At 45.2% G+C, this 230,686-nt stretch carries 173 protein-coding genes, 5 tRNA genes and 1 pseudogene (1 of these 179 cut by a window edge); 101 read left to right on the top strand and 78 right to left on the bottom strand.

Annotated features, from left to right (window positions below; genetic code table 11):
- The 8 genes from GTQ38_RS00895 to GTQ38_RS00855 form a co-directional block, all read right to left on the bottom strand.
- Positions 1-1,214: the 5' portion of a carboxypeptidase-like regulatory domain-containing protein gene (locus GTQ38_RS00895; protein ID WP_161433341.1), read on the bottom strand. 616 nt of this gene lie to the left of the window's left edge; the window shows 1,214 of its 1,830 coding nt (coding positions 1-1,214); it begins with the start codon at positions 1,212-1,214; its stop codon lies beyond the left edge, outside the window.
- A gap of 108 nt (positions 1,215-1,322) precedes the next feature.
- Positions 1,323-2,264, bottom strand: coding sequence for a PorP/SprF family type IX secretion system membrane protein (locus GTQ38_RS00890; protein WP_161433340.1), 942 nt, complete (start codon positions 2,262-2,264; stop codon positions 1,323-1,325).
- A 10-nt stretch (positions 2,265-2,274) separates the two neighbouring features.
- Positions 2,275-3,525 carry a gliding motility-associated C-terminal domain-containing protein gene (locus GTQ38_RS00885; protein ID WP_161433339.1) on the bottom strand — a complete coding sequence of 417 codons (1,251 nt, stop codon included), beginning with the start codon at positions 3,523-3,525 and terminating at the stop codon, positions 2,275-2,277.
- A gap of 11 nt (positions 3,526-3,536) precedes the next feature.
- On the bottom strand, positions 3,537-10,820 hold the full coding sequence (locus GTQ38_RS00880) for a hypothetical protein (RefSeq protein WP_161433338.1): 7,284 nt from the start codon (positions 10,818-10,820) through the stop codon (positions 3,537-3,539).
- A gap of 1,022 nt (positions 10,821-11,842) precedes the next feature.
- Complete coding sequence (locus GTQ38_RS00875; RefSeq protein WP_161433337.1) at positions 11,843-12,142, bottom strand: hypothetical protein; 300 nt, start codon at positions 12,140-12,142, stop codon at positions 11,843-11,845.
- Positions 12,143-12,180: 38 nt separating this feature from the next.
- Positions 12,181-12,435: a hypothetical protein gene (locus GTQ38_RS00870; RefSeq protein ID WP_161433336.1), complete on the bottom strand. Its 255-nt coding sequence runs from the start codon at positions 12,433-12,435 to the stop codon at positions 12,181-12,183.
- Between the two features lie 45 nt (positions 12,436-12,480).
- Positions 12,481-14,124 carry a S8 family peptidase gene (locus GTQ38_RS00860; RefSeq protein WP_238857731.1) on the bottom strand — a complete coding sequence of 548 codons (1,644 nt, stop codon included), beginning with the start codon at positions 14,122-14,124 and terminating at the stop codon, positions 12,481-12,483.
- A gap of 748 nt (positions 14,125-14,872) precedes the next feature.
- The gene (locus tag GTQ38_RS00855; RefSeq protein ID WP_161433335.1) at positions 14,873-15,685 is read right to left on the bottom strand and encodes a PhzF family phenazine biosynthesis protein; all 813 of its coding nucleotides are present in this window, start codon (positions 15,683-15,685) and stop codon (positions 14,873-14,875) included.
- Between the two features lie 478 nt (positions 15,686-16,163).
- Between GTQ38_RS00855 and GTQ38_RS00850 the strand changes: the two genes are divergently transcribed.
- Positions 16,164-17,843, top strand: a complete 1,680-nt coding sequence (locus tag GTQ38_RS00850) for a beta-N-acetylhexosaminidase (RefSeq protein WP_161433334.1) — start codon at positions 16,164-16,166, stop codon at positions 17,841-17,843.
- A 129-nt stretch (positions 17,844-17,972) separates the two neighbouring features.
- Here GTQ38_RS00850 and GTQ38_RS00845 read toward each other — a convergent pair whose 3' ends face one another.
- The 14 genes from GTQ38_RS00845 to dnaE form a co-directional block, all read right to left on the bottom strand.
- On the bottom strand, positions 17,973-20,267 hold the full coding sequence (locus tag GTQ38_RS00845; RefSeq protein WP_161433333.1) for an IPT/TIG domain-containing protein: 2,295 nt from the start codon (positions 20,265-20,267) through the stop codon (positions 17,973-17,975).
- Between the two features lie 12 nt (positions 20,268-20,279).
- Complete coding sequence (locus GTQ38_RS00840) at positions 20,280-22,112, bottom strand: hypothetical protein (protein ID WP_161433332.1); 1,833 nt, start codon at positions 22,110-22,112, stop codon at positions 20,280-20,282.
- Positions 22,113-23,086: 974 nt separating this feature from the next.
- A complete protein-coding gene (locus tag GTQ38_RS00835) occupies positions 23,087-25,282 on the bottom strand; it encodes a xanthine dehydrogenase family protein molybdopterin-binding subunit (RefSeq protein WP_161433331.1) in 2,196 nt (731 codons plus the stop codon).
- A complete protein-coding gene (locus GTQ38_RS00830; RefSeq protein ID WP_161433330.1) occupies positions 25,279-26,778 on the bottom strand; it encodes a CRTAC1 family protein in 1,500 nt (499 codons plus the stop codon). Before GTQ38_RS00830 ends, GTQ38_RS00835 begins: the two co-directional genes overlap by 4 nt.
- Positions 26,775-27,239 (bottom strand): (2Fe-2S)-binding protein, encoded by a 465-nt coding sequence (locus GTQ38_RS00825; RefSeq protein ID WP_161433329.1) that lies wholly within the window; start codon positions 27,237-27,239, stop codon positions 26,775-26,777. Before GTQ38_RS00825 ends, GTQ38_RS00830 begins: the two co-directional genes overlap by 4 nt.
- Before the next feature lie 157 nt (positions 27,240-27,396).
- A complete protein-coding gene (locus GTQ38_RS00820) occupies positions 27,397-28,167 on the bottom strand; it encodes a LytTR family DNA-binding domain-containing protein (protein ID WP_161433328.1) in 771 nt (256 codons plus the stop codon).
- Positions 28,168-29,245: 1,078 nt separating this feature from the next.
- Complete coding sequence (locus GTQ38_RS00815; protein ID WP_161433327.1) at positions 29,246-30,967, bottom strand: hypothetical protein; 1,722 nt, start codon at positions 30,965-30,967, stop codon at positions 29,246-29,248.
- 220 nt (positions 30,968-31,187) lie between these two features.
- Entirely contained in the window at positions 31,188-33,041 is a 1,854-nt protein-coding gene (locus tag GTQ38_RS00810) for a tetratricopeptide repeat protein (protein ID WP_161433326.1), read from the bottom strand.
- A 921-nt stretch (positions 33,042-33,962) separates the two neighbouring features.
- The gene (locus GTQ38_RS00805; protein WP_161433325.1) at positions 33,963-35,399 is read right to left on the bottom strand and encodes a S8 family serine peptidase; all 1,437 of its coding nucleotides are present in this window, start codon (positions 35,397-35,399) and stop codon (positions 33,963-33,965) included.
- A gap of 746 nt (positions 35,400-36,145) precedes the next feature.
- Positions 36,146-36,898 carry a hypothetical protein gene (locus GTQ38_RS00800; RefSeq protein ID WP_161433324.1) on the bottom strand — a complete coding sequence of 251 codons (753 nt, stop codon included), beginning with the start codon at positions 36,896-36,898 and terminating at the stop codon, positions 36,146-36,148.
- A 1,180-nt stretch (positions 36,899-38,078) separates the two neighbouring features.
- Positions 38,079-38,152: transfer RNA gene (locus GTQ38_RS00795), tRNA-Asp, on the bottom strand.
- A gap of 133 nt (positions 38,153-38,285) precedes the next feature.
- On the bottom strand, positions 38,286-39,215 hold the full coding sequence (locus GTQ38_RS00790; protein ID WP_161434021.1) for a DUF58 domain-containing protein: 930 nt from the start codon (positions 39,213-39,215) through the stop codon (positions 38,286-38,288).
- A 70-nt stretch (positions 39,216-39,285) separates the two neighbouring features.
- Positions 39,286-39,603, bottom strand: a complete 318-nt coding sequence (gene trxA / locus GTQ38_RS00785; RefSeq protein WP_161433323.1) for a thioredoxin — start codon at positions 39,601-39,603, stop codon at positions 39,286-39,288.
- Positions 39,604-39,750: 147 nt separating this feature from the next.
- Complete coding sequence (dnaE, locus tag GTQ38_RS00780) at positions 39,751-44,136, bottom strand: DNA polymerase III subunit alpha (RefSeq protein ID WP_161433322.1); 4,386 nt, start codon at positions 44,134-44,136, stop codon at positions 39,751-39,753.
- A gap of 273 nt (positions 44,137-44,409) precedes the next feature.
- Here dnaE and GTQ38_RS00775 point away from each other — a divergent pair.
- From GTQ38_RS00775 to treF, 10 genes and pseudogenes are all read left to right on the top strand, one after another.
- Positions 44,410-44,958: pseudogene (locus GTQ38_RS00775) on the top strand (30S ribosomal protein S16); the annotation flags it as partial.
- A 215-nt stretch (positions 44,959-45,173) separates the two neighbouring features.
- A complete protein-coding gene (rimM, locus tag GTQ38_RS00770; protein WP_161433320.1) occupies positions 45,174-45,704 on the top strand; it encodes a ribosome maturation factor RimM in 531 nt (176 codons plus the stop codon).
- 87 nt (positions 45,705-45,791) lie between these two features.
- Positions 45,792-48,803, top strand: a complete 3,012-nt coding sequence (locus tag GTQ38_RS00765) for a PVC-type heme-binding CxxCH protein (RefSeq protein ID WP_161433319.1) — start codon at positions 45,792-45,794, stop codon at positions 48,801-48,803.
- A 187-nt stretch (positions 48,804-48,990) separates the two neighbouring features.
- On the top strand, positions 48,991-51,333 hold the full coding sequence (locus tag GTQ38_RS00760; protein ID WP_161433318.1) for a PSD1 and planctomycete cytochrome C domain-containing protein: 2,343 nt from the start codon (positions 48,991-48,993) through the stop codon (positions 51,331-51,333).
- A gap of 4 nt (positions 51,334-51,337) precedes the next feature.
- On the top strand, positions 51,338-52,804 hold the full coding sequence (locus GTQ38_RS00755; protein WP_161433317.1) for a DUF1501 domain-containing protein: 1,467 nt from the start codon (positions 51,338-51,340) through the stop codon (positions 52,802-52,804).
- 3 nt (positions 52,805-52,807) lie between these two features.
- Entirely contained in the window at positions 52,808-54,238 is a 1,431-nt protein-coding gene (locus GTQ38_RS00750; RefSeq protein WP_161433316.1) for a c-type cytochrome domain-containing protein, read from the top strand.
- Positions 54,239-54,321: 83 nt separating this feature from the next.
- Positions 54,322-55,761 (top strand): sulfatase family protein, encoded by a 1,440-nt coding sequence (locus tag GTQ38_RS00745; RefSeq protein ID WP_161433315.1) that lies wholly within the window; start codon positions 54,322-54,324, stop codon positions 55,759-55,761.
- Positions 55,758-56,471, top strand: a complete 714-nt coding sequence (locus GTQ38_RS00740; RefSeq protein WP_161433314.1) for a tRNA1(Val) (adenine(37)-N6)-methyltransferase — start codon at positions 55,758-55,760, stop codon at positions 56,469-56,471. The genes GTQ38_RS00745 and GTQ38_RS00740 overlap by 4 nt, the downstream gene beginning before the upstream one ends.
- Before the next feature lie 56 nt (positions 56,472-56,527).
- Positions 56,528-57,706, top strand: a complete 1,179-nt coding sequence (locus GTQ38_RS00735) for an acyl-CoA dehydrogenase family protein (protein ID WP_161433313.1) — start codon at positions 56,528-56,530, stop codon at positions 57,704-57,706.
- A 41-nt stretch (positions 57,707-57,747) separates the two neighbouring features.
- Positions 57,748-59,346, top strand: a complete 1,599-nt coding sequence (gene treF, locus GTQ38_RS00730; RefSeq protein ID WP_161433312.1) for an alpha,alpha-trehalase TreF — start codon at positions 57,748-57,750, stop codon at positions 59,344-59,346.
- A gap of 4 nt (positions 59,347-59,350) precedes the next feature.
- Here treF and GTQ38_RS00725 read toward each other — a convergent pair whose 3' ends face one another.
- Complete coding sequence (locus GTQ38_RS00725) at positions 59,351-60,403, bottom strand: phosphotransferase enzyme family protein (RefSeq protein ID WP_161433311.1); 1,053 nt, start codon at positions 60,401-60,403, stop codon at positions 59,351-59,353.
- An 11-nt stretch (positions 60,404-60,414) separates the two neighbouring features.
- Complete coding sequence (locus GTQ38_RS00720; protein ID WP_238857729.1) at positions 60,415-61,311, bottom strand: nucleotidyltransferase family protein; 897 nt, start codon at positions 61,309-61,311, stop codon at positions 60,415-60,417.
- Positions 61,312-61,593: 282 nt separating this feature from the next.
- Between GTQ38_RS00720 and GTQ38_RS00715 the strand changes: the two genes are divergently transcribed.
- The 5 genes from GTQ38_RS00715 to GTQ38_RS00695 all read left to right on the top strand — a co-directional run bounded on the left by GTQ38_RS00715 (position 61,594) and on the right by GTQ38_RS00695 (position 68,508).
- Positions 61,594-62,952 (top strand): Gfo/Idh/MocA family protein, encoded by a 1,359-nt coding sequence (locus GTQ38_RS00715; RefSeq protein ID WP_161433310.1) that lies wholly within the window; start codon positions 61,594-61,596, stop codon positions 62,950-62,952.
- Between the two features lie 41 nt (positions 62,953-62,993).
- On the top strand, positions 62,994-64,619 hold the full coding sequence (locus GTQ38_RS00710) for a sodium:solute symporter (RefSeq protein WP_161433309.1): 1,626 nt from the start codon (positions 62,994-62,996) through the stop codon (positions 64,617-64,619).
- Between the two features lie 96 nt (positions 64,620-64,715).
- Positions 64,716-66,077, top strand: coding sequence for an oxygen-independent coproporphyrinogen III oxidase (gene hemN, locus GTQ38_RS00705; protein ID WP_161433308.1), 1,362 nt, complete (start codon positions 64,716-64,718; stop codon positions 66,075-66,077).
- Between the two features lie 17 nt (positions 66,078-66,094).
- The gene (locus GTQ38_RS00700; protein ID WP_161433307.1) at positions 66,095-66,916 is read left to right on the top strand and encodes a universal stress protein; all 822 of its coding nucleotides are present in this window, start codon (positions 66,095-66,097) and stop codon (positions 66,914-66,916) included.
- Positions 66,917-67,062: 146 nt separating this feature from the next.
- Positions 67,063-68,508 carry a mandelate racemase/muconate lactonizing enzyme family protein gene (locus tag GTQ38_RS00695; protein ID WP_161433306.1) on the top strand — a complete coding sequence of 482 codons (1,446 nt, stop codon included), beginning with the start codon at positions 67,063-67,065 and terminating at the stop codon, positions 68,506-68,508.
- Between the two features lie 9 nt (positions 68,509-68,517).
- On the opposite strand, the gene GTQ38_RS00690 is transcribed toward GTQ38_RS00695, so the two are convergent.
- The 3 genes from GTQ38_RS00690 to GTQ38_RS00680 all read right to left on the bottom strand — a co-directional run bounded on the left by GTQ38_RS00690 (position 68,518) and on the right by GTQ38_RS00680 (position 71,293).
- On the bottom strand, positions 68,518-69,390 hold the full coding sequence (locus GTQ38_RS00690) for a PIG-L deacetylase family protein (RefSeq protein WP_161433305.1): 873 nt from the start codon (positions 69,388-69,390) through the stop codon (positions 68,518-68,520).
- A gap of 15 nt (positions 69,391-69,405) precedes the next feature.
- Positions 69,406-70,797, bottom strand: coding sequence for a Gfo/Idh/MocA family protein (locus GTQ38_RS00685; protein WP_161433304.1), 1,392 nt, complete (start codon positions 70,795-70,797; stop codon positions 69,406-69,408).
- Between the two features lie 61 nt (positions 70,798-70,858).
- On the bottom strand, positions 70,859-71,293 hold the full coding sequence (locus GTQ38_RS00680; protein WP_161433303.1) for an RrF2 family transcriptional regulator: 435 nt from the start codon (positions 71,291-71,293) through the stop codon (positions 70,859-70,861).
- A gap of 125 nt (positions 71,294-71,418) precedes the next feature.
- On the opposite strand from GTQ38_RS00680, the gene GTQ38_RS00675 reads away from it, so the two are divergent.
- The 11 genes from GTQ38_RS00675 (at position 71,419) to GTQ38_RS00630 (ending at position 80,263) form a co-directional block, all read left to right on the top strand.
- Positions 71,419-71,925 (top strand): c-type cytochrome, encoded by a 507-nt coding sequence (locus GTQ38_RS00675; RefSeq protein ID WP_161433302.1) that lies wholly within the window; start codon positions 71,419-71,421, stop codon positions 71,923-71,925.
- A gap of 16 nt (positions 71,926-71,941) precedes the next feature.
- Complete coding sequence (locus GTQ38_RS00670; RefSeq protein WP_161433301.1) at positions 71,942-72,517, top strand: fasciclin domain-containing protein; 576 nt, start codon at positions 71,942-71,944, stop codon at positions 72,515-72,517.
- A gap of 33 nt (positions 72,518-72,550) precedes the next feature.
- The gene (nosZ, locus tag GTQ38_RS00665) at positions 72,551-74,506 is read left to right on the top strand and encodes a Sec-dependent nitrous-oxide reductase (RefSeq protein WP_161433300.1); all 1,956 of its coding nucleotides are present in this window, start codon (positions 72,551-72,553) and stop codon (positions 74,504-74,506) included.
- Between the two features lie 38 nt (positions 74,507-74,544).
- Positions 74,545-74,718 carry a hypothetical protein gene (locus GTQ38_RS20870; RefSeq protein ID WP_238857728.1) on the top strand — a complete coding sequence of 58 codons (174 nt, stop codon included), beginning with the start codon at positions 74,545-74,547 and terminating at the stop codon, positions 74,716-74,718.
- 82 nt (positions 74,719-74,800) lie between these two features.
- Positions 74,801-75,409 carry a hypothetical protein gene (locus GTQ38_RS00660; RefSeq protein ID WP_238857727.1) on the top strand — a complete coding sequence of 203 codons (609 nt, stop codon included), beginning with the start codon at positions 74,801-74,803 and terminating at the stop codon, positions 75,407-75,409.
- Positions 75,406-75,858: a nitrous oxide reductase accessory protein NosL gene (locus GTQ38_RS00655; protein ID WP_161433299.1), complete on the top strand. Its 453-nt coding sequence runs from the start codon at positions 75,406-75,408 to the stop codon at positions 75,856-75,858. Before GTQ38_RS00660 ends, GTQ38_RS00655 begins: the two co-directional genes overlap by 4 nt.
- Positions 75,842-76,135, top strand: coding sequence for a cupin domain-containing protein (locus tag GTQ38_RS00650; RefSeq protein WP_161433298.1), 294 nt, complete (start codon positions 75,842-75,844; stop codon positions 76,133-76,135). The genes GTQ38_RS00655 and GTQ38_RS00650 overlap by 17 nt, the downstream gene beginning before the upstream one ends.
- A gap of 8 nt (positions 76,136-76,143) precedes the next feature.
- Entirely contained in the window at positions 76,144-77,532 is a 1,389-nt protein-coding gene (locus GTQ38_RS00645) for a nitrous oxide reductase accessory protein NosL (RefSeq protein ID WP_161433297.1), read from the top strand.
- Between the two features lie 4 nt (positions 77,533-77,536).
- Entirely contained in the window at positions 77,537-78,775 is a 1,239-nt protein-coding gene (locus GTQ38_RS00640) for a nitrous oxide reductase family maturation protein NosD (protein WP_238857726.1), read from the top strand.
- A complete protein-coding gene (locus GTQ38_RS00635; protein WP_161433296.1) occupies positions 78,772-79,488 on the top strand; it encodes an ABC transporter ATP-binding protein in 717 nt (238 codons plus the stop codon). Before GTQ38_RS00640 ends, GTQ38_RS00635 begins: the two co-directional genes overlap by 4 nt.
- Positions 79,481-80,263, top strand: a complete 783-nt coding sequence (locus GTQ38_RS00630; RefSeq protein ID WP_161434013.1) for an ABC transporter permease — start codon at positions 79,481-79,483, stop codon at positions 80,261-80,263. The genes GTQ38_RS00635 and GTQ38_RS00630 overlap by 8 nt, the downstream gene beginning before the upstream one ends.
- Here GTQ38_RS00630 and GTQ38_RS00625 read toward each other — a convergent pair.
- From GTQ38_RS00625 to GTQ38_RS00570, 12 genes are all read right to left on the bottom strand, one after another.
- Positions 80,260-80,658, bottom strand: coding sequence for a group III truncated hemoglobin (locus tag GTQ38_RS00625; protein WP_161433295.1), 399 nt, complete (start codon positions 80,656-80,658; stop codon positions 80,260-80,262). The genes GTQ38_RS00630 and GTQ38_RS00625 overlap by 4 nt on opposite strands.
- Entirely contained in the window at positions 80,655-81,359 is a 705-nt protein-coding gene (gene deoD, locus GTQ38_RS00620; RefSeq protein ID WP_161433294.1) for a purine-nucleoside phosphorylase, read from the bottom strand. Before deoD ends, GTQ38_RS00625 begins: the two co-directional genes overlap by 4 nt.
- A gap of 3 nt (positions 81,360-81,362) precedes the next feature.
- Positions 81,363-82,013, bottom strand: a complete 651-nt coding sequence (gene deoC, locus GTQ38_RS00615) for a deoxyribose-phosphate aldolase (protein ID WP_161433293.1) — start codon at positions 82,011-82,013, stop codon at positions 81,363-81,365.
- Positions 82,014-82,025: 12 nt separating this feature from the next.
- Positions 82,026-83,297, bottom strand: coding sequence for an acetyl-CoA hydrolase/transferase family protein (locus GTQ38_RS00610; protein WP_161433292.1), 1,272 nt, complete (start codon positions 83,295-83,297; stop codon positions 82,026-82,028).
- A 15-nt stretch (positions 83,298-83,312) separates the two neighbouring features.
- Entirely contained in the window at positions 83,313-84,020 is a 708-nt protein-coding gene (locus GTQ38_RS00605) for a sulfite exporter TauE/SafE family protein (RefSeq protein WP_161433291.1), read from the bottom strand.
- A gap of 32 nt (positions 84,021-84,052) precedes the next feature.
- A complete protein-coding gene (locus tag GTQ38_RS00600; RefSeq protein ID WP_161433290.1) occupies positions 84,053-84,499 on the bottom strand; it encodes a FixH family protein in 447 nt (148 codons plus the stop codon).
- Positions 84,500-84,530: 31 nt separating this feature from the next.
- Positions 84,531-85,946, bottom strand: a complete 1,416-nt coding sequence (gene ccoG / locus GTQ38_RS00595; RefSeq protein WP_161433289.1) for a cytochrome c oxidase accessory protein CcoG — start codon at positions 85,944-85,946, stop codon at positions 84,531-84,533.
- Between the two features lie 35 nt (positions 85,947-85,981).
- Entirely contained in the window at positions 85,982-86,929 is a 948-nt protein-coding gene (locus GTQ38_RS00590; protein WP_161433288.1) for a cbb3-type cytochrome c oxidase N-terminal domain-containing protein, read from the bottom strand.
- Positions 86,926-87,117, bottom strand: a complete 192-nt coding sequence (locus GTQ38_RS00585; RefSeq protein ID WP_161433287.1) for a CcoQ/FixQ family Cbb3-type cytochrome c oxidase assembly chaperone — start codon at positions 87,115-87,117, stop codon at positions 86,926-86,928. The genes GTQ38_RS00590 and GTQ38_RS00585 overlap by 4 nt, the downstream gene beginning before the upstream one ends.
- A 2-nt stretch (positions 87,118-87,119) precedes the next feature.
- On the bottom strand, positions 87,120-89,321 hold the full coding sequence (gene ccoN, locus GTQ38_RS00580) for a cytochrome-c oxidase, cbb3-type subunit I (RefSeq protein ID WP_161433286.1): 2,202 nt from the start codon (positions 89,319-89,321) through the stop codon (positions 87,120-87,122).
- 10 nt (positions 89,322-89,331) lie between these two features.
- Positions 89,332-89,523, bottom strand: a complete 192-nt coding sequence (gene ccoS / locus GTQ38_RS00575) for a cbb3-type cytochrome oxidase assembly protein CcoS (RefSeq protein ID WP_161433285.1) — start codon at positions 89,521-89,523, stop codon at positions 89,332-89,334.
- Positions 89,524-89,596: 73 nt separating this feature from the next.
- Positions 89,597-91,999: a heavy metal translocating P-type ATPase gene (locus GTQ38_RS00570; protein ID WP_161433284.1), complete on the bottom strand. Its 2,403-nt coding sequence runs from the start codon at positions 91,997-91,999 to the stop codon at positions 89,597-89,599.
- Between the two features lie 547 nt (positions 92,000-92,546).
- On the opposite strand from GTQ38_RS00570, the gene GTQ38_RS00565 reads away from it, so the two are divergent.
- The 7 genes from GTQ38_RS00565 to GTQ38_RS00535 all read left to right on the top strand — a co-directional run bounded on the left by GTQ38_RS00565 (position 92,547) and on the right by GTQ38_RS00535 (position 108,050).
- Positions 92,547-93,587, top strand: a complete 1,041-nt coding sequence (locus GTQ38_RS00565; protein WP_161433283.1) for a LacI family DNA-binding transcriptional regulator — start codon at positions 92,547-92,549, stop codon at positions 93,585-93,587.
- Between the two features lie 352 nt (positions 93,588-93,939).
- Positions 93,940-96,996 carry a SusC/RagA family TonB-linked outer membrane protein gene (locus tag GTQ38_RS00560; protein WP_161433282.1) on the top strand — a complete coding sequence of 1,019 codons (3,057 nt, stop codon included), beginning with the start codon at positions 93,940-93,942 and terminating at the stop codon, positions 96,994-96,996.
- A gap of 25 nt (positions 96,997-97,021) precedes the next feature.
- Positions 97,022-98,641: a SusD/RagB family nutrient-binding outer membrane lipoprotein gene (locus GTQ38_RS00555; protein WP_161433281.1), complete on the top strand. Its 1,620-nt coding sequence runs from the start codon at positions 97,022-97,024 to the stop codon at positions 98,639-98,641.
- A gap of 139 nt (positions 98,642-98,780) precedes the next feature.
- On the top strand, positions 98,781-102,089 hold the full coding sequence (locus tag GTQ38_RS00550; RefSeq protein WP_161433280.1) for a VCBS repeat-containing protein: 3,309 nt from the start codon (positions 98,781-98,783) through the stop codon (positions 102,087-102,089).
- A 13-nt stretch (positions 102,090-102,102) separates the two neighbouring features.
- Positions 102,103-105,237, top strand: a complete 3,135-nt coding sequence (locus tag GTQ38_RS00545; protein WP_161433279.1) for a DUF5107 domain-containing protein — start codon at positions 102,103-102,105, stop codon at positions 105,235-105,237.
- Between the two features lie 104 nt (positions 105,238-105,341).
- Positions 105,342-106,619 (top strand): NAD(P)/FAD-dependent oxidoreductase, encoded by a 1,278-nt coding sequence (locus GTQ38_RS00540; RefSeq protein WP_161433278.1) that lies wholly within the window; start codon positions 105,342-105,344, stop codon positions 106,617-106,619.
- Positions 106,620-106,892: 273 nt separating this feature from the next.
- Positions 106,893-108,050: a homogentisate 1,2-dioxygenase gene (locus tag GTQ38_RS00535; RefSeq protein WP_161433277.1), complete on the top strand. Its 1,158-nt coding sequence runs from the start codon at positions 106,893-106,895 to the stop codon at positions 108,048-108,050.
- Here GTQ38_RS00535 and hutG read toward each other — a convergent pair.
- The 4 genes from hutG to hutH all read right to left on the bottom strand — a co-directional run bounded on the left by hutG (position 108,029) and on the right by hutH (position 114,088).
- Complete coding sequence (hutG, locus tag GTQ38_RS00530) at positions 108,029-109,012, bottom strand: formimidoylglutamase (protein ID WP_161433276.1); 984 nt, start codon at positions 109,010-109,012, stop codon at positions 108,029-108,031. The genes GTQ38_RS00535 and hutG overlap by 22 nt on opposite strands.
- Before the next feature lie 9 nt (positions 109,013-109,021).
- On the bottom strand, positions 109,022-111,058 hold the full coding sequence (locus tag GTQ38_RS00525; RefSeq protein ID WP_161433275.1) for a urocanate hydratase: 2,037 nt from the start codon (positions 111,056-111,058) through the stop codon (positions 109,022-109,024).
- Positions 111,059-111,063: 5 nt separating this feature from the next.
- Positions 111,064-112,320 (bottom strand): imidazolonepropionase, encoded by a 1,257-nt coding sequence (gene hutI, locus GTQ38_RS00520; protein ID WP_317169020.1) that lies wholly within the window; start codon positions 112,318-112,320, stop codon positions 111,064-111,066.
- Between the two features lie 187 nt (positions 112,321-112,507).
- The gene (gene hutH / locus GTQ38_RS00515) at positions 112,508-114,088 is read right to left on the bottom strand and encodes a histidine ammonia-lyase (RefSeq protein WP_161433274.1); all 1,581 of its coding nucleotides are present in this window, start codon (positions 114,086-114,088) and stop codon (positions 112,508-112,510) included.
- Between the two features lie 77 nt (positions 114,089-114,165).
- Between hutH and GTQ38_RS00510 the strand changes: the two genes are divergently transcribed.
- Together GTQ38_RS00510 and GTQ38_RS00505 are read left to right on the top strand one after the other, a co-directional pair.
- Positions 114,166-115,059, top strand: a complete 894-nt coding sequence (locus GTQ38_RS00510; RefSeq protein WP_161433273.1) for a LysR family transcriptional regulator — start codon at positions 114,166-114,168, stop codon at positions 115,057-115,059.
- Between the two features lie 56 nt (positions 115,060-115,115).
- Entirely contained in the window at positions 115,116-115,667 is a 552-nt protein-coding gene (locus GTQ38_RS00505; protein WP_161433272.1) for a nitroreductase family protein, read from the top strand.
- Positions 115,668-115,678: 11 nt separating this feature from the next.
- On the opposite strand, the gene GTQ38_RS00500 is transcribed toward GTQ38_RS00505, so the two are convergent.
- Positions 115,679-116,194 (bottom strand): DUF456 domain-containing protein, encoded by a 516-nt coding sequence (locus tag GTQ38_RS00500; protein WP_161433271.1) that lies wholly within the window; start codon positions 116,192-116,194, stop codon positions 115,679-115,681.
- Positions 116,195-116,347: 153 nt separating this feature from the next.
- On the opposite strand from GTQ38_RS00500, the gene GTQ38_RS00495 reads away from it, so the two are divergent.
- The 4 genes from GTQ38_RS00495 to ruvC all read left to right on the top strand — a co-directional run bounded on the left by GTQ38_RS00495 (position 116,348) and on the right by ruvC (position 119,373).
- Positions 116,348-116,710 (top strand): BlaI/MecI/CopY family transcriptional regulator, encoded by a 363-nt coding sequence (locus GTQ38_RS00495; protein ID WP_161433270.1) that lies wholly within the window; start codon positions 116,348-116,350, stop codon positions 116,708-116,710.
- Complete coding sequence (locus tag GTQ38_RS00490) at positions 116,707-118,182, top strand: M56 family metallopeptidase (RefSeq protein ID WP_161433269.1); 1,476 nt, start codon at positions 116,707-116,709, stop codon at positions 118,180-118,182. Before GTQ38_RS00495 ends, GTQ38_RS00490 begins: the two co-directional genes overlap by 4 nt.
- A gap of 141 nt (positions 118,183-118,323) precedes the next feature.
- Positions 118,324-118,800 (top strand): hypothetical protein, encoded by a 477-nt coding sequence (locus GTQ38_RS00485; protein ID WP_161433268.1) that lies wholly within the window; start codon positions 118,324-118,326, stop codon positions 118,798-118,800.
- 15 nt (positions 118,801-118,815) lie between these two features.
- The gene (gene ruvC, locus GTQ38_RS00480) at positions 118,816-119,373 is read left to right on the top strand and encodes a crossover junction endodeoxyribonuclease RuvC (RefSeq protein ID WP_161434009.1); all 558 of its coding nucleotides are present in this window, start codon (positions 118,816-118,818) and stop codon (positions 119,371-119,373) included.
- Between the two features lie 35 nt (positions 119,374-119,408).
- Here ruvC and GTQ38_RS00475 read toward each other — a convergent pair whose 3' ends face one another.
- Positions 119,409-119,774: a four helix bundle protein gene (locus tag GTQ38_RS00475; RefSeq protein WP_161433267.1), complete on the bottom strand. Its 366-nt coding sequence runs from the start codon at positions 119,772-119,774 to the stop codon at positions 119,409-119,411.
- A 109-nt stretch (positions 119,775-119,883) separates the two neighbouring features.
- On the opposite strand from GTQ38_RS00475, the gene hemW reads away from it, so the two are divergent.
- The 16 genes from hemW to GTQ38_RS00395 all read left to right on the top strand — a co-directional run bounded on the left by hemW (position 119,884) and on the right by GTQ38_RS00395 (position 135,592).
- A complete protein-coding gene (gene hemW, locus GTQ38_RS00470; RefSeq protein WP_161433266.1) occupies positions 119,884-121,023 on the top strand; it encodes a radical SAM family heme chaperone HemW in 1,140 nt (379 codons plus the stop codon).
- A gap of 15 nt (positions 121,024-121,038) precedes the next feature.
- Complete coding sequence (locus GTQ38_RS00465; protein WP_161433265.1) at positions 121,039-121,791, top strand: cyclase family protein; 753 nt, start codon at positions 121,039-121,041, stop codon at positions 121,789-121,791.
- A complete protein-coding gene (locus GTQ38_RS00460) occupies positions 121,788-122,138 on the top strand; it encodes a DUF4260 domain-containing protein (protein WP_161433264.1) in 351 nt (116 codons plus the stop codon). Before GTQ38_RS00465 ends, GTQ38_RS00460 begins: the two co-directional genes overlap by 4 nt.
- Position 122,139: 1 nt before the next feature.
- Positions 122,140-122,766 carry a DUF4230 domain-containing protein gene (locus GTQ38_RS00455; RefSeq protein WP_161433263.1) on the top strand — a complete coding sequence of 209 codons (627 nt, stop codon included), beginning with the start codon at positions 122,140-122,142 and terminating at the stop codon, positions 122,764-122,766.
- 17 nt (positions 122,767-122,783) lie between these two features.
- On the top strand, positions 122,784-123,173 hold the full coding sequence (locus tag GTQ38_RS00450; protein WP_161433262.1) for a Dabb family protein: 390 nt from the start codon (positions 122,784-122,786) through the stop codon (positions 123,171-123,173).
- Between the two features lie 10 nt (positions 123,174-123,183).
- Positions 123,184-123,720 carry a GNAT family N-acetyltransferase gene (locus GTQ38_RS00445; protein ID WP_161433261.1) on the top strand — a complete coding sequence of 179 codons (537 nt, stop codon included), beginning with the start codon at positions 123,184-123,186 and terminating at the stop codon, positions 123,718-123,720.
- Positions 123,721-123,726: 6 nt separating this feature from the next.
- A complete protein-coding gene (locus tag GTQ38_RS00440) occupies positions 123,727-124,089 on the top strand; it encodes an MmcQ/YjbR family DNA-binding protein (RefSeq protein ID WP_161433260.1) in 363 nt (120 codons plus the stop codon).
- Between the two features lie 45 nt (positions 124,090-124,134).
- Positions 124,135-125,907, top strand: coding sequence for a MutS-related protein (locus GTQ38_RS00435; protein ID WP_161433259.1), 1,773 nt, complete (start codon positions 124,135-124,137; stop codon positions 125,905-125,907).
- Positions 125,908-125,993: 86 nt separating this feature from the next.
- A complete protein-coding gene (locus GTQ38_RS00430) occupies positions 125,994-127,001 on the top strand; it encodes a metal-dependent hydrolase (RefSeq protein ID WP_161433258.1) in 1,008 nt (335 codons plus the stop codon).
- Between the two features lie 206 nt (positions 127,002-127,207).
- The gene (locus GTQ38_RS00425; protein WP_161433257.1) at positions 127,208-127,609 is read left to right on the top strand and encodes a response regulator; all 402 of its coding nucleotides are present in this window, start codon (positions 127,208-127,210) and stop codon (positions 127,607-127,609) included.
- Positions 127,610-127,683: 74 nt separating this feature from the next.
- Positions 127,684-128,226 carry a heme NO-binding domain-containing protein gene (locus tag GTQ38_RS00420; RefSeq protein ID WP_161433256.1) on the top strand — a complete coding sequence of 181 codons (543 nt, stop codon included), beginning with the start codon at positions 127,684-127,686 and terminating at the stop codon, positions 128,224-128,226.
- On the top strand, positions 128,219-129,811 hold the full coding sequence (locus GTQ38_RS00415; RefSeq protein WP_161433255.1) for a sensor histidine kinase: 1,593 nt from the start codon (positions 128,219-128,221) through the stop codon (positions 129,809-129,811). Before GTQ38_RS00420 ends, GTQ38_RS00415 begins: the two co-directional genes overlap by 8 nt.
- A gap of 6 nt (positions 129,812-129,817) precedes the next feature.
- Positions 129,818-130,138 (top strand): Hpt domain-containing protein, encoded by a 321-nt coding sequence (locus GTQ38_RS00410; protein WP_161433254.1) that lies wholly within the window; start codon positions 129,818-129,820, stop codon positions 130,136-130,138.
- Positions 130,139-130,140: 2 nt separating this feature from the next.
- Complete coding sequence (locus tag GTQ38_RS00405) at positions 130,141-130,848, top strand: LytR/AlgR family response regulator transcription factor (RefSeq protein WP_161433253.1); 708 nt, start codon at positions 130,141-130,143, stop codon at positions 130,846-130,848.
- Positions 130,849-131,362: 514 nt separating this feature from the next.
- Complete coding sequence (locus tag GTQ38_RS00400) at positions 131,363-133,825, top strand: DUF4114 domain-containing protein (RefSeq protein ID WP_238857724.1); 2,463 nt, start codon at positions 131,363-131,365, stop codon at positions 133,823-133,825.
- 207 nt (positions 133,826-134,032) lie between these two features.
- Positions 134,033-135,592, top strand: coding sequence for a hypothetical protein (locus GTQ38_RS00395; RefSeq protein WP_161433252.1), 1,560 nt, complete (start codon positions 134,033-134,035; stop codon positions 135,590-135,592).
- 48 nt (positions 135,593-135,640) lie between these two features.
- Here the strand turns inward: GTQ38_RS00395 and GTQ38_RS00390 are convergent, their stop codons facing one another.
- Positions 135,641-137,707: a tetratricopeptide repeat protein gene (locus tag GTQ38_RS00390; protein WP_161433251.1), complete on the bottom strand. Its 2,067-nt coding sequence runs from the start codon at positions 137,705-137,707 to the stop codon at positions 135,641-135,643.
- 201 nt (positions 137,708-137,908) lie between these two features.
- Here GTQ38_RS00390 and GTQ38_RS00385 point away from each other — a divergent pair, with 201 nt between their 5' ends.
- The 3 genes from GTQ38_RS00385 to GTQ38_RS00375 all read left to right on the top strand — a co-directional run bounded on the left by GTQ38_RS00385 (position 137,909) and on the right by GTQ38_RS00375 (position 140,879).
- The gene (locus GTQ38_RS00385; protein WP_161433250.1) at positions 137,909-138,211 is read left to right on the top strand and encodes an STAS domain-containing protein; all 303 of its coding nucleotides are present in this window, start codon (positions 137,909-137,911) and stop codon (positions 138,209-138,211) included.
- On the top strand, positions 138,198-139,436 hold the full coding sequence (locus GTQ38_RS00380) for an MATE family efflux transporter (RefSeq protein WP_161433249.1): 1,239 nt from the start codon (positions 138,198-138,200) through the stop codon (positions 139,434-139,436). The genes GTQ38_RS00385 and GTQ38_RS00380 overlap by 14 nt, the downstream gene beginning before the upstream one ends.
- Before the next feature lie 207 nt (positions 139,437-139,643).
- Positions 139,644-140,879, top strand: a complete 1,236-nt coding sequence (locus tag GTQ38_RS00375; RefSeq protein WP_161433248.1) for a glycosyltransferase — start codon at positions 139,644-139,646, stop codon at positions 140,877-140,879.
- Between the two features lie 59 nt (positions 140,880-140,938).
- Here GTQ38_RS00375 and GTQ38_RS00370 read toward each other — a convergent pair whose 3' ends face one another.
- Genes GTQ38_RS00370 through GTQ38_RS00360 form a run of 3 tightly spaced genes read right to left on the bottom strand, consistent with a single transcriptional unit; the run spans position 140,939 to position 146,772 of the window.
- Positions 140,939-142,474, bottom strand: a complete 1,536-nt coding sequence (locus GTQ38_RS00370; RefSeq protein ID WP_161433247.1) for a cellulase family glycosylhydrolase — start codon at positions 142,472-142,474, stop codon at positions 140,939-140,941.
- Complete coding sequence (locus tag GTQ38_RS00365) at positions 142,467-143,690, bottom strand: hypothetical protein (RefSeq protein WP_161433246.1); 1,224 nt, start codon at positions 143,688-143,690, stop codon at positions 142,467-142,469. The genes GTQ38_RS00370 and GTQ38_RS00365 overlap by 8 nt, the downstream gene beginning before the upstream one ends.
- Before the next feature lies 1 nt (position 143,691).
- Positions 143,692-146,772 (bottom strand): hypothetical protein, encoded by a 3,081-nt coding sequence (locus GTQ38_RS00360; RefSeq protein ID WP_161434004.1) that lies wholly within the window; start codon positions 146,770-146,772, stop codon positions 143,692-143,694.
- A gap of 220 nt (positions 146,773-146,992) precedes the next feature.
- Here GTQ38_RS00360 and GTQ38_RS00355 point away from each other — a divergent pair, with 220 nt between their 5' ends.
- Both GTQ38_RS00355 and GTQ38_RS00350 read left to right on the top strand, forming a co-directional pair.
- Positions 146,993-148,132, top strand: a complete 1,140-nt coding sequence (locus GTQ38_RS00355) for a response regulator (RefSeq protein WP_161433245.1) — start codon at positions 146,993-146,995, stop codon at positions 148,130-148,132.
- Positions 148,133-148,249: 117 nt separating this feature from the next.
- Positions 148,250-148,396 carry a hypothetical protein gene (locus GTQ38_RS00350; protein ID WP_161433244.1) on the top strand — a complete coding sequence of 49 codons (147 nt, stop codon included), beginning with the start codon at positions 148,250-148,252 and terminating at the stop codon, positions 148,394-148,396.
- Between the two features lie 45 nt (positions 148,397-148,441).
- On the opposite strand, the gene GTQ38_RS00345 is transcribed toward GTQ38_RS00350, so the two are convergent.
- From GTQ38_RS00345 to GTQ38_RS00325, 5 genes are all read right to left on the bottom strand, one after another.
- The gene (locus GTQ38_RS00345) at positions 148,442-149,542 is read right to left on the bottom strand and encodes a DUF4407 domain-containing protein (RefSeq protein WP_161433243.1); all 1,101 of its coding nucleotides are present in this window, start codon (positions 149,540-149,542) and stop codon (positions 148,442-148,444) included.
- 116 nt (positions 149,543-149,658) lie between these two features.
- Positions 149,659-151,353 carry a hypothetical protein gene (locus tag GTQ38_RS00340; RefSeq protein ID WP_161433242.1) on the bottom strand — a complete coding sequence of 565 codons (1,695 nt, stop codon included), beginning with the start codon at positions 151,351-151,353 and terminating at the stop codon, positions 149,659-149,661.
- A gap of 112 nt (positions 151,354-151,465) precedes the next feature.
- Positions 151,466-153,445 (bottom strand): M56 family metallopeptidase, encoded by a 1,980-nt coding sequence (locus GTQ38_RS00335; protein ID WP_161433241.1) that lies wholly within the window; start codon positions 153,443-153,445, stop codon positions 151,466-151,468.
- Positions 153,446-153,447: 2 nt separating this feature from the next.
- Positions 153,448-153,813: a BlaI/MecI/CopY family transcriptional regulator gene (locus GTQ38_RS00330; protein WP_161433240.1), complete on the bottom strand. Its 366-nt coding sequence runs from the start codon at positions 153,811-153,813 to the stop codon at positions 153,448-153,450.
- Positions 153,814-153,932: 119 nt separating this feature from the next.
- Positions 153,933-155,321, bottom strand: a complete 1,389-nt coding sequence (locus GTQ38_RS00325; RefSeq protein ID WP_161433239.1) for a dipeptidase — start codon at positions 155,319-155,321, stop codon at positions 153,933-153,935.
- Positions 155,322-155,514: 193 nt separating this feature from the next.
- On the opposite strand from GTQ38_RS00325, the gene GTQ38_RS00320 reads away from it, so the two are divergent.
- Positions 155,515-155,596 (top strand) — tRNA-Leu (locus tag GTQ38_RS00320).
- A 395-nt stretch (positions 155,597-155,991) separates the two neighbouring features.
- Here GTQ38_RS00320 and GTQ38_RS00315 read toward each other — a convergent pair.
- A complete protein-coding gene (locus tag GTQ38_RS00315) occupies positions 155,992-156,429 on the bottom strand; it encodes a BLUF domain-containing protein (protein WP_161433238.1) in 438 nt (145 codons plus the stop codon).
- A gap of 9 nt (positions 156,430-156,438) precedes the next feature.
- A complete protein-coding gene (locus GTQ38_RS00310; protein WP_161433237.1) occupies positions 156,439-156,957 on the bottom strand; it encodes a hypothetical protein in 519 nt (172 codons plus the stop codon).
- A 416-nt stretch (positions 156,958-157,373) separates the two neighbouring features.
- Between GTQ38_RS00310 and GTQ38_RS00305 the strand changes: the two genes are divergently transcribed.
- Positions 157,374-157,455, top strand: a tRNA-Leu gene (locus GTQ38_RS00305).
- Positions 157,456-157,572: 117 nt separating this feature from the next.
- Here the strand turns inward: GTQ38_RS00305 and GTQ38_RS00300 are convergent.
- Together GTQ38_RS00300 and GTQ38_RS00295 are read right to left on the bottom strand one after the other, a co-directional pair.
- Positions 157,573-158,001, bottom strand: coding sequence for a CBS domain-containing protein (locus GTQ38_RS00300; RefSeq protein WP_161434002.1), 429 nt, complete (start codon positions 157,999-158,001; stop codon positions 157,573-157,575).
- A 17-nt stretch (positions 158,002-158,018) separates the two neighbouring features.
- Positions 158,019-158,741: an energy transducer TonB gene (locus tag GTQ38_RS00295; protein WP_161433236.1), complete on the bottom strand. Its 723-nt coding sequence runs from the start codon at positions 158,739-158,741 to the stop codon at positions 158,019-158,021.
- Between the two features lie 490 nt (positions 158,742-159,231).
- Here GTQ38_RS00295 and GTQ38_RS00290 point away from each other — a divergent pair, with 490 nt between their 5' ends.
- The 4 genes from GTQ38_RS00290 to glgP all read left to right on the top strand — a co-directional run bounded on the left by GTQ38_RS00290 (position 159,232) and on the right by glgP (position 165,069).
- The gene (locus GTQ38_RS00290) at positions 159,232-160,008 is read left to right on the top strand and encodes a universal stress protein (protein WP_161433235.1); all 777 of its coding nucleotides are present in this window, start codon (positions 159,232-159,234) and stop codon (positions 160,006-160,008) included.
- A 17-nt stretch (positions 160,009-160,025) separates the two neighbouring features.
- Complete coding sequence (locus tag GTQ38_RS00285; RefSeq protein ID WP_161433234.1) at positions 160,026-161,861, top strand: SLC13 family permease; 1,836 nt, start codon at positions 160,026-160,028, stop codon at positions 161,859-161,861.
- A gap of 60 nt (positions 161,862-161,921) precedes the next feature.
- Positions 161,922-163,232, top strand: coding sequence for an ATP-dependent 6-phosphofructokinase (locus tag GTQ38_RS00280; protein WP_161433233.1), 1,311 nt, complete (start codon positions 161,922-161,924; stop codon positions 163,230-163,232).
- A gap of 178 nt (positions 163,233-163,410) precedes the next feature.
- Positions 163,411-165,069, top strand: a complete 1,659-nt coding sequence (glgP, locus tag GTQ38_RS00275; protein ID WP_161433232.1) for an alpha-glucan family phosphorylase — start codon at positions 163,411-163,413, stop codon at positions 165,067-165,069.
- Positions 165,070-165,456: 387 nt separating this feature from the next.
- On the opposite strand, the gene GTQ38_RS00270 is transcribed toward glgP, so the two are convergent.
- Together GTQ38_RS00270 and GTQ38_RS00265 are read right to left on the bottom strand one after the other, a co-directional pair.
- Entirely contained in the window at positions 165,457-166,779 is a 1,323-nt protein-coding gene (locus GTQ38_RS00270) for a sugar porter family MFS transporter (RefSeq protein ID WP_161433231.1), read from the bottom strand.
- 345 nt (positions 166,780-167,124) lie between these two features.
- Complete coding sequence (locus GTQ38_RS00265) at positions 167,125-168,360, bottom strand: 3-deoxy-D-manno-octulosonic acid transferase (protein WP_161433230.1); 1,236 nt, start codon at positions 168,358-168,360, stop codon at positions 167,125-167,127.
- 94 nt (positions 168,361-168,454) lie between these two features.
- Between GTQ38_RS00265 and GTQ38_RS00260 the strand changes: the two genes are divergently transcribed.
- The 4 genes from GTQ38_RS00260 to GTQ38_RS00245 all read left to right on the top strand — a co-directional run bounded on the left by GTQ38_RS00260 (position 168,455) and on the right by GTQ38_RS00245 (position 172,426).
- Positions 168,455-169,609 carry a DegT/DnrJ/EryC1/StrS family aminotransferase gene (locus GTQ38_RS00260; protein ID WP_161433229.1) on the top strand — a complete coding sequence of 385 codons (1,155 nt, stop codon included), beginning with the start codon at positions 168,455-168,457 and terminating at the stop codon, positions 169,607-169,609.
- Positions 169,610-169,715: 106 nt separating this feature from the next.
- Positions 169,716-170,732 carry a UDP-glucose 4-epimerase GalE gene (gene galE / locus GTQ38_RS00255; RefSeq protein WP_161433228.1) on the top strand — a complete coding sequence of 339 codons (1,017 nt, stop codon included), beginning with the start codon at positions 169,716-169,718 and terminating at the stop codon, positions 170,730-170,732.
- Between the two features lie 17 nt (positions 170,733-170,749).
- Positions 170,750-172,021 (top strand): metal-dependent hydrolase family protein, encoded by a 1,272-nt coding sequence (locus tag GTQ38_RS00250; protein WP_161433227.1) that lies wholly within the window; start codon positions 170,750-170,752, stop codon positions 172,019-172,021.
- A gap of 36 nt (positions 172,022-172,057) precedes the next feature.
- Positions 172,058-172,426 (top strand): hypothetical protein, encoded by a 369-nt coding sequence (locus GTQ38_RS00245; RefSeq protein ID WP_161433226.1) that lies wholly within the window; start codon positions 172,058-172,060, stop codon positions 172,424-172,426.
- Positions 172,427-172,430: 4 nt separating this feature from the next.
- Here GTQ38_RS00245 and GTQ38_RS00240 read toward each other — a convergent pair whose 3' ends face one another.
- A complete protein-coding gene (locus GTQ38_RS00240; RefSeq protein ID WP_238857722.1) occupies positions 172,431-172,967 on the bottom strand; it encodes an alpha-ketoglutarate decarboxylase in 537 nt (178 codons plus the stop codon).
- Between the two features lie 102 nt (positions 172,968-173,069).
- On the opposite strand from GTQ38_RS00240, the gene GTQ38_RS00235 reads away from it, so the two are divergent.
- Together GTQ38_RS00235 and odhB are read left to right on the top strand one after the other, a co-directional pair.
- Positions 173,070-175,886, top strand: coding sequence for a 2-oxoglutarate dehydrogenase E1 component (locus tag GTQ38_RS00235; RefSeq protein WP_161433225.1), 2,817 nt, complete (start codon positions 173,070-173,072; stop codon positions 175,884-175,886).
- A gap of 6 nt (positions 175,887-175,892) precedes the next feature.
- Complete coding sequence (gene odhB / locus GTQ38_RS00230; RefSeq protein WP_161433224.1) at positions 175,893-177,131, top strand: 2-oxoglutarate dehydrogenase complex dihydrolipoyllysine-residue succinyltransferase; 1,239 nt, start codon at positions 175,893-175,895, stop codon at positions 177,129-177,131.
- An 11-nt stretch (positions 177,132-177,142) separates the two neighbouring features.
- On the opposite strand, the gene GTQ38_RS00225 is transcribed toward odhB, so the two are convergent.
- Complete coding sequence (locus GTQ38_RS00225; protein ID WP_161433223.1) at positions 177,143-177,583, bottom strand: retropepsin-like aspartic protease family protein; 441 nt, start codon at positions 177,581-177,583, stop codon at positions 177,143-177,145.
- Positions 177,584-177,622: 39 nt separating this feature from the next.
- On the opposite strand from GTQ38_RS00225, the gene GTQ38_RS00220 reads away from it, so the two are divergent.
- The 9 genes from GTQ38_RS00220 (at position 177,623) to GTQ38_RS00180 (ending at position 183,891) form a co-directional block, all read left to right on the top strand.
- Positions 177,623-178,390 carry a TatD family hydrolase gene (locus tag GTQ38_RS00220; protein WP_161433222.1) on the top strand — a complete coding sequence of 256 codons (768 nt, stop codon included), beginning with the start codon at positions 177,623-177,625 and terminating at the stop codon, positions 178,388-178,390.
- A gap of 55 nt (positions 178,391-178,445) precedes the next feature.
- Entirely contained in the window at positions 178,446-179,480 is a 1,035-nt protein-coding gene (locus GTQ38_RS00215; protein WP_161433221.1) for an asparaginase, read from the top strand.
- A gap of 65 nt (positions 179,481-179,545) precedes the next feature.
- A tRNA-Ser gene (locus GTQ38_RS00210) sits at positions 179,546-179,633 on the top strand.
- 325 nt (positions 179,634-179,958) lie between these two features.
- Complete coding sequence (locus GTQ38_RS00205) at positions 179,959-180,744, top strand: MotA/TolQ/ExbB proton channel family protein (protein ID WP_161433220.1); 786 nt, start codon at positions 179,959-179,961, stop codon at positions 180,742-180,744.
- Between the two features lie 25 nt (positions 180,745-180,769).
- Complete coding sequence (locus tag GTQ38_RS00200; protein WP_161433219.1) at positions 180,770-181,213, top strand: hypothetical protein; 444 nt, start codon at positions 180,770-180,772, stop codon at positions 181,211-181,213.
- 12 nt (positions 181,214-181,225) lie between these two features.
- On the top strand, positions 181,226-181,849 hold the full coding sequence (locus GTQ38_RS00195) for an ExbD/TolR family protein (RefSeq protein WP_161433218.1): 624 nt from the start codon (positions 181,226-181,228) through the stop codon (positions 181,847-181,849).
- Positions 181,850-181,862: 13 nt separating this feature from the next.
- On the top strand, positions 181,863-182,345 hold the full coding sequence (locus GTQ38_RS00190) for an ExbD/TolR family protein (protein ID WP_161433217.1): 483 nt from the start codon (positions 181,863-181,865) through the stop codon (positions 182,343-182,345).
- A 97-nt stretch (positions 182,346-182,442) separates the two neighbouring features.
- Positions 182,443-183,126 (top strand): porin family protein, encoded by a 684-nt coding sequence (locus GTQ38_RS00185; RefSeq protein ID WP_161433216.1) that lies wholly within the window; start codon positions 182,443-182,445, stop codon positions 183,124-183,126.
- A 150-nt stretch (positions 183,127-183,276) separates the two neighbouring features.
- The gene (locus GTQ38_RS00180) at positions 183,277-183,891 is read left to right on the top strand and encodes an ExbD/TolR family protein (RefSeq protein WP_161433215.1); all 615 of its coding nucleotides are present in this window, start codon (positions 183,277-183,279) and stop codon (positions 183,889-183,891) included.
- Positions 183,892-183,914: 23 nt separating this feature from the next.
- Here GTQ38_RS00180 and GTQ38_RS00175 read toward each other — a convergent pair whose 3' ends face one another.
- The 4 genes from GTQ38_RS00175 to GTQ38_RS00160 form a co-directional block, all read right to left on the bottom strand.
- On the bottom strand, positions 183,915-184,520 hold the full coding sequence (locus tag GTQ38_RS00175; protein WP_161433214.1) for a hypothetical protein: 606 nt from the start codon (positions 184,518-184,520) through the stop codon (positions 183,915-183,917).
- On the bottom strand, positions 184,520-185,977 hold the full coding sequence (gene rpoN, locus GTQ38_RS00170; RefSeq protein WP_161433213.1) for an RNA polymerase factor sigma-54: 1,458 nt from the start codon (positions 185,975-185,977) through the stop codon (positions 184,520-184,522). Before rpoN ends, GTQ38_RS00175 begins: the two co-directional genes overlap by 1 nt.
- 44 nt (positions 185,978-186,021) lie before the next feature.
- Positions 186,022-187,455 (bottom strand): asparagine--tRNA ligase, encoded by a 1,434-nt coding sequence (gene asnS / locus GTQ38_RS00165; protein ID WP_161433212.1) that lies wholly within the window; start codon positions 187,453-187,455, stop codon positions 186,022-186,024.
- Positions 187,456-187,548: 93 nt separating this feature from the next.
- The gene (locus GTQ38_RS00160) at positions 187,549-189,951 is read right to left on the bottom strand and encodes an efflux RND transporter permease subunit (protein ID WP_161433211.1); all 2,403 of its coding nucleotides are present in this window, start codon (positions 189,949-189,951) and stop codon (positions 187,549-187,551) included.
- Positions 189,952-190,100: 149 nt separating this feature from the next.
- Here GTQ38_RS00160 and GTQ38_RS00155 point away from each other — a divergent pair, with 149 nt between their 5' ends.
- Complete coding sequence (locus GTQ38_RS00155; RefSeq protein ID WP_161433210.1) at positions 190,101-191,315, top strand: sulfite oxidase; 1,215 nt, start codon at positions 190,101-190,103, stop codon at positions 191,313-191,315.
- A 2-nt stretch (positions 191,316-191,317) separates the two neighbouring features.
- The gene (locus tag GTQ38_RS00150) at positions 191,318-191,779 is read left to right on the top strand and encodes a monoheme cytochrome C (RefSeq protein ID WP_161433209.1); all 462 of its coding nucleotides are present in this window, start codon (positions 191,318-191,320) and stop codon (positions 191,777-191,779) included.
- Positions 191,780-191,817: 38 nt separating this feature from the next.
- Here the strand turns inward: GTQ38_RS00150 and frr are convergent, their stop codons facing one another.
- Positions 191,818-192,372: a ribosome recycling factor gene (gene frr / locus GTQ38_RS00145; protein WP_161433208.1), complete on the bottom strand. Its 555-nt coding sequence runs from the start codon at positions 192,370-192,372 to the stop codon at positions 191,818-191,820.
- Positions 192,373-192,413: 41 nt separating this feature from the next.
- Positions 192,414-193,121 (bottom strand): UMP kinase, encoded by a 708-nt coding sequence (pyrH, locus tag GTQ38_RS00140; protein WP_161433207.1) that lies wholly within the window; start codon positions 193,119-193,121, stop codon positions 192,414-192,416.
- 153 nt (positions 193,122-193,274) lie between these two features.
- Here pyrH and GTQ38_RS00135 point away from each other — a divergent pair, with 153 nt between their 5' ends.
- The 6 genes from GTQ38_RS00135 to GTQ38_RS00110 all read left to right on the top strand — a co-directional run bounded on the left by GTQ38_RS00135 (position 193,275) and on the right by GTQ38_RS00110 (position 200,016).
- Positions 193,275-195,143 carry a M61 family metallopeptidase gene (locus GTQ38_RS00135; RefSeq protein ID WP_161433206.1) on the top strand — a complete coding sequence of 623 codons (1,869 nt, stop codon included), beginning with the start codon at positions 193,275-193,277 and terminating at the stop codon, positions 195,141-195,143.
- 148 nt (positions 195,144-195,291) lie between these two features.
- Positions 195,292-195,849 carry an RNA polymerase sigma factor gene (locus GTQ38_RS00130; RefSeq protein ID WP_238857721.1) on the top strand — a complete coding sequence of 186 codons (558 nt, stop codon included), beginning with the start codon at positions 195,292-195,294 and terminating at the stop codon, positions 195,847-195,849.
- Positions 195,846-196,646 carry a HEAT repeat domain-containing protein gene (locus tag GTQ38_RS00125; RefSeq protein ID WP_161433205.1) on the top strand — a complete coding sequence of 267 codons (801 nt, stop codon included), beginning with the start codon at positions 195,846-195,848 and terminating at the stop codon, positions 196,644-196,646. The genes GTQ38_RS00130 and GTQ38_RS00125 overlap by 4 nt, the downstream gene beginning before the upstream one ends.
- Positions 196,647-196,721: 75 nt before the next feature.
- Positions 196,722-197,585: a DUF4097 family beta strand repeat-containing protein gene (locus tag GTQ38_RS00120; RefSeq protein ID WP_161433204.1), complete on the top strand. Its 864-nt coding sequence runs from the start codon at positions 196,722-196,724 to the stop codon at positions 197,583-197,585.
- Positions 197,586-197,595: 10 nt separating this feature from the next.
- Entirely contained in the window at positions 197,596-198,411 is an 816-nt protein-coding gene (locus tag GTQ38_RS00115) for a DUF4097 family beta strand repeat-containing protein (protein WP_161433203.1), read from the top strand.
- A gap of 207 nt (positions 198,412-198,618) precedes the next feature.
- Positions 198,619-200,016 (top strand): pyridoxal phosphate-dependent decarboxylase family protein, encoded by a 1,398-nt coding sequence (locus GTQ38_RS00110; protein WP_161433202.1) that lies wholly within the window; start codon positions 198,619-198,621, stop codon positions 200,014-200,016.
- 103 nt (positions 200,017-200,119) lie between these two features.
- Here GTQ38_RS00110 and tsf read toward each other — a convergent pair whose 3' ends face one another.
- The 4 genes from tsf to rplM form a co-directional block, all read right to left on the bottom strand.
- Positions 200,120-200,944, bottom strand: coding sequence for a translation elongation factor Ts (tsf, locus tag GTQ38_RS00105; RefSeq protein WP_161433201.1), 825 nt, complete (start codon positions 200,942-200,944; stop codon positions 200,120-200,122).
- 58 nt (positions 200,945-201,002) lie between these two features.
- Entirely contained in the window at positions 201,003-202,181 is a 1,179-nt protein-coding gene (gene rpsB / locus GTQ38_RS00100; protein WP_161433200.1) for a 30S ribosomal protein S2, read from the bottom strand.
- Between the two features lie 232 nt (positions 202,182-202,413).
- The gene (rpsI, locus tag GTQ38_RS00095) at positions 202,414-202,800 is read right to left on the bottom strand and encodes a 30S ribosomal protein S9 (protein WP_161433199.1); all 387 of its coding nucleotides are present in this window, start codon (positions 202,798-202,800) and stop codon (positions 202,414-202,416) included.
- A complete protein-coding gene (rplM, locus tag GTQ38_RS00090) occupies positions 202,800-203,255 on the bottom strand; it encodes a 50S ribosomal protein L13 (protein ID WP_161433198.1) in 456 nt (151 codons plus the stop codon). Before rplM ends, rpsI begins: the two co-directional genes overlap by 1 nt.
- Positions 203,256-203,484: 229 nt before the next feature.
- On the opposite strand from rplM, the gene GTQ38_RS00085 reads away from it, so the two are divergent.
- The 4 genes from GTQ38_RS00085 (at position 203,485) to GTQ38_RS00070 (ending at position 210,589) form a co-directional block, all read left to right on the top strand.
- Entirely contained in the window at positions 203,485-206,142 is a 2,658-nt protein-coding gene (locus GTQ38_RS00085; RefSeq protein ID WP_161433197.1) for a DUF5916 domain-containing protein, read from the top strand.
- Positions 206,143-206,300: 158 nt separating this feature from the next.
- On the top strand, positions 206,301-206,810 hold the full coding sequence (locus GTQ38_RS00080; RefSeq protein ID WP_161433196.1) for a lipocalin family protein: 510 nt from the start codon (positions 206,301-206,303) through the stop codon (positions 206,808-206,810).
- A gap of 107 nt (positions 206,811-206,917) precedes the next feature.
- A complete protein-coding gene (locus tag GTQ38_RS00075; RefSeq protein ID WP_161433195.1) occupies positions 206,918-208,060 on the top strand; it encodes a DUF4249 domain-containing protein in 1,143 nt (380 codons plus the stop codon).
- Between the two features lie 120 nt (positions 208,061-208,180).
- The gene (locus tag GTQ38_RS00070) at positions 208,181-210,589 is read left to right on the top strand and encodes a TonB-dependent receptor (protein WP_161433194.1); all 2,409 of its coding nucleotides are present in this window, start codon (positions 208,181-208,183) and stop codon (positions 210,587-210,589) included.
- Positions 210,590-210,614: 25 nt separating this feature from the next.
- Here GTQ38_RS00070 and GTQ38_RS00065 read toward each other — a convergent pair whose 3' ends face one another.
- Positions 210,615-210,965, bottom strand: a complete 351-nt coding sequence (locus GTQ38_RS00065; protein ID WP_161433193.1) for a T9SS type A sorting domain-containing protein — start codon at positions 210,963-210,965, stop codon at positions 210,615-210,617.
- A 247-nt stretch (positions 210,966-211,212) separates the two neighbouring features.
- Here GTQ38_RS00065 and GTQ38_RS00060 point away from each other — a divergent pair, with 247 nt between their 5' ends.
- Entirely contained in the window at positions 211,213-212,700 is a 1,488-nt protein-coding gene (locus tag GTQ38_RS00060) for a KAP family P-loop NTPase fold protein (RefSeq protein WP_161433192.1), read from the top strand.
- On the opposite strand, the gene polA is transcribed toward GTQ38_RS00060, so the two are convergent.
- The gene (polA, locus tag GTQ38_RS00055) at positions 212,697-215,531 is read right to left on the bottom strand and encodes a DNA polymerase I (RefSeq protein WP_161433191.1); all 2,835 of its coding nucleotides are present in this window, start codon (positions 215,529-215,531) and stop codon (positions 212,697-212,699) included. The two genes, GTQ38_RS00060 and polA, sit on opposite strands and share 4 nt — an antisense overlap.
- A gap of 57 nt (positions 215,532-215,588) precedes the next feature.
- The gene (locus GTQ38_RS00050; protein WP_161433190.1) at positions 215,589-216,584 is read right to left on the bottom strand and encodes an isoaspartyl peptidase/L-asparaginase family protein; all 996 of its coding nucleotides are present in this window, start codon (positions 216,582-216,584) and stop codon (positions 215,589-215,591) included.
- A 42-nt stretch (positions 216,585-216,626) separates the two neighbouring features.
- On the opposite strand from GTQ38_RS00050, the gene GTQ38_RS00045 reads away from it, so the two are divergent.
- The 4 genes from GTQ38_RS00045 to GTQ38_RS00030 all read left to right on the top strand — a co-directional run bounded on the left by GTQ38_RS00045 (position 216,627) and on the right by GTQ38_RS00030 (position 219,708).
- Positions 216,627-217,349: a copper homeostasis protein CutC gene (locus GTQ38_RS00045; protein ID WP_161433189.1), complete on the top strand. Its 723-nt coding sequence runs from the start codon at positions 216,627-216,629 to the stop codon at positions 217,347-217,349.
- 56 nt (positions 217,350-217,405) lie between these two features.
- Entirely contained in the window at positions 217,406-218,638 is a 1,233-nt protein-coding gene (locus GTQ38_RS00040) for a metallophosphoesterase (protein WP_161433188.1), read from the top strand.
- A gap of 186 nt (positions 218,639-218,824) precedes the next feature.
- Positions 218,825-219,220: a hypothetical protein gene (locus GTQ38_RS00035; protein WP_161433187.1), complete on the top strand. Its 396-nt coding sequence runs from the start codon at positions 218,825-218,827 to the stop codon at positions 219,218-219,220.
- Between the two features lie 191 nt (positions 219,221-219,411).
- Positions 219,412-219,708 (top strand): thioredoxin family protein, encoded by a 297-nt coding sequence (locus tag GTQ38_RS00030; protein ID WP_161433186.1) that lies wholly within the window; start codon positions 219,412-219,414, stop codon positions 219,706-219,708.
- A 13-nt stretch (positions 219,709-219,721) separates the two neighbouring features.
- Here the strand turns inward: GTQ38_RS00030 and GTQ38_RS00025 are convergent, their stop codons facing one another.
- The gene (locus tag GTQ38_RS00025; RefSeq protein WP_161433185.1) at positions 219,722-223,075 is read right to left on the bottom strand and encodes a glycosyltransferase family 117 protein; all 3,354 of its coding nucleotides are present in this window, start codon (positions 223,073-223,075) and stop codon (positions 219,722-219,724) included.
- A 172-nt stretch (positions 223,076-223,247) separates the two neighbouring features.
- On the opposite strand from GTQ38_RS00025, the gene GTQ38_RS00020 reads away from it, so the two are divergent.
- Positions 223,248-223,319: transfer RNA gene (locus tag GTQ38_RS00020), tRNA-Gln, on the top strand.
- A 131-nt stretch (positions 223,320-223,450) separates the two neighbouring features.
- Here GTQ38_RS00020 and GTQ38_RS00015 read toward each other — a convergent pair.
- On the bottom strand, positions 223,451-224,620 hold the full coding sequence (locus tag GTQ38_RS00015) for a glycosyltransferase family 2 protein (RefSeq protein WP_317169018.1): 1,170 nt from the start codon (positions 224,618-224,620) through the stop codon (positions 223,451-223,453).
- Positions 224,621-224,658: 38 nt separating this feature from the next.
- Positions 224,659-226,806: an STT3 domain-containing protein gene (locus GTQ38_RS00010; RefSeq protein WP_161433184.1), complete on the bottom strand. Its 2,148-nt coding sequence runs from the start codon at positions 226,804-226,806 to the stop codon at positions 224,659-224,661.
- 783 nt (positions 226,807-227,589) lie between these two features.
- Here GTQ38_RS00010 and GTQ38_RS00005 point away from each other — a divergent pair.
- On the top strand, positions 227,590-230,686 hold a 3,097-nt coding region (locus tag GTQ38_RS00005; RefSeq protein WP_161433183.1), incomplete at its 3' end, for a BspA family leucine-rich repeat surface protein.

Below are 230,686 nucleotides of genomic sequence, written 5' to 3'. Positions count from 1 at the left end.
TCCGTAAAACGGTATATATCGTCCTGCCCCTTTCCCCCTTGACGGTTAGAACTAAAATATCCTTGATGGGTTTTATTGTCAATCCAAAAGGCAAAATCGTCAAAGGAACTATTTATGGGTTTTCCCAAATTGATTATCTGATGTGTTTTAGCTGTCAGATCCACGTAAAAAACATCGTAGCTCCCCAGTCCAAAGTGCCCATCAGAAGAAAAGTATAGCTCCTGGTCCCCGGATACAAAAGGAAAAGACTCTCTGCCCCTGGTATTTATTCCAGGACCCAGATTTTCTGGTTCTGAAAGTGAGCCATCAGCATTGATCTCAACCATAAAAATATCTGTTTGCCCGAGAGATCCTGGCATATTAGAGGCAAAAAACAAGCTGCGTTCGTCAGGGCTTAGGGCCGGGTGTGCATTGGAATAAATATCTGAATTGATAGAAAGGTCTTCAATATTTTTCCATTTATCATTGACTTTTGTGGCCCTGTAGATCTTTAGATTATCCTTTCGACCTTTGACTTTTTTTGATTTAGGGGTGGTATTATTTCTGGTAAAATAGGCAGTGTTCCCGTCTTTTGTAAATACTACCGAAGACTCATTGTATCTGCTGTTCAGATTACCGGGCATTTTTTCAGCTTTCCCCAGATTTCCGTTTTCCTCAATTTTGGCCTGATAAAAGTCATAGAAAATTTCATTTGTCCATGAATGTATACGTTTTACAGGGCCGGACATTTCACCGGCGGCGGTGTATATCAATTTATCTCCGAGAACAGTAGCGCCAAATTCTACCTTGTCAGTATTTATTGTAAGTGGTTGAAGGGTATAGCGGTTTGAATTATCCGCTATAAGGTTCAGATAGAATTGAGCGTCAGTGCTATAATTGGCGTCTTCCCCCAGGATACGTTCCTGAAACCTATTGTACATTATTTCCGACTCCTTGTTATGACCAAGAGCTTTAAGGGTTTGGCTGTAACGCAACAGATAGATGGGGTCTTCCGGACTGTTGTTAAGATCCAGTAGTTCTGCATACCATTTCAAGGCATCAGCATATTTTGCATTAAAGTAATAGTTGTTTCCTAGTTTTTGAAACAGCTCTTCGGATTTGAAACCCGATTCTGCTATTTTAAGGTAGATGGATGTCGCATCAGGGAAGGCCAATTCTTCGTAGTCTTTATTGGCTTTTTTTAATCTATTTTCCTGGGCTGAAACGCGGAGCAAGCCAATAATTATTAGAAATATGCTAAAAAGTCTAACGAGATTACTCGCTGCTATAGGAGGATTTTTATGTGACATTTGGTCAAATTATTAAGCTTGCCTTTCGCCTTCCTAAAAAAATCTGGGAGAAATATTATTCCGTACCCTGGAAAGCAATTCAAATCGTAAAAACACCTCATGTGAACCATAGTTATAATTACTCAGGCTGGTCGCGTCGGTATCATATGCGTATCCAATCATTATCTGATTGTTAAGTTGGATGGCAACCAGGGCACTGGCTGCGGCATTAAGCCGGTATGAGGCGCCAAGTGTAAATCTGCGATAGATTAAAAAATTGGCGGACAGATCCAATCCTAAAGGGGCGCCTGCTACATATTTGGCTAGAATTGCAGGTTTGAACTGTACATCTCTGGGCAGATCAAAAACATATCCTGCGGTATAGAAAACATGTAATTTTTCAGTGGCGGTAGACAGGGAATTATCCTCGTAATGTTCGGTCTGTAAGATGTTGGGAGCCGAAATTCCCATATACCATTTATCATTGTGGAGCATAGCCCCCAGCCCTAAAAGAGGGGTTATGCGGTTATCTATATTGTTCTCAAATGCCTGCTCTAACGGACTGAAAATGTTAAGCTTGGAAAAGTCTATATCCAAGGTTTGTATGCCGGCCTTTATTCCGAAACTTAATTGTGTGATACCTCTTGAGAGTTTTACACTATAGGCATAATCGGTAGCGATCATGTTTTCTACAGAGGGGCCGATCTCATTCTTATAAAAGGAGAACCCCAGACCCACTTTCCTGCTAATTGGTGTATTTAAGGAAAAGAAAACGGTTTTTGGAGCGCCTTCCAGGCCTACCCACTGAGACCGGTATAAGGTATTGAAACTCATACATCCACGGCTGCCGGCATAAGCCGGATTTATGATCACCGTATTATACATGTATTGGGTGAATTGGGCTTCTTGCTGGGCGTTGACGATTAAGGAAAGTGTCAAAAAGATAGCAGTCGCCAAGATATTCTTTGTATTCGTTATAAGCAATTGTAGTGCCATTTAAGGTGATCTAATTTGCATCTATATAGAGGAACCCGGCTTTTCGGACTGTACGTGCTGCACTTCCGTTTTCAGAGTATTCATAGTTAAGCACATAAAAATAGGTTCCCGTAGGCAGGGGCTCCGAATTGTTCATTGTAAAGTTTCCCTTAGAAAATCCTCTAAATGCATTATCTGCATTATTGTATCCGCTGGTTTTAAAGACGCTTACTCCCCATGAGTTGAAGATTTCCACCGTATTATTAGGAAAGCGCTCCAGGCCATCAATTCTGAAAACATCGTTTTCTCCGTTGCTGTTGGGCGAGACAGCATTGTATGGCACCAGGCCGCCTGGTAACACTTCATCTACTTCAACCGTGGCCAGGGTAAAAACCCCATAACCGGAGACACTTGCAATGGTAGTGATCGTTTGGTCAGCTGCATTGAGGATTCCTCCTTCATCTACCCAAAAACCTCTTTCGGCATCCCATCTTACTATGTGTAAACTGGCAGGATCAGCGTTGGTAATAAAATCCGGAGAAGTGTCTTTATCCCAACTCAGGCTAAGTACTACATCCGAGCTGCCACTATTCCTTTCAATGGTCCAGTACTCCGTGTTGTTGATCTGTAGAATAAGGTCTGTTTTTAGATCATGGGGATAGGAAGAATTGCTATTTTCCAAAACGTATTGCCCGGTATAGGAGTCCAAAATTTCCTGAGGAGCAGTGATATTGGCTGGGCGGTACTGCCCGTTATCGCCTATTGGGAAAATAAAACTGTTTTCACCATACTTGATCACCTTACCATTAACATGGCTTAGGTCGCTGGTATTGGTATGGTCCGCGTCTTCCTCGAAGGTAATACTGCCTCCAAAATCAATATTGTTCAGTATGCCTTCATTAAAATTGGCGATATGGCCAACACTAATATTTCCGCTGAGTTCAAAAGGAGATACAGCACTTGTATTATTAAAATGCAGGTCGTACAAGAAGTTTTCACCGGTCCCACTGATCATCTGGAGGGCGGAACCTTCGAAATGTAGTTCTCCTCCGGTCGTAAAGTCCATGATCCCGTTATTATTGAAGTGAGAGTAGCTAAAAAGCGCTCCATCGTTTATAATGGTGCCGGAGATGGTGTTTTCTATGGCATCAAATATCCCGACTTCTGTGTCAGCCAGAATGGTAAATTCACCCTGATTGGTGAACTGCGCCTGTAGGACCCATGTGCCGGGTAGCAGAAATCCCAGAATAAGTAGTAGCCGTTGCAATAAAGCTCTATACATAATGCCCTGTTTTAATTGATTTGAACCCAGGCTGATCCCGTGCTCTGATACCATATCACACTACCATTGGCCAGTGTGCTGCCATTTACCAGTACTCCAACTCCAGAGTCGTTTCGTATAATGTATATCCTTCCGGTATTGGTCGAAGCAGTAGGCAGTGAAATACCAGTTGTATAAACCCCCGATCCAAGTACCACCGTATAGTGTGTAGCGCCCAGTGTAGTATCCCCTGTAATGGCATCGATGGGTTTCACATAATCAGCAGTGCCTATACCTGCGGCTACTTCATCAATAGCTGCCTTGGTGTTTGTGGCGGTAAGGCCTGATGTTGAGTTGTCATAGCTCACTTCCGCAGCGGTCTGATCATCGGTACTATTGGTATTCAATTCATCAATGGCCGCTTTGGTGTTTGTGGCGGTAAGGCCTGATGTTGAGTTGTCATAGCTCACTTCCGCAGCAGTCTGATCATCCGTGCTTCCCCCCGCGGCTACTTCATCAATGGCCGCCTGGGTTGTGGTGGCGGTAAGGCCTGAGGTTGTATTGGAATAGCTTACTTCCGCAGCCGTCTGATCGTCGGAGCTATTGGTATTTAATTCATCAATAGCTGCCTTGGTGTTTGTAGCGGTAAGTCCTGAGGTTGAGTTGTCGTAGCTTACTTCCGCGGCGGTCTGATCATCGGTACTATTGGTATTTAGCTCATCAATAGCTGCTTTGGTGTTTGTGGCGGTAAGGCCGGATGCTGAGTTGTCATAACTCACTTCTGCGGCGGTCTGATCGTCGGTACTGTTGGTATTTAGCTCATCAATGGCCGCCTGTGTTGTGGTGGCAGTAAGACCTGAGGATGTGTTGGAATAACTCACTTCAGCGGCGGTCTGATCGTCGGTACTATTGGTATTCAGTTCATCAATAGCCGCCTGGGTTGTGGTGGCGGTAAGGCCTGAGGATGTGTTGCTATAGCTCACTTCAGCGGCGGTCTGATCGTCGGTACTATTGGTATTCAGTTCATCAATAGCCGCCTGGGTTGTGGTGGCGGTAAGGCCTGAGGATGTGTTGCTATAGCTCACCTCTGCTGCAGTCTGATCATCGGTTCCACTGTCATCCAGATGAGAAAGATTAACGGTCTGTGACGAACCGCTCTCAATACCGACGGTCAATACATTTGAAGTAGTATTAATAGCCAGGTTAGCGATGTTCTGGTCATCGGAGCTTCCTGCAGCCACTTCGTCTATAGCTGCCTTGGTATTCGTTGCCGTAAGACCTGAAGTTGAGTTGTCATAACTTACTTCCGCTGCGGTCTGATCGTCCGTTCCGGAATCATCCAAATGTGAAAGGTCAACGGTCTGTGAGGAACCGCTCTCAATACCGACGGTCAATACATTTGAAGTGGTGTTAATAGCCAGGTTAGCGATGTTCTGGTCATCGGAGCTTCCTGCCGCCACTTCATCAATGGCTGCTTTGGTGTTTGTGGCGGTAAGGCCGGATGTTGAGTTGTCATAGCTCACCTCCGCAGCGGTTTGGTCATCAGTCCCACTGTCATCCAGGTGGGAGAGATCAACAGTCTGTGAGGAACCACTTTCAATACCTACAGTCAATACATTTGAAGTGGTGTTAATAGCCAGGTTAGCGATGTTCTGGTCATCGGAGCTTCCTGCAACCACTTCGTCAATGGCCGCCTGTGTTGTGGTAGCTGTAAGACCTGAGGTTGTGTTGCTATAACTCACTTCTGCAGCGGTCTGATCATCGGTACTATTGGTATTTAGTTCATCAATGGCTGCCTGGGTTGTAGTGGCGGTAAGGCCCGATGTTGAATTGTTATAGCTTACCTCTAGAGCGGTCTGATCGTCCGTTCCGGAATCATCCAAATGTGAAAGGTCAACGGTCTGTGAAGAACCGCTCTCAATACCTACGGTTAATACATTTGAAGTGGTATTAATAGCCAGGTTCGCGATGTTCTGGTCATCGGAGCTTCCTGCAGCCACTTCGTCAATGGCCGCCTTGGTATTCGTGGCGGTAAGTCCTGAAGTTGAGTTGTCATAGCTTACCTCTGCCGCAGTCTGATCGTCGGTGCTATTGGTATTCAATTCATCAATGGCCGCCTGTGTTGTGGTGGCAGTAAGACCTGAGGTGGTGTTGGAATAGCTTACTTCCGCTGCGGTCTGATCATCGGTACTATTGGTATTTAGTTCATCAATGGCTGCCTGTGCTGTAGTGGCGGTAAGGCCCGATGTTGAATTGTTATAGCTCACCTCTGCTGCAGTCTGATCATCGGTTCCACTGTCATCCAAATGGGAGAGGTCAACGGTCTGTGACGAACCGCTCTCAATGCCTACGGTTAATACATTTGAAGTAGTGTTAATAGCCAGGTTAGCGATGTTCTGGTCATCGGAGCTTCCTGCAGCCACTTCGTCAATGGCCGCCTTGGTATTCGTGGCGGTAAGTCCTGAAGTTGAGTTGTCATAGCTTACCTCTGCCGCAGTCTGATCGTCGGTGCTATTGGTATTCAATTCATCAATGGCAGCCTGTGTTGTGGTGGCAGTAAGCCCTGAGGATGTGTTGGAATAACTTACTTCCGCTGCGGTCTGATCATCGGTACTATTGGTATTTAGCTCATCAATAGCTGCCTGTGTTGTAGTGGCGGTAAGGCCCGATGTTGAGTTGTCATAGCTCACCTCCGCAGCGGTCTGGTCATCGGTCCCACTGTCATCCAGGTGGGAGAGATTAACGGTCTGTGAGGAACCGCTCTCAATACCGACGGTCAATACATTTGAAGTAGTATTAATAGCCAGGTTAGCGATGTTCTGGTCATCGGAGCTTCCTGCAGCCACTTCGTCTATAGCTGCCTTGGTATTCGTTGCCGTAAGACCTGAAGTTGAGTTGTCATAGCTTACCTCTGCTGCAGTCTGATCGTCAGTACTATTGGTATTTAGCTCATCAATGGCCGCCTGTGTTGTGGTGGCAGTAAGACCTGAGGATGTGTTGGAATAACTCACTTCCGCAGCGGTCTGATCATCGGTACTATTGGTATTTAGTTCATCAATGGCTGCCTGTGCTGTAGTGGCGGTAAGGCCCGATGTTGAATTGTTATAGCTTACCTCTAGAGCGGTCTGATCGTCCGTTCCGGAATCATCCAAATGTGAAAGGTCAACGGTCTGTGAGGAACCGCTCTCAATACCGACTGTTAATACATTTGAAGTGGTGTTAATAGCCAGGTTAGCGATGTTCTGGTCATCGGAGCTTCCTGCAGCCACTTCGTCTAGGGCCGCCTTGGTATTCGTGGCGGTAAGTCCTGAAGTTGAGTTGTCATAGCTTACCTCTGCCGCAGTCTGATCGTCGGTGCTATTGGTATTCAATTCATCAATGGCCGCCTGTGTTGTGGTGGCAGTAAGACCTGAAGTTGTGTTGCTATAACTCACTTCTGCTGCGGTCTGATCATCGGTACTATTGGTATTTAGTTCATCAATGGCTGCCTGTGTTGTAGTGGCGGTAAGGCCCGATGTTGAATTGTTATAGCTTACCTCTAGAGCGGTCTGATCGTCCGTTCCGGAATCATCCAAATGTGAAAGGTCAACGGTCTGTGAGGAACCGCCCTCAATACCTACGGTTAATACATTTGAAGTGGTGTTAATAGCCAGGTTAGCAATGTTCTGATCATCCGTTCCAGAGTCATCCAGATGGGAGAGGTCCACGGTCATTGAGTCACCATTTTCAATGCCGACGGTTAGAACATTGGTGCCGGTATCAACGGCCAGACTTTCAATATCCTGATCGTCAGTACTATTGGTATTTAGCTCATCAATAGCTGCCTGGGTTGTAGTGGCGGTAAGGCCCGATGTTGAGTTGTCATAGCTCACCTCCGCAGCGGTCTGGTCATCGGTCCCACTGTCATCCAGATGGGACAGATCGACGGTCTGTGAGGAACCACTTTCGATGCCTACTGTCAATACATTTGAAGTGGTGTTAATAGCCAGGTTAGCGATGTTCTGGTCATCGGAGCTTCCTGCAGCCACTTCGTCAATGGCCGCCTTGGTGTTGGTGGCGGTAAGACCAGAGGTTGAATTGTCATAACTTACTTCTGCAGCGGTCTGGTCATCAGTACTATTGGTATTCAGTTCATCAATGGCCGCCTTGGTGTTGGTGGCCGTAAGTCCTGAAGTTGAGTTGTCATAGCTTACCTCTGCCGCAGTCTGATCGTCCGTGCTATTGGTATTCAATTCATCAATGGCCGCCTGTGTTGTGGTGGCAGTAAGACCTGAGGTTGTGTTGCTATAACTCACTTCCGCGGCGGTCTGATCATCGGTACTATTGGTATTCAGTTCATCAATGGCTGCCTGTGCTGTAGTGGCGGTAAGGCCCGATGTTGAATTGTTATAGCTTACCTCTAGAGCGGTCTGGTCGTCCGTTCCGGAGTCATCCAAATGTGAAAGGTCAACGGTTTGTGAGGAACCACTTTCAATACCGACGGTTAATACATTTGAAGTAGTATTAATAGCCAGGTTAGCGATGTTCTGGTCATCGGAGCTTCCTGCAGCCACTTCGTCTATAGCTGCCTTGGTATTCGTTGCCGTAAGACCTGAAGTTGAGTTGTCATAGCTTACTTCTGCTGCAGTCTGATCGTCGGTGCTATTGGTATTTAGTTCATCAATGGCTGCCTGTGTTGTAGTGGCGGTAAGGCCTGAGGTTGTGTTGGAATAACTCACTTCCGCAGCGGTCTGGTCATCGGTCCCACTGTCATCCAGGTGGGAGAGATCAACAGTCTGTGAGGAACCGCTCTCAATACCGACGGTCAATACATTTGAAGTAGTGTTAATAGCCAGGTTAGCGATGTTCTGGTCATCGGAGCTTCCTGCAGCCACTTCGTCAATGGCCGCCTTGGTATTCGTGGCCGTAAGTCCTGAAGTTGAGTTGTCATAACTTACTTCCGCGGCAGTCTGATCGTCCGTGCTATTGGTATTCAATTCATCAATGGCCGCCTGTGTTGTGGTGGCAGTAAGCCCTGAGGATGTGTTGGAATAGCTTACTTCCGCTGCGGTCTGATCATCGGTACTATTGGTATTTAGTTCATCAATGGCTGCCTGTGTTGTAGTGGCGGTAAGGCCGGATGTTGAGTTGTCATAGCTCACCTCCGCAGCGGTTTGGTCATCAGTCCCACTGTCATCCAGGTGGGAGAGATCAACAGTCTGTGAGGAACCACTTTCAATACCGACTGTTAATACATTTGAAGTGGTGTTAATAGCCAGGTTAGCAATGTTCTGGTCATCGGAGCTTCCTGCAGCCACTTCGTCAATGGCCGCCTTGGTATTCGTGGCGGTAAGTCCTGAAGTTGAGTTGTCATAACTTACTTCCGCGGCAGTCTGATCATCAGAGCTATTGGTATTCAATTCATCAATGGCCGCTTGGGTCGTGGTAGCTGTAAGACCTGAGGATGTGTTGCTATAACTCACTTCAGCAGCAGTCTGATCATCGGTACTATTGGTATTTAGCTCATCAATAGCTGCCTGGGTTGTAGTGGCGGTAAGGCCGGATGTTGAGTTGTCATAGCTTACCTCTGCCGCAGTCTGATCGTCCGTGCTATTGGTATTCAATTCATCAATGGCCGCCTGTGTTGTGGTGGCAGTAAGACCTGAGGATGCGTTGCTATAACTCACTTCTGCTGCGGTTTGATCATCGGTACTATTGGTATTTAGCTCATCAATAGCTGCCTGGGTTGTAGTGGCGGTAAGGCCGGATGTTGAGTTGTCATAACTTACTTCCGTAGCGGTCTGATCGTCGGTACTGTTGGTATTCAGTTCGTCAATGGCTGCCTGGGTTGTAGTTGCGGTAAGTCCTGAGGATGTGTTATCATAGCTCACTTCAGTGGCGGTCTGATCGTCGGTGCCCGTAAATGTTGTTGAAACTCCATTCTCACTGCTATAAGTATATGTCCCATCAAGGTTATCCGTCAAAGTAGTGGTGGTCTCCAGATTGGTGACCGCATCGGTTAGATCCACCTGAGTGGTGCTTCCGCTCTCATCGACAAAATCCAGGTTGGTATTGTCGGCATTGAGGCTAAGGCTGGTGACGGTTTCCAGATTGGTGACCGCATCGGTCAGATCCACCTGAGTGGTGGTTCCGCTCTCATCGACAAAATCCAGGTTGGTATTATCGGCATTGAGGCTAAGGCTGGTGACGGTTTCCAGATTGGTGACCGCATCGGTCAGATCCACCTGAGTGGTGGTTCCGTTCTCATCGGCAAAATCCAGGTTGGTATTGTCTGCATTGAGGCTAAGGCTGGTGACGGTCTCCAGATTAGTGACCGCATCGGTTAGATCCACCTGAGTGGTGGTCCCACTCTCATCGACAAAATCCAGGTTGGTATTATCGGCATTGAGGCTAAGGCTGGTGACGGTTTCCAGATTGGTGACCGCATCGGTCAGATCCACCTGAGTGGTGGTTCCACTTTCATCGACAAAATCCAGGTTGATATTATCAGCATTGAGGCTAAGGCTGGTGATCGTCTCGTGCAGATCTTCCGAGCTGCCGTCCGCTTTTGTAATTGTGGCGATGCGGTTTCCTGTAATCGTATTGGAAATTGTAATGCCATTAGTATCAATAATTACGTCCGACCCATCATTGTTGGTAAAGGTATAGGTGCCGTCCGTGTTATCCGTTATATTTGATTTGTTCAGGGTGTTCGCAATCCCGGCTTCATCCGTGTAAGTAATGGTACCGTCTGCGTTGTCTACAAATGTGGCAACCGTTTCGTTGATTTGTAAAACGGTACCATCAGCTTGAGTAATGGTGGCGATCAGATGTCCTGAGACCATATCGGTTATCGTGATCTGATTGGTATTTATGATTACATCGCTGCCATCGTTATTGGTGAAAGTATAAGTGCCGTCCTCATTATCCGTTATATCAGATTTTTTTACGGTCTGTAGTATTCCATCTTCATTAATGAAGCTAATTAAACCATCTTCACGATCTTCCAGATCAGTGGTGGTTTCCAGAACATTTATATCCGCCGGGTTGAGCAGGCGTTGCCAAGCAGTTCCATCCCAGAAGTAAAATCCGGGGATAATATCGCTTACCGCGTCTTGGGCATAGACGATCAGTCCTGTTACATTCCCATTGGTAATTGTTATATCGTCCGAAGTACTTTGAAGTGTAACCCGGGGAATCAATACTCCCTTGTCCGTAGCTGTGATGTCCAATTGTGCTGAAGCATCCGGAACAGCACTCCCTATACTTACCTGACCGTAAAATGCTACGTATGTAGTAAAAAACAGAAGCGATAGGAGAAGTTTGGTTGATTTCATAAGGGGTTGTTTATTTCTGGAAGATTATATCGTAGGCCCATTGTTTTGGTAACTCCGACTTGAAATAGGAGATCAAAAAATGGAATTTTATAGCTAAAAGACATTTGATTTTTTCTGATTACAGAGTGGTTTGGGATATTGGAAAACTCCATTGGAATTATCGTCTGTAATTACTAAAAAAGAGCTTATGCATAAGCTCTTTTTGCTGCCTGTCAAGGATTCATGGAAGGTAAATTACGAGAGCTTAAAAACAAGAAGCAAATATGAATGCATAACCGGATTATATTAGGAATAACCGGGCAAAAAGCTTGCAACCCTGAGGAAAAGGAGTCGGGTTCTTTGCATAACTGGCCGATGATTCGGCTGCGCCACTGTAAGATGGTTTATTCATTTCTTTTGCTTACCAGGTTGACGCGGATTTCCAGAGTCGGACAAGGTGCAATCTGTTCTTATGCATCACATGTATAAACTTGCTATCTTACGTTCTATTCCTTTTTGCCGTGCATTCCTCTCCCTTGATGGCTATCAGGCTCGTCGGAGGCAATAGAAAACGAAACAACCCGCCCGAACGGACCGTTAGGTACGGGCAGGAAGAAAAGACACTTTTTGGAGAGGCATTTTTAAAGCTCCACTTTAAAACCAGAGCCATTCTTCTAAATCGGCTCCAGGTTCCTTCGCCGAAGTAGCTTGGCTACGGAGGCTGAAAGGTTTCACCGATCCTAACGAAGCTCGTCTCTTATGCTGCCCAAAAAGGTTAACCTTCGATTGAAGTTTTTGAACGAAAGTAATCCGAAGGTTTTCAGAAATAACGGTGCAGCAAGCGGAAGTGCTTTCACCCCTCGGGCTTTGTGCCAATTTCGTCCTTTTTATTAACTCATTAAACAAGAAAAATCTGCTCATCCAAAGGGTATTAGACAAACAGATTTTCTAAGGATATGGGCAATGTGTCAAACTGCAAGAGCTCCAAATGCGACGTCTAAGGTGGCAATTAAAGCAACAATTGCAGTCAAAAGAATGCCTGCCTATGAGGCGGGAGCTTCTCCCGAATCAAGGTCACCAACTTCCCCGGTTTGGGTAGGTTCTGCACCTTCCATCAACTCTAATAGTTCGCTGGGAACTGCCCCCGCATCAATGGTGTCAGAGTCCATAAACTCCTCACCGTTATTAGTAAAGTCGGGCTCATTATCGCTGACTTGAGCTTGGCCCTGCGGTCCGGTTCCTGAATCAATTACAGGAATTGAATCTGATTCTGGCTTATCGGTTTGGGTAGGCTTAGTGACCTTCACTTTTCCGGTATCTTCGGTTTCTATGATGATTCGCATTTTACTAAAATTAAAAATTAATCAATTATTTAAGTCATTCAATTTAAAATGGCATATCGCATTTCGAAACGTACATCCTGGTTTGTCAAATTTTCTACATTGACCCAGTAAGTTACCTGGTTGCTATTCGCACGTTCTACTTCTACATCCCAATCCAACTGGGGTCCACCCCGACGGGTAGAAACTGGTACAACATGCCAGATTACATGTTGGTTTGGGTTCCAGCCCCATGTGAATACTCTAAGTCGACCGTTTCGGTTAACAGTTCCTGTATATTGTGTTCCAACTCTCATGATTAATGTTTTTATGTGTTATAGAAATAATAAATACTCCGAAATCTAATTTGATCCCAAAACGGCATATCGTCCTTCCACTCGGGCGCTCCGATTTGACAAATTGGTAATAGAGATCCAGTAGGTAATATAGTTGTCATTGGCACGTTCGGTACGAACATTCCACCTGATCTTAGTGCCGGAGGTCAAAGACATCGCATGCCAGAAAACATGCCAATGCGCCGGCCAATTGAACGTAAACCATCTGGCGGTTTGATTAGGCCGCAGTGTGCCTCGAAATTGAACGCCTGTAAACGGACGTTGTGTGGGAGGCCTGGTACCTCTTACCCTGGGATGGTTGAAGGCGGTCCAGGCATTGATAATACCTGATCCGGCATGTTGATCCCAACCTGCTGTTCCCATATCCCTGGCCGTAAGTTTCAAGCCAGCTTTAATATCAAACTGGCTGGCACGTGGATTGCGTTGTTTAAAGAGTGCAACAACCCCGGCTGCAATAGGAGTAGCGGCCGAAGTTCCACTATCACTTCTGAAATATCCGGTAAAGTGACTGATAGATAAAAAGTCGGGCTTATAAGGATCCAATGCCGCTGGTCCCTGACTGCTGTATCCGATAAATTGACCCCGTGTATTAGCTGCGCCAACGGTCATTACAAACGGATGGCCGTTAGCTCCCCAAATACTTTTACCTGGGCCGTTTTCACTTCCACATCTTCCATCAGGACAGGTGCCCCCGCAATTACCGGCTGCAAACAATACTATGATACCTGTATTGATAGCCTCTACCACTTTCCGGGTAAACGGATGCTCCGGATTTTCCGCATAATCCCGATACCAGCTTCGTTGAAAGATCCCCCAACTATTGGATAGGATATGCGGGGTTCCATCCCGCCTAAACCGGTTGATCGCCCATTGAAACGCTTGTAACGCATTACCTACAGTGGCAGGCGAACTGCCGCCGGAGATTCGGAGATCATAGATTCTGGCTTCCGGAGCCATTCCCAGTACATCGGTAGAACACATGTTTCCATGATATCCCCAATCACTGGACTCGGTACCCCAATCAGCAGGCCAACCTCCGATCACATTTGGTATAAGACGGGTAGGCCTTTCTCCTGGTTTAAGGGTACGTCCTACGGCTGTGATCCCGGAATCCAGAACCCCAACTACAATACCACGACCTCTTATTCCCAGATTATGGATCCGGTCTACCCCCAGGTAGCGCCTTACTGTAGCCATATTGCCTTTGGGAGTCCCCGAATTGCAGTCGCAAGTCCCTATAGGGCATGTACCGAATGATTCCTGAGGGACCAGTTCCAGATGGGTTTCTACTTCGGTTTCTTCTTCCTGGATCACTTCGGAATCATAGAACGGACTAATTGTGGCATCGCTCCAGACCTTAATAACCCTTGGATTTTCTTCTAAAGCCTTCCGATCATCGTCTTTGACCATCCCGGCAATTACTACTGAGGCCTCGCGTTGTGCGGCCATCTCAGCAGCCAGTAGAGCATCAGAAGGTTCCATCGGAACCGGAATATAATCAGCATCGATTTCTAATTCGACGAGATCGAGTGAGGACGCCATGATATTTGCATCAGCACCCAAATGTGAATCCGGAACCCTTAGTTCAACAAGGACCCTATGTACTTCGGGCTCCTTTTTTTTTCTGGTTGTTTTTGTTGTTTTTGCCATTATTGAGCTCTTTTTGTGAATGAATAATTGAATAAGAACCTACCCAAATTCAGGCATCCATAAAACAACCTCACCGGTTAAGAAGAAGACATGATACCTAAGAAAATTTGGGGAAACGATCAAACTTTAATGTAGTTAAAGTTCTTCTAAAAACGTAGGAAAAATATATGGATGGTATATAATACTGTATATCTTGTAGTATTAATACTATCTCATCGGGCCATTCATCGATTTAACTCACCCTTATTTGTACTTATGGGATGAATCCCTTAAAACTTGTTAGCTCTGCTACCGCGAGATTGTATCTCGTGGTGATTCAAATGGACAAAAGACGAAACTACCAGGTATAACAGAAATGCACAACTCCAATAAAACCGGGCTATTTGGTATTTCTATTCCTTTTTGCTGTGCATTCCTCTCCCCTGATAACTATCGAGGTCGTCGGATGCAGTAAAAGGAATTCAAAAAGGGGACTTTTTCACTATGTGTTTCTTAAAATTAAATATTTTAAGAACCGCTCTCATAAACTAAGTTATCTCCAAGTTCCTTCGCCGAAGTAGCTCGGCTACGGAGTCTGAAAGGCTTCGGCGATTCTATACGAAGCCTGTCTTTTATGCTGCCCAAAAAGGCTAGTTTTAGATTTAAGCTTTTGAATGAAAGTTAACCGAAGGTTTTTTTAGAAATAGCGGTGTTACAAGCGGAAGTGCGTTCGCCTCAGGTGAAATAAGCATAAAACAATCAATTGGTTTTATGACAAGTCTAGCGTTCCATCGACAAGGATTTTTGAGGGCCCTCCAATTTTAACTGAGTTATCAGTTACCTGAATGAAGATCTCACCACTTCTTTTTGAAGCTTGAAATGCGATTAGTTCGGTTTTCCCTGTTCTTTCTTTCCAATAAGGCCCTAAAACCGAATGGATGGAACCAGTTACCGGATCTTCATCAATTCCAATCCAGGGGCAGAAAGAACGGAGGATAAAATCTGCATCATCCGATTTGGATTCACTCATTATAACCACTTCCTTGACTTCGTCTGAGCTCTTTCGAAGCTTTTCGAAATCAGGACGAATACTCCGGACCGCAGAATCATCCTTGAGTTCAATGAACAGCGATTCCAATTCATCGCAATAAAAGTGAGACGCTATTTGCTCAACACCCAAAGCCTCCAGCAATTCACCGGGAATTTCGTAATCTTTTCTTTCATAAACAGGATATACGAGATACACCAAATCTCTTTCCTTATTCGCTATGATTTTTACACCTTCAATGGTAACAAATACAATCCTTTCAAAATCCGGGTTTTGATTGAGCAGTATATGAGCGGCCCCCAGAGTTGCATGGCCACAGGCCGGAATTTCTCCTGTGCCGGTAAAATACCTGATCTTAAAGAGTTCGTCACTGGCGGTTGCTACAAAAGCAGTTACCGGAGCATTAAACTCTTCAGCCAACATAAACATGGTTTGAGTGCTTAGCTCATCGGTAAGTAAACAGACTGGCGTAGGATTGCCTTTGAACGGTACGCGGGCAAAAGTGTCAAGTAAATAATATTGAGCAACGGACATATTCATCTAAGATATGCCAACTGAGTATTTGTATCAAAACAAAATGAACAAGATAAAAACAGTCCATTCCCTCCGCTACCGCGAGATTGTATCTCGTGGTACATCTAAAATAATAGCAATCAGCCTGGATGATCGGCTTTCTAATTGCTTTTTGCTGTGCATTCCTCTCTCCTGATATTTATCAGGCTCGTCGGATGCAGTAAAAGCAACGGAAAAAGGACGCCTTCTCCGTAGGTATTTTTGCTATCACCCGCCTTGCAGACGGACAAGCAAAACCAGCTCAGAAACTTCGCCCTACAGGCCTATATCCTGTAGGGTACCATTCGAAGCTTTCTTCGCTTATACTTCGGAGAAGGAGGGTCTCCAATTAAACCCAAAATATTTAAGAAATAGCAATGTAGTAAGCGGAAGTACTTTGGTTCTTCCTAACCCATAATCCCTACCTTTATAAAACTCGCAACTCGGTAAAAGAAGCATAATGCAGTACGTAATGGAACTAATAGTGAAGTCTGGTACGATAACTAATCGGGCTATAAGTCCTATTGGAATTGTCGTTCTGGCCATGCTGCTGTTCTCTTGTAAGGACGTTGTTTATGAAACCAATCGTACGATAATTCCGTTACCGAATGAAGTGCAATGGGAAGAAGGGAGTTATTTTACCGAAAGAGAACTAAATCTGGAATTTGAAAACGAAGAGTTACGCGATGTGGCTGAATTCTTTGTCATGGAAAGCGCCCCTTACATTGAAGTCCGTTCAGAGCCGGAGGATTCAGGGAATGCATTATTGGTGCTTGAAATGGATTCCATTACAGATCAGCTTTCGGAAGAAAGTTATGTTCTGGAAATAAAAACTGATGGTATAAAGGTGAAGGCCCCCTCACCGTCCGGGGTATTCTACGGCTTGAAAACCTTAAAACAGCTCATTTGGGCCAACCATAAGGAAAACAGTTCCTGGGCACTTCCAGTGGGAGTCGTAAAGGATTCTCCCCGTTTTGCCTGGAGGGGATTAATGCTGGATGAATCCCGACACTTTTTCGGTATGGAAAAGGTGAAACAATTGTTGGATTTGATGGCTGAGCACAAGCTGAATAAATTCCATTGGCACCTGACTGATGAACCTGCATGGCGCATCGAAATTAAGGCCTACCCAAAACTTGTTCAGGTTGGATCTATTGGGGATTGGAGCAATAGCAGTAAAACACCAAAATTCTATACGCAGGAACAGATTCGTGAAGTGGTGGATTACGCAATTGCACAACAAATAGAGGTAATTCCTGAAATAGATATGCCCGGCCATGCCTCGGCGGCCAATCGCGCTTACCCGGAATTTTCCGGAGGTGGTAATAAAGACCATCCTGAGTTCACTTATAACCCAGGTAAGGAGGAGACTTATGCCTATCTGGCCGACATTTTAAGGGAAGTTGGCGAATTATTCCCTTCAGAATACATCCATATCGGTGGGGATGAGGTAAATTTTGCAAATGCACAGTGGTTAGATGATCCGGAGGTAAGGTCACTAATGAGGACGAATGATCTCAAGGATTTAAAGGAGGTGGAATATTATTTCTTAAACCGAATTTCTGATTCCCTAAAGGCGATGGGCAAAAAAATGGCTGGCTGGGACGAGATCTCTGGCTCAGGCGTCAATACGAATTCCTCTTTGGTCTTTTGGTGGAGGCATGACAAGCCTGATGTCCGCTCCAAGACCATACAAAATAGATACCCTACCGTGCTGTGTCCAAGGATTCCCATGTACCTGGATTTTGTACAGCACCATACCCATGAATATGGCCGGAAATGGGACGGAGCCTTTGGCGATGCCGTTCAGGCGTATCATTTTCCGGATTCGCTGGATGTGGAAATACCGATTGATGAGCCGATCGTGGGTATACAGGCCTGTATTTGGACTGAAAGGATCGCGAACGAAAAGCGTTTGGACTTTATGGCGTGGCCTCGCCTAACCGCAATCTCAGAGGCTGCCTGGACCAGTCCCACCTCAAAATCCTACGATAATTTCCTTAAACGTTTGGAGGAGTTTTTACCATTTTATGAGGAAAGGAACATAGGTTATTTCAATCTATTGGACCCCAGCAATACTCCCGAACCCAAATGGAACGACGGGCCTAATTGGCAAAGTAATCACGAGAGCAATGATTAATAGGCGTATCAGGTTCACCGCTTCTTTCCGATTGCTAAATACACCCTAAGTCCTTGGGTCTAGCCCGCTTGATTTTGGCAGTGATCTTTTAACTGAGCAATAGAATTTCAACTTTGGTTCGAAAGAAGTCTAATCCGGCACATATTCAAATAATTCGAATTGTGCGGCGTCCGCTCCGGAACCAACCGGCCATCCACTTCCACCAACGTAAGCTCTGCCATTCAACACAAATGAAAAATGCCCCCCTCTTGGTCTTCCAATATCGTCAGACTGAATCCAACTATTAGTACTTATATCGTACCGCCAGGATTCCTTACCTGAATAACCAGTTCCAGTAACGTAACCAGAGCCATTGAGGGCAAAGCCTACTGTGTAACTGGCTGCATAAGGAAAATCGGCTATTTGAGTCCACGTATCTGTAGCCGGATTAAATGACCATGAATCATAATCTCCCGTATTCCTTGCACCCCCTGTGATATAACCAATTCCACCAACACTGAAATTCGCGGTCTCCGTTCTATGCTTGCCACCCCATTCGTCCAACGGAAGATCACTTATCTGAACCCAGGAATCCGTGCCAGGAATGTATTTATAAAAATCTGTATAAGCTATATTGGTATATGGTTCAAAATCTGAACCTATTCCGATGTAAATGTCCTCATTTATAGAAAATTGGGCTGGATAATCCCTTCTGTTTCCAATAAAACTGCCCTTTTTAGTCCAAATTTCTGTTAGCGGATCATATTCCCAAAACTCATTTTCCGCTGTTGCTGTATAAACGTATAAATTCTGATCGTTTGACACTAACTTACCGGACCATTTCAAATCGAATGGTAATGCACTTTTTTCCCATGTCAAATCGTCAAAGGTCAATTTCCAAAGAAAGTAACCACCGGAAGAATTGTCTTTATCTCTTGCTATAATAAATACACTGCCTTGGGCGACGGCCGCGTTGTTCAAAGATCTGTAGTAATAAAATGGAAGGGAATCGGAAACCATGATCCACTTATCAAGTAAAGTAAGGTCAATGTCGTACTCAACTTCCAGGTCCAGTAGCTTAATCTTTACTTTGGTCTTTCTTCTCGGATATGGCCCCCAGGGAGCAGTTACCGTCAACGAATTACGATCCCCTGATATGATCCTTGCTTCGGTTTCTTCAAAGAGAATAAGGTTCTTGTTTGGATCGGGGTGAAAGTAGGCGCCTTCGATGTTCAGCTCTGAGTTAGCATAGAACTCATTTGGCACAAAACTGATTTGCGGAGGGGTCAAATTAAAGGGTGTTTCCGAAATATCAACCTGAAACTGGGCCTCAATTTTAAGTAATTCAGTACTCATTTCCAGATCGTCAGGTACAATTACTATTAATTCATCTTTTTCGGCATTTACCACTTTTGCCTCAACCTCCCCAAAATAGACCTTGTTCGCGGAAGCCAATCGGGCAAAATTGTTGCCAGTGATCTTAATTTGATCTCCAAAAGTGGCTGTTTCGGGAGAAAAGCTGTTTATTTCCGGAGCTGCAAGTCTTAAATTTTCTGAATAAGTAATTTCCTGATTCTGGGCCATTAGCTTGATCGACTCAGATTGTGAGGCGAGCTCCTGAGGAACAACAAACTTTAAGGTTGTTCTTTCTGCATCCACAATTTCAGAAGGGACACCACCAACAGACAATCGATTTCCTGATAATCTGGTATCAAAATGATTTCCGCTAAGGGTTATGGTATCTCCTGCAACAGCCTCAATCGGATCAACTGTTTCAATTTGAGGGGTGTAGAGTTCGAAATCTGAGAAATTTGAAATTCCATTTGAATTCTCTAGTGCTATAATCGGTTTTTTTCCTTGCGTAAAGTTGGGGATAACACAAGTTAGTACCGAGTCTGAGGCGGTTAAAACTTCACTGTAGTAAGAAGAAAAGCTAACCTTGATATTTGAAATGTTATCGTTGAACTGTTTCCCATAAAATGTAAGTGTATCCCCCAGGTGACCATACCTGGAGGAAACCGAATCTATACTGGGAGCCAAACCATTATTGTAGATAAACGATTTTACGGAACCGTACTTCTGCTGATTTTGATACGCTATGAAAGCCCTAAAATAATAGCGCCCGTTGTCTTGCAAAAGCTCTTCAACAGGAGATTGATAAGTACCATCAGAAGTTAATTCCCCTAAATTACTTGATTGTTTGTCCTTTGAGAAAAGACTGTCTCTGGCGAAATCAAAACCATGGTCATCTATATTATTGTTGTTAGAGTTCGCCTTTCCGGAAAGTGTGATCAATCTGTTTTCATCCCTTCTGATGGCATCGAGAGTTTCAACCTCCGGATCCCTGTTTTCCAATCCTCCGGAAACCTCATCTTCACCATCCTTAGCACAGGAATAAAATACTATCACAGCGGCAAAAAGTACCATCAGGGCTTGTTTGGACATTTTTGACAGCGCTTATTCTAGAGTAATAAATTCTAACCCAAAGCTGTTGGCGCCATTTGAATGGTAATAAGCGGTCTCGAACTGGGTTGGGGAACTAAGGGAGATTATTTGGTTACCTCTTCTAAAAATAAAGGCCGGATATCCTCCCGTGCTGATTTCCCCTGTCTTGTTAAGGTTGGTGCCATTGAATATGTTGATCGCCTTACTGTTACTCAGAGCTCCATAGATACTGGAGGCATCAGCACTGAATTCGAAATCAGAAAACGTACCTGAACCTCTTGGTAAAACTCCCTTATAATCCATATTAGAATCCGCAGAGTATACCGCTCCCTGAGAAGAAGTTACAAGATAGCCATTGCTGGGAGCGACCTTAAAAATTCTGGCATTCAAAGGATGATCCCCGTGGTACCTGTCATCCTTACTCTCCACGAACATTCCATTGGAGTCAAATCTGTAGTAATCCATATCTATTGGGGAAATGGTTGTAGATATTTCAATGATCTCATTATTTGATGGTAGCATTCTAAGAATACATCTATCAAAATCACCACCCCCATCTACAAATTGTAAATCGGATCTATTGAACACTTTAAGCGGTTGTTCCCACCAGGGAGAGGGTGCTGAAGAAGAATAAACAAGTCCATTTTGATCGGTTACCACCGATGTAACCGGATCCCCTACATTGATAACTTCTTTATACTCAAAGGTGCTCAAATCATAAATATAAATCCAGCCATCACTGCTTGGCACATATAGTTCTTCCCCAAATCCATTATCTCCGATCGCGAAATTTCCAATGGTCCCTTCAAAAACTTTCTCCAGAACTATTTCTTGCTTTTCATAGTCTAACACCACAATTTTGTTATTAGGTGTTTTGATGTAGATCAAAGATCGTGACCAGTGGATTTCAGCCTGAATGGGTTGAAAATTAAAAATTGGTGCCCCCTCTTCGGTTACCGTGTTACTAATTCTTGAACGCCCCGTATTGTTAAAGTACTTGATATAGTAGCTTACACTCTCTGCAAAAGGAACCGTATGATCAATATATGTGGTGATATTATCCGTAAATACTGCAATAGTCTCTTCTGTATAAGAACCTTGCCCAACATAACGTATGATCTCTATTCGTTCTATGTCCTGAGGTAAAGACCCCCAGTCAAGGCTGATGGTTCCGTCATTATTCTTAACTGAAACGAGCTCAACTTCAGGTGGGGATAAAGTATTTATTTGAATGGTAGAACTGGAAGTAATACCCAGATTATTGGTGGCGGAAAGTGTGATAACATGTTCTCCTTGTGAAAGAGTGGATGTATTTACGCTTGTGTTACCATTAGCATCAATTGTAGAGTTGCTAATGACACCATCTAAATCACTGGACCATTCATGGATGAGTTCAGCGGCGATCGTGTTGTTATCCGCAACGACACCTGTGAAAGAAACCTCCTCACCATCTGCAAATCCTGTATTGTTCGATGGGGAAAGAATGATGGTGGACGGTTCCAGAAGTCTCCCCTGTATAAGATCGACATCTATATTCTGTAATTCATCAGTTTCTATTGAGGTAACAGTTTTGCCGCTGCCATAAGATGGAATATAGGCATATACATCGTATTTACCTGCGGGAATGTCCGCAATCTCTACCTGGCCAAAAGAATTGGTCAATAACTCTTTAGTCGCGGGTAAAGTAATTACTGTAACACCTTCCTCTACAGGAGTATTATTTTCAATTACAGTTACGACTATTGTTGAATTTCCCTCAAGATTTGGACCTTCCGTTGGATCCTCATCCTTTGAGCAAGAAAAAAATAAGCAAAGGGAGAGTAGTAAAAGTATTGGCTTTTTCATTTAGGTTAAGTTTGAGGAGGTTGATTATCACGGTTAGTTTTTAAAAGAGGGAAAGTAACTATTAAATGCTTCAGATACAAAAATTACTAGCCCATTTGCATGTTTAATCTATCAACTCAAGAATGGACTCAATTCTTGTTATAAGTTGATATTGGTTTGGGTAAACAAAACAAGGTTCTGTACGATTTCCCCCTCTATTTTCTTTGCTTACTCAAAAGAAACGAATCAACCCGCCCGAACGCCCGCCTTGCATTTCGGGCAGGTACCGTTCGGTACGGGCGGGTCTGGTTCTTTTACTCATTGCTTGTCTATTTAATAATACGGTATTCGTGAATGCTTCGCATTTGTATCAAGACAAAAGAACAGGATAAAAACAAAACTACCTCTAAAAAGCTGCATTTGGGTTTTCTTTTCCTTTTTGCTTCCCCAAAAAGGAAACTAAAAAGGGGACTTTTTGGAGAGGCATTTTTAAAGCTCCGCTTTAAAACCGAAGTCATTCTTCTAAATCGCCTCCAGGTTCCTTCGCCGAAGTAGCTCGGCTACGGAGGCTGAAAGGCTTCGGCGATTCTTTACGAAGCCTGTCTTCTATGCTGACCAAAAAGGTTGACCTTCTATTGAAGTTTTTCATTGAAAGCGAACCGAAGGGTTTTAAGAAATAGCGCTGCTGCAAGCGGAAGTGCTTTTACCCCTTGCCCAAAAGAGGAAGTATATCTCATGCCACTCCCAGGCATGGCATATTTTAGGTTTCGTAGTAAATCAAGAAAAGTCTGCCGTAGGAGATGGAAGCAATCCATAGAGCATTTTGTTGAGCAAAAACGGCCTGGATTGCGCGGCCGCAGACTTTTGGTAGTATTTCAAGAAAGCTAAAATCAGCCTAGCATTTTTTCGTTCTTTTTTGGGCGATGCAAAAAAGAACATTTACCTGGCTAATGCGGATTTCCACCAGAGGCGGACAAGGTGTAATCCGTGCTATCTTATGGAAGTGCTGGTTTATTAATCGGAAGCTTCCGTATCCTCCTACCCGTAGCGGCAAAAATCGCATTTGCCAGAGCAGGGGCGGCCGGGGGTAGTGGTGGCTCACCCAGTCCTCTGGGCGGTAGTTCGTTAGCGATAAACTCCACTTTGATCTCGGGAGATTCTTCCATCCGCATCCATCTATAATCATTGAAATTAGATTGTTCCGAAACCCCATCTTTGATGGTGATTTCACCGTATAGAGCAGCACAAAGACCCTCCAGAATACCTCCTTCAACCTGGGCAGCTGCTCCGGAAGGGTTTACCACTATGCCACAATCTACTACCGCATCAACGCTTACCACCCGAATTTTTTCGTTTGTGTCTACGGCTACAGTGACCACTTCTGCTACGAATGACCCCGAATGCTTGCTGGCAGCAAAACCTCTTCCCCAACCCTTGGGTAGGCTGGAACCCCAGTTGCTGTTATCCCTTACTTTTTCTACAACCGCAATCAAGCGCGAAGCATCGTATTCATAGTCGTCTACAACGGGCACCATTCTGGGTTCGCCCAGGAAGTCGAGGAAGTAGGCTATGGGGTCTGCCTGGTTTAGTACGGCCAGTTCATCCAGGAAACAAAGCGCTGAAAAAGCCGTGGCGGAATGCCCTACTGCCCGCCATTGCCCCAGTGGAACATCGCTAAGCACATGGCCGTACTCTAACTGCAGGTTAGGGACAAAGCCGGCCGGGAATTCGTATTCATCGATCTCCGTACCTGCCGGATTTCCTTCTCTTCCTAAAGAAGTCTTTCGGGAGGCATTGGCAAGTACATGTTTCCAGGCGGTCACTTTTCCTTCACCGTCCAGGCCTGCTACCATCTTGTGAACACTTGCTGGCCTGTACCAATCGTGTTTGATATCTTCCTCCCGGGTCCAGCATAATTTAACCGGCCTTCCCATTTTTTTAGATAATATAGCCGCATCCATGGCGTAGTCCACATAGTATCTTCTGCCAAATGCACCTCCTATTCTTGGGAGATGAATGGTGATCTGTTCCGGAGACAGCTTGAATAATCTAATCAGTCCTTCTTCCAGGGCTTTGGGGTTTTGGGTTGGGGCCCAGACCTCACAGTGGTCTGTTCTGAAATCTACAGTACAATTCATGGGCTCCATGGGCACATGGGCCAGAAAAGGCAGTTCGTAAATGGCTTCAAAGGTCGTGGTGGCATTCCGTATTGCCCTTTCTGTATTTCCATCTGATCTTTCTATAGTGGTATCCGCTAGTTGCTGGTGAAATCGCTGAAATATTTGCTCTGTATTTTCCCGTCTGGAGGTGGAGTTATCCCATTTCACGTTGAGTAATTTGGCTGCTTTGAAGGCGGCCCAGGTATTATTTGCAATCACGGCTATCCCGTTAACAAAGTTGGGGCTGTTTGGACCAATCAGGCGGCCGCCATATTCCTGGTTATTGAGTTCCACAACGTCCAATACACCAGAAACCGATCTGGCTGCTGCCCCATCGAATTTGCCTACACCCCCGTTATGAACAGGATTCTTTAGCACCGTGGCATAACACATATCTGGCACCTGAACATCAAGGCCAAAAATTGCCTTGCCGTTAAGTAGTTCGTCCATATCTACCTGGGGTGTTTTTTTGCCTATGATTTCATAGGAGTCGACCGACTTAAATTCCACCTCCTCCGGCGCCGACAGTTTTGAGGCTTCCTGTAGCAGTTCAGCAAAGGGTATTCCCTCCCCTGATTGGGGATGTTCAATCCGGCTGTTTCTGGCGATAAGTTCATTAATCGGTTTATTGAGTCTTTTAGAGGCGACCTCAATCAAAACCTGTCTTGCTTTGGCTGCTGCGGTCCGCATCAGGTCCCAGTTAAGGATTATGGCGAAGCTTCCTCCCGCCCATTGCTCCTCATATTTTTCATCGAAATCCGCTTGTTCAACTTTTACCTTGTTCCAATCTGCCCCAAGCTCTTCTGCGAGTATCATGGGCAATGAGGTCTTAATACCCTGTCCTATCTCGGGGTTTTTGGCGATCAGGGTGATCCAACCCTCGCTATCTATTTTGATCAGGGGCGAAAATTCATACTGCTCAGCCGGTAGTTTCTCGTCTTTGCAAGACCAGATGTGGGTTCCAACCAACAGGGCTCCGCTGGCCGTGCCGGTGAGTTTGATAAAGGTTCTTCTGTCTAGCTCTTTTTTCATGGATCTATTCGTTTAATTTCCTTTCCCTCGATAATCTTATAAACTGCATTTGGCGCCAAATTCCTGAAGGTTTGTGATTCCCCTGAAGGCCATTCAACCATTATGTTTTCGATCAGGGTTGCATTTCCAAGACCAAAATGAACCTCAGGAGCATTTTCACTGCCATAACCAGTCTCCCTGATAAAGTAACGTGTCATTGTCCTCTGATCATCTGTGGTCAGGCTTATCCAACTCCCAATCCCAAAACTGTTGGAAACAGTTCCTTGCAAACGCAGTTTTATCCACCCATTACTGGAGTGCAGGTTGGTATAATGATCATTAGCTTCGGTCTCTCCTCCCCAATTACAGACATAAAGATCCAGGTCACCATCATGGTCCAGATCGCCGGATGCGGCCCCTGCAGAGATGTGGGCCTCAATGGCAGGAAGGGAATTGTAAACCCTTACAAAAGAGTGATCTGCTGTACCCAAAAAGAGGTAGTTTTGGATCTCCGGGTAGCCTTCAGTTCCGTTGGCAACGTACAGATCTAACCATCCGTCATTGTTAAAATCGCCCCAGCTTTGCCCTTTAGAGGGTCTTTTTATTTGATAGCTTACCGCTAGGTCCGTTAACTTACCGAACGTTCCATCTCCGGTGTTTTCATAGAGTGCATTGACGTCAGAAGAAGCCACATTGGTCACATAGATATCCAGGTCGTGATCATAGTCAAAATCTACCAGGGCTACTCCGTAGGAGGCATTTTCCTCTTCCACAACAATGCTGTTGGTAGCGGTCTTAAAACTCCCATTTCCAGTGTTCCAGTACAGTTGATTGGGATGCTTACCTATGACTTTGCCGTCAGTTTTCCTAACAAAATTCACTACATAGAGGTCTGGCATACCGTCTCCGTTCAGATCGCCCCAGGCACATGCCCGTCCATCGCCACCCTGGCCTTTCCAGGGGCCATTCATGGCCTTTTTAAACTCCGCTTTTCCATTGTTGATGTATAACTCATCGTCCTCCTCCTCCCGGTTAACCACAAATACATCCATATCCCCGTCCAGGTCATAATCGCACCAGCAGGCCCCCGGGGAATTTGTTTTGTCACTCGTCAACGCTCCACCATCGGCTGCGGAGAAATGGCCAGACCCATTATTGAGGTACAGTAAATTATGAGTTCCGAACTGGGTAGTAAAGAAAAGGTCCAGATCACCATCCTTGTCTACATCTACGGTATGTACGGATTCACTCCAGGCGTCCAGCTTGCCATCGGCTATGGCCACCCTCTTATAACCTTCGGCGTGGTTGAAATAGATGGTGTTTCCCAATTGTTTGGTGGAATCTACCTGGTTGGCCACCACAATATCGTTTAAGCCGTTGCCATCAAGGTCGGCGATAGAGACCCCTCTCGATCCCTGAGGGATTTCGTCAATGTGCATTTTGCCAAATGGAAGCTTCGCCTCCTGAGAAGTTGCCATTACCGAAAAACCCATAAGTAGCAGTAACAATCGCATCATCCATCCAGATTATTTGCGGCCAGTTCTATGGCCCTTTGAATACGTGAATAGGTGCCACATCTACAGATATTGCCAGACATGGCCGTGTTGATCTCGGCTTTGGAAGGCTTTGGGTTTTTGGCCAGTAGAGCGGTGGCGCTCATGATCTGTCCGGAATGGCAGTAGCCACATTGAGGCACATCCAGGGCCTTCCAGGCAGCCCGTAAGGCTGTGCTGTTCTTTTCTGAAATACCTTCAATGGTCAGTATTTCACCCTCCTCTACATTGGCTATGGGAAAGGAGCAGGCCCTGACCGCATTTCCATTGTAGTGTACGGTGCAGCTTCCGCAAATTCCAACACCACAGCTATACTTGGTTCCGGTAAGGCCGAGATGATCTCGAAGGATCCAGAGCAGAGGGGTATCCGGATCAGCCTCTACAGTTACTTTATTGGAATTGATGGTAAGTTGATATGTTGGCATGCCGAGAAATGTTGGCAGATCTGAGCCAGGCTTGATCGATGAATATGTTTCAGAGCCTCCTAAAGCAGACCTGTGATTAATGATCTAAACTTAAAGATTGAAATAGAGATTAAAGGGCCTTTGCAGTAAACGGAAGGGAATTTGTCAGTGAATGGTACTAAGCTGTGCGGCTTTTAAAGAAATTGGAGATGTCTTTGGCAAAATTTCGGCTCACTCTTCTTCGCGTACCGTCCTTCATGATCACATCGAGTTTGGAATTCTGGCCCCGGGCGAGTTCAGACACGTGATTGACATTGATGATGGTAGATCTATGGATTTTCTTGAAGATCTGTTGCGGCAACAGCTCCTGGAAGTATTTCAGGGGTTTACGCATTACAAAAACCCCTTCTGTGGTAAATAGTTTGGTATAATAGTTCTCAGAAGCCAGGTAGTGGATCTGGGAGGGCTCACAGAAATAAGTGTTATTGCCCCTGGTCAGCTCTAAGCGAAAAGGGAGGCTGGCTTCTTCCGGAGACTTACTTTGAAGTTTATCCACCACAAACCATAGCAGAACAATATCAATAAAGGTCCAGAAGACAAAAAAGTAGCGAAACACTCCAAAGCGGCAACCGTATTGCCCGATGTATGGGCTAAAATTGGAACTGATCATAAAAAACCACCCGAAATGCAGGGCGATTAAGCCGGCGCATAGGGCCAGTATCTTTACGGAACGGTACTTAGAATCCTGGGTCAAACGCAGTGCCCGATCAAGTACTGCAAACCCCAGTATCCAGGGTATCCATATGGCCATTTGCCAAAGGATAACCTTAAATAGTGGCACCTGGTCTCTCAGCTCATTTTCTCTCCAGAAAATAAAGCTGGCCAGGATCAGCGCAATGGCTATGGGCAGGCCTACGAGTTTTTTATTTCGCTGTGCAAAATCGATCATAACGTCATTAAGGTAGTCTGATAAAGTTAAGAAAAGCGCTTGGTCTGGAATAGTAAGACTTTGTTAAAGGGGAGGAAGGAGGGGAGTTCTAAGTTTTTAGTTTTAAGTGTTAAGTGATTTTGACCTCCGCTACCGCGAGATTGTATCTCGTGGTAAACCTAATTACAAAAGGCAATCAGCCTGGATGATCAGCTTTTTTATTGCTTTTTGCGGTACATTCCTCTCTCTTGATATTTATCAGGCTCGTCAGATGTAGTAAAAGGAAACTAAAAAGGACAACATTCGAATAAAGTTTTTGAATGTAAAAGAACTGAAGGTTTTTCAGAAATGGCGTTGCTGCCAGCGGAAGAGCATTCGTCACCTGCATTATGGCAGTATTTTATATTCATTTCTTTTGCTTACCCAAAAGAAACGAATCAAAGAAAAGGGTACTTCTCCGTATGTATTTTTGCATTGCCCTTCTGTCGGTCGGGCAAGCAAAACCAGCTCAGAAACTTCTCCCTCCAGGCTTTAAGCCTGGAGGCTGACAATCGAAGTTTTCTTCGCTTATACTTCGGAGAAGAAGCACCCTAAATTCAACCGAAGGTTTTTAAGAAATAGCGCTGCTGCAAGCGGAAGTGCGTTCGTTAGATGTGATACAGAAGTACGATATCTCGTACTAGTTCCAGAATTGGCATATTTTAGGTTTCGTAGTAAATCAAGAAAAGTTTGCTGTAAGAGAAGGAAGCAATCCATAGAGCATTTTGCAAGGCAAAAGCGGTCTGGATTGTGCGGCTGCAAACTTTTGGTAGCATTTCAAGAAAGCTAAAATCAGCCTAGCGTTTTTTCGTTCTTTTTTGGGTGATGCAAAAAAGGACATCCAACACAACTCTCACGGAATTGAACTTAAAATCAAGTGTAGCTATAAATTTTTGGTTTTAAGTGTTAAGTGATTTTGATCAGAAAACCTAGCATTTAAAACTTAACATTCAAAACTCCAAATATCCGCGGGAATGAAACCTTAACCATAAAGACAATAAAAAATCCCCGAAGAAGTCTCCGGAGATTTTACCTTAACTAACTCAAATAAAACTTGTTTTTACCCACCGCAATTGGCAGCTACATCTTCAACTTTGCTTTCAATTTCCACGATCTGGTCAAAACTGGTGGTTCCGCGTAGCGTAATAACTATAGAGTTGGGCTCCACAGCAGAAATCACCCCATCAAAACCACTAAATTGAAATTGAGAACGAACTTCGTCTCCTGTAAGATCCCTACCCGTCTGTGAGTCCATACCGCTTACCCTTAGACGCTGAACAAAATTAACTTTAGTGTTTTGGTAGAATTGAAAGGCATCGTAAACCAGAGAGGCACTTCCTGAGGGCACTGTTACCGTACGTTCTGAGAAAGCTTTTGTACCTACCTCTTCTGATTTTTCCCCAAATTTGGTACTGGTTTCCTCAACCGATCTGCCGTAGTCATAAGCTGCGGTTATAGAAGCGTTGTACTTAGCTCCCTTACCAAAGAATTTCGCATCGAACTCAACATTAACGCTTGTAGAAATACTTATTGAGTTGGTTGTATTTATAGACAAGGATTCTTCCCATCCTACAGTGCCGGTTTCTATTTCCGTTGTTTCAACCCCAACTTTTTGACTTAAACCGCCTCGTCCGCAATTGGTCAATGTGCTATTGAATTTAAAGTCGGTTTCTGCTTCCCCTAAAATGGGCTGAAGAAAGCTTGTGCCTACATTTTCTACCCTCCAGTCAATTGTGGTAGAGATTAAACGCCATCTAATGGGTTGCGAACTAATGTTGTTACCCACACCAAATACTAATGGCCTTAGAACCATATCAAAGGTTAAGCCAACGTTGGGCGCCATTCTAACTGCGGTACCACTGCTATTTTGTAGTTCGTAAATACTTGTATCTATTTTTTCAATCTTAAATTGAAAGTCTAAGTTGCTCTGGATCAAATTAAAATCAGTGACGTCACTTGCTGCGAGACCAAGGTGAGAATAGGCTCCGGTTACCAAATTTACTGTTGCAGTATTGATAATAGTACCAGAATATAGAAAACGTCCGCCAGATTTGATTCTAATGGCGAAGGTATTGGCCTTGCCCGGAATGGGTACAAAACTGAAATTTCGATCGTCCTCACTGCCATTGAATTCAGTGCCTGAGGCTGATGTCATGATAAAACTTTGATTTGAAGCGCGCACAGACATACTTTGGCCTGGTTCAGGATTGTCATCTCCGTCTATGGGTTGGAAGTAATAGGAGGTGTCCTCGCTCAGATTAACTCTTCTACTTTCATCTGTTTCCGCCAAGCCGTCAGCCATTGCCATTATCGGGGAAGGATTGCTCCCAAAAGAAGTGGTTCGTGAACCGGATGTAATAGTTACATTATCCATGTCTTTGATGGTCCAGCTGACTAAAACACCGCTCTCAAGTTCATCAATTGCTTCTTGGGTCAGTTCCTCTTTGATAAGCTTTAGTTGCCCCATAAAAGTAATGGGTTCAATTTCGATGGTTTGGGAATAATCGCCTGTTTGGGCATCAATGTCAATTTCTGCTGTCACCGGTATATATCCTATTTTTGCCAGTTCACGGGTGTCCAGTACAATGCCCATTTCCCCGGCGTATGTGTCGAATCTATCTGCTGATGTTCCGGCCGAAGTCGTAAGTTCCCCTTCCCCTTCCTCTTGTTCTTGTTCTGGTTCTGGTCTTGGTTCTACAGTTTCCTCTGTGCTGCAATTGGTGAGTACCAGGCTGAACACCACCAAAAGTAATAACCTAAAAAATTCGTTTTGGGTCTTCATAATCTATTTGCTTTGTGGTTTAACATTTGTTTTGTGTGACCTGCCCGGTTAACGGCCTGCAGTACCACCGGGCAAGACCACAAAACTGATTTGTTGAACTAACAACACCACAAACCTAAATTGCTGATTATGAGGAATGAAAAAAGCAGGGTAGACAACTGGTAGACACCCTCAAATTAAATTAGGGACAATGGGTAGACTGCGCCGCGAGCTCTGATGTTTAAAGGCTTAGCACAAGGTCTTGTAAAGAATCCTCTGTGGTGATATCCAGTTTTTTGCGAAGGCGGTATCGCGCTTTTTTGATACCGTTTGGCGAAATATTCAGGATATTGGCAATCTCTTTTGAGGATAAATTCATCTTTAAAAGTGCTAAAAGACGAAGTTCATTCGAAGTGAGCTCCGGATATTTCGCTTTAACATTACTGTTGAAATCTTTATGTACTTCTTCAAAATAGCGGGAGAAATTCTTCCAGTTGTTGTCATTTTGAAGATCAAAATTAATACTGCGAATTAATTGTTGATACCCTGAATTGCCCTTTTCAGCTTCTCTTAATTCTTTTGCTTTTTGTTTTAAACCTTCCAGGGTCTCATTCTTTTTTGCCAATTGCAGGGCGTGGGTGATCAATTCCTTCTTTTTAAAGGCCAGTTCCGCATCCACCTTTTCTTTCTCCAATCGATTGCGTTTCAGTTTTTGTCTGATTCCATAAAAGCCTATTAGGGACAAAAGCAACAAACTTCCAAGCAGTATTTTTTGAAGGGTGCTGATTTCAGCCTTTTGCTCCAAAACAGTGATTTCTTTTTCCTGTAAGGCAATTTGTTGTTCTTTTTTTTCGGTTTGGTAGATGGTCTTTAATTCTTCAATTTGTTGCGATTTTGTATTGTCAAAAATTGAGTCACTAACTGATTTGAAATTTTTGTATTCATCAAGTGCTAACTTAAACTCCCCAAGTATTTCATAGGAAGCGGAACGTTTAAAATGTCCAAGCCTTGAACCTTGTTTAATGCCCAAACTGTCGGAAATTTGAATTGCACGGTTAAGAGGGGGAATCGCCAACCTGGGTTTACCCATTGAATTATAAACCTGACCTATTGCATCCAGCGCTTCTGCAACTTTGTTAGGGTTGTTCACATTTTCTGCAATCGTTAGGCCTTCATTTAGATATTCCAGCGCCTCTTGGTGACTTTCCATTTTAGAATGTGTCTTTCCAAGGTTAGTGAGAGCAGTGGCTTCAAGTTCCCTGGCACCAACTTTTTTTGACAAAACAAGACTTCTGTTCAAATACACTACGGCTTGAGGGTAGTTTTCCAGATAGAAATAGGTATTTCCGATATCGTTTAAAGCTTGTGAGGCATAGTAAAGATCATTATTGTCTTCATAAATCGGAAGAGCTTCAAACAGATATTCAAGTGAGTTTTCGTAATTCCCGGAAAAAAACTCAGTAGCTGCTAAATGATTAAAAATGTCGGCTTTTCGAATGTCATTATCCAGTTCTTCGATAATTCTTAGTGCTTCTAAAGTTTCCGTAAGGGCTATTGTATGGTTTCCTTTAAAAGTGTTCACCATGCCTTTTAGATCATAGGATATGGCTAAGCCGAGGGAGTCCTGGGCCTTGGTGCGATAAATTTCTATATTGGTATCAATCAGTTCTAAGGCTTCATCGTACTCCCCCGCATCGTAAAGTAAGATGGCAATACCGTGATTTACCTGAGCCTGTTCTTTATGCAGGCCCAATTCTCTGTATTTTTCAAGGGATTTTTCATAAAAGTGCATAGAGGAATCCCGATCACCAATGTTGTTATAATGAATTCCAATATGGTAAGACGCTCTTGCCACACCCTTTTGAAAATTGATTTTTTTGGAAAGATTTAGTTCTTCAAAAGCGTATTCTTTGGCTTTTACCTGATCATTGTAGAGATATTCATTGAATAATTTTCCGATAGTGTTGACTTTAGAGCTATCCTCTTTATGAAGGGTGTATGCCTGAAGCAGACTATCTAGTCGTTCGGTTTTTTGAGCATTGGAGAACAAACACAAGTTGAGAAAAACTATGGAGAGAAGTTTTCTGATTTTCATAAGCTTGATTTCCCTGTAAAATAGGTATTTAAATCCAACTTTCTGAAAAAGAATTGTTTAGAGTACTTGTAAAAATCCCATGTATAAACTTTCTATTTTACGTTCTACTCCTTTTTGCTTCCCCAAAAACGAAACCAAAAAGGGGACTTTTTGGAGAGGCATTTTTAAAGCTATTCTTTAAAACCGAAGCCATTCTTCCAAATCACCTCCAGGTTCCTTCGCCGAAGTAGCTCGGCTACGGAGGCTGAAAGGCTTCGATAATTTTTAACGCTTATGCTCTCTACACTACGGAAAAAGGAAACCTCAAAAAGTAATCAATAGGTCGAAGTAAACCGAAGGTTTTTTAGATATAGGGGTGCGGCAAGCAGAAATGCGTTCGCCAGATGTGATACTGAAGTATGATATCTCGTACTACTTCCAGCATTGGCATATTTTAGGTTTTGTAGTAAATCAAGAAAAGTTTGCTTTAGCAGAAGGAAGCAATCCATAGAGCATTTTGCAGAGCAAAAGCGGCCTGGATTGCGCGGCCGCAGACTTTTGGTAGTATTTCAAGAAAGCTAAAATCAGCCTAGCGTTTTTTCGTTCTTTTTTGGGCAATGCAAAAAAGAACATTTATCAATTGCTTTTGCAAGATTTTTTATTCATTTCTTTTGCTTACCCAAAAGAAACGAATCAAAGAAAAGGGTACTTCTCCGTATGTATTTTTGCCGTGCCCTCCTGTCGGTCGGATAGGCAAAACCAGCTTAGAAACTTCGCCCTACAGGCTAAATCCTGTAGGGTGCCATTCGAAGCTTTCTTCGCTTATACTTCGGAGAAGAAGCACCCCAAATTCAACCGAAGGTTTTTCAGAAATAGCGGCACTGCGAAAAAGAAAAAAAGCTGCCTTTTCAGACAGCCCTTTTCTTTGCGTATCATCAATTATTACAGACCATGTGTAGCTATGGGATCATCATTTCCGTCTACATCATATCTATAAAGTGAATACGTATAAATATTAGTAGGAGAATATGCTCCGGTCCACCAATAACCACCTAGTTCAGGGTAGTAAGCTACTTCCCAATAAGCTCCGGACGGGACACCATCAGAAACCACATTTCCTAACAATAATATACCTGCAACATGAGGAGTAGCCATAGACGTACCACTATAGTATTCATAATTGTCATCTGGAGTCGTAGATAAGACATCACTGCCAGGAGCAGCATAATCCACAGGAGAACCATAGTTGGAGAATCGAGACCAGTAATCTCCATCGGCAATTGAAGAAACGGTATAAACATTACTATGGTTAACACGTGCCGGGCTTTGATTTGAACAATTATCATAGTCATTACCTGCAGCTACGGCCACTTTTACACCTGAATTAGCCAATCTTTTGGTAGCCCTGTCCCATGCCTTTACATTTGTAAATCCTAAACTTAGGTTAGCCACATCACCAGCTGAAGCATTAGCCGTAACATAATCAATTCCGTTTGTTATCCAACCGAAAGAACTTGCTCCACCATCTTTATCCAATACTTTCACAGCAACAAGGCTGGCGCCGGCAGCAACACCCACAACTCCTATTCCATTATCTTTGGCAGCAATGGTACCGGCACAATGGGTTCCATGACCTCCTAAGTCATTTGCGTCACTTTCAGTGGTGACATAAGTTACGCTTCTTGAAGTATCCACATTTAAATCCTCGTGATCCAAATCAATACCAGTATCTATTACCCAAACAGCATTGGTATTACTTGTAGCATCTATAGCACCTCCAACTCTGGTTATACCCCAGGGAGTACTTTGAGTCGACATGGCAGTACTGGCGGTGGCAGCTGAAACTGTATAGTTAATAAGGTTTGTAGCTTCATAGTCTTGTTCTACAAAATCAACTCTTGGATCATTTTCAAGTATGGCTGCCTCTTGATCTGTTAGTCCTTCTGCCATAAATCCATTTAAGGCAAAACTAAATGCCTTGGTAATTTTTGTATTATCGATGCCAAAATCAAATATTTCAGGATCTTTTAAGGTTTGCAAAACCAGATCTGATACTCCTTTATAAGCTGCCTTTTGATCTCCTTTTGCCAGCTTGGATAAGCTATTTATCTTTCCTTTTAAAGAGCTGACAGTTTCAAAAGTTCCATCCTTAAGTGTAACCATGTATTGACCTGGAATTGGAATAGCTTTTTTTTCTTGTTGATTAGGATTAACCAATTTTAAATCAGCAGGTGTTGCTGCGTTAATTGGGGTAACTTCTTCATTCTCAACTTTGGAGCAAGAAACAATAATCAAACAAATGACTAGTGTTGTTAAGAAATTTTTTCTCATAAAAAAATAAATGTTAGTAGTTAATAAAATGTTAATGGGCGTAAACATAAGGAATTTTAACTTTTTGTAAGGGATTGTTAAATATTTGTATAGATTAAGACATTTCTTACAAATAGTTTGGAGTATGGCATAGCTGTATCAGCTTTAGGAAATCTAAGTTGTCAATTTACAGAGGGGATTTTATATGTTTGGGAAACTCTGGTTTTGCACTGCCCAAGTGGGCGTAGTATTGGTAGGGATGGTGCTTGATATGTTCATATTCTTATCATTGGACAGTAGCTTTTGCCGAACATGGTTTGTTGAAGTCGGCTGAGAAATACTAAGGATTTTGACTAGAAAACTTAGTATTTAAAACTTAACATTAAACACCTATAATTCAACGCTTTACCTTCGACGTTTAGAATTCTATACATTTCAAAAAGTTGAACTTAAACTCTTGAAGAGATGAACTTAGGTTTTTGGATTAAATTATGGGGCGATATTTATTATAGGAGTAAATAAATTAGGCTTAGGATTAGCGGTAGGGCTAGATACTGGATTTGGCTCAGAAAGAAAAGATTGGATCTATCAAAATGAGCCGTGGCCCGGCATTGTTGTAAGTGTTGATTTAGTAAAATAAGAAAATTGTTTTGGGGGATTCGTTTTTAAGACCAATTTCAATTTACAAAGTGTAAAAAAAACCACGGCACTAATGCCGTGGTCTTTGTGAAGAACTATCCTTTCTCTTACTTAAAATCACCAGCTACAAACCGGTAAGAGCATGGGGTTTTCCCTCCTTAAATAACGTACAACCTTTACTGACAAGTCAGGCTTGCACTCCAGGAATCCGTTTGATTGGGAGGTGTGGCGGTTTCCACTGTCAGGGTATACGTATTGCTGGTCTTTGTAAAGTTTAAATTGGTGGCTCCAGAAGAAAGAGAGAATCCCCAGGGACCTGGATAGTTGGCGGTGCCAATCCAACCTGAACTGGCAACCACACTACCGCTACTGTTTTTTATTGTAAATCTATTCGGAACGGTAGCAGGACTAACAAACATCCTAAGATTATTTCCGTTGGCAACGCAACTCACATCAAAACTCTCTGCAGGATAAATATAATAGCTACTGGTTACCCCATAAGAACCTCCGAAGTTGTCCCCACAGTCATCAGTACAGATTCCATTTTTACTAATATATTTAATGGTCTGGCATACACCGCCATTGATTGACACTGTTAAGTTGCCTCCGTTAAACGAAGATGAAAAACTTACACTTACATTAGTTGTCCCCTGACCAGATGCAATGGTCATAGTAGGTGTGTCGGTGGACCATTGGATTGAAGAAGGGTTGGTTGTAGGGGATATGGGAGTAACCGAATACGATCTTGTAGAGTTTGCCTGAACCGAAGAAGGTCCATTCAGCGCATTATCACAAGTAACACCACGTGCAGAAACGACAGTCAGACTTTCATCGGTAATGGAGGCGTCTTCATTAACGTCGGGGTCTGTAGTACAAGCGCCTAGAAAAACTAGCGTAAAAATCAGGTAATACAATTTGGAATTTTTCATTTTTAATAGGTTTTATGTTCCTTTCTAAGTTAATAAATGTAGCTTTATTCCTACAAATATTTAACATTTAATCTTTCCATGTAATACTGCAATAAATAACGCTAATGCACTCCGGTTTGATTTTAAGGACAGATATTCTATTGGAGGCGTATAGAAGATTTAAGTTTGGGTGTTTAGGTGAGCTTGGATCGTTTTAGGTTTTAAGTTCTAAGTGATTTTGACTAGAAAACCTAGCTACCAAGTTCGCGCGGATTTGCAATCTGTGCAAGTAATAATCTTGTGTATAGACTTTCTATTTTATGTCCTATTCCTTTTTGCTTGTCCAAAAAGGAATTCAAAAAGGACACCTTCTCCGTATGTATTTTTGCATTGCCCTTCTTTCGGTCGGGCAAGCAAAACCAGCTCAGAAACTTCTCCCTCCAGCCTTTGTACCTGGAGGTTACCAGTCGAAGCTTTCTTCGCCTATACTTCGGAGAAGGAGGCCCCTCAATTAGACAAAAAGTTAAAGAATGAAGGTTTTTCAGAAATAGCGATGCTGCCAGCGGAAGTGCGTTCCGCCGTTGGGTTTTGGAAGGTCAATTTTAATGGAAACCTGACAAGGCGGAAGAGAGCATGCAGCGATAGCAGCAGCCGTGGTTTTGCCAACGGCAAAAATTTCATTTAAAACCTTCTTGAATTCCGGCCCGAACGCCCGCCTTGCCATTCGGGCAGGTGCCGTTCGGTACGGGCGGGTTGGTTCTTTTACTCATCGCTTGTCTATTTAATAATACGGTATTCCTGAATGCTTCGCATTTGTATCAAGACAAAATGAACAAGGTAAAAACAAAATCACTCGTCCTAATCAGTATCTGCCTTGACGGGATTCATTTCTCGCTATGCTCGAAATGGGCCCAAAGGGGTGGCCCAGCAATGAAGTAAACCCTTCGACGGCTATGCCGTCAATGTTTTTTTCATTTCTCCGCACTTCTGAGCAAGCTCGAGTGCTTAATAATGGTTTGGATGGGATTGCTTCCTCACCTATGGTTCGGAAGCGGCCACAAGGGTGGGCCCAGCAATGAAGTAAACCCTTCGACGGCTTTGCCGTCAATGTTTTTTTCATTTCTCTACACTTCCGAGCACGCTCAAATGCTTCAAAATGAAAAAACCCTCCACATTACATGTGAAGGGTTTTACTTCATTGCGGTCTGGACGGGACTCGAACCCGCGACCCCCTGCGTGACAGGCAGGTATTCTAACCAACTGAACTACCAGACCAATGATTTTATCTGTGAACAGACTCTGACAACAGTCAGATTCAAACCATGCTACAGTTGCTTTTATAAAGCGTGTGCAAATATACGCCGCTAAATGAATTCCGCAAACAAAATTTTTAAAAATGCAAAGCGGTCTAAACAAATTTCTGCCGCTCAATCATAAAGGTGTTCAAGACCTTAGCAAAGGATTGCCCAATGTCTACCCCCACATATTTGATCTTGTATTGAGCACACTGCAGTTGTAGTCTTTTTATAGATTCTTCCAGGGTTTCCTTGTAGGCATCCTTAATGGTATCTGCATAGAGATCAATATGTTCGCCGGTCTCTACGTCTACAAAACGCTTGGGCACGTTCTCAAAATCAAAGTCAACCTCGGTTTTGTTATCCAGCAAATGGAACAAAACCACCTCATGTTTGTTATACTTCAAATGCCGTAAAGCGTTGAAGAGTTCTTTATCGTCCATAGTGGCCTGGAACATATCGGTAAACAGTATGATAAGGCTTCTGCGCTTTATCTTTTCCGCGATCTGATGCAAATAGGTATAGGTGCGGGTCTCCTTGGCTGGACTAGTGTTTTTAGAGATCTCGTTCAGCTTGGACAACAACATCTGATGGTGCCTTTCGCTCCCTTTTTCAGGTGTATAGAAACTATAATTATCCGAAAATACGCTCAATCCCACCGCGTCCCGCTGCTTCTTCAGTATATTCATCAAGGCCGCAATAGCCAGGACCCCGAAGCCGATCTTGTTGAGGTTGTCTATGCTCAACTGTCCCACTTCAGGATAATACATGGAGGCAGAATTGTCCAGAATCATATGGCAGCGGAGATTGGTCTCCTCTTCGTACCGCTTGGTGTACAGCTTGTCTGTCTTGGCAAAGAGCTTCCAGTCTATGTGTTTGGTGCTCTCCCCGGTGTTGTAAATCTTGTGCTCGGCAAATTCTGCAGAGAAACCGTGAAAGGGACTCTTGTGTATCCCACTGATAAAGCCTTCCACCACCTGGTTTGCCAATAACTCCAGGTTTTGAAACAATGAGGCCTTATGTAATTCGGATTGTAGATCCACAGGACGAATATAAACGAAAAAAGGCTTGGCATTTGCCAAACCTTTTTTAAAACTGAGAAATCTTTTCTAATTAAAGTACCGCTTCAATAGCGTCTGTGTATACTTTCTTTGGAGAAACCCCAACCTGACGGTTAACGATCTCACCATCCTTGAATACCAGAACGGTAGGAATGTTCCTTACTCCATACTTAGCGGCAAATTCCTGGTTCGCATCAACATCAACCTTTCCAACTACTGCTTTGCCTTCGTATTCCTGGCTTACCTCGTCAATGATCGGGCCAACCATCCTACAGGGACCGCACCATGCTGCCCAAAAGTCTACTACTACAGGTTTATCACTTTTAAGTACTACTTCGTCAAAAGTAGCATCGGTTATCTCTAGTGCCATGTTATCTGTTTTTATAATTACGCAAAGTTAGTCAAATTATGGTCTGTTTACTTACAACCCTAAGATTCGTTTTGCCTATCGCTATATTGACGGAATTTATGGGTCTGAAAGCCCCTGACCGCCGTGGTTATGGGCAAAGCGCTGTTTTTAATTCAATTTATAATGCACATCCTGCTCCTGCAATGTCGACAGCAGTTCACTGCTGATCTGTACTTTTTGTTTCCTGCTGGACAGGCTTACCTTGATCTCCTCCTCCATTTCGTAGACCACAAAATTCAAAGAATGCTTGCCTTTATGGGCTCTCAATGTGTCTTTCAGATCTTTGATTCGTTTTTCCTGCAATCGGGCGATATCCAGCTTTATGGTCAGCTTTTTGGCAAAGGTCTCCATTACATCCTGCAACAGCATAAAATGATTGTATTGCAGCCTCGGATCTCCCTTTTTACCGGTATCCCGGTTCACCCAGCCATCCCTGACGTATACTTTGATAAACACAAAGGAGTTGATCATTAAAAAATGCCGGAATTTCAGATATTCCTCCCCGAAAATGCGGAATTCATGAGATTCGGTATAGTCCTCCAGGGTAAACAAGGCCCAACCTTTTCCATTTTTGGAGGTGCGATGCTGTACATCCGTGATTACGCCGGTAAACGAAAGTTCCCGGTTTACATAGTTCTCCAGATCACTAAAGAAAGATACGTCCGCATTGCTAAAGGCATTGATCTCCGTCTTAAAGTCATCCAGCGGATGCCCGGAGATATATATACCAACCACTTCCTTTTCCCTTCTAAGTTTTTCCATAGTACCCCATTCTTCGCATGGTGGTACGGTGGGTTCCGGGATCTGTACTTCGCTGGCTTCGCCAAAAAGACTCACCTGGGAGGAATTTTCGTTCTCCTGGTACTTCGCCCCGTATTTAATCACCTTTTCCAGAAAAGTGATATCGTCATTTTCCTTGTGAAAATACTGCGCCCTATGGGTACCTCCGAAGGAATCAAAACCACCGGCCAGGGCAAGGTTCTCAAATGATTTTTTGTTTGCAGCTCTCAGGTCTACCCGTTTGGCCAGGTCAAAAACAGAGCGGTAAGGGCCGTTCTCTTTCCGGTCTCCCACAATGGTGTCTACCGCAGATTTACCAACTCCTTTAACAGCACCCATCCCAAAGCGGATCGCATTGTCTTTGTTTACTGCGAACTTGTAATAAGATTCATTCACATCCGGGCCAAGAACTTCCAGTCCCATCCGCTTACACTCTTCCATAAAGAAGGTCACCTGCTTAATATCGTTCATATTGTTAGAGAGCACAGCCGCCATATATTCGGCAGGGTAGTGCGCCTTCAGGTAAGCCGTCTGGTAGGCGATGTAAGCGTAACAGGTAGAGTGACTTTTATTAAATGCGTAGGACGCAAAGGCCTCCCAGTCTTTCCATATCTTCTCCAGCACTTCTCTTGGGTGGCCGTTCTTTTCCCCTCCATCCAGGAATTGGGGTTGTAGTTTTTGCAGCAGGGCAAAGATCTTTTTACCCATGGCCTTCCGCAGAACGTCGGCTTCACCCTTGGAAAAGCCTGCCAGTTTTTGAGATAACAACATCACCTGCTCCTGATACACCGTGATCCCATAGGTCTCTTTAAGGTATTCTTCCATTTCAGGAAGATCATAAGTGATCTCTTCCCGCCCATGTTTCCTGGCAATAAAACTCGGGATGTATTCCATAGGTCCAGGCCGGTACAGGGCGTTCATGGCGATGAGGTCGTCAAAAACAGAGGGTTTCAGATCCTTCAAATGCTTCTGCATACCCACGGATTCGTACTGGAAGATCCCAACCGTATCGCCTCTCTGGAACAGCTCGTAGGTCTTCTCGTCGTCCAGGGGGAAATCATCCGGTATCAATTCAATGCCGTGTTTGGCTTTTACGATCTTGACGGTGTCCTTGATAAGGGTTAATGTCTTAAGACCGAGGAAATCCATTTTCAACAGCCCAGCGCTTTCCACCACGGAGTTGTCAAACTGTGTCACATAGAGATCAGAATCCTTAGCTGTGGCAACCGGCACAAAATTGGTGATATCATCCGGAGTGATGATCACCCCACAGGCGTGTATACCCGTATTCCTGAGGGATCCTTCCAGTACCCTGGCCATATTGACGGTCTGGGCCTCCAGATCGTCCCCCTCGGAAATATTCAATAACTCATTCACCTTGGCCATATCGTCTGAACGGAAGCGCTTTTTCAGCTCTGCTTCAGGAACTCCAAAGATCTTCCCTAGTTTAGACATGGTTGGGATAAGCTTCGCGATCCGGTCCGCGTCGTTCAGCGGCAGGTCTAACACCCGTGCCGTATCGCGGATGGAAGATTTAGCCGCCATAGTACCATAAGTAATGATCTGGGCTACCTGGTTGGCTCCGTATTTTTCAATCACATAGTCCATCACCTTTCCACGGCCTTCATCGTCAAAATCAATATCAATATCCGGCATACTTACCCTGTCCGGATTCAGGAAGCGCTCAAAAAGCAGGTCGTACTTTAAGGGATCTATATTGGTGATTCCCAGGCAATAGGCAACCACAGATCCCGCGGCAGAACCCCGACCAGGGCCTACTGAAACTCCCATATTCCTGGCCTCTCGAATAAAGTCTTCAACGATCAGGAAGTAACCCGGATAACCGGAATTCGCGATGGTAGTAAGTTCAAAATCCAGCCGCTCTTCAATTTCCTCCGTTATCTCACCATAGCGCTTTTTAGCGCCCTGGAAAGTGATATGTTTCAAATAGGCGTTTTCTCCTCTTTTCCCTCCGTCCTTCTCATCTTCTTCAACTATAAACTCCGCAGGGATCTCAAATTTTGGAAGTAGTACATCCCGCGCCAGGTCAAAAGGGGTGACCTTATCCATGATCTCCTGTATATTCAGAATGGATTCGGGGATATCTTTGAAAAGGGCCTTCATTTCGTCGGCCGACTTAAAGTAGTATTCCTGGTTGGGCAAACCAAAGCGGTATCCCCGGCCCTTGCCAATAGGGGTGGCCTGCTTTTCGCCCTCTTTTACACAAAGTAGAATGTCATGAGCATCGGCATCTTCCTTAGCGCAGTAGTAAGAGTTATTGGTGGCTACCAGTTTTACACCGTGCTTTTTAGCCATGGCAATCAATCCCAGGTTGGCCCGGTCTTCGTCTTCCTGTCCGTGCCGCATGACTTCTATATAGAAATCGTCCTTAAAGATCTCTTTCCACCACAAAAGGGCCTCCTCTGCCTGCCGTTCACCCTGGTTCAATATCTTATAAGGAACCTCTCCGTAGAGATTCCCGCTGAGCACAATAATGTCGTCCTTGAATTGCTCCACGATCTGCTTGTCAATCCTCGGCACATAGTAAAAGCCGTCCGTATAGGCCAGGGAGGACATCTTGGCCAGGTTGTGGTAACCGTTTTTGTTTTTGGCCAGCATCACGATCTGGTGGCCGTAATCTTTGACGTTTTTATTCGCATGATCTTCACAGACAAAGAACTCACAACCCAGAATAGGCTTTATTTCCCGTAGTTCAGTTTGCTCTTCGCCTTCCTCGGTGGTCTCTTTTTGCTCCTTTACTTTGGCATTATGAGCCTTAACTTCTCGTACAAAGTGAAAAGCGCCCATCATATTGGCGTGGTCCGTCAGGGCTACGGCCGGCATACCGTGATCAGCTGCGGCCTGCACCAAATCCTTGATTCGAATCGTAGATTGCAATACGGAAAACTGGGAGTGGTTGTGCAAATGCGCAAAAGGAGCGTCCTTAAGGGATGCCACATTGGCGTTGATCTCGTCCGAAGAGATGACCGTTGTGGTCTGCTGCTCCAGCTTTTCGGCAATCTTTCTGGAAGCCTCTTTAAGGTTGATGTGTTTCAGTCCAACCGGAGCGATCGTCCCCGGATTGGCATCAGTAAAACGCTCAAAATAGTCGGTTGAAGCCTTCAACTGTTCCAGACTGAATTCCTTTCTTCTCAATAATTCCAGGAAACAGCGGGTGGTAGCCTCTACATCCGCCGAAGCATTATGGGCCTCTGCAAAAGGCTCCTCAAAAAGGTATTCGTGAAGTTCGGTCAGGGTAGGTAGCTTAAACTTTCCCCCTCTGCCTCCCGGGATCTTACAAAGCAGGGCAGTTTCCTCTGTGCAGGTATCCAGAACGGGAAGTTCCTGCAGCTGGTTTTCGATCCCAAGCCTGAAGAACTCAGCACCCATAATGTTGACATCAAAGCCTACGTTCTGCCCGACGATAAACTGACTTTGATCCAGGGCTTCCTGAAACCGTTCCAGGGCAGTTTCAAGTGGAATGCCTTGTTCTTCCGCTAGTTCAGTGGAGATCCCGTGTATCTTTTCAGCGTCGTACGGAATATTGAAGCCCTCCGGCTTTACCAGGTAATCCTGGTGGTCCAGAAGATTCCCAAGCTCGTCATGCAGTTGCCAGGCGATCTGTATACATCTGGGCCAGTTGTCCGTATCACTGATAGGTGCGTCCCATCGTTTGGGAAGTCCTGTAGTTTCCGTATCGAATATCAGATACATAAAAAGTCTTTAATTGCGAAAGTTTAGTTTTGAGTTCTGCCTGCCGAAGAATCTAATATCCACATTTTTCACCAGCATGTTCCAGGCTATAAAAATATGGAAATGGACCAGTCTTCAAAAGTGGAGTTATCAGGATTTATCAACGCGCTATTAAAAGTGCGATTATTTTCTTTATTGTATTGGTATTTATAGAAATAGCGGTATATTTGCAGCCCTTTTTAAGGGAAAAGTATTAATAACCGAGGGTCGGGCACCCTACAAAATTAATGTGATATGCCAGTTAGAATAAGATTACAGAGACACGGTAAAAAAGGTAAACCGTTTTATTGGGTAGTAGCAGCGGACTCCCGCGCAAAGAGAGATGGAAAATTCCTTGAAAAACTAGGAATTTACAACCCAAACACCAATCCAGCCACCATTGAAATTAATGTTGATAACTCCGTAAAGTGGTTACAGAACGGGGCTCAACCTTCAGATACTGCACGTAGGATCCTATCTTACAAGGGAGTACTTCTTAAGCACCACCTGTTAGGCGGAGTTAGAAAAGGCGCTCTGACCGAAGAGCAGGTTGAAGAAAAATTCAAGGCCTGGTTAGAAGAAAAAGAAAAGACCGTTGCCAAAAAGACAGAAGGTCTGGCAAAAGCCAAAGCGGAAGCGAAAGCAAAAGCTCTGGAGGCTGAGAAAGAGGTCAATGAAAAAAGAGCCCTGGCAGCAGCAGAAGCCGAAGCAGCTGAAACCGCAGAAGCTGAAGGAACTGAAGAAGTAGCCGCAGCGACCGAAGAGGCAACAGAAGCCGTAGAGGAGGCTGTAGCGACTGAAGAAGTGGCTGCAGAGGCTGCAGTAGAAGAAGCTCCTGCAGCAGAGGTAGCTGAAGAAGCTCCGGTAGAGGAGGCACCTGCCGCCGAGGAAGCTCCAGCAGAAGCAGCAGCTGAAGAAGCACCAGCAGCAGAAGTTGCTGAAGAAGCAGCTGCAGAGGCGGATACTGAGGAGGAAGCCAAAGCATCCAGCGAAGAGGAATAAGCCTATAAGCGATCGATATGCAGAAGGAGGAATGTTTCTACCTGGGCAAGATCGTTTCAAAATACAGCTATAAGGGAGAAGTACTGGTTAAACTGGATACAGACGATCCCGAGATATACGAGAAAATGGAATCAGTTTTTGTTTCATTAGGAAACAGCCTGGTTCCATTTTTTATTGTAAATAGCAGGTTGCACAAATCCAGTTTGTTACGCATTCAATTTGAGGATGTCTCCACCGAAGAAGCCGCAGACCAGATCATGGGTGCGGAATTGTACCTGCCACTTCAGCTTCTTCCCAAATTAACCGGCAATAAGTTTTACTACCACGAGGTAATCGGTTTTTCGCTTCAGGATTCCGTTCATGGAAATATTGGAGTGATTAAAAGTGTCAATGATAGTGCTTCACAGGCCTTGTTTGAAGTTGAAAAGGACGGCAAACAATTGCTGATCCCTATTAATGATGACATTATCACCCGTGTAGACCGGGAAAACAAAACTATTTTTGTGACCACCCCTGAAGGTTTGGTTGCACTCTACCTCGGGTCTTAGAGCTGTATCGAGAGTGCAATTCAGCCCCGGAAGCTTTTCACGCATTTTTTTGGTATCTTTCTATCAGGCAAAACCATTGTTTTTGATTTGGAAATACCCTCTGCTCATATGCGATTCTCCTATTGTTATCTATTAGTATTCCTCAGTTGTTTTCTGGCCTGTGGCCCTAAAGAAAAAATTCCGCCTGAAGGCTTTGTGATCCATCCTGAGTTTGATCTGGAACTTGTGGCTTCAGAGCCCCTGGTTTTTGATCCGGTTGAAATGAAATTCGACGAAAACGGCAGGACCTATGTACTCGAAATGCCGGGATATCCGCTCCGGGATGCCGAAAGCAGATTGGTGGAACTCCTGGATACGGATGCTGATGGAATTTACGACCAACGTAAAATGTTCTCCGAAAATTTAGGTGTGGCTTCCTCCTTTATGCCTTATAAGAAGGGCTTCCTTGTGGCAGCACCGCCAGATCTGCTTTGGATTGCCGATACCGATGGAGATGGAAAGGAAGATCAGCGTCAGGTGCATATGAGTGGTTTTAGCAATGAGAACCTGCAACACAATTTTAATGGCCTTACCTATGGCTTAGACAATTGGATATATGCTGCCAATGGCGGAAACTCCGGTCAACCATATTTTCCGGGAAAAGCGGATGAAGCCGTTGATCTGAAAGGCAGGGATATGAAATTCGACCTGAACAGTAAACAGATCATAGCCTTTGGGGAATCTTCCGGAGGTTTTAAACTTACTTTTAACGAATGGGGCCATTTGTTTGAGACCCATAACCTGGAACATATTTCACATCTGGTCATGGAAGACCGCTTTCTCGAGGACTTACCCGGAGCCCCTTCCCATGCACTGATTAACGTCTCCAACCACGACGAAAATGGCCTCTCCCGCATCTATCCCATTGGGGAGCAGGACACCAGGGTGAATCATCCCGAACAATCCGGTTATTTTTCAGGAGCTTGTGGTATTACCTATTATGGGGGTGGAAGTTTTCCGGCAGATTACAGATCACCCGTACTGGTAGCGGATTGTGTCTTGAACCTGGTACATATGGATCTGCTAAGTCCTGATGAGACCTCCTTCGAAGCTTTTCGCTATGGAGACAAAGTAGAATTCCTGGCCTCCACAGACAGGGCTTTCAGGCCGGTAAATATGGAGGTAGGCCCAGGGGGGTCCCTTTATTTATTGGATATGCACAGGGAAGTCATAGAACACCCGGAATGGATCCCTGATGAAATGGAAGCGGAAATGGATCTCCATGCAGGAAAAGAAAAGGGTCGGATCTACAAAATCACCAGGAAGAATAGCATTCCGGAAACCACTCGACCAGATTTCAATACTCCGGATTCCCTGGTCACAGCTTTGGGCCACCCTAACCAATGGGTACGTAACACGGCCCATCGCCTGCTGGTCACGGACTCGGTTGTAGCACTTATTCCAGCCCTAAAAGCCCAATTGAAAAATTCCGATAAGCCTCTGGCACGTCTTCACAGCATGTGGGTTTTGGAAGGTCTGGGAGCACTTGAAGACAAGGAACTAAAAACGGTGTTGGGAGATGAAGAAGCTTACCTGCGGGAGAATGCCCTGAAGATTGCCGAGTACCGTATAATAGAAAATTCTGAGCTAAAAGAAATGGTGCTTGACTTGGTTGAGGATAAAACCCCAAGGGTACAAATGCAGGCGCTGTTGAGCCTAAACGCGGTCCAGGCCAAGATGACACCCGGAGACATCACTGGATTGATCAAGAAATTTGACATCCTGCTCCAAAATCAACGCACGGATACCTGGATTGTGAACGCCATGGCATCTTTGGGCAAACCCTATGCTTTTGCTTTATTCTCGAATCTGTTGGAGCTGCAGGAAGAGATAAGTCCCAATGCGGCGGCATTGTTTCAAATCCAGGCACAGATCGTAGGCCAGGATGGAGCGCAAAAACAGCTGGCACTGATCTTAAATCGGCTCGCCAATAAAGAAATATCCGAGCAGGCAAAGGCCGATATGATCGCTGCACTGACCTCCGGGATCCGTATCAATGAAAATAGAAATAATGGCTTGCGAACAAACGCGACCATTACTCAAGCACTGAACCTTATTGAGAAGGACGCTTCTGCCAGTCTACTGATGGCCAGTGCGGACTTTCGCAAAGAACTAGGTATACCCCTGTCTCCAGCAATCCGGCAAAATCTTAGAACGGCTTACGCTAACCTTAATAAGGTTGAGGTTTTTTCAGAGGAACTTCTGGCCCAACTACAGTTTGTAGCTGTTGATGATTTTGGTCGAAGGGCTGCCTTGCTCTATAATCTGCTCGATGGCAAAATGCCTTTGAAACTCCAGAAAGAGGCCTTAAAGCAGCTTTGGGAGTCCGGTGATAAGAACATTGGCCGGGAGTTGCTGTCACGATGGGAAAACCTGGGACCTGAATCGAGAAAATTGGCCACGGATATCCTATTGTACAAAAGCGAGAACCACCCACTACTGTTATCTGCCATGGAAAAAGGAGAGGTAAGCCTTGGGGAATTCAACCTGGACCTGGAAAGAAGGCGGGCGCTGCTTTTTTCTGATGATGACAAGATCCGTAAAAGAGCAGAAGCGCTTTTTTCTGATGGCGGTGTGGTCACCAGGAGGCAGGTAATTGATAAAATGAGGCCCGCCCTGGAACTTGCCGGGAATAGCCAGTCCGGAAGGGTAACTTTTGAGCAGCAATGCGCCAGCTGTCACATTTATGGAGAAGTAGGGGTGGATGTGGGGCCCGTACTTACAGAGATCAGCAGGAAAAGCAAAGAAACTCTCTTGCATGACATCCTGGACCCGAACGCCGCTGTGGATACCCGCTATCTCAATCACAAGGTGGTCAATTCAGAGGGTACCATCTACTTCGGCTTGGTAGAAAAGGATACGGATAAAGAGGTGTCTCTGCGTATGACCGGTGGCGAAACAGTATCCATCCAAAAGCAAAACCTCAGCAGTTTTACCTCAACCGGGGTTTCCATGATGCCGGAAGGCCTGGAAACCGCCATAGATGCCCAGCAAATGGCCGATCTGCTCGCCTTTTTACAGGGACAGCAAAACGAAGCTTTGGAAAAAGGGGAACCGTAAGCTGACTTTCAGCATGTTTTTGTTTTTGTAGCGAGCAATCCCGGAACTCCATCTTTCCCGATTTTGCTTTATAACACGGCTTAAGACCATTATGTGATTTAATTTAAGGATGAGCCTGGGGCTTTGTCATTGTCCTGTGGATTTTAGTAACTTTAAGGGTTGATGGTGCAGAAACTGATCCAGACCTATGAAACAGAAAATAGTACTCATTGCCATATTAGCCGTGCTTGCTGCGCTCTTATATGGATTTACTTCCCATTTTTTTGATGGAGGTTCCGATGAATATGCGGAAATGAAGGTCCCGGATCAGGTAGACTACAACTTCCACATAAAACCTATCCTTTCGGATAATTGCTATACCTGCCACGGTCCTGATGCCAACAAACGCAAGGCCAACCTACGTCTGGATTTGGAAGAGACCGCGTTTTTAGAATTAAGGGAAAGCCCCGGGAAGTATGCACTTGTACCCGGAAAACCGGGCCAGAGCCTGCTGTACCAACACATCATGGCTACGGATCCCAATTTTTTAATGCCACCCCCTGACTCTAAGTTGAGTTTGAATTCTTATGAGAAACGATTGATCAAAAAATGGATTGAACAGGGAGCAGGATTCGAAAAGCATTGGGCCTATATTCCACCGGAAAAGGAGGAACTTTCTACTGTACAAACCACCGATTGGGTTCAAAACGAGATCGATGCTTTTATCCTTGCAAAACTTGAAGAAAAAAGCCTCATCCCCTCTGAGAAGGCTTCAAAGGAAACGCTGATTCGTAGAATAAGCCTGGACCTTACAGGGCTGCCTCCGCAACGAGAACAGGTTCAGACCCTGATGGCGGATAATTCCACTGAGACCATCGCCGCTGCCATAGACGTGTTTTTGGCCTCGCCTGCTTATGGAGAACGCATGACACAGTCCTGGTTGGATTTATCCCGATATGCGGATTCTCACGGATACCAGGACGATAGTTACCGCACCATGTGGCCCTGGCGGGACTGGGTCATACACGCCTTTAATAAGAACATGCCTTACGATGAGTTCCTCACCTGGCAACTGGCCGGAGACCTCTTACCCGATGCCAATAAGGAACAGATCCTGGCAACCGGTTTCAACAGGAACCATCCGATCACTCAGGAAGGCGGGGTGATTCAGGAAGAATATCGTACGAATTACGTGCTGGATCGCACCAACACCCTCGGTAAAGGCCTGTTAGGACTTACGCTGGAGTGTGCCCGTTGCCACGACCACAAATACGATGCGATCTCGCAACAAGATTATTTTGAGCTCTTCGCCTTTTTTAACCAGGTGAATGAAAAAGGCCTTCAGATGGATGCGGTACAGGCGGCGAAAGAAGGGTTCTTTGCAGATCCTCCATACATTGAAATAACGGCGGAGGAGACGGATGATGTACTTTCCTTCATCAACATGTCCAAAAAACCGGAGGTTAAGGTCATGGTGATGAACGATTCCGCTCCCAAGACGACATTTGTCCTAAATCGCGGAGAATACGATCAACCGACGGATTCGGTTGAACCCAATACCCCTGCACAGATCTATCCGTTTCCCGAGGATTTACCCAGGAACAGATTGGGACTGGCGCAATGGTTAACCGATAAGAAAAACCCCTTAACAGCCAGGGTATTTGTAAACCGAATTTGGGGAATGATCTTTGGCAGGGGATTGGTGGAGACCTCTGAGGATTTCGGGGTACAAGGCAGCCTGCCTTCTCACCCTAAATTGCTGAACTGGCTTGCCGCGGATTTTATGGAAAACGACTGGGACATCAAATATCTTTTAAAGAAGATCATGCTCTCCGCCACCTATCAACAAAAATCCAATCTTCGGCCAGACCTTAAAAAAGCTGATCCGGAGAATATCTGGCTTGCCCGGGCACCTCGCTTTCGAATGGATGGCGAGATGATCAGGGATTACATCTTGGCTTCAAGTGGTCTGCTTAACCCGGAGATCGGCGGGCCAAGCGTAAGGCCTTACCAACCCCCGGGCTTATGGGAAGAGACCAATGCAGGAGGAGAAAGAGGTACTTTAACCAAATACGTTCCCGATAAGGGTGAGGATCTGTATCGCCGTTCACTCTACACCTTTTGGAAACGCACTTTGCCTCCGCCAAGTATGACCATATTCGATGCCCCAACCCGGGATTTTTGTGAAGTTCGGCGTCAGAAGACCAATACGCCTCTTCAAGCCCTGGCCCTTCAGAATGATATCCAGGTCCTGGAGGCTGCACGGGTCATGGCGCAACGCGAAATAAAGAAAAATGAAGACAGCCGGAATACGGTAAAGAACGTATTTGAAAACATTTTGGTGCGTCCTCCAAAGGAAGAAGAACTCACTACCCTGAATGCCTATTACGAAGACGCCCTGGAAACCTATTTGGCGAGTAAAGAGGAGGCAGAACAACTGGTGTCCGTAGGGGAATACGAACAATTGAACACGGATCCGGCAAGGACCGCAGCCTTGATGTTAACAGCACAAGTGATCTATAATCTGGACGAAACCATAACCAAAGAATAAAGTCATGGGCCATCATCATCACGAACCGAAAGAGAAACCTTCCCTGAAGGTTAACCGTCGGCATTTTTTTTCGCAATTAAGCATAGGAATTGGTTCCCTGGCTCTGGGCTCATTGCTTATCCCGGACCTGTTTAAAGGCCCCTCCAATGAGGCTAAGGCCTTGGGCCTGGGGGTACGGCATTTTGCCCCTAAGGCAAAGCGCATCATTTATCTGTTCCAGGCCGGAGCTCCCTCCCAGTTAGAAACCTTTGATCACAAACCAACCCTGCGCAAGAGAATGGGCGAAGACCTGCCGGAATCTATCCGGAACGGACAACGACTGACAGGGATGACGGCAAATCAGGATAAATTTCCTCTGATGCCTCCTAAAATCGGATTTCAGCAGCATGGACAAAGCGGCACCTGGATCAGCGATTTCTTTCCTTATACCGCTAAGATCGCAGATGAGATCACGGTGATCCGAAGTATGCATACCGAAGCTATAAATCACGATCCGGCCATTACCTTCTTTCAGACAGGAAGTCAGATCTCAGGGAGGCCCTGTATGGGTTCCTGGCTGAGTTATGGCCTGGGAAGTGAAAATAAGAACCTGCCGTCTTTCGTAGTACTTACCTCTAGAGGAAAAGGCAATAGTCAGGGCTTGTATGCCAAGTTGTGGTCCAGCGGATTTTTGGATTCCAAGCACCAAGGGGTATTACTTCGCTCAGGCAAGGATCCGGTACTCTATTTGAATGACCCGGAAGGACTTTCAAGGTCGGATAAAAGACATTTGCTGGATCATGTGTCTTCACTGAACAAACTACATCATGTAGAAACAGGTGACGATGAGATAGAATCCCGCATAGCACAATACGAAATGGCCTATAGAATGCAGATGTCGGTGCCAGACGTTATGGATATCTCCAAGGAACCGGAACACATCATCAAGTTATATGGTGAGGATTGTCAGGTGCCTGGAACCTATGCGGCTAACGCCCTACAGGCAAGGCGACTGGCAGAAAACGGGGTGCGTTTTATACAGCTTTATCATCAGGGCTGGGACCAGCATGGCAATCTTCACGAAGAAATGTCCGGACAGGCCAAAGATGTGGATCAGGCTTCAGCAGCATTGGTCTTAGACCTGAAACAAAGGGGTATGCTGGAAGATACCCTGGTGATCTGGGGTGGAGAGTTTGGCCGCGGCAATTATTGCCAGGGTAAGTTCAACCCGGATAATTACGGCCGGGACCATCATCCCCGGGCCTTTAGTATCTGGATGGCCGGTGGCGGCATAAAGCCTGGACTGAATTATGGTCAGACGGATGAGTTTGGATACAATGTAGTGGAAAACCCGGTGCACATCAATGACTTTCACGCCACTTTGTTGCATACCATGGGCCTGGATCACGAACAACTTATTTACAAATATCAAGGGCGTCGCTTCCGACTGACGGATGTAGCGGGTCATGTTGTCAAAGACATATTAGCGTAGTCCATGGCAAACACCTTTAAAAGCAAATGGGCCGATTATGTCATTTTTGGCCTGTCAATATTCCTTATCTTTTGCCTGTTGTTTGAGTCTTATATTGAACTTCCTCCACTGGTCGCCTGGATTGGCAGATGGCATCCGCTTATCCTGCATTTTCCCATAGTACTTCTGATCATCGTCATATTTTTAGATCCTAGCCGTTCCCGCATATCACAGCTTTTGTTAACCATCGCTGTACTTTCTGCCCTGCTAACGGCTATTTCCGGCTTTTTTTTAGGGAAGGAAACGGGTAGCCAGGGCGATCTGCTCTTTTGGCATAAATGGCTGGGCGCTACCTTGGCAATATTGGCGGCCATATGGTATGGTTTACTGGCTATGGGTCGTAGACCAAAGTTCCTTATAAGAGGCATGCAGATCCTGATGGGAGGCCTAATCGTCTTTACAGGACATTACGGAGGTATGGTTACACATGGGGAGGATTTCCTTGCCCTTCCCTCAGCCAGGAAATCTCAAGAAATTCCTGAGAACCCGCTTATTTACACCCACATTGTACAGCCAATTTTGGAGAACAATTGCGTGCAATGTCATAACCCCAATAAACAAAAAGGAGGCCTGCTGATGACGGATCTGTCCGCGCTTTTGAAAGGGGGAGAAAGCGGTAATACAATCATACCGGGGCAGCCGGAACAAAGCGAAATGATAAGACGTCTGCATTTACCTTCAGGAGACGAAGAACATATGCCGCCTGAAGGCGAGCGTCCCCTGGAGGCCGATGAGATCCGCATACTGGAACGTTGGATAGCCCTTGGGGCTCCGGATACCATGAGATTGGAACATTTAGAACCATCTGAGCCCTTGTCCCAACTGATCCGGGACCTCATGATACCTGACCCTTTGAAAAAATGGGAAACACTTCCTGCAGTAGCGGATAGCACTTTAATTAATCTGTCTTCGGATTACCTAAGCCTGATCCGTATGGCGGGTACTACAAATGCCTTGAAAGTAAATGCCTATAAGCCGCCTGAATACCATGCCCAAATGCTATTGGATCTGATGCCTATCCGGGAGAACATCGTGGAATTGGATTTAAGCGGATTACCGATAGGGCAGGACGAATTGTCTTTTGCCGCTAATTGCCCTAACCTGGAATGGCTGGAAATTGATCAGACCCCAATTTCCGATGAGGAGATCGACACCCTGAGAATTTTACAGAAAATACGGTTGCTTAAAGTCTTTGAAACCGGAATAGGAGACAAGAGTGTCGGCTTGTTCCGTGAATGGAAAACCCTCAAAAACTTGTACATCTGGGATACGGAAATCTCTCCGTCCGTACTGGAGGAATTCAAAACAGAAAACCCGGGAATTCTAATAAATACGGGAATTGATAGCGAAATCAGATCCTATTTTGTAGACTCCGACAGTATTCCAACCGAGTAGAGTTCTTCTTAAGAAGGCATTGTATTGATATTGAATTCATGTGTATTTTTATCAGGAGGATAACCGAACGAACAACAAAGATCATGATGCGTTGCATTTTTTTATTTATGCTGATGCTTGGACTTTTTTCCTGTAAGGATAAGGCCACCGAAGAAAAAGAGAAGCAGACAGACAGCAAACCACCTAATGTAGTTTTAATTTTTACAGACGATCAGGGTTACCAGGATGTGGGTGTCTTCGGATCGCCAAATATTAAAACCCCCAATCTGGACCGAATGGCCTCTGAAGGGGTGCAGCTAACGAATTACTATGCCGCGCAAGCCGTCTGTTCAGCATCACGGGCCGGGATACTTACGGGTTGTTACCCCAATCGGATTGGCATCCACAATGCCATGATGCCCGATAGCAAAATCGGATTACATCCTTCGGAAACCACAATGGCCGAGATGCTAAAGGAAATCGGTTATGCGACCGCGATTTTTGGAAAATGGCACCTGGGGGATCATCCGGACTTTTTACCAACTAAACACGGCTTTGATGAGTATTTCGGTATCCCGTATTCCAATGATATGTGGCCATATCATCCGCAACAAGGCCCAATCTTTGATTTCGGCCCGCTACCCCTCTACAAAAATGAACAGGTAATTGATACGCTAACGGATCAGTCGCAACTCACCACAAAGATCACGGAACAGAGCGTGGATTTCATCAACAGGAATAAGGACAAGCCCTTCTTTCTATATGTTCCGCACCCTCAGCCTCACGTACCATTATTTGTTTCAGATAAATTCAAGGGAAAATCTGAAAGGGGGCTTTACGGTGATGTGATCATGGAAATAGACTGGTCTGTAGGGCAAATAATGAAAGCCCTTAAAACCAATGGGCTTGACGAAAATACCCTGGTTATCTTTACTTCTGATAACGGCCCCTGGCTTTCATATGGAAACCACGCCGGCAGTGCCTTGCCTTTTCGGGAAGGTAAAGGTACCGCATGGGAAGGAGGGCACCGCGAGCCGTTTATTGCCAGATTTCCCAAAGCGTTCCCAAAAGCATTGAAAGTGGATACCCCTGTAATGGCCATAGATCTGCTACCTACGATTGCGGAACTCACCGGAGCGACCCTTCCCGAGAAGACCATTGATGGGAAAAGTGTTCTGCAGGTGTTGACCGGAAAGCAAAGTGAAAGCCCTCAGCAGGCGTACTTCTTTTATTATAGGGTGAATGAGTTGCATGCGGTGCGATACGGTAAGTGGAAAATGTACTTTCCGCATAACTATAGAACCATGAAGGGCGGTACTCCGGGTGGAGATGGCCTGCCGGGTGAATACAATCATGTAGACCTTGAACGTATTGAACTTTACGACCTCTCTGCAGACATTAGCGAAACCAAAGATGTTGCCGGGGACAACCCTGAAGTAATAGCTGAAATAAGCGGCCTGGCCGATGCTATGCGCCTAAGGCTTGGAGATGCTCTCAGGGATATGGAAGGATCAGAAACCCGAACGCCGGGCATGGCAAAATGAGTAATTTATTTAGATTCAAACAATTTTCGATCAGCCAGGAACGCAGCAGTATGAAGGTGGGGACCGATGGCCTACTCTTAGGTGCCTGGACAGGACTGGATAAGCACCCTGAGACTATTCTGGACATTGGCTCCGGTACCGGGTTGATAGCTCTTATGCTGGCACAACGATCTGAGGCTTTGCAAATAGATGCCATTGAACCCGATCCGGATTCCTACGAAGAGTGCGTTGAGAATTTTGAGGCCTCCCCATGGGCAGATAGGCTATTCTGTTATCACGCTACCCTTGAAGAGTTTAGTGAGGAGGTGCCAGAGACTTACGATCTTATAGTATCCAACCCGCCTTTTTATACAGAAACTTCTATTCCAGGTGGGGAGAACCAGTTAAAGGCCAAGCACAGCATTTCGCTTCCCTTTGAAGATCTACTCCAGGCCTCGGAGAATTTACTTTCGGATAATGGCAGCTTTGCGGTTATATTGCCATTTAAGGAAACGCGGCATTTTACAGAACTAGCCGCGGACATTGGACTTTTTCCTTCGAGAATAACCAGCATCAGAAGTAGGCCTGACAGGGATTTTATAAGAAGTTTGATGGAGTTTCAAAGGAGTAGCAAAGACATTCAACAGCAGGTGCTGACAGTAGAGGATTCACCCGGGATTTACAGCCAGGCCTATACCGATCTGACCAGGGATTTTTATATGAAAATGTAACAGCGAGCCATTGGTTTGTTATATTCCTTTGGCTACCTTTGGCGAAAATTACTGATATGAAGCCCGATCTATTCGAAGCGCCAGACTACTACAACCTCGATGAACTCTTGAGTGACGAGCACAAATTGGTGCGGGATGCAGCCAGGCAGTGGGTCAAGAGGGATGTTTCCCCCATTATTGAGAGTTATGCTCAGAAAGCCGAATTTCCCAATGAGATTATCGGCGGTCTTGCGGAAATTGGCGCATTCGGCCCTTATATCCCTGTGGAGTACGGTGGCGCGGGCCTGGATCAGATCAGTTATGGCCTCATTATGCAGGAGATCGAAAGAGGAGACAGTGGAGTGAGGTCTACGGCATCAGTACAATCTTCCCTGGTTATGTATCCTATTTTTGCATATGGTACGGAGGAACAACGGAAAAAATATCTTCCTAAGTTGGCCACTGGAGAGTGGATGGGCTGTTTTGGCCTGACCGAACCGGATCATGGCTCCAATCCCGGTGGCATGGTTTCCAACTTCAAGGACAAAGGGGACCACTATTTGCTGAATGGGGCAAAATTGTGGATATCCAATTCACCCTTCGCGGATATCGCTGTGGTATGGGCTAAGAACGAAGAGGGCAGGATACACGGATTGATCGTGGAAAGAGGTATGGAGGGATTCTCCACTCCTGAAACCCATAATAAGTGGTCTTTAAGGGCTTCGGCAACCGGAGAACTGATCTTTGACAATGTAAAAGTTCCTAAAGAGAACTTGCTTCCGGGGAAAACAGGCCTGGGAGCACCTCTCGGATGCCTGGATTCGGCCAGATACGGCATTTCCTGGGGAGCAATAGGCGCCGCCATGGATTGCTACGATACCGCTCTGCGATATGCCAAGGAACGCATACAGTTTGGTAAACCAATCGCGGCTACTCAATTGCAGCAAAAGAAACTGGCCGAGATGATCACCGAGATTACCAAGGCACAGCTATTGGCCTTTCGCCTGGGACAGCTAAAGAACGAAGGCAGGGCAACAACCGCACAGATCTCTATGGCAAAGCGGAACAATGTCGATATGGCGATCAACATAGCACGCGAAGCCAGGCAGGTTCTTGGAGGAATGGGTATCACGGGGGAGTATAGCATTATGCGTCATATGATGAACCTGGAAAGTGTGATCACTTACGAGGGCACTCATGATATCCATTTACTGATCACCGGGGCCGATATCACTGGCCACAGTGCTTTTAAATAAATTGTTTTACTTTGGTGGCGAACTTTACTAAACCAATCGCCATGAGGTATGTTTCCCTTCTGATATTTCTGCTTCTCTTCTCATGCAGAACTGAAGTTGATCAAAAAAAGAACGCATCCAACCCGTCCGCTGAAACTACTATTAGCCGGGAACAGGAATTACAGACTCCTGACGTTCTGCTGGGTGCCCTGTTTGCTGAGGTACAGCTGAACCAGGTGTTTGAAGATGGCAAAACCTTTGTTGACTGCACCGCTAAATTCCCCTATGAGCTTATCAGGGCTAATTACCAAAAGGATAAGGACAGCCCGGATTTTGACCTTGAAACTTTTGTGCTTGAACATTTTGAGGTACCTCAATCTATCTCTTCCGATTTCAAATCAGATCCTAACAGAACAGCGGCGGAGCACGTAGAAGCCCTTTGGCCAGTACTGGAAAGACAGTCAGACCAGCTGGCTTCCGGAAGTACGCTTATAGCCTTACCCAACCCGTACATTGTACCGGGAGGACGTTTTAGGGAAGTGTATTATTGGGACAGTTATTTTACGATGCTCGGCCTTGTAGAAAGCAAACGCTTTGATCTTGTTGAGGCCATGCTCGATAATTTTGCCCACCTGATCAACACTGTAGGTCACATACCAAATGGCAACAGAACCTATTATATTACCCGATCTCAGCCGCCCTTTTTCAGTCAGATGGTCAAGTTGCTTGCGGAGCAAAAAGGGGGCGAAATATATAGCAAATACCGGGATGCATTGCGCAAGGAGTATGATTTCTGGATGCAGGGAAGCCATGCGACGGAGCAGCCTATCAAACACTGTGTGAGTACCCCAAAAGGCATTATGAACAGGTATTTTGATCTTGGAGAAACACCGAGGCAGGAGTCTTACCGCGAAGACTTCACCCAGGTACAGGAAATGGGAGGAGGGATCAAAATGTATCAGGACCTGAGGGCTGGCGCGGAATCAGGATGGGACTATTCTACAAGATGGTTTGCCGATGGCCATAGCCTGGAAACCATTGAGACTACAGATATCCTTCCGGTGGATCTCAATGCACTGCTTTATGGGCTCGAAGCCTTCTTACAAGAATGTTTTAAGGAGGATGCGGCTTATGTCGCAGCCCTGGGAAACAGTATGGCGAATAGAAAGGAATTTCTGGATACTTACTGTTGGGATACGCAGCAGGGAATTTACCTGGATTACAATTGGGTTACCCAAAAACGATCTCCGGTAAGATCTCTGGCCATGGTTTACCCGCTTTTCTTTGGGATGGCCAGCCAGGACCAGGCAGATGCAGTAGCCGCTTCTCTGGAAAAAGACTTTCTAAAACCAGGGGGTGTGGTTACTACACTAAGGAATTCAGGTCAACAATGGGACGCGCCTAACGGCTGGGCTCCATTGCAGTGGATGACGGTGATCGGTCTGGAGCGCTATGGACATTCCGCTTTAGCCCGTGATATTGCCGAACGCTGGGTAACTCTAAATGAAAGGGTGTATAAGAATACCGGGAAATTTGTGGAAAAGTACAATGTAGAAGACATGAGCCTTGAAGCCGGAGGGGGAGAATACCCGGTTCAGGATGGTTTTGGATGGAGTAACGGAGTTTATCTTGCTCTGAAAGCATACCTGGACAGGTCCTGATATCCTACAAACCGGAATTTTGAATGATTTCCTTCATGGAAGTTGCTTCATTCATGGCTTTCTGCGTAAAGTCAAAAAGACTTAATGAGCGGTCCAGGTTCTGGTCTTCATAAGCAACCCGGTAATACAGGTTGCCATTCAGATAGTCCGTTAGCGCGCGAATACCGTGTAAAAAAGGCATTAGAATTGCGCCGTATGGCAAGACCTCCTTTTCTTTTTCAGTGAGGAAAGGCCCGTTGGCGGCAAGACCCTCTACAAAGGCCTGGAAAAGATGCTTTTCAAAGGTAATTTTTTGGTGATCCTGTTCGTCCTCAGGGGCGGTGTTGGCAACAGTCCGGATAGCATCCCCAAAGTCGTAATGGAAATATCCTTTCATGAGGGTGTCCAGATCTATAAGGCAAAGGGCCTTATTGGTAGACCTTGCAAAAAGGATATTGTTCAGCTTGGTATCATTATGGCAAATGCGCTCTGGCAGGTCTTCAGTATCCCATTGCTTGAGCATAGCCAGGCTGTCCTCTACAAACTGAATGGCTTTTGAGGCTTTCTCTTTGCGCTTTGGGTCAGCTTGTTGAAAGGCTTCCTCAAACTGTTTTGCGCGCAGGGATAAACTATGAAAATCAGGAATGGTATCTACAAATTTATCGATAGCGACGTCCTGTAGCAGCAAATGAAATTTACCGATAATACGTCCTGCTTCAAAAGCGATCTCTGCGTTGGTGGTATTGTCGTAAGCGATGCTGTCATCAATAAAGGTCATGAGTCTCCAGCAGCTGTCTTCCGTTTTGAAATAAGGGTCACCGGAGTTCGACTTGATCAAGGAAATAGCCTGATAATCCTCGTCTTTGAGATAACCCAGGGCAAGATGGACATTGTTCATAATTCCATCTACATTGCCGAAAACAGTGGTATTGATCCGTTGCAAAATATAGAGGGGTTCCTCTCCCTCAAATACCAGGAAGGTGTCATTGATAAACCCCTGTTGAACCGCTTTTAAACGATGGGTTTTCTTTTCAATGGAAAACTGATCCAGGACATGTAAGGCGGGATTATTTTCCATGGCGAGAGGGATCAGGAAGGCACTTTTGCCCACAATGGGGCACTGTAGGCACCCCCGGAAGTCATTTCCTGTAATTGGGCCACTGCCCTGTCCTTATCATCAGCATAGGTCACACCAAACCACTTGCTGTCCGATGGAATGACCTCTACGGAAACCTTGTCCTGCTGTAACATGGCCTGTACCACAAACGGCAGGTATACCTCACCGGTTTTTTGAGTTTCTTCATTTTGCATAAAGGCCCTAAGGTCCCCTTCGATTTGCTCGAAGATGGAAGGCCTGCACACCCAGAAATTCATACTTACCAATTCGTTCCCATCAAACTCAAGTCCGCTGTCAAGATCTGTGATCTTATCGGATTGCTGTTCAATTTTTGTCCGCTCTTCTACGGAGATAAGGCGTTTTCCATCTCTTTTACATACCCCCCTGGAAACTGAGCCATGGATGGATAGTGTATCTTTTAGGGTATAGCCCAATAAGGCGTAAACCTCATTTTCCCCATTACTTCGGATAAAATCAGCGGCATTTCTATATGCCGCCTGACCGTAGTAGTCATCCGCGTTTATAACGGCGAACGGGCCCTTAATGACTTCTCTTGCGGACCAGACCGCATGAGCTGTACCCCAGGGTTTTTCACGCTCCACAGAAAAAGAAGTGCCTTCAGGAAGGTCTGTAAGCTCCTGCACGATCACATCCAGCTTTATGTTATCTGGCAATCTTGTTTTCAAATGATCCTGAAGGAATTGTACATTGTCTTTCTGGGTAATAACGACAATGTGATCGAAACCGTTATTGATCGCGTCGAACATACTGAACTCCATCAGAAATTCCCCGTTCGGGCCTAGTTCATCAAATTGCTTAAGCTTTCCGTATCGGCTGCCCCTTCCCGCAGCCATTAGTAGTAAAGTCATGGATGTGTTTTATGGCGGCAAAAATAAGTTTTTATGTTTCAAAATGCACGCTATCTTTAAGAATTTCATATTTTGATAAAAGTTATATGTGTATCCGCAATCGTACCAGTTTTTGGATATTATGATCAAAATTCTAGTTTTTGTCTCCTTGAGCGCAGTCGAAAGGTCGACAAAAACATCTCGACTGCCTGTCCGTACAGGATCAGGCGGACGCTCGATGTGACCTGAAATTCAATTACTAACACAACTACTTGAAATCCAACAGTTAATAAACAAACCATCATGCCTTCCAGAAGACAATTTGTAAAGAATACCGCACTGCTGGGTGCTGGCCTTAGCGTGCTTCCCGGAGCGACCTCAGCCATGGCTTCAGTAAGCCAGAACTCCAAACTCAATATCGGGATGATCGGTGTCGGTCTCCGGGGTACAAACCATCTGAAGAACCTGCTTCAACGCAGTGATATTAATATTACCGCGGTATGCGATATCGATCCGCAGCGAATTACAATTGCTAAAAATATGATCGCGGAAAACGGTGCCAAATCACCGCAGGTCTTTGGAAGTGATGATTACGATTATCGCAATCTGTTGGAACTAAAGGATGTGGATGCCGTAGTCATTTCCACGCCCTGGTTGTGGCATGTGCGTATGACTGTTGATGCCATGAAAGCCGGAAAATTCGCAGGAGTGGAAGTTTCAGCTGCCAATACGCTGGAAGAGTGCTGGGACCTGGTCAATACGCATGAGGAAACCGGCACCCACATGATGATTTTGGAGAACGTAAACTATCGCAGGGATATCATGGCTGTCTTGAATATGGTTCGCCAGAGTGTTTTTGGTGAATTGGTACATTTCCGATGCGGGTATCAGCACGATCTTCGGGAAGTAAAATTCAACAACGGCAAACAACCCTATGGAGGAGGCGTTGAATTCGGGGAGAAGGCGATCTCCGAAGCCAGATGGCGTACCGCCCATTCCGTAAAGCGAAATGCGGACGTATATCCCACCCATGGCCTGGGACCCATAGCGGTAATGGCCGACATTAACCGTGGAAACCGATTCGTTTCCATGACCTCTCACGCTACCAAAGCCATAGGTCTGCACAATCATATTGTAAAACACGGAGGGGAAGACCACCCCAATGCCAGTATCAAATTTAAACAGGGCGATGTAATAACCTCAACCTTAGACACCGCTAATGGGGAAACCATTATAATCACTCACGACTGTAATCTGCCAAGGCCTTATTCCCTGGGATTCCGCGTTCAGGGAGCCAAAGGGCTCTGGGAGGTAGATGGCAACCGGATATATATAGAGGATAGTTCCGAACCTCACCGATGGGATGAGGCAGACAAGTGGTTACAACAATACGATCACCCCTTATGGAAAAAATTCGGTGAATACGCGGAGGGTGCCGGGCACGGCGGCATGGATTTCTTTGTGATGAACGCTTTTGTAGAGTCAGCTAAACAGAATGTTTCCCCTCCTATGGATGCCTATGACGCGGCGGCCTGGAGCGCGGTGACACCCTTATCCGAAGTCTCTATCGCCAACAACGGGGAACCACAGCATTTCCCGGATTTCACCCGTGGAATGTGGATCAAAAGAAAGCCTTACGACTGGATGAAGAACAATTATTAGATCTGGGAACCATCAAATAACAACCAACAAAACCAAAAATTATGCAAGGACTTGATCCTCTGGATTGGGGTGTAATTATCGCCTACTTTTTAATACTTCTCGGGGTGGCTTGGTGGGTCATCATGCAAAAGCAAAAAGATACTGAAGACTATTTCCTGGCGGGGAGAAACATTGGCTGGTTCGTTGTCGGGGCCTCAATTTTCGCCTCCAATATCGGTTCAGAGCACGTGGTCGGGCTCGCCGGTAATGGGGCCGGAGACAAAATGCCCTTGCTGATCTACGAGCTGCACGCCTGGATCGTGTTGATGCTGGGCTGGGTATTTCTCCCGTTTTACGCGAGAAGCGGGGTGTTTACCATGCCGGAATTTTTGGAAAAACGCTTCGATGCAAGATCACGATGGGTACTTTCGGTGGTTTCTCTGATCGCCTATATTCTTACAAAAGTCTCGGTAACCATTTATGCAGGCGGGGTAGTAGTTTCCGCCCTTTTGGGGATACCCTTTTGGATAGGGGCGGTCGCTACAGTGGCTTTAACCGGTATCTATACCATTTTAGGAGGTATGCGGGCCGTGGTATACACGGAAACCATACAGGCTGTAGTCCTCGTTGTGGGCGCGGGAATCCTGACTTTTATGGGCTTGGATGCTGTTGGAGGGTGGTCTGAACTCAAAAACACCGTCGGGGTGGACTATTTTAATATGTGGCGGCCAAATTCCGATCCGGATTACCCCTGGCTTCCACTCTTTATCACCAGCACTATAGTAGGGATTTGGTATTGGTGTACGGATCAGGTAATCGTACAGCGGGTACTTACTGCCAAGAACATCAAAGAAGGCAGGAGGGGTAGTATTTTTGGAGCACTTTTAAAGTTAATGCCCGTTTTTCTCTTCCTGATCCCGGGAGTGGTTGCCCTTGGACTGAAACTACAGGGAAAATTGGATTGGGATAGTCCGGACGAAGCCTTTCCGGTTCTGATGAGCAACTTGCTGCCCTCAGGACTGCGTGGGCTGGTGGCTGCGGGTCTGTTGGCGGCGCTTATGAGTTCGTTAGCCTCAGTGTTTAACAGCTGTTCTACACTTTTTACGCTGGATATCTACAAGAAGATCAGACCGGATAAACCAGAGGAGAAACTGGTAAGGACAGGAAGGATAGCCACTTTCTTTGTGGTGGGTCTTGGACTACTCTGGATACCGATAATTACCCGATTATCCGATGGACTTTACGAATATCTACAGAATGTTCAGGCCTATATCTCACCACCAATCGCGGCTGTATTTTTGCTGGGGATATTTTACAAACGCATCAATGCCAATGGTGCTATAGCGACACTCATTGGAGGGTTCCTGATCGGGTTCTCCAAGCTAACCCTGGAGATAACCAAAAGCAGTTTTACGGAAGGAGGATTTATGCATTCCATTGCGAATATCAACTGGCTGGTATTCGGTGCATATTTCTTTGCGATCTGTATTGCCATAGCCATTGGGGTAAGCATGCTATACCCTGCTCCTTCTGAACAACAACTGAAGGGACTTACCTTTGGTACGGTAAGTGCAGAACAGAAAGCGGCTAACAAGAACAGCTACGGCCTAGCAGACATCATTGCCTCCGTGGTGGTGGTGGTGATCGTTATTTACGTCATGATCTCGTTCAGTACTTTGAGTTTGTAGAACACAACCAGATAGCTTCTGAAGTGGTTAAAGCTGATTTTCGTCATATTTTCCGGTCGCTGGCTGTCCTAGCTTTGTCTGAAGTAAATCGTCTTTATGTGCGAATTGGTTCAGAAATACAATGTCCCGGGGCCACGGTATACCAGTTATCCGGCGGTTCCCTACTGGGATATAGAGTCCTTCTCAGGTAAAAAATGGAAGGCCGGATTAAAGCAGAGTTTTGATGAAAGTAATGTGCGCGATGGTATCAGTATGTATATCCATTTGCCGTTTTGCGAAAGTATGTGCACCTTCTGTGGATGTCACAAGCGCATCACTAAAAGGCATGATCTGGAAGAACCTTATATTCGCGCCCTCTTAAAAGAATGGGGCCTGTATCGGGAACTGTTCCGATCTCGTCCTAAGATCAAAGAACTACACATAGGCGGAGGAACTCCTACCTTTTTTTCACCGGAAAACCTGAGGCGATTGGTCGAAGGAATTTTTCGCAGGGCAGACCGGGCTGAAGACTATTCCTTTAGTTTTGAAGGACACCCTAATAACACTACTGAAGCACATCTGCAGGTACTCTTCGATCTCGGGTTTACCAGGGTTAGTTATGGGGTGCAGGACTACAATTTAGGCGTTCAAAAGGCTATAAACAGGATACAACCGCTCAGCAAGGTGAAGGAGGTGACTGAACTGGCCAGAAGTATAGGATATACCTCTGTAGGCCACGACCTGGTTTTCGGTCTTCCCCATCAAACACTGGATCATATTGAAGAAACCATAGCGAGAACCAGGGAATTACGCCCTGATCGTGTGGCCTTTTACAGTTATGCACATGTGCCCTGGTTAAAAGGTAACGGTCAGCGTGGCTTTAAGGAAGAAGACCTTCCCTCCGCACAAGAGAAGCTCAGGCAGTATTCGCAAGGAAAACGGATGCTGGCAAAGGCTGGATACCAGGAAGTAGGGATGGATCATTTTGCGCTTGAGGAAGATTCACTTTACCAGGCCATGCAATCCGCTACCCTTCACAGAAATTTTATGGGATATACGGATATGCGCACCGAGGTGATGGTAGGATTGGGTGTATCGGCCATAGGAGAAAATGCCAATGGTTTTGCCCAGAACTCTAAAAGCCTTGAGGCCTATGAACACTTAGTTGAAAATGGAATATTACCCATATTCAGGGGACATATTCTCAGCGATGAGGATAAGGTGATCCGGCAACATATATTGAATTTAATGTGCCATTTTAATACCAGTAGAGAAACAGGGAATCTCAATTTTTCTGAATGGGACAATACCCTTGCGCGACTGGAAGAAATGGCATCCGACGGACTTTTGGAGATCCAGGAGGACAAGATACAGGTAACCGAGGCGGGAAGACCCTATGTCCGGAATATCAGTATGGCATTTGACCTCAGGATGCACCAAAAGCAACCTGATACCCGAATTTTTTCCATGACTATTTAAACTAAAACAAGTGTAACATGAAAACGCTAATTGTACCCGTAGATTTTTCAGAACAATCCGAATACGCCCTAAAAGTGGCTGCTTCACTGGCTAAGAAACACCAGGCTGAAGTATTGGTGCTTCATATGCTGGAGCTGAATGTCGCGATGATTTCCTCATCGGAGGGCTTTCATCCGGAACAGACCGTTATGCTATTGAAGTATGCCGAAAACAGGCTTTCCAAATTCCTGGATAAACCGTATCTGAAAGACGTTAAGCTTACCCCTATTATAAAACATTTTAAGGTCTTTAGCGAGGTCAATGAAGTGGCCGAAAAGCACAAAGCAGACCTCATAGTTATGGGCTCACATGGCACCGACGGCCTCAAAGAGATATTTATTGGCTCCAATGCCGAAAAGGTTGTACGGAATTCAGATGTACCTGTTCTGGTCATTAAAAGTGATCGGCCGGATTTCAAGGTGGAGCATTTTACATTTGCCTGTGATTTCAATACCGAGAGTGTACCGGCCTTTAAGAAAGCTGTGGAGTTTTCAAAACTTCTGGGAGCAAAATTACACCTGGTATATGTCAATACACCAGGCGATGATTTCCTTAGTACTGCAGATATTTACAAAAGGATCTCCAAGTTTCTCAATGAAGCAAAGGAGGGGATGGAAGTAGAGATCTACAATGACTATAGTGTAGAACGCGGTGTGTTGAATTACAGTGAACAATGTAACGCAGATATCGTTGGTATACCAACTCACGGACGTAAAGGAATTTCACATTTCTTTATGGGAAGTATAGGTGAAGATATTGCCAATCATTCCAAAATTCCGGTAGTAACATTTAAAATTTAGTGGTTAATTATAGTTGATGCTTAGAAGGGAGGGACCTGTGGGGGGTGTCCTCCCTTCTTTCGTTTAGGGGTCTGCCACAAATTTCTTAATTTGTATGCACTCCTCTATGCAGGAAATGATACTTCAACACAAACACCGATCTAAGGATGAAATCTCAGAAAACCAACGTTCCATTCACAAAGGAATCCCCAGAGCACAAAAAGACAGAACAAAAAAAAGGAAGGCGTTCCTTCCTCAAAAAAGCAGGACTTGGCGGCCTGAGCCTGGCCTCCTTTACTACGGCTACCGCTGCGGATCAGGTAGCGTATGCCTCACAGAATGTCAATCGTAACTCAAGTCCGTCCAAGCTTAAGATCACGGATATGCGCATTGCGGAAATTGGTGGGGACGTCGCTTTCAGAACACCTATAGTCAGAATTTATACCAACCAGGGAATTGTCGGTCATGGAGATGTGCGCGATGGAGCTGCCAAGGAATACGCCCTGTTCCTGAAAAGTCGGATCTTGGGTGAAAACCCCTGTAATGTGGAACGCTTATTCGGCATAATTAAGCAGTTCGGGCATCATGGCAGACAGGGTGGAGGTGTGTCCGGAGTGGAAATGGCCCTGTGGGACCTGGCCGGAAAAGCCTATAATGTTCCCGTATACCAAATGCTGGGAGGAAAGTACCGGGATAAGGTAAGAGTTTATTGTGATACCACCGTCTCTAAAGACCCTGTGGAATATGCCAACCGTATGCAGGCAAGAATCGATCAGGGATACACTGCTCTAAAAATGGACATCGGTATCAACCTTATAAAAGATATACCCGGCACCCTGATCAATGCTCCTGAAGCGGATTACAATCCTTACAGGCACGAATACCGGTCCTACAACCTGACCAAGCATCCCTTTACCAGGGTTCAGATCACTGAAAAGGGCATTGAAAAACTTATGGAGTACCTGGACATTATGCGATCAAAGATCGGATACGATATCCCGATGGGTACAGACCACTGGGGACATTTTGGGGTTAACGAGGCCATTAAGATCGCCAGGGCTACAGAACCGTATAACCTGGCTTACATAGAAGATATCATCCCGTGGCAGTACACCGAGCAGTGGAAAGAGATCACCCAGGCCAGTACGACCCCCACCCAGACCGGTGAGGATATTTTCAGGCTTGAGGGTGGCTTTGAAGAACTTATTCAAACGCGTTCTGTAGATATTGTCCATCCGGATCCGAACACCGCCGGTGGTATCCTGGAAACGAAGAAGATCGGGGATTTTGCCTCGCGCCACGGGATTGGATTTATGCACCATCACGCCGCAGGCCCTGTGTCTTTCCTGGGTTGTGTTCATAGCGCGGCCGCTACGGAAAACTTCATGTGGCTTGAGCATCACGCGGTAGACAAGAAAGACTGGGAGAACCTGGTTACCGGTTTTGACGGACCTATTGTAAAAGACGGATATGTAACCGTGCCGGATAAACCCGGTTTGGGAGTGGAACTGAATGAAGAGGTGGTTAAAAAGTACCTGATCAAGGGAGAAAAAATGTTTGCTCCCACCCCGGAATGGGATAAGATCAGGGCCTGGGACCGCTTGTGGAGCTAAAAGTGATCCTTATTCTGAAGGAAGCATTGGAAACAGCCTTCTGATCTCTGCATCAGAAGGTTGTTTGCCGTACTCACATATTTCAAAACCTTCGGCATGTTTGGCGGAAAGGGCCTTATCGCCATACCATTTTTTAAGACATTCCCGCGTAGCCTCATCCGGGGAGAAGTTGCGCCAATTGGCCAGCATCTCCAGTCTTCCCTTTTCGTCTTTGGGAACTTTGTCCAGATTCCCTGAGGTCCACGGAAGCCAGTCAAAAAATTGGGATTCGTGAGCCGCCATACCATAAATTTTCTTTTCAAACACTTCATCGATGATCACGGCGATATCCGGTTGGAATGGACTTGGTTTCTGAAAGCCGTCCTCCGAATACAGGAATACAGGGTTCTTTTTGAGTGCAGGGGTATCCGGAGCGATATTGGGTACGATAACCATATAGGCCGCATCCTGTACCAAAATTCCGGTATAACGGTGATCGGGATGATAGTCATTAGGCCGCGGAGCGATAACGATATCCGCTTCCCATTTCCGGATTTCCCGGATCACATCCAATCGGTTTTCCAGGCTTGGAAGCAGTTTCCCATCAGGGTTGTCCAATATCGTATATGATACACCAAAGCGCCTGCCGGCTTCCATAGCTTCCTCCTTTCTGACCTTTGCAAGAGTATCACCACCCATAGCGTAATGCCCCGCATCTCCGTTGGTCAGCGAAACGAACTTTACTTTGTGACCCATGGAAGCGAACAATATGGCCGTACCCCCGGCATCAGCATCGCAATCGTCAGGATGAGCCCCGATAACAATCACTTTGATCTTGTCTTCCTGAGCAAAAAGCTGGGGAATGGCAAAGAGCATGCATACTATGAACAATGCCTTTTTCATAATTCTCGAATTATGCTAAACTAATTTCATGGCCTTTGGGTCCCAGTTCACCGCATGGCCTTTAAAGTAGCTTTCGTTAGCCAGCAGCGCTGCTCCGGCAGCCCTTAGCCCGAATGTGGGATCCTGGATAATCTTTCCCTTACCGCGGATGGCCTGGAAAAAGTTGTAGAAATGATCGTAGTGTCCGCCCTTATAACCACGCGGCGCCTCCCAGGTAGTTTCTCCTATATTCAGGCTGGAAGCTCTGCTTTCCAGATTCTGGGCGGCGTATCCATCTTTGATCTTTTGTTGGGTCTCTTCGGTATAGGCGATCATAGAATATCCTCCCGGGACCATTCCTAATTTGGAACGCCTCAGTCTCACAGAATTCTGACCTACTTCCATTTCCCCTTCTGTTCCGATCAGTCTGAAACCACCCCCACCACCGGAACCGGCAATGAAATTGATCCGGAATGCGGCATTAAAGGCGGCATGAGTATCTGTTTTAGGGTAGTCGTAAAGCGTAATCGTTACGTCTGGCACATCGCGTCCGTCATTCCAGTACCGCAATCCTCCAGTAGCCTGGGCTCTATTGGGCCCGTTGGAGCTGAGGATAAAATTCAAGGTAGAAAAGGCGTGTACGAACAGGTCCCCGGCAACACCGGTACCGTAATCCTGGTAATTTCTCCAGCGGAAAAAACGCTTGGGCTCAAAAGGGATCTTGGGAGCATTACCGAGAAAGGTGTCAAAATCCACTGTATCCGGATTGGCGTCTGGAGGGATGGGATATTGCCAGGCGCCTTCGGCAGAATAGCGGTCATTGTACATATCCAGCATTACAATTTCTCCAATAGCCCCATCCTCGTATAGTTGCTTGGCTTTTTCATTTCCGAGTGAAGACATACCCTGACTCCCGATCTGGCAGATCGACCCGGAATCTTTTTGAGCTTTGATGATCTCCTGACCCTCAGCGAATTTCTGAACCATGGGTTTTTCGCAATAGACAGCTTTGCCTGCCTTAAGGGCGTCAACAGCTATTTTCTTATGCCAGTGGTCCGGAGTGGCGACAATAACAGCGTCCACATTTTTTCGTTCCAGCAGTTTTCTGTAATCCCGGGTAACGAAAATGTCTGCTCCCCACAATTCCTTTGCGCGGTCCAGTCTTCCGGCGTACAGGTCGCAAGCCGCCACCATTTTTACACCCGGAACTTTTAGGGCAGCGGTGGTATCATAAATTCCCTGAATACCAGAACCTATAAGGCCCAGATTGATCTGGTCATTGGCTGTAAAAGATTCATTGCGGTAGGTTCTGCTCAATCTGAGTTTTTGATCATAGGAGGAGGCGAAAACATAAGGTCCAGCGCTTAATGCCGCGGTACTTAAGGTGGCTTTTTTGAGGAAAGAACGTCTTGGGTTGTTTTTTTTCATACTGAAGGTTGAATCAAGTGAGCGTTGAAGTTACACTTTTTTGATTCACAGCACAAGTGGTTTAGGCCAATGGAAGAAATGCCTTTTTATGCTTCAAATCCAGGGAAAGATCCTTCACTGTTTTGTCTTTGAGGCTGTTGAGCATCTCGTTTCTTGAACTGCTGACCAGATTGTGTAAAGGACAAGGTTTGTGCCTGCTACAGTCCTCCAAACTCAACAGGCAGGATTCCGTTTTTTTTCTTCCATCTATAATATGAACGATGTCCAGTACAGACATGGTAAGATTCTGTTCATTGAGGTAAAATCCTCCCTTGGGGCCCTTGCTGGATGAAACCACCTCGTGCCTCGCGAGATCCTGCAATAGTTTTGATAAATAGGCCTTTGGGACATTGATTCTTTCACAGAGGTCTTTCACCATGATCTTCTTATTCTCGTCAGAATGCAGTGCCAGATACAAAACGGCTTTAAGTGCGTATTTGGAGGAGTTGGTGAACATGAGGAATCAGATATAAAACAAATATAAGAATAAAAAGATATTTTTATCCTAAATATGACTTATATCATGTTTTATCCTTCTGTTCCCATTTACATTTGAGGACTAATCTGCTAACAACACCCAAGATGAAACAGGCTATCATAGGTTTTGTAATTCTCTTGTCTCTGGGCATGATCGCCTGCGGTGGCAAAGAGGAAAAGAAAAAGGAAGGTTTCAGTATTGAACGTGAAAAAACGGATACGGAACAAACCCAGACACCGGAGCCAGCTGCTGAAAAAGCCTCGGAGCGGGTAGATCTTACCAACAAAGGCGTAGGGCCAATTACCAGTTTGACATTAAACGAAGAAATAGACCCGGCAATGGCTGCCGAAGGTGAGCAATTGTTCAATCAGTTGTGCCTGGCATGCCACAGGGTAGGGAAGAAATTCATAGGGCCGGCCCCTAACGGTATACTACAGCGCCGCAGCCCGGAATGGGTAATGAATATGATATTAAATCCTGAGGTAATGGTTAAGGAAGATCCCCTGGCTAAGGAGCTGTTGATAGAATTCAACGGTTCTCCCATGGCCAATCAGGGGCTGACTGAAGACCAGGCCAGAGCTGTCCTGGAATATTTTAGAACATTGGAGTAACAGTTAACAAACAAATATGAAATCGATCACCAACTTTAAAATTTTTGTTGGCTTTTGTTTATTGCTGGGTCTCGCACTCAGCTGTAAAGGAGAAGCCAAATCCGATCCCAAAACTCCTGAGGTGGAGGCCCAGGAGGTGACGAAACAAGGCCAGGCCTTTATTAAGGATGATGAAGCTACACCCAATGTCCTCAATATCGCTATGGGCTCTGAAGACCATACCACGCTTGTAGCCGCGGTTCAGGCGGCTGAGTTAGAAAATGCACTGGTAAATGCCGGACCATTAATGGTATTTGCACCTACCAATGCTGCCTTCGATGAATTGCCTGACGGAACCGTGGAAAACCTGTTAAAGCCAGAAAATAAGGATGCGCTTGCGAACATTCTCAAGTATCATGTTACCCCTGGTAAATATTCCAAAGACTTTCTAAAGAAGTTCCAAAAACTTGGACAGGCCAACAACCAGGATGTCTCCGTTTCTACGGAAGGGGACGACGTTTTTATCGGTGAGGCACGCATAGTTGCCAGCATTCCCGCAGGCAACGGTATTGTACATGTGGTAGATAAGGTCTTATTACCACCTGAAGAATGAGATGAACTAAGATGAACAATTAAACCATACACGATGAAAAAACTAACATTAATTGGCGCTGCATTGCTGGGAATTGCGGCTCTGTTGACGGCCTGTAAAGATTCAGGTGCCAGCTCAAACGGGGCCTTGGCGTATAGCGCAGCGGAGAAAGTATATGTTTCCCCCGGGGAACACGATGAATTCTATGCCTTCATTTCCGGAGGTTTTAGCGGGCAACTTTCCGTATATGGCCTGCCTTCCGGAAGGTTGTTTAAAGTGATTCCAGTATTTTCCCAGGATGCCGAAAAAGCCTGGGGCTATAATGAAGAAACCAAGCCCATGCTGAATACTTCTCATGGTTTTATCCCCTGGGATGATTCGCACCACCCTGATATTTCTCAGACCAATGGAGAATTGGACGGAAGGTTTGTCTTTATAAACGGAAACAATACTCCTAGGATCGCAAAAGTAGACCTTAGTGTTTTTGAAACCACGGAGATCATAGAGATCCCCAACAGCGCAGGTAATCACAGTTCCGCCTTCGTTACCGAGAATACGGAATACGTGGTGGCCGGTACCCGTTTTTCGGTGCCTGTCCCCCAGAGAGACATGCCCATAAATGAATACAAAGGGAATTTTAAAGGATCCTTGTCCTTTATTAGCGTGGATCCGGAGGATGGCGGTATGGACCTGGCATTTCAGGTTCTGATGCCCGGCTTTGATTACGACCTGGCTCACCCCGGCCGAGGAGCTTCTCACGGATGGATGTTCTTTTCAACCTATAACTCTGAGGAAGCCAGTACCCTGATGGAGGTGAATTCCTCTCAGAACGATAAGGACTTTATTGCTGCCGTAAACTGGAAAAAAGCCGAGGAATATATCGCTGAAGGCAAGTTTACTGCCATGCCAACAAATTATGCGCATAACGTATACGACGAAGAGACCCACACTGCCACTTCTACAATGAAAAAAGAGGTTCGCGTTCTGGATGCTTCGGAGCTACCCGGTTTGGTTTACCTGCTTCCTACCCCTAAATCTCCGCACGGTTGTGATGTAGATCCTACAGGAGAATACATAGTGGGTAACGGTAAGCTCTCTGCAGACCTTACGGTACATTCCTTTAGCAAAATGATAGACGCTATTGAAAACGAAAAGTTTGACGGAGACGCCTATGGGATCCCGATCCTTAAATTTGAAGATGTCCTTGGCGGAACGGTAAAACAGGCCGGTCTTGGGCCATTACATACCGAATTCGATGCTGAAGGCAATGGTTATACAACCTTCTTTATCTCCTCAGAAGTAGTTAAATGGAAAGTTGGTACCTGGGAAGTTATAGACAGGCAGCCCTGCTATTATTCCGTAGGACACGGGATGATCCCCGGAGGTAACTCCAGGAAGCCGTTTGGCAAGTATTTCGTAGCTATGAATAAGATCACCAAAGATCGCTATTTACCAACAGGCCCTGAAGTGACCCAGTCTGCCCAGCTCTATGACATATCCGGAGAAAAGATGCAATTGCTGCTCGATTTTCCTACTGTTGGAGAACCTCACTACGCAGCTGGTATAGACGCCAGTCTTGTAAAAGAGCGGTCCAAAAAGATCTTTAGTCTGAGTGAGAACAAGCATAAATATGCTACGACCTCTGACGCGGATGTTCGCATAGAGCGAAACGGAAAAGAGGTGCATATTTATATGACCATGATCCGAAGTCATTTCAACCCAGATAATATTGAAGGTATTAAAGTAGGGGATAAGGTCTACTTCCATGTAACCAACCTGGAGCAGGACTATGATGTTCCTCACGGCGTAAGCATGATAGGAGCCAACACCTCTGAACTTTTGATCATGCCTGGTCAGACCGAGACCTTTGTCTGGGAACCTAAGCAGGTTGGTGTATGGCCGTTTTACTGTACGGATTTCTGTTCGGCACTGCACCAGGAAATGCAAGGTTACGTAAGGGTATCCCCAGCTAATTCTGATATTCCTTTATCCTGGTCACTTGGCGAATAGCCTGGTGCAAACAAATTAGTGTATTAAATGTTATTGTCATGAAAGCAAACCGCTCTACCTACTACATCCTGGGAATTTTGTTAGGCCTGATCGTTGGTACGATCATAGGAATTGCCCTGGACCAAATCAGCCTTGGAATTGTAATTGGGCTGCCTTTTGGAGTAGGTATGGGGTTTGCTTTTGTAGAACTCACTAAAACCCGGCGGCATTGATAGGACCCGGCCTACCCGGGATCTCCTGAAATTTAAGTTGAAGGAAGCGGTAATAGTCCGCTTCAAATAAAAACTCCATCCGATGAAAAAAAGATCTCACATTCTGATGGGTATTGCTGCACTATTGCCTTTACTCTTGTTCGTTTTCCCGCTTTGGAAGATCACTCTGGAGGCTCCACAATACCCTACACCACTTGGCATGTACATTCATATCAATGATTTCTCCGATGCCAATCCGCATGATATCAAGAATATCAATCTGATGAATCATTATGTAGGAATGAAATACATTCCGGAAGCCATTCCTGAATTCAAAATATTTCCGGCAGGTATCATTATCACAACCATTCTGGGGCTCCTGATCGCCTGGAAGGGTAACTATAAATGGTTTCTGAGCTGGGCAGTACTAATGGTGCTGCTAAGCAGTGCCGGTCTTTATGATTTCTACCTATGGGAGCACGACTATGGACATGATCTGGATCCTAAGGCCATACTAAAGTTTACCAACCCCGATGGTTCTATTATGGGATTCCAACCTCCGTTATTCGGCTCCAAGGACATATTAAACTTTAAGGCGCATTCTTATCCGCGCCTTGGGGCATATAGCCTTGGTCTTGGTATTGCGGTAGGTTTTCTCGCCTATTATATTGGTAAGAAAGAGAAAATGAATGAGCTAAAGGAAATGTCATGAGAGCCCTGTTTGCCCTTTTGGTCTGCAGTTCTGTTCTGTTGAGCTGCCGCGTTGGTCCTGAACCCATTAAATATGGTTATGACGGCTGTCACTACTGTAGTATGACTATTGTGGATCGTCAACATGGAGCGGAGTTGGTTACCGAAAAAGGCAAGGTTTACAAATTCGATGCCATCGAGTGTATGATCAATTTCAGGGGTGAACTGGGTAATGGGAATGTTGCCCTGTTTCTCTGCAACAGCCATGATCAGCCGGAGGAATTGATACATGCGCGGGAAGCTACATTTCTGATCAGCGAAGGCATCCCTAGTCCTATGGGGGCATTTCTGACAGCTTTCAGCAGCAGGAGTGCTGCTGAGCAAGCTCAAAACATACATGAAGGGGAACTGTACGACTGGAACGCACTGTTACAACATATGGAAACCGGAACTTATGTTCGAAATCAATAATAGTATCAACAATTTGGGTTACCGGCAATTGCTTTTACAAAAGCTGGTCAAAACTAATAACCTGGAAATACTGTTGATCAGCCTGGAGAAGGGAACGGTTTTTCCGGATCACAGCTCCCCTAAGGATGCAGAATTGGTGGTGTTGGAAGGCCTGATAGACTTCCATATCCGTAAGCGTGTATATCAGCTTAAGAAACACCAGCATTTTAGCTTTCCCAAAGAAGAAGTTCACAGTGTCACCGCCCTGGAAGATACCAAATTCCTAATCATAAGATAATCACCAATATGAAAATCAAAATATGCTTTCTTACTCTGCTATTTGGATTGATAGCCCTAAATAACTCTCTGGCACAGTCCTCCTGTGCCTACTGCAAAATGGATATCAAAGATGAGCGATTCAGGGCACAGGCCCTGGTCGGCACAGGTACAGATGTCCACTACGATGCCATTGAGTGTTTGATCAACCATCTGAAAACCTCAGAGGTGGATCATATTAAGGATATGAAAGTTACCGATTATCACAGTGGGCAACTGATAGAAGCGGAAAAGGCCTACTACCTCAAAAGTAAGGCTGTTCCAAGCCCTATGGGCGCCAACCTCTCTGCCTATTCCACCGAATCGGCGGCCAGAGAGGTAAGTGAAAAAAATGGAGGGGATGTCTTAAGCTGGAACGAGTTAAAACAGCGCTTTGCCAACTCTAAATTCGGAGCTGTTCAAGACCACAGCCATCATCACGGGCCAGGGCACTATGCTCCTATAGGTATAATGGGAGATCACCTGCATCCTAAAGGAGGATTAATGGTTTCCCTGAGGTATATGTACATGTCAATGGCTGGGAATCGAGAAGGTAATAACCAGATTACTGATGAGGCCATTTATCAAAGGTTTATGGTTGCCCCGCAGCAAATGTCCATGCAAATGTATATGCTAGGACTGATGTATGCCCCTGATGACCGTATTACACTGATGCTAATGCAGAATCTTGCAAGAAGGGATATGGACCTGACAGCCCGAATGGTAATGAATGGGGGAATGCCTATGTTAAGAGATTTTAATACTTCCTCTTCCGGCCTGGGAGATCTTAAACTTGTAGCGCTTTACGGGATCCATTCGGCTGCGCGCTCTTCTTTCCATCTGAATCTGGGCCTGAACCTGCCGGTTGGAACCATAGACAACCGTGACGCCACACCAATGAATCCGGATGCCAAATTGCCTTATGCCATGCAATTGGGTAGTGGCACTTTTGATCTTATTTTTGGGGGAACACTTAAAGGCAACAGCAACAGGATTTCCTGGGGAATTCAACAGTTGAATACCATCAGAACAGGTACCAATAAGGAAGACTACAGATTTGGTAACTTACACGAATTGCACGCCTGGACCTCCTATGAGATCTCCGGCAAACTCAGTTCATCGCTTAGGATAAGCGGCAGTACAGAAGGCAGTATCAGTGGTGCCGACCCAGAACTAAACCCTATAATGGTTACCACCACTGATCCTGATAATTACGGAGGTGAACTGCTTAGGGGAAGCCTGGGAGTCACTGTATGCGCTGCAAATAGTAAGTTGGTTATCGGAGGAGAAGTCGGACTTCCTCTATATCAAAACTACAACGGGATATTCATGGATGAGGAGTTCCTGATCAATGCCGGGATACGATACATCATTTTATAGCTATATGAGATCACTGAGGATCATACTGTTTACAAGTTGCTTTCTTGTCGTATTCCAAATGCGGGCAAAACAGATAACTGTCTGTCCCTCTTGCGAAGTTAAAACCATCCAACAAGGGGTTCAACAGGCAACCGATTTTGATACCATCCTGGTTAAAAAGGGAGTATACAAAGAGTTTAATATCCTTATTGACAAACCGCTTTTACTGCTTGGGGAGAATTATCCACAGATAGATGGAGAAGACCAGGGAGAGATCATTACTATAACTTCAGATGATGTGGTCGTTGATGGCTTGTTCCTCGTCAATGTGGGAACCAGTTACACCAGGGACCACGCGGCCATACGAGTGATACAAAGCGAAAGATTTGTCATCAGGAATGTGGTGCTGGAAAGGTTGTTTTTCGGCATATATTTGGAAAAGGCCCGGAATGGGAAAGTGATCAACAATAAGATCGTAGGGGACGCGGTGGAGGAATTCAACTCCGGTAATGGCATTCAACTTTGGTATTGTAAAGACATTGAGGTTAGAGGAAATATTGTGGAACGCGTAAGAGATGGGATTTACCTTGAGTTTTCGGATCGTATTGAAATTCGGGATAACTTCAGTTCCAACAATGTCCGCTACGGACTGCATTTTATGTTCTCAAACGACGATGTGTACAGCAACAATACGTTTAAGAACAATGGCGCGGGAGTGGCCGTGATGTTTTCCAAAAGAATAAAAATGCTGGACAATACCTTTGCAAAGAACTGGGGTCCCACTTCCTATGGACTATTATTGAAGGAGATCAACGACGCCGAAATCAGGGGAAATGTTTTTGAAGAGAATTCTACGGGTATTGCCCTGGAGGGTTCCAACCGCATAAATTACGATGCCAATCACTTTCTAAACAACGGATGGGCTGTTAAGGTTCGCGGAGCCTGCTATTCCAACAAGTTTACCAACAATAATTTTATGTATAATTCCTTCGATGTTTCCTATGACGGAAACCTGAACGATAATTTGTTTGAAAGGAATTACTGGAGCGACTATACTGGCTACGATTTGGATGATAATGGTTTGGGCGATGTTCCCTACCGGCCTGTAAAGCTGTTTTCTTATATCGTAAATCGAAGTCCTGAGACCATAGTTTTATTGCGCAGCTTATTTATGGACATTATCGATTTTTCAGAGAAGGTGTCACCGGTTTTTACACCTGATAACCTCTTAGACCGTCAACCCTTAATGCAGCAGGTAAAATGATCCAAATAAATGAATTACATAAGAAATTTGGTAAAAATGAGGTCCTCGGTGGGGTGGATCTGGAAATTCCTCAGGGCGGTATTTCGGCGGTCTTAGGACCCAATGGTTCAGGAAAAACAACCCTCATTAAATGTATTCTGGGGATGGTGATCCCAAATAGCGGAAGCATTGAGGCCTGCGGTCAACCGACCAAAAAAGATTGGAAATACCGGCAACAGATCAACTATTTGCCCCAGATTGCCAATTTTCCATCAAATCTAAAGGTCGCGGAATTGATCAGTATGATCCAGGATCTGCGCCAAAAACCCAGCGATGCTGATCGCCTGATCGCCTTGTTTGAATTGAAACCATTCCTGGACAAAAAGCTAGGGGCGCTGTCAGGAGGCACCAAGCAGAAAGTCAATATTGTGCTTGCATTTATGTTTGACAGCCCATTGCTGATGTTGGACGAACCCACTACTGGCCTCGATCCGGCAGCACTGATCCAACTTAAGAAACTGATCAGGAGCGAAAAGGAAAAAGGCAAGACCATACTGATCACATCTCATATCATGAGTTTTGTTGAGGAAGTTGCAGATGAGATCGTCTACCTGCTGGAAGGTAACATACATTTTAAAGGTAGTCTGGAAGATCTGAAATCGATTACTTTGGGAACAAGCCTGGAGGAGGCCATCACACGACTAACCACAAAAGAGCAACTCCATGATGCTTAAAATACTGAAATACAGTTTTTTTGACCTAATGCGAAGCAGGTGGAGTTATATTTACTTCCTGTTTTACCTCGCATTGGGATTTGTTTTACTCTTCCTGAATAACGATGTTTCGAAAGCGGTCATCACCTTGATGAACGTCATTATAATCCTGGTACCTTTGATCGGTACTATTTTCGGGGTGATGTACTATTATAACTCCAAGGAGTTTACCGAATTGCTGCTGGCACAACCGGTAAAACGCTCCTCAATTTTTCTTGGCCAGTACCTGGGGGTTTCGGTCTCCCTGGGCCTCTGCCTTGTATTGGGATTAGGCATCCCTTTTGCCTTATACGGGCTATTCAAGAGCGATGCGATATGGGATTTTTCACTTCTTTTGGTTACCGGGGCCTTTCTGACCTTCATTTTTACAGCCCTCTCCTTTAACATTGCCCTTTCCAACGAAAACAAAATAAAGGGCTTTGGCTATGCTGTGTTACTTTGGCTTTTTTTGGCGATTATTTACGACGGCCTTTTCCTGCTTTCTCTGATCGTCTTCGGAGACTATCCCCTGGATGTTTTCTCCCTGGGAGCGACAGTGTTCAACCCTATTGACCTGTCCAGGACCCTCATATTATTGAAACTGGATATTTCCGCTCTTTTGGGTTATACCGGGGCTGTTTTCAAGACGTTCTTTGGAACCGGTCTGGGTTTACTGGTTTCATTGGGCATGCTGATCCTATGGACCTTATTACCTATTTGGCGTATGGTACATAAGTCTAAACGCAAGGACTTTTAAGCCCGTTTTTGGCGGTTTTCAAAGATCTTCAAATAAAGCATGGTAGACATTTTCTGAGCCCTGTTTTTCGCGATCCATACCCGCTCTCCTTCAAACAGCTCTTCCAGGGTTTCAAACCATAAATTTAGCCATAATCCGAAGTGTTCCTGGGTTATGCTATTTCCGACGCTGTCATCCGCTTCCTGGTGTTTCTTTACCGGGTCACCGTGGTATTTACGGATGAGGAATAGTTGACTTTCCCAGAAATCCGTCAAAAGGTCCAGGTGGCTGTCCCAATCCGTGACGATCTGGTTGAAGATCGGACCCAAAACCTCATGCTCACGGATCCTGGCGTAAAAAGTTTCTACCAGAAGCTGCACGTCTGCACGGGTTTTAATTTCTTTTTTTTGGATCATTCCTGTGTTATAGCAAGTGCCATTAAGACCATCTCCTCAAAGGAACTTTCCCGGTCCTCGGGACTACATTCTTCCCGGGTAACCAGAGAATCGGATATAGTCAGAATACTGAGCGCTTTTACCTTGTATTCAGCAGCAACCGTATACAGGCAGGCGGTCTCCATTTCGGCGCACAGCACTCCGTGTTTTGCCCAGATGCGAAATATCTCAGGATCCTCTTCATAGAACCGGTCCGAAGAGAGAACATTACCGGCTTTGAAAGCGATATTATTTTCCCTGGAGTAATCAACGGCCTTAAGGAACAACTCAGGGTCTGCTGTTGGTGCAAAGCTGGCCCCGCGAAATTTAGGTTGATTGATAGCGGAGTTGGTGGAAGCTGCCATGGCCAGGACCAGGTCGCGGAGCTGAAGCTCTTCTTGGTAGGCCCCTGCAGTTCCAACACGGATCAGCGTCTTTGTCCCGTAGTGATTGATAAGCTCATGATAGTAGATAAGGGCTGAAGGAATGCCCATCCCACTTCCCTGTACAGATACCGGCTTTCCCTTATAGAGGCCGGTATACCCGTACATTCCGCGGATCTTGTTATAACAGACCGGATTTTCCAGAAAAGTCTCTGCGATCCATTTCGCGCGTAGCGGGTCTCCGGGGAGCAAGACCCTTTCCGCAATTTCACCAGGTTTGGCATTGATATGGAGACTCATAACTTATGGATTTGTTTCACTAACGATGGCTATACCCGATGAAGTCCCAAGTCGTGAGGCTCCGAGTTCAAGGTATTTCCTGGCGGTGACATGGTCTTTAATGCCTCCAGAGGCTTTAATTTTTACCGATTCGGGCAAAAGTCTTTTCATAAGTTGGACGTCCTCAAAAGTAGCGCCCCCAGTGCCAAAGCCCGTTGAGGTTTTAATGAAATCTGCACCAGAACTGGCCACTATAGCACATGCCGCTTCTTTTTCCGCTTCAGAAAGATAACAGCTTTCTATGATTACTTTCAGGATCTTAGATCCTGTAATTTCCTTTATTCTGCTGATCTCATCTTTCACCTGCTCATGCATTCCGGACTTAAGCCATCCTATATTGAGCACCATGTCTATTTCATCTGCCCCCTGATCAATGCAAAACTGGGTTTCAAATACTTTTACCGTGCTGCCCATAGCTCCCAGCGGAAAGCCTATTACCGCGGCTATGGCGACCTCCGATTCCCGGAGCTCCTTCCCGGCAAGTGCCAAATGGCTACTGTTTACGCAAACGGCATGGAATTCATATTCCCTGGCCTCCGAACACAACTTACGGATATCTGCTGGTGTAGCGGTGGGTTTCAGCAATGTATGATCAATGTATTGAGCCAGTTCCATGCTTTTGGGTAATTAGTCCCGCCCGAACCGTTCAAAGGCTGCTTTTTCAAGTGACTCCCGATGCTCAGGGTGTGCGATTGAGATCAGGGCTTTAGCCCGCTCATAGAGGTTTTTACCAAATAGGTTTACCACACCGTATTCCGTAACCACATAATGCACGTGGGCTCTTGTTGTGGTTACTCCGGCACCTTCTTTCAGGAACGGAGTGATCTTGGACACTCCTTTTCCGGTTACTGACGAGATAGCAAAGATAGGCTTTCCTCCTTCGGCAAGGGAAGCCGCTCGTATGAAATCCATTTGACCTCCAACTCCGGAGAACTGCCGGCTGCCTATTGTATCAGCGCAAACCTGTCCGGTAAGGTCTATTTCAATTGCGCTGTTTATGGCAGTCACCTTAGGGTTTTGTCGTATTAAGGCCGTATCGTTGGTGTAAGCGGCCTCCTTGAAGTGCACCAGGGGATTGTCATTGACGAAATTGTACAATTTCTGGGATCCTGCTGCAAAACAAGTGACTATTTTCCTGGTTTTGATGGCCTTTTCCTCCCCGGTGATGACTCCTTTTTTAACCAAAGGCAAGAGTCCGTCTGAGAACATTTCGGTATGTACTCCCAGACGTTTGTGATTACCCAGATTGCTTAAGACCGCATTGGGGATGTTTCCGATCCCCAACTGCAAAGTGGCTCCATCTTCGATGAGTGTGGCTACATGTTTTCCAATCTTATGTTCTGTTTCAGAGATAGGCGCCATAGGGTGGATATGAATCGGTTCATCAACGGCTATGGCAAGGTCTATCTGATCTACATGAACGATCCCATCCCCATGAGTTCTGGGAACCTGAGGGTTGATCTGTGCTATGACCTTTTTTGCGCATTGTACGGCGGGGATGGCAATATCCACAGAAACGCCCAGGGAACAATAGCCGTGAATGTCCGGTGGGGAGACCTGTACCACCGCAATATCTATGGGTAAAATATTCCTTCTGAAAAGCAAATGGATCTCACTGAGAAAGATAGGAATATAATCTCCCTTGTTGCTGTTAACCGCCTTACGCACATTTCCTCCGACAAAACAACTGTTGATGTTGAAGGCTTCGTTATAGGGTGGATGGGCATAGTTGACATCACCTTCGGTATGAATAGAAATGATCTCCACATCCTTCAATTCCTTGTAGCGTTCACAGATGCTGTTTATTAGGGTGTTGGGTGTCATGGCCGCCCCCTGAAGAAAGATCCTGTTTCCTGATCTTACAAGAGCCGCAGCCTCTTCTGCTGTTACGATTTTCATAGTGTTGTTAATGTGTCATGGTTGGGCACATTCCATATTCGCAGAAACCATCTCCGTTACAGGTTCCGGAGACAGGTAAGGGATACCCAGACCCAGGCCGCGAAGAATAAAAAGTGCACCGATTAATATAACGAGTAATGGGATCAGTTTTCGAATTCGATACCTTGCCGCGCTTTTCAAAAGTCCGCTAAAGTAGATGGCGGAACTTAGTAAAGGAATGGTGCCGAGCCCGAACAATACCATATATAAGGCTCCGTAAGAAAGGCTTTCCATTGCCAGGGCACCAAAGACGGCCATATAAACCAGACCACAGGGCAGGAATCCATTAAGGAATCCAATGGTAAGGAAGGCATCGGGGGTCTTCTTTTTAAAGGAGGCTCCCAGGCTTGCCTTTAATTTGTTGAAAAGCGAATAGAAGGGTTTGAGTAAGCGATAGCGCTGTGTTTTTTTTAAGGGGACTATTACCAGGACTATCATCAATATCCCAACCAGAATAGATAGCTTCTGTTGCATCCCAAAAAGTTGCAGGCTCTGCCCCAAAGCACCAAAAACGAGGCCGATAATGCTGTAAGCCAATAAACGTCCCAGGTGATAAATTCCCACCTGACCAAACTGCTTTAAGCTGCTGGAGCGGTCTACCGGAAGCATGAAGGCGATGGGTCCGCACATTCCCACGCAGTGCAGACTTCCCATCAAACCCAATAAGAATGCCGTGTATAACATCCTGTTCAGTATTTCGGTTTCCCCGATTAAGTTTAGTAGGTTAGGCTTTCTTTATGTAAATAGCTCTTACCTTCGTGATTCCAGGTAATTTTAAGGTCCCAGCGACCATCCAACAAGCGATTGTCAGGTATGAGCAAATGTGTCTTGGACAACTTAAAAGGTAAGTCAAAATCCAAGTGCTTATTGGACGGTCTGTAAAGGGACACTATTCCTTCTATGCCTTTATCTTTAAATTGTTCCGGGAAAATTATCTCCAGGCCCTCTTCATTTTTCCTGAGGTAAACGGGTTGTTCCAGATCTCTCGAATTCGTTTCTGCGTCAATTTCATCCTGATAACTGAGTTCCGCCTCATAGTAGTCTTCGGTAACAAGGTCATGATCTGCCCGGCTGTCCGTATTGGATCGGACAACGAAATAAATGATGAAAGAGATGAAACATACAAATGCTATAACAATTCCGGTTCCCCAATTAATTTTCATGATCTCTGTGTTTTATATGCTCAAATATTCCTTAATTATAACTCCTGGGCCCGAGAAAACGGGCTGTAGTTGTCTCTATCAATTCAGAACCACTGAATACACCTATCTGCAGTTTGTCTCTATCTCCGTCCAGTGCGGCGTTGTTGATCTCAATAAACAAAGTACCTTCGGCGATGTCCTGCGGAGGGACCGCGAAATCCTGCTTGGAAACAAGATCAATTTTTCCCTGGTGAGAAAGCAGCTTGAAACTGACATTTTCTATGGACGTGGTGGTCTTATTGACCAGTTTATACGTATAGACGTTGCTGATGATGTTCCCTTCCTTGCGTTCGTAAAGCTGTCCGGGTAATCGCAATATGTTCGCTTCAAGATCATTGCGCAGGAACAGCATACCTATTAGTACTCCTGTCAGTATGGTAAGTACAGAGGTGTAACCTATTAACCTGGGGGTGAAACTGAATTTGGCTTTCTTTACAATATTATCTTCACTGGCATATCGTATAAGGCCTTTTGGCAGATTCACCTTTTCCATAATGGTGTCGCACTCATCAATACACGCGGTACAGTTTACACATTCCAACTGGGTGCCATTTCGTATGTCAATACCTGTAGGACAAACATTCACACATTGAAAACAATCTATACAATCCCCGTGTCCCAAGGCTTGTCTGTCCTCGTTCTTCCTGAATTTCTTTCGCCCGTTCTTGCCTTCACCACGCTTGTGATCGTAAGCTACCACAATAGATTTGTTGTCCAGCAACACCCCCTGCATACGGCCGTACGGACAGGCGATAATACACACCTGCTCTCTGAACCAGGCAAATACAAAGTAAAATACCGCGGTAAAGATCAACAGAGAGATCAGGGTATTCATGTGCGCCATAGGACCGTCAGTGACATACCTTAAAAGCGTATCGCTACCGATGAGGTAGGCCAGGAAGACATTGGCGATCAGGAAGGAGATGACAAAGAATATCGTCCACTTAATCGCGCGCTTTCTTATTTTTTCAGCGTTCCACGGCATGCGGTCCAATCGCTGCTGAGCGCCTCTATCCCCGTCTGTCCAGTATTCTATCCTGCGAAAGACCATTTCCATAAAAATGGTCTGGGGGCAGATCCATCCGCAGAAAATCCTGCCAAATGCCACGGTAAACAGCGCTACGAAAACCACCCCAATGATCATTGAGATCACAAAGAGGTGAAAGTCCTGTGGCCAGAAAGGGAGCCCGAAGATATTGAACCTTCGCTCCAGTACATTGAACATCAGGAACTGGTTTCCGTTTACCTTGAGGAAAGGGGAAACGAATAGAAAGAGTAGTAGTAAATAACTAACCCATTTTCGATATTCATAAAAGGGCCCACTCGGCTTTTTAGGAAATATCCATACCCGTTTACCTTCCTCACTTACGGTTCCAATCGCATCCCTGAAATTCTCCTCACTAGCCATAATACGGAAATCTCCTTATTTGTTATGCTAAGCTGCTACTCCACTGCTGCGGGGATGGAATCCCCAACCGCCTCAGGCATTTCCGGGCTTTCTTCTATAGCAGGGGCATCCGGATCTACCCACAGATCGCCCTCAGCTGCCTTAGGATTGGCTGCGGTAGTACCCTGAAAGGTCAGTACATAGCTGGCTACCTGGGCCATTTCCAGAGGTTTCAGACTTTGCTTCCAGGCAACCATCCCTTTGCCATCCCGACCTCCTTCGGAGATAGTATTAAAGACATTTTTGATTCCTCCACCTAATATCCAGTATTCATCTGTCAGGTTCGGGCCAATTCCCCCGCCTCCGTCAGCCATATGGCATACAACACAACTGGTCTCAAAAATGGATTTACCCGCACTTAGATCGGAGGATTCGGTAAGTACTTCTACCGTATTGACGTCTACCAGATCCTTAGCAGTTCTTTTATAGGCTTCAATCTCCAGTTGGGCTGCGGCTACCTCTCTTTCGTATTCCAATGCCTGGTCATAATCGCCAAATACATGGAAGCGGGCCAGGTAAACCACTCCGAATATGATGGTTACATAGAACAGGTATACCCACCATGGCGGTAGCCTGTTGTCCAATTCTCTGATGCCGTCATAATTATGGTCAAGAATGATCTCACCTTCTTCTTCAATTGGCCTGGATCCCAATAGTTTTTTGTAGATCCTTTTTCCCCATTTCCATTCCCAGGGAGCCGCTTTAGATTCCATATAGCGTTCCTGAGCCTCAGGAGAAAGGGTCTGGAACATTACGTTCTCCACCGCTCGTAAAATAAGCTCTATACCAATAAGAATAAACAATACTACAACCAGGAAAGCCTGTACCATAGGATACTCGATAAAAGCTGGCTTCGCTCCGGAGTCAACAAAGTATTCCGTAAGTCCAAATACCAGGAAAAATAACAGTGGAACTCGGATCCACCAGGGTGTTGAATTTCTCATAATTGTTCGTTCTTTTGGTTAGTTTCCTCTAAAGGCAGTTCGCTTACCTCCTTAATATGTTCCTTGGATGCTGTAAACACCCACCAGAAAAGCAAGCTGAAAAAGACAAAGAAAATCAGCAAAGAGATCATGGGATAGGTGGCTATTCCATCAATACTTTCCATATGGCTTTTGACGAATTTTAACATGGCTATTTATTTTCTGATAGTAATTTTGAATCTTCTTTTACCTTGATATCGGTTCCCAGGCGTTGCAGATAGGCTATAAGGGCCACGATCTCCCGGTCTTTCATTTCTATAAAGTCCAGGCCATTCTCTGCAGCATACTTTTTGTCCTCTTCATAAGAACTGGCAAAGTCGGGATCACTATAAAGGTTCTGCTCTATCTGTCCGGCCTGAGTGTCCATGTTTTCCTGGGCATTAGCGATATCCTCTTCAGAATATGGCACTCCCAATTTTACCATGGTCCTCATTTTGGCTTCGGTTTTGCTGCGGTCCAGCCTGTCTCGTACCAACCACTGATATGCTGGCATGATGGATCCGGATGAGGTACTTTGCGGATCGTACATATGGTTTAGATGCCAATTGTCCGAGTACTTTCCTCCGACCCGATGCAGGTCTGGTCCTGTCCGTTTACTACCCCACAGGAATGGGTGATCGTAGACGAACTCCCCGGCCTTGGAGTATTCCCCGTATCGTTCCACTTCGCTACGGAATGGCCGGATCATCTGCGAATGGCAACCTACACAGCCTTCCCGTATATAGAGGTCCCTTCCTTCTAACTCCAGTGGAGTATAGGGTTTTACACTGGAAATGGTAGGTATGTTGGATTTGACCAGTAATGTTGGTACGATCTGTATGATACCACCTATAAGGATGGCGATTGTAGCCAGGATGGTCAATTGGATCGGTCTTCTCTCCAACCAGGTGTGATAGGTCTCGCCTACCGTTCTTCTTCGGGATACCCTTGCCAGTGCCGGGGCTTCCGCCAGTTCATCTTCCACACTACTACCGGCGCGAATGGTTTTTACGATATTGTAAAGCATCACGAATACACCGATGAGGTAAAGGCTACCTCCTATTGCCCTCATCCAGTACATAGGGAGGATCTCATTTACAGTTTCGAGGAAGTTTCCGTAAACCAGGGTTCCATCCGGGTTGAAATCTTTCCACATCAGGGCCTGCGTAAAACCTGCTACATACATTGGTAAGGCATAGAGTAGGATACCCAGTGTGCCTATCCAGAAGTGGAAGTTGGCCATTGGCAGAGAGTGCAGCCTGGTCTTGAACATTTTTGGTACCAGCCAATAGATCATACCGAAAGTCAGGAATCCATTCCAGGCCAGGGCGCCTACGTGTACGTGAGCAATGATCCAGTCGCTGAAGTGAGCGATGGCGTTAAAGTTTTTTAGGGACAACATGGGTCCTTCAAAAGTCGCCATACCATATCCGGTGATGGCAACTACCATAAATTTAAGTACCGGGCTGGTCCTTACCTTATCCCAGGCTCCTCTTAAGGTAAGCAGACCATTGATCATACCTCCCCAGGAAGGAGCGATCAACATTACGGAAAACGCTACCCCAAGGTTTTGTGCCCAATCCGGAAGGGAAGAATACAACAAGTGGTGCGGTCCGGCCCAGATATATATAAATATCAGGGACCAGAAGTGCACTATGGAAAGCCGGTAGGAGTAGATCGGCCGGTTCGCTGCCTTAGGTACATAGTAGTACATCAACCCTAAGAACGGAGTGGTCAGGAAGAAAGCCACCGCATTATGCCCATACCACCATTGCACCAAAGCGTCCTGCACTCCGGCGTAAACCGAATAGCTTTTCAGGGCGTCTACCGGTAATTCCAGGCTGTTAAAAATATGGAGTACGGCCACTGTGACTATAGTAGCGAGGTAAAACCAGATGGCCACGTATAGGTGTCGTTGCCGCCGTTTGAGCATGGTCCCGATAAAGTTCCAGCCAAAGGCCACCCATACCAGGGTAATGGCAAGGTCAATTGGCCATTCCAATTCGGCATATTCTTTGGAAGTAGTATAACCTAGTGGTAGGGTAATGGCCGCCGCGACGATTATGGCCTGCCAGCCCCAGAAGTTAAAATTACTCAGGGCGTCGCTGAACATTCTGGCCTTTAAAAGTCGTTGAGTAGAGTAATAGACCCCTGCGAACATCGCGTTTCCTACAAATGCAAAAATCACCGCATTGGTATGCAGTGGCCTTAATCTACCAAAACTCAACCACGAAATGCCGTCGGTTAGATTAGGAAACAGGAACATAAATGCCAGCAGCAGTCCGACCAGCATACCGACAATTCCCCACAGCATGGTTGCGTAGATGAATTTCTTAACGATTTTGTTGTCGTAATGAAATTGTTGTACTTCCATATTCTTTAATTTAGTTGGATTTCTTTTCGTTTAGATCAGTATCTTCCGGCATTTCTTTTACCAGGTCGTCTTCAAAAAGCATTCGGATAGAGGGTGTATAGGCATCGTCGTACTGACCGTTGCGGACGGACAATACAAATGCAATGAAAAAAAGAAGTGCTACAACAAGACTTATTGCCAATAACACATAAATGACACTCATACCTACCTGAATTTGACGGTAAATCTACTTTGACGCCTTTCCCTAAAAAATGACATTTATCACCTAATATTATTTACTTTATTTTCCTGGCTACAAAACTGGTTGCAGCAGTTGCAAAGGCCACCACTGAAATGGAACTCAGGGGCATTAATATGGCGGCTATTACGGGCTGTAATTGACCGGTAACAGCAAAATAGAGCCCTACGATGTTATACATTAAGGAGAGGATAAAACACAGTTTTACTACTCCCAGGGCTTTTCTGGATACCTTAATATATTCTGGCAGCTTTCCGAAGCCCGAGGCCTCCAGGATACCATCACATGCTGGAGAAAACACATTGATATCCTCCGAAACCGCAATTCCTACATTGCTCTGAGCCAGGGCCCCTGCATCGTTAAGTCCATCACCTACCATGAGTACTTTTTTGTCTCTGGACTGTAACGCGCGGATAAATTGCATTTTATCTTCGGGTTTTTGTTTGAAGAACATTCTGGTGTTACCGGGGAGTAGTTTTTCCAGGGTATTTCTTTCTCCTTCGTTATCCCCGGATAAGACCGTCAGATCCAGGTTCATATCATAAGTAAGCGTCTCAAAGACTTCGGCCAGTTCGGGCCGGTATTCGTTCCGAAACAGGAAGCGGCCCTTATAATTGTCGTTAGCGTTAATATGTATAGCGGTATCATTCTGCAGAGCCTCATCCGGCCTCCCGACAAAATTGGCCGAACCTACTTTAATGTGTTCATCGTCCTGAAAGCCTTCAATCCCAAATCCGGGAACTTCACTGAAATCATCAAGGGTCCCAATATTCTGATCAGCCAAAAAGGCATATAGCTTTCTACTCAGGGGATGACTGGAAGACCTTAGGGTATTTTTTAGCAATGAGGCTTCCTGTTCGTTTAGAACCAAACCGTCATAGGAGATGCTGCTTTTGTGAGTTGAGCTAATAGTTCCTGTCTTGTCGAATATTCCCGTATCTGCCTGAGCAAGTTGTTCTATCGTTTGTGTATTCTTAAGATAAAAACCGTGTTTTCCGAAGATGCGCAATATGTTGCCAAGACTAAATGGAGCAGCCAGGGCTATAGCACAGGGGCATGCAATGATGAGCACGGCTGTGAAAACGTTCATGACCTTGCCGGGGTCGTAAACCATCCAGAAGGCTGCCGCGATGGTGGCAATGGAAAGAACGGCAATCGTAAAGCGTTTTCCAATGCTGTCCGTTATATTTTGAAATCGGGTGGTTTTCTCCTGTTTAAAAACATTGCTTTGCCAAAGTGAAGTGAGATAACTGTTTGAAACCGGCTTGACTACTTCCAATTCTATGGCCCCTCCCAGTTGCTTTCCTCCGGCGAACAATTTCTCTCCTGCGCTTTTGGCAATGGGGATGGACTCTCCGGTCACAAAGCTATAGTCTATGGTAGCGCTTCCGCTGTGTAAAATACTGTCTGCCGGAATAATCTCTTCATTCCGGATAAGCAGGTGATCTCCTTTTTTGATCTTGTAAAGTTGTACAGACTCTTCGCTTTGATCTTTAGGAGAGATACGGGTTACAGCCAGGGGGAAATATGATTTGTAGTCTCGCTCAAAGGAGAGGAAGGCATATGTTTTTTGTTGAAAGAACTTGCCCAACAGTAAAAAGAAGACCAGGCCCGTAAGACTGTCAAAGTATCCGCTGCCCCAGTCCAGGGCAATATCGAATGTGCTTCGCAGGAACAATACGGTTATACCGAGAGCAATAGGGACATCAATATTCAACAACTTTGCCCTCAGCCCTTTGTAGGCAGATCTGAAGTAGTCCCTTGCGGCGTACAATACTACCGGAACTGAGAAAAAGAACATCAGCCATCGGAACAATCCCTTGTACTGTTCCAACCAGAATTCAGATCCGCCTTGGCCTGCGTACAGATCAAAGTATTCCGGGAAAGACAGGAACATCACATTTCCAAAGGCGAAACCAGCTACACCAAGCTTGTATATCAGCTGACGGTCAGTTTTTTGTCTGGCAGCCTCATAGTTTTGAAGTGAAATTGTTGGCTCATATCCGATTTTCGCAAGAAGGTATACCAGCTCCTTCAATGATAAGGCCTGATGTTTGTAAGTAATCCTGACTTCTTTCTTTGGGAAGTTGACTTGCGAATGGGTAATACCAGCAGATAATTTGTTGAGGTTTTCCAGGACCCAAACACAGGAACTACAGTGAATTTGCGGGATGAGAAGGGTGATGATCTGGAACTGATCGTCCTGAAAATCGATCAGTCTTTCAACAATATCAGGAGTATCGAGATAATCGTACTTTCCCTGAACCGCCTTTGGAGCGGTACCAGCAGCCGACTGTAGGTCGTAATAAGCGGATAGATCATTAAGTCGAAAAATCTCATAGACCGTTTTACATCCATTGCAACAAAAATTTTTTTTATCAAACTTCAGATGTTGTGCATCACAACGATCACCACAATGATAACATTTGGTCGTGTCCATAGACATTTGCTTACTACCTGGCAGCAAATCTCTAAAGCCTGAAAGACATATTCTATGACAAATGTCAGCTTTGGAGCGACTCAGTTTTTGGTAGCTGTATCAGCGCCAAGCTAAAAAGAAGGCCTCAAAACAAACAGCATCAATTCTAATCCACTCGCGCCACATTCCGTAGTGCCAGCCGCGACACCAGCTATATCGAATGGTCCTCGTAGAAGTCCTTAAATGTCTTGTTGGAATTATATGGAGCTTTTAATACTCTGTAAACCACAAAAACCAACAGGAACTGCCCGAAGACAGTTAAATAAAATATCCAATGAAATCTGGCTCCCAAAGTAGCCATTACGGTTACCAATATTAAAACCAAGGTGGGTAAACTGATCCAGAATACGGAAGGATTGCGCATTTTTATTTCTAAATTATCTAAAAATCCAATATGCTGCTGTTAATAGAATCCTAACAGGATTTTCCTTGTTAAAAAGAGATTCTCTATATTGCACGGCATGGGTTTTTCTTCATGCAGGCCCAAAGTCTTTCCAAAAATTCTTGAATGAGCAAAAAGAAATATACCATAAAGGATATTGCAAAATTGGCTGGCGTTTCCAAGGGAACGGTAGACCGGGTGTTGCACAATAGGGGAAAGGTTTCTCAGAAGGCTTATGAGAAGGTTAATGAAGTTCTCAAGAAAATTGATTACCACCCAAACCCTATTGCCAGAAACCTAAAGAACAATAAGGTCTATGGTATATGCGTAATACTGCCTGATCCTGAAATTGATCCCTATTGGGGTCCTGCTCAGGAAGGGATCGTCCAGGCCAGTGAGGAGTTCATTCCCTTTGGGGTTATGATAGAGCCGTATTTTTACCATCCCAATGAGGCCGCTTCCTTCATCGAAAAGTCTAAGGAAGCCCTGGGAACAAATCCCGATGCAATATTAATGGCGCCACTTTTTCAAAATGAGTCTCTGAAGGTATTGCAAAAGTGCCAGGATGAAGGAAAAGTCCTGGCTTCGTTCAACAATGTCATCGACCGTTTACACAATGAAAATTTCATAGGGCAGGATCTTTTCCAAAGTGGCCGGGTAGCCGCAAGCCTGATAGATAAGATGTTGCCTGCGGGCAAGACGGTAGGGATAGTGCACATCAATTTGGAACCTCATATGCAGCAAAAGGAAAAGGGGTTCAAAAGTTATTTCACCAGCCATCCCGAAAAAGAACTACAGATCATCACCCAGGATCTGAGTACAGAGGTTTCTACGGATTTTGAGACCCAGGCCATTGAATTCATCAAGGCACATCCTGAACTCAGCGCTCTGTTCATCACGAATTCCAAGGCGCATATGCTGGTCGAAGTACTTCAGGAGATCGGGGCGGATATCATTGTTGTGGGTTACGACTTGCTGGATGAGAACATCCGTCATATCAAAAAAGGTGGCATCGACTTCCTGATTCATCAGAAGCCCAGAAGCCAGGCCTATTTAGGGATCGGGCAACTGGCCGATCACTTTTTGTTCGGAAAGCCTATTCCGTCTCAGAAATTGCTCCCTATAGATGTGGTTACCTCGGAAAATCTCAAATACTACCTGAACTAATCTCTATTTTGTTTAAGATTGGCGTTTCGGCTCTTGAATTAGGGGCCTTTCCTTTCTTTTTTTTATTACAACAGATTTGTTATATTTAATGGAAGAAAATCTGTTTAAGCAAAAAGCGAAACATTTAAGACTCCTTTGATTTGATGTTGAAATCGTTGATTTTTTGACATTATAAATTCCATATAAAAATGTGCTCGAGCACATTTTTGTTGGAAAATGATGTTAAATTGAAAAAAAATCCTAATTTAACTGAAAATTAAGTGGGCTATATGCATATCTCAATCGATTGAGAACTGATAAATAGTTTAAATCGCAACCTAAAAAATGACTTACTAACTTAAACAAGGACACTATGTGTAAAAAACTGCTATTAATTGTGTTGCTGGTATTCGGGACTTATCCCTTGCTGGCACAGACAAAGACCGTAACAGGAACTGTTACCTTTGCGGGAGACGGAACCCCCCTTCCAGGTGTTAGTGTGGTGGAACAGGGTACTACAAACGGGACTCAAACTGATTTTGACGGGAATTTCACCATTGAGGTTTCGGAAGGAGCCGTACTGGTTTTTTCCTATGTCGGTATGGGTACTCAAAGTGCTACTGTAGGAACATCAAATACTGTTGATATTCAGATGCGTGAGGATGCAAGTCAACTGGACGAGGTTGTGGTAACGGCTTTAGGTATTGAACGGCAAAGAAAAGCCCTTACCTATGCGACTCAAGGAGTTAGTACCGAGGAGTTGACACAAGCCAGAGCCGTCAACGTATTAAGTGCACTTAGTGGTAAAGTCGCGGGTCTATCGGTGACAACAGGATCTACAGGTGTTGGATCAGGTAACAAAGTGCTCTTAAGAGGTAACAGGTCTATTGCAGGTAGTAGTCAGCCGTTATATGTAGTGGATGGAATTCTCTTGAATGGGGATATCTCAAATATAAGCCCGGATGATATTGAGAACATTTCCGTTCTAAGAGGTGCGAACGCGGCGGCATTGTACGGTAGCCGGGCGAACAACGGAGCGATTATCGTTACAACTAAAACCGGAAGACGTGGAGAACCTGGAGTCTCTGCGAATGTTGGATTTACAACGACTTTTGACGACGCGATATTTTTGTTGAATTATCAAAACGAGTATGGTCAGGGTTCAGCAGGATCTTATTCCCCGACAGCGACAACCTCATGGGGTCCAAGGCTGGATGGCAGCCAGGTGGATCACTGGTCTATCGATCCGAATTTTGCCGATTTTGGAGGAACTTATGCTTTTTCTCCTCAGGAAGACAATGTTGAAGACTTTTTCCGTACCGGGCATCAGCTCGCAACCAGTCTTGGTGTAAATATTAATAAAGAAGACACCAGTGCGTATATTGGTTACACTTTTACAAATGCCGGTGGGATCATTCCCAACAATGATCTGAACCGCCACAGCTTGAACGCCAGAATAGTCTCAGACATTACGGACAGGCTTCAGATAGATGCTAAGATCAATTATATTCGGGATGACTTTTCCAATGTGCTGGCCACAGGTGAAGGCTTCGATAACCCGTTGAGGTACCTTTATATTCTACCCAGAAATATCAGAAGCAGTGATATTGAACATTTTCAGTTTATTAATGACGAAGGAAAGTTAAGGCAACACTATTTTCTTCCACGATTTAATGGTGGGGGTAATCCGTATTGGACAATCAACAACGTCCTGAATCCAAGATTGGATGAAAGACTTCTTGGGCTTTTCTCCCTTAAATACCAGATTACGGATGACCTTTCTATATTAGGTAGATCTGCCATTGACAGAACAAATAGGACCGAAGAACAACTGTGGTATAATGATACCTATACCGTAGCTCAATTTGGTCAGTATAGGAAGAACGACAATACCGTATACGACTGGAACACAGACGTGCTGATCAATTACAACAAACAGATAACTGATGATTTTAAAATTGACGTTAGCGCCGGTGCTAACCAAAGGGTTTTTGAATTCTCTGAATTAACAGGTACTGGTAGCAACTTTACCATTGAGAATTTCTTTGCCTTAAGTAATACCTCCGACCCGACGGCCACCGAGGCATTTGATAAATTCGAAGTACAATCCGTTTATGCCTTTGGTGAGTTCTCCTATAAGGACGCTATATTTCTCAATTTAACGGCAAGGAATGACTGGAGTTCTACACTTCCAGAGGATAACAGATCTTATTTTTATCCTTCTGTTGGTCTTACGGCGGTCATCAGCGACCTCGTAGAGTTGCCGGATTTTATGAATTATATGAAATTGAGAAGTTCCTGGGCCGAAGTGGGTAATGATACCGGCCCATTTAGTCTATCCCGTAGAGCGGATATCCTGGCTGGTTCTTTGAATTTGAATTCCATACAACCTGAACCCAATTTAAGACCTGAGACCACGCGCTCGTTTGAGGTTGGTTTGGATACAAGGTTTTTAAATGATCGCCTGCGATTTGATTTTACCTGGTATACTACCAGTACGTTTGATCAGATCTTTCAAACACCTACTCCTTCAGGTTCGGGAATCACAGCTAGATTTCAAAATGGTGGAGATGTTCAAAACCGCGGTGTAGAAATTGTACTTGGAGGTACTCCGATCAGCACTCCGGATTTCTCCTGGAATATCGATGTCAACTTTGCGTCTAACCAAAGTGAAGTACTGGAGGTCCTGGATGGTCAGGTAGATGAGATCATCATCGGTACAGACTTTATTCGGGAGTATAGACTGGTTAAAGGCGGTGAATTTGGAGATGTGTATTCTCGAGGCTTTATGCGAGATGATCAGGGTAGGGTAATTGTGGATGCCAATGGTAATCCCATGGTTACACCCGGACTCGAAGTGCAAATTGCCAACTTTAACCCGGATTGGCTCGGGGGTATCAGAAACTCCTTCAGATATAAAAACTTCAACTTAAGTGCATTGATCGATATCCGTCAGGGTGGAACCATTGCCTCTTTCTCCGAAGCTATTTTAGCAGCCGATGGCTTACTTGATTACACCACTCAGGGACGCGAAGGTGGCCTGGTATTCGGTGATAACATTTTTGCGGGGGAAACAGCGGTTGACGAAACCGGTGCTCCGAATACTACAGCTACCACGGCAGAATCGCTTTGGAATGTTGTTGGAGGTAGAAATACCCCGGTAGGTGAAGCATTTGTAAGAGATGCCTCGAACATCAGATTGAGAGAACTTGTTATAGGATATACAGTTCCAACTAGTTTGCTGGATAAAACCTTTTTAAAGTCTGCTAACGTGTCAATTGTTGGCCGAAATCTTTTCTTTCTGTCAAATAAGGCCGAAAATGTAGACCCCGAGGCAGTTACTTCGCTTGATAACTCGGCAGAAGGACGTGAGGCTTTTGCTCCTCCGACTACCAGGTCTCTTGGGATATCGTTAAATTTTGGATTCTAAAAAATTGTAACTTTAAAAGAAAAAAATGATGAAGAGTTTATTGACAAGATTAGTATTAGGAGCATTCTTTCTGGCTGCCCTAAGCACTTGTACAGACGATTTTACTGAAATCAATACTGACCCGAAAAACTTCACTGAGGCAGCGGTCACGGCCGCAGAATACCCGCTATTCGTGAGAAGTGCTTTATACACACCTCATTATATGCCGTGGAATCAGGGTGCGGGAGATTCAAGGCGGGATGGAAGAGGAGCTTTTCAGCTCGGACATTCTTTATTTCCGGACATTTATGCGAACTATTTCGCCACAACTGCCGCTTTCTTTGGCAGTGACCAGTTTGAGCTTGTAGGACGATGGCTTAATGGAGCATATCTTTGGTTTTACGGACAGGCAGCACCTAATATTAAGTTTGCTGAAGACGGAGCCGCTGATCTGGGATTCGAGTTGGAAAACGCCATGATGAAAGTTTGGAGAGTATATGCTTATCACAGGATGACCGATCTGTGGGGCCCGATACCTTATTCTAACTTTGGTAATTTGGAATCTGTTGTTCCTTACGATTCCCAGGAGGCTATTTATGCGGATTTCTTTACTACACTGGATGAGGCTGTAGCTGTTTTAAAGGCAAATGCAGGAGGAACATCATTCCTGGGAAGTAATGATATCATTTACGGAGGTGATGTGGATTCATGGCAAAGATTTGCCAGCTCCTTACGTTTACGTCTGGCACTTCGGGTCAAATACGCGGACCCATCCAGATCTCAGACAGAGGCGGAAAAAGCGGTAGCTGATGGTGTTATGCTCGCAAACAGTGATAACGCGTTCATTCCAACAAACAACGAATTCCGTAACCATTACAATACCATCACTCAATGGGGTGAGTTTCGTATGAGTGCCGATATGGAAAGCGTTCTTAAAGGATATCAGGACCCAAGAGTTGCCAGCTTTTTTGCTGAAGCAGCAGAACCCGATGCTACAGACGACCCTGCTGGCGTTACCTTTAATTTCGAAGGTATGCGAAACGGGCAGACTACCGCTGACAAGCAAGGTACCCCTTTTAACAATATTGCATCCAATATGGCGGCTACTTATACTACCGCGGATGTCCCTGGGCTGAATTGGCCTGTGTTAAGGGCATCAGAGGTGTTCTTACTAAGAGCAGAAGGCGCGATAGAAGGATGGGCTATGGGCGGAAGTGCACAGGAATTGTATGAACAAGGAATTGCAGCTTCTCACGAAGAACTGGGATATCCCGGGACCGATCTTTCAGGGAATGATTATGTTACCAGCCCCAATGTGCCTGCTGCGCTTGATGGTACTACAGCGGCGGTTTCAACTGTTCCTGTAGCTTTCGATGCCGGAGGTACTCTTGAAAGACAACTGGAGCAAATCATTACCCAGAAGTGGATAGCGCTTTATCCGGATAGTGAAGAGGCCTATGCTGAAAGGAGAAGAACGGGATATCCTGTTTTGTATGACAGGTTGAATACCATCAATCCTAACATAGCTGTTGACGAAATCCCAAGAAGAATGCCTTATGTCAGTAGTGAATATTCTACTAATGGATCCGCAGTGGAGGATGCTGTAAGCAACCTTTTAGGAGGTCCGGACAATGGAACTACCCGATTGTGGTGGGATAAAAAATAGATTGTTTAGTTAATTTTGATTTCCGAAAAATACCAATAGTTGTTATTGGTATTTTTTGTATCTAAGATTTCGGGCGCCTGTTTGATTAAGTCAAAAGGCTGGAATATCTTTAGCAGGCGCCCGTATAGCCGTAATTTTGATGAAGCCTGTTGTTACCATTCTATGTCTTTTAATTCTCTTGAATTTCTCCTGTGCCGAACCGGAAGCTTCAACACAGTTTACGCTTTTAAAACCGTCTAAGACCGGTATCCGCTTCAAGAATATATTACGCGAAACAGAACAGTTTAATGTACTGGAGTACGGTTATCTCTATAATGGAGGAGGAGTAGCCATAGGGGATCTGAATAACGATGGCCTTGCGGACATCTACTTCACCGGTAATATGGTGGGTAGCAGGCTCTATATCAACCAGGGCGATTGGAAATTTGAGGAGATAGCTGAAAAAGCCGGGGTATTTGCAGAAGGACTTTGGAATACAGGTACTACCATGGCAGATGTTAATGCAGATGGTTATTTGGATATCTACATCTGTAGATCAGCCGCCCAGGCTTCGGATAAACGGAGGAACCTGCTCTTTATTAACAATGGGGATCTCACCTTTACCGAGAAAGGCGCGGAATACGGGGTGAACGATGCCGGGTATTCTACCCAGGGCGCTTTTTTTGATTATGACAAAGACGGTGATCTTGACCTCTATGTTCTAAACCATTCCACCCAGGAATACGCTGGCTTCGGACAGATCACTGCCTCTCTTAAGAACCGAAAAAACAAGGCCTATTCAGATAAACTATATCAGAACAACAACGGAAAATTCACCGATGTAAGTGACAGCGCCGGACTGATCAGCAATGTACTGGGTTTTGGATTGGGTATTGCCATTTCCGACGTTAATAACGACAGTTGGCCGGATCTCTACGTATCTAATGACTATAACGAACAGGACTACCTTTATATCAACAACCAGGACGGGACCTTTACCGAAAGCCTGGAACAATATATCGGGCATATCTCCCTCTTCTCCATGGGTTCGGATATCGCCGATGTGAACAATGACGGTTATACCGATATTCTTACCCTGGATATGCTGCCAGAAGGTAACTACCGCCAAAAAATGGTTTCAGGCCCGGACAATTACGATAAATATCAGAGGCTGGTCAATTCCGGCTTTTACAACCAGACCATGCGGAATATGCTTCAACTAAACAATCAGGGCACCTCTTTTTCGGAGGTAGGACAGTTTGCGGGTATCTCGAATTCTGACTGGAGTTGGGCCTCACTACTGGCAGATCTGGACAATGACGGATACAAGGATCTCTTTGTTAGCAACGGCTACAAAAGGGATTACACCAACATGGATTTTATCAATTACGCTGTTCAGGAAAAGCTAAACGAGGACAGAACAGGTCAACGTACCGCAATCATGCAATTGCTGGAAAAAATGCCCTCCACCGTTGAAGAGAACTATACCTACCACAACCAGGGTGATCTTCGTTTTGAAAAGGTAAACTCCCTTTGGGGTTTGGACCAGAAATCCCTGTCTAATGGCGCGGCCTATGGGGATCTCGATAATGATGGAGACCTGGACCTTGTAGTGAACAATATAGATCAGGAGCCCTTCGTCTACAGAAACAATGCCGAAAAAATAGGAGGCAACAACTTTTTAAAACTTGTCCTTAAAGGAGACGGACAAAACACCTTTGGCGTAGGCGCAAGAGTTACCCTTAGCCTGGGCAATGGTTCCCGCATAGTTCAGGAGTTAATGCCAAGCAGGGGTTACCAATCCTCGGTAGATTTTAATCTTGTATTCGGACTGGGGAATCAGTCTACTGTAGACACACTTAGTATCCTATGGCCGGATTCCAGAAAACAGATACTGACTGCGGTTGCAGCCAACCAGACCCTGGTAATCAATCAGGCTGATGCTGCTGAAAAACAAACGCTAACTCCTACTAACATAGCAACTTATTTTACAGATATTTCCGCTGATAGCAGCCTCGTTTTTTTACATAAGGAAAACAGCTTTGTGGATTTCAAAAGAGAGCAACTGCTTCCGCATAAACTGTCAACACAGGGACCTGGAATGGCTACTGCCGATATTAATGCGGATGGCCTGGATGACCTCTATATTGGAGGAGCCAAAGGAAGTCCCGGAGCATTGCTGATCCAGTTGCCCTCCGGAAATTTCCAGCCGTCAAACCTTGCATTATTTGAAAGTGATGCGCTCTCGGAAGACGTTGAAGCACTGTTTTTTGACGCAGACGGTGATCAGGACCCCGATCTCTATGTGGTTAGTGGCGGAAGTGATTTTACAGAAGAAGATGAGGCTCTGCAGGATCGCTTGTATTTGAATAATGGCCGCGGAGTTTTTGTTAAAAGTCAGGGGGCCTTGCCCGAAATGCGCGAGAGCGGATCTTGTGTAAGCGCGGGAGATATTGATAAGGATGGAGACCAGGATCTCTTTGTCGGGGCTCGGCTGGTACCAGGCAAATACCCCACTTCGCCAAAAAGTTTTGTTTTGCTGAACAATGGTAAAGGAAAGTTTACGGACAACACGAGCGATTGGAATGCGGGACTACAGACCGCCGGAATGGTCACAGATGCCTTGTGGACAGATTTTGACGGAGACCAGTTGGTTGATCTTTTGGTTGTTGGGGAGTGGATGAAAGTACGTCTCTTCAGGAATACGGGTTCAGCATTGTCCGAAATCTCAGACCAGGCCGGCATGGAGAATTCGGAAGGATGGTGGAACACCATAACCGAAGCGGACCTGGATGGGGATGGAGACCTGGACTATGTTCTAGGTAATTTTGGCCACAACTCTCAATTAAAGGCCAATACAGAAGAGCCCGTAAGTCTTTATGTCAAAGACTTTGATGCTAACGGTTCCCTGGACCCTATTATGTGTTCTTACATTATGGGAGAGAGCTATCCGGTTTTTTCCAAAGACGATCTTGTCGGGCAGTTGAACGGACTCAAAACAAGATACACCAATTATGCTGATTACGCTGATCAGAAGATCACTGATATTTTTTCAGAGGAAGAATTAAAGGATGCCGAACGCTACTACGCGAAGAACTTCGCCACAAGCGTACTTGAAAACCTCGGAAACGGGCAGTTCAGCTTAAATTCCCTACCCGGAAGTGCGCAGTTCTCCCCGGTCTACGGCATAGTCTCTGAAGACTTCAACAGTGACGGAAATGCCGACCTGCTGCTGGCCGGGAACTTCTTCGGAACCAGGGTAAAATATGGACGGTACGATGCAAACAAGGGTTTGATACTTCTCGGCGACGGAAATAACAATTTTAAACCGGTGGATGCGGCAAAAAGCGGTTTGGGAATTAATGGGGAAGTAAGGGACATAGCCAGGGTTTCGCTCGGTGACGGAACCACGATCTTCATTTTTGCGATGAATAACCGGGCCACCCAAGTATATCGCTTCAATCCTTAAACGAGAAAACATTATGAATTTGAATTCAAGCCTGTATTTTTTAATCACAGCATTTCTGCTGGTGAATTTAGGCTATACGCAGTCTGTCAGTATCCGTGAAGAAGTTATGAGTCTGGACACCTACGCGTTTAAAGATCCGAATCCCGTACCCATATTGGTGGATAATCCTAAGATCTATCCCTACTTTAAGTTTGAAGTATACGGCCACGAATCAAGGAAACAGGATTGGAAAGTGGTTACCCTGGAAAATGAATACATAAAGGTCTTTGTTCTTCCAGAGATCGGAGGTAAGGTTTGGGGTGCGATTGAAAAGTCTACCGGAGAGGAATTTCTATACAAGAACGAGGTAGTTAAATTTAGAAATATTGCCATGCGCGGTCCCTGGACCTCAGGAGGTATTGAGTTCAATTTTGGAATAATTGGTCATACCCCTGCTACCGCTACCCCGGTAGACTATGTGCTCAAGAACAACGAGGATGGCAGTGTTAGCTGCATTGTAGGCAATATGGACCTGCCTTCCAGGACACTATGGAGGGTAGAGATCAGGTTGGAAAAGGACAAAGCCTATTTTGAGACCAACGCTTCCTGGAATAATCCCACTTCGCTGAATCAATCTTATTACAATTGGATGACGGCTGCTGCCGAGGCACGGCAAGACCTGGAATTTTTCATTCCCGGGGATCAATACCTGGAGCATGGCGGAGACCCTCATGCATGGCCTGTGGACGATAAGAACAGGAACCTGGCCTTCTACAGGAATAATAATTTTGGCCCTTCCAAGTCTTATCATATCGTAGGGGATTACCAGGATTTTTTTGGTGGATATTATCACGATAAGGATTTTGGTTTTGGCCACTGGGCTCCCTATGAGCAAATGCCGGGACAAAAACTCTGGCTTTGGGCGCTTTCCCGTTCCGGAGGCATTTGGGAGGATCTGTTGACGGACACGGACGGACAATACATAGAATTTCAGGCCGGACGTCTTTTCAATCAGTATTTTCCAGGAGCAGAGAACCCCGTTTCCCAGGCAAACTTTGAACCCCTGGTCATGGATCGCTGGGAAGAGATATGGTTTCCCATCAAGGAAATTGGCGGAATGGAAGCTGCCAACCGCTATGGTGTGATCAATGTAGAATGGGAAGATGGAGAGTTTTTTATTGGCCTGAACGCGCTTCAGCCATTAAGTGACAAGATGCAGGTATTACACAACGGTAAACACATGTTTTCAGAGTCTTTAGACCTGGATCCCATGGGGGTTTTCACAACCTCCCTGCCAGGGCAGAAAGAAGATACCCTGGAGATCATTATAGGGGAGAAGAAACTCTACTACACGAACAAGGCAGAGAGAACTGCATTAAAAAGACCGTTTGAGACCGAAGCGGATATTAGTAAGTCTCCCTTACACGGTGTATTTCACGTTGGCTGGGAGGCCATGAAATACCGCGAATTCAAAAAGGCCTACGAAAGCTTTGCTGAAATCGTATCACAGGATCCCTCAAATATCAGAGCTTGGTCTAAACTGGCAGAGTTGGCCTATCGCAAAGGAGATCCCGCAAAGGCAATTCATTACGCAAACAAGGCCCTGGAGCTAGACACTTATGACGCCGAAGCCAACTATTTGGCGGGCATTACCTATAGAGAACTAAAAGATCAGGTAAACGCCCTGGAATCCCTGGGATGGGCGGCAAGGTCCATGCAATTCCGTTCTGCCGCCTATGCGCAAATGGCTGAGATCTATTACATGATGAAGGACCGGAAAGCTGCGGGATCCTACAGCGAGCAGGCCCTGAATTTTAATGCTTACAACAGTCGGGCACTGGAATTGCTTGAGCTGATTTACCGTGAGAAAGGAGATACCAAAGCATACGAAAAGGCTAATGCTAAACTGCTGGAGATTGATCCGCTGAATAACTTTGCCAAATTTGAGAAAGTTCTCAAGGCCGGAAGTATTAGCGCCCCGGCTCTTGAGGCAATGAATATACAGAATGAATTTCCACAGGAATCGGTTTTGGAATTAGCCATTAAGTATTACAGCTTGGGTCTTACAGAAGAAGCTTTGAGCGCTCTGGAAATTCATCCTGATGATAGCAAAATACGACTTTGGAAAGCATATTTGCTAAAGGAAAGCGATTCAAAATCGAGTGTGAAACTTCTGAAGGAGGTGGTAGACAGTTCATCAGATTTTGTTTTTCCCTACAGGCCGGAAACTCTACAAGTCTTAAAATGGGCTACAGAACAAGATGAGCACTGGAAGCTGAAGTGGTATCTGGCCCAGAATACCTTGGCCCTCGGTCAGGAAGAAGAGGGAAAAAGGCTGATGAAAGCTGTGGGTAACACTCCTGATAATCCGACTTTTTATCGTTTTAGGGCGAGGCTTTTCGGCACAGAAGCGCTTGAGGAAGGCATTGCAGATTACGAATCCGCACTTAAACTGAACAATGCGGACTGGAAAGGCTGGGAGGAGTATATTCTCTATAATCTGGATGCTGGCCGGTATTCTGAGGCATTTGGTTTAAGCAGCAAGGCGGCACGTAAATTCTCGGGAAACTATAATATTGAGTTAAGCCATGCCAAAGCTGCTCTTATGGTTGGAAAGTACGAATTGTGTATTGCAATCCTCCGGAAGATCAATATTCTTCCTTTTGAACACGCTTCTGAAAGTAAAAGAATATTCAATCGCGCCCACCTTTTTTTGGCGTCGGAACTAATGAATCAGAAAAAGTTTCAAAAAGCGGCTGAGATATTGACCGCTTCCAAGGAATGGCCGGAAAACCTCGGAGTGGGTAAGCCATATGATGTGGATACCAGGGAGCAGGATTATCTGCTGGGAGTATGCCATGAAAAACTGGGTCAACAGTCGGAAGCCCGTTCTTTCTTTGAAGGTGTGGCTGATCATACGCTAAAGAATTCCCATCATCAGCAAATAAGGCATTTATTTGGCCTGTTAGCACTTCGGAAACTTCAGAATTCATCAGGGGAAAACGAATTGTTAAGCGCTCTTGAAAGTTCTGCCGATTCCAAAAACAATATAAATAAGACGGTATTGGCACTGTTCAAAGATCAATCCCAACTATTGACTTCACTAAAATCTCAAGGTAATATGGAAGAGAATTATTGGTCGTTCCTGAACAGCGCTATGGCCTTTTAGCAGTCACAAAAACAGCACAGCAAGAACAGCTTTTTTCCGTTATTGTTTCCTTAAATCCAGCTATAAAAAGTGGTTGATTTTGTATTTTTGTACAAACAATTTTCATGAATCTTCCGAAAACTGAAAAGAAGCGAATCGTCATTATTGGTGGGGGTTTTGCAGGGATTTCCCTGGCCAAAAAGCTAAAGGATCTGGACGCTCAGATCGTCATGATAGACAAGCATAATTATCATACGTTTCAACCCTTGTTATATCAGGTATCTACAGGAGGGCTTGAACCTGATTCCATAGCTTATCCAATTCGGAAAATACTTAAAAGGCTAAAGAATTTCCATTTCAGATGGGCGGTGGTAGACCGCATAGATCCTGAAGCCAAAAAAGTGATCACCAGTATTGGGGACCTAAGCTACGATTATCTGGTGCTGGCTACCGGTACACGAACTAACTTTTTTGGGAATACAGAGATACAGTCTAACGCCATGCCAATGAAAAATGTACCTCAGTCACTCAATATAAGGAGTTATATGCTGCAAAACTTTGAAAAAGCTGATGACTGTGACGATCCCGAGGAGCGTATGGCGCTGCTTAATTTTTGTATTGTGGGTGCCGGACCAACAGGAGTGGAGTTGGCAGGGGCCTTTGCTGAACTCAAAAAGAACGTTTTCCCAAAGGATTACCGCCATTTGAATATTGAAGAGATGCAGATACATCTTTTTGAAGGTTCGGACAGGGTTTTACCACCCATGTCGGCCCTGGCTTCTAAAAAGGCCAGGCGGTTTCTGGAAGAATTTGGAGTTCATCTGCATCTGAATACCCTGGTAGCCAGTTACGATGGAGAGTGCCTCAGAACGAACACAGGGGAATCTATGCGTACCAAAAACTTTATTTGGACCGCCGGAGTTACAGGCGCTGCAATAGATGGCTTCAGTACGGAAGCTCTACAGGCTAAGCTTAACCGGTTCAAGGTAGACCGGATGAACAGGGTAGAAGGATATCCGGGAGTCTTTGCCATTGGGGACGTAGCCTTTATGCCAACGGATCCCTATCCCGAAGGTCACCCTCAAATGGCACAACCTGCGATACAGCAGGGGGAGCACCTTGCACGCAACCTAAAAAGACTGTTTAAAGGGCAAGATATGGAACCCTTTTCCTATTACAATAAAGGCAATATGGCTACCATCGGTCGGAATAGAGCCGTTGTGGACCTTCCCAGGTTCAGCTTTGGCGGTTTCCTGGCCTGGTTTGTATGGATGTTCGTGCACTTAATGTCTCTGGTAGGTTTCAGGAACAGGGTAATCGTATTTTTTAACTGGGTATATAACTATATCAACTACGACAAGGCTGCCAGACTTATAGTGCGCCCATTCCGGCCTAAAAACTAAAAGAAACCGGGATTTCGCTCTAAGTTAAAAAGCTTTGCTATATTTGCAGCGTTGTGTTGTGTCTTATACCTGATCGATCAGGATAAGACAGTGGTATGGCACTCTAAGTAAAGTGAGTGGCAACCAATGAAAGGCTTTCCAATTTGGAAGGCTTTTTTTTTGCCTGGACCAAATTTTACATTTCTATTAAAACAAGCATATTTTATTGACAATGCTTTAGTAAAACTGCATTTTATCGTAATTTTATTGAGGATTTTTAAAAAATAAAAAGCTATGCCTTTATACCATAAACTGGGCAAAATACCTCATAAGAGACATACGGTTTTTAAGAAAGCAGACGGGAGTTTACACTACGAGCAATTATTCGGAACAATTGGTTTTGACGGGATGTCCAGCCTGATGTATCACTTGCACCGGCCAACACAGGTGAAGAGTGTACAGGACCCTATAGATATTGCACCTAAAGCTGCGGTACCCTATAATATAACATCCAGGCTGCTCAAGGGGTTTGAAATTAGTCCGGAAGATGATTTTCTGGACAGCAGGAAGACGGTACTTTTTAATAGCGATGTACACGTCGGGCTGGCAGCTCCGAGACAATCGCTAACTGACTACTTCTACAAGAACGCGGATGCTGATGAATTGCTATTCGTACACAAAGGTTCCGGAACCCTGAAAACCATGTTGGGGGAGATACCTTTTGGGTACGGCGATTATATACTGATCCCCAGGGGTATGATCTACCAGATAAGTTTTGATTCTGAGGATAACAGGCTATTGGTTACGGAATCCTATCACCCCATTTATACACCAAAGCGATACCGCAATTGGTTTGGGCAGCACCTGGAGCATTCTCCATTCTGCGAGCGGGACTTCAGGCTTCCTGAGAACCTGCAAACTCATGATGAAAAGGGAGAATTTCTGATGAAGGTCAAGAAACAGGGGCAATTGCACCAGCTGGTATATGCCACACACCCATTTGATGTGGTAGGATGGGATGGATACAACTATCCCTATGCCTTTTCCATTCACGATTTTGAACCTATTACCGGACGGGTGCATCAGCCGCCACCGGTGCATCAAACATTTGAGACCGGGGCCTTTGTAGTATGTTCCTTCTGCCCGCGATTATATGATTATCATCCGGAGGCTATCCCAGCTCCCTACAACCATTCCAATATTGATTCCGATGAGGTGCTCTATTACGTTGATGGGGATTTTATGAGCCGTAAGAACATAGATCAGGGTTATATTTCCCTGCATCCGGCAGGTATACCTCACGGACCGCATCCGGGCACCTACGAGGCCAGTATAGGGAAGAGTAAAACCGAGGAACTAGCCGTTATGATAGACACCTTTAAACCTTTGCAGCTTACGCAGGCCGCTCTGGATATTGATGACGGGAAGTACTACAGCTCCTGGTTGGAGTAACTGATGGCAGTTATTGCGTAATGAATGAGGCTCGCCGCGAGTTTTGCTGTTTGATCATCCCGATCAAAGGCCGGATTCAATTCTGCTATGTCCAGGCTAATGAGCTTGCCTGAGTTTACGATCTCACGAAGACAATCCAGAACGAGTTGCGGGCTGAAGCCCATGGGGGATGCCGCACTTACGCCCGGGGCATAGGCGGAGGAAAAACCGTCCAGATCGATGGTTACGTAAAGCTTGTCCACTTTGTCCATAAAGCTTTTCAGTTGCCGTCTGACGCTTTCAAAATGTCTTGGCTGGAACTGCTCTGCTTCCAGGTAACTCACACCGAATTCCCGGGCATTTTCATATAAGGCCCTGTCATTGGCGTCTTTTCGGATCCCTAAACACATATAATGAAAGGGTAGGCCTTCTTTCTGTGCTTCCCGGGCCAATTGGTAAAAGGGGGTCCCTGAGTTGTTTCCCTGTTCATTAGGCCGAAGGTCAAAATGCGCGTCGAAATTCAGTATCCCGATGTTTTGCTTTGGTGATGTCCTCTGGCGGATCCCGTGGTAATGGCCATATGCTATATCGTGCCCTCCCCCGATCAGCACGGGAATAGCGCCCTGACCGAGTATGCCGGATACGGTATCAGCCAATTGATTCTGGGCTCGCTCCATATTTCCATCAGTACAGCTAATCGTACCACCATCAAATAAGGCATAACCTTCGGCAAGCTGATTTGGAAGCTTTGCCAGTTGCCGCCTGATATGATCCGGTCCTTCAACGGCACCGGTCCTTCCTCCATTACGCCTTACACCTTCGTCGCAGGCATATCCAAGGAGTGCGAAATCAGTTTGGCCAACAGTCTGGTAAGCATCCTTATCCCGCAGATCTACAAAGCGGACAGTTTCGTGCAGGTATAGGTCTTTTCCGGAAACCCTGCCTGTCCATAAGCTTTGATCTGTACTTAGATAGTCTTTCATATTTTGATTTCAATCACCCTTCGGATCAAATAAGCCTTCCAGCATACTTTCATCTGCCAGATGCGGCAGTGTTACCTGCAATTCCGGACTGCGCTCCATCTCCCTTTTTATTGCGAATAGGGCTTCCTGGTTACGGGCCCAACTTCTTCGGGCGATGCCGTTATTTACGTCGTAGAACAGCATTTGCTTCAGCCTGTGATCAGCAGCTTCGGATCCGTCCAACACCAGGCCGAACCCCCCGTTTATTACCTCTCCCCATCCGACTCCACCGCCATTGTGAATAGAAACCCAGCTCGCTCCCCTAAAACTATCACCGATTACATTGTGAATGGCCATATCTGCGGTGAATTTACTGCCATCGTAAATATTGCTGGTCTCCCTGAAGGGAGAGTCTGTTCCGCTCACATCGTGGTGATCCCTTCCCAGGACTACTGGAGCACTGATATGCCCGTCCTTGATTGCTTTATTGAAAGCTGCGCCGATCTTTTGTCTCCCCTCGGCATCTGCATACAGTATCCTGGCCTGTGAACCTACCACCAGCTTGTTTTGGGCCGCCTCGCTTATCCATTTGATGTTGTCCTGCATCTGTTGCTGAATGACCTCCGGAGCATCTTCCCGAATGCTTTTCATAACCGACAGGGCAATGGCGTCCGTCTTTTCAAGATCTCTGGCATCCCCTGAAGTACAAACCCATCGGAATGGCCCGAAACCGTAGTCGAAACACATGGGTCCCAATATATCCTGAACATATGAAGGGTATTTGAAATCCAGTCCATTCGCCGCCATAATGTCTGCTCCCGCCCTTGATGCTTCCAATAAGAATGCATTGCCGTAATCAAAAAAGTAAGTGCCTTTTTCGGTGTGCCGGTTTATCGCCTCCACCTGCCTTCTCAGGGACTGTCTTACTTTTTCTTTAAAAAGTTCCGGATTTTCAGCCATGAGGCTGTTGGATTCCTCAAAGGAACAGTCCACAGGGTAATAACCTCCGGCCCAGGGATTGTGAAGCGAAGTCTGGTCCGACCCCAGATGCACATAGATGTCTGCTTCCAGGAATTGTTCCCATACCTCCACAACATTTCCAATGTAAGCAAGGGAAATGGTCTCCTGTGCTTCCATCGCCCTTTTGGTTCTGGCAATAAGGGAATTCATGTCTTCAATAAGCTCGTCAACCCAGCCCTGTTCATACCTTTTTCTGGCGGCCACCGGGTTTACTTCCGCGCAGACTGTAATACAGCCTGCAATATTCCCGGCCTTGGGTTGAGCTCCGCTCATTCCGCCTAGCCCGGCGGTTAAGAATATTTTGCCTTTAGTGGCCTCATCCTTTTGCAAAACCTTTCTAAAGGCGTTCATTACGGTTATTGCCGTTCCGTGTACTATACCCTGCGGCCCTATGTACATATAGGAACCCGCAGTCATCTGCCCGTATTGGGTAACCCCCAAAGCGTTGAATCTTTCCCAGTCATCAGGTTTGGAGTAATTCGGTATCATCATCCCGTTGGTAACCACTACTCTGGGAGCGCCTTCTGAGGAAGGGAACAAACCCATAGGGTGTCCCGAATACATATGCAGGGTTTGCTCACTGCTCATAGTAGCAAGATATCGCATGCATAACAGGTACTGTGCCCAGTTCTGGAATACCGCTCCATTGCCACCGTAGGTGATCAACTCATCAGGATGTTGGGCGACTGCCGGATCCAGATTATTCTGTATCATAAGCATAATAGCAGCGGCCTCTCTGCACTTGGCGGGGTAATCCTCAATAGGCCTGGCGAAGATCTTGTAATCGGGTTTGAAACGATACATATATATACGCCCGTAGTTTTTGAGTTCCTCAGCAAACTCCGGCGCCAGTTCCTGGTGCCACGAAGGTGGAAAGTAGCGCAGTGCATTCTTCAGGGCCAGGATCTTTTCCTGCTTCCCGAGAATGTCCTTTCGTATCGGGGCACTCTGTGGCCCCCTTAAGTGTTGACGTTTGGGTGGTAACTGCTCCGGAATACCCTGAATTAGTTTTTCCCTGAAATCAGCTGTAGCAACTCCTTCTTCCATAAGGCTTATTTCTTGTGTTTGTCAAATGCCAGGACCCCATTTTTCCAGATCATACAGGGTTTGAAGTTTCCTTGCTGGTAGAGGATCTCGCGATAATCCGAAGTGTGGAATACCGCCAGATCGGCAAGGGCACCCTTGGCTAGCATACCCCGGTCCTTTAAATTTAATGCGGCGGCAGCCCTAAAGGTAATTCCGGCCAGTACTTCCGCATTGCTGAGTTTTTCAAAACTTCCCAACACTGCAGCTTGTGTAAGCAGATCGCCCATGGGAGCCGAACCCGGATTGTGATCACTTGCAATAGCAAGCGCTCCACCGGCGTCCAGAATTTTCCTTGCAGGAGTAAAGTCACATCCCAGGCCTAGAGAAGCTCCGGGTAGCGCAGTGGCAATTACATTGCTGCTTGCCAGGAGTTCAATCTCTTTGTCCGTACTGGCTTCCAAATGATCCGCGCTGATGGCATTGAATTGTACAGCCACTTCACTGCCGGAGGTGGTGAATTGATCAGCGTGCACAGTAATATCAAAGCCTAAAGCCTTTGCCGCCTGGAAATAAGGTTGAATGTTTTCTGCAGTAAAGGCGCTTTCTTCAATAAAAGCATCGACCCGACCCGCAAGCTTTAGCTTTTTTATTTGTGGTAGCAGCACGTCTATAAGCTGCTGCAGGTATGCTTCGGCATTGCCTTCGTATTCTCTGGGAATGGTATGCGCCGCCAGGCAGGTTGCTATGAGGTCCTGCTCAAGTTCCGCATTGGCTTGCTTTATGGCTTGTAGCATTTTGAGCTCCTTATCCACGGATAATCCATAGCCGCTTTTAACCTCCAGGGTAGTGGTGCCATTCTTTAGGTGGCGTTTAGACCTTTTGATGATCCCGGAAACCAGTTCTTTCTGACTGGCCATTCTGGTTTGGGTTACCGTATCCCATATACCTCCGCCTTCCCGCGCGATTTCCAGATAGGTTTTACCCGAATTTCTAAGCGCGTAGTCCCTGGCGCGTGATCCTCCAAAACAGATATGTGTATGAGCATCCACGAAGCCTGGCAGGCAACAGTGTTTCCCCTTTAGTTCATGGATTTCCGCTCCTGCTTCCTTCGCTAGGGGTAGTAGGCTATTAAATTTATCAAGGCTGACGATTCGCTTACCTTCAATAAGGATTCCGGCATCGGTTATCAGTTCGAGATCTTCATCCGAAAGCGACCCCTTTAATGGCATCCCCCGCAGCGGGAGTATTTGTGAAAAAGGCCCTATTAGTATTTTATGCTGCACTATGATAAATTTTCTGTAAAGCAAATAATTTTTTAATGCCAGAAGACAGAACTTAAATCTTATGTTTTATTTTCTAACATCTAACATCTAACATCTAACATCCAACATCCAACGTCCAACATCCAACATCCAACATCTAACATCCAACATCCAACATCCAACATCTAACATCTCTTCTCTCCTTCCATCAATATACCTCAAATTCTTTAGAGTAAGGGGTTTTCAGGCTTAAACCCTCTTTGCTCCTGGCTTCCTCCACAGTTTGGATAATGGCCTTATCCCGAATGAGCGTCAGGGCAGCTTCAATGTCTGTGGCAAACACCCTGTCCTTGTCTGCAAAAGCAACATGTTTTCTAACTTTTTTGTGCACTTCATCCAGTAAGACACCGGATTTTAAAGGCTTTCTGAATTCAAATGCCTGAGAGGCCGTTAACAGTTCCACTGCGAGGATCTTCTCAACGTTCTCCAGGACTTGCAGCGCTTTCCTTCCTGAAATGGATCCCATACTCACGTGGTCTTCCTGGCCCAGGGAGGTAGGAATACTATCTGCACTGGCAGGGAAACACAGGCTTTTATTTTCACTCGCCAGGGCCGCGGAAGTATATTGCAATATCATATACCCGGAATTGATCCCGGTATCTTCCATAAGCAATTTTGGGACACCAGGGCTATTGCCTTCCAGGGCCAGATAAATCCTCCTATCGGAAATATTACCGATTTCTGAAGCTGCCAGGCAGGCGTAATCCAGGGCCATTGCCAGGGGCTGGCCGTGAAAACTTCCCCCGCTGATCGTAAGATCCTGATCTATGATGACAGGATTGTCCGTTACAGCATTCAGTTCAATTTCCAGCAATTCCTTGAGGTGCAACCAGGCATTCCGGGATGCTCCGTGTACCTGTGGAATACAGCGTAGGGAGTATGGATCCTGAACCCGCTCACAATCTATATGGTCTTCCATGATCTCGGAACCCTTCAGCAGCGCGTTTATCCTTGCAGCCACATGGACATTGCCCTTGAAAGGACGCAGTGTGTGGAGCTCACTATAGAACGGCTTGATGGACCCTTGCAGCCCTTCGATCATCATGGCGCCAACGATATCCGCCTGGGCAAGGCAATGATGTAGTTTTTCCAGTACCTGTGTGGCGTGTGCCGCGATGAACTGTGTTCCATTGATCAGTGCCAGGCCTTCTTTAGGGCCTAGTTCCAGCGGCTTTAGCCCGGTAATTTCAAACAGTTCTGCGGTCTCCATTTCCCTGCCCTGATAGTTCACTTTTCCAAGGCCTATCAACGGTAAAAATAGATGGGATAGCGGAGCCAGATCTCCGGATGCGCCTACTGATCCCTGTGAGGGTACCAGAGGGATCGCATCATTTTCTATATGCCAGAGAATGCGGTCCAGGGTGATTTCGGAGATGCCTGAAAACCCTTTAGCAAGGGAATGGGCCTTTAAGATCAGCATAAGTTTGGCCGTCTCCGTCTGTATGGGCGACCCGACACCCACACTGTGGCTCTGTAAGATATTCATCTGCAGTATGCGCGTCTCTTCTTTGGAGATCCTGGTGGTGCATAAGGGACCAAAGCCTGTGTTTATACCGTATACCGGCTCGCCCATCTCAACAATATCAGCCACAGTCTGGCGACTTTTTATTACGCTTTGCCGTGATTCTTCAGAGACGGTACAACGGCGGTTATTCCTCGCAATTTCAAGCGCAATACCGGCAGTAAGGAGGTCCTGGCCAAGTGAAAATGTTTTTTTGTCAGACTTCATGAATTTGCTTTGGAAGCATAAAATTATTGATTAAGTTTGATAATTAGAAATACTATATAAATCAATAATTAATAACTGTGAGTTATCAATTGGAATTACGACATTTTCGATATTTTCTTGCTGTGGCGGAGGAATTGCACTTTAGAAAAGCAGCTGAAAAGCTTTTTATTTCTCAGCCTGGCCTAAGTCGGCAGATCAAGCAAATGGAGGAGGTGCTCGGGGTTAGTTTACTGACGCGTTCCAAAAAGAAGGTGAGCCTGACCCCAGCAGGCAAATACTTCAAGGAGGAGATCGAGTTTGTTTTGAATCATCTGGCGCTTACAGAGGCAGAGTTGAAAAGTATAGGTCAGGGGCATGCTGGTACTTTGCGAATTGGTTTCCTGGGGTCTGCCATGCAGAATGTTATCCCCGATCTATTGTTGGATCTGAAAAAAGAATTTCCCAGGATACAGACCAGTCTGGAGGAACTTTCTAATCGTTCACAGGTGAATGCCGTGTTGAAAGATCGGTTGGATATTGGCTTTGTGCGCCTTGCAAGAGTCCCAAAGGGCATGGAGATAAGGCCGGTTTTTGAAGATACTTTTTCACTGGTCCTGCCGGAAGGTCACCCGGTAGATGAGCATGACTTTAAAGGCATGCAACAGTTCTCAGAAGAAGAATTCATTCTTTTCGACCAGGATTACAGCCCTTTGTATTTTGATACGGTAATGAGCATATGCGAAGACGCCGGTTTCAGCCCAAAGATCTCACACAAATCCGTACACGCCCAGACCATATTCCGTTTGGTAGAGAACGGTATGGGCATCGCCATCGTTCCTACTGCGCTCCAATACGGATTCCGACTGAATCTGAAGTTAATCCAGCTTAGCTCAATTCCTCAGCGGGCCATACTTTCGGTAATTTGGAAAGCAGATAATCGGAATAGGGCGTTAAGGAATTGTATGGGTCTGCTTTTGGATGATAAATTATAACTCAGAGGAGGATCATGAACCTCCAAAGCCTTATTTTTGACAACAAAAGAATTTCTATGATCTCAGACCTTATAAAAAATCGCCGTGCTGTTTTTCCGGTGCAATACAATGAGCAACCTATTGCCAAATCGGCCATTGAAAAGATACTCGAAGCGGCAAATTGGGCCCCTACTCACAAAAAAACAGAACCGTGGCGGTTTAAAGTCCTCACAGGAACCTCCAAAGAAAGACTGGGAGAGTTCCTATCTAAAAAATACCAGGAGGTAGATCCGCGCCCAAAACAGATAAAGATCAGAAAACTACTGGAGAACCCTAAAAGAGCGGGAGCTGTAATCGCCATTTGTATGCAAAGAGACCCTAAGGAAAGTCTTCCGGAATGGGAGGAAATTGCAGCCACCGCAATGGCCGTTCAGAATATGTGGCTCTGTTGTGCTGAAATGGGTATAGGCGCCTATTGGAGTTCTCCCGGACTCATCAAATACATGGGTGAATTCTTTGAACTTAACGAAGGTGAAAAATGCCTGGGCTTTTTCTATATGGGATACACTGATGAGGAGATCCCGGAAGGTGTCCGTCAACCTATAGAGGAAAAGACTACCTGGCTCTAGACTTTTGTTATCTAGCTGAAATAGGGGAATAAAGAGGCCTTGTATTCCCAGGCTTTGGATACGAATAATCCCAAATAGATCACGGCGACCACAAATTTCAGGAAAGTACCGGTAAGGAATCCGATAAAAGATCCCAAAGCGGCCTTTAAAGCGGTTTTTTGATCCGCCTTATTGGCAAGTTCCCCCACAAGCGCCCCAATAAAGGGCCAGATGATGATACCAAATATTCCGAGAATGGGGAAAACAATCGCCACCACAAGGCCTATTGTGGTGCCTATCATACCAGCCTTGCTTCCGCCGAACTTTCTAGTTCCCACTGCAGGGATGACGTAATCCATGGCAAAAACCAAGAGTGCCACTACCAGGGTGATGCCTAAAAACCACCAATCGTCCGGGACAGCTTTGGTAAGAACCAGTAGCAATAGGCCGATCCAACTTACGGGTGGGCCAGGTAAGACTGGTAAAAAACTCCCTAAAATTCCCAGGAGCATAAGCAAAAACCCCAGGATCAGCAGTACAATGTCCATAGCCTAAATAGATTTACTGTTTGACGAAGATACGATGGAAATGTTACAAAATTCAGGGGATTCACAAGGCTTTTTATATTTTATAACTAAAAACTTAGTTTAAACTAAAATTTTAGTTATATTTGGGATAAGAACAATAAATTCATTCAAAGCATGAAACAACTCACTAAGGCAGAAGAAGAGGTTATGCAGATACTTTGGAAACTAAAAAAGGCCAATGTAGCTGCAGTGATCGAGGAATTACCGGAACCCAAGCCGGCCTACAATACGATATCAACTATAGTGCGCATTCTTGAAAGCAAAGGATTTTTAGATCATGAAAAAGAAGGTAAGGGCCATAACTATTTTCCACTAGTAGAAAAGGGAGATTATAGCAATCAATCTATCAATAAGTTGGTGGACGGCTATTTTCAGGGATCTTTTAAGAGCATGGTTTCATTTTTTATGAAGAAAAACGATATGAGTCTATCGGAATTGGAAGCTATACTCAAGGAAATTAAAAAGGACGAATCATGATACAAAACATTATCGCCAGTCTGCTTTTTCAGTCAGCATTTCTTATGCTCTATGATATTTTCTTAAGACGGGAGACCTTTTTTAAGTGGAATCGTTTTTACCTGATTGGCTCCTACATACTTTCCATGGTCTTGCCACTCGTAAAAATTGAGATCTTCAATGCAGTGGTCCCGAAAAGAGTACTTTCTTATTCTGCTTATCTATTTGATATGGATCCCTTTTCCGATATACAGTTATCGGGAAATCAAGCTGCGAACGGTGAATTACCCATTTGGGATCTAATCTTGTTTAGTGGGATGGTTGTTGCTGCATTTTGGTTTGGATATAAATTGTATAGACTGAGAAAGTTGCGAAGTGCAGGACAAGTACATCATTTCAGGGGCTTTACTAAAATATTGATTCCCGATACCAATCAGGCTTTTTCATTTTTCCGATCGGTGTATATAGGTGACCAGATCCCACAAAACAAGCATAGAAGCATAATTCAGCATGAACTTGTACATATTCGGGAAAAACACAGTCTGGATTTGCTCTTTTTTGAACTCATGCGAATTCCTGCCTGGTTTAATCCATTTGTTTACATCTATCAAAAGCGAATCTCGGAGTTACATGAGTACATAGCAGATGACAGCGTGGTGAAAACAAACAAAAAAGAACACTATCTACAACTGCTTTCAGAAGTATTTGATGTTGAAAATATCTCTTTGATCAACCAATTTTCTAAATCATCATTAATTAAAAAAAGAATAGATATGCTACAAAAAACAAAATCCAAAAGTATCAGGCAATTGAAGTACCTACTCCTTCTGCCCCTGATTTCATCAATGCTGCTGTACTCTTCTTGTGAAAGTAGTGAGAAAACGGACCTGGATCCTGAGATCAGTGTTCAGGACGTGCAAAACCTAAATCAGGAAGAGGAGAAAGAGGTATTTAAAACCCTCAAATCACTTTCAACAGCATCGAACGAATGGTCCCTTACTATTACAGATAAAGAGAACACCATGAAATTCCTGCCCGCGTCCGGAGATGCCTTTATCACCGGCCCAAATAATGAGAGAATAAAGGCCAGAAAGGTTTTCGGACCGTCCATTGAATTCAGTTCAGCCAATATTTCTCCGGATGTAGTACCCTTTGGATTGGTCTATGAAGTCCCGGTATTTCCAGGATGCGAGAATGCCCAGGACAAAAGGACTTGCTTTCTTGAAATGATCATGGAACACATAAATCAGAATTTCAATTATCCAAAAGAGGCAGAAGAACAGCAAATAGAAGGAAGAGTAAACGTCATATTCACGATTGACCAAAATGGTATGATCACTGACATTCAAAAAAGAGGACCACATGCCTTATTGGAAGCCGAAGCCGTTCGTATTATTTCACTGCTTCCTGAAATGAGCCCGGGAAAAGATAAAGGCAAAAATGTAAGCGTTCCATTTTCATTCCCGTTGACCTTCAAATTAGATAAAACCTGAAATATAGGAAGTAAAGGCTGTCTATGGCAGATAGCCTTTACTCTCTACCAAAACGCATTGTAGTCTATATAAAAGAAATCCATTTTCCCTCGGATTAATTTGCCTAAAAAAGTCGTAATTTCCGGCTGTAATTAGACCCCAATGCGGAATTTCCTCATTTTAGGATGTTGTTTGCTCCTGCTTTCCTGTAATTGGTTCGCCTCCCCGGAGACGCGGACCCGCAAGCTGGTAGAAGCAGAATTGCTCAGCATTGACTGGAACGATGTGGATCAGTACCCCTTGTTCGATGACTGTGACGAAACGGCTCCCAAGAGTGCTCAAAAGGAGTGCTTTGAGAATACTTTGCTACTTCATTTTTCGATGACCCTTCAGGATTTTGAGTTCACACTGGATCAGGATATTGATGATACGATCTATATGGATTTCCTGGTCGATAGGGAAGGTTCAATGTCTGTGCTTTACATCGAAGAGAATCAACTTGTAAATGATCAGATCCCTGAGTTTAACGGTATCATCAGTCAAAGCCTGAAGAGTTTGCCCCGTGTTGAACCTGCCTTAAAAAGGGGGAATCCTGTGAACGCCAAGTTCCGGATCCCCATCGTACTAAATACCAAATGACACTGCTTTAGGATGATCGTAAAGGAGAAAATTATTCTAGGAATCGACCCCGGGACTACCATTATGGGATTCGGCATCATCAGGGTTATTGGGAAGCAGATGGAATTCATTCAAATGAATGAACTGATGCTTAAAAAGTACGACGACCATTTTACCAAACTAAAATTGATCTTTGACCGTACCATAGAACTTATAGATACTTACCACCCGGATGAGATCGCTATTGAAGCCCCCTTTTTTGGAAAGAATGTACAATCTATGCTCAAACTGGGCCGTGCCCAGGGAGTAGCAATGGCTGCAGGGCTTTCTCGTCAGATCCCTATAACAGAATACCTGCCTAAAAAAATCAAAATGGCCATAACCGGGAACGGGAATGCCAGTAAGGAACAGGTGGCCAAAATGCTTCAGGGCATGCTGGGCCTGAAATCTCTTCCTAAAAACCTGGACAGCACGGACGGCCTGGCCGCCGCGGTATGCCACTTTTACAATCAGGGTCGCCCGAACGTCGGCAAAAGCTACAGCGGCTGGGAGGCTTTTGTTAAGCAAAATGAAGGAAGAGTGGAGGGGGACTAGTGAACAGTGAACAGTAATCAGTAATCAGTATGGGGTTATTTGGATCCGAATTTTTCCGGAAACCGTATCATATGAGATATTAGTTTACCAACCTGAGTACTTTCGTCCATTAAACGCTTGAACTCTCCATTATCAATGTATTTACATTCCAGAGCAAATCGGAGCCAGGTCTGAGTTTCAAGATTTTCGGAATCGGAATCAGTAAGTTTGTTTATGAAGTGCTTTGGATATTTTCTTTTTCCATAGGATTCCGCTATTGCGGCAGCTACACTTCTAGATGATCTTCTTATCTGGTTCGTAAGGGCATATCTTTCTTCCACTGGAAAGGTTTTAGAAACTTCGAAAATCTGCATTGCCAGAAGAAAGGACTTCTGGTACGCTATCAAGCTCTGATATCTCATATATGGTTAAGTAACCTGACTAAAGTAAAGGTTATCACTGAAAAAAGATTTCAGTAAATTGCCTTTTATTTTCTCCGGATTACTGTTTACTGTTCACTGATTACTGAAAATGTCCTCCATCTACTTCCATATCCCATTTTGCAAGCAGGCCTGTCACTATTGTGATTTTCATTTCTCGACGAACACACGGAAAAAAAGTGAAATGGTAGAAGCTTTGGGTATGGAACTACGCCTGCGGAAGGAAGAGTTGGGAGGCGAGGCGATTCAGAGCATATACTTCGGCGGGGGTACTCCATCCCTTCTGGAGGTTGAGGATGTCGAATTTCTTATTGGTGAAGTATATGAGAATTTTCAGGTAAATGCAGCTCCTGAAATTACCCTGGAAGCGAATCCGGATGATTTAAGTGAGGAAAAGACAGTGGCATTGGCCGCTTCGCGGATCAACCGTCTAAGCCTGGGGGTACAATCTTTTTTTGAGGAAGATCTAAGGATGATGAACCGCGCGCATTCGGCCGTGGAGGCAACCCGCTGTCTTGAGCTTGTACAGATGCATTTTGAAAACCTCTCAATTGATCTCATCTATGGTATTCCCGAAATGTCTCTTGAAAGATGGGAGTCCAACATAAATAAGGCCCTGTCTTTTGGGATCCCGCATATTTCCGCCTATGCCCTTACCGTAGAACCTAAAACGGCCCTGGCCAAATTCATCGAAAAAGGACTGATAGAAGCGGTAGATGAAACGTCTAGCCAGGAACATTTTGAACTTATGGTAGAAAAACTGGAGGCTGAAGGATTTGTACACTACGAGATCTCGAATTTTGGCAAGCCCGGATTTTTCTCGCAGAACAACAGCGCTTACTGGCAGGGTAAGAAGTACCTGGGTATTGGCCCGTCTGCCCATTCCTATGACGGTGCCAAAAGGAGTTGGAGCGTCCGGAATAACCATAAATATTTGAAATCCATCAGCAATAGGGAATTACCCCTGGAACGGGAGGAACTTTCCATTAAGGATCTATATAACGAGTATGTAATGACCGGTCTCAGGACCATATGGGGAGTTTCAACCGCAAAAGTGCAGGAGGAATACGGCACGCAATACGCCAGATATCTCAGGCATCAGGCTCAAAAATTTGTGGAAGAGGGCTTTCTACAGTGGAATGAGGATATTCTGAAGGCCACGGCACGAGGAAAGTTTTTGATCGACGGGATTGCAGCCGATCTTTTTATCCTTAACTTGGAAGCTAATTAGCGCACTGTACCAACTGTGATCACAACCATTTCACATCTTTCCGGGAAATACCGCATAGATCTTTCTCAGCCGTTGGATATCTCCATCCCCCTGCGTGGAGATGAATCCAATGTGAACGCCTGGTATCTCAAACCGCCCCGTATTGAACCGCACAGCGATGGTGATTTTGTAGGCAAGGTGTCCGAAGGAGGATCGACGAATTTCAACAATATTTTCTTTAATCCACATGCACATGGTACACATACTGAATGTGTTGGGCATATTACTGAGGAATTTCATTCTGTCAACAGCCATTGGTCCCGATTTTTCTTTCTCGCGGAAGTGATCACCATCGCCCCGGAAAAATACCAGGAAGATTTTGTGGTCTCGAGAAAACAACTGGAATACGCTCTCGGCAAACGAAAAAGAGAGGCGGTAGTCATCCGAACTATCCCGAACACTATCAAAAAACTAAGCAAGCAGTATTCGCATACCAACCCGCCTTATTTATTGGAACAAACCGCGGCTTTTCTAGCGGATCTAGGGGTAGAACATTTGCTTATAGATCTACCCTCAGTGGATAAAGAGAAAGATGCCGGAGCCCTGCTGGCTCATAAGGCGTTCTGGAATTTTGAAGGGAAAATCCGGGCAAATGCGACCATAACGGAATTCATTTATGTTCCTAATGCAATTCCCGACGGAACCTATTTTTTGAATCTCCAGATGGCTCCATTTGAAAACGACGCGACACCCAGCCGGCCCGTACTCTACAAAATACTCGAAGAATGAAAACAACACTAAAACTCGAAGAGGTACTACAGTTTGGTTTTGGAGTTTACCTCTTCTCCCTCTTACCTTTTGCATGGTGGTGGTTTCCTGCATTGATACTGCTTCCGGATATCGGTATGCTGGGATATCTGATGGGAAATAGGGTCGGGGCCTTCTTTTACAATTTGTTCCATCACAAGGGATTGGCACTTGCCATATATCTTTTGGGAGTGTATCTTGCTTTACCGCTATGGCAACTCGTGGGAGTGATCCTCTTTAGCCATGCCGCCATGGACCGGATCGTGGGTTACGGTTTGAAATACGAGAAGGGGTTTAAATTCACACATCTGGGGGAAATAGGAAAATAGTATGGATAGTATTTTGGAAGCCTTTTTAGGATTGATCTTGGGAGCCATTCTGATGTATTGGCTTTATGGGATTTTCAGAAAAAAGAAACGTAAGGAACTTACCAAGCATCAGTCTACCGTACTTCTTGAAAAAATAAAAAGTGTTTGCAAACTGATCACCGTGGAGGGTGATTTTGCGGAAATTTATCAATACGAGAACACTAAATCGCATTTTATGAGCCTTTTTACAAGCAAAAAAAAGGCCCTGATCGTGATCAATGCGAAAGCGCAGATAGGTTATAACCTTAGTAAAATTCTGATGCGCGCGGACAATACAAAAAGGAAGATCATCCTAAGCAATTTTCCGGAACCCCAGGTACTCTCTATAGAACCGGAGCTGGAGTTCTACGATATAAAAAATGACCTTTTCAATGCCTTTAAGCCGGATGACCTGACCGCCCTGAACAAAGAGGCGAAAAAGCATATCCTGGAAAAGATACCCCAAAGCAGGCTGATGGAAACTGCTAAAAAAGAGGCACTGGAGGCCATTTTGCTTATCGAGAAAATTGTAGAGACCATCGGATGGAAACTGGATTATTCTGCCCTTGAACTGGAATCGGAACAAAAGCCCGCAATAGAGAAAGAATAGATCACAAATTTTGAAATATGAAAAAGTCAGTATGTATTTTTACTTTTTTAATGCTAACCGCAATAAGCTACAGCCAAGACAATATGAAAACTTTTGATCCAAACTACGTCCACACGGTATTCTTCTGGTTTAATAACCCGGATAACGAGGTAGATCAGGCTCATTTTGAGGCTTCACTGAAAAAGTTTCTCAAAAACTCCAAATTTGCCAAGACCAATTTCATAGGGAAAGCTCCTAAGGCTACCAGGGATGTTGTAGATGATTCCTTCACCTATAAGCTGGTTGTAACTTTTGATTCTGCCGAAGCGCAACAAGGATACCAGGAAGAAGACGCTCATCTTATCTTTATTGAAGAGTGTAAAGACCTTTGGAAAAAGGTGATCGTATACGACGCTCAAGGAATATAAACTACACAGCATGCCTAAATTCAGGAGTGCCAACAGGGAAGACGCGGACAATATAGCCGCCTTGCACGCCAAAAACTGGCAGCTGAATTACCGCGGTATGCTGGATGATCATTACCTGGATCACCAGGTAATTGACGACCGCGAAAAAGTCTGGAATGAAAGGCTATCGGATCCCGACCCGGATCTATGCATTATCCTGGCCGAAGAGGGCCCTGAACTTATAGGTTTTGGCTGCATGTTTTTTGACGAGAACGAGCAGTACGGCTCCTATCTGGATAATTTACATGTGGCAGCGGAGCACAGTGGTAAAGGGATCGGTAAAAAACTTATGAGTGCCCTGGCAACTGAGATTGTTCGAAAGGGAAAACGGCCGGATATGTATTTGTGGGTACTGACCGGTAACCTTGGAGCCATCAAGCTTTACGAAAAGCTCAAAGGTCAGCGTAAGGAACAGCTTTGGGAAAGGGAATTGGGCAATAAAGCGGTGGAAAAGATCCGGTATTACTGGCCTGATGTTTCCGAACTGATCTTAGCTGAACCGAAATAGAAGGATATGAATATTGAAGAATTCAGGCTGTATTGCATTCACAAAAAAGGAGTTACTGAGGAGTTTCCTTTTGATGCCCATACCCTGGTCTTTAAGGTGATGGGGAAAGTATTCTGCATTGCGCCTCTGGAGCGACTTCCACCTCAGGCCAATCTTAAATGTGACCCGGACCGGGCCGTTGAACTTCGGGAGACCTATGACGGTGTAATCACCCCCGGCTACCATATGAATAAAGTTCACTGGAATACCCTTTTCATTGAGCAGTTACCTCCACATCTTCTTAAAGAGTTAATAGACCATTCTTACGAGCTTATCGTGGCCAAATTCCCCAAAAAACTGAGGACGCAATGGGAAGAACTGCCAGACTGATGGTTTGGCTATCTTTGTGAGGCGATTTCCAGTGATCACTATTTTATGCAACACCCTGAACAGTTTTACAAGCAGCGGATTACGCAATGCGAACAGCAGCTTGCGGCCTTTAAAAAAAGACTATTCGCCATTGGGATGCTTCGCCTTAGCGTATTCCTGTTTGCTGTATTTGGAGGATATTTCTTTTTTGATCAAAAAGCAATATTCTTCCTGTTAATACTGGGCTGCCTGGCCATTTTCATTTATTTGGTAAGCAGACATGCAGATCTGAAGTACCTGAAAGACAAATGGCAGAAATTGCTACATATCAATCGCCAGGAATTAAAGGTGCTCAAACGGAAATTTCACCACCTTCCGGACGGGGCAGAATTCGCGAATCCAAAGCATCATTTTAGTTCGGATATTGATCTTTTCGGGCGGGGTTCTTTCTATCAGTATTGCAACCGGACAGCCCTAAAACTGGGTAGTGAAAGCCTGGCAAAAATTCTTACTGAGAACAACATCGACCGAATACCAGATAAGCAGCGGGCCATAGAAGAACTGTCAGCCCTGGTGGAGTGGCGCCAGGAGTTTTCGGCCGCAGCGTCTATGATCAAGGCGGAAACTACCTATGATATTATTGTCAATTGGATGCGGCAATATACCAGTTTTGTGCCTGCGGCTTTTCGGTGGATCCCCTTTGTTTTTGGAACGCTGTCGGCAGGGATAATTACCGCTTATTCTTTCGATCTGATCTCCGGCTGGGGATTGGCGGCATGGTTCTTTCTTGGCCTGGGAATCAGTGGGCAATACCTGAAAAAGATCAATAAGCTTTCCGCGGACACCTCTAAGGTCCTAAGCACGTTTCAGCAATATGAAAAGCTTACCGTAATGGTGGAAAAACAGGGATTCGAAGCAAAATGGCTTCAGGAAAAGCAAGCACTCGTTTTAAGGGAAGGCGAAACCGCTTCTGGCATCCTAAAACGTTTTTCCCGCCTTCTGAATGCACTGGACCAACGGAATAATATTATTATTGGTATTCTGGCCAATGCCTTTATGCTCAGGGACCTTTGGCTTAGCCTGAAGATTGAAAACTGGATCAAGGGTCATGCTGCGGAAGTAGAGGATTGGTTTCGGGCGATTGCGTTTTTTGATGCCAATATCTCATTGGGCAATTTTGCTTTTAACCATCCGGAATACCACTATCCGAAAATTACGGACAGTGAGATCCTTCTGAAAACAACCGAAGCCGCGCACCCTTTGCTGGATCCGCAACGCAGGATTACCAATGATGTGGAGATCAGAAAGGGTCAGTTCTTCATTATTACCGGGGCCAATATGGCTGGGAAAAGTACTTTTCTCAGAACTATAGGCTTGCAGATCGTTATGGGCAACATAGGGCTTCCGTTATGTGCCGGAGCAAGTACTTACAGCCCGATCAGGCTAATATCCAGTATGCGGACCACAGACTCCCTTACCGATGATGAATCCTATTTCTTTTCGGAATTGAAACGACTGAAATTTATTGTTGATGAGATCGCTGGGGATCAGTATTTTGTATTGCTGGATGAAATTCTAAAGGGGACAAATAGTACCGATAAGGCCAGGGGATCCAGAAAATTTGTGGAGCAGCTGGTGCGCTCAGGCTCCACCGGGATGATCGCGACGCACGATCTAAGCCTCTGTGGGGTTGCTGAGGATTACAAGGAGATGGCGAACTATTATTTTGACGCGGAAATTAAGAATGATGAGTTGCATTTTGACTATAAATTCAAGGAAGGCATTTGCCAGAATATGAACGCCTCTTTTTTGCTGAAGAAAATGAAGGTGATAGAATAAAGTAGAAGTATAAGTATAAGTCTAAGCTTAAGTTCAAGTTTAAGACTAGCCACAATTGTACTTAAACTTAATCTTAAACTTTAAATATGGATTCGTTAACACAGATCGTTCTTGGAGCTTCGGTAGGAGAAGCGGTTTTAGGCAAGAAAGTAGGGAATAAGGCGATGTTGTACGGCGCTATAGCCGGTACTATTCCAGATCTGGATGTCCTGAGTCGTAATTTTGTGGATACCGTAACGGCCATAGAATGGCATCGCGGGTTTAGTCATTCCATTTTGTTCAGTTTGATGTTCGCCCCGGTATTCGGTTGGCTGATCTCTAAAATTGAAAGGAAATCTGCCGCGAATTGGCGGGATTGGACCCGCCTGATGTTCTGGGGATTGTTCACACACCCTATCCTTGACGCCTTCACTACCTGGGGCACTCAGCTTTTCTGGCCAATTGATCTCAAACTGGCTTTTCAGAATATTTTCGTGATCGATCCCCTCTATACCGTTCCTTTTTTGATCTGCCTTATTCTGGCCATGCGGCTGAATCGCGTTTCTGATAAACGTCGTCGCCTCAACAAGATGGGATTGGTCCTGAGCAGTTCGTATTTGATAATTACGCTGATCTTAAAATGGTTTACCTACAACAAGTTCATTAATAACCTGGAGGAGCAGGGTGTTGAATATACTGAGATCGCAACCCGCCCCACGCCTTTTAATACTTTGCTATGGACAGCCAATGTAGACACCAAAAATGCCTACCTGATTGGGAATTACTCCCTTTTTGATTCCCAGCCTGTTCGTTTTAAAGCTTATCCCAAGAACCATGAATTGCTCGGAAAATGGTCTGATAATGACAAAGTAAGGAGGCTGATAAACGTTACCGAGGGATGGTACACAGTTGAGAAAAACGAAGGATTGCTGTATCTCAATGATCTTAGGTTTGGTCTGATCAGTATGCAGGAAGATGAGTCCCGCTTTGCTTTCAATTATGAAATTCGCCCTACCGCGAATGACGAGGTTCAAATAACTGAGACGCCCAAATACGAAGGCGGAGATCCGCGGAAACTGTTTGGGGCTCTTTGGTACCGTATACTGGGAAACTGAGTTCTACCCATAGCTGACCAACGCGTCTTTTTTGTGTTTACTACAAAATAAGTAAAGAAAGCCCGGAGCTCATTTCTTTCGTATAACAGACCCATTTTAATCGAAACCAAATTGCCATTCGTCTACACTTATCCGTCATTGGACTACAGTAAATCCAGAATTATTTGGCATTTTAAGACATTTGTAGCTCACTTAACTATATTCTGATGAAGGTATTATTCATAGAAGACGACGCCATTGAGACCATGAAATTGCAGCGCACTGTGGCTAAATTTCAGATCAAATATGAGATCACAGAGGCTAAAAATGGAGAAGAAGCCCTGGACTATCTCAGGTCCGATGCCAAACTGCCAGACATCATCTTGTTAGACCTTAATATGCCTAAAATGAATGGTATTGAATTCCTAAGAATATTAAAGGCAGATGAGGTTCTTAAATTCCTTCCAACCATCATTTTGACAACATCAGAAAATCGGGCCGATCTACTGGAATGCTACAAGATCGGGATTGCCGGTTATGTCATCAAACCTCTGAAATACGAAGATTACGAAGAAAAGCTACGAAAGGTTTTTCAGTACTGGGAAGTTGTAGAATTGGTCAAAGCCTAACAAAAACAAGGCTTTCACAACATTATTTTCCAGTTTCGTACTAAAATTCCTACTTTAACCGCAAATTTTTATTAATGAAAGGAATTGTATTTACCGAATTTTTGGAAATGGTAGAAAGCAAGTTCGGGCTGGAGGTGGCAGATTCCATAATTGAGAATGCTGATCTTCCTTCAGATGGTATTTATACCTCTGTGGGTACTTACGATTTTAATGAAATGGTAAGCCTGATCACCAATCTTAGTGAGGAAGTAGGGATCCCTGTCGATGAGTTGATCTACACCTTTGGGCTTTATTTGTTCAATAGCCTTTCCAAAGCCCATCCGGAGGTGATCCAGAGTTATAAATCACCCCTGGGTCTACTGTACTCTATTGAAGATCACATCCATGTACATGTAAAGAAATTATACCCGGATGCGCAACTGCCAACCTTCAAGATCCTGGAAAAGACAGACAGTTCTATTTCCATGATATACTCTTCCAGCAGGGGGCTCTATCGCCTGGCGCACGGACTTATCGAAAAAACCTTCGAGCACTTCAAGGGAAGTGCAAATATTACCTATGACCTATTGAAAGATGACGGTACAGAAGTCAAATTCGTTGTTGTCCAGGATGGATAACAAGGAGATCAACTTGCTTAAAAAAGCCCTGGAACGTCAGAAGAAAGCGCGCCAGCAGGCCGAACAGATCCTGGAGCAAAAATCCAAAGAGCTCTACGATACTACCAGGCATTTGCAGGAAGCAAATCATCGCTTAGAGACACTCTTAAGTGAAAAGTCTTCGGAACTCGATGGGGTATTTATCAATATTATCGACCCTTATGTGGTGATGGACCTGGACTTCAACGTTATTAATATGAATAGTTCCGCAAGGGACTTTTTGGGTTACGACCACGGAAGGGAGTCTGTAAACCTTGCCAAACTTGTACATCCGGACTACCTGGAATACACTGCTGAGTCCATGCATACCTTACTCAAGGTGGGTACCTTAAAGAATTATAGGGCTAAAATCATTGTGCGGGATGGGTCCGAAAAATTTGTGCAGATCAACAGCAGTTTAATTTACGATAAGGACCGCAAGCCTATCGCTGCCCAGGGAATCATTCGGGATATCACCAGGGAGACTGAAATTCAGGATTTGCTGGCAGATCAGCGGCGGGAGTTGGACATTATTGTTGAAAATTCACCCCTAAGTATCGTGCTAACAGTGAAAGGCCAGATTGTAAAGGTCAACAAGACCTTTGTAGACCTCCTGGGCTATTCAGAAGCAGAGCTTACCAAATTTCACGTCAAAGATATCTCTGCCCCAGAGGATGTAGAGGCGTCCAAAGACCTTATGGGACAGATGAACAGGGGTGAGATCGAAACCTTTACTCTGATTAAGCGATATATTAAAAAAGATGGCAAAACCCTGCTCGCCAAAACTTCTGTCAGCGCGTTTAAGAATAATAAGGGAGAAGTAACCCACCAGGTCGCCATGATCGAAGACATCACGGAACAGCGAAACCTGGAATTACAGAAAGAGCAACTTCTCAAAGAACTTGAAAGCAGTAATGAAGGCCTGAAGGAGTACGCTCATATGGTTTCCCACGACCTTAAATCGCCCTTGAGAAGTTTAAATGCCCTGGCCACCTGGTTGCAGGAGGATTACAAAGATATACTGGACGACAACGGAAAGAACCAGCTTCAGATGATGCAGGAGAAGATAGAGGGTATGGACAAGCTGATTGATGGTATCCTAAAGTATTCCAGCATTAGCCGGGATACCCGGGAGCAGGTCCAGGTAGATCTGAATGAGACGGTACAGCACATCCGGGAGATCATCTTTATTCCGGAACACGTCAGAGTTGTGATCATGAATGAACTACCGACATTGGTCGCGGACCCGACCCAGATGCAACAGCTTTTCCAGAATCTAATAAGCAATGCCGTGGTCAATATTGATAAAGAAACGGGAATTGTGGAGGTTGGGAGCACCGATGCGGGGTCTCACTGGGATTTTTACGTCAAGGATAACGGAGTTGGTATCCCTAAGGAATACCATAAAAAGATCTTTGAGATCTTCCAATCTATTGGGAATGAAGCCAGGTCTACAGGAATAGGCCTTTCTATAGTAAAGAAGATCGTAGATCTCCACAAAGGAAAAATCCGCCTGGAATCCGAAGTAGGACAAGGGACCAGTTTTCATTTTAGTATAAAAAAGTGATTTGAGATGCAAGAAAAACCCAATCTGGATTATATAGAAGCCCTGGCCGCAGGTGAGGAAGATTTCAAAAAGAAGTTTATCAACATCCTTAAAGAGGAGTTTCCGGAGGAAAAGGAGGAATACATGGATAATTTGAATAGAGATCTCCCCCGTGAAGCTTCACTGAATGTGCATAAGCTAAAACACAAGCTTAGTATTCTTGGCCTTTCGGAGAGTTATGTGCTCGCCGTGGACCACGAAGAAGCCCTTAGAGAAGGGAACAGGGAATACGAAGGGAAGTTTTTAAAGATTTTGGAGAACATAGAACGTTTTTTAAAAACCATATAAGCATGAACTGTATTATAGTGGACGATGAGGCAGCCGCAAGGGCCGTAGTTGCTCAACTGTGCTCACAAATGGACGATCTGGACGTAATTGAAGAATTTCCCAGTGCCATAGATGCAATTAAATTTCTCAACCAGCATCAGGTGGATGTAGTATTCCTGGATATTCATATGCCCGGTTTTACAGGCTTTGATTTTGTGCAAACCCTAAAGAACCCTCCCAAAGTGGTGCTTACTACCTCGGACAGGAATTTTGCCATTGAAGCCTATGAATACGAGGCCATTGTAGACTATCTTGTCAAGCCGCTGACCAAAGAACGTTTTGAAAAGTGCCTTCAGAAAGTAAAGAACGCCCTGGTGAAACAACCGGTACAGACAGGCGATAACGGCCAGGCCGAAACCGGCCAGGATCTCTACATTAATATAGATCGCAGATTGATCAAACTAAAGTTTGACGAAATACAGCTGATCGAAGCCCGTGGCGACTATATTGACGTCAAAACAGTGAAGGAAACCTACAGGGTGCACTCCACCTTAAAGAAAATAAAGGAAAAGCTACCCGAAAACATATTCCTGCAGATCCACAGGTCCTTTATCATCAATTTTACCAAGATCATTGATATTGAAGATAACAGCGTGCTCATTGAAAAAAACGTCATTCCTATCAGCCGTTCCAACCGGCCGGAACTCATGCGAAGGCTAAATCTGCTTTAAAGCCTCATCCATAAAGTTCTTCTAAAGCCAGCAAGGACTATCCATTAGTTTGAGCCAAAAGAAGATATACTACCATCGGTCGACAGCTTTCCGTTATCCGTCGACATCCACCCATTTTTCCGTGATTTCTGTAATAGATTTGGGTAAAATCTTGAATAAAGTTTAACCTAAAATATTATACTATGAAATCAAATGTACTTTTAACAGCCGCTTTGAAAACAATTGTAACCGGGTTAATGGGAGTGTTGTCCACGGTAGTTTGCGGAATGAGTTTATTTTTTATTGGGATCATTTAGAAGTAGTATAGCTAGTTCGAAGAAAGCACCGCTCTAGCGGTGCTTTTTTGTTTGTACGGTATAAAGTATGACTTCCTCTGCCCGAAAGCCATAAAGAACTGCTTGGGCTAAAAAGTAACTTAGGTGCCATCCGTCTACACCTAATCGCTATCCGTCGAAGAGCATCAAAGAAAGCATGAGGAAATAAACATCTTTGCTCCATAATCTTTAACCTATTTATGATGAAACGAATACTACTTTTACTTTCAACCTTAATGACTATGGCCAATGCCTTAGGTCAGTCCTACAATTTTTTAGGAAGCTATACTTCAGATGGTACACCGGAATACCTGGTGGACCGGGATGAGGTTTCCTATGAGACCTTGCAAAAAATTGATGATGCCCTCCCTGAAGGTTATCCGGTACCAGAATACAACCCTCAATACATAAGTTCAGGTTATGATACGGATATCCTCCTGGAAAAGGATGCGGACGTCTGGGTGACCTTTGTTGCGGAAGGCGCCGGTTACCGAAACGTACTTGGCTTTTATACCTATGATATAGAAAATCCTCCCGCGGCAAAACCGGATCCGGAAGATATAACCATTGTTTTTCCCAATGTTTCCGCCAGGGGTAGCGGGGGTGGATTGCAGGCAGGAGATAAGGTAAAGATCGGCCGTTTTAAGGCTGGTACCGGTATTGGCTGGGTGCTGCTGGCCAATGGCTGGAGGGGTTCTGTAACTCCCGGACATTGGCAATTGTATTCCAATCCGGACTACAATCCTGAAGCCGACGAAAACTTAAGGTTTCACAATGTGCTGCTCAACGATCCGGACTACCAACGGATTATTCTTGGTTTTGAGGATATCCGAAGGGATTACGGTAGTTGCGACAACGATTTTAACGATGCACTTTTCTACATTACGGCTAACCCTTTTGAAGCGATCAAAACCACAAATTTTAATGATATAGAGGAGCATTACGATGTGTCGTCCGGTAATGACGGTGGTCTTGAAAGTAATGGTGACCTTGCCAGCCTTATCGCGAAAAGAAATTTTGATCGTAAAAAGCTCGGGACCGCGAAAAACACCCGTAAAAAACAGCGAAGATACAGTAAAGTGACCTACAAAAGCCGCGGCGCGAAGTCAGGACGTCTGGATGGCTATTTCCCTGAATCCGGAATGTACGGCACCGAAACAACCTATGTTTCAAGCCCGGATGACCTCCTGAATATTACCAATGCGGATAAAGTGTTTTCTATTGATTACTACCAGGGTGCAGAGCGAGTAAGCGCGGCCCTGGCTACGAAGACAAAAAACAGTGTTTATAACCATACAAAGACCATCTGCGACCGCCTTAACGATAGTAAACTAAGGGATGTACGGACTGTGAGTCTTCAGGGACATGAACTGGTGTACTCCAAACTGGAACGCAGTAATGGAGCCGTGGAATATGCCCTGGTATTTTCCGTTCGAGACGAAGGAAGCCAGCACAAACTCTATAGCCTTTGGAATATAGGAGAATACCCAAGTGGAGATTATATGAATTTCCAGGTTTGGGGGAACAGCATGGGACAGGTAAGTACTGTAGTAAACAATATCCTAAAGACCCTGGATGGCGAAAAGCCTTTGGTTTTACATAAGGCAAAAAACATATTGCCAACGGTTTTTATCCAAAACGGATATTACCAGGCAGGCAAATTACATCTGAATGTGATCAATAAAGTAGGGGCAAGCTGGATGCAGTTCGATGGTAATTATAAGCGTACTGAGCAGAGCTCCGAAGAAAATCTGACAAGCATACTGCCCCTCAATGGAGATTGGGAAGAAGAGGTAATCGTGGAGACGGGCTATTTGTTTGATATAGGATTGTCTGTAATAGCGGAAAACTCCTATCAACAAGACGCCATGTACCTGGCAGACGGCCCCTGGGGCGTAGATATGAATGAAGCGGTTGATACAGTGGATGATTTTACCATCAAAGCTCACGAACAGCAGGATACCAGAATAGGGATCCACGAGGTGGCCCGTGGGATAACCGCCAGTGGTCAGGTAAAAGAGACCATCAATGTGTTCCGTAATATTTTGGGTGGAGAGAGGCAACTACCAATCGAAGATTTCAACTACCTTCAGTTCAGCATTCAGAACAGCCGGACCATTGAGGTAAGCCTGGTTACAGATCAGACTGCCGATTGGAACGATCGCCTGAGACTGAGCTTAGAACCGAATGAAATGGAAACAATTCACAGTCTGTCATTCGCTGATTTTAAGGATGGATCCGGTTCAAGTGTAGCATTTAGCAAGCTAAAATCAATAGTGTTCTCAGTGCAGGGTGATTATAAAACCTATAAGCCATTCAATCTTAAGATCGATCAAATGACCCTGAGTGCAGTTGCATATACAGCTCCTCTAGAGGAGGTGGCCACAATCGCAGAGGCAGTTCCTCAACCGGATTTTGTGATGAACTATCCCAACCCGGTGGAGCAATACACTGTAATCACTTTTCCCCTGGCTACGGACAGGGTTGAAGTTAGCATAACAACTATGACCGGAAAGCTGGTTTATCAGAGTGAAAAATCCACAGCCGCTAACCAACATTCCGTTGGGCTACAACTGGGCGGTTTAGCCCCAGGACTTTACGGATACGTAGTAAAGGATATGGAGAATAATAAGATCTACAAAGGCAAATTGATCAAAAAGTAAGACCCCGCTTCCCGGGAGGGGAGCCATTCATTTAGGAATAAGGGTGCCCCCTTTCTTTAATTGGGTAACGGAAAGGGGGTTTTTTGTATCTGATTTGCAAGGCGCTGATTTACAGCGTTTTGTTTTTGACAGGAAATCGGCCGTTGTTTGGATTCCTTGTGGTCCGCTCTAAAATGCCTATTTTTCACTGCTCAAATAAAGCATTTTATGTTGCGGAACCTACTTTACGCTTGTCTCACCGTTTTATTGTTTTCCTGTTCCACGGACTCTGAATCAACCCAGGAAGATCCGCCACAAAGCCAGGACCCAGCAGCAGACGAAACCGCACCTGTGATTAGCCTCTCAGGGTTACCGGATCTATTAGAGGTCCTTACGGAAATCAATATCAGCATCACGGATGCATCGGAAGATGTTACCACCACCATAAGCCTGGATAACCAGGAACTGTATCAGGGTAATGAGAAACAAATCAGCCTGAATATCAATCCCTTTGATTTTGATGCCGGGACCAAAACCCTTAGGATCAGCGCCACGGATGATAGCGGAAATACGGAGGATGAAACTTCGGAGTTTGAGTTGAGGAAACTTTTGCTAAAATTCCCCAAGGCCTTAAGAGGTACAGAAACTGCCCTGGCTTCAGTGTATCTCGCAATAAACGACCTGGATGGGAAACTGATCACTTACCAGGAAATAGAGACCAATGATGAGGCAGTGTTCTATGCCGATGATGAATTTGAGGAACAGAATTTTACCTTTACCGTCTATACCATCGCAAAAGAACCTCAGAGTTTTCAATTTATCAGTTCCAGAACCGAGATTTCGCCTGGAACCACAATCCCTGATCCCAATGAGGTTACCGAAGGCTGCACCGAAAGATCGGGGGGAATAGGCACGACTGTGATCAGTTTGGATATAGCGTCAAACTTCCGTCCTCAATTACGATCTTATCACGCAGTACTAACAACTACAAACGGGATGGGTCCATTTAATCTGAATTATCACGCCGAGGAAGAACCTTTTTACTTCATCTATAGTTTTCCGTTATTCTTAACCCCGCCGGACCAGTATGAATACTTCTTGCTGGAAGACCTGGACCAAACTAACTTTAATCTGAGTGACTTTCAAAAACCGGTCACTACACAGCGTTTTACCGTTCCGGCGGCGGATTGGTTAAACCTTGTGGTACATGGTTATAGAAGCGAAGAAGACTACACCTGCAATAAATTCCATGAAATTTTAGACGTGCTTGCTGTAGAGGACCAGACTGGCGGAGAGTTAGATGCTCCGGAATTTGACTTTTTCCCTGTTTACAGTAAGGAGATTATCCTGAATTATTCTGGAGGCAGACAGTACACTATTAGACAAAAAGGACTAGGGAGAGACATTGCAGATCCAGATGTCGACATGCTTAAAAGTGGGGAGATGGTCAACTTCACCGGAAAATATCAGCAGGCGGAGTTCCTGCTGGAAGATGCCGAAATGTTACCCTCAGGGACTTTAAATTTTTTTTCCTGGCGATTTAGAGCTCCGGAGAAAGAAACGCGGGCCATCCCCTTTTTCAACTTTGAATTTCCCGAAGAGGTAAGCCAGGAATTGGAATCCAAAGCAATTGCCTACGATCCGCGCACGGCGGCGATAGATTCCTATTTTTGTTTTATAACAGCTTATGAAACTGAACCTTCATATACTGATCTGTTTCTCAATCCGGTTTTAAGTGAAAACGAGAGAGGGGATTTCCTTAAACTGAGTTTAGATCTCAGTTTATGATTGTGGTATCCCTCTGATCGTTTACAGATTGTTTTGGTTCGATAAAGATTAATTAAGGTTGAGCAACCTCTTATGGAATAGTGGTTTTTTGCTCAGGTCCCATTTCAGGCTTACTCCCATTTCCGTATAGGTAAAACCTGTGGCTGTCGCAGACGCGCTGTTGCTGTATTTGCCATATAGGGCCATATACCATCGCTGGCTAAGTTCGCTGCCTATCCTGGCTTCCGTCCTAATAATGTTCATGCTTGCTTGCTGCTCTATCTTTTGGGCTCCGGCAGCCAGCGTGAAGGCATAGCTTGTTTTTGTGAAAAGATCGCCCCTGGCCTCGGCAAATACTTCCGTAGCCTGATATTGCTCCGGACTGAAATACAGTTCTGGTTTTTGTACACTGAATCCAAAGTACTGAAAGTTTACTCCCGCTTTGATGCCAGGTTTCTTAAAGAGCTTGTAATAAAGGGAACTGAAGAGCAATTGCCTGCTATTTCCATCATTCTGCTCGGTATGCATAAGTTGGGTGTACCAGCCTAGTTTAAAGTTGGTGGCCAAATGATATTTTACACCATAGTGTTCCATAACGATATCCCGGGACACCAGCTCAGCGTTGAACTGCTGTACTTCCCTGAGGTAATCCACTTCCAGGTTTTGCATGCGGTAAGGTTGCAACTTCAGTCCGGCCTTAAGCATAGGCTGGGAAAATCGCTGAGATCCAAACCGGGCCTCGTTGATACCCGCACCTACTTCTACTGAGGTCTTAGGCAATAGTTTGTAGGCGATCCCCCCGGTCAATAGCCGGGTTGTGGCACTTGCATTACTAAGGGTGTTTTCCGTGGTCCTGGACTGGTAACTTAGATTGGCAGACAGTTTGGGGCTGAAATATGTTCTTAGCTCTGTGTTGCTTGAATACGCAACATTATTCCCATTGTCAAAACTATAGCTCAAAGTCTCGGTAATAGTAGGAACATACTTTTTATTTACTTTTTCGATCAGTGAACGGGCATCTTTTTGGTTCTCAAAGATCTCCAGGGTCTGTATTCCGGTTTTATAAGCATCAATTATGCGGTCTGAAGCGAACAGGGCATTAGCCTTCCCCAGGTTTCCGTCAAAAGAGGTACTGTCTATTTTCAGCAGAAGCTCATATTGCTTCAGACTGGCTTTTGTGTCTGAGGTATACATCCCTAACATGGCTTTCAGGCTTATCAGCCAGGGCCTTTGACCGTATTTGTTCTCGAGTTGAGCTATTTCTGATTTGGCTTTGCTGTATTTGTCATTCCAGATAAGCGCCTGTACGTAACGGTTATAAGTGCGCTCCAATAACTCGTAGTTTTCCATAATTGTAGCCAGTTCCAGGGACTCTTTGGATAACAACAGGGCTTGCTTCTCATTTTCCCCAAGGTGTTCCGTCAGTGCTAATCCGTTTAAGGCGATAACAGAATCTTTAGCGGTAGTGGCCATCCTGTGATACGAGATCCTGGCGCTATCCAACTCCATATTTATCAGGTGAATGTTGGCCAGGCTTAGCAAGGTTTCCTTGTCCTCCGGGTAATCCTCGAATATAGCTTTCAATATAGCCTTGGCCTCTGAATACTGTTGTTTTTCCACCTTAGTATTAGCATGACCCAGCAGAATATACTTTTTAGAGGTCAGGGCACTCGCATTTCCGGGGTCTAAGTCCAGAGCTTTATGAACTTGTACAAGGGCCTCCTGGTATTCTTTCAGATTGCTTAGCGTATTGGCATAACCCAAACGGGCATTAAAGTTTGCAGGATATGCCCTGATCAGATCCCGATAAAGTGGCTTAGCCCCCTGGAACTCTCCCGCCCAAAGCAGGGATTCATTATAGTTAAGCTGTATTTCAAGATCATTGGGGTATTTTTTCAGCAAGTTGGCAAAGAGGGTATTGGCTTTAGCCGGACCACCGCTAAGGCCTAAGGCCCTACCGTAGCAGATCTGGGCTGTTTTGTTTTCCGGATGCCTTTTAAGAACATCTTCAAAAAAGTCTCCGGCGGCCTCAAACTCGCCTTTTTCAAGGAGTTGAAATCCATTATCCATAGCAGGCTGTGCCCAAAGTTGGGCGGCAGCGAAAATGGTGATCAGGTAACTTATTCTTGTCTTCATAGGTTAAGTATTTGTGGGGGCGTGAACCCCTTAAGTTTAGGTTTTATAAAGGTATGTCAGCCTTTTTCATCCCGGAAGTAGCTTTTTTGCCACTCGTCTACAGCAAACTGCCATCCACCGAAATCGCCCTAAAAAGGAGGCTATTCATTGGATATTTGAGCCATCGAACGCAATAAAAGTTTAACCTAAATCTTAGAAATCATGGCGTTACAAATAAAAGATCAATACGGAGTGACAGAGCTTTACGGCTTCCTGAATGCTCAGAATATGAAAAGCCTACAACAACACATCAATGGATCTCAAAAACAAAAAGAGATGCTAATCCTATCGCTGGACCGCATACATGGTCTGGACCATACCGCCGCCCGGCAACTGGAATTGATGTACCGCAGGACAGCGGCCAATAACAAGGTGCTTACCATAGTGGGTAGAGAAAACAAAAACATCGCCCCGGTGATGAAAGAAACCAAAACCGATTATATCCTTAGTAATGACCGCGCTTAAAACTTTAACACGCAGAGTTTCCCCGGAACATGTGTTTATGGGTAGTGTGCTCCTGGTAAACGGGGGCAACTACCTGTATAACCTGATATTAGGAAGATTGCTGGGTCCGGCTGCTTTTGCGGATGCCGCATTATTGGTGACCTTATTGTTGGTTTTGTCCTTTGTAGGGATGACCTTTCAACTGGCCACAGCCAAGTTCGCAGTACTCTTTTCTGAGGATCAATGGGAAGGCTTTCAATGTAGAATGTACAAGGCCGCTCTTGTTCTTGGATTGATCGCTGGCTCCCTGCTGATCTTTTTTGCAACGGAACTACAACAGATTTTTAATACCCAGTCTAATTGGATGTTCACAGCCTTTGGCGTCGGAATACCGCTGTACTTTTTTATGAGTGTAAACCGCGGACGATTTCAGGGGCAACAACAGTACGGCAAATTATCCCTTACCTATCAGATGGAAATGTGGAGCCGATTGGCGATCACTATGCTATTGCTTTGGATACTTCCATTTGAGCCAGGTATATTGATTGCTCTCGGGATTGCATTTTCTTTTGTTTTTGGGCTTGTCCCGGTGGAACGTAAAGCTATCCCGCTGAGAAGCCGGATACGCCTTAGTGCAGACAACAAAAAGCGGGTGCGCAATTTCATTGTACTTACAGCGGCCTATGAGCTGACGCAGATCTTGATCAACAATAGCGATGTGCTATTGGTTAAACATTATTTTGAACCTTTGGAGGCAGGCCTTTACGCTTCTTTGGCACTTATTGGCAGGGTGGTTTACTTTGCCGCCTGGATGTTCGTAATGCTATTACTGCCCAAAGTGGTGGCCAGGGAGAAAGCAGGAGAGCCAACCGCCCCCGTACTGTTCAAATATGTGAGCTATATCGGCCTTATTACGGTGCTCATAGTCTCAGGCTGTTACTTGTTCCCGGAGTTGGTTATTGAACTGCTTTTTGGCAAAGCCTATTTGTCCATGGCTCCGCTACTTTGGCAATATGCACTGGCAACTTCACTTTTTGCCATTGCTAATATTTTCGCATACTATTTCCTGTCCTTAGATCAATATGTTCCGGTAATACTATCCGGGCTGATAGGTCTTTCCCAAATTTTGCTGGTCATATTTTTTCACAGCAGTTTGCAAATGGTAGTACAGGTACAGATTGTCGCCATGTTAGCCCTGCTCGTAACTCAGCTTATATATTTTACACAGGACCAAATCAGGCCTTAGCCTACTTTTATAGTTTGTTTACGCCAACCGGAAGCCCAAAAGCTTCCGGTTTTTTGGTTTTTTTAGCAGGTCATTTTGGTGAGAACTCAATATCTACAATCCCTTGCCACTCGTCTACAGCAAATGGTCGCCCACCGTGAACTGGCCCTGAAATTACTGCATTCGTAAGATATTTGTTGCATAGTTATTAACCTAAATCTTAACCTGATGAAATTAGCAATTGTAACGGCTTTCCCGCCGAGTAAAGTAACCTTAACCGAATACGGATACCATTTGGTAAAGCATTTTAGACAGCACAGTGATATTAGCGAAATTGTGCTGATCACAGACAGAACTGTCGGGCCTAAAGACCTGGATTTTGAAGAAGATGGCTGCGCTGTAAGCGTAAAAGAATGCTGGGAGTTTAACAGCTATAAAAACCTTTTCAAGATCAGCCAGGCCATTTTTGAAACTAAACCGGATGCTGTATTGTTTAACCTGCAGTTCCTAAAGTTTGGAGACAAGAAGATCCCCGCGGCCCTGGGTCTGCTTTTACCTTTTGTTTGCAAACTCAAAGGAATTCCTACCATTTCTCTGCTACATAATATCCTGGAGCAGGTAGACCTGGAGAATGCCGGGATCACCCAAAACAAAGTACTGCAAAAAGCATACAATTTTATTGGGTCTACGCTTACGCGTATGGTCCTGAAATCGGATGTTTTGGCAGTTACTATCAGCAAGTATGTAGACATTCTGGAAAAGAAATACAAAGCGCGAAACGTAGCTCTTGTGCCCCACGGTTCCTTTGAAAATCCTCCTGAGCCGGATTACAATCTTCCTCAAGGACCTAAACAGGTTATGGCCTTTGGCAAGTTCGGAACTTATAAGAAAGTAGAGATCATGATTGAGGCCGTTGAGAAGATAAGAAGTCGGACAGATATGGATATTGAAATTGTTATCGCCGGAACGGATAGTCCCAATACACCGGGTTACCTGGAGGCTGTGAAGTCTAAATACAGCCATGTACCTCAACTCCGATTTACCGGATATGTCGCAGAGGAAGATGTTCCTGTGATCTTTGGTGAGAGCGCTGTGGTTGTTTTCCCTTATACTTCGACAACAGGAAGTTCAGGGGTATTGCACCAGGCAGGCAGTTATGGAAAAGCGGTGGTATTACCCGACCTGGGAGACCTGGGTGTCCTGGTAAGGGAAGAAGGGTATAAAGGTGCCTTCTTTGATCCTGAATCTTGCGCTTCCCTATCCGAGGCCATTGAAAATATACTTCAGGACGATACCTACAGAAGGCATCTGGGGAAAACGAATTACCAGGCAGCTTGTTCCCTGCCCATGTCCGAGATTACCCGAATGTATATTGAGTATTTTAAGGCTATCCAGCGTCAGAGACAAAGTGGTTTTGAGTTGGAAATAAAGCAGCCGTTGGAAATAAAAAACAAAGACATATAGATTTTGGTTTAGGTTAAGTGAGAGAGAGGGTGGCTTTTGTACAGAGCTGCCCTCTTTTGTTATTCTAAAACTTTTGCTACATATTCCAGGGCGGGTTTGGCCTTGCCGTCCGAATCAATGAGGCCGTAATACCTCTGAGGCTGCTTTCTCCATGGTAGTCTCCCAACAACAGTTTGCGGCACTTTTTCAAAATCGTACAAAGTCCAGACCATGAACGGAACATCTTGAGATCTTACTACTTCCATCATTTCACGATAGTAACTGGCCTGTTTTTTTTCGGAACCTGAATAGAAGTTCCAGAATCCACTGTATGAAGAGCGCCCGAATTCCTGCAAAAGCAAAGGCTTATTTTTAGCTTTAGCCCTTAAAGCAGCAAGAGCTGTTGGGAAATCCTGAACGTCCCGATAGTAGTGGAAAGAGATGAAATCCAATGATTCTGTCAGTTCGGCGGCTGCTTCCGGCGAAGACCAACCAATGGTAATGGGATGTGTTTTATCCCAAATTCTTAGCTGCTTTCGCATTTCCGTTAACCATGATAGCACAACTTCCTTCCCACGCGAATCAAAATCCAGGTCCGGTTCATTCTTAATGTCCCAGCCCAATAGAGCCGGATGATCCTTTAGAGCACTGACCAGTTGCTCGGCGTGGCGCTGGGTAAGGGTCCAGTCGTTGAGCTCATAATTGCCGTAAAAGTCAAAAAGTGTTATAAGCACCTTTAGATTTCTTTTCCGGGCCAGGTCCATAAACTCTTTCAGCCGGGCCAGTTTTTCCGGAATCACCTCGGCCCCTCCGAAATCCTCATAAGGAATAAATATGCGCAGGGTGTTAAATCCCATTTCTTGTATCAGCTTAAAGTCCTTTTCAATAACTTCTTTGGAAAAATACTCGTTAAAAAGAGACCAGGGCTGTTCCCTGGGGTAGTAATTAATACCGCGAATGTTATCTATCCCACTCAAGTCTGTTTTCGTGCTTAAACGGCTTTGGCTGCCGGAGTCTGATTCTATTTCCACTAATTGGCGGATGCGCCAAAAACCGTCTTCCAACAAAAGCACCACCTGGTAAGAACGCTGGCTTTCCCGCTGGTCTATGACACTCCCATACTGGTATGCCTTTTCATATGAGCGGACATTGTGGTCCGTAAAGGTTACGATCTTACCATCCGCACTGTAAAATTTGAGTTCTGGCTGGTGTTCCAGGGTAGTTTTCTCAATGTATACACTATTTTTTCGGTTCAATGCGATGTAGTCTTCCAGCCTGGATAACATCCGGTCGGTGAAGTAATCCTTAAGTCCGGCGGCATCATTATGATGAAAAGCCCTTAGATAGAAATACCAGGCATTCTTGTAGTCCCTGCTGATATTCTTTAGCGTTTGTGCCTCCATGGGCCTGCCGGCACAGTTTTGAGTATCCCAAAGCATTTTTGGCTGATAAGCCGCTTCAACGGCAGTACTTAAATGCAATAGCTTTGAGCGGTCTGCTCCGCTATTGAGATAGCCGTAGACCTCGCTTATAGCGAATATCACCAGGGCGTTGACTGCTATGAAGGATAGCAGCAGCAATGCCCTGTATATGTTCTTGTTCCAGTTACTATTCATCCACAGTATGTGATATATTCTTAATAACCCCTCCGGAGATCAATTCCAATTGGTATTGATCCGGCGGATAGGCGTCCGGATCCAGCTCAAAACGCGCATAACCATTTCTGGTGGTTGTTGTGAACGTTTCAGTCACATTGTCTTCATTACTTACATTCAATACGACCTGGAAGCCATCCGGGATAATTTGTCCTAAGTAACTCTTAATCGGCCCTACCCTGAGTACACGCCCATTTTTGGAGGTCTTAAGACCAAAATCATCAAAAACCGCCTCGAAATTCACGGTCAGGCTGTTACTTTTTGCAGCTCCCGCCACATAAGCGCTAATTTCCCATTCTGAGGCTTGTTCGGGATGTAGCATTTTGGATTGGGCTACACCCTTTATAGTGGTTCCTGTACAGCCTAACTTGCTGCCAGAATCAGTGCTGATATGGAATTCCACCAGGGTTCCGTCGCTTACGGTATTCCCGTATGCATCCTTTAAAACTGAGGTGCTGAGCTGCATGATCTGGTTGCCGTCCGCATAATTGTGGATCAATTCCAGGCTGATCTCAAAATCTAAGGGGTTGGCCGGGTAAACAAAAGTTTGGAGTTCCTTGGACTGGCTCTGTTCTGTGTTGGCACTTACAAATAAGGGGCCGCTCTGTCTGGTACTGTTTATAAGTTTCCACGCCAGCAGGTCCTGGGTAAAAAATTGGCTTGATTGCTCCGAGTCCTCTTTATATTGCCTTAGCGTGATCGGCCATTTGCCTTTTAGCGGATTATCGAAGCGATCTGTTGGGATAACAGCAAGCATGGCGAAGTCCTCATCCCCAGCCATAAGACTTGGGGGGCCTAGATAGGCTTCAAGCAATGGCTGTTCTTCTTGGGCGCTGCCAATGTTCAACTGCCCGGATAAAACTTCTTGCTGACTATAAATTAGCTTCCATCGACTTAGCCCTGCCTTTTGCGCATAAGGCCCTGGCAGGGTAAATTGAATTGAGCTATCTTGAGATTCCGGAGCTATCAGGGTACTGCCTAAAGCATTTTCAAGCAGCAAAAGAGGGGGGCTCTTTGCTGTGGTTTCGAATTGCAGGATTATTTCAGATCCGGCCACAAATTCAGTTTGTTCCGTGAGTAATCGAACCTCCGGGACAAAAGGTTCAGACAGATTTTCCGGGCCCCCGACACAGCCCAGGCAAAAGCTCAAAACCCATATGTAAGTGTACCTTTTCATCTCACTTTGGGTTGCCGATATAGGAGTTAAGCTGCAATCTTATTCCGGAAAATCCCTTTCCGGATAGGGCTTGCACCCCATTTTGGAATTTATGCCTCTCCGGAAAGCGCTTTTGTGCGATAGCCTGGTTTGGTAATCCATTGACATAGACATCCTGCAGTCCTTCAGCTAGTAATTGGAGATCTGAAAGGTCCAAAGTTTCATATTCAAAGGATTGTTTGCGCTGAACCCGCACGCCGTTCTTAACAAACTTATGGTCTACCCATAGCAGTTCATTACTTTCATCATAATAAGAGACGATCAGTTGAGGGATTGTAACCTCCTGTATCCCGGAATTGAACAGTTGTCCTCTCAATAATCCTTCCCTCAGATCCAGCTGCTGAATGGCGGTTGCCTTGTAGAGGTCGCCGGTGGCGACATTTGCAGCGGCCTGTATGTCAAAATTTGACGGGATCTCTTCAAATTCAATAGTAGTAAACTCTGATGGATCAAAACCAGCCGGAGCCTCAAGATCTGTATCCAACCAGGCAATTCCCTCAAAGTTGATCTTGAAAGGAGTAACTTCCTTTGGCATTAGCTTGTGCTTGATAACGTCTTTTGAGCTGTGGCGGGCCATAGGATTATTTTCATGGTCGTACAAGGTGGCAGATACCACAACATCCGCCGGAATATTGTCTATGTTTTGCAGTTCACCAACTATGGCGTATTCCGAATCCAATCGCACCAGTTTGGCGGAAAGTACCTCCAATACCGGTTGTTGCAATACATCCTCATGAAGGGTTTGTTCTGTAGTGATACGCCTTCTTCCGTGATTGTAGTACGCGGTCTGGTTGGCACTAAAGAGTTGGTCCGGAGGCAGATCATTGTTGGGTTTTTCAGGTGTGATGAACCATTTTCCATCAATTTTCTTCAGATCGTGTTTTGTGGTCCTGATTACCTTTTCAAGCGGAGTGATCCAGTTTGTGGTAATTTCTGCCCTGGCGCCGGCCTGGTCCTGATGCAGTACACGAACAGACATCCCATCCAGTTTGGCATAACTGCTAAGCAGTCCATCGGTTACGGAGATCTCAAGCATAAATTGGGCCAGGGAAACACCACTGTCTGTACTCAGGTAAGCATGTGCTTGTTCAAATTCCTTAAAGTCAAGCGCGTCATAGTAAGCCTGCAGCACATTGGAAGGAGAACGTTGTGAACTATTATTCAGGTAAAAGCTATAGATCCCGAACGAAACCATGAGAATCACCGCAAAGGCCCAGAAATGGCTAATGTTGGTAAGCTTTGCGGAAAAGCCGGAATAAGTAACACCTGGCGGTATGGAATCCGTGTTTTTAGCTTTGCCGGCCTTTAGAGCCGCATACCATATTGAGGGGATGTTCAGAATGAAAGCCATCAGCAGGGTGAACATCGGGATTAACCCCCACATAAGCTTTAAGGCCATTGGTACTTCTTCCCTTGGGAGTACGGAAGGCAGTGGCGGTACATTGGTTTTTTCCCATACCATAATCCCGTTGTCCAGTTGCTGCAATCGCTGCCAGCCACAGAAATGCAACAAAGGATCGTAGAATTTATCGTTGGAGAAAATGTATTTTAAATGGTATTTCTCCGGGACGGTCAGGAATTGCTGTAAGGAACCTATACCTTCCACTCCCTTAAATTTTGAATTCTCCAATCGCTCAATGGCCCTGGAGGTCAATTCCGGTAATCGCCTTGCGGAATGGTAATTCCCGTCTACCGTCATAGCCTTGGTTTGGGCAGAGAGCCAGGCCATCTGATCTCCGAATCCCAAGGTCAGGTAACGCCATTGGTCGTGCTGATCCTGGTTCAGGAAATTGACAATCGGGAGCATCTTGATCTTTTGGGGTTGGGAGGGTCTGAAATACCCAAGGCTTAAACTGAAAATAACCATAAACAACAGACAGCCAGAGATCAGTCCTCCCAATACTTTGTGATAAACTCCGCCAAATCGTTTTCTTAAATGAGTTCTCAGGTCCCCTTCGATCAAGCGGTAGGCAAACTCCCCAAAGATCGGGAGTGCCATTATTGTGGCCCAAAGGGTGAATCTGTCCAGGGTTAGGATATTAAAGGCGTTCTCGCCGAGTAGTCCTTTTGGAATTGGGGTTGTCCCTCCGGTTCCTAAAATTGCAAGTAGGGTGAAAGACAGGCCAAAGAACAGATATCTTTTGCTGTAAAAACGGTAAAATAGATAAGGAAGTAAAAAAAGTAGTACTCCCCAGGGGATCAGGAAAAATACCAGTCCGGAAGAAGTAACTTCCAGGAAATTATCCCTGGAACCATGAGGAATAGGTACCTGGGTGATGGGGTTATTCTTGGTGTTTATCCAGTAGGGTAGGATGCAAATTACAATCAGAATGAGTGCGCTAAAACCAAAACCAATTATGCGCCCGAACAACTTTTTGAAAGTTTGTAGAAAAACCCTGAAGGTGATCAATTTAAAACTTCCAACGCCTTCTTTTGAAACATCCATCAGTACCATCCCTATCAAGGGAAAAATGAAAAACACCATCCCGAAAATGGGGGTTACATGGTGAGAACATACTGTAACGGCAATTAATGACAATGCTTTAACGAGCTTCCGATAACTCCCGGTCTTAAGCCATAAATAGGTGTCTGGTAAGGCATGTAACAGCAGCGATATTCCGAAAATGCTCGGAAGCTGACCAAAAAGATGAAGGGTTTCTATAAAAGTTGAAGAAAATACTGCCAGCAAAGCGGCATACCCGGATACTTTGCGATTGCCGGTTAGCAGCAATGAAAACCTGTAAATTCCTGTAACAAAGAGGACAATCCCCAACAAGGCTACGGAAAACAGTCCGAATTTGAGACCACCCAGATAGGAGAGCAGTGCGATTAATTGGTGCACCAGGGGAGGGTAAGATTGTACTGTAAAGCCGGTGTACCATCTGGGTTCCCAATGCTCAAACCAGTTTTGGGCATAGTGATCGGCAAAGAACAGGTGTATTAGTGCATCGTAAGTCTGCTCCAGGGTAAAAAACATGGCAGACCCGTGGAATGCCAGGCCGGTAATCAGTGCCAGGATCAATAAACTATTGCTGCGGTTCATGGTCGGCTTTGTAAGAAAATATAACAAAATAAAGGTAGATATATTGTAAAAAACCCCTGATATCACCCATCGAAGCAAATCGGTCATTCATCGACACTAATTTGCAAAGCGACTTTTCCTACAAAAGAATCCTGCTGTCCGCTACTACATTTGCCTTATAAATCTATCGGAAACGGTAGAGGCTAAACCAAAATTCTTGTTTAATCCTAAATCTTAACCTATGAAAATTTTAGCCATTGATGATCAGCAACTGATCTTATTATCTCTCGAAAAGCACCTCAGGGAACTGGGGTATGAAGTGCGAACCGCTAACGACGGTCCATCCGGAATTGAGCAGTTCAATAGTTTTCAACCCGATCTGGTTATCCTGGACATTAACATGCCTGAAATGTCGGGATTGGAAGTGGTAAAACACATCAGGCAAACCGGACAATCCCAGACCCCGATTCTTGTTATGTCCGGTAATACTGAGGAAAGGGTCATTGTAGACGGATTCGACCTGGGTATTGACGATTATATGAAAAAACCCGTGAGCCTTAACGAAGTGGCTGCCAGGGTAAAAAGGATCCTCAGACCTAAAATTCAAAAAAGGAATACTGAGGTTGCCAATGACCAAATGCTGCAAAAACATTGTGTTGGTGTGGTAATACCTTGCTACAATGAAGCCGAGCGTTTGGAAAGCAAAGAATTCCAGGATTTTGCACGCAAAAACCTGGGTTACCGCCTGTGTTTTGTCAATGATGGCAGTACAGACGATACCCTAAAAGTGTTGAAGGAACTGAGGAAGGGGAATGAAGACCATATCAGCATTTTTGACTGTGCAGAAAACGGTGGAAAGGCAGAGGCTGTCAGGCAGGGAATACAGTATCTCTCCCTGGACCCTCAATTGGATTATATAGGTTATCTGGACGCGGACCTTTCTACGGACTTCCGCGATTTTGACGACCTGGTTCAGACCCTGGAAAATTCAGAATTCAAAATAGTCAGTGGATCCCGCATCAGCCGGATGGGAGCTAATATTACCAAGGAATCCGCGAGAAAGATCATAAGTAAGACCATTAATATTATCATTCAGAAAATACTGGGAATGCCATTTAAGGATACCCAATGCGGAGCAAAGATCATGCGCCGGGAAATAGCGGAGCAAATGTTCGTAAAGAAGTTTATCACACGCTGGTTGTTCGATGTAGAGATATTTATGCGCATGCGTAAGTTTTATGGCAAGGACAAGGTTAACCAGCTCATTTGTGAGCAACCTCTAAAGCGATGGATACATGCAGATGGGTCTAAGCTATCCATGAAAGATTCTGTGAAGATCGTGGGTCAGCTGGCACAAATTGCCATCCACTATAAAGGATAGTTGGGCTTATCTAAGGTATCAGGCCTTTCGCCCACAGTTGTTGGCCAATGGCCCCAGCAAAGCCAGAAAAGATTGGTTTCCGTCTTAATTTTGGATTGAATCTAAAAATCAGAAATCATGAATAAGCAAAAGACTGATAAAAGAGCTAAAGGATACCTTAAGATAGACAGGACCAAAGAGGTCTTTCAGATCCGCGAAATTAGTTTTAATAAGAAAGAAATAGTGTTGAGTGTGATAACCCCGGCAGTAGCTTGCCTTATCTAAGGCCAGGGTAGAAAAGAGGGCCGGCTATTAAGCCGGCCTTTCTGTTTACAGGCTGTTAATCTGAATGTCGTGAAAATTATCCGCCTGCAACCGCATAAGCTCTTCAGCCTTCTGTTTTTTGTAGGCGTAAACCGCCTCTTCTTCGGCTATTTCTCCATAGATCTTTTCGTTTAACACCGTATCTGTGGCAAGGATCTGCTGACGCTGATGTACTTTTTGTTTTACCCAGGTCTCTACGGTACTTTCTTCCTCTTCTACTTTAAGATCATAAGGCCCTTTAGGTGCCAGTAGTTTTGCTATAATAGGCGCGGTTTCAATAGCCAGGAAAAGTAGAAAAATAAAGAAAGATGGAAACCATGGTAATTCGCCCAAAGCATTGATGCGGGCCATCAGGCCGTCAAAACCATCAATTACGGGCTGAGAAGCATCTACTGTCTGAGCGTATTCTGCATTCAGCGCGGCTATCTGGGTTTCTTTTTCTGCTATTTTCGCTCGATTGGTCTCCTTTAATTGCTGCAATTCCAGGAGATAGGCGTCGTGCTTTTCTCTTTTTTCCTTATAGACCGGCCCTTTGCCGAGTAGCATAGTGCCTGCACGGCCTTCTGCTTCCGAGATATAGGTTTCGTATAAGGCATTGGTTTCCGCCTCCTTATTGTCTATTTCTGCCTTTAGTCCGGCAATCTCCTGGTTCAGGGCTTCTACAGCCGGAGTATATTGCCGAGCTATCTGCTGTTTATTGGCCAGGGTCATCTCATTTTTTTGTTCCAGCAATACCTGGTTGATCTCCTTTTCAAAGATCTTCATCTCCAGCGGTTTTGAGATTACCACGGCGATGATCACGGCAAGAATGATCCGAGGGGTAGCCTGCAGGAATTCACTCCAAAATCTATCGCGCTTCTTTATGGTTGATACGATAAAACGATCCAGATTGAAGATGAGCAATCCCCAAACCAGTCCAAAAAATATAGCTGTAAATACATTGTCAAAAACGGTATACAATGCATAACTGCTTGCGATAAATGCCATAAGTGCTGTAAAGAATACGGTAGCACCAATACCTGCATATTTGTTTTGTTCTCCGGAGGAACAGCTTTTTAAAATGTTCTTGTCAGATCCTGAACAGAGGATAAAAAAGTCCTTGAGCATAGTGTTCGGCTTTAGGTTGATAGAATATTAGAACGCAGGTATTTATCATTTGTTACATGAAAAGTCCCTTAAATTGAGGCTTTAAGAAGGATTTATGAAAATTCCTTTTTCCGCTCTCAGATCTTGGATAGAAAACCTTCGGCCAGGCCGCGATACCTGTCATCCGGATCCAGTTCCAGGCATTTTTTGAAATTAAGCGCGGCATTGTCCATATCCTCAAGTCGGTAATACCCGATTCCCAAATTGAAAAAGGCCTGGGAATTTTTCGGGTTTAGCTGTGTGTTAAGTATAAAATAGTCCAGCGCCTCTGATTTTCTTTCACCCATTGAAAGTATATGTCCGGTATGGTTCAGTTGGTAGTAGTTGAACTCACATCCTTTGTTATGGCGATAGACTTCAGTGAACATTCTAAGCATTTTTTGGCCATCTATGTGTTTGGAAACCTCTGTATGAAAGGCGTCAGGGTATTTATTCCCATACCATTCCATCAAATTCCGCGAAGCTTTCGAATACCCACTTTCCAATGTGCGAAAGATCAATTCTTGCAGATCTTTTTCCGGATAGCTAAAGTGTGCACCATCGGGGATCTGCTTCTCCAGAAAATCGGCCATTCCCGCACCCTGCTCCTCTTCGAATTTCAGGAACAACTGGTCTGGTGTCGGCAGGCTGGCTTTGCTTTTGAATTGAACAAAGGAAGTATCTGCAGGCATTTGAAATACATGTGTAAGCATTTCGCTATAGGTATATTGCTTTTTAAATACCCCATCTAAGAATGCCAATAAGTATCTCGACATGGCATTGTAACCCCTGGCTCGTTTTGCCAATGCTTCCTCGCCCTTACCGGAGCCAAAAAGCTTGATGAACTGGGAGGCCAGATCAGTATGCTCAAGCTGAGGCAGATTTACCATATAGGCGTCGCTGTAAACCAGTTGATCGTAAAAGGGCAGTCCTTTCATATAGCCCATGGAGTTAATAAAAAGCATGGGTTTTCTGAATCTGGTGTAGTCTTCAAAAGGAGATTCTTCGAAGAATTCATAGGCCTCATGGATGCTCGGGTCTATCCCAATCCAGGCATCGACAGAGGTATTGCGGGCCATCATGAGAACGTTGGAGAGTCCGCCAAGACTAAAACCAGCAACACTGATCCGGTTTATATCCGCATTTGGAAATTGATCCGTGATACTCAAAAGGAACTCCATATCGCGTGCCTGAGTTTCAACACCAATCCTTGATATGGGCATTTCACGATTTTCAGGCCCTACACTGGGGCTGGAGATCACGATGTAGCCATGACTCGCAAGAAATTCAAACATTAGTGCATTCTCGTAAGCGGTAGACCACCAACTGGGACCATAAATAAGGATAGGAAAACGGGCTGTTTTATTGAAAGGGGCATTTTTAACGGCGCGCATTACAGCAGCGAGTTCCCGCTCCAGGACCTCAGGTTGAACAGGATCAGTTTTGAGAAATTCCGCTATAACCGCTTTTTTTCTTTCCCCGGACAATGCTGTCCTCCCCACCTCATGAGCTTTTAGAAAGAAGTATGCTTCATAGGTAAGCGGAGCCTTGTCTGTTTTGATAGCCGGATACCAGACACATACCTGGATCGGTCGAAATATGGTCTCCCCCGCATTCGCTTTCTGTTGTTGAGTGGCTAAAAAGCTACGGGATTTGTCAAAAGTGTTGAATTCCTGAAACCCAATGGCATGGGGCCCATAAGGATCACTGATTTCCAGGGACGATTTCTGGGCGTTAAGCCCAACGGTTACAAAACCGCAAAGGCATAGCGCATAAAAACCAAAAGTCTTCATGAGTGTTTTTTAAAAAGGGCCGATTTGACCTGTATTCAGAGATGGAACCTCTGAAGGAAGGCCCTACGACCCTTGATGACTAATTGAACTGATAAATGAGATTAAGCTATAATTAATCTGCCTTTACCTTATAGGGTTTGGTAGACAGCTCTACCACAGGTCTTTCCAGGCCCATATGCTTTGATCTAAGGCTGATCTGTTTGGATTCTTTGAGGATATCTACGGCTTTTTCAGCTGTGATCTTTTGCCCGTCCATATAGAAGTCTGCACCCTTTTCAGCCATTTCCCTTACAAATTCCAGGGGAGACTTTGGAGGAGGAGGTGGGGCCAATTCTCCACGGGTAGGGGCCACACTCGCCTCTTCCATGGCTGGCTTATCCGCGAGCACCGGGCGGGTTGGAGCACTGCCTACTGTGGCCTGAACCGGAAGAGGTTCCGCTGGAGGTGACGGTAATGCGGCTATAGCTGCAGGCTCTTTATGAGGGGTCGGGGCAACCGCGGGTTCTGGTTCAGTTGGAGGCTCAGGGAACTGTGGAAAAGGTTCGGCACTGGCTCTTTGGGCTTCGCTCATCCGATCGTAGATATAATGCAGCCGCTCTACTTCTGAACCAATTACTCTAAAATTATCCCAGGACATGGAATTGTATTTGCTGGCCAGGGCGTTGTATTCCGCAACCATCTCAGGAGTGGCCTCTTCCTGGCTAATCGGGTAACTGAGAGGAAAAGCTTCACTATGCGCCTTTTGTATATCACTCATGGAGCTATACAGCGTAGCCAGTTTGGCCTGTTCAGCCTCAGGGATCGCTCTCTGCTCCGGGTTCTGGCTGTTGTATTTCCCGGCGAGCCTGTTGTAGGTCTCTAACTGCTGTGCTGAACCGCCTTGTTGTTGAGTTTCATGAGGGACCAAAACCGGCTTGCGGTCTTCCTGAAAGTTGTTGATATGTACTTCCCGGGTATTTAAGGTTATACTGCTTATTCCAATTTCGCTGAGTTCATATTCCAATTGATCCATGAGTTCAGTCGGGATATCCAAGCCTGGAGATGTGGAGATGGTAAGTGCATTGCTGATAGACTGAGCAGGCACTATCTCCAGGATCTTCTCTGAGAGTTCCGAAATGGCCACCGGCTTGTCGTTAAGCCTGAGGCTCAGATCTGATTGGATTAGGATACGAACCTCAATGTCCGTTGACGGTGTGGCCAACACATTCGGATGGGCCTCAAGGTACTTGATCTCTGTAGTACTGAAACTTACCAGCAAAAGAAGCGTTAAGGGCAGAAATAGCAGGCCCTTGAGCCATAGCACCCTTTTTGATGTTTGTTTTTTCATGACTGTAAATCGTTTTTTGAATGATGAATAATTGATGGCATTTGCCAACACTGACTGATGTTTTTGCGATGAGAAGGACAGCAGGGTGTTTTGATAGGTCCTGGATGCAACACCCCGGCCCAGCACGGCCTGGTCTGCCAGGAATTCGTGATTGAGTTTTATAGATCTATTGATGAGATAAATAAAGGGATTGAACCAAAGCAGTACCTGCAGCAGTTCAATAAATATGATATCCAGGCTGTGTTTCTGGCGTACATGGGTCTCTTCGTGCAGCAGTACTTCTGGTGGGATGCTTTTGGCTTCAAAGGCTTTTTTGTTCAGGAATATGTAGCGGAGAAAGGTATGGGGAGAAACTTTTTCGCTGAGCAATACCTTGGTGGATTCCGGCTGTTGTAACTTTTCATTGTTGCGGATCTTGCGGATGACATGAATCAGATTTCGGCCAAAGCGGAAACCCAGTAGGGTGGCCCCAAGCAAATAAATGGTTAGGGCCAGCAAGGGCAGATTGACCGTATCGAGATCCGTAGGTCCGACGTTTTGCGGGCTTTGATTATCCCCTAGAATTAGCTCCGATGCCGTGTTTACGTTAAGCGGTGGATTGATGTATTCGGTAAAGGTCACCAGCGGGATCAGGAATGCCAGTACCAGGCTTCCGAGCAGGTAATAGCGCTTGAACAAATGCATGTTCTCTTTTTCCAGAAAAAAAAGGTAGAAGAAATAAAATGCTGCCAGGCAGGCTCCGGATTTGATCAGATATAAAAACATGCTTATTTCTTTTTGATTTGGTCGTCTATAAGCGCCCGTAATTCCTCCAGTTCTGCTTTGGTCAGGTCTGTCTCTTTAGTAAAAAATGAGGCAAACTGGGCCGCGCTGTTGTTGAAAAAATTTTTGATAAGCCCGTTAACGTGCCTGGAGAAATAGTCCTTCTTCTTTACAAGCGGGTGATATTGCCTGGAGCGACCAAAATTGGTGTAGCCGATGAAACCTTTGTCCGTCATGCGTTTAAGTAAGGTGGCAACCGTAGTTGTAGCCGGTTTGGGTTCGGGATAGGCTTCTAACAGATCCTTCATAAAAGCACGCTTTTGCTCCCATAGGATCTGCATTAATTCCTCTTCTGTTTTGGTCAATTTCATTTCTACAAGCATAGAGTTTATTCTACAAATATAGAATAAAAATTTAATTCTACAAATGTAGAGTAAATTAATTTCTGGACTATGGTTAGCCATGAAGTAGAGTTGCACTCACTTCATGACTAACCTACCAACTCCGTAAAATACTTATAGAAATACGGAATAGTCTCAATTCCTTTAAGATAGTTCCAGATGCCAAAGTGTTCATTAGGTGAATGAATTGCATCGCTGTCCAATCCAAATCCCATAAGAATGGTCTTGCTTTGTAGTTCAGCCTCGAAAAGCGAGACTATCGGGATACTCCCTCCCCCGCGCTGTGGAACCGGCGGTTTCCCAAAGGTGGCTTCATAGGCTTTGCTGGCGGCCTGGTAGCCAGGGTGATTAATAGGGGTTACATAGGCCTGGCCTCCGTGGTGCGGAGTAACCTTTACACGTACGCCATCCGGAGCGAGGGCTTCAAAATGTCTGGTAAAAAGTTCAGTGATCTCATTCCAGTCCTGATCAGGTACCAGCCGCATGGAAATTTTCGCATATGCCTTGCTTGCGATCACGGTTTTGGCCCCTTCGCCTATATATCCTCCCCAGATTCCATTGACATCCAGTGTTGGCCGGATCGCGTTACGCTCATTGGTGGTATAACCATCCTCTCCATAGACCGCGTCAATATCCAGTGCGGCCTTGTACTCTCCAAGATCAAAAGGCGCCTTAGCCATTTCTGCCCTTTCCTCCGTAGACAGTTCGGCTACTTTGTCGTAGAAACCGGGTATACTTATTCGGTTATTCTCATCGTGCAGGTTGGCGATCATTTTGGTCAGTATGTTTATGGGGTTTGCCACGGCACCGCCATAAAGCCCGGAATGAAGATCTCTATTGGGTCCCGTGACCTCCACTTCCACATAGCTAAGACCTCGTAAGCCCGTAGTAATGGAAGGGACATCATTGGCGATCATTCCGGTATCGGAGATCAGGATGATGTCATTTGAAAGTTTCTCGCGGTTTTCTTTAACAAAGGCTGACAGGCTTTCGCTGCCCACCTCTTCTTCACCCTCTATCATAAATTTGAGGTTGCAGGGCAGGCTATTGTTTTGGATCATCAACTCCAGGGCCTTAACATGCATATAAAACTGACCTTTGTCGTCGCTGGCGCCTCTTGCGAAAATAGCTCCTTCAGGGTGCAGGCCGGTTGGCTTGATCTGAGGTTCAAAAGGAGGGGAATCCCATAAGTCCAACGGATCTGGCGGTTGTACGTCGTAATGTCCGTAGACCAATACCGTAGGCAGGGCCGGATCTATGATCTTTTCGCCATAAACAATGGGGTATCCCTGGGTTTCGCATATTTCCACCTGCTCGCATCCCGCTTGCAACAGGGCATTTTTTACAGCTTCCGCCATATTTTCCATGTCCTGGGAAAAAGCTGGATCAGCACTGACTGAGGGGATTTTTAATATTGAGAGCAGTTCGGAGATAAAACGGTCTTTATGAGTGTCTACATAAGACTTTGTGTGTTCCATTAGGGTAGGTTTGACTTGACCCTAAAAATACAAAAAGAAGATCGAATTTTTCCTCCGCTGAAATTTTTAAATTAAAAAATTGACTTATATTTGCATCCCGATAATTTAAAGGTTATCGGCGAAAAATGCAGGCGTGGTTCTCCTTCGCAAAGCTTCGGAGAACAATGTAAGCTACAGACATATTGAATAAAATGCAGGCGTGGTGGAATTGGTAGACACGCTAGACTTAGGATCTAGTGCCGAAAGGTGTGAGAGTTCGAGTCTCTCCGCCTGTACAAAGAAAAGCTTCCCATAAATTGGGAGGCTTTTTTATTTTATGGTGTTGCGCCTGTTCTAAGTGGAAGGAGAGACGAGAAGTTTATCCCGAGCGCCAGTCGAGGGGAGTCTCGGAGTTTATCCTGAGCGCAGCCGAAGGACCTGTACAAAGAAAAGCTTCCCATAAATTGGGAGGCTTTTTTATTTTATGGTGTTGCGCCTGTTCTAAGTGGAAGGAGAGACGAGAAGTTTATCCCGAGCGCCAGTCGAGGGGAGTCTCGGAGTTTATCCTGAGCGCAGCCGAAGGACCTGTACAAAGAAAAGCTTCCCATAAATTGGGAGGCTTTTTTATTTTATGGTGTTGCGCCTGTTCTAAGTGGAAGGAGAGACGAGAAGTTTATAACTCGCAAATAGATTACTTGTTCACCGTCCTGGATTCCAGTAACCGCCTGGCGGTCCTCCAGAAGTAGACGGAAGAGGGGTTGGGGTCCATACATTTACGAGGTTTTTCCAAAAAGGAACTCAGCAGTAATTCCAGGAATTGCAAATGGTCGTTCTTGCCCATAAAATCTTCGTAAGCCATTTCCCAGGATTCGAATTCCCTGCAACCGGATTTGCCACTGGAGATCAAACGGATCTTATAGTGCCGCGGGTCGTTCTGGATTTGCTCAAAGAGATCGATGATCGTTTCCTGGCCACCCTCCAGATACTGTACAAACTCTCCCCGGTAGTAGAGCAGACAACCAGTGATCTCCTTTTGCTTGTTAGACTGTCTGGCCTGTTCCAGTAGTTTTCTGATTTGAGAATGATCAAAGTTCCCACTGGCTTTGGACTGGTATACCAGATTAAACATAGTTTCTCATTAGGTTTTCGTTCTAATTGGTTGAAGGCTTACCCTTTTACTTCTTCCAATAAGCCCTCGCTGTATCATCTGATCCATCAGGAAGCAGATCGGCAGCATCAGGTAAGACCAGAATTTATAATAGGAGGTGAATTTTTGGATCACCTTGCCCGAACCATCCATACCTGCTTTTACACAGGAAGTAAAATATTTACCCATAAGGTAATAATCAATACTTTCCCATCCTGTTTCCATTGCAGGACGCAGAAAGTCATCCAGCATCCAGATGCCTTTTTTGTCAAAATCCACATTCCTTAATTCCCCTGACCAGCCCCTGGTATTGCTATTTATATAATAGGCACACAGAATACGACTGTAATTCTCCTTTGGAAGGTAGAACCAGATACTGGTACTGCTTAATTTGTGAAAAAAAACCAGGTACCTTATGCTGTCATGTACAATTCCGTGATAGCGCCTAAATGCCCTTTCAGGAGTGCCCAATTTATTCATATAGGCCCTCCAATCCTCAATGGCTTTCACCTTGTTTAGTTATTGGTTGGTTGTTGCTTTATTGCCAAATTCGAATCCGCTTATCCCTGAACAAAAGTATCACCCATGGCCCATCAACGAGACAGATATCGGGCATTTTGTTTAACGGTAGATGTTTCGAATACCATTTTTGCACAAAACTTGAAACCACAAGCCTTTTCCTGTCTTCACGCGAACGGGATCGCTACTGTGGCCTTTATAAAGATAGGATTTTGTGGAGTGCAGGTCAAGAAAAGATTAAACAAATTGGCTTGGAGGGAACCAGTCTTAAATGCGAATTTGCGCTAATGGATGATGATCAGTTTAAAGAATTTCGTTAGTTTTACGCCCCTTTAGAAAGCAGTTTACTTAGGTATGATAAGCGGCTGTTTTAGGCCAAAGACCGGGGCTTATATAAAAGGTAAAATGCAGGTGTGGTGGAATTGGTAGACACGCTAGTATCAGGAACTAGTGCCGCGAGGCTTGGGGGTTCGAGTCCCCCCACCTGTACGTAAAGCCCATCCGAAAGGATGGGTTTCTTATTGGTAATGCATTCAAAGAGCCCCTTGACGTGGCAAGGGGCTCAGTTGAAGGGCGGCCCGTTATTTTAAGGCATGGAATCGACGCCTATTCATATTGGGCCAGTAAATAGTTGATCAGATCAGTCGTGGTAACAATGCCAACCAGTTCATCCCCTTCAACCACTGGTAGGGCATGAAATTCCTTTTTGGCCAGAAAGGCTGCCACATCGTAAATACTCGTTTGGGGAGTAACGCTTTCCACATTTCTTGCCATGATCTGTTCCACATTAAACAAGTTGTATACTGTAGACTCCACATCCTCTTCAGGAACAAGCACATTTACAGCGTCCGCAAAACTGATCCGCAGCAGATCGGTATAACTCAACATGCCAATGATCTTTCCTTCTGACAGCACTGGGATATGCCTTATTTTTGAGCTTTTAAACAAGGATTCCGCAGTACTAAGGTCGTCCTTGGCGCTCAGGGTGACCACTTCTTTGGTCATTATCCTGGAAATGGGGATTTCTCTCTTAATTAGGGACATAATTCTTTTTATTTCATTATAAAATTGATAGGTATACTATAGCCTACCTTAGCAGGTTTTCCTCTTTGTTGGCCAGGTTCCATTTTTGGCAGGGAGGCTATAATCCGTTCGGCCTCGTCTTCCAACAAGCGGTCTGGACCACGCTTTTGAATGTTTCGGACATATCCTTTCGTATCAATCTCAAAGTGTACAAATACCCTTCCTTTTATGCCCAGTTCCAGAGCAGTTTTGGGGTAAGTGAAATTTTTCCTGATATGTTCCTGAATCTTCTCGTTGAAACACTTCCTACGGTCGGCCTCGTTTTCAAGGGACTCACAACCCGGGAAAATCGGGGTGTTCTCAATAACAGCGAATGGTACTATAATTTCTTCTTCCTCCTCTGCGACATCAACTTCGTCTACATGGACAACGGCGTCGGAAACTGCCATATCCTGACTACTTTCAGTACTCTCAATAATGGTCTCTTCCACCATTGCGACGTCCTCCACAATTTCTATGACGGCTGGAGCGGTAGGTGGAGGGGGTGGTGTGGTCATGGTGATCTCTGTAATAGGAACATCTTCATGGAATTCGTCAGGGACATTTAGTACCTGGACAATTTCCTCGGCTTTGTCGTAAGTCTTAAACTCTAAAAGCCGCCATGTTGTAAATAGCACAATGGTCAACCCGATTACAAAATATAAACCACTGTTTCTGTTCAAATCAGCCTTGGGATTTTTCTTGGGTCTCATAACGATACATTTTAAAGTTTACTCAGTCATTTTTCTTTGGCATTGTAACCAATAAGAGTTCGGTTTTATTAAGATTAAAGCTACATGTATCATCACTCAAAAACTATGACAATTATCAATTTAATCCATTTGCCGTAGCCGGATTTCAAGCCTTTTTAAAGTGTTATGCTAAGCACTTCACAAACCCAGGAATGTCTAAAATTCCTACATATAACCTTGGAAATCAAACCTTTTAAGATCCTTGGAAACTCTATCTTTCTCAAGCCGCTTTGCCGATGGAGTAACTTTCCCGATGAAGCGATCAAAAGCTACCGATAATTAGCCCGAATTATCTTTATTAGTTACTATATTTATTCAGCGGAAGATGAAGCCATACAAAGTCGCACCATGAGCATCTTTTAAACTGATGTGATGATGACTTTGGTCATTAATTGGCTTGGCGTATTCCAATAGTTTTGGACTTTTAAAACACCACTTTATAAACCTTGTTATGGAAAAACTCACCAGTATATTAGTCCCCTTTGACTTTTCCGAGAGTGCCCGGACGGCAATTGAGTATGCCGTTAATTTTGTCGGGAGGCAGGACATTGAGATCAATGTACTCCATATGACGGAGAACGGGGGCGCGGACGATGCCAAAAAGGCCGCTGAAGAAATGAACGACCAATATGGCAAGCGCCTGAAAAAACCAATGCGATGGGTATCAGGACGCGGTTCGCTTACAGAAACAATTCTGGAGACCAGGGAAAAGAAAAAAACGGAAATGATCATAATGGGCACTTCCGGGCTATCCGAAACCGAGGAGATGACCCATACAGCTGAATTAGTAGCCGCGGCCAGTTGTCCTGTAATTGTTGTACCGGAAAATACAGAAAAACAGGAACTATTGAATATCTGCCTGGTACTTGGGAGGGATGAAATTGATGAGCCCAGGTCGCTTTACACCCTTCTGGAGATCGTCAGGCTTTTCGACGCCAAGGTACATGTACTGACCATTAAAAACACGGACGAGACCATAGGATACTCCGATATTGACGAAAAGAACGAGAATACCTTAATGTACTATCTGGAAAGCTTTTATTCCGAACATACTTACCTGGAGAATAAGGATATCGTTAAGGGAATTTTTTCTTATGCCGATACCCATGAGATCGATATGATTGCCTTGTTACCTAGGAATCAGGTCAAAAATGGAACACCTACAGGAGGCCTGCTTACAAGAGAACTTGTATTTCATTCCAGGATCCCGGTTTTAACGGTACACTAGTTTAGCTCAGCTCTGTAGTGCTTGTTCTAATAGTCATACTAACCCTTACCGTACTGCTTTTTATATGGGGCAAGTTTCCGCCTGATGTGGTGGCGCTGATGTCCATGCTCTCTCTTTACCTAAGCGGCATTCTAACGGCCCCGGAAGTTTTAAGCGGCTTTAGCAATCCTACCGTGATCATGATAGCCGCGCTTTTCATTGTTGGAGAAGGTCTGGCACGAACCGGCTGGACAGCCCTGGCCGGACAGAAATTTGTAGCCTGGGCAGGCAAGAGTATCCCAAAGCTATTAGTGCTGGTCACCCTGGGTTCCAGTGTGCTTTCAGGTTTTGTTAGCAATACCGGTACCGTTGCCGCCCTTCTGCCGGTTACCATCTCCGCGGCCTGGAACGCGGGTACCTTACCTTCAAAATTGTTGATGCCCATTGCTTTTGGGTCCAATACCGGCGGTTTATTGACCTTAACGGGAACACCGCCCAATATTATTGCCAGCAATGCCTTGCTGGAAAATGGTTTTGAAGGTTTTTCCTTTTTTGAATTCAGTTTGATAGGCCTTCCGCTGCTGATCATTACCATAGTTTATTTCAGGTACATAGGATTTCGGTTGTTGCCCAGCCACCAAACACGTAACAGACCCATTAGTATTGATAGTGAAATGCACAAATGGATCGCGAACTACAGTATTGGGGATGACCTTTACCGCCTCAGGCTGCGTTCCATGTCTCCCTTATTAAATACCCTCATCGGGGATTGGAACTTTGAAGAGAACTACGGCATTTCGGTAATGCGCTTAAAACGCAGACACCCAAACCCCCTGAAAGGCATACCGAAATTTGTGGAAATGCCCGATGACGAAACCGAAATGAAATACCACGATATCATCACGGTAAAAGGGCCACCGGAAAAGGTAGACCGACTAATTTTGGAGTTTAGCCTTGGACTTATTCCGCTAAAACCCGAGGAGGAAGCGCTTAAAATGGAGCTGATCAACCAGGAAGTCGGTTTGGCGGAAATGCTGGTAACCCCTAAGTCTGTACTGGTGGGTACCACACTCTCGCTGGGGCAGTATCTCCGAAGGTTTGGGGTACAGTTGCTGGCTGCCTCCAGGAAGAACAAACCACTTACGGGGGATATCAAAATGGAAGCTGGTGACGCCTTTGTGATACGGGGTCAATGGGAGAAGATCGAAGAATTAAAGGGTATATATAGCAATGTGGTGATCACCGGAAGTCCCGAAGCCCTGCTCAAAGATGTGGATGCCCTAAACTACAAGAGTTATATCGCCCTGGGAACCCTTGGTTTGATGGTACTCTTGTTTGTATTAAATGTATTCCCGGGCGCCATTACGGCACTGGTATGCGCCGGGATCATGCTGCTATCCGGCTGCGTGCCCATTTCAAAGGCGTACAAAGGGATTAGCTGGACAAGCGTTATTATGATCGCGGCCATGATACCAATGGGTCTTGCCTTACAGAAAACCGGTATGGCAGAACTGGCGGCTACCTCACTGGTTAATACCCTCGGATCCATGCACCCGATGGCTTTATTGGGAGGTATTTTTCTGTTGACCACCGCCTTCAGTCAGACCATTAACAACTCGGCCACGGCGGTTCTTATGGCGCCAATTGCCATTATGGCCGCGACCAATTTGGGCTTATCCCCAAAGCCGTTTATGATAACCGTGGCGATAAGCGCATCTACGGCCTTTTTAACCCCGGTGGGTACCACTACCAACGCCATGGTGATCACTTCCGGAGGATACAAGTTTTTAGACTATGTAAGGGTTGGAGGACCCTTGCTCTTTATCTTTTTCTTAATTACATTGGTTCTGGTACCGCTAATATGGCAGTTTTAATCCCGGAATATACTGTGGAAATGCAGAATTAATCGCAAGTAAAACCGAAAACACGAGAAGATGGAAACTTCATTCAATATTCCAAATTTGGGAAAGCCAGAGATAAAATCACCCCTTAATCTTAGCACGGTAAAGGGGGATAAGATCTTTAATTTTGTTGAAGACGAGGAGAGCCTGGTATACGATCTTTCCTTAAAGGAATACGAGCGTTGTCTGAATACCGGTTCGGATCCCTTGTGCCTGGAAGTTGCAGGCCCCCGGGAATCGATCTTCTTTAACCCGGAGGAAACTTCAGCGGCTATAGTAACCTGCGGGGGGCTTTGCCCGGGCATCAATAATGTGATCCGCGGAACCGTTATGGCACTGTACTACTTTTACAAAGTGCGCAAAATATATGGGATACCCTTCGGCTTTGAAGGATTGAATCCTGAAAAAGGACATGAGTTCAGAGTGCTCAACCCTGATGAAGTAAAGGAGATCCACCAATTTGGCGGTACCGTTTTAGGTTCCTCCCGTGGGGCCCAGAGTGTTGAAGTAATGGTGGATACCCTGGTGGAAAAGAAGATTGATATCCTCTTCGCGATAGGAGGAGACGGCACTTTAAAAGGAGCCAACGCTATCGCTACTGAGATCAACAAGCGAGGTTTGAAAATCGCAGTTGTAGGCATCCCTAAAACCATAGATAACGACATTGATCTGATTGATAAATCCTTTGGGTTTGAAACGGCTTTTGACATAGCCAGCCCAATTCTAAGGGACGCCCATAACGAGGCTACGGGGGCCAACAAAGGTGTGGCTATTGTTAAGCTCATGGGTAGGGATAGCGGCTTTATCGCGGCCTCGGCCGCCCTCGCGATGCCAGTGGTTAATTTTGTGCTTGTACCGGAGATGAATTTTGAACTCTATGGGGAAGGAGGTTTTTTAGAAGTATTGGACCAGCGACTCAAGAACAAGGGCCATGCGGTAATCGTTGTCGCGGAGGGAGCCGGACAGCATCTGTTTGAACAAAAAGAGAAGGTAAAGGACGCTTCAGGAAATATTCAACATCAGGATATCGGCATACTGCTTAAGGACGTTATCAATAAAGAATTCAAGGGAGAGCTTGGAGGGGTAAAGTATATAGACCCCAGTTACATTATTCGAAGTGCCCCGGCAAATTCAAGCGATAGTATTTACTGTAGCAGATTGGCCTATCATGCCGTTCATGGGGCGATGGCTGGTAAAACAATGTTTGTGGCTGGTGAGCGCAACGGTCGGTTTGTCTACCTGCCCATTGATGCGGTTACCCAAAAAAGGAAAAAGATCAACCTGGAAGGAGAATTTTGGTTTTCTGTGCTACAAAGTACCGGTCAACCATTTCAAATGCCCTGAATAATATCCGGACAACCTACTAAGACTGTTAACAAAGCAGCAGAACTATCTCAATAATATAATCTTAATATAACATTTCCCTGAAGTACAATGATACCTTTGTATCCGATTTATTAAATTTGCGCAATTCTGCCATTGGGTGTTGGCAATTTTGCTTGTTTAACCAAAAACTTGGTGTATGACACAAATGAATAACTTTCCATCCAACCAACACAATAATCATCTATACATTCCAGCAAAGAAATTCCAAAAAAAAGTGGCCTATTTCAGTATGGAATTCGCCATTCATCAGGGCCTTGATACCTATTCCGGAGGTTTGGGCTTTTTGGCGGGATCCCATATGCTCTCAGCCTACAGTCTAAAACAGAATGTTGTCGGGATTGGCATGCTCTGGAAATACGGCTATTACAGCCAGGCCAGGAAAGATGACCAGACCATGGAGCCAAGGGCCATTCAGAAATACTATAACTTCCTGGAAGACACAGGAATTGAAGTAGGGGTTCGCATTCATGAAAACTTTGATGTGAAGGTTCGGGCTTATTTGCTACGTCCGGAAGTTTTCAATACCGTTCCTATCTACTTTCTGACAACGGATCTGGATTCTAACGACTATTTATCCAGAACGATCACAAATTATCTCTATGATGCCAATGAAGTTACCAGGGTGTCACAAAGCATAGTCCTGGGAATTGGAGGCGCCAAAATCATGGAAGCTCTTGGCGGTGCAGACATTTACCATCTCAATGAGGGTCATGCACTACCCGCCTTTTATTACCTGCGAGACCGCGGTATAACAAAAGATCAAATGGTCTTTACCACACATACCCCGGAGAAAGGTGGCAACGAAGAACGCAACGCCTATTACCTGAACGATTGCGGCTTTTTTGGCAGAAACCTTTCTGACGAGGAATTGAGAAAAGAAATGGTCAATGGAGATAATCTCAATTACACCATTTCAGCTTTGCGCTTTGCCAAAAGATCCAACGCGGTTTCAAAATTGCATTCCAAAGTGGCGGATGGCATGTGGAAGAATTACGAAAATATCTCTAAGATAATACCCATCACCAATGCTCAGAACGAGGTGTTCTGGCAGGATGTGGACTTGAAAAAGGCTTTTGTCAAACGAAATCAGACGGCTTTTCAGAATAGGAAACGCTCCCTGAAGCAACAGCTCTTTCAGGAAGTGTTGAAACAAACCGGTAAGCTGTTTGATCCTGATGTTCTTACCATAGTCTGGGCCAGGCGGTTCGCAGGCTATAAGCGGGCAGATCTGCTGCTTCACGACCTACATCGCTTTGAAGAATTGGTTCGCGACCAAAATAGACCAATCCAAATAATTTGGGCCGGAAAGCCTTATCCGATGGATTTTGACGGTATTGGAATATTTAACCGGCTGGTGAAATACACTGCTGAAAAGCCGAATCTGGCAGTTTTGGTTGGATATGAGATCGATCTGTCACGAAAACTGAAACTGGGTGCAGACATCTGGCTGAACAATCCCCGAATAACCCGGGAGGCATCGGGCACCAGTGGAATGACCGCCGCGATGAACGGCGCTGTCAATCTCAGCACAAATGACGGCTGGATACCGGAATTCCAGAGACACGGGGAGAACAGTTTTGTGTTGCCTGAAATAGATCATCTTCTTCCGGTGGAGCAACAGGATGCCATAGACAGTGACAATCTATATGCCATATTGGAAAATGAGGTTATACCACTTTTTTACGAGGATAAAGAGCAGTGGATGAACATTGTCTTTAAAAGCATGGAGGATATCTTACCTGAGTTCGGTTCGGACCGTATGGCTACAGAGTATTACGATAGACTCTATAGCTAAAGCGCTCAGAAACATTCCGTAAAATCCAGGTTCAAAGGAGTCTTTAGGAGGTCGTTTTTATATCAATTTGGTTTTGCAGGTAAGACTGGGGAAATGAAATGAGATTTAGCGGCCTAAAAGAAGCCGAGTGCCCATAAAATAAGGCATACTACCACTGCAATAAGAATTAAGACCAACACTACAACCATGAGGCTAAGGAAGCCGTTAAGGACCTTTGTGCCAAAGTTTAATTCTTCTTCCATATCTTAGTTAATTTCATACAATTTAAGCATAAAAGCCTAAAGATCACCCTTCTGTCATCATTATTCGACTAAACAACAAGGCGCATCCCGTTCTGCCGGGCGTACTGCAGATTTTATCGATATAAGGCAATCACGAATTTTGTGGCTAGCGGTTTCCGCTGAGCTTTTTGCTTAACTCTTCCAGGGAAATTCCTTTGGTTTCCGGCATCATAAAGCGCACGAAAAGTAATTGCAATACCATCATAAAGGCGAAGAACCCAAAAACCGGGCCCGGGCCAACCCAGGAAAAAAGCACTGGTACCGAAGAAGGGATCAACCAGGCGAGCACCCAGTGTACCGAACTCCCGAAGGCCTGTCCTGAACCTCGAAGGTGGTTCGGAAAAACCTCGGAAATAAAGACCCAGATCACCGCACCCTGGCCTATAGCGTGGGAAGCGATAAAAAGGAACAGGAAAAGTGGGACTGCCATACCTTCCCAACCGAAGATAAAGGCGGCAGATACCAGGGAGAGGGATACGATATAACCCACCGAGCCGAAATACATCAGTTGTCTTCTGCCCAGGCGGTCTATCAGAAAAATACCGAGCAGGGTGAAAAGCAGATTGGTTACTCCTATTCCTATACTGCTCAAGAGAGCTGTACTTTCTCCAAGTCCGGCTGCTTCAAAGATGCGGGGAGCATAGTATAGAAACGCGTTTATACCCGAAAACTGGTTGAAAAAAGAGATCAAAAATGCCAGGACAAGCGGAAAGCGGTATTTTTTTATGAAAATGGTCTCATTCTGGGTTTCGGCAGACTTATCCGCATTCACATCAGCCTCAAGGTCGGCGATAGACAAGTCGGGGTTTACACTGGCCAACACTTTTTCGGCTTCTTCCCGTCGGCTTTTGGTCAATAACCATCTGGGGCTCTTTGGCACGGTAAGTACAAAAAGGGTGTAAATGATAGCCGGGAAAGCCTCTACGCCCACCATCCATCTCCAGTCGTTCTCTCCCATCCCGCTTAGGAGGTAGTTAGACAAAAAGGCCACCAGTATCCCAAAGACCAGCATAAATTGATAGAAGCCCACTAGTCTTCCCCGATGTCTGGCCGGGGCGATTTCTGAAATGTAAGCCGGGGCGGCTACCGTTGAGGCACCTACACCCAGTCCACCTATGAATCTGAATATCCCAAACGTTACCGGATCATTAGCGAAGGCAGAACCTATGGCCGAAACAGAATACAATATGCCTATCCAGATCAGAGTGTTCTTACGGCCTATTTTATTGGTGGGAAATCCGCCTAAAATAGCACCAACCACCGTCCCGAATAGGGCCATTCCGATAACTACTGTACCGTGAAAGGCATCTGAAGATTCCCAAAGGATTTGCAACTTCTTCTCAGCCCCGCTGATAACAACTGTATCAAAACCAAATAAAAAACCGGCCAAAGCCGCTATAAGAGAAATTCGAAGAATCTTGGAGTCCATACGGAATAGTTTGGTGATTTCCGTAAAGCTAACAAAAAAAAAGAAAGGACCTCCGGGCCAAATTTATGCGGTTCGCGGCCTGAGTGAATCAACAGGTTTCTTCTTTTTCTTTTTTTTGATGGCCTCTTTGGATTCGGACTTTTCCGGGAGTGGGAAACTGTCTGGTGCCGTATCAAGCCTGGGTATGCTATCCTTCTTCTGAAATGGAACCTTACTTTCCTTCCCAGGAGCAGGAACCATACGTTCTGTCTCCTTCGCAGGGTCCTTACAGGAAAAAAATAAAAAAAGGCAGCATAATGCAAGCCAGAGAAAAGGGGCCAATCTCATGGGGCAATCAAATAAAGGTTATAGTAATGTACGTAGATAGCCCATTATTTGGACGCTGGCACCCTTGTTTTTAGTAATGTATTCGGCGTTAATCCGACCCGTTGTCCGGTAGTAATCCGCGTCTTGTATCAGCTGATTCACGGTATCGGATAGCGTGGTTTTGTCTTTTACCACAAGTATTCCTTTCTGCGCCACCAGATCCTCAGCCTCCTTAAAGCCTTCGTATTGAGGTCCTATGAGCACAGGGATGCCAAATACAGCCGGTTCCAGTGTATTGTGAAGTCCGGTAGCGAATCCTCCGCCAACATAGGCCAAATCAGCATAGCTGTAGATGCGCGTCAGCAGCCCTATGGTGTCAACCAGCAATACATCGTAATCTGTCGCCACCTTTCCTTCTCTTTCGGAAAAGACCAGGGTCTTCCCCGATATCCTGGACCTCAGTTTTGCGATATGATCGGCTTTGATGTCATGCGGCGCCAGAATGAATTTCATCCCTTCCGGGGTCTTGTCGATGAGATCCAATAGTAGCGTCTCGTCTTCAGGCCAGGTACTTCCGGCCACAAGACAAAGGGAATTGCCTTTGAACTCTTCAACCATGGGAAGGGTGTTATCCCGATCCAGGATTTGGGATACCCGGTCAAATCGAGTGTCACCGCTCACTGCAGTATTGGAAAACCCGATATGGTCCAACAAGATCTGAGATTGCTGGTCCTGAACGAATATAAAGCTAACTTTTCGCAGCGCCTTTCGCATATATCCACCATACCATTTGAAGAAAACCTGCCGTTTACGGAAAATCGCGGAGATCAGCACGATAGGAGTGCCTCCTTTCCGGAGTGCTTCAAAATAATTGGGCCAGATCTCGTATTTGATAAAAACGGCCAGAGAGGGTCTTGCAATTTCAAGGAATCGGCGGGCATTCTTTTTGGTATCCAAAGGCAGGTAGCAGATCACATCTGCGGCGCCGCTGTTTTTCCTGACCTCGTAACCCGAAGGCGAGAAAAAGGTCAGCAAAAGTTTGAAGCCCGGGTATTCTTCACGCAAGCGTTGAATAATGGGTAATCCCTGTTCAAATTCACCCAGGGAGGCAGCGTGTACCCAAATGACCCTGTCTTCCTTTGCGATCTGCTCTTCCAGCTTCTCAAATAGCTGCTTCCTGCCCTTAAAAAAGCGATTTAACTTAGGGAGAAAAGGAGTCAGGAGTTTTAAGAAGAATGCAGAAATCGATACGGCCAGATTGTAAAGGAAATCCACTATGAATTAGTTTGGGGTAAAAATACGTTTCTTTCGGCAAAGTGATTGACGCTGGTCTCTTTATTTCGTAATATTGCTTACACAATCCGCGACGATGAAAAAAATTCAGATGGTAGACCTCGTAGGTCAGTACCAGGAGATCAAAGGGCAGGTCAATGACTCGATTTCCGAAATTCTAGATTCTGCAGCATTTATCAACGGGCCTCATGTACACAGCTTTCAGAAAGCGTTGGAAGACTACCTGGGTGTAAAACATGTGATCCCCTGTGCCAATGGTACAGATGCGCTTCAAATAGCCATGATGGGCCTGGGGCTGGAACCTGGAGATGAGGTTATAACAGCAGATTTTACTTTTGCGGCTACTGTTGAGGTGATCGCATTGCTGAGGTTAACCCCGGTTTTAGTAGATGTTAGCCCGGACACCTTTAATATTGATCCGGCTGCTATTGAAAAGGCAATCACTCCCAGGACCAAAGCCATAGTTCCGGTACATCTGTTCGGGCAGTGTGCAGACATGGACGCCATTATGGAAATCGCTGAGAAACACCAGCTGTACGTCATCGAGGATAACGCCCAGGCCATAGGCGCGAATCACCTTTTTAAGGATGGTTCCAGGAAAAAAGCCGGAACTATTGGCCATGTGGGCTCTACCTCATTCTTTCCTTCCAAGAATCTTGGTTGCTACGGAGACGGTGGAGCTATTTTCACCAATGATGATGAGCTGGCGCACACCATTCGCGGGATCGTGAATCACGGCATGTACCAGCGATATCATCACGATGTTGTAGGGGTAAATTCGCGTCTGGATTCCATACAGGCAGCAGTACTAAGTGCCAAACTCCCAAAGCTGGATGCCTATTGCGATAAAAGGAGGCAGGCAGCCCGTGCTTATTCAAGGGCCTTTTCCGACCTGGATTCGGTAATTGTCCCGGTAACGGTCAGGGATTGTTCCGGCATTTGTGATACTTGCGACTGCCATGTATTTCATCAGTACACTTTGAGGATCACCAACGGAAAACGAGATGCCCTGGCCACTCATTTGGGTGAGAAAGGGATCCCTCACGGAATATACTACCCCATTCCATTGCACAAACAAAAGGCCTATGTGGATGAGCGATATGACGAGGCAGATTTCCCGGTCACCAACCAACTGGTGGATGAGGTGATCTCCTTACCGATGCATACCGAACTGGATGACGAACAAATAGACTTTATCACTACAACAATTATCAATTTTCTCAAAGACTAGCCATTAGAAACATAACCCAAAGCGAGCTACCCGGATTTCTGATCAGAAGTAGTAAAACACGAATGAATAACCAAACACCAATCCCTCACCCTAACGCATTTATCTCATGAAAATATTAGTGACGGGCGGACTCGGTTTTATCGGTTCGCATACTGTGGTTGCATTACAAAACAGGGGTTTTGAAGTTGTCATTATTGACGATTGTTCCAATTCTTCCGAAAATGTGCTGGACGGGATAACCGCCATAACAGGCAAAAGACCGGTATTCGAAAAAATAGATCTGAAGCAGCAGGAGTCCGTACGGGATTTTTTTGAAAGACACGCCGATCTTCAGGGGGCAATCCATTTTGCAGCCTCCAAAGCGGTAGGCGAAAGTGTGGAAAAACCTCTGCTATATTACGAGAACAATATCAATACCCTGGTTTATCTGCTAAAAGAACTCACAGCAAAGGAATCAGCTAACTTTATTTTCAGTTCTTCCTGTACGGTCTACGGTCAGGCGGATGAGCTTCCCATTACCGAAAGTGCTCCGGTGAAGACAGCGGAATCACCTTACGGGAATACCAAACAAATCGGGGAGGAGATCATTTCCGATACCTGTAAAGTAAATAGCAACCTGAATGCCATTTCGCTGAGATACTTCAATCCGATTGGAGCACATCCAAGTGCGGAGATCGGAGAATTGCCCATTGGTGTTCCGCAAAATCTGGTCCCTTTTATTACGCAAACGGCTGCCGGGATCCGCGAAAAGCTTTCGGTCTTTGGCGATGATTATCCCACGGAAGATGGTACCTGTATTCGGGATTATATCCATGTGGTGGATCTGGCCAATGCTCACGTTGTCGCCTTGCAAAGGTTGATCGACGGCAAGAATACCGAGAACTACGAGGTGTACAACGTTGGGACCGGTAAGGGGAGTTCCGTTCTCGAGGTTATAGCCAGTTTTGAAAGGGTCTCCAACAAAAAACTCAAATACGATATCGTAGGGAGAAGAGCGGGCGATGTGATACAGGCCTATGCGGATACCACCAAGGCGAATGAAGTACTGGGATGGAAGGCGGAATCCAGTCTGGATGAAGCGATGAGGTCTGCCTGGGAATGGGAGCAGAAAATCAGAGAATAATCATAAAATTTGAGACAATGAAGTACCTAGTTTTAGCCCTGACCCTTGCATTTTCCGGAAAGACCATGGCGCAGGATACCTATTTGCAATGTGGACGCCTGGTAGATACCGGCAGTGGAAAGATCTTGAAAGAAAAGACCATTGTGGTCTCCGGTGAGAAAATAAGTCGTATAGAAAATGGCTACGTATCTGGTGCTTCCAAAGATAAGGTCGTAGATCTAAGAAGCAAGACAGTATTACCCGGCTTTATTGATATGCACGTACATATAGAAAGTCAATCAAGTCCGAAGGCCTATATTAATCGCTTCACCATGAACGAGGCAGATATTGCCTTTGAGTCTTCAGTATACGCCAGAAGAACCCTGATGGCGGGTTTCACCACGGTAAGGGATCTGGGAGGAACAGGGGTAAATATCGCCCTGCGAAAGGCCATAAGCAAAGGACTGGTAGAAGGCCCTAGGATCTTTACCGCCGGCAAGGCCATAGCAACAACAGGGGGGCATGCGGATCCGACCAATGGAAGAAAAAAAGAATTGATGGGAGACCCGGGTCCCAGGGAAGGCGTCGTAAATTCTCCTGAGGATGGTAAAAAGGCGGTTCGCCAGCGATACAAAGACGGTGCGGATGTCATCAAGATCACCGCTACCGGAGGAGTGCTAAGTGTGGCAAAAAGCGGAAGGAATCCGCAATTCACCATCCCGGAGATCAAGGCTATCACAGAAATAGCTGCCGATTATGGCATGCTCACCGCCGCCCATGCCCATGGGGATGAAGGTATGCAACGCGCGGTCAAAGGAGGTATTAAAACCATAGAGCACGGCAGTTTTATGAGTGAAGAAACCATGGAGTTGATGAAAGAGTACAATGCCTATATGGTTCCAACCATAACCGCCGGAAAGAAGGTGGCCGAAAAAGCTGAGGTCAAGGGGTATTTTCCGGATGTAGTCGCTCAGAAAGCCAGGGAAATCGGTCCACTTATCCAGGATACTTTCGCCCGGGCTTACAAGCGGGGTGTTCCTATTGCATTTGGTACGGATGCCGGGGTATTCCCACATGGGGAAAATGCGGCCGAATTTGTCTATATGACAGAAGCCGGAATGCCCATCATGGAGGCACTGCAGGCGGCAACGGTCACGAATGCTGATCTGCTTGGCATGGGAGATGAACTGGGGCAACTTAAGGCCGGATATATCGCTGATATTGTGGCAGTAGAAGGAGATCCTCTAAAGAATGTGGAGTTACTTCAACAGGTAGATTTTGTGATGAAAGAGGGGAAGATCTACAAATAAGATAAACTAAAGTAAGCCTCATTTCGTATTTGAGGTATGGAAACAGGGTATCGCAACAGTACAGAACTTTTGTCCGCTTCAATTTCTGAAGGGCTTTACCGCGAGCTGGTATGGCAGTTGCGAAAGGATTTTGAACTGGCAAACATTAGCACCTCGCTTTCAAATGTAGAATATCCGGAAAAATTAAAACCGGCAGCACTGATTTCCCTGCTGCAAGAGAAGATCTACGTCCTGCTCATGGAGCGGTTCTCAGACTATCTCAACCTGCTTTATGTGGTAGACGTTCCCGAAAGGAATTTTAAGGATATCCCTATAACCGATGCAGTAGAGCTTTCACGGGAAATTGCTTTCCTCATCCTTAAAAGGGAATGGCAAAAGGTATTGCTAAAGCGGAAATACAGCTGATCCCCTAAAAAAATACGCGCACAAAAGGAGCCCATGGATCCGCATAAATACTCCTTCCTTCATCGAAGAGCACATCGTAACGTATGCCCACGGTAACATTTTGATTGCTGTAACCAATCCCGAGATACAGGGCAGGGAGCCAGTAGTTATCTTCCAGGTCCGGACTACCATCCAGTTCAAGGCGCTGATTTACCCTGAGTTGCTCAAACTCTGCAGACAGTTGCAGTTCCCTGATCGGATTGACCAGGGAGATCAGACTTCCACCATAAGCGGTCAATCTGGAGTCGCGAAATTTAGAGTAGTTAAAACTCAAACCCGTTCCTATAGCGAAATAGGGGTTGGCCTGGTAAATGGCACTGGGAGATATGGCTGCGTTAAAGCTGTTATTCCCAAACCCCAGACCAAGGCCACCGCCATAGCGCACCTTAGACCAGAAATTACCATCGGAATAGGAAACCTGGGAATAACAAATGCCTCCAAATAGCAGGATTACAAAAGGTAAAATATACTTTTTAATTGACAGGGGCCTTAAGCGGATCATGAAGCATTCAATTTTGTGAATAATAGGTTCTAAGATAGGCTTAATAAGCTTTAAAAGTTGTATTTTTGATAAGTTATTCTCATATAGATCGACAGATTATCCATGGATAAATACTCCTTCTTAAATACGGCGCACACTTCTTTTTTTGCCGAACTCTACGACAAATATCTCGTTAACCCTGATAGTGTAGAACCCAGTTGGCGAGCTTTTTTTCAGGGGTTTGATTTTGGCACGGAAAGCGCCATGGACGAAGTGGGACTTCAGGCTCAGAACGGGCACCTGGTCACAACGAACGGTCAGGAAATAGCTATCCCGGAATCTCTGCAAAAGGAATTTCAGGTTGTACGCCTGATCGATGGTTATCGCAGCAGGGGTCATTTGTTTACCAAAACCAATCCGGTAAGGGAACGCCGAAAGTACGCTCCAACCCTTGATATAGAGAATTTTGGCTTATCCCAGGCAGATATGGAAACGGAATTCAGCGCCGGGGAGATTATCGGGATTGGGAAAAAAACCCTGCGTGAGATCGTCAATCACCTGCAGCGAATTTATTGCGATGCCATAGGGGTGGAGTATATGTATATCCGAAGCCCGGAACGCGTGCAGTGGATCCAGGATTGGCTGAATGTCAATGACAACCATCCGGATTTTAATGAGCAAAGAAAAAAGCATATTCTTAAAAAACTGAATCAGGCGGTTTCCTTTGAGGCTTTTTTACATACGAAATACGTGGGCCAAAAGCGCTTCTCTTTAGAGGGAAACGAATCCCTGATCCCTGCCCTGGATGCTATAGTGGAAAGAGCCGCAGAACTGGGTGTTAAGCAGTTTGTGATGGGAATGGCGCACCGGGGAAGGCTCAATGTGCTGACCAATATCTTTGGCAAATCCGCCAAGGATATCTTTAGTGAATTTGACGGTAAGGACTATGAACAGGAGATCTTTGACGGGGATGTCAAATACCATTTGGGTTGGACTTCCCTGCGAAAGGCGGATGGTGGAAATGCCATCAACATGAACATAGCACCCAACCCCTCCCATCTGGAAACGGTTGGTGCGGTAGTTGAAGGGATCACCAGGGCCAAGCAGGATACGCATTACCCGGACGATTTTTCAAAAGTATTACCTATAGTAGTTCACGGAGACGCCGCCATTGCCGGTCAGGGACTGGCTTATGAGGTAGTGCAGATGGCCTCTTTGGACGGTTACAAGACTCATGGTACCATTCATATCGTGGTCAACAATCAGATCGGTTTTACCACGAATTACCTGGACGGAAGGTCCTCTACCTATTGTACTGATGTGGGAAAGGTAACCCTGTCTCCGGTTTTGCATATCAATGCTGATGATGCGGAAGCCGTAGTTCACGCCTCCCTGTTTGCGCTGGAATACCGAATGCGTTTCAATAGGGATGTGTTCCTCGATCTACTCGGATATCGTAAATACGGACATAACGAAGGGGACGAACCGCGCTTTACCCAGCCCAAACTCTACAAGGCTATCGCGAAACATAAAAATCCACGTGAGATCTATGCGGATCGCTTAATGTCTGAAGGGATCATTGATGAATCCTACGTGAAAAAGCTGGAAGCCGATTATAAATCTACACTGGAAGAGGAACTGGAAGATTCAAGGAAAGAAGATAAAACAGAGATCACCCCATTCATGGCCGACGAGTGGAAAGGATTTATGAATGTTCGGGAATGGGAGATGATGGAGCCGGTAGACACCAGCTATGACCTCAAAAAACTCACCGCGATCGCCAAGGCGATTACTGAATTGCCTGAAGGCAAGAAATTCCTGAGAAAAGTAGAACGCCTGGTCGGGGACCGAAAGAAGATGTTCTTCGAAACAGATAAGCTGGATTGGGCCATGGGAGAATTACTGGCCTATGGAACGCTTCTGGAAGAAGGATTTGGAGTGCGTATCTCCGGACAGGATGTGGAAAGAGGTACATTTTCGCATCGTCATGCGGTGATGAAAGTGGAAGAAAGCGAAGAAGAGATCATGCTGTTGAACAGCATTTCTGATAAGCAGGGAAGGTTCCAGATCTACAACTCGCTACTGTCCGAATACGGAGTAGTGGGTTTTGATTACGGCTACGCCATGGCCAGTCCGAATACACTGACCATTTGGGAGGCTCAATTTGGTGATTTTAGCAATGGGGCCCAGATCATGATAGACCAGTACATCTCGGCTGCTGAGGATAAATGGAAGTTACAAAACGGGCTCGTAATGCTGTTGCCACACGGTTATGAAGGCCAGGGTGCTGAGCATTCTTCTGCCAGGATGGAGCGCTATTTACAACTTTGCGCCCGTGATAATATGTATGTTGCAGACTGTACTACACCGGCCAATATGTTCCACCTCCTTAGAAGACAGATGCTGGTGAATTTCAGAAAACCACTCATAGTTTTTACACCTAAGAGCCTGTTGCGTCATCCCCGTGCTGTTTCAACCGTTGATGAGTTGGTATCCGGTAGTTTCCAGGAGGTGATAGACGATGCGGAAGCAAAGGCTGCCAAGGTAAAAACTCTGGTATTCTGTACCGGGAAGTTTTATTACGATCTGCTTGCGGCCAGAGAAGATCTGAAAAGAGAGGATGTGGCCCTGGTGCGGATCGAGCAGCTATTCCCTTTGCCGACAGACCGGATGAAAGAGGTCATAGCCAAATACAAAAATGCGGATGACCTGGTCTGGGCGCAGGAAGAACCCCGAAATATGGGTGCCTGGAGCCATCTGATGATGCATTTTGACCAGGCGGGCAAATTCAGGGTAGCCTCCAGGAGGTTTTACGCTTCTCCTTCGGCTGGTAGCGCCGTGCGTTCCAAAATGCGGCATCAACAGGTCATAGACTATGTCTTTGACAAGAGTAAAGACAACATGACCCGTATAAAAACAAGAAAAAGTAAATCAAAATAAGTTCAAATGATCTTAGAAATGAAAGTTCCCTCCCCCGGGGAGTCCATAACTGAAGTTGAAATAGCCGAATGGCTCGTGAGTGATGGAGACTATGTTGAAAAGGACCAGGCCATAGCCGAGGTAGATTCGGATAAAGCCACCCTTGAACTCCCGGCAGAAGAAAGCGGTACCATCACCCTGAAAGCTGAAGTGGGCGATGCCGTTGAGGTGGGTGCTGTAGTATGCCTTATTGATACCAGTGCGGCTAAGCCGGAAGGAGCTGCGGTAGCCGAGGAAAAACCTGCTGAAGAAAAAGCCACCGCCAAGGAAGAACAGAAAGCCGCCCAGCCCGTGGCTGTCGCTCAGCCGGAAGCTAAGAAGGAAACCTATGCTTCAGGGACCCCTTCTCCGGCCGCCAGGAAGATCCTGGATGAAAAAGGTATAGATGCCGTTTCCGTAAATGGGACAGGAAGAGATGGACGGATCACAAAGGAAGATGCTATAAACGCCGTGCCTTCTATGGGAAGCCCAACCGGAGGTAGCAGGGGAGAGACCAGGACCAAGCTTTCTATGCTGCGTCGTAAGGTGGCAGAGCGCCTGGTATCGGCAAAGAACGAAACTGCCATGCTCACAACCTTCAACGAGGTAGATATGGGGCCTATCTTTGAATTGCGGAAGCAATACAAAGAGACCTTTAAAGAAAAGCATGGGGTGAGTCTTGGCTTTATGTCTTTCTTTACCAAAGCTGTTATTCGCGCCCTGCAGATGTATCCCGCGGTGAATTCCATGATAGACGGCAAGGAAATGATCAGCTATGATTTCTGTGATATTAGTATCGCGGTTTCCGGACCCAAAGGACTGATGGTTCCGGTAATACGCAATGCGGAGAACCTTACCTTCAGGGGGGTCGAAGCCGAGGTAAAACGCCTGGCCATACGTGCAAGGGATGGGCAGATCACGGTTGATGAAATGACAGGAGGTACCTTTACCATTTCAAATGGCGGGGTCTTTGGTTCTATGCTATCCACCCCTATCATCAATCCTCCGCAAAGCGGGATTTTAGGGATGCACAATATCGTAGAACGTGCTGTTGTAAAGGATGGACAGATCGTTATTGCCCCGGTGATGTTTGTCGCCCTTTCCTATGATCACCGTATAATTGACGGCAAAGAATCGGTAGGATTTCTGGTTGCGGTGAAAGAAGCGCTCGAAAGTCCGGAAGAATTGCTCATGGAAGGTAATGTGCAGAAGGCCCTGGAACTTTAGAGGCCTAAATCCTATTTTCTGAGATAAAGCCGCTTTTTGTCATAGTCAATGACGGCCCGGGATTTTTTTAGGATATCAGCCCCGATGATCCCGTCTACGGGTAGTGCCTGATGGGCGCTTAGAGCGTCATTAACATGAACCAGGTCAAAAAGGACGATCTTCAGTTTCTTCTTTTTCCACTCCCCGATCTCGAGACTGTTTTTGGGAGAAATCATGGTCTCCATTTCGGTGGCGCCGGCCCCCGCGGCCTTAATTTTGGTTTCTTCCGAAGCCAATCCAAAGAATGCGATTTTGTCTAAGCCTACACAGGTATTTGAGGCTCCAGTGTCCAGGATAAAGCGGCCCGTGATGCCATTGATCTTTGCAGTCACTTCCAGGTGGTTGGTTGCGGTAAGCACCAGCGGAACCCAGTGGTAGTTTTTCGTCTCAAGGAATTTTTTCAAGCTGGCCATAGGTTCTTTTTTGACAAAGATAATTCTATTTTTGTCGGGATGATTTTGACAGACACACATACCCATTTGTATAGTGAAGCTTTTGATGAAGACAGGGATAAGGTAATCCGGGAGGCGATCTCATCCGGTATTGAGCGGTTTTTTGTTCCGGCCATTGATTCCTCTTATACGGAAGCCATGTTTGCCCTGGAAAAAGCCTACCCTGACAATATTTACCTGATGATGGGCCTGCATCCTACCAGTGTAAAGGAGAATTATAAAGAAGAGCTGCAATTGGTTGAAAAATTGCTGAATGAGCGAACTTTTTACGCGGTAGGCGAAATAGGCATAGACCTTTACTGGGACAAAACCTTTCTAAAACAACAGCAGCAGGCTTTCCAATATCAGATCCGACTTGCCAAAAAACACGGCCTGCCCATCGTTATACACTGCCGGGATTCCTTTGACGAGATCTTTGAAGTGCTGGAAGGTGAAAGGGGTCCGGATCTTTACGGGATTTTTCATTGCTTTACGGGTAATGAGGAACAGGCAAGGCGCGCCATCGGCTTTGGGATGAAATTGGGAATCGGCGGGGTGGTAACTTTCAAAAACGGCAAGATAGACACTTTCCTGAAAAACATAGAACTGCAACATATTGTTCTGGAAACAGATTCGCCTTATCTGGCTCCTGTCCCATATCGCGGTAAGCGGAACGAAAGCGCTTACCTGCTCCGGGTTTTAGAAAAATTATCAGAGATATACGAAATGGACAAAAACCGTATTGCAGAGATTACCACAGCAAATTCCAGAGAAGTTTTTGGGGTTTAAGTATATAGCGAAATAATTTGCACCTTAGCTATCACAAAACAACCGAACTAAGACAATGAAAGACAAGACCAATATCCTCCTGATCTATACCGGGGGTACCATTGGAATGATCAAGGACTACGATTCCGGCTCCCTGAAGGCCTTTGATTTCAGCAAGGTGGTCAAGAGCATTCCCGAATTGGGACAACTGGGTTGTCGTATAGACAGCGTTTCTTTTAAGAAGCCCATAGATTCGTCCAATATGGATGTTCGCCATTGGAGGTCTATGGCCGGGATCATAGAAAAGCATTACGATTCTTATGACGGCTTTGTTGTACTGCACGGTAGTGATACCATGAGCTATTCGGCTTCCGCTTTGAGTTTTATGCTGGAAGACCTGGCGAAACCTGTGATCTTTACCGGTTCTCAATTACCGATAGGTGACCTGCGTACCGATGCAAAAGAGAACCTGATCACGTCCATACAGATAGCCGCTTTAAAAGAACGTGGCGGACCGGTTGTCCGGGAGGTGGGTCTCTATTTTGAATATAAGCTGTATAGGGCTAACCGCACTACCAAGCTCAATGCGGAACACTTTCAGGCATTTGCCTCGCTGAATTATCCTGCGCTGGCAGAATCCGGTGTTTATCTTAAAGTACACAAGGAATATTTGCTCAGAAGAGAAGGTAGGAGAAAACTCAAGGTTCAAAAAGAGATGGATTCAGCCATCGCCGTGCTGAGGTTGTTTCCGGGTATTGGCCGCGAGTTGGTTCAGGCTGTGCTTAACAGTCCCGGTTTAAAAGCCGTCATACTGGAGACCTACGGAGCCGGTAACGCCCCCACGCAGAGCTGGCTGCTCCAGGATCTGAAAGATGCAATTGCCAAAGGTCTGTACATTGTCAATGTCACCCAATGCACCGGCGGAAGCGTAATTATGGGCCAATACGAAACCAGCAAAGCACTGCTTGAAATGAAAATGATAAGCGGGAAGGACATCACTACGGAAGCTGCTCTTGCCAAGCTAATGTATCTTCTGGGGAATGGTACTCCGCCCCGCTCATTTAAGGCTTTGTTTGAAACTCCATTGAGGGGGGAAATGAGCGAAAATTAACGGGTGAAATTTTATTAAATAAGTTTTTTTTTGTTTATTGCTCGACCCGAAAATGGGGTAAATTTAGAGAGGTGGCCGAGTGGTCGAAGGCGCACGCCTGGAAAGTGTGTATACACCAAAAGTGTATCGAGGGTTCGAATCCCTTCCTCTCTGCAAAGGCCTGAGGGAACTTAGAGATTTCCCGGGCGATTATACAACATACTTTAGCAGAAGCGAATGAATTTCTGCTTTGTCGCAAAGGCATCAGCAAATTGCCGACATAACCTATGGGATTTATGAGACTCATCCCGCCCACTCTTTAAAGAACACACATCAGAAGGAGTTCTCGGAAGCTTGCTGGGTTAGGTTGGGCAAAAGATAGAGGAACGTTTGAAAACCGTTATGTTTCCTATATCTGGGCTAAAAAGTTTTAATTTTTTAATTGTATTTTTTTTTTATCTTTAACCCTATTAACTAACTAAATTTAAGTTTGAAAGAAATGAAAAAATTATTCTCAATCCTGGCCATGGCTGGGCTATTTGTATTAAGTACAAATACGGTAAGCGCAAAAGCGAACGCAATAGTTTCAAATCTATCTTCGACGATGGCTTCAGCTGTGGTAATGCTTCAGGATGATGCTGCGGTAGAAGCTGAGAAAGGTTTTACTCAAGTATTAAAAGAACAGTTTATTCAAGGTGGTGCCGGTTTCATGGGAATTGTACTCCTTTGTTTGATCCTCGGTTTGGCCGTGGCGATCGAAAGAATCATTTACCTTAATATGGCCAGCACTAACAGTGGTAAATTAAAGCAACAAGTTGAAGACGCTCTTGCATCAGGTGGCGTAGAAGCCGCTAAGGAAGTTTGCCGAAACACCAAAGGGCCCGTTGCTTCCATTTATTACCAAGGTTTAGACCGTGCCGGTGAAAGTGTTGAGTCTGCAGAAAAAGCTGTTGTGGCTTATGGCGGGGTTCAGATGGGTCAACTGGAAAAGAATGTTTCCTGGTTGTCGCTCTTTATCGCAATTGCCCCCATGCTTGGTTTCATGGGAACGGTAATCGGTATGATCCAGGCCTTCCAGAAAATTAGCGCGGTGGGTAACTTGAGTGCCTCCCTTATCGCAGGAGACATCCAGGTAGCGTTATTGACAACAGTATTCGGTCTGATCACAGCGATCATACTTCAAATTTTCTACAACTACATCATTGCAAAAATTGATAGTATCGTAAATGACATGGAAGACTCTTCGATCACTTTGATCGATATGTTGGTAGATCACAAAAAATAAGTAAGACGCTCTAATACAAAACATTATGAACAGAATTGTTAAAATAGTATTAGCTGTATTAGGGGTGCTGTCTGCTATCTTGTGGTATCAACTTCCCAGCAAAGACGTTCCCGTAGGGGAAGCAGTTCAGAGCGGAGCGATGAACTTTATGTTTATCATTACCTATCTGTTGTTAGGGATCGCAGTAGTAGTAAGTCTTCTATTTACACTAAAGAACTTATTCTCCAACCCTAAAAGCCTTAAGAAAACCTTGTTTATCATCGTAGGTTTTCTGTTAGTGGTTGCCATCGCTTATGTACTTTCCGATGGCGCTGATGGAACTGTTGAAGCAATGGCCAGCAGAGGTGTTGCAACAACCGAGAGTACCGTGAAGAAAATCGGAATGGGACTCAATGTATTTTTTATACTCACTGTCGTTGCCGTTGGGTCAATGATATGGGGTGGTATCAAAAAAATGTCCAGTAAATAAAAATTTAGAATTATGCCGAGAAGAGGAGCACCACCAGAGGTTAATGCCGGATCTATGGCAGACATCGCTTTCTTACTGCTGATCTTTTTCCTAGTAACCACTACTATTGAAACAGACGCAGGTCTAGATAGGATGCTACCGCCAATGGAACCGCCGGAAGATAACGTGGTTATCAAGCAAAAGAACATCTTTACCGTTAATATCAATAAAAACGGTCAGTTGCTGGTTGAGGAAGAATTGACGGAACTGAAAAATCTGAAAGCGAAGGCTGTAGCCTTTTTGGATAATGGCGGTGCGCCGTCTGGCAGCCCTGAATACTGCAACTATTGCAAGGGTAAAAGGGATCCGGAATCTTCGGATAATCCGAATAAGGCGATCATTTCCCTTAAGAACGACCGGGAAACGAAGTACGCGACCTACATTACTGTTCAGAATGAACTGGTAGGGGCTTACAATGAACTCAGGGATAGAGAGGCTCAGAGATTGTTCGGAAGGGATTTTACCGAAATGGAGGCGGAATTCCTCAATCCTGAAACACCTTCAGGAGTTCGGGACGAATTGAAAGATAAGGTAAAACGAGTCCAGGAGTTGTTCCCTCAGAAATTGTCTGAGGCAGAAACTTCTACTGGTAACTAAACAGGAAGGAATTATGGCTAAGTTCAATAAAAAGAAAGACGGAGACCTACCGGCAGTATCTACTGCTTCACTTCCTGATATTGTTTTCATGCTGCTGTTCTTTTTCATGACGGTTACTACCATGAAAGACAGCTCTATCATGGTTGAGAATACCTTACCCAATGCTTCCGAGACTAAGAAACTCGAGAAGAAGGACAGGGTACTCTACATCTATGTTGGGAAACCTACCAGGGAGTATCAAAAGGTTTTTGGTTCTGAACCAAAAATTCAATTGAATGACAAGTTTGCGAATGTATCAGAGGTTGGTGATTACATCCTGCAGGAACGGGCCAAGAAGCCCCAGGAATTGCAGAACGTACTTACTACAGCTCTCAAGGTGGATAAGCAGGCTAATATGGGATTAATCTCCGATATTAAACAAGAATTGCGAAAAGTAAACGCATTGAAGGTCAACTATACCACTTACGAGGGAGACCCGTTTATGAATTTGCAATAACAGTATTTCATACTTAAATTATAGTTTAAGCGCCTCAAACTCCTTTGAGGCGCTTTTTATTGAATCCGTGGGTTTATTGTTTTAATTTTACCCTTCTATGAGAGGTCTGACCGTTTTTCTCGCATTACTACTTTCCTATGGCCTACACAGCCAGCAGTCAGACAGCCTGGATAATGAATATCTGGAAGATCAGTTTTACGTCGGGATCACCTATAACTTTCTCCTTGGGAAACCTGATGGAGTTTCCCTCAGAAACCTTTCCTATGGCTTACAGGGAGGTTTTATCAAGGACATACCGCTTAGTCCCCTGAGAAACATTGGCCTGGGTATTGGCCTTGGATACGCGGTTAATTCTTATTACACCAATTTGGTAGCCTCAGAAACCGCAGACGGTTTTGAATATGCTATTGTGGATGATAATGACAATCCTTTCAAGCGTAACAAGATTGAGACCCATCTGATAGAAATGCCCATTGAGTTTCGATGGCGGAATTCAACAGCGGCTGATTACAAATTTTGGAGGGTGTATGCCGGGATCAAGTTAGGGTACATTGTCGGAAGCCGATCGAAATTTGTTTCAGATACCTTAAAAGACTCCTTTTATAACACCGATACCCGAAATTTCCAGTATGGACTCATGCTGAATTTTGGGTACAATACTTTCAACATACACGCCTACTACGCCTTGAACGACCTCTTTGACGATGGTGTTACCGCCCTGGATGGTCAGGAGGTAGGCCTTACTCCTTTGCGGATAGGGATCATCTTCTACATCCTTTGACAGGTGGCATGAAAATTGATGCTGTTTAGTTGAAATATCTACGACTATTTTTCCGCCTGGTTGGCATCCAGGCTACCCCATTTCCCGCTTTCCCATACTTCACGCCTGGTGACTTATTGAAATCAAATAGTTCAACATAAACATTAAATCATGGCAAGAAGAAGACAAACACCGACGGTACAATCCGGATCTGTGGCGGACATCGCCTTTTTATTACTGATCTTTTTTCTGGTTACAACCATTATTGAAACCGAAGAAGGTCTGGACAGACTACTGCCTAGAAAAGAGGCGCAAACCCCTGAAGTACCTATTAACGACAGGAATATCCTCGAAATCTCAATCAATAATCAAAATGAACTGTTGGTAGATGAAGTGCGTATTGGCCTGGAAGATCTCAGGCTAACGACCATCGCATTTCTGGACAATGGAGGGGTGTCTAAAGGTGAAAACGGCCATTGCTCCTACTGTCAGGGTTTGAGAAGCCCGGAGTCTTCAGACAACCCACAGGAAGCCGTTATTTCACTGAATACCGGCAGGGAATCCAGTTATGGGGTTTACATAGCTGTACAGAACGAGCTGGTGGCGGCTTATAACGCCTTGAGGGACAGGGAAGCTTTGAAAACCTTCGGAGAATCCTACACGGCAATGTCCTCGGAGTATCGCAATCCGCAGACTCCTCAAGAAAGAAGGGAATTTCTAAGGGCACGGATTGATCAGATCCAGGATCTCTTCCCGATGAAACTCATTGAAGCGAATACTAAATAAGGAGAGCCGGCAGTAAACAGACTTTACAGCCAGAATTTGAGCGTGAGCAACTGGGAGATCGCTCCGATCAGAAAGCCTACCAGCACTTCCGCTCTACCGTGAGCATTTAGGAATAGTCTCGAAGTAGCTACTAATCCTGTGGCCAGGGTACACAGGCTTATGGCTATGGTAATATTTTTCTCGAAGTGGATGCTTAGACTGATCAGAAACATTAACAAACTTCCCATGCCCATCAGATGCAGGCTTATCTTAAAGTTGAGGAAGACCAGTATAAGGCTGGCCGCAGTCGCGGCTATGAGCCCTACAAAGAAAAAATAGAGTTCCGCGGTATAATTGTTGGGAATTACCTTGAATAGTACCATGATCAGCAACAGAATACTGATGATCAGCGGGTAGGTCCGTTCCCGGATGTCCGGAAGGAAAATAGACCGAATAACTCCCAGGTTTTTGAGGATCAAAAAACTGATGATAGGAATAATTACGGTCAGGATGAAGATGGGCAGGATGTTCCCGCTTTGCAATTCCAAAGGGCTGTATTTGGGTGTAACTACGAAATAAGTCACCGTACCCGCAATGGGAATAAAAAGGGGGTGAAACAAGTAAGAGATTAATTTCAGAAACAGCCTCATTATATCTGTTTTCTAAGCCGGGCCACCGGGATTCCCAATTGTTCCCGGTATTTGGCGACAGTACGCCTTGCTATGGGATAGCCCTTTTCTTTTAGCAGGGCGGCCAGTTTATCATCAGTAAGCGGTTTTCTCTTTTCTTCATCCCTGATAACTGTTTCCAGGATCTTTTTGATCTCTTTGGTCGAGACGTCTTCGCCCTGCACATTTTTCATGGACTCCGAAAAGTAATCTTTGATCAGTTTGGTGCCGTAAGGAGTGTCCACATATTTGCTGTTCGCCACCCGGGAAACCGTAGAAACATCCATACCAATGGCATCGGCAATGTCTTTGAGGATCATTGGGCGGATTTGTCTCTCATCTCCGGTCATGAAATACTCCCGCTGATATTCCATGATGGCATTCATAGTAACGAAAAGGGTTTGCTGACGTTGCTTAATGGCATCTATAAACCATTTGGCGGCATCCAGCTTTTGCTTGATAAAAAGGACCGCGTCTTTCTGGGATTTTGAACGGTCTTTGGCCGCTTTGTACCCGGCCAGCATATTGCTGTATTCCTTGGAAACATGGAGTTCCGGCGCATTTCTGCCATTGAGGCTCAATTCGAGTTCCCCATCAACGATCTTAATAGAGAAATCAGGGACGATATGCTCTATGATCTTATTGCTCCCGGAATAGGAACCCCCCGGTTTTGGGTTTAGCTTTTCAATCTCCGAAATCGCATCCTTTAACTGAGACTCCGTAATGTCGTACTTCTGTATGAGTTTTTTGTAGTGTTTTTTGGTGAATTGCTCAAAGGACTTCTCCAGTATTTTGACAGCCAGTTCAACGTTTGGGTTCTGTTCCTTTCGCTTCAGCTGGATGATCAGGCATTCGTCCAAAGACCTGGCCCCAACCCCTGGAGGGTCTAGGTCCTGAACCACTTTTAAGACCTTCTCAATGGTGGGTTCATCAACATAGACGTTTTGTGTAAAGGCAAGATCGTCCATGATGTCGCTCAGGGGTCGTCTCAAATACCCGCTTTCATCAACACTTCCCACCAAAAACTCTGCGATAGCCCATTCCTCGTCGCTGAGGTAAACCGTGTTTAACTGGTTAATCAGATATTGGTTAAAGGAAATACCCGCGGCATAGGGGATGCTCTTTTCATCATCGTCCGCGCTGTAATTGTTCGCCCTGGTCCTGTAGTCGGGGACCTCATCGTCACTTAGGTATTCATCAATATTGATGTCCTCTGAATTGATGGTCTCGCTATCAGATTCGCCTTCATAGCTGTCCCCGTAATCCTCATCCAGCGAATTGCTATCCTCCTTGCCACTCTCAAGCGCCGGATTTTCTTCCAACTCTTGTTTTAAACGCTGTTCAAAAGCCTGGGTAGGTAGCTGTATTAACTTCATCAGCTGGATTTGCTGAGGAGAAAGCTTCTGAGAGAGTTTAAATTGTAAGTGTTGTTTAAGCATATGGGGTAGCTTTCAAAGGCCTTTATAAAGTTAAAAAAATCAATTTAAAACTCGGCGTTCTGAGGCGTTCTTGGAAAGGGGATCACATCCCGGATATTACCCATTCCGGTAGCAAACTGTACGAGGCGTTCAAACCCCAATCCAAATCCGCTGTGAACCGCCGTACCGAATTTCCGGAGATCCAGGTACCACCAGAGTTCTTTTTCGTCTATGTCCAGTTCGTCTATTTTCTCCTTGAGTACATCCAGGCGTTCTTCCCTTTGAGAACCCCCGACAATTTCTCCGATTCCCGGGAAGAGGATGTCCATGGCCCTCACCGTTTTGCCGTCCTCATTCAGACGCATGTAAAAGGCCTTGATCTTCGCGGGATAGTCAAAAAGGATTACAGGGCACTTGAAGTGCTTTTCAACCAAAAAGCGCTCGTGCTCACTCTGCAGGTCGGCACCCCATTCTTCTATGAGATACTCAAACCTTTTCTTCTTGTTGGGTTTGCTGTTCCTTAGAATATCTATGGCTTCAGTATAAGTCACTCTTTTAAAATGGTTGTCTACCACAAAGCGGAGTTTTTCTATCAAAGCCATTTCACTGCGCTCGGCTTGCGGCCTGGTCTTTTCTTCATCCAACAAACGCTTTTCCAGGAAAGCCAGGTCTTCTTCACAGTTTTCCAGGATGTACTTCAGTACGCTTTTTATGAAATCTTCAGCCAGGTCCATATTGGCGTCCAGGTCGTAGAAAGCCATTTCCGGTTCTATCATCCAGAATTCTGCCAGGTGGCGTGAAGTGTTGGAGTTCTCTGCCCTAAAGGTTGGGCCAAAAGTATATACCTTACCAAGCCCCATGGCGTAAGCCTCAGCTTCCAATTGTCCGGAAACCGTCAGGTTTGTTTCTTTACCAAAGAAATCCTCTTTGTAATCCACCGCACCATGCTCATCCAGAGGAGGTTGCTTATCGCTTAGGGTGGTTACACGGAACATTTCTCCGGCACCTTCTGCATCAGATCCCGTAATTATGGGAGCATGGAAATAGAAGAAATCGTTTTTCCGAAAATAGTCGTGAATGGCAAATGCCAAAGCCGAGCGTACCCGCATTACCGCACCAAAAGTATTGGTCCTTACTCTAAGATGCGCCTGTTCACGCAAAAACTCCATGGAGTGTTTTTTGGGCTGGATGGGATAGGTCTCAGGATCCGCCGTCCCATGCACCTCAATATCCTTGATCTGAATTTCAACATCCTGACCCTTGCCCTGGCTTTCAACCAGGGTTCCCGTGATCTTAAGGGCGGCTCCGGTGGTGATTTGTCTTAACAGACTTTCATCCGTGTTTTCAAAATCAAGCACACATTGGATCGTACGCAGGGTAGAACCGTCATTTAAAGCAATAAACCTGTTGCTTCTGAATGTTCTTACCCAACCATTGATTTGCACTTCCTGTTGTAAGGAGGCAGATTTAAACAGTTCTTTGATGCTAGTGGCTATCATACCCGGATCATTTCTGAATTTGAACCGCAAAGATAACTTTTTGGTCAAAAATTCCAGTGCACTTTGGGCTATAATAGTAAGCTTTATCGGAGGTTAGTTCTTTTTCCTCCCCAGGTTGAGCTCCTCCTTGGGAAGAATATCGATCTGTGGTTTTTTAAGGACGGTTTTGTTTGCAATACTGCGCTCAAGGGATAGCAGCAGGGAAGGTAACAAAATAAGATTGGCCAGCATGGCAAAGAGCAAGGTAGCGGAAACCAGGGCCCCCAGTGCCACAGTTCCACCGAAATTGGAAATAATAAAGACAGAAAAGCCAAAAAACAACACTATGGAAGTGTAGAACATACTCACCCCGGTTTCCCGAAGCGCGGCGTAGACGGATTTCTGTATCCGCCAGTGGTTGGCCGTAAGTTCCTGTCTGTATTTTGCCAGAAAATGAATAGTATCATCCACAGAAATACCAAAAGCCACGCTGAAGACCAGGATTGTAGACGGCTTAATGGGTACACCCACAAAGCCCATCACGCCGGCGGTTACGAGTAGAGGTAGCAGGTTAGGGATGAGGGAAATAACGATCATTCGGAAAGAACGGAACAAATAGGCCATAAAAAGGGCAATAAGGCCTATCGCCAGGGTTAGTGAGAGAATAAGATTTCTCACCAAATATTTCGTACCCTTGAGAAAAAGCAGTGCCTTCCCGGTCATATAAACCTTATAGCGATCCGAAGGAAAGATCTTGGAAATACCTTCCAGAAGTTCCTCTTCAATCTCTTCCATCCGGTCTGTTTTGGTATCTTTCATATAGGCGGTGATCCTGGCTACCTGTCCTGTACTATCCACAAAGCTCTTTAGCAGATTACCATTGTCTTTTGACTTTCGGGCGATATCGGTAATAAAACTATTTTCCTGGGATGTGGGGAGCTGATAGTACTTCGGAATACCGTTGTAGAAGGCCTGTTTAGAGTATTTTACCAGATTCACTACGGAGATCGGAGGGGAAAGCTCCGGGGTTTCCTCAATCAGTGTTCCGAGCTCATCCATTCTGCGAAGCGTAGCCGGTTTGAGCACCCCGTTCTTGCGCTCCGTATCCACCACGATCTCAATGGGCATGATACCGTCAAATTCCCGTTCAAAAAAGCGAATATCCTCGAAAAACGCGGCTTTCTTGGGCATGTCCTCAATGGGACTCCCGGATATTTCAATCTGGTAGATCCCAATAATGCTTAACACCAACAGGGCAACCGAAGTGATATAGACAGAGATCCTTCGCTCGCGTACAATCCGTTCCATCCAGTTGACAAAAGCGTCTATCCACCGTTTATTAAGGTGCTTCAGATGTTTGGTCTTGGGGAGGGACATAAAGCTGTAAACTATGGGGATGATCAGCAGGGAAAGAATAAAGATCCCGATGATGTTGATCGAGGCTACAATTCCAAACTCCGTCAATAGCTTGCTATCGGTAATGATAAAGGTCGCGAACCCGGATGCAGTGGTCACGTTTGTCATCAAAGTGGCATTACCGATCTTGGAAATTACCCGCTGGAGCGAAAGTGCTTGGTTCCCGTGTTTCTTGACTTCTTGTTGATATTTGTTGATCAGGAAGATGCAATTCGGGATCCCGATCACAATGATCAACGGAGGTATTAAGGCCGTAAGCACGGTTATTTCGTATTGCAGCAGCCCCAGAACCCCAAAGGCCCACATAACCCCTATGATCACTACGCACATAGAGATAAAAGTGGCTCGGATGCTCCGGAAGAAAAAGAAAAATATCAGGGAAGTCACCCCCAGGGCAGCGAGAATGAATTTCCCTATCTCGTCAATGATATTCTGCGAATTCTTGGTCCGGATATACGGCATTCCGGAAATGTGAACATCCAGATTGGTCTCCTCTTCAAACTGATTTACCAGGTTGGTCAGGTCCTGAAGGATAAAATCTTTTCTAACGGAAGTATTTACGAGTTCCTTATCCAGGTAAGCTATGGTCCTGATGGTTTGGGTCTCTTTGTTGTAGAGCAGGTTGTCGTAAAAGGGAAGCTTATTGAAAAGCTCTTGCTTTAGACTGTCAATAGTTTCTCGTCTCTGTGGAGCTTCCGTTATAAAAGGTTCCAGAACGAACTCCTGCTTCTCATTGTCTTTTACCAGTTTTTTGAGGTTTTCGGTGGATAGCACCAGGTCTACCTCGGGAAATGCCTCCAGCTGCTTACTCAGCCTGTTCCAGCGGTTGAATTTTGCCGGACTGAACAGACTACTGTCCTGAATTGCCAACACTACGGCGTTTCCTTCTTCCCCAAAAAGTTCTAAAAAGGCATTGTATTCCAGGTTGGTAGGATGGTCGTCCGGTAAGAGATTTGCCTCTGAATTGGAAAAACGCATATGCTCCCACTGAAAGGCGAGAAAGGTGGTCATTAGCGCGACACAGATGAGGATCAGTATTCTGTTGCGAAGAATAATCCCGGCAACCTTGGGCCAAAACCCATCTGTAATCTTTTTTACCATTCTTATCGGTTAACGGCGGCAAAGGTAGAAAATGCCTTGCAGTGTTCCTAGTTAAGCCATGGCAAATAGCTGTAGCTTGTTTTGTGTGCATCCCGGTTTCCGAGCATATTAAAATTGCGTACTTTAGGTGAAAATCAGAAACGGGAATTTTGAAGAGAAGAATATTTATTGAAAGATCCGCCTTAGCAGCCCTTGGAACGAGCATGGCAGAGGTGGTCTTTGCCGCCAGAATCCCTGAGGGTTACCTGCCCTTGTTCCTTCAGGACCAGGATCCTTTTAAGCTCTTTGGTAAGGACAAGGAAATGACGGTTTTGAACAGAAGACCCTGGAATATTGAGGCCAAAGCCCATTTGCTGGACGATGCTGTCACTCCATCCAAATTTATGTTCGTAAGAAATAATGGGCTCATTCCGCAGGAACTTGATGCAGACAGTTGGACGCTGACCATAGACGGGGAATCTGCACAACAAAAGAAAGTCTATTCCCTGGACGACCTAAAAACAAAATTCAAACAATACAGCTACCGGCTTACATTGGAGTGCGGTGGTAATGGACGTAGCGAATTCAACCCTCCGGCAAAAGGCAATCAATGGACGGTAGGGGCGGTCTCCTGTGCTGAGTGGACAGGTGTTCGCCTTAGGGATGTACTCGAGGATTGCGGGATAAAAACCGATGCCGTCTATGTGGCGTACTACGCGGCAGACCTGCATCTTAGCGGGGATCAGAACAGGGATGCCATATCCCGGGGTGTGCCTATTGCCAAGGCGATGCAGGATGAAACCCTGCTGGCACTGAAAATGAACGGGAATGACATTCCGAAGGTCCACGGTTATCCACTCCGCATGGTAGCCGGAGGTTGGCCTGCATCCGCATCAGGAAAATGGGTAGAGCGGATCAGCATTCGGAATAAGGTTCACGACGGGGCGAAGATGACCGGCAGTTCTTATCGGGTTCCCTGTGATCCCGTGGCACCTGGCGCCAAGGTCAAGGACGAGGATATGTGTATTATCGAGTCCATGCCTGTTAAATCGCTGATAACTTACCCAAGGTCTGGTGCTATACTTGAGGATAGAAAGCTCGGTATTAGGGGTCATGCCTGGGCAGGTGAATCTGAGGTCGCCAAAGTGCAATATTCCATAGATTTTGGGTCTTCCTGGCAGTCTTGCAAGCTTGAAAAGCCGGTAAACCGACTTGCCTGGCAACAGTTTTCCGCAAGCATAAACTTCCCTAAAAAGGGGTATTATGAAGTATGGGCAAAGGCAACCGATGATAAAGGCGTTACCCAACCTATGGTGCTACCGGGTTGGAACCCCAAGGGCTATCTTAACAATGCCTGCCATAGAATAGCCGTTAAAGTGACTTAACAATGACAGACCACAAGCGCTTTTGGAGAAGAGAAAGGATCGTATACCGCATACTGATCGTGATCTGTACTGTGGTTTTGGTGGTGGCGCTGATAGGCGGATATATTTTGTCTGAGTGTGAACCTAAAGAAGAAAGTGCGGTACCCGTAGAACAGCAAGAGTACAGCATGGATGGAGTAGAGAATGGAATTCACCAAAGAACGGGCCTGATAGCTGCAGAAGGTCTCAATGAGACTATAGTAAATTGTACCAGTTGCCATTCGGCGGATCTCATCATTCAGAACCGCCTGAACCGCGACAGTTGGGCATCTACCATAAGATGGATGCAGGAAACCCAGAATTTATGGGACCTGGGAGAAAATGAGGAGATTATTATAAACTATCTCGTAACCAATTATCCGGCCACAGAAAAAGGCCGAAGGGAAAACTTGAAAAATGTCGATTGGTACAAGCTTGAGGAGTAAATTCCGGGCTGAGTAACAGCAATACCGGCTAACTTAGCTTAGACCTTCATGATTTCCGCTTCCTTAACGGTGAGTAAGGCCTCCACTTTTTTAGTATAGGTATCGGTTAATTCCTGAACATCTATTTCCGCATTCTTATGCCGGTCTTCCGAGATATCCAGATCCTTCAATTCTTTATTGGCTTCCTGTCTTGCGTTCCTAACACTGATCTTGGCATCCTCAGCCTCTGATTTGGCCTGTTTTACCAGTTGGATACGCCTTTCTTCGGTTAGCGGAGGAACATTGATGATCACCATCTCCCCGTTATTCATGGGATTGAATCCCAGGTTGGCATTCATTATGGCCGTTTCTATTTCCTGAATGAGGGATTTTTCCCAGGGTTGAACAGAAATGGTCCGGGCATCCGGAGTGTTGATATTGGACACCTGAGACAAGGGAGTTTGAGACCCGTAATAATCGATCATGACCGTAGAAAGCATAGACGGACTCGCTTTCCCTGCTCTGATCTTGACAAAGGCTTTTTCCAGGTGCGTGATGGCCCCATTCATACTTTCCTCTGTAGCTTCCAGTATAAATTTAACTTCTTCGTTCATACCGTTTAATTTAGTTCAATATAACACAAATTGTAACAAATCTAAAGATTCACTACTGTGCCAATATTTTCACCGGAAACGATTTTCATCAGATTGCCCTTTTTATTCATGTCAAAGACAACTATGGGAAGTTCGTTTTCCTGGCTAAGGGTGAAGGCTGTAGAATCCATGACCTTAAGCCCCCGGTTCAGGACATCGTTGAAGGATATGGTATCGAATTTGGTCGCGGTTTTGTCTTTTTCCGGATCACTGGTATAGATGCCGTCAACCCGCGTACCTTTAAGAATAACATCAGCTTCTACTTCTATGGCTCTTAAAACCGCGGCTGAATCCGTAGTAAAGTAAGGGTTTCCTGTGCCCCCACCAAAGATTACCACCCGGCCTTTTTCCAGGTGACGCATTGCCCTTCTTCGGATAAACGGTTCTGCAACTTCATTGATCTTTATGGCAGATTGCAGCCTGGTTTCCAAGCCTTTATCTTCCAGAGCGCTTTGGAGTGCCAGGCCGTTGATCACAGTCGCGAGCATCCCCATATGGTCTCCCTGTACCCTGTCCATTCCTCCGCTGGCCCCTGCAAGACCGCGGAAAATATTTCCTCCACCGATTACAATGGCCACTTCCACACCTTTGTCAACCACCGACTTGATTTCCTCAGCATATTCGGCGAGCCTGCCAGGATCTATGCCGTATTGCTTTTCTCCCATCAGGGCTTCTCCGCTGAGTTTTAATAGTATCCGTTTGTATTGCATACCGCTTTTTAGCTTATTTCCGAACAAAAATAATCAAAATAATTTACGGGAATAGGCTGGTAAAAAGTTTAAAGGAACTTCCTAATTATTTGTGAATACTGGCCTTCAGTTGGTTAAAAATTAATATCCTTGTGTTAAATAACTTCAAAGATTATGAGAAATTTTGCCTGTGCTTTATCCGTGTTGTTACTCCTGTACGGTTGTGGAGCAACTCAGAACCTGGTTACTGTAGAAAAAATGCCAATCAGCGCCACCCTGGACCTCGTAAATGTGGTGGATGACAAGGTGATGGTGACTATAGATCCAGGTGCGTTTACCAGTGATCAGATCAGCTTTTACATTCCTAAGACCGTTCCAGGAACTTATAGTACTGATAACTATGGCAAGTATATTGAAGGCCTAAAAGCCCTGGATTACAAGGGTGAAGAATTAACCTTAAACAAATTGGACGAGAATACCTGGTCTATCTCCGATGCTAGAAAACTGGATAAGCTAACCTATTATGTAAATGATACTTACGATACCGAAAATGAGATAAAGGAACCGGTTTTTTCACCAGCTGGTACCAATATTCAGGCTGGGGAGAATTTTATGCTGAATCTTCACGGTTTTGTAGGTTATTTTGATGGTTTTAAGGAAGTACCTTATGAGATTCATATCAAAGCACCCGAAGGACTTGCTCATACCACTTCATTAAAAATTAAGGAAAAGGAGGCCGAAGAAACCTATACCACATTTCTGGCCAACAGATACTTTGAAGTGATCGACAACCCGATTCACTATACCAAACCGAATAACGCCTCAATAACCCTTAAGGATATTACGGTTAATATCAGTGTTTATTCTCCAAACGGGGTCTATACGGCCGAAGATCTGAAAAAGCGCATGGAAACAATGATGAGCGCTCAAAAGGAGTTCCTCGGAGAAATAGACGGGACCCGTGAATATAACATTTTGTTGTATTTGTCTACGCTGACAGACACAGATGCCAGCGGGTTCGGAGCCCTGGAACATCACACCTCTACAGTAGTGGTGCTTCCGGAACAAATGCCTAAAGATGCCCTGGAGCAGGCCATGGTCGATGTGGTGTCTCATGAGTTCTTTCATATTGTAACCCCCTTGAACGTCCATTCTAAAGAGATTCAGTATTTTGATTTTAACGACCCTAAGATGTCGGAACATCTGTGGATGTACGAAGGGACCGTAGAATATTTCGCCAATCTCTTCCAGATCCAGCAGGGCCTCATAAATGAGACCGAATTCTACGAAAGGGTCATGGACAAGATCAACAATGCCAAGTCTTATGACGATGCGATGTCCTTTACGGTTATGAGCAAAAACATACTTGAGGAACCTTATAAAGAAAACTATGCAAATGTTTACGAAAAAGGTGCCCTGATCAATATGGTTTTAGACATTACCTTGCGTGAACTTAGCGATGGTGAGAAAGGGGTTTTGTGGTTGATGAAAGAACTTTCCAATAAATATGGGAACGATACTCCTTTTGAAGATGAAAAACTAATAGATGAGATTGTGGAGATGACCTATCCGGAAGTTCGGGACTTTTTTGATACGCATGTCATTGGGGACACACCCATAGATTACGGCGATTACCTCTCGAGGGTAGGACTCACCAGCACGGTCCAGGAAGAAAGCAGTGGATATTTTCTCAGAGGCGATGTACCTTATATAGACGTAGACCAGGCCAATGATAACGCAATATTTATCCGGGAAGGGATCGCGTTGAACACCTTTTTTAAGGATCTTGGAGCGGAAGCCGGTGATATTATCAAAAATATTAACGGTACGGACATAGATCTGGACGCCATACGCCCCATAATCGGAGAGAGTTTCGGATGGTCCTCGGATACTGAAATTACCATGGTAGTACAACGTGGCGAAGAAGAAATTACACTTAATGGTAAGGTCGGAACTCCAAAGGTAGACGTGGAAAGGATCATTCCATTGGAAGAAAGTAGTGAGGCTACTACGAAATTGAGAAACGCCTGGATGAAAAGTTAGAACAAGGTTTTAAAAAAAATAGCAAACGCGGCTCGATACGGGCCGCGTTTTTTTTGTTTCTTATTAACTAAAAAAAAAATTTGAAACATTTTGTAACCATTTCAGAAAAGGGGAGTTTACCCTCTTGAAGACCTAAAACTATAAGAGATTGCAAGCACTGACCGACAATGCGTTGATGTTAAAAGTAAAGACAGGCGACCTGGATAAGATGGGACTACTTTACGAAAGGCACAAGAAAAGGTTGTTCGGGTTCTTTTACAATATGAACCAGAATGCTTCCTTAAGCGAAGACCTGGTGCAGAATGTCTTTGTTCGGATGCTTAAATACAAGCACACCTTTACAGGAGAAGGGTCTTTTGCCGCCTGGATGTTCCGTACGGCCCGAAATGTTAATTACGATCATTTCAGGAAGAATAAGAACAGCAGGTTTCAGGAAGACGTTTCAAGCTTGCAGTATCGGGGAAATGAAATGGAATTAGAAGAAGAGATCGATAAAAAAGAAAGCGTTGTACAGCTAAACCTGGCTCTGCAAAGGCTTCCCGAAGACAAAAGGGAAGTTTTACTGCTAAGTAAGTTCAGGGAACTGAAGTTTAGTGAGATCGGGGAGATCCTTGGCTGCTCGGAAGGGGCTGCAAAAGTAAAGGCTCACCGGGCATTGAAAGAACTCAGAAGCGTATTTCTACAATTGGAAAATAAAGAGTTATGAAGGAAGAAGTATTTGAAAATAAGGCAATCGCGTATTTGTCCGGTAGGATGGAGGATAAGGAAAAACAGGAGTTTGAGGTATTCCTAAAGGACAACGGGGCTTTTCAAATTCAGTTTGAGCAGCTGCAGAATTCCTGGGCACAGCTGGATTCCCTGGAAGTTCCGGAACCCTCGGAACGGATGGATACCTCCTTCTACTCTATGCTGTACGAAGAACAGGATAAGGCAAAGAAGAAAGTTGGTTTCGCAAGTCAAATAAGGGATTTTATGGTCAGTCTCTGGAGGCCGCAATTCGCTTACGGTTTGGCGCTACTGGCCATAGGTTTGGCAATTGGATTTTTTCTCCGAGCGCCAATTGACAATCCGGTTCAGCAGAGTCCCGAAGTGGTCGACTCGGAAACAGAGACAGTTCGCGAACAACTTGTGCTTACCTTGCTGGAGCAGCCTTCCGCAAATAAGCGACTTCAGGGGATCAACGAGGCCAATAAGATTCAAAAAGTTGATGAAACGGTGATCAGGGCCTTGTTGCAGACATTGAACAGCGACCCGAACGTAAACGTGCGTTTGGCAGCTATAGAATCACTGACCAACTACCTGGATAATCCTATTGTCAGGGAAGGCCTGGTACAATCTATTGTATCCCAGGAGTCCCCCATTGTGCAGGTAACACTGGCCAACCTTATGGTAGCCCTTCAGGAGAAGAAATCTATCGAACCATTTAAAAAACTGATCAGGAGCAAATCTCTGGACTCTTCGGTTAAAAAGAAACTGGAAAGTTCCATACAGCAGATCATATAATATCGAATCAAATTAAAATACCCGAATGGGGTTTATTCATCAATCAATATTACGAACAGTTAAATGCAATTAGAAATGAAAACAGCAGTACTATGCGCGGCCCTTACGGCAACGGTCGGCCTGCAGCCGCTCCAGGCCCAAAAGAAGGAATTTAAGGAGCTGATCAAGAAAGAAGTCGCCTTTAGCGGAAGCGGGGAAAACAATCTGATCATTAAAAATGTTTTTGGATCCATAGACGTGGAGGGATACGATGGGAGTACCGTCTTATTCGAGATCGAAAGAAAGATCTCAGCCAGGAATACAGAAGACCTGGAGCTCGGAAAAGAAGAGCTAAAAGTAAACTTTATCGAAGAAGCCAACCGGATCATTGTGCATCCTGATGCCCCTTACATGAATTTCAAGGAAGACGGTCTGAGCTTCAACTGGTGCTGGAATAATCACGATCAGCCGAAATATTCGCACAAGCTGGATTTTAAGGTCCGGGTTCCCAGAAACACCAGCCTGGTGGTGAGTACAGTCAACGACGGGGAACTGGCCGTATCCAATACCCGCGGGAAATCCCTTAAAGCGAACAATGTAAATGGGGGAATAGAACTTAATAACATAACCGGCAAAACGGATGTACACGCCATTAACGGTGAGGTAAAGATCTCCTATGCGAAGAATCCGGTCGAAGCTTCCAGTTATTATTCGCTCAATGGCGATATCAATATCGAATATCAGCAAGACCTGTCCGCGGCTATTGGTTTTAAGAGCATGAATGGAGAATTGTATACGGATTTTGATATTTCCCGACAGTATTCCAAAACCACTAAAAACGATGCGGACAGCAAGGGAAGGTTCAAGTTTGAATCCAGGCCTATAGTACAGATAGGCAGCGGTAAGCTGTCCCACAATTTTGAAACCCTTAACGGCAATGTGATTATTACAAAAAATTAAAGGAGAGATCATGAAAAGTTTTAGAATATTATTAGTTGTTTTCCTGTCGTTGCCGCTGTTGGCGATGGCCCAGGATACTGAGATAGAATTGTTTTCCATACCCTTGAGCAGTCCGGGAAGCCCTGGAAAGCTAACCGTAGAGCAGCTTAACGGTTCCATAAACGTTGAAGCATACGAAGGAAGTGAGGTAGTGGTAAAGGCTACCTTCGGGAACCGAAAAGCCCACTATAAAGAAAAAAAGCAGGATAAGTCCGGACTCCGCCGCATAGACCACTCATCCCTGGACATCAGTGGGGAAGAAAAGAACAATGAGGTAAAGATCATCAATGAACAGTGGAACAAGGTTACCAACCTGGAGATAAAAGTTCCGAAAGACTTCTCCCTGAAACTGGGAACGGTAAACCAGGGGAACATTCTTGTGAAAGGTGTAAGTGGCGAAATGGAGATCTCCAACGTAAACGGGGAGATCACTTGTGAGGAAGTCGGTGGTTCCGTTTCCGCAGATACGGTAAACGGTGATATCATAGTGAGTTTTGTTAATATTACGCAAGGTGCCAATATGGCCTTTAGCAGCTTGAACGGCGATTTGGATATTACTTTTCCATCTTCTCTCAAAGCGAATGTAAAGGCAAAGTCCGATATGGGGGAGATCTATACCGATTTTGATATGGCGATCGCCAAACAGGAACCCAACGTAGAAAAATCCACTTCCTCTGGTGTCTATAAGGTAAAGGTGGAACAGTGGGTCAGGGGCACCATAAATGGGGGTGGTCCGGAGATGCTCTTCAAAAGCTTTAACGGCAATATCATGATAAAGTCTAAATAGCACCAAATAGAAATATCTAAGCCAAAGTCAGCTGAAGTTTGTTCGCAAACCCTTGGAACTTACCTCAGCTGGCTTTTTTTGGATCCAGAACTCGTATCAGGCAATAAGACTTATTGCTATTCGCTATTATCCAAGGTCTTTTATGGCTAATTCAGTACTTTTAAATCGGTCAAAACGAAGCAGTTTCTATTATCCAATTTAACAAGTATGAGCCATCCAGAGTATCAACAAAAGATGTTCCAGGAAATGGAAGAGAAATCCATTTTTGAACAAGCCCGTTCTTACGCATATGAGTACATTGATGGAATTCCTGAAATGCCGGTTTTTCCATCCCCGGAAAACATAAAAAACCTTCAGGCTTTTGACGAGCCCCTGAACGAAAGCAGTTCTACGGGCCGGGAAGTTCTTGAAAAGCTACATAAATGGGGTACACCGGCCACTATTGCACAGATTGGCGGAAGGTATTTTGGTTTTGTTAACGGGGGAGCCGTTCCCGCATCTCTTGGAGTAAAATGGCTGGCCGATGTTTGGGATCAATGCGGGGGGTTATACCTGACTTCACCCATAAACAGCAAGCTGGAACAGGTTTGTGAAAAGTGGCTGGTGGAACTGTTGGGATTGCCGCAGGGTACTGTCGCCGGCTTTGTTAGCGGTACTTCTATGGCTAACCTTTGCGGCTTGGCCGCGGGCCGGTTCAGAATATTAAAAAATGCGGGTTGGGATGTGAACGCCAAGGGGCTTTACGGTGCACCCGCGGTCAGGATAGTTGCCCACGAACAGATTCACGCCAGCATTAAAAAGACATTGTCCATGCTTGGATTTGGGATCGAAAATATCGAATGGGTCCCTTCGGATGAGCAGGGTAGAGCCATACCGGAGAAAATTCCGGAACTGGACAGCAGTTGCCTATTGATCCTGCAAGCTGGGAATGTAAATACGGGAGGCTTTGACGATTTTGTAAACATTTGCGACAAGGCCAACAAGGCCGGTGCATGGATACATATAGACGGCGCTTTTGGCCTATGGGCAGCAGCCTCAAAATCCAGATCTCACCTTACCAGAGGAATAGAAAAAGCTTCGTCCTGGTCTGTAGATGGGCACAAGACCCTGAATACGCCCTACGATTCGGGAATTGTGCTGTGCAAGGACGAAGAGGCATTGGTATCGGCTATGCAGGCAAGCGGGGAGTACATCATTTACAGCGACTACAAAGACCCGCTACTATATACCCCGGAAATGTCTAAACGCTCCCGCGCCATTGAACTATGGGCCACCTTGAAATATCTGGGAAAACAGGGCATTGACGATATGGTCACCGGATTTCATATGAGGGCCAAACAATTAGAAGCCGGTCTGAGCACTATGGACCTGGAATTGCTCAATGAGGTGGTCTTCAACCAGGTATTGGTCCGCGCCAGGACCGAAGAGATCACCAAAAACCTGGTAGCGGCCATACAGGAATCCGGGGAATGCTGGTTAGCGGGGACAAGCTGGAATGGGACAGCAGCAATCAGGATAAGTGTGTGTTCCTGGGCTACTACAGAAGCGGATATTGAGCATACCCTGGACCTGATACAGTCCTGTTTACAAGAGGTTGCGGTATAGAACCAGGCTGATTGATCGGTCGTTGGACAGAAAATCAGGCATTAAAAAACCCTTTGACATTCGCGTCAAAGGGCTTTGTACTAAAAGTGTTGGTATACTGAGCTTATCCCAGTGCGACTCTTTCAAAACCGGTAACCTCAAGATCTGAAGCTACTGATTTTACATACTGTGCAACGCTTTGTTTGCTGTCTTTTATAAAGGCCTGGTTAACCAAAGTATTGTCTTTGAAGAAACGCTTGAGCTTACCTTTGGCGATATTTTCCAACATGTTTTCAGGCTTTCCTTCCTGACGGAGTTGATCTTTGGCGATCTCGATCTCCTTGTCGATAATAGACTGATCTACTCCATCCTCGTTAAGTGCAACAGGGTTCATTGCAGCAGCCTGCATCGCAACGTCTTTGGCCGCAATGGCAGCACCTTCTACAGCTTCGGAAAGACCTACCAGCGTAGCAATCTTATTTCCGGCGTGAATATATGAACCAACAAAAGGAGCACTTAATTTTCTGAATCCTCCGATCTCTATTTTCTCACCGATTACTCCGGTTTGCTCCGTAAGCTTTTCCTGTACGGAAAGCCCGTTGAATTCAGCACCCAGAAAATCGTCTTTACTATTAAAATCAAGGGCTAGTTCAGCCAGGTCATTGGCCAGGGCAACAAAGCTTTCGTTTTTTGCAACGAAGTCTGTTTCGCAGTTCAATGAGATGATCACTCCACTGGTGTGATCGCCATTCACCTTAGCAATTGCAGCACCTTCGGAAGAGTCTCTGTCCGCTCTCTTCGCGGCAACCTTTTGTCCTTTTTTCCTAAGGATCTCAATGGCTTTATCAAAATCGCCTTCGGCTTCTACCAATGCATTTTTGCAATCCATCATACCGGCACCGGTGGCCTTTCTCAGTTTATTTACGTCTGCTGCGGTAACTTTTACCATTTTATTTATTGTTTTGACACCCGAAGGTATCGTTGTGAATGAATGATTTATGTACTTATTATTCTTCTACTCCGGCCTTGACCTTGTCCTGCCATTCTTTTAACTCATCCCACTTTCCTTCGGCAGCCATTTTAGCTTGTTTTGGCCATGAACCCGGATCAAGATGAGCCATGCGGGAGCTGGCAGCAGTAAGGATCTCCTTGATCTTTTCAGGATCCGCACCGGCAAGGTCAGCGAAAGTGCTCATACCTGCACCGGTAAGAGCTTCGGCAGCTTTAGGTCCGATTCCTTCAATTTTGGTAAGGTCGTTATCAGATGCCTCAGCTTCTGTAGCTGCTTCTTCTTTTTCTACCGCCTTCGTCTCAGCTACTTCTTCTACAACTTCTTCCACAGTTTCAGGAGCTGCAGCTTCAACAATTTCTTCTGCCTTGGCCTTAGGAGCTGCCTTTGGCGCCTCTTGAACCTCTTCTACCTTAGCTTCTTCAACTGCTGGTTCCGCAGCGGCTGTGCTTTCTGAAGCTCCCTCTTTTTCAGCGGCTTTTTCAGATTTGCGTTCCGCCAGGCCTTCTGCTACCGCATTGGTTACCTGTGTCATAATGATATCGATAGACTTGGAAGCGTCGTCGTTGGATGGGATCACAAAATCTATCGGCCTTGGGTCGGAATTGGTATCCACCATGGCGAAGATCGGGATCTTAAGCTTTTGGGCTTCCTTAACCGCGATATGCTCCCTCATAGTATCTACCACAAAAAGGGCACCTGGTAAACGGGTCATTTCAGAAATTGAGCCAAGGTTTTTTTCGAGTTTAGCTCTTAGTCGGTCTACCTGCAAACGCTCTTTCTTGGATAAGGTATTGAAAGTACCGTCTTTTTTCATTCTGTCAATGCTGGCCATTTTCTTGACCGCCTTACGAATGGTCACGAAGTTGGTCAGCATTCCTCCTGGCCATCTTTCCGTAATATAAGGCATATTGATATTAGCCACTTTTTCAGCAACAATATCCTTTGCCTGTTTTTTGGTTGCGACGAAGAGGATCTTTCTTCCTGACGCAGCAATTTTTTTGAGGGCTTCATTAGCCTCATCTAATTTTGCTACTGTCTTGTAAAGGTTGATAACGTGGATCCCGTTACGCTCCATGTAGATGTAAGGAGCCATGTTCGGATTCCATTTTCTGGTGAGGTGTCCAAAATGCACCCCGGCTTCTAGAAGTTCTTTTACTTCAGCTTTTTTTGCCATTTTAATACTTAGTTTACGTTCTTTTGAATTAGCAATGGCAGAGTGGTATTCCGTTTTGGGAAAGCCTCTGCCATTTAGATGCTAAACTAAATGAACTCAAACCCGGGTGTAAAAGAACCGGGTTTTGAGATTTTAAGTGTCCTGGAGAACAGGACTTTCAATGAACCTTGGTTACGCCTGTAAAGGCTTTATTTCGCTGCAAGCAGCAACTTTAATTATACTGTTTCTGATCTTAACGCTTAGAGAACTGGAATTTCTTACGGGCTTTCTTCTGTCCGAATTTCTTGCGTTCCACCATTCTCGGGTCTCTGGTAAGCAAACCTTCCGGCTTAAGGGCCAGTCTGTGCTCCTCATCAACCTCACAAAGCGCTCTGGACAATGCCAGTCTTACGGCTTCTGCCTGTCCGGTAATACCACCTCCGTAAACATTTACTTTTACGTCGTAGTTCCCTTCGGTATTCGTAAGAGCAAAAGGCTGCATTACTTTATACTGTAGAGTGGCTGTGGTAAAATAGTCCTTAAGCTCTCGCTTGTTTACGGTTACATTTCCTTTTCCTTCGGAAACATATACACGGGCAACGGCCGTTTTTCTTCTACCTATTTTATGTATTACGTCCATTACTTAAGGTCGTTTAAATTAATTTCAGTTGGTTTTTGCGCCTCCTGATCGTGCTCAGTGCCGGCATATACACGAAGATTTCTGAAAAGTTCCGCTCCGAGTTTGTTCTTTGGAAGCATCCCCTTTACCGCACGCTCAACGATGCTGGCAGGATTCTTTTCAAGAAGCTCCTGGGCAGTCCTTGAACGCTGTCCACCAGGATATCCCGTGTGCCGGATATATGTTTTATCTTCCCATTTGTTTCCGGACAGGGAGATTTTCTCCGCATTGATTATCACAACATTATCTCCGCAATCCACATGAGGAGTAAAGTTAGGCTTGTGCTTCCCTCTTAACAGCTTTGCCACTTTAGAAGCAAGCCGACCCAAAGTTTGTCCTTCAGCGTTGACCAATAACCACTGCTTATCTACTGTTTTTTTATTGGCCGAAATGGTTTTGTAGCTTAATGTATCCACTACGTTTATTTTTATTGATTAAACTCTTCAATTCCGTTTAACGGGCTGCAAATGTACAACTATTAAGTTGAATTACAAACGGTTGTTTCCGTTTATTTTCAAGTTCGTTTTTGGGCTTTGCCTTGTTATGCAAATTTTGTTAAAAAAACCTTAAAAATGTGTCTTTTAGTGTAACTGTTCAGAATTTCGATGGTCTTTAATTCGCATCAATCAAGAGACCGCAGTCGACATGAAATCCAACCTTGTTATACTCTTTGCAGTATTCATCCTTATTCCGTCAACCCGGGCTCAGGAGAAAACCGAAACAGAGGTCATCCCTAAAAAGATCTATGTTACCAATAATATTGGTACAGAAAGACCCCCGGTGATCGATGGGGTGCTCACGGATCCTGCCTGGGATTTGGTGGAGTGGGCCGGCGATTATGTAGAATTCCAACCGGATGAGAATACCCCGCCCAGCGTTGAAACCAAATTCCGTATCGTTTATGACAGCAAGAACCTTTATGTAGCCTTCAAGTGCTATGATCCGCAGCCAGAAAAGATAGAAAGGAGACTATCCCGCAGGGATGGCTTCTCCGGAGATTGGGTGGAGATCAATATTGACAGCTATTTCGACAAGCGTACCTCTTTTTCTTTTACGATCACCGCTGCTGGCGTGAAGGGCGATGAATTCGTATCTAATAACGGGAACAACTGGGACGATAGTTGGAATCCTATCTGGTATGTAAAAACCAATATAGATGAAGAAGGCTGGACGGCAGAGATGCGGATCCCTCTCAGCCAGCTGAAGTTTGGAAACGCCGTGGAGCAGGTCTGGGGCCTGCAATCCACAAGGCGTTTTTTCAGGGAGGAAGAGCGCTCGCTCTGGCAACGCAAACCCATTGATACCCCTGGTTGGGTAAGTGAATTTGGAGAGTTACACGGCCTGAAGAATCTGGAACCGCAGAACCAGCTGGAAGTACAGCCCTACACTGTAACCCGTGGGGAATCTTTTGAAGCCGAAGATGGCAACCCCTTCAGGGATGGTAATGACGGCACCATTACCGCGGGTCTTGACGCCAAGATTGGAATCACCAACGACCTTACCCTGGATCTCACCATCAATCCGGATTTTGGGCAGGTAGAAGCGGATCCTTCGGCCATCGCTCTGGATGGATTCCAGATATTCTTCAGGGAACAGCGGCCATTCTTTGTGGAGAACAAGAATATTTTCAACTTTAATGTATCCCAGTCAGAGGCCGGGAATACTTTTGGCTTTGACAATGTCTTCTATTCCCGACGCATAGGTCGTAGTCCCCAGGGATTTCCCGATACGGAAGATGGAGAATTCGTGGATCAACCGGAAAATACCACCATACTGGGTGCGGCCAAATTCAGCGGAAAGACCAAGGATGGATGGTCTATTGGGGCCTTGGAAAGCCTGACCGCCAAGCGCTATGCCAAAATAGATCACAATGGCGAAAGACGAAAAGAAATTGTGGAACCTCTCACCAATTACTTTGTCGGACGATTGCAAAAGGATTTCAACGACGGGGATACCTTCGTTGGAGGCCTGTTTACCGCCACCAATCGCGATGCCCTTACCGAAAATGTAGATTTCCTGCATCGATCTGCCTATACCGGCGGATTTGATTTCAAGCACCAGTGGAATGACAGGGACTGGTATGTTGGAGGTAACCTGGTTTGGAGCCATGTGGAGGGTAGTGCGGATGCCATCAAGGGCACACAGGAAACCATAACGCATCTCTTCCAAAGAGTAGGGGCAGACCATGTTAGTGTAGATAGTACCCGGACTTCACTAAGCGGAACCGGAGGAAACCTGCAGTTGGGTAAGATCGGGAACGGACACTGGAGGTTTGAGACTGGCGGCACCTGGAGGTCTCCGGAACTGGAATTGAACGATATTGGCTTTCAGCGTCAGGCAGACGATCTCAGGCATTATACCTGGATCGGGTATCAAACGCTGAAACCGGACAGTACGTTCAGAAGGGTAGGCATCAATTACAACCATTGGGCCGTATGGGATTTCGGAGGAAATCTGAACAGCCTCAGATTTAATACGAATAGTTGGCAAAACTGGAAGAACAACTGGTTTACGAATGCCGGATTCAACTATGAACCCATACAGTACAACAATTTTGCCCTGAGAGGAGGGCCAAGGCTTCGCCTTTCTCCGGAGATCGGATTTTGGAATAGCATTAATACGGATAGGCGAAAGAAATTGAGGTTTAGCATGTTTCACAATGGCTCCAGGGGCCTGGACAATTCCTATGCCCGTTATTCCATAGAAGCCGGTTTTGCCTATCAGCCTACCAACGCCCTTCGCATCTCGGCATTCCCGCAATACTCCATAAACAATGACAAGTTGCAATATATAGACAATATTGATGTGGACGGGCAGACGCAATACCTCAACGGGACTATAGAACAACGGACGCTGAGTATGTCTTTTCGTTTGAATTACACCATCAACCCTAACCTAACCATACAGTATTGGGGGCAGCCCTTTATTTCAAGGGGGAGATACAGGGAATTCAAGCATGTAACGGATCCTTTGGCTGAGGTATTTGAAGATCGTATAACGGTTTACAATCCCGGCCAGATCTCTTTTGAGGAGGATGTCTATTCCGTAGATGAAGATCAGGATGGAACAGCCGATTTTACCTTCGACAATCCCGACTTCTCCTTTATTCAATTCAGATCCAATCTGGTGATCCGCTGGGAATACATTCCCGGTAGTGAGATCTTCCTGGTATGGTCTCAGGATATCTCTCAGAGCGGAAACCCTGCAGATGGGTTACTGAGTAGTCTGGGAGACAATGTCTTTGGGGGTGAGAAACCTATGAATATCTTTTTGCTGAAGGCCACTTATCGCTTTGTTTTTTAGCAGAATTTGGTTTTAAAGGATAAGTGCTTTTTCGTATCTTTTCACCTCAAAATTAATTCCCCTTATTTATCTTATTGAAGTACATCGAATTTCAAGGCTTACCTAAAATAATAATAGGGGTAAAGCGTTTTTACGATAGAATGACAAAAAAAGTGCTCATGAAACGATATGTATTAGGACTATTCACAGCCCTGGCCCTTTTATTCTCCTGTTCTTCGGACGATAACGGGGGAGGAAATGAAACACCAACAGACGAAAAACTTGTTGGGACCTGGGATTTCACCCGGGTAGAGATAGACGACGCTTTCAGTAATGACGATCTGGATTTTGCCAAAGAGATCGTAGACGCTCTTGTTGCAGACGGATGCATCTTGCTCACACTTGTTTTTAGTGCCGATGGTACTTTGGAAATACAGGAAAGGGATTATGAAGATATTGAGATAGCTGTCAATTCCGGTGGAACTGGATTGGATATTGGATGCCCGACCACACAGTTTACCGAAACGGCTAGCTGGCGTCTTAGCGGAGACAGGCTTACCGTTACCTTTTCAGATGATACCGAGGAGGTAGTAACCATAAGTATCAGCGGAGACGAATTAACGGCAGACGCCGAGTTCGTAGACGAAGACAATCTGCAGAACGCGGACGCTATTTTTACCAAGCGATAAGCCATAAAATACCACTTAAAAGCCCCTTCCAAAAAAGGGGCTTTTTTTATTTATCTACCTCTGAGCTTAGGGATAAAGAATGTATCTTTAGAAGGAAACAACCTCCTATGAAAAGACGCCTTCGAATAAGCTTCAATCTTTTTGTCGCAGCCGCTCTTGGACTGTTGTTTTCCGGATGCATAGACCCGGTGGAACCCGAGTTTGCATTTAGAGAAGGCCTGGTCTATATAGACGCTTTGATAGCAAGCTCACCCGGGGCTTCCTATGTCAATATATCCGAATCCGCTGAGGTTTTTGGCTTAAACGATGTTGTAAATGTAAATGGGGCAAGGGTTTCTTTTGTAAACGTTCAAACGTCAGAGGAGGTATTGCTAAATGAAGATGAGGATGGCTACATCCCTCCAATGGAATTCGCGGCTTCGACCGGGGAATCCTGGCGACTAAGTGTGGTGTTTCCCGATGGGCGGGAATATGAATCCCTTCCGGAAACGGTATTGTCTTCTGTACCTATTGATGGACTCCGGGCCGACTATGATCCCGAATTGGTTTTCAGTGAGGAGTTCAACCGTATTGTTCCCGGTCATAGGATCTCTGTGGGCTTTGACGATCCGGCCGGCCAGGAAAACTATTATTTCTGGCGATACCGCACATTTGAGGATCTTATCTATTGTGCCATTTGCTTTGACGGTATTTTGAGGGATGGAGGCTGCACAACAAATACACCGGAGCAAAGTGCCATAAGAGAGGCATATTATTCCTACGGTTGTATCGGACCGTGCTGGAGAATACGATATGCGGATAACATTGCTATTTTTTCTGATCAATTCAGTGACGGCAATGCGGTTTCTTCCCTCCCCATAGCCGATATTTTACTCTACAACAATGAGAACATCGTTATTGAGGTACAACAGTTCGCCATATCTCCCTCGGCTTATGAGTATTTAAGGGCCCTGAAGGATCTGATTGATAACAATTCCGGCTTAAATGCCCCGCTTCCCGCTGTCCTGGTAGGCAACCTGTTTAACCCTGAAGACCCTGATGAATTCGTGTTGGGCAGATTTACGGCGGCATCTGCTGCTACCGAACAATTGTTCATTGAACGCATATTTATTCAGGAACCGCAGTTGGAGGAAAGGATCATCGGCTTATTTGAAGATGACAGGGTTATGGATCCCCCAACCGTAACCAATACGCCCTGTGAAGAGAGTAGGTTCAGAACCGCTGTCAGACCTGCTGCATGGGAAGATTGAGCACTGGTATTAGCTATGGATTTTTAGCAAAGCACAATAGCTAAGGCCGGTGAGACACGAATTAGAACTACCGTTCTCCCGAAGGATGGATAGACAACAAAAGCGCGAATAAAAATTGAAATGAAAAGAATATTTGCTATCGTCCTTTGGGTAAGCTTCACTCATATGCTGACTGCCCAAACCCGGGAATATACCATGTCCTTTGAAATTTTTATAGGAGAGTCCGGCATCCCCTTGGATAATGCCCAAATAGCCATAACCCCTTGCAATTGTGGAGGCGTTACCAACCGCTTTGGACGTTTCTCCATTGTTTTACCGCAAGATACCTATGATGTAAGTATAAGCTTTATTGGATACACCCAGGTGCGCCAAACAGTGGAGCTCAACAACAATGTCTTGATCCGAACGGAATTATACGAGGCCCAGGAACAATTATCCGAGGTGATCGTTAGGGCTAAAAAGGTGCTGGAAAATGTGGAGACTCCGCAAATGGGAGTACTGCAACTAACTTCCAGGGAATTGCAGAAGATCCCTGCCGCTATTGGTGAATACGATGTATTAAGGGGAATGACCCTGCTCGCTGGCGTAAATAATGCCGGTGAGATCAGTAACGGACTGTCCGTACGTGGAGGTTCCCTGGATCAGAACCTCATTTTATACGATTATGCTCCGGTTTTTAACCCTACACATCTTTTTGGGTTGTTCTCCGTGTTTACTCCCGATGTACTCTCCACTATAGATCTTTATCGGGCTAATATACCTGCCAGGTATGGAGGCAGGTCCACTTCCGTTCTGGATGTTAAGGTTAAGAATCCTTTTGTAGATAAAACCACGGTCTCCGGAGGAATTGGTTTGGTTTCCAGTAGGCTGGCCATTGAGACCCCATTAGTGGAAGACAAGCTTTTTCTGAATGTCGGAGGAAGGATAGGATTTACTGATTTTCTGCTCCCCCTGGTTTCGGATCGCCTGGAAAATACCAAAGCGCGATTCTCCGACGCCACAATGAAACTGCTATTCCTGCCTACGGATAAAGACCAGATATCCCTGACTGGATTTTACAGTAAGGATTTTTATCAACTGGATCTTATCAGTAGAATTCAGGATATTAATTCAAGTAGTAACCAGTACGACTTTTTTGCCCTGAACGGCACTCTCAACTGGACACATTCTTTTGATGAGGATACTAATCTCCGCTCGTTTTTTGTGGGAAGTCTCTATACCCCGAAGACTATTTTTCCGGAACAGGACAACCCCAATGAGATCGTTTACGAATCCAATATCAGGTACCTAAGTTTTTTTTCGGAGTTCTCTAAAAAGGTAAAGGAAGATATGGATTATTATCTGGGGCTTCAGGCCACCCAATATCAGATCAAACCGGGAGAGCTTGATCCGGGAACCGGGAATAGTATTAATCCGGTAACCCTGGATACGGAAACCAGTTATGAATTTGCCGCGTTTTCTAACCTCAATTGGAAGCCTGCTAAAGATCTTACCGTTTCAGGTGGGCTCCGGTTCAACCACTACGTATTTGTCGGGCCATATACCCAGGCCACCTTTGATGAAAACAGTGGCGCCTTGCTGAGTACTAAAGAATTTGAAAAAGGCGCTGGAGTTAAAACCTACAATGGCCTGGAACCCAGGGTGGGATTGAACTATAAACTTGGGGAGCGGACGGCTGTAAAGGCCAGTTATGCAAGGCTCAATCAATACCTGCAAAATATCTATAACACTACAACACCTTTGCCAACTTCCAGGTGGAAAACCGCGGATCCCAATATAGAACCTCAAACAAGCGATACTTACGGTTTGGGGCTTTATCAGAATTTGGGAGATGGTAGTATCGAGCTTAGTGTGGAGGGGTACTACAGGGATTCTAAGAACGTATTGACCTATAAGCCCGGGGCGGATTTCTTTCTGGAAGAATTTATAGAAAGAGACGTGGTCCAGGGAATTGGCGAAGCATATGGAGTGGAATTCAGCTTCAAAAAACCCGAAGGAAGGTTCAATGGATGGATAAACTATACCTGGGCAAGGAGCTTTATTCGTTCCCAAAACGAAAAACTGGCGGATCGGGTAAACAATAATGAGTGGTTCCCCTCAGATTTCGACCGCCCCCATGTCTTTAACAGCACTATAAATTTTGAGGCGGATAAATACAACACCTGGAGCTTTAACTTTACTGCTCAGACCGGAAGGCCTTATACCGTGGCAAACAGTGTATTTGAACTTGAGGAAATTGACGTGCCCATTTTCATCGAACGCAATAATGCGCGTTTGCGACCTTATCACCGGCTGGATTTCTCCTGGAAGATCAAATACAGTAAAAGGCCTAACAGGAAGTGGAAGGGAGATTGGACCTTTACGATCTACAACCTGTATTCGCGCCGAAATCCCTTTAATTTGTACTATACCCAGCGAACGGGTGCCGTGGATGGCGATGTTTTTGGGCAAAGCCCCCTGGGAAGTTACGAATTGGCGGTATTGAACAGCCCTTTGTTCGCGGTTACCTATAATTTTGTGTTTGACTAGCCAGGGCTAAGATCTACTGCTCTGTCTATTTCTTATAGAACTTTGCGCTTACCTCTTGTTCTTTTGAAACGATGCTAATAATATAGAGGCCTTCTGTCAGGGTTGGGATAGGAATATTCAGTGCATTGTTCCGTATCTCCCATTGATGGCTTTGCACTCTGTTTCCATAAAGGTCCGATATGAATATCTGTGCACTCCGGCTGTTGGCCAGTCCTAAGACGTTGATCACATTGGTGGCCGGGTTAGGAAAAACTTTGACCTTCTTCTTTTCAGGCCGTATTTCAGTGGTAGAAGGTACCGAAGCTTCCTGTGCGGAAGCCGTTGCCAGAAAGAACCAGCTAAATACCGAAAGCAGTAGTATGTACCTTTTCGTCATGAGTCAGTCGGTTTGGGGCCAGTGTAAACTGCTAACGGGATAAGGTCTGCTTTCGTATAATTTTAGGAATAATTTAGGAATCACATAGGGAATCCAAAACAGCAAGTTAGTCCAAATTTAGTAAGATTTCAGTTCAAAATGGTCCGTTGATAAAACCAGAAATACCTATCTTCAAAATGTTCTTTTTCTGTTCACTTCAATATAATCTACCGTCTTTTCTTACATTTACTTGAAAGAATTTTGTTAAATGGCGTTATTGAACAATTTGCCTATTGAGAAGTTAACTTCTGAAACCGACTATTTGGGAATAATTGAGAAAGCGGATTTGATTAGGGAGGTACTTCTTGATAATAAAGAGCAATTCTCTGAGCTTAAAATGTTTGCGCTTTATGGGGAGTGGGGAAGTGGAAAAAGTACATTAATGAAGTATTTGCAAAATAAATTAAAAGAAAACTTCAATACATTTTTTTTTGACACATGGGAGTATGAAACAGATAGAAACTTGCCATACTCTCTATTAGAGTTTATAACTTCCAGATCAGAAAGTGCTATGGATGCACTGGGTAATGAACTTGTCGGAATCGGCGAAAAACTTTTAAAAGGGTTTGGGAAATCTATCAAAATATCTTTTCCTGGACTAACTATAAATGGAAAATATCTCATTGAAACTCTAGAATCAGAAAAAGATCAAACATTTTTTCAATTAAAAAAGGGTTTTAGCACTGAATTTCAGCGATTTGAAGACAAGTTACAAGCAAATAATGGTTTGCTATACAACATCGTATTTATCGATGATTTAGATCGATGTGAACCCGAAAATGTTCTTAACCTCCTATCAGCCTTGAAATTGTTTTTTACCTACGGAAAAAGAACAATTTTCTTTTGTGGAATTGATAAAAAGGCTGTTCAAGAAGCGGTTAAGACAAAGTATGGGGATATAATAAAGGCGAATGAATATTTGGAGAAAATTTTCGATCTATCTTTTACGATGCCAGAACATGAGAACGTACAAAAGCTAATAAATGTTTATTTTGATGCACGAACAATCAACATAGGAAGCTTTGAAGGTAGGCTAAATGAGAAAATCAAGGAGTTCTTTGGCATACTAAGATTTACAAATCCCCGTCGACTGAAAAAAGTGCTAAACAAGTATCATTTACTGTGTACATTCAAACACATCGATGAAAATCAAGAATACAATATAATTCCCAATATATTTATTAAAGGCTCCAGTGAGGGCAATTTTTTGGAAACGATTCTTACTCTTTACTTCTTAATAATAAATGAGTTTCACAAAGATAAGTTGGATGCATTTTACAACTTGGAGTTAAAAAAAATAAATTTCGGTAATGCTGTAGAAGCTGAAGCAAGGATCCGGAAGACTCAAAACACTCTTTCGGAAATTAACGCTGTACAAAGTTTTTTACCTCAGGGGCGTTTTAATATAGGACTTAAGGGTATTTCCAATGTCGTTTTGGAAAATCAACAGAATAGGCAAGAAAAAACCAGAACATTCATGAAGATATTTTCACCACATAACCCAGACTATTTAAAAAACGCAGCTTTTGCTAATTCACTCAATTTCAAGAAACATTACTTAATTGGAAAAAAAGAAATCGACTATTTTTTGGCTGAATACCTTATCAGCCATGTTGACAACATAGTTTTAGGAGACAATACCATTTCAGATTATTTGATCTCTGATTTTGGCAAAATGCTAAAAACATACCTTTAATGTGCTTCCAGCCAATTAGTTCCCAGGCCCAGGTCTACATCCAGGGGTACTGAGAGTTCGTAAGCGTTTTCCATTTCAGTCTTAACGAGCTCTTTGATGGCTTCCAATTCGGGCTTGTACACGTCAAACACCAATTCATCGTGTACCTGTAGCAGCATTTTGGTTTTGTAGTTGCCTTCTTCCAGCCTTTTATGGATGTTGATCATCGCTATCTTGATGATATCCGCTGCGCTTCCCTGTATAGGCGCGTTCACCGCGTTCCTTTCCGCAGCCCCGCGAACCACCTGGTTCCCGGCATTGATGTCTTTTAAGTAACGTCTTCGTCCAAGAATGGTCTGTACATAGCCGTTATCCCGGGCAAAGTCTATTTGCTCGCTGATGTAGTTCCGCAATTTGGGATAAGTTTTGTAATAGGTCTCTATGAGTTCTTTGGCCTCTGTTCGGGAGAGATCCGTTTGGTTACTTAAGCCGAAGGCAGACACCCCGTAGATGATCCCGAAGTTTACCGTTTTCGCGTTACCGCGTTGCTCCCTGGTCACCTCACCGATCGGGACATTGAAGACCTTAGAAGCCGTGGAAGCGTGAATGTCTTCCCCATTTTTGAAGGCGTCTATCATAGTAGACTCCTGGCTCAGGGCCGCGATGATCCTCAATTCTATTTGTGAATAATCCGCCGCCAGAAGCACGTAATTTTCGTCTCTGGGTACAAAGGCTTTCCTTACCTGTCTTCCCCTTTCAGTACGGATGGGGATATTCTGCAAATTAGGGTTGTTGCTGCTCAACCTTCCGGTAGCGGCTACGGTTTGCATATAGTCTGTATGCACGCGTTCCGTAGTTTGGTCTACCTGCTCTGGCAGCGCGTCCACATAGGTGCTTTTGAGCTTTGTGAGTCCCCTGAAATCCAACACATCCTGGATAATCTTATGATCCTTCGCCAGATAGGACAAGACGTCCTCTGCCGTGGAATACTGGCCTGTTCTGGTCTTTTTGGGTTTATCTACCAGTTTGAGTTTGTCAAATAGTATCTCCCCCAGCTGTTTTGGGGAGGCTATGTTGAAGGTTTCTCCGGCTGCCTCGTAGATCTGCTTTTCCAGGCTTTTAATATCGTTGTCCAGTTCCTCTGAAAGTGATTTTAAGAAGGACTTATCCAGGCTTATACCCTCCAGTTCCATGTCTGCCAAAACCCTGAGCAATGGAACTTCTATATCGTGAAACAGATCTTCTGTCTTGGCCTCGGCCAGTTCGGGTGCAAAGTGCTGCGCTAACTGCAAAGTGATGTCCGCATCTTCAACAGCATACTCGGTTTGCCTTTCCAGCGGCACTTCCCGCATGCTCAGTTGGTTTTTGCCCTTTTTACCTATGAGTTCGGTAATGGAGATGGGCGTATAGTTCAGGTAGGTCTCTGAGAGCACATCCATATTGTGACGCATATCCGGATTGATAAGATAATGCGCCAGCATGGTGTCAAATAGTTTCCCTTTGACTACAATATCGTATTTGTGCAATACCTTAATGTCGTATTTGAGGTTTTGGCCGATCTTTTCAATGTTTTCCGCTTCAAAAAACGGCCGCAGTTCTTCTATAAGCCGTTGTGCTTCATCCCGGTCCTCCGGAAATGGAACATAAAACCCTTTACCTGCCTCCCATGAAAACGCAATACCCACTAATTCTGCCTGTAGTGGATTTATAGAAGTGGTTTCGGTATCGAAACAAACTGATTGTTGTTGCATCAGTTTCTCCAGGAATAGTCGCATTCCCAGGCCCGGGGATACGCTTTGATACATATGAGTGGTCTCAGCCGCTGTATTCCGGCTGGAAACCTCTTTGATCGTAGCAGCCGCCTCACCATCATTCCCAAATAGGGAGAACTGCCCACTTCCCGCGGGCTTAGAAGCCTTTGGTGCTTTTTCCTGTGTGGTTTCATTTTTAGGAGCTTCCGGGGTTTCCCCGGAGAAGATCTTTATGAACTGCTCCCGCAACCTTCGGAATTCGAGCTCCTCAAAGATTTCCTGAACCTTATCGCCATCAGGCATAGACAATTCGTAATCCTTTTCATCAAAACTCACATCACAATCCACACAAATGGTAGCCAGTTTTTTCGACAGGCGGCCGAGTTCGGCATTTTCCTCTACCTTTTCCTTCATCTTGCCCTTTAGCTTGTCGGTATTGTCTAACAGGCCCTCAAGGGAACCGAATTCCTGTATAAATTTCTTGGCAGTTTTATCTCCCACGCCGGGTAATCCGGGAATATTATCACTGGCGTCCCCCATCATACCCAGATAATCGATCACCTGCTCGGGACGTTCAACCCCGAATCTTTTTTGTACCTCTTCAATTCCCCAGATCTCTATGCCATTGCCCAGTCTGGCTGGCCGGTACATAAAAATATTATCGGACACCAGTTGCCCGAAATCCTTGTCCGGGGTTACCATAAATACCTTGTAATCCTGCTTTTCCGCCTGTTTGGCAAGGGTGCCAATAATATCATCAGCTTCCCAGCCTTCCAGTTCCACTACCGGAATGTGCATGGCCTTAAGTATCTCCTGAATATAGGGGACAGCGATACGAATAGCGTCCGGGGTCTCATCCCTGTTCGCTTTATACTCGGCAAATAACTCGGTTCGCTCTACACTACCTCCCTTGTCAAAGCACACGGCCAGATGGTCTGGCTGCTCCCTTTTAATAACATCAAAAAGAGAGTTCATAAATCCCATGATGGCTGAGGTGTCCATACCTTTGGAATTGATCCTGGGGTTTTTGATCAGGGCGTAATATCCCCGGAAAATCAATGCGTATGCGTCTAAGAGAAAGAGTCTTTTTTGGTCTGCCATGGCTGTGATAATAGTAGAATCTCAAAGCTAAGAAGATTCTTCGCTTTAATGAAAAGTTTAACCCTTAATATGGCTCTCCGACGCTGTGTTGGTATGCCCTTCTTCGGAGAACTCCCTGTAACTGAACCCAGGATGGATGCAATAACCTCCAGTCTCCCCGGCTTTGTTCATGGCGATAAAACCGATTTGGAAATCCGGCCTGTCGCTGTTCCTGGCAAGAATTCGCTTAACACCTTCTTCGCAGGCCTCCTGGGGCGATTTACCCTGCCGCATCAGTTCAACGATCAAAAAGCTGCCAACAGTACGGACCACTTCTTCGCCTACTCCTGTGGCGGTGGCCCCGCCCACTTCATTATCCACAAAAAGTCCGGCTCCTATAATGGGCGAATCGCCTACACGCCCTCCAATCTTATAAGCCATACCACTGGTAGTACAGGCTCCGGCAATATCTCCATTCTTATCCAGTGCCAGCATGCCTATGGTATCGTGATTTTCAATATTGATTATCGGTTGATATTTAGAGGTCTTTTTCCATTCCAGCCACTCTTTTTTGGATGCTTCAGTAAGCAGATCTTCCTTTTTAAATCCGTTTTCATAAGCGAACTGCTCGGCCCCTTTCCCGGCCAGCATCACATGCGGGGTTTCTTCCATGACCTTTCTTGCTACGGACACGGCATGAGTGATGTTTTGCAGATAGACCACCGCTCCGCAATTGCTGTCCTTGTCCATGATACAGGCATCCAGTGTCACATTCCCGTCACGATCCGGCCTACCGCCTTTTCCGACGGATTGGTTGTTTACATCCGCTTCTTCCATCCTAACCCCCTGTTCAACCGCATCCAAAGAATTTCCGCCCTTTTCCAGGATTTCCCAGGCCTTGGCCGTAGCGTTAGGCACGTCCCAGGTCGCTATAACTCGTGGATATTTTTTGATGGACAAAGATCTTTGATCTTCCGCATCGGGGTTTAATCGCTCTGCGGCTGATGCTATGGAAGCAGAGAACAGACCTGCCGTGGCGGCACTGGAATTTTTGAGAAATTTTCTTCGTTTCATTGATCGCGGATGTTTAATTTTAGGAAGCTAAATATAAGCATTATGACGGTAGAAGTATGTGCGAATTCCCTGGAGTCCGCCATAAATGCTGAGACAGCCGGGGCAGACCGGATCGAGCTTTGTACCGAACTCGGAGTTGGAGGGCTTACACCTTCCTACGGATTGATAAAAGAGGCCAGAAAACGCCTGAATATTCCTATTCACGTTCTCATCAGACCCAGATCCGGAGATTTCACCTATTCCGCTGATGAGTTCGGGATCATGAAACAGGATATAGCAGTTTGTGGTGACTTAGGTGTTGACGGGATAGTTTGCGGGGTGCTTCATGCTGATGGTACTCTTGATGAAGAAAGAACAAAGGAACTCCTGGAATGCACTGGAGAATTGCGGTTTACATTTCATAGGGCCTTTGACTGGGCTAAGGACGCCCTAAACACTGCAATGCTGTTGGAGCAGATGGGGGCTGATCATATCCTTACATCAGGGCAGCAAACCTCCGCGGTTGCAGGGCTTCCCCTTTTAACCCAATTGCAAAAACAGCTTACCAGGTGCGCTCTTATTCCGGCAGGTGGGATTCGGCCGGAAAATGCTTATCAGTTCAAAGAAAAAGGATTTCAGAACCTGCATCTGTCTGCTGTTAGGTTCCGGCAAACCCTGGCTGATATGCCGGCCATTCCCATGAACTCCCCTTCCTTTTTGCAGGAAGGGCAAATCGGGATAAGTGATCCTCAGGTGATACAAAAAGTGCTTGAAATCGTTAAATAAAAACAAAGCCAGGACATTCCGGGCTTTATTAGAAATATATTTGTAAAAAAGCGACTATGCTACGTTGGATCATATTCATCATTATTTATATCATCATGGGGTTCTACACCCTTCAGGCCCTGAAAACGGCAACACGTTATCCCTGGGTGTACTATGCCACAACCCTGATCTCCCTGATCGTGCTGGGGAATTTCATCTACCAGTTTACCTGGGGGTCTGAGGCAGGTAGGGTGCTCAGCAGGCCTAAAAGTTATGCTTTCGGACTCTTACTGGCCATCATTACCTTTAAGATCATTACCATTATTTTCCTGTTCTCGGAAGATATATTCCGACTCTTTGCCGCCGGCTATCAGAAGTTTTTTGGTACTTCCAGGGAATTCAGTATACCCACAAGACGGAGGTTCCTCAGCATGGTGGCCCTTGGTATTGCAGCCTTGCCATTTAGCGCTTTGCTCTATGGTATGTACAAAGGGAAATACAATTTTAAGGTATTAAAGTACAACCTGGAGTTTGACGACCTGCCTGATACTTTTGATGGCTATCAGATCACCCAGATATCGGACATTCACAGCGGTAGTTTTGATGACAGGAAAAAGATCAGCTATGCCATTGACCTTATCAATGAACAACAGAGTGATATACTCTTCTTTACCGGTGATATGGTTAACAATAAGGCCGAAGAGATGCGGCCATGGGTAGAACTTTTTTCAAAACTACATGCAAAAGACGGGAAGTACTCTATTCTGGGGAACCATGATTACGGCGATTACATTGCTTGGGACAGTTCCGAGGCCAAGGCCAGTAACCTGGAAGACCTAAAGGTCATGCAGCGGGAAATGGGTTTTGATTTGTTGCTGAACGAGAGTAGATATATCCGTAAAGGCGAAGACCGGTTGGCCCTCATAGGTGTTGAAAACTGGGGTAAAGGAGGATTTAAAAAAGCCGGAGACCTCAAGAAAGCCAGCGCCGCGATTTCCGCTGATGATTTTAAGATACTCCTTAGTCACGATCCCTCACATTGGGAGGAACAGGTTATTCAGGACGCTTATCATTACCATCTAACCTTAAGCGGGCATACCCATGGAATGCAGTTCGGCATTGAGATCCCCGGACTGATCAAATGGAGCCCGGTAAAGTGGCGTTATAAGTACTGGGCAGGCATCTACGAGGAACTGGGTCAGTTCATTAATGTTAACAGAGGCTTTGGTTTTATCGGCTACCCGGGAAGAGTAGGTATATGGCCTGAGATTTCAGTAATTACCCTTAAGAAGAAGCATAACGCTGTTTAATAGGGCCTATTGAGTTTGGGGATTGATCATATCCTAAATCGGCGTTCGCCTTGAAACTTTTTCTGCAGACTGTTAAATAATTTTCATACAAAAATTATTCGATTAGTATTACACTAGTTAGAGAAACTATTTGTAAATTCTGGTCCATTTGGTCGTCTTTTAGATTTTGACCTTAATTCATCAGTTATGTATTTTCCAATAGCAATGGGATATATCGATCCCGACGGCAATATTCTTGAATCATCGCCCGGAATTGTTGTTAATATGGATTTAGATCCTGGCATATCCCCCTCCTTGGGATATAGAGTTAAATTTCCGGACGGTTTAGTAAAGGACAAGAATTATATTGTTGTTGTTACAGCAGAAACTCACGAAGAAGAGGGAGATTTTATGCCGACAACGATCGGAATCAGGCATCAGTCATCTAGTGGTTTTGAGGTAAATATATGGGCAGGGTTTAGGGAGTCCAGAACGGACAGGATAGACGCGGCAAAAAGTCATTGGCATTTCGTGGTTTACGATGTGAGAAAATATTGGAAGAAAAAATATTGGAGGAAGAAATTCTGGAAGAAGCTAAAATAACTTGTGAATAAGCAATCCCATCCTGATTTTAGATCCGGATTCAATTGAAAAGTTAGAAGAAAAGCGGCTTCCCTGTTCGTTGCAGCTGGTTTAACGTAACATTAACGTTACCCCCACTTTACAAAATTCCTGCCAAGAGTTGTTTATTAACAATTTTTCTTACTTTTGGGCTATAACCCAATGATTTACATATGTCGAAATTCGGTGAACTTATAGATTTGAATGTTCCTGTGCTGCTGGACTTTTACGCGGAGTGGAATGAACAGTCTACTTCCATGCATCCCGTACTTAGGGATGTGGCAGCAGCCCTTGGAGACAAAGGCAAAGTCATAAAGATCGATGTAGACAAAAACAAGGAACTTTCCCAGGCGCTGAGGATAAAGGGACTACCCACTCTTATGATCTACAAAAAGGGTGAAATGGTATGGCGCCAGAGCGGCGAGCAGGATGCCAATACGCTTATCGGAATTTTGAACGAATACCTCTGATTTCAGGTCTGACTTAATTAGCAGTACTGTCGGTATCCGACGTAATTGCTGTACTGTCTACTGCTGTACTGTCCGTTACCGGTACAGTATCCAGCATGTCAGGGTCGTCTGCTGATTCCGGAACTACTTCCTCTTCCAGTAGGTCGTCCTGATAGAAATGCCTGAAGAGGTCTATTTGCTGGTTGAACAATAGGGTTTCCTTTTCTGCCATCTCCCTGTCGTCATTGGTGATCAGGATGTCTATATTCCTTCTATAGGCCTCCATATCCCCTATGATATCCTCAATATTGTCGTATTGTTCATCCAGAGGGATGCCTGCATAATAATCCAGGCGTTCCCGATAGATCTTTTTTAGTTTGGCAAAAAGCTCCCTGGCTTTTTCTGTTTCTCCGACCTTGTAGTAGCCGTCAACAAAAGGTTCCACAAAGGTATAGAAGCCAAAATGCTCTACGGGCATATTGGTCATGGCCAGGTCTATAATATCTTTAGCCTTGTCTATTTTATTCTCATTGATCAGGGTCTCTGTGAGCCGGGCCAGGTTACCACGGAAAGAAAGTCCCTGGGTCCTGGTCTGAGGATCGTGATAGATATCGGAACTTCCAGAATTTCCCCAATCCCAATTCATCACAATATCGTACATCAGATCGCCATCTATTCGCCCCATTTCAAAAGCGCTGCGATTCTTGGTTTTGATAGGGACCAATTTGTAGGCAAGTCCGTCCAGTTGCAGATAATCCTTCATCCAGAGATACTCCGCATCATCAAAACTACCTCCTGAGAAATATATGGGTCTTTGCCAGTCGTTATTCGCGAGAATATCCAGCATCATAATGCGGTTCTTGGCCATGGCGCTGCGCGGTAGATCAATGTCGATATAGTCTACAATAAGCGCGGAATCCTTTTCCTTGACCAGGCCGCTTTCCAGGACGTTCTTTTTATTCACCGGAACGCGGATCTTATTCGTCGGGTAATAAACCAGGTCCAGGGTGCTCTCTGCATATTCGCTGAGGTCTGCTCCCTGTTTTTCAAGGATGTATTTAAACTTGGTCTGGGGCTTATCACTTCCCACCCAATTCATAAAATCTTTAATGCTCCAACGCTTTTCCGCGATCCCCGGTAATCCCTGATAGTATATCACATCCCTATTCCCGTAACGATATAGTTCATGTTCCAGCTGTGAGGGTATGGGTTCACTTTTATAGGCCTTTCGTTTCATCTGGTCTACATACCAGTCCGTGGCAAACAAGCTGGTACAGATAATACGCACATCCGTACGGTGTCCCTCGATCTCCTGGGCGTACCAGAGCGGAAAGGTGTCATTATCCCCAATAGTGAATATCATGGCTCCAGCGTCTGGTTGGCAGGAATCAAGGTAGGCCTTTGCACTTGCTTCAGCCGTGTATCTTCCAGAGCGGTCATGATCATCCCAATTCTGAAATGCCATCAGACTGGGAACGGCCAATAGACAAACCACAATTACCGCCGGTGCCAAGATCTTCGGAGCCACCCATTTTCTGAATTCTTCGAATAAACCATAAACTCCCAAACCTATCCAAAGCGCGAAAATATAAAAGGACCCTACAAGGGAATAGTCGCGTTCCCTGGGCTGAAAAATGTAGGGATTTGTGTAGAATTGAATGGCAATTCCTGTAAAAAGGAAGAACACAAAAAGTGCCCAGAACTGTTTGGGATCTTTGGAGATCTGGAATACCAGACCTATGATACCTAATAGCAACGGCAGGAAGAAATAAGTGTTCCTTCCCTTATTGTCAAGAACGTCACTGGGAAGATTGTCCTGGCTGCCAAGGCGCAGACTATCTATAAAGCCTATCCCACTCAGCCACTCTCCGTTCTTGTCGTATTTTCCCTGAACGTCGTTCGTTTTTCCGACAAAGTTCCACATAAAATAACGCCAGTACATATATCCAAACTGGAATTGCAGCATATACTTGATGTTTTGCCATAGGGACGGAGGGTGTACCTCCAGATACTGATTGAATTGTTTCATGAATTCAATGTACTGTCCTTCGTCTATCTCACCATTTTCATAACCGGCTCTCAACTGTGCCACCGCCTTCCTCAATTCTTCGTTGGACGTTCTGAGGCTGAAATCCAGGGGGCCAAAATAGGTCATATAATTCTCCGCATGCTGCTCACTCCACATTCTAGGTAGCAAACCACGGTGGTCTTTGTTTGGCCCTTGCATAGCTCCCTTGTACTTGTTTACGATGATATACTTGCCAAGGGCTTCGTCTTTTTCGTATTTGGGTTTATCGTCCTTATCGTCTCCTGCCGGAGCGAACAGGTTGGAGTAGTAGGTGCCGTAGAACGGACTGTCCACACCGGGGTATTGCTCCCTGTTGTAGTAGGCGAGAAGTGCCCTTGCATCCGCCGGATTGTTCTCATTCACGACCACATTGGCGTTGGCGCGTATGGGAAGCATAAGCCAGGAGGAGAATCCCAGAAACAGGAACATGGCACAAAGTACCAGGGTGTTCGCGGTTCTGTAATTGTTTTTTCTCGTATACCGAAGCGCGAAGTAAAATGCCGCCGCGAAGAGCAGCCCCATAATAATGGTCCCGGAGTTGAATGGCAGACCGATGCTGTTGATGAAGAACACTTCACTCCAGCCAAAAAGCTTTAAAACATAGGTCAGAGAGAACTTATAAACCAGCATTAATATGGCAACCACAATGACGTTCGCCAGCAGAAAGTTCTTAACTGTGGTGGTTTTATATTTTTTGAAATAGTACAGCAGGCCAATGGTTGGAATAGCCAAAAACCCCATAAACTGAATTCCAAAAGTAAGCCCAACTACAAAGGAGATAAGGACCAACCAGCGGTTACCCCGGGGGGTATCCAGTTCGTCCGTCCATTTGAGTCCGAGCCAAAGCAAAAGGGCCATGATCAGGCTGGCCATGGCGTATACTTCGGTTTCTACCGCATTGAACCAAAAACTATCGGAAAAGGTAAAGGCCAGGGTTCCTACAAGGGCGCTACCCAGTACTGCGATTGCTTTGCTGTTTGTGAATTCTTCACCTTTAGAAAGTAGCTTTCGTGTGAGGTTGGTAATTGTCCAGAACATAAAAAGCACCGTAAACGCACTGGAGACCCCGGAAACGTAATTGACCATTTTGGCCACCTGGTCCGGATCCATGGCGAACATGGCGAAAAAGGCGCCTATCATTTGCAACAAAGGTGCTCCCGGAGGGTGGGCTACCTGTAGTTTAGCCGAAGTGGTAATATATTCCCCCGCATCCCAGAAACTGCCGGTGGGTTCTACCGTGATCCCGTAAACGATTAGGGCTATAAAAAATACGACCCATCCCAGGATGGTGTCCCATTTTCCGAAGTTCTTTGAAAACATGCAATACTGAGTTTAGCAGATGGGGCGAATTTAGTAATTAAAATAGACATGAGGCCCAATAATTGTTAAACCTTTAACAGCCCAAAACCACGGCAAACTTTTACCGGAATGTCCTTAAAAATATTTGTTGGTACCAAAGTTTGTTTTAAATTTGCACGCTCTTATACGGTACTGGCCTATGGTGTAATTGGCAACACAGCTGATTTTGGTTCAGTCGTTCTAGGTTCGAGTCCTAGTAGGCCAACAGAGAAGTGAGTTAAGATCCCGATGTCTTTATGGATGTCGGGATTTTTCATTTATAGCAATACGGCTTGTTTTATTGAAATAGGTACCAAGGGTTTAACCGCGGCTGAAGCCATTGGCATAAACCGCATTTCATTTACTGCCTACTGAAATTAAGCTCAGGATAAAACTGTAAAAAATAATTTGGATCCCCAGAATGATCGGGACTGTGGAAAGCAGAATTTTTTTTACAAAGAAAGTGGGTTGCAATTCTGAAAAACCTGTATCCTCCCAGATCATAAAATTGAACACGAAAAGTACTATCCCAAGAAGCAAGACTATAAACCCTGTACATATGCCTTTTTCCAGGGTAAATATGCGATAGAAACTGTAAAGTCCATTACCCTGTGGCAATAAGCCGCTCGTTACCCTGTATGTTTTGACAAAGACGTGAAAGAATATAAACTGGATCCCAACAAGGAAAACGAAAGACAGCACGATCAATGTATGTATGTCAAAGCCAACATTACCGATTTTCAGAGGCCCAATAAAGATCAGTCCGCTGCCTATAAGCGATGTGGTTAACAATACTAAACCGGGAACCAGGAACAACCATTTCGGGGAAAACATCAATAAAAATCGCAAATGCCTCCATCCATCCCTGAAAGTCCGTAAATGTGGTGGACGCGACCTTCCGTCAGGGGACAGCGTTGTAGGTACTTCGGATATACTCATTTTCAGCAGGGAAGCCTTAACTACCATCTCAGATGCAAATTCCATACCGATGGTTTTAAGATTCATTTTTTCGTAAGACTTTCTGCTAAATGCACGTAATCCACAATGGAAATCCCCAATATTGACCTTAAAAAACAGTCTGCCGATATATGAAAGCACCGGATTGCCAACATATTTGTGTAGAAAAGGCATTGCGGCCTTTTTAATCCCACCCTTAAATCTATTTCCCATCACCAGATCATGGCCCTCTCTTAGTTTGTCAATAAATGGCATTAAATTGGAAAAATCATAACTGTCATCGGAATCACCCATTATCACATAAATTCCTTCAGCATGGTCTATGCCTTCCCTTAGCGCTGCACCATAGCCTTTTAAGGCTGCATGAACTACCTTGACTCCCAGTTTCTCCGCAACTTTTACGGAACCGTCAGTGCTGCCATTGTCAGCAATGATCACCTCTCCTGAAATGCTGTATTTTTTAAGGAACGCCTGAGCTTTTTTTATGCAAATTGCCAGAGTTTCCACCTCGTTGAGACATGGCATTACAATGGATACTTCCAAGGGTGATGGGTCAATCCTAGGGGGCATATCCCTAGTTTTAGAGACAGCCATCTTAGGTGTTATGGTTATCGCTTTCCTTTGACTTTCCATATTTGGTAGTGTGGTGTGTTCAGTGATACCGGCTCAAAATATCCATGGCCGTTTTCCTGCATGAACAGCCGCATCAAGGTGGTTCTGGCCACATCTCCCGAGATGATGGCTCCATAGCCAGTATTACTGTTCCAAATGAAGGTGTATGGTGATGAGGTAATCCGTTGGCTTCTGTTGCCGAGTTGTGTTTTTCTCAACTCCTGGCCATCCAGGGTCAGGATGTTCGGAAAGCTGAACTTACCTCCTGTTCTTGTGAGCGCCTGCCCCGTATTTAGATCTAGTTTAAATTCATTGTTAAAAATGGAATTCTGGTTTTTCTGAAGCCTGGCAAAAGACTGAAAGAATGCTTCTCCATTAAGGGCTCCGGTTTCCAAATCTACCGTACCCTGTTTGAACCACGTGGGCGACTGCAATATGATTTGATGAAGGAACAGGTAGATATCTTCGGTTTCTTCGGGGTATAGGAATGAAATCCATTCCTGCACAGTGGCTAATCCCTGAGCCTTTGGGAATTCCCCCTTTGCAAGACCTAAACTCAATATGGGGCTAACTTCTTCTACTTCCCTGGAAAGTATAGTCTTAAGAAAGCCAAAGGTCTTGGCCTCCGTTTTAAACAGGGCATACAGTTTCTCCATGCCTTGCCTGCCATGTTCACCGTAAAACCTCATAAAGTTGGCAGAGAGGGCAAAGTTGTCCGCGGCCAGCGGAAAATGAAGGTAGTAATTGATTTCTCCATGGAATTCCCCGTCGGCGTAGGTGTTTTTGTCTAAATAATAATGGATCTGGTGCCCGATACCCCAGTTGGTCCATATATTGGCATTTTCTGGTGTAAACCTTTGCAGGGGATCTAAAATAGCCTTGCTTTTTATAAAAGGTACTTCCTGAATCTTATGGGTAATCTTGTGATAGTTGCTAAAAATGCCCAGGCCCATTATGAAAATACAGGCCAGATACACAAACTTGACATGCTTTCGGGAGGTAACCCGAAACAGAAGTTCTACGAACGAGCCTATACCGAGTGCTAATATCGGTGTCGCAAAAATCAAAAATCGATTTCCCGCAAAGAATGGCAAGAGACCCAATACCATAGGAACAGCTAAGAACAGGGCTTTTCGCTTTTGTTTTACGAAGAAATGGATCAGTCCCGTTAAGATCATGAGAAACAGAAGGCTGTTGGAATAGGTGGTCTCCATGTACTGAGTTAAACCCACCGGTACCAGTTCCCCAATTACCTCTTGCAGGTGAAAGGAAGACTGATTGTTTCCAAGTACAAGATTCAGCATTGACAATACCTCGTCCTTCATCATATAAACAAAGCCGCTACCAATTAGAATTAGAAAACCGTAGACGTATACCTTGTTCTTTTCCGGATAATAAAATATGAATGAGACGAAAAGAGGAACAAGGAAAGAAAGAAAAACAATGCTGCTGGCGTTGTACCAAAAGGTGTAGAAAAGAAAGGTGTTTATTGCGGCAAATATCAAAAATCTTAAGCGCCGCTTGCCTTGAGCCTGGGCAAAACGCAGGAACAAATAACTGTTAAGCAGCACAAAGACCACATTCAGGCAATCGGTATCAAAAAAACCGATACGTGTTCTGGCGATGTCGGTAATTGAAATGACAGAAAAGAAAGCGGCCACCACTGCACCCGCCCTGCTGAAGTTTAGTTTTAAGGCCAGATCATAAACCAGCGGGACTATAAAGGCAGACAAAAAGATTGGCAGGAAGAGGGCCACTGTGGACAGGGGGAGCCCGGTTATTTTTTGCAGAGCCACTGCGATCAGGGATAATAAAGGAGGAATAACAGGCCTTTCCGCCCCATTGGGGATATTCCGTTTTTCATCCAGGGAGTCATAGGTGCCCTCACTGAGGTCTTTGGCATGCTGGAGATTGATGTAGGCATCAAGGCTCCCCATAACGTATTCACCCTGATATTGAAAAAGGGGCTTGTTCTTTTGCCAATCGATAAAATCCTCGTAGCGCAAAAAAATAGAAAGTACCACTATGGACACCAATGCCATAGCCGTGAGTACGGATTTTAGGCGAACTGTTTTCCTAAGATCCTTGGTTTTTGGAACTGGATGAACCTGGGTATTCGGTTTCAAATTACCTGATGTTTTCAAAGCAGCATGTTATAGCAGATACGGAGATTCGCATTGCGGTATCAGTCTCGGCCCTGAAGCAGCCTGCTGGCCAAGTCTCTTAAAACTCCATTCATGAGATTTTATGCGGTAAAAGAATATAAGGCAGCTCTTTGTTAAAAGGATAAAGTAATAATCGGTAGTTATTAGGGATAACTGTAGAACTTTCCTTTGTTGGAAAATACTAAGCCTGGCTACTAAATTTCGGGTTCTGAGATGATTATCTACAATAATGATTGGATAATTCAATAATCCTCAACAGCCTTCCCTTGGCTTTATACAGTAACGGTAGTTAATCCCATTTCCGGTTGCATCTTGCTGATAATTTGACAGAAACATCCCACGTATTACGAAATACTTACGCTTGTTACATTCGTGTGAAAGTGTTGGATACAAGGGGATACTTTTGCTTACAATAAGGTGTCATTTGCGTTGAAAGAGGAAAATTCCATGGAACCTGCCCGCTTATATGCCCTGTGACACTTTAATTCGATGAGACAAAGGGCCTGTCCAGTTTATTGAACTGGAAATAATTGGATCATATAAGGCCAGTTGTTTTGGAAAATTATAAAAATTTTGGGGGAGGTATTATGAGAAAATATAGGGTGTTTGAAAATCTTAATGCGCCTTTTTTCTCCTTGGACCCATCGGAGATATCCAATGCAAGTGCTATGCCTTGAAAAGGGATTTACTATAGGTCCCTTGCAGTGCGGCGATTTCAGTTGATCCAGGGTCAGTCACCTCAAACAAATACCTTGATATATCATGAGAGCGAAGCATCTTGGAGTCCCTAAGTGGCCAATAATTACCGTTGTAAGCTGTTTATTCATCACCACAGGCCTCTTTGCTCAAGGCGAGTTCATAACCACCTGGAACACCACTAATCCTGGTACATCCGACGCGAATTCTATTACCATTCCGGCCTCAGGGACCTATGATGTGGATCTGGGCAATGATGGCAGCTATGAACTGCTGAACCAGAGCGGGAGCATTACCATAGACGTTACTACCTATAATTATACTGCAGGAGAAATACAATTGGCAATTCGAAATGCCGTTTCCGGGTCAGGAGCACTGAGCAGGATATATTTCAATAATGCGGGTGATAGGCAGAAGTTACTTTCGGTGGATCAATGGGGAAGTAGTATTTCCTGGAGTACCATGGAAGGTGCATTCTGGGGTTGTACTAATCTGGAAGTCAAGGCCTCTGATGCTCCAGACCTGGGTAACCTGACCAGCTTATATACCATGTTTGCCGGTTGTACTGCGCTCACTGGGGAGACAGGCTTATCCACCTGGAATACAGCCGCTGTAACCAATATGGCATTTATGTTCTATCAGGCCAGCGCCTTTAACGGCGACATCAGTTCCTGGAATGTGGAAAGTGTGACCAATATGGGGTACCTATTTGCCGGTGCAACATCGTTTAACTCGGACATTGGTTCCTGGAATACAGTCAACGCAACGGATATGAGCCAGATGTTCTTCCAGGCAACTTCCTTTGACCGGGACATCGGTTCCTGGAATACCGGTAAGGTAACCACTATGTGGGCCATGTTTGCTCTGGCATCTGTCTTTGACCAGGACATCAGTTCCTGGAATACCAGTGGGGTGACCAATATGAGCTATATGTTCCGAAACGCCAGCCGCTTTAATCAGAATATTGGTTCCTGGGATACCGCTAATGTAACTGATATGGCCTTTATGTTCGGGAATGCAACCGCTTTTGATCAGGACATCAGTTCCTGGAACACTTCCAGCGTAACAGGTATGTCTTCTATGTTTTATGAGGCTGTGGCTTTTAACCAGGACATCGGTTCATGGGATACGGGCAACGTAACCGGAATGGCCTATATGTTTTTTGATGCGAATAGTTTTAACGGGAATATCGGTTCCTGGAACACAAGCAGTGTGACCTCTATGGATTCTATGTTCAGGAAAGCGAGAGCTTTTAACCAGGACATCAGTTCATGGGACGTTGGCAATGTGACCGATATGGGCTCTATGTTTCTGGCCGCGAATGACTTTAACGGTAACATCAGTGCCTGGAATACAAGTAATGTGACCGATATGGTTGAAATGTTTAGGGCCGCGGGAGCCTTTAATCAGAATATTGGTTCCTGGAACCTGAGCAAAATAACCGATATGGAAGGCATGTTCCGGGCCGCAAGGGCTTTTGACCAGGACATCAGTTCCTGGAATACAAGTGGTGTAATTAATACAACGGCTATGTTTTGGGACGCAAAAGCCTTTAATCAGGACCTTGGAGACTGGGACCTGGGGCAGTTGACCAATGGTAGCCTGATGTTCAATGGCAGTGGACTCTCCACGGCCAACTGGGATGCCACCCTTATCGGCTGGCATAACCAGAACTTTAGCAATAGCGCCACGATAGGCGCTTCCGGATTGACCTACTGTGAAGCCGCTACCGAACGTGCCGCACTGACGCTCAATATTACTGGCGACAGCCTGGAAGCAGACCCTCCTACAGCGGTATGTAGGGAAGCGACCTTGCAACTGGGTACTGGCGGTACGGCCACCCTGGATACGGCTCTTGTGGATGACGGCTCCAGCGATGCCTGTGGGGATGTCTCCCTGGAAGTATCAAAAAGTAGCTTTACCACCGACGACCTTGGGGCCAATACAGTAACCCTTACGGTAACCTCGGACAAAGACAGCAAAACAGACAGCTGTGATACTACGGTTACCGTGGTGGATTCCACAAGCCTTTTTGTGACCACCTGGAACACCAGCAACACCGGCACCTCCGATGGCAATTCCATCACTATTCCCGCCCTGGGGACCTACGATGTGGACCTGGGCAATGATGGCAGTTATGAGCTATTGGATCAAACAGGCTCCATTACTGTGGATGTGACCGCTTATGGCTATACGGCCGGTCAAATACAAGTGGCCCTTCGCAATGCCATCACGGTGAACGGGACCGGAACCCTGAATGGGATACAGTTTAACAATACGGGTGACAAGCTGAAGCTGCTTTCCATAGACCAATGGGGTAGCAGCATAGCCTGGAGTACCTTGTCAGGTGCATTCCATGGCTGTACCAACCTGGAAGGAAAGGCCAGTGATGTTCCGGACCTTAGTAATGTGACCGATATGTCCAACATGTTCAACGGCGCAAGCTCTTTTAACCAGGATCTGGGTAATTGGGATATCGGGCAGTTGACCAATGGCACCGGGATGCTCAATGGCAGTGGACTTTCGATGGAGAACTGGGACGACACCCTAATCGGTTGGCATAACCAGGGTTTTACCAATACGGTGACAATCGGCGCCTCTGGCCTGTACTATTGCAAAGCCGGTGCTGAACGAGCTGCAATGACCTTGAGTTTTAGCGGTGATAGCGCGGAAGATATCGCCCCTACAGCCAGTAACCCGACTTCGGTAAGCGTAAAGTGTTCCTCCGATGTCCCTGCAGTAGACCTTGCGGTAGTGACCGATGAGGCGGATAACTGTACCGCAAGCCCAACGGTCACCTTTGTAAGCGATGTAAGTGATGGCAATAGCAACCCGGAGGTGATCACCAGAACGTATAGGATTACCGATGAAGCGGGCAACAGCACCGATGTCACTCAGACCATCACCATAGAGGATGCCACGGCCCCTACGGCCAGCAATCCGACGGCCTTGAGTGTACAATGTTCCTCCGATGTCCCTGCAGCTGATATTGCGGTAGTGACCGATGAGGCGGATAACTGTACCGCAAGCCCAACAGTCACCTTTGTAAGCGATGTAAGTGATGGCAACAGCAACCCTGAGGTGATCACCAGGACCTATAGGATTACCGATGAAGCGGGCAACAGTACCGATGTCACCCAGACCATCACCATAGAGGATACCA

Source organism: Poritiphilus flavus (assembly GCF_009901585.1).
GTDB classification, from domain to species: Bacteria; Bacteroidota; Bacteroidia; order Flavobacteriales; family Flavobacteriaceae; genus Poritiphilus; species Poritiphilus flavus.
The sequence above is the reverse complement of the archived record's forward strand: the minus strand, read 5'-3'. Positions and strand labels throughout refer to the sequence as shown.

What these genes read in the sequence shown, in the direction of transcription:
- GTQ38_RS00890 (WP_161433340.1), bottom strand. Translation starts at nt 2,264, where the DNA reads ATGGCACTACAATTGCTTATAACGAATACAAAGAATATCTTGGCGACT.
- GTQ38_RS00885 (WP_161433339.1), bottom strand. Translation starts at nt 3,525, where the DNA reads ATGTATAGAGCTTTATTGCAACGGCTACTACTTATTCTGGGATTTCTG.
- GTQ38_RS00880 (WP_161433338.1), bottom strand. Translation starts at nt 10,820, where the DNA reads ATGAAATCAACCAAACTTCTCCTATCGCTTCTGTTTTTTACTACATAC.
- GTQ38_RS00875 (WP_161433337.1), bottom strand. Translation starts at nt 12,142, where the DNA reads ATGCGAATCATCATAGAAACCGAAGATACCGGAAAAGTGAAGGTCACT.
- GTQ38_RS00870 (WP_161433336.1), bottom strand. Translation starts at nt 12,435, where the DNA reads ATGAGAGTTGGAACACAATATACAGGAACTGTTAACCGAAACGGTCGA.
- GTQ38_RS00860 (WP_238857731.1), bottom strand. Translation starts at nt 14,124, where the DNA reads ATGGCAAAAACAACAAAAACAACCAGAAAAAAAAAGGAGCCCGAAGTA.
- GTQ38_RS00855 (WP_161433335.1), bottom strand. Translation starts at nt 15,685, where the DNA reads ATGTCCGTTGCTCAATATTATTTACTTGACACTTTTGCCCGCGTACCG.
- GTQ38_RS00850 (WP_161433334.1), top strand. Translation starts at nt 16,164, where the DNA reads ATGCAGTACGTAATGGAACTAATAGTGAAGTCTGGTACGATAACTAAT.
- GTQ38_RS00845 (WP_161433333.1), bottom strand. Translation starts at nt 20,267, where the DNA reads ATGTCCAAACAAGCCCTGATGGTACTTTTTGCCGCTGTGATAGTATTT.
- GTQ38_RS00840 (WP_161433332.1), bottom strand. Translation starts at nt 22,112, where the DNA reads ATGAAAAAGCCAATACTTTTACTACTCTCCCTTTGCTTATTTTTTTCT.
- GTQ38_RS00835 (WP_161433331.1), bottom strand. Translation starts at nt 25,282, where the DNA reads ATGAAAAAAGAGCTAGACAGAAGAACCTTTATCAAACTCACCGGCACG.
- GTQ38_RS00830 (WP_161433330.1), bottom strand. Translation starts at nt 26,778, where the DNA reads ATGATGCGATTGTTACTGCTACTTATGGGTTTTTCGGTAATGGCAACT.
- GTQ38_RS00825 (WP_161433329.1), bottom strand. Translation starts at nt 27,239, where the DNA reads ATGCCAACATATCAACTTACCATCAATTCCAATAAAGTAACTGTAGAG.
- GTQ38_RS00820 (WP_161433328.1), bottom strand. Translation starts at nt 28,167, where the DNA reads ATGATCGATTTTGCACAGCGAAATAAAAAACTCGTAGGCCTGCCCATA.
- GTQ38_RS00815 (WP_161433327.1), bottom strand. Translation starts at nt 30,967, where the DNA reads ATGAAGACCCAAAACGAATTTTTTAGGTTATTACTTTTGGTGGTGTTC.
- GTQ38_RS00810 (WP_161433326.1), bottom strand. Translation starts at nt 33,041, where the DNA reads ATGAAAATCAGAAAACTTCTCTCCATAGTTTTTCTCAACTTGTGTTTG.
- GTQ38_RS00805 (WP_161433325.1), bottom strand. Translation starts at nt 35,399, where the DNA reads ATGTTTACGCCCATTAACATTTTATTAACTACTAACATTTATTTTTTT.
- GTQ38_RS00800 (WP_161433324.1), bottom strand. Translation starts at nt 36,898, where the DNA reads ATGAAAAATTCCAAATTGTATTACCTGATTTTTACGCTAGTTTTTCTA.
- trxA (WP_161433323.1), bottom strand. Translation starts at nt 39,603, where the DNA reads ATGGCACTAGAGATAACCGATGCTACTTTTGACGAAGTAGTACTTAAA.
- dnaE (WP_161433322.1), bottom strand. Translation starts at nt 44,136, where the DNA reads ATGTATCTGATATTCGATACGGAAACTACAGGACTTCCCAAACGATGG.
- rimM (WP_161433320.1), top strand. Translation starts at nt 45,174, where the DNA reads ATGCAGAAGGAGGAATGTTTCTACCTGGGCAAGATCGTTTCAAAATAC.
- GTQ38_RS00760 (WP_161433318.1), top strand. Translation starts at nt 48,991, where the DNA reads ATGAAACAGAAAATAGTACTCATTGCCATATTAGCCGTGCTTGCTGCG.
- GTQ38_RS00755 (WP_161433317.1), top strand. Translation starts at nt 51,338, where the DNA reads ATGGGCCATCATCATCACGAACCGAAAGAGAAACCTTCCCTGAAGGTT.
- GTQ38_RS00750 (WP_161433316.1), top strand. Translation starts at nt 52,808, where the DNA reads ATGGCAAACACCTTTAAAAGCAAATGGGCCGATTATGTCATTTTTGGC.
- GTQ38_RS00745 (WP_161433315.1), top strand. Translation starts at nt 54,322, where the DNA reads ATGATGCGTTGCATTTTTTTATTTATGCTGATGCTTGGACTTTTTTCC.
- GTQ38_RS00740 (WP_161433314.1), top strand. Translation starts at nt 55,758, where the DNA reads ATGAGTAATTTATTTAGATTCAAACAATTTTCGATCAGCCAGGAACGC.
- GTQ38_RS00735 (WP_161433313.1), top strand. Translation starts at nt 56,528, where the DNA reads ATGAAGCCCGATCTATTCGAAGCGCCAGACTACTACAACCTCGATGAA.
- treF (WP_161433312.1), top strand. Translation starts at nt 57,748, where the DNA reads ATGAGGTATGTTTCCCTTCTGATATTTCTGCTTCTCTTCTCATGCAGA.
- GTQ38_RS00725 (WP_161433311.1), bottom strand. Translation starts at nt 60,403, where the DNA reads ATGGAAAATAATCCCGCCTTACATGTCCTGGATCAGTTTTCCATTGAA.
- GTQ38_RS00720 (WP_238857729.1), bottom strand. Translation starts at nt 61,311, where the DNA reads ATGACTTTACTACTAATGGCTGCGGGAAGGGGCAGCCGATACGGAAAG.
- GTQ38_RS00715 (WP_161433310.1), top strand. Translation starts at nt 61,594, where the DNA reads ATGCCTTCCAGAAGACAATTTGTAAAGAATACCGCACTGCTGGGTGCT.
- GTQ38_RS00710 (WP_161433309.1), top strand. Translation starts at nt 62,994, where the DNA reads ATGCAAGGACTTGATCCTCTGGATTGGGGTGTAATTATCGCCTACTTT.
- hemN (WP_161433308.1), top strand. Translation starts at nt 64,716, where the DNA reads ATGTGCGAATTGGTTCAGAAATACAATGTCCCGGGGCCACGGTATACC.
- GTQ38_RS00700 (WP_161433307.1), top strand. Translation starts at nt 66,095, where the DNA reads ATGAAAACGCTAATTGTACCCGTAGATTTTTCAGAACAATCCGAATAC.
- GTQ38_RS00695 (WP_161433306.1), top strand. Translation starts at nt 67,063, where the DNA reads ATGAAATCTCAGAAAACCAACGTTCCATTCACAAAGGAATCCCCAGAG.
- GTQ38_RS00690 (WP_161433305.1), bottom strand. Translation starts at nt 69,390, where the DNA reads ATGAAAAAGGCATTGTTCATAGTATGCATGCTCTTTGCCATTCCCCAG.
- GTQ38_RS00685 (WP_161433304.1), bottom strand. Translation starts at nt 70,797, where the DNA reads ATGAAAAAAAACAACCCAAGACGTTCTTTCCTCAAAAAAGCCACCTTA.
- GTQ38_RS00680 (WP_161433303.1), bottom strand. Translation starts at nt 71,293, where the DNA reads ATGTTCACCAACTCCTCCAAATACGCACTTAAAGCCGTTTTGTATCTG.
- GTQ38_RS00675 (WP_161433302.1), top strand. Translation starts at nt 71,419, where the DNA reads ATGAAACAGGCTATCATAGGTTTTGTAATTCTCTTGTCTCTGGGCATG.
- GTQ38_RS00670 (WP_161433301.1), top strand. Translation starts at nt 71,942, where the DNA reads ATGAAATCGATCACCAACTTTAAAATTTTTGTTGGCTTTTGTTTATTG.
- nosZ (WP_161433300.1), top strand. Translation starts at nt 72,551, where the DNA reads ATGAAAAAACTAACATTAATTGGCGCTGCATTGCTGGGAATTGCGGCT.
- GTQ38_RS20870 (WP_238857728.1), top strand. Translation starts at nt 74,545, where the DNA reads ATGAAAGCAAACCGCTCTACCTACTACATCCTGGGAATTTTGTTAGGC.
- GTQ38_RS00660 (WP_238857727.1), top strand. Translation starts at nt 74,801, where the DNA reads ATGAAAAAAAGATCTCACATTCTGATGGGTATTGCTGCACTATTGCCT.
- GTQ38_RS00655 (WP_161433299.1), top strand. Translation starts at nt 75,406, where the DNA reads ATGAGAGCCCTGTTTGCCCTTTTGGTCTGCAGTTCTGTTCTGTTGAGC.
- GTQ38_RS00650 (WP_161433298.1), top strand. Translation starts at nt 75,842, where the DNA reads ATGTTCGAAATCAATAATAGTATCAACAATTTGGGTTACCGGCAATTG.
- GTQ38_RS00645 (WP_161433297.1), top strand. Translation starts at nt 76,144, where the DNA reads ATGAAAATCAAAATATGCTTTCTTACTCTGCTATTTGGATTGATAGCC.
- GTQ38_RS00640 (WP_238857726.1), top strand. Translation starts at nt 77,537, where the DNA reads ATGAGATCACTGAGGATCATACTGTTTACAAGTTGCTTTCTTGTCGTA.
- GTQ38_RS00635 (WP_161433296.1), top strand. Translation starts at nt 78,772, where the DNA reads ATGATCCAAATAAATGAATTACATAAGAAATTTGGTAAAAATGAGGTC.
- GTQ38_RS00630 (WP_161434013.1), top strand. Translation starts at nt 79,481, where the DNA reads ATGCTTAAAATACTGAAATACAGTTTTTTTGACCTAATGCGAAGCAGG.
- GTQ38_RS00625 (WP_161433295.1), bottom strand. Translation starts at nt 80,658, where the DNA reads ATGATCCAAAAAAAAGAAATTAAAACCCGTGCAGACGTGCAGCTTCTG.
- deoD (WP_161433294.1), bottom strand. Translation starts at nt 81,359, where the DNA reads ATGAGTCTCCATATCAATGCCAAACCTGGTGAAATTGCGGAAAGGGTC.
- deoC (WP_161433293.1), bottom strand. Translation starts at nt 82,013, where the DNA reads ATGGAACTGGCTCAATACATTGATCATACATTGCTGAAACCCACCGCT.
- GTQ38_RS00610 (WP_161433292.1), bottom strand. Translation starts at nt 83,297, where the DNA reads ATGAAAATCGTAACAGCAGAAGAGGCTGCGGCTCTTGTAAGATCAGGA.
- GTQ38_RS00605 (WP_161433291.1), bottom strand. Translation starts at nt 84,020, where the DNA reads ATGTTATACACGGCATTCTTATTGGGTTTGATGGGAAGTCTGCACTGC.
- GTQ38_RS00600 (WP_161433290.1), bottom strand. Translation starts at nt 84,499, where the DNA reads ATGAAAATTAATTGGGGAACCGGAATTGTTATAGCATTTGTATGTTTC.
- ccoG (WP_161433289.1), bottom strand. Translation starts at nt 85,946, where the DNA reads ATGGCTAGTGAGGAGAATTTCAGGGATGCGATTGGAACCGTAAGTGAG.
- GTQ38_RS00590 (WP_161433288.1), bottom strand. Translation starts at nt 86,929, where the DNA reads ATGAGAAATTCAACACCCTGGTGGATCCGAGTTCCACTGTTATTTTTC.
- GTQ38_RS00585 (WP_161433287.1), bottom strand. Translation starts at nt 87,117, where the DNA reads ATGTTAAAATTCGTCAAAAGCCATATGGAAAGTATTGATGGAATAGCC.
- ccoN (WP_161433286.1), bottom strand. Translation starts at nt 89,321, where the DNA reads ATGGAAGTACAACAATTTCATTACGACAACAAAATCGTTAAGAAATTC.
- ccoS (WP_161433285.1), bottom strand. Translation starts at nt 89,523, where the DNA reads ATGAGTGTCATTTATGTGTTATTGGCAATAAGTCTTGTTGTAGCACTT.
- GTQ38_RS00570 (WP_161433284.1), bottom strand. Translation starts at nt 91,999, where the DNA reads ATGGACACGACCAAATGTTATCATTGTGGTGATCGTTGTGATGCACAA.
- GTQ38_RS00565 (WP_161433283.1), top strand. Translation starts at nt 92,547, where the DNA reads ATGAGCAAAAAGAAATATACCATAAAGGATATTGCAAAATTGGCTGGC.
- GTQ38_RS00560 (WP_161433282.1), top strand. Translation starts at nt 93,940, where the DNA reads ATGTGTAAAAAACTGCTATTAATTGTGTTGCTGGTATTCGGGACTTAT.
- GTQ38_RS00555 (WP_161433281.1), top strand. Translation starts at nt 97,022, where the DNA reads ATGATGAAGAGTTTATTGACAAGATTAGTATTAGGAGCATTCTTTCTG.
- GTQ38_RS00550 (WP_161433280.1), top strand. Translation starts at nt 98,781, where the DNA reads ATGAAGCCTGTTGTTACCATTCTATGTCTTTTAATTCTCTTGAATTTC.
- GTQ38_RS00545 (WP_161433279.1), top strand. Translation starts at nt 102,103, where the DNA reads ATGAATTTGAATTCAAGCCTGTATTTTTTAATCACAGCATTTCTGCTG.
- GTQ38_RS00540 (WP_161433278.1), top strand. Translation starts at nt 105,342, where the DNA reads ATGAATCTTCCGAAAACTGAAAAGAAGCGAATCGTCATTATTGGTGGG.
- GTQ38_RS00535 (WP_161433277.1), top strand. Translation starts at nt 106,893, where the DNA reads ATGCCTTTATACCATAAACTGGGCAAAATACCTCATAAGAGACATACG.
- hutG (WP_161433276.1), bottom strand. Translation starts at nt 109,012, where the DNA reads ATGAAAGACTATCTAAGTACAGATCAAAGCTTATGGACAGGCAGGGTT.
- GTQ38_RS00525 (WP_161433275.1), bottom strand. Translation starts at nt 111,058, where the DNA reads ATGGAAGAAGGAGTTGCTACAGCTGATTTCAGGGAAAAACTAATTCAG.
- hutH (WP_161433274.1), bottom strand. Translation starts at nt 114,088, where the DNA reads ATGAAGTCTGACAAAAAAACATTTTCACTTGGCCAGGACCTCCTTACT.
- GTQ38_RS00505 (WP_161433272.1), top strand. Translation starts at nt 115,116, where the DNA reads ATGATCTCAGACCTTATAAAAAATCGCCGTGCTGTTTTTCCGGTGCAA.
- GTQ38_RS00500 (WP_161433271.1), bottom strand. Translation starts at nt 116,194, where the DNA reads ATGGACATTGTACTGCTGATCCTGGGGTTTTTGCTTATGCTCCTGGGA.
- GTQ38_RS00495 (WP_161433270.1), top strand. Translation starts at nt 116,348, where the DNA reads ATGAAACAACTCACTAAGGCAGAAGAAGAGGTTATGCAGATACTTTGG.
- GTQ38_RS00490 (WP_161433269.1), top strand. Translation starts at nt 116,707, where the DNA reads ATGATACAAAACATTATCGCCAGTCTGCTTTTTCAGTCAGCATTTCTT.
- GTQ38_RS00485 (WP_161433268.1), top strand. Translation starts at nt 118,324, where the DNA reads ATGCGGAATTTCCTCATTTTAGGATGTTGTTTGCTCCTGCTTTCCTGT.
- GTQ38_RS00475 (WP_161433267.1), bottom strand. Translation starts at nt 119,774, where the DNA reads ATGAGATATCAGAGCTTGATAGCGTACCAGAAGTCCTTTCTTCTGGCA.
- hemW (WP_161433266.1), top strand. Translation starts at nt 119,884, where the DNA reads ATGTCCTCCATCTACTTCCATATCCCATTTTGCAAGCAGGCCTGTCAC.
- GTQ38_RS00460 (WP_161433264.1), top strand. Translation starts at nt 121,788, where the DNA reads ATGAAAACAACACTAAAACTCGAAGAGGTACTACAGTTTGGTTTTGGA.
- GTQ38_RS00455 (WP_161433263.1), top strand. Translation starts at nt 122,140, where the DNA reads ATGGATAGTATTTTGGAAGCCTTTTTAGGATTGATCTTGGGAGCCATT.
- GTQ38_RS00450 (WP_161433262.1), top strand. Translation starts at nt 122,784, where the DNA reads ATGAAAAAGTCAGTATGTATTTTTACTTTTTTAATGCTAACCGCAATA.
- GTQ38_RS00445 (WP_161433261.1), top strand. Translation starts at nt 123,184, where the DNA reads ATGCCTAAATTCAGGAGTGCCAACAGGGAAGACGCGGACAATATAGCC.
- GTQ38_RS00440 (WP_161433260.1), top strand. Translation starts at nt 123,727, where the DNA reads ATGAATATTGAAGAATTCAGGCTGTATTGCATTCACAAAAAAGGAGTT.
- GTQ38_RS00435 (WP_161433259.1), top strand. Translation starts at nt 124,135, where the DNA reads ATGCAACACCCTGAACAGTTTTACAAGCAGCGGATTACGCAATGCGAA.
- GTQ38_RS00430 (WP_161433258.1), top strand. Translation starts at nt 125,994, where the DNA reads ATGGATTCGTTAACACAGATCGTTCTTGGAGCTTCGGTAGGAGAAGCG.
- GTQ38_RS00425 (WP_161433257.1), top strand. Translation starts at nt 127,208, where the DNA reads ATGAAGGTATTATTCATAGAAGACGACGCCATTGAGACCATGAAATTG.
- GTQ38_RS00420 (WP_161433256.1), top strand. Translation starts at nt 127,684, where the DNA reads ATGAAAGGAATTGTATTTACCGAATTTTTGGAAATGGTAGAAAGCAAG.
- GTQ38_RS00415 (WP_161433255.1), top strand. Translation starts at nt 128,219, where the DNA reads ATGGATAACAAGGAGATCAACTTGCTTAAAAAAGCCCTGGAACGTCAG.
- GTQ38_RS00410 (WP_161433254.1), top strand. Translation starts at nt 129,818, where the DNA reads ATGCAAGAAAAACCCAATCTGGATTATATAGAAGCCCTGGCCGCAGGT.
- GTQ38_RS00405 (WP_161433253.1), top strand. Translation starts at nt 130,141, where the DNA reads ATGAACTGTATTATAGTGGACGATGAGGCAGCCGCAAGGGCCGTAGTT.
- GTQ38_RS00400 (WP_238857724.1), top strand. Translation starts at nt 131,363, where the DNA reads ATGATGAAACGAATACTACTTTTACTTTCAACCTTAATGACTATGGCC.
- GTQ38_RS00395 (WP_161433252.1), top strand. Translation starts at nt 134,033, where the DNA reads ATGTTGCGGAACCTACTTTACGCTTGTCTCACCGTTTTATTGTTTTCC.
- GTQ38_RS00390 (WP_161433251.1), bottom strand. Translation starts at nt 137,707, where the DNA reads ATGAAGACAAGAATAAGTTACCTGATCACCATTTTCGCTGCCGCCCAA.
- GTQ38_RS00385 (WP_161433250.1), top strand. Translation starts at nt 137,909, where the DNA reads ATGGCGTTACAAATAAAAGATCAATACGGAGTGACAGAGCTTTACGGC.
- GTQ38_RS00380 (WP_161433249.1), top strand. Translation starts at nt 138,198, where the DNA reads ATGACCGCGCTTAAAACTTTAACACGCAGAGTTTCCCCGGAACATGTG.
- GTQ38_RS00375 (WP_161433248.1), top strand. Translation starts at nt 139,644, where the DNA reads ATGAAATTAGCAATTGTAACGGCTTTCCCGCCGAGTAAAGTAACCTTA.
- GTQ38_RS00370 (WP_161433247.1), bottom strand. Translation starts at nt 142,474, where the DNA reads ATGAATAGTAACTGGAACAAGAACATATACAGGGCATTGCTGCTGCTA.
- GTQ38_RS00365 (WP_161433246.1), bottom strand. Translation starts at nt 143,690, where the DNA reads ATGAAAAGGTACACTTACATATGGGTTTTGAGCTTTTGCCTGGGCTGT.
- GTQ38_RS00360 (WP_161434004.1), bottom strand. Translation starts at nt 146,772, where the DNA reads ATGAACCGCAGCAATAGTTTATTGATCCTGGCACTGATTACCGGCCTG.
- GTQ38_RS00355 (WP_161433245.1), top strand. Translation starts at nt 146,993, where the DNA reads ATGAAAATTTTAGCCATTGATGATCAGCAACTGATCTTATTATCTCTC.
- GTQ38_RS00350 (WP_161433244.1), top strand. Translation starts at nt 148,250, where the DNA reads ATGAATAAGCAAAAGACTGATAAAAGAGCTAAAGGATACCTTAAGATA.
- GTQ38_RS00345 (WP_161433243.1), bottom strand. Translation starts at nt 149,542, where the DNA reads ATGCTCAAGGACTTTTTTATCCTCTGTTCAGGATCTGACAAGAACATT.
- GTQ38_RS00340 (WP_161433242.1), bottom strand. Translation starts at nt 151,353, where the DNA reads ATGAAGACTTTTGGTTTTTATGCGCTATGCCTTTGCGGTTTTGTAACC.
- GTQ38_RS00335 (WP_161433241.1), bottom strand. Translation starts at nt 153,445, where the DNA reads ATGTTTTTATATCTGATCAAATCCGGAGCCTGCCTGGCAGCATTTTAT.
- GTQ38_RS00330 (WP_161433240.1), bottom strand. Translation starts at nt 153,813, where the DNA reads ATGAAATTGACCAAAACAGAAGAGGAATTAATGCAGATCCTATGGGAG.
- GTQ38_RS00325 (WP_161433239.1), bottom strand. Translation starts at nt 155,321, where the DNA reads ATGGAACACACAAAGTCTTATGTAGACACTCATAAAGACCGTTTTATC.
- GTQ38_RS00315 (WP_161433238.1), bottom strand. Translation starts at nt 156,429, where the DNA reads ATGTTTAATCTGGTATACCAGTCCAAAGCCAGTGGGAACTTTGATCAT.
- GTQ38_RS00295 (WP_161433236.1), bottom strand. Translation starts at nt 158,741, where the DNA reads ATGAGACCCAAGAAAAATCCCAAGGCTGATTTGAACAGAAACAGTGGT.
- GTQ38_RS00290 (WP_161433235.1), top strand. Translation starts at nt 159,232, where the DNA reads ATGGAAAAACTCACCAGTATATTAGTCCCCTTTGACTTTTCCGAGAGT.
- GTQ38_RS00280 (WP_161433233.1), top strand. Translation starts at nt 161,922, where the DNA reads ATGGAAACTTCATTCAATATTCCAAATTTGGGAAAGCCAGAGATAAAA.
- glgP (WP_161433232.1), top strand. Translation starts at nt 163,411, where the DNA reads ATGACACAAATGAATAACTTTCCATCCAACCAACACAATAATCATCTA.
- GTQ38_RS00270 (WP_161433231.1), bottom strand. Translation starts at nt 166,779, where the DNA reads ATGGACTCCAAGATTCTTCGAATTTCTCTTATAGCGGCTTTGGCCGGT.
- GTQ38_RS00260 (WP_161433229.1), top strand. Translation starts at nt 168,455, where the DNA reads ATGAAAAAAATTCAGATGGTAGACCTCGTAGGTCAGTACCAGGAGATC.
- galE (WP_161433228.1), top strand. Translation starts at nt 169,716, where the DNA reads ATGAAAATATTAGTGACGGGCGGACTCGGTTTTATCGGTTCGCATACT.
- GTQ38_RS00250 (WP_161433227.1), top strand. Translation starts at nt 170,750, where the DNA reads ATGAAGTACCTAGTTTTAGCCCTGACCCTTGCATTTTCCGGAAAGACC.
- GTQ38_RS00245 (WP_161433226.1), top strand. Translation starts at nt 172,058, where the DNA reads ATGGAAACAGGGTATCGCAACAGTACAGAACTTTTGTCCGCTTCAATT.
- GTQ38_RS00240 (WP_238857722.1), bottom strand. Translation starts at nt 172,967, where the DNA reads ATGATCCGCTTAAGGCCCCTGTCAATTAAAAAGTATATTTTACCTTTT.
- GTQ38_RS00235 (WP_161433225.1), top strand. Translation starts at nt 173,070, where the DNA reads ATGGATAAATACTCCTTCTTAAATACGGCGCACACTTCTTTTTTTGCC.
- odhB (WP_161433224.1), top strand. Translation starts at nt 175,893, where the DNA reads ATGATCTTAGAAATGAAAGTTCCCTCCCCCGGGGAGTCCATAACTGAA.
- GTQ38_RS00225 (WP_161433223.1), bottom strand. Translation starts at nt 177,583, where the DNA reads ATGGCCAGCTTGAAAAAATTCCTTGAGACGAAAAACTACCACTGGGTT.
- GTQ38_RS00220 (WP_161433222.1), top strand. Translation starts at nt 177,623, where the DNA reads ATGATTTTGACAGACACACATACCCATTTGTATAGTGAAGCTTTTGAT.
- GTQ38_RS00215 (WP_161433221.1), top strand. Translation starts at nt 178,446, where the DNA reads ATGAAAGACAAGACCAATATCCTCCTGATCTATACCGGGGGTACCATT.
- GTQ38_RS00205 (WP_161433220.1), top strand. Translation starts at nt 179,959, where the DNA reads ATGAAAAAATTATTCTCAATCCTGGCCATGGCTGGGCTATTTGTATTA.
- GTQ38_RS00200 (WP_161433219.1), top strand. Translation starts at nt 180,770, where the DNA reads ATGAACAGAATTGTTAAAATAGTATTAGCTGTATTAGGGGTGCTGTCT.
- GTQ38_RS00195 (WP_161433218.1), top strand. Translation starts at nt 181,226, where the DNA reads ATGCCGAGAAGAGGAGCACCACCAGAGGTTAATGCCGGATCTATGGCA.
- GTQ38_RS00190 (WP_161433217.1), top strand. Translation starts at nt 181,863, where the DNA reads ATGGCTAAGTTCAATAAAAAGAAAGACGGAGACCTACCGGCAGTATCT.
- GTQ38_RS00185 (WP_161433216.1), top strand. Translation starts at nt 182,443, where the DNA reads ATGAGAGGTCTGACCGTTTTTCTCGCATTACTACTTTCCTATGGCCTA.
- GTQ38_RS00180 (WP_161433215.1), top strand. Translation starts at nt 183,277, where the DNA reads ATGGCAAGAAGAAGACAAACACCGACGGTACAATCCGGATCTGTGGCG.
- GTQ38_RS00175 (WP_161433214.1), bottom strand. Translation starts at nt 184,520, where the DNA reads ATGAGGCTGTTTCTGAAATTAATCTCTTACTTGTTTCACCCCCTTTTT.
- rpoN (WP_161433213.1), bottom strand. Translation starts at nt 185,977, where the DNA reads ATGCTTAAACAACACTTACAATTTAAACTCTCTCAGAAGCTTTCTCCT.
- asnS (WP_161433212.1), bottom strand. Translation starts at nt 187,455, where the DNA reads ATGATAGCCACTAGCATCAAAGAACTGTTTAAATCTGCCTCCTTACAA.
- GTQ38_RS00160 (WP_161433211.1), bottom strand. Translation starts at nt 189,951, where the DNA reads ATGGTAAAAAAGATTACAGATGGGTTTTGGCCCAAGGTTGCCGGGATT.
- GTQ38_RS00150 (WP_161433209.1), top strand. Translation starts at nt 191,318, where the DNA reads ATGACAGACCACAAGCGCTTTTGGAGAAGAGAAAGGATCGTATACCGC.
- frr (WP_161433208.1), bottom strand. Translation starts at nt 192,372, where the DNA reads ATGAACGAAGAAGTTAAATTTATACTGGAAGCTACAGAGGAAAGTATG.
- pyrH (WP_161433207.1), bottom strand. Translation starts at nt 193,121, where the DNA reads ATGCAATACAAACGGATACTATTAAAACTCAGCGGAGAAGCCCTGATG.
- GTQ38_RS00135 (WP_161433206.1), top strand. Translation starts at nt 193,275, where the DNA reads ATGAGAAATTTTGCCTGTGCTTTATCCGTGTTGTTACTCCTGTACGGT.
- GTQ38_RS00125 (WP_161433205.1), top strand. Translation starts at nt 195,846, where the DNA reads ATGAAGGAAGAAGTATTTGAAAATAAGGCAATCGCGTATTTGTCCGGT.
- GTQ38_RS00120 (WP_161433204.1), top strand. Translation starts at nt 196,722, where the DNA reads ATGAAAACAGCAGTACTATGCGCGGCCCTTACGGCAACGGTCGGCCTG.
- GTQ38_RS00115 (WP_161433203.1), top strand. Translation starts at nt 197,596, where the DNA reads ATGAAAAGTTTTAGAATATTATTAGTTGTTTTCCTGTCGTTGCCGCTG.
- GTQ38_RS00110 (WP_161433202.1), top strand. Translation starts at nt 198,619, where the DNA reads ATGAGCCATCCAGAGTATCAACAAAAGATGTTCCAGGAAATGGAAGAG.
- tsf (WP_161433201.1), bottom strand. Translation starts at nt 200,944, where the DNA reads ATGGTAAAAGTTACCGCAGCAGACGTAAATAAACTGAGAAAGGCCACC.
- rpsB (WP_161433200.1), bottom strand. Translation starts at nt 202,181, where the DNA reads ATGGCAAAAAAAGCTGAAGTAAAAGAACTTCTAGAAGCCGGGGTGCAT.
- rpsI (WP_161433199.1), bottom strand. Translation starts at nt 202,800, where the DNA reads ATGGACGTAATACATAAAATAGGTAGAAGAAAAACGGCCGTTGCCCGT.
- GTQ38_RS00085 (WP_161433197.1), top strand. Translation starts at nt 203,485, where the DNA reads ATGAAATCCAACCTTGTTATACTCTTTGCAGTATTCATCCTTATTCCG.
- GTQ38_RS00080 (WP_161433196.1), top strand. Translation starts at nt 206,301, where the DNA reads ATGAAACGATATGTATTAGGACTATTCACAGCCCTGGCCCTTTTATTC.
- GTQ38_RS00075 (WP_161433195.1), top strand. Translation starts at nt 206,918, where the DNA reads ATGAAAAGACGCCTTCGAATAAGCTTCAATCTTTTTGTCGCAGCCGCT.
- GTQ38_RS00070 (WP_161433194.1), top strand. Translation starts at nt 208,181, where the DNA reads ATGAAAAGAATATTTGCTATCGTCCTTTGGGTAAGCTTCACTCATATG.
- GTQ38_RS00065 (WP_161433193.1), bottom strand. Translation starts at nt 210,965, where the DNA reads ATGACGAAAAGGTACATACTACTGCTTTCGGTATTTAGCTGGTTCTTT.
- GTQ38_RS00060 (WP_161433192.1), top strand. Translation starts at nt 211,213, where the DNA reads ATGGCGTTATTGAACAATTTGCCTATTGAGAAGTTAACTTCTGAAACC.
- polA (WP_161433191.1), bottom strand. Translation starts at nt 215,531, where the DNA reads ATGGCAGACCAAAAAAGACTCTTTCTCTTAGACGCATACGCATTGATT.
- GTQ38_RS00050 (WP_161433190.1), bottom strand. Translation starts at nt 216,584, where the DNA reads ATGAAACGAAGAAAATTTCTCAAAAATTCCAGTGCCGCCACGGCAGGT.
- GTQ38_RS00045 (WP_161433189.1), top strand. Translation starts at nt 216,627, where the DNA reads ATGACGGTAGAAGTATGTGCGAATTCCCTGGAGTCCGCCATAAATGCT.
- GTQ38_RS00040 (WP_161433188.1), top strand. Translation starts at nt 217,406, where the DNA reads ATGCTACGTTGGATCATATTCATCATTATTTATATCATCATGGGGTTC.
- GTQ38_RS00035 (WP_161433187.1), top strand. Translation starts at nt 218,825, where the DNA reads ATGTATTTTCCAATAGCAATGGGATATATCGATCCCGACGGCAATATT.
- GTQ38_RS00030 (WP_161433186.1), top strand. Translation starts at nt 219,412, where the DNA reads ATGTCGAAATTCGGTGAACTTATAGATTTGAATGTTCCTGTGCTGCTG.
- GTQ38_RS00025 (WP_161433185.1), bottom strand. Translation starts at nt 223,075, where the DNA reads ATGTTTTCAAAGAACTTCGGAAAATGGGACACCATCCTGGGATGGGTC.
- GTQ38_RS00015 (WP_317169018.1), bottom strand. Translation starts at nt 224,620, where the DNA reads ATGCCCCCTAGGATTGACCCATCACCCTTGGAAGTATCCATTGTAATG.